The organism is Enterococcus sp. DIV0724b, from assembly GCF_050531475.1.
GTDB classification, from domain to species: domain Bacteria; phylum Bacillota; class Bacilli; order Lactobacillales; family Enterococcaceae; genus Enterococcus_L; species Enterococcus_L haemoperoxidus.
Genome location: NZ_CP172890.1, coordinates 634,386 through 865,071, shown reverse-complemented (window position 1 = coordinate 865,071; position 230,686 = coordinate 634,386). Strand labels below are relative to the sequence as shown.

Sequence of the window (230,686 nt, the reverse complement as noted above, 5' to 3'; positions counted from 1 at the left end):
GCCATCTTAGCTACAACTGGCATCAGTACCTGACCAAAATAATAGCCAATAATAAATTTGTATAAGAATCCTAGGAAAAAATTATGAATTCCTTTTCCTAGAAAGTCGACATATTTTTCGGGTGCTGGCGGATTTTCTACATCTTTTTCAAAACGGCGATAACGATCGATCGGTCCCGATGAAATCGTTGGAAAGAATAACAGAAATTCAATATAACGGAAAATATTGTATTCTTTGATCGAACCATCACGCATTTCCATGATGATCTGCACAGATTTAAAGGTCAAATAAGAAATACCAAGAAATCCTAACAATGAAGCATGTCCAGAAACAAAAGGCATTACCTTAACCAAAACTAAGGGCAAAATTGCTAAAAATACAGCTAGATAAAAGACCATACTTTCATTTTTCTTTTGACGATAATGAAAGTAAAACCAAACCAAGATCGTCTGCCAGATGACATAACCAATCAATGCCGCGCCTTGCTTCCAGTCTTCACCGCCAAAGCTCATATACAAGAATAACAGTGTAACTAAAACCTGATACCAAGCCCAACGTTTGCCTTTGATCAATAAAGTCAGAATCATCGGTAAAAGCGCTATTAGCAAATAAACAAAATAAATCGGATTCGCGTAAGGAATCATGTGAGGAAAGTCGATCACGTTGCATTCACCTCATTCATCAACCCTTTGCGGTCGATCTTTCCATTCGCTGTCAGTGGCAATTGTTCTACATAAATGAACTTTTGAGGAATCATATACTCCATCACTGACAAGCTTAACTCTTCTTTGATAGCCTTCGTTAATTTAAATTCTTTTTCAAAATCATGAGGATGAGCGACCACAAATGCTACTAGCTGCTGAACTTTATGATTTTGATATTTTGGAACTACGGCTGCCTGTTTTACATAAGAAACACTTGCTAAATGGTGATCGATATCTTCAAGTTCAATTCGATAGCCATGAAGTTTAACCTGGAAATCGATCCGTCCATCATAAATCAGCATACCATTTTTTAGTTTCCCAGCATCTCCCGTACGGTATGCTGGTTGACCTTTGTATTCAAAAAAAGCATCTGCTGTTTTTTCTGGATTATGCAGATAGCCTTTAGAAACGCTCGGACCTGCAATCACGATTTCACCAACGTCTCCAGCTGAGACTTCTTGATCACCATTCATGATATAAACATCCGTATCATTTTTAACACGGCCAATTGGCACACGACTATACTCATCTAGAAGTTCTGGTGTAATCTCCACACCAGAAATAGCTACCGTAGCTTCTGTTGGACCATAGGTATTAAAAACATGTGCATTAGGAAAACGTTCCAATAATTTCTGAGCTGTTGCTTTAGGTAGTTCTTCTCCACAGAACAGAAAAATCTTCAAGCTATCAACATGTTCTCCATCAAATGTCGGTTCCATCAGACAAATATCCATAAATGACGGTGTTGAAACCCAAACTTCAATATCTAAAGTCGGCAATACAGTAAATAGTTGTTTAAAATCATTGATAACCTCTTTGCGCATTGGTGTTAAAGAACCACCAGAAGTCAAGGCAGGATAAACATCCATCACTGATAAATCAAAAGAATAAGGTGCCTGCGATAAAAAGCGCATCCCCTCTGTTATGCCAAAATCTGTCAATTCCCAATTAACAAAGCTTAAAAGGTTTGTGTGACTGATTTGAACCCCTTTAGGTACACCTGTCGTGCCCGAGGTAAAAATAATATAGTAGGTTTGTGATGCCTTAACTGGTTCAAGCGGCGTATCAACATTCCATGATGTAGCACAGATATCCTGAAGTTCCCCTAGCGAAACAATCTCAGCAGCTGTTTCGAGTTCTGGCCATTCCTTGATAGAAAATACCACTGCTGGATCAGCTACTTCTAAAATCATTTCAACTCTCTCTTTTGGGGTATGTGCTTCAATAGGTATATATGCATGTCCGGCCTTTGATGCACCTAAAAAACAAGCCAGCATTTCAAATTCCAACTCTCCATAAACAACGAGCGGACGAGTCTTTTCTATGTTTTTATGCAAATAAGCAGCAATTGCATCGGAGTCTTTCTTCAGCTCTCCATAAGTATACGTTCGATTGGTTTCAATATAAACGGGACGGTTTGGTTCCTTCATCCCCCAACGGTCGATTGCTTCAATAATATTTAAAATCGTCATGAAGTATTCCCTCCCTAAAACTCATTATAAATAAATGAGCCGCCATCAATATTTTTATAATGATATAAATAAATCAACATTAGTAGTATCGCAAAATAAAAAACGGTTTTTCCAATGAATTTCCCCCAATATTGTACAGTGGGTTTATCAAAAAATTGTTTCATTTTATGCCTCCAAAATTACATATATTCACATTTTCGTACTGTTATTGTAATCAAAAGCAATAAAAAAAGAAACTTAATTCGTAAATTAAAGCCCCTTTTACACTAACAGTTTTGTCACTTCTGCATAAAAAGAAGGTGGGACAAAACATAAAACTGATTGTTCCACCCTATTTATAGTAAAAGAAATACAAAAAAATTTGTATTTTTAGTCAATTCTCCCATTCAAAGATGCCATAAAAGCCTTAAAAAAAATTTAAGCTATTTCTGATTTCTTCCATGGATAATCCGTGAATAAATCGCAGATGTCAAGAAGTAATACGCTAGGTAAATCAAAATCAATAGCCCACAAGAAAGATAAGCCAACCAGTAACCAGAACTTGAAATATATTTACTAAAAACATAGATTGCAAAGGTTGCATGTAAAACGCCTATGATCATTGGTGGGAAAAAGATAATACTATTTTGCTGATAGACTAGTTTTGTAATATCTTTTTTAGGAACACCGATTTTCTTTAATAAATCATAACTTTCCTTTTCTCGCTCTGCCTCAGAAAATTGCTGCAGCATCAAGATACTACCAGTGATGATCAAGGCTAAGATGCCTAAAAACATTGCCACATATATGAATAATCCCATCACTCTTCTCTGGTATCTTAAATCTGAAAAACGACTAGTATAATTCAATTGCCAATATTCCTGCTCATCCTCTTCCGAAAATTGTTCACTTTTTTTCTCAGTTTGCCGGCTTGTTTTTGATATATAGCCTTCTACCTGATTGTTTTTCAACTCAAACTTATAGTAAACAGGTGTGTCCCATTTAGGTTTTACGCTTTCTGATAATTTATTTGCAAGTGCTTCTTCATCTTTTGTTTCAATATTAAACGCCCTCAGTTGATATACCATATCGGAATTTATCGCATTGAATTGCTCATCGGATACAATCACTGTTGGGAAACTGTATCTTAATAAATCTTGACCTAAGTAATCTGGTCTTACATCCGATACATGAAGATTTATTCCATTTGGTAAATTAAAGTTAGAATCATAACGAATAAATCCACTTAAAATATTTTGAATACTATCTAAAATGACAATATCTTGATTATTTTTCAATTCAATATTTTTTAAATAAGGGTTTATTTTTTGAAATTCTTGATAATTTGAGAGTGCCAATAAATTTATTAATCCCAGTGTATTTTGATCTTCTTCCTGTCCAATTTTAAGATGAAATTGGCTACCCGTCAACTTATAATTTAATGTGACTAGTGAATCAATTTTTGTATCCGGTTCCTTTTCAATTATTTGCGCTATTTTTTCAAAATCATTCTCAGCCACGATAAAGTCAGTGGGTGCTGTTGTGTTTACGGAATTCATCCCTATAGTATAAATAGAAGCCGCACCACCGATCATGCCTAAAGCAATGGCAATAAAAACAGTCACAGCAGATAATGTATTTCCGCCTCTTTTAATATGAAGTTTTGTATTTCCTAAAGCGAGCATATTTAAATTTCGATAGTAGTTGAATTTACTTTTCCCAAATAAAAATGCAATTAGGTACATTGTGTATTTAAAAAATAAATACGTTCCTACTATACAGATAAACATGATGACCAAAGGAGCAATCAAAAAACCAGAAAACCCCAATCTCGTATGCAGTAACAGTGTACCAAAATGAATAACATTATAGGATAAAAAATAGCCAGTACAGATAAGTATTACACCAAGGATACCTAAAAAAATCTTTGCGATAGATTGTTTGTTTGAATGGATCGTATTTTTTCCGACTGGTTTAAGCAAATTGGTTACTTGATAGCGGTAGATCAACCAACTGCTTCGAATAGAAACCATTACTAACATAAAAACAAACACTAAACTTGTTTGGATCATCGAAGGAACCGAAACAAAAAAGAGACTTTCTACTTGTAAAAACATCGCTTTTGCTAGAATCATCGAAAATAACTTAGAAAAAACAATCCCTAAGAGAATCCCAGTAACTAACGAAACTGCGCCTAAAATCAGCGTTTCTACAAAAAATAAAAAAGAAATCTGTCCTTTACGCATCCCAATTAAATGATATAAACCAATTTCTTTTCCCCTTTTTAATAAGAAGAAATGATTTGCCGCAAACATAAAGCCTAAAATCATGACTACAACCAGAATACCACCTAAGTTCATCGCACCATTGATATGAACCTCTTGTCCGACTCTGTTAGCCAGTGATCGATTATAAGTAATCGCACTAAAACAATAGTAAACAACCACGGCAAACGTCATACTGACAAAATAAACTAAATAATTAAGAAATTGTCCTTTGAAATTTTTCCAAGACAAATTAAAAATCATTGGCACGGCCACCTCCGCCAATCGTTGCCTGCATATCGATCACCCGATTAAAGAATTCTTTTCTTGAACCTTGACGAACAACTTCTGAAAAAATCACCCCATCTTTAATAAATAAGATACGATTGCAATAACTTGCTGTATACGGATCATGAGTAACCATCATGATCGTTGCATCATCTTGTAAATTCATAGTTGTCATATATTGAAGTAACTCGGCAGCTGATTTTGAATCCAGTGATCCAGTAGGTTCATCTGCAAATATAATTTTAGGTTTGGTGATCAATGCTCGTGCTGCGGCCACACGTTGTTTTTGCCCAACAGAAATCATATTAGGGTATGCAGTCAATAACTGATCGATTCCTAAAATGTTAGCAACATGAGTTAGACGTTGTTCCATTTCAACTAATGGCATTCGATCAACAGCCAACGGTAACAAGATATTATCTTTCACCGTCAATGTATCCATTAAATTAAAATTTTGAAAAATAAACCCTAACTTTTTACGACGAAAATCGCTAATTTGATGGTCCCGCATTTTCAAAATATCTTGACCATCGATTTGAACACTTCCAGTTGTTGGTAATGCGATTGTTGAAATAGTACTCAATAATGTTGATTTTCCTGCACCACTTGGACCCATGATTCCCACAAATTCACCTTGATCAACAGAAAAGGAAATATTATTTAAAACTTGTACTTTATTACTTCGATACCCATAAGATTTGCTTAAATGGTTCACTTCTAAAATTTTTTTCATCTATTTCTCTCCAGTTTAGTCATTGTCCTTATTCTACCAATATTTTGCACAACTGAACATCGTTTCCTCTTACAATTAAGTAATAATAAAAATTTTTTTAGTAATCATTTATTTTTCTAAGCAAGAATGTTGTGACAATTTACACAAACCTTTTAGGGAGTTGTTTTCACTATATTTTCATTTCTCATAAACACTATATGTAGTTATTCAAAAGGAATAAAAATTAAATTTCACACTACATATAGTTGAAAGATTCAATAGATTGTTTTATGATAAGGAAGGAATAAATCTATGAGGAGATGGGTAGCAAATGATGGAAATAAAGCAAGCCAATAATGAAGTGAGTTCTACTGATTCAACCTTGAATACGATGAAAATCGTTAAAAGAGATGGACGTTTAGTTGATTTTGATGATCGAAAAATTTATGATGCTTTGATCAAAGCTGAACAAAAAATCCGAGGTTCTTTAGACCCGCTTGCTCATGAACGGATTCAAGAAATCGTAGAAAGAATTGATCAAGAAATTTCAGATCGTTTCGCTGAAGATGTAAAGATTTATGAGATTCAAAACATTGTCGAACATATTTTACTGGCAAAAAATGAATATGAACTAGCTGAAGAATATATCAACTACCGCACCCGTCGTGATTTTGAACGCAGTAAAGCGACTGACATCAATTTTACGATCAGTAAATTAATCAATAAGGATCAGTCAGTGGTAAACGAAAATGCGAATAAGGACAGTGATGTTTTCAACACTCAACGAGACTTAACTGCTGGAATCGTAGGTAAATCGATTGGCTTAAAAATGTTACCTCCCCATGTTGCAAATGCACACCAAAAAGGTGATATCCATTATCATGACTTAGATTATCATCCATATACACCGATGACTAACTGTTGTTTGATTGATTTTAAAGGAATGCTCAACGATGGTTTTAAAATTGGTAATGCTGAAGTTGAATCCCCTAAATCGATTCAAACGGCTACAGCCCAAATTTCTCAAATTATTGCAAATGTCGCTTCTAGTCAATACGGTGGCTGTTCAGCTGACCGCGTAGATGAATTATTAGCTCCATTTGCTGAACTAAATTATCAAAAACATTTAGCTGATGCAAAAGAATGGATCGATGGATCTGAACGTCAGAAGGAATATGCAAAAGCTAAAACTCAAAAAGATATTTACGATGCAATGCAAAGTTTAGAGTATGAAATCAATACATTATTTACATCTAACGGACAAACACCGTTTACTTCTTTAGGGTTTGGATTAGGACTAAGTTGGTTTGAAAAAGAAATTCAACGAGCAATCTTACAAATCAGAATCAATGGTTTAGGTAGTGAAAAGAGAACGGCAATTTTTCCTAAATTAATATTCACTTTGAAACGCGGGGTAAACTTAAATGAAACAGATCCAAACTACGATGTAAAACAACTAGCATTAGAGTGTGCCACGAAACGAATGTACCCTGATGTTTTAAATTACGATAAATTAGTCGATTTGACTGGCAGCTTTAAGGTCCCAATGGGATGTCGTTCTTTTTTACAAGGATGGAAAGATGAACAAGGCAAGGAAATCAATGTCGGCCGTATGAACTTGGGTGTTGTCACCTTGAATCTTCCTAGAATCGCAATGGAAGCTCATGGAGATGTGGATAAGTTCTGGACTCTTTTAGCCGAGCGTCTTGAAACGATGAAAGATGCTTTAGTCTATCGCGTTGAACGCTGCAAAGAAGCAACACCTGCAAATGCGCCGATTCTTTATATGTATGGTGCTTTTGGAAAACGATTATCTAAAAAAGAATCAGTCAATGAATTATTCAAAAATAAACGTGCTACTGTTTCACTCGGCTATATTGGGTTGTACGAAGTCGCTTCTGCTTTTTACGGTGGAGAGTGGGAAACGAATCCTGAGGCAAAAGACTTTACCATTGCGATTTTAAAAGATTTAAAAGCTCATGCAGATAAATGGGGCGATACTTATGGTTATCACTTTAGCGTTTATTCTACACCAAGTGAGAGTTTAACTGATCGTTTCTGTCGTTTAGATACTGAAAAGTTTGGCGTGGTAGAGAATATCACCGATAAAGATTATTACACAAATAGTTTCCATTATGATGTTCGTAAAAATCCAACACCTTTTGAAAAATTAGATTTTGAGAAAGATTATCCACAATATTGTTCTGGCGGTTTTATCCACTATTGTGAATACCCAGTCCTACAACAAAATCCCAAAGCGTTAGAATCTGTTTGGGACTATGCTTATGATCGTGTTGGCTATCTCGGAACAAATACACCGATCGATCATTGCTATGAGTGTAACTTTGAAGGAGATTTCAATCCAACAGAACGCGGTTTTGAATGTCCACAGTGTGGCAACCACGATCCAAAATCATGTGATGTTGTCAAACGTACCTGTGGATATCTAGGCAATCCACAAGCTAGACCAATGGTTCACGGAAGGCACAAAGAAATATCTTCCCGTGTGAAACATATGAAATAAAAAGCGGATTGAACCGTTTAGATCTTGAACAAATTAGGAAAATGATGTAAAGATGCTTTTTATCTTTACAAGCATTTTATCTATTTGTTGAAAGATCTGGTTCATGTAGCTAGATTCAATAAAAAGTGGAATATGTTAATTCCAAAAAAACGGTGTCCCCTGCAATTTTAGCAAGCATCGTTTTTATTTGAAAGGATGACTAAAAAATGAGAAATCCTAAACCGCAAGAATGGTTGGCTAAAGAACTTAGTCAAAACTATATTGCAGATTATAAATCATTTAACTTTGTGGATGGCGAAGGCGTGCGCAATAGTCTATATGTTAGTGGATGCCTTTTTGCTTGTGAAGGTTGTTTTAACCAAGCTGTGCAAAGTTTTCGCTATGGCAAACCGTTCACAAAAGAATTAGAAGATAAAATCATCGAAGATTTGTCTCACGATTATGTACAGGGGCTTACCTTATTGGGTGGAGAACCTTTTTTAAATACAGCTGTTTGCTTGACTGTTGCCGATCGAATACACAAAGAATTTGGATTAAATAAAGATATCTGGTCTTGGTCAGGATATACTTTTGAAGAACTGTTACTAGAATCTGAAGATAAACTTGAACTATTAAACAAAATTGATATCTTAGTAGATGGTCGTTTTGAATTAGCTAAGAAGAACTTAAACCTTCAATTCAGAGGCAGTAGTAACCAACGAATCATTGATGTCAAAAAATCATTAGCCACTGGAAAAGCTGTCATTTGGGATAAATGCCATGATGCTGAACAAAACTATGAACAAATAAAAAAAGGGAACTTAATTTAATCGATCACATCAATTCTTACCACTGCAGCTGTAGAATAATTTCTCATGGCTGTAGTGTTTTTTAGTTAAATCCACTACCTTATCGAATTATTGGCTCATCTTTTATATGTATATTACAATAAAAAAATAGAATAATTCGTTCTTGAATACACTCAAACAAAAAATAAGGAGGAAACTATTATGACAAAAAATCAGTCATCATCTGTAAAAAAAGCGATCATCACGGGGGCTGCTTCGGGAATTGGTTATGCTACAGCCAAATTATTTATCGAAAAAGGATTTATCGTAGGTTTAATTGACGCTGACAAAAAACGGTTAGAAACCATTTCTAAAGATTTTAAGCAAAGCGGTCATGAATGCTACTACAGAAGTGTGGATGTAACCGATGAAGTTAGCTTAAAAAAAGCAATTGACGAATTAACTGATAGTCTAGAAGGCTTGGATATCTTTTTCAGTAATGCAGGAATAAATGGAACTTGGGCTCCCATCGAAACCTTAACAATTGATGAATGGGATCGTACAATAAACACTAATTTGCGTAGTACTTTTTTATGCACAAAATTTGCGATTCCCCATATGAAAGAGAACGGTGGCTCAATTATTATCACAAGTTCTATCAACGGGACTAGAATTTTTAATAATTTTGGTGCATCAGCGTACAGTGCTTCAAAAGCTGGGCAAGTTGCCTTTACAAAGATGGCTGCCCTAGAACTTGCGCGTTATAACATTCGGGTTAATGCCATCTGTCCTGGTGCTATCGACACAGCCATCAATGAAAAAACAACCTATTCAGATGAATTAAAAGAAGTTGAAATCAAAGTGGAATTTCCTGAAGGCGATCGTCCTTTAAAAAATAAAACTGGAACTAGTGAACAAGTTGCGCAATCTGTTTTATTTTTGGCAACTGATGCATCGGCTAATATTTCTGGAACTGAGCTTTACGTAGATGGAGCAGAATCTTTACTTTAATATGGAAAAAAGTGTTTAGCTCCCAGAAATAAGGTGAAATTTATTTCTAGGAGCTACTTTTTCTCGCTGTTTAATCGAATTTAGTGCGCGCAACAAAACTAACTGACTTTTTCTTTCATCCTAAGATGAAGCTGTCTTGAAAAATGCAAGAATCTCTGAACGAATTTTGCTATGATCAACGATTGGATCAGGGTAATCTTTACCCATAGAAACATTTATGGCATTTTGGAGTTCCGCTGGCATCTTACTTGGCTCATGAATATATTTATTTGGCACATCTTTTAATTCTGGAATAAACTGACGGATAAACTCTCCATGAGGATCGAATTTTTCACTTTGTGTTGTGGGATTGAATATTCGAAAGTAAGGAACTGCATCTGTTCCTGTAGACGCTGCCCATTGCCAACCACCAATATTACTTGCAGCATCATAATCGATTAATTTTTGCTGGAAATATTCTTCTCCCATCCGCCAATCAATCATTAAATCTTTCGTCAGGAATGATGCCACGATCATTCGCAAACGGTTATGCATCCACCCCGTTTGATTGAGCTGTCTCATTCCAGCATCAACGATTGGAAAACCTGTCTTTCCTTCTTTCCATCGCTCAAACGATTCTCGATTATAACTCCATTGCAGTTGTCGATATTTCTCTTTGATCTCTTGTGTTTTTTGTTTAGGATTTTCAAAATAAATCATATTATAAAAATCACGCCAGCATAGTTCTGAGATAAATGTTTGACGACCATCCGAATCTGGTTCAGCATTTAGAGCATACCAAACTTTACGAATGGATAATTCCCCTGTTCTTAAAAACCTTGATAGTTTACTTGTTTGATTTGAAAAAGGATAGTCTCTCCCTTTTTGATAATTATGTAAGTGACTTTTTATAAATTCTTTCAGATAAGCCTCAGCTGCAACTTCTCCACATTCATAATCAAAGGGTAATTCTATTTTTTCAACAATCTGGTTAAAGTGTTTTTTTCCCTCATCAAATAATGGGTGCTTCAGCTTTTTAAATGACCGATCATTCTTCGTTGTTCGTTGATACATTCGTTTAGGCATTGTTAGCCATTTTCTGAAATAAGGTGTAAAAACTTTGTAGCTTTCACCTGTTGGCTTTTTAATTTCTTCAACACCATGGATATGACTATCTTGAAATGAACACACTTGAATCTGGTTCTTTTCAAAAAAAGTAGTCATTATTTGATCCCGTTCTCTGCCGAAACCACGTTCATCTTTATTGAAATATACTGTATTCCAATCTTGAAAAGCATTCTTTAATTCTGCAAATTTTTCTTCCACATTCCCGTATAAAAAATGGAGCTCTATATTATTTGTTTTAGCATGTTCATAAAATGTTGATAACGTGTAGAAAAAAGCATCATGATTGTAACTATCTTCTAAAAATTGCAACGGATTCAATTGAAAAAGACAAATTAGTTCCTCTGTATCATGACTATCTTCTAGCATCTTATTAAATGCTGTATTATCATCTAAACGAAGGTCTTTACGAAACCACATAATTGTTTTGCTCATTGAATTTTTCCTTTCGTGTTTCTGAATAAATCGTAACATAGATATTGATTTATCACGAAAATTTAAAGCTGTTTGATTTAAAAATATCAGCATAAATTAGTCTTTAAGCTATTCATCCTCTTCAGTCTGTATCTTTTCCCATAAAGGCAATACCATGTTTTCATAAGCCATCGGATCAAGATTAGTCAACGTTATCCCTAGTAACCGAATCCCTTGTTCGAGACCAAGTATTTCCTCCCAAATCAAGTTAGCTTGATAATATAATTCTTCTTTTTTTGAAATATATTCTGGCAGAGTCCGACGTTTCGTCACTGTTGTATAATCAGCATAACGAACTTTTAAAACGACTGTTTTTCCATGTTTTTGGACCCGCTCTAACGACTCTTCTACTCGTTGTGCTAGTTGTCTTAATTGAGCAGTTACTTGTGCTTCAGTCGTTAACGGTGTTCCATATGTATGCTCTTTGCCCACAGATTTACGGTCTCTTGTTATGTTTACCGGTGAATCATGGATTCCACGAACTTTCCGATAAAGAGAATACCCCATTTTACCAAAATTACGGATCAACTCCATCTCATCTTGTTTATATAGATCTTCCCCAGTATAAATACCTAAATCATGCATTTTAGGAACTGTTTTTTTTCCTACTCCGTGAAATGCTTCAATCGGTAAAGCTTTTAAAAAAGTTTCTGCATCATCTGGCATCACAACCGTTAGACCTTTAGGTTTTTGAAAATCAGACGCTAATTTTGCTAAAAACTTGTTGTAGCTGACACCTGCTGAACAAGTTAAATGCAATTCGTTCCAGATATCATACTGAATCAATTTAGCAATCTTTATTGCTGATTTACTATCGATTTTATTTGTTGTGACATCTAAATACGCCTCGTCTATTGAAACGGGTTCGATAATATCTGTATAGCGATGAAAAATCTCTCGAATTTGCTTAGAAATTTCAGAATATTTTTCATAATTTCCTGGTTTAAAAATAGCATCTGGACATAATTCATACGCTTTTTGAGCGCTCATTGCAGAATGGATTCCGAATTTACGCGCTTCATAATTTGCAGTAGTCACAACACCTTTACCACCTGTATCACTTGGATGGCGTGCAATCACTAATGGATGTCCGACTAGTTCTGGATGGTCACGTTCTTCTACAGAAGCAAAAAAAGCATCCATGTCGATATGAATTATCTTACGAGAAGTATCCTTCTTTAAGGGAAAACGTAGTTCACTTATCATACTCGCCATCCTCCTTTCAACTAGGTCGGTATACTTTTATTCCTTAATCAAATTTAATAAAAATTCCTTTTTTACTCTCATTAAGCATTTCATCGATCTTTACCTGAGCCGTTTTTGAAACCGTTGATACTGGAACAATCTTATCAGGCAATGTTACTAAGGGATCAACAAATCTTATTTTCTTCTGCTGCTGGATATCGTAATCATCCTCGCTGGAACAAACCCGATATTCCGGTGGATGATCCATATTGCCCAATAATTGCAGGATTTCAGTTGAACCTGTTGATTTTAACTTCTTGAGAAAAGCTGAATCTGTCATCATCAAATCAGCTAACGTAATTTCTTCATTTGCTAGTCCAAGCTGGATTGCGTTTGACATCCACTCATAGCTGCAACTATTTTGAGGATCATAAAAAAAGTCGATTACTACTTTTCGATACTGCTCTATAAACCAATCAGCCCAATAAACTGACTCTAAAACAATTTGATTCTTAATGATTTTGATTGAATTCAAAAAATACTGAATTTCTTGTAATGGAACGGAAAAATAGCGATAAACTTCACGCAAGGTATAATCAATCCGATCAAAACATAGTAACGGTGCTTTTTGTTCCAATAATCCCCATTGTTCGTCATCAAATAAAATCTGCCGATAATCAAATCCATATTGGTTTAATAAGGCAGGAATTGCAGAATCTTCAATCAATTTTGCTTTGATTTGCTCATGATAATCGTCTGTTTTATTAGATAAAACCAAATCGATCACATGTGAAAATGCGGTATGAGACACATCATGTAGCAGCCCTGCAATTTGTTCTTCTATTGTTCCACCAAATCTTTTGATTAACAACATAACACCGATAGAATGCTCATATCTGGTTTCATTCCAAGTTGGATTAATCAAAAATGCTGGTCCTGCCATATGAACATCCTTTAACCGTTGAATCTCTTCTGATAAAATCAATGTTGCTAGAACTTCTTCAACTTCATATGAACCATATAGAACATCCTCAACAATCATTTTTTTCTCCTTTAAAAATCAGCTATATTTTATACACATTATATACGAACATTTGTTCATTTACAACTTATTTTATTTGAATAAAAAAAGGAATAGTGCCCTTTCAGCTCTACTCCTTAAGTAAAAATAATTTATATTGCTTGTGCGCCACGTTCACCCGTTCTAATCCGAATCGCTTCTTCTACATTGTAAACGAAGATTTTACCATCTCCTACTTCTCCAGTCTGGCAAATAGCCAAAATCAAAGAAATAATCTCTTCCACTTCCTCGTCTAAAACAACAAAACTGACTTTCACTTTAGGCAACAGTGTTGTAATGATTTCTTGACCACGAACAAATTCTTTTAACCCTTTTTGGTTTCCAAATCCTAAAACTTGGCTTACGGTCATTCCTAGTGCTTCAAAACTATCAGCCATTTTAACTTTCAGCTCTTCTAGTTTTTCCTGCTGGATGATTGCTTCTACTTTTTTCATCTGTTTTCCTCCTATGAATCTAGTCCCATAAATGTCGGATAAGCTGTTTCGTCATGTTCGATTCGATCCAATCCCAGTGCTTCTTCTTTTGCAGAAACTCGAATCGGCATGAATAATTGAATCCCTTTGATAATAAGAAAACTAGCGACCCCAGCAAATACAATCGTAAAAGCAATGCTAGCGACTTGGGCCACAAATAGTTCCGTTCCACCATAGATCAATCCAGTTTTACCTCCAACAGCAGGATCTGCAAATAGTCCAGTCATGACCCCACCAAAAATTCCACCGACACCATGGCAACCGAATGCATCAAGTGCATCATCATACCCAAATTTATGTTTAACAAATGAAATAAAATAATAACAAAACGGACTGACTAATGCGCCTAGAACAAATGAACTCCAAAGAGAAACAAAACCAGCACCTGGCGTAATCGCAACTAGGCCCACGACAGCACCTGTACAAGCACCGACTACTGTAGGTTTTCCAATCGCCAATTTTTCAATCAGCATCCATGAAAGCATCCCGCTTGCGGCTGCTGTATTTGTCGTAAGCATTGCGTGGATCGCCAACCCGTCGGCTGCTAATGCAGACCCAGCATTAAACCCGAACCAGCCAAACCAAAGTAAACCAGCACCTAAAACAACAAACGGTATGTTATGTGGACGATACTCTGTTTGGCGATATTCACGACGTTGCCCTAAAACAATAGCTAGTACAAGCCCTGAAATCCCTGAACTAATATGAACCACATTTCCCCCCGCAAAATCGATCGATCCTATTTCATCTAAAAAGCCTCCGCCCCAAACCATATGGGCCATTGGGTAATACACAACGATCAACCAGATAGCAATAAATAGAAAAATCGCAGAAAAACGCATCCGCCCAACCACAGCACCTGTAATAATTGCTGTAGTAATCAACGCAAACATCATTTGAAAACCAGCAAATAATGCTTCTGGAATCGTATCCCCTTTCGTCATTGAAACTTGATTAAAAAATAGCTTATCAAAGTTACCAACAAATAAGTTATCCCCACTAAAAGACATCGAATAACCTAGTATGATCCAAAGAACTGAAGCCAATCCCATCACGCAAATCACCATCATCATTGTGTTGAGAATATTTTTTCTTCGTTCTAACCCGCCATAAAAAAATGCTAAAGCTGGTGTCATCAAAAAGACCATCGCAGAACAAATCATGATAAATGCAATATTTCCTGCTTCCATAACAAACCCCTCCAATTCAAAAATTAAGCCAACCTTCATTTTAGCTTTGTCGGTTATTTTAGCATCGTTTTTTAAATTATCCTAGTAAAAATCCCTTGATCAAGTAAAATAATTTCATTTTTCTGACAATTCGCGTTATAAAAAATAACATCTATACCAATATAACGTTTTCAACATATTATCAAGCTCAAGCGAACAAACCAATTATGGGATAAAAAAATAAACTGATTTTTGACATCAGCTTATTTCCCAGTATTCAATTTAATCTACATGAAACTCTTTATAGACATCCTGTTTTTTCAATCCGCGAAGTTTAGCAACTTCTTTGATTGCTTCTTTAGAAGAACTTCCAGTATTCATCAATACTTCAATATGTTCCTTGATCGAAAGTTCTAAATCGGCATTTTCTGCTGATTCCGCTCCGTCAGCCCCTTCGATTAAAATACAGCATTCTCCCTTTAATGTGTGTTCCGCCAAGTAATCCCTCAATTCAGCCAACGTACCACGAAGGTATTCTTCATGGAGCTTCGTCAATTCACGGCAAATCACAGCCTTCCGTTCTTCTCCAAAAACTTCTGAAAAATGCTTTATTGTTGTGGCAATTCGATGAGGTGATTCGTAAAAAATTTGCGTTGGTACTGCTGTTTTTAACTTATCTAAAACCTCAATTTGTTCTTTTTTCTTTCGAGGTAAAAAGCCATAAAATGTAAATGGCTGCGGTGACAGTCCTGAAGCAATCAGTGCTGTGATTCCTGCTGTCGGTCCAGGTAAAGCGATCACTTTGATTCCAGCTTCGATACATGCCTCAACCAATTCATGACCTGGATCACTAATGGAAGGCATCCCCGCATCACTGACTTGAGCAATCATTTCACCAGCCTCTAAACGTTCTATAAACTGTGGAATCCGTTCTTTATAATTATGCTCATGAAAACTAATTTGAGGAGTTGAGATCTCAAAGTGATTTAGTAATTTTTGCGTATTTCTGGTATCTTCACTCGCAATGATCGTTGCCTCTTTTAAGATATTAATACAGCGAAAGCTCATATCCTCTAGGTTTCCGATTGGTGTGGGCACCAAATATAGTTGCCCAATGCTAGATGAATCAAAACTTTTTTGTTTTTGCATAATTACTCCTTTTCAGCGCTTAGGTTAATCTCAAAAGAGGCTGAGACAGATTTTGTCACAGCCTCTAAATTTGATTTGTTTAACATTTATTTGTATCGTTCACCATAAATAACATCTAAACAAAATGCACATTCTTCATCATTCTCACGGCGTGAACCATATAAAATGTTGCAGACATGAAACCCCTCTTCGTAAAGTTTTTCCAAATTCATTCGAGATTTAGATAACTCCTGCTTAGCTGGATCATTTGAGTCGCTGGCTAGTTTAGTCAATTCCTGCAAATGTTCCCGTAAGCGTTGATTCTCGATTTCAAGTGTCGTATTTTTTTCAACTAACTCGTGAAGTGCTTCTTTAATTTCTGATAATTGTCCCAAAGTTCCTTGTAGATCCGTCTCTAAAGAACTCAGACCATCGTATAAAGAACGTTTATCCATTGTGATCACCTTTTTCGGCTTGAGCTTTTTGTGTTGCTTCTTTGATCTCTTCATAATCATATTCTACTGCTATTTCACGTCCAACTAAACGGACTTTGATGATACGGCTCAATAAATTCAAACCGACTACTCGGCCTTTTCCATCTGGTGTGATCACATCTTTACCGTAATCAGGTAACTCTTTTTTCGCTGCTTCATATTCATCATTTTCGTATTTTAAACAACACATCAAGCGCCCACATAAACCAGAAATTTTTACTGGATTCAACGATAAGCCTTGATCTTTTGCCATTTTGATCGATACTGGCATAAAGTCACCTAAAAAAGTCGAACAGCATAACTGTCTACCACACGGACCGATCCCACCTAAAATCTTCGCTTCGTCTCTGACACCGATTTGACGCAATTCAATCCTCGTACGGAAAATTGCTGCTAAATCTTTGACTAGCTCACGAAAGTCGATTCGACCATCTGCTGTAAAATAAAAAACCATCTTGCTGCGGTCAAACGTATATTCAACACGAATCAATTTCATTTCTAATTCATGTGCTCGGATTTTTTCTTTGGCCACACTTAATGCAGCTTTGGCATCATCTACATTCTTTTGTTCTTTTTCTAAATCTGTTTCTGATGCTTTATTTAAAATGGGTTTTAATTCCTCAGGTAAATCTTCCGGATCAATAGATTTTTTCGGTATCGCAACTGTGGCAAGCTGTTTAGACTGCTGTGATTCCACAAGTACTTTATCATTGTAAAAATACTCTGATTTTCCAGGAGCAAAATAATAGATATGACCTGCTTCACGGAAGCGAACTCCTACTACTTCTACCATTTTCATCCTCCTATTTATGTTTTAGGGTGAATCATTCGTATTACTAATTGCTCGCAAACACTTTGAAAGCTGACATTCGCTTCCCACTTTTGACGTGCTTTTAAAATCAGTTCCACTCGCTGTGCCTGTTGCTCTGTCACACGTTTGAGCTGACCAGTTGCTACACTTTCAGTGAGTTGTTTACGGTAATAGGCAAGTAATAAATCGAAACTCAACGCTTGTTGATCTTTTTCTTTAAAGATCTTAATCATCTTTTTTTGAACGTAGACAAAAGCTTGCAAATCATCTTTTGTCATGTAATCAAACCACTGTTGAGTAATTTCCCTAGCTTCATTAAACCATTCATCTTGAGAGATTTCAACTGCTTTGTCAAAACTATTGGTGAGTTCTGCCAAAAGAATCGCTGTATTTTTGTTGATTCCAGATCCTATCAAAGCATGAACTAGTTTTTCTTTAACTAAAGGTTGAAAATGAAGGACCTGACAACGTGATTGGATCGTTGGTAAAATTTTTGCTAACGACGTCGTCTCTAAAATCGCTAAGACTTTTCCTTCTGGTTCTTCCAGAAATTTTAATAAGCTGTTTGCTGCACCAATACTCATCTTATCTGCCTGTTCAATCAGAAAAACTTTCTGAGCCGTCTCTACACCGCTTTTGCTGAACTCTGCCTTCAATGCTCTGATTTGATCGACCTTGATCGTTTGGCCATCTGGAGCGACTCGTAATACGTCAGGATGCTCATTCTCATTGATCCTCAAGCAATTGTTGCATTGATTACAAGGATTGTTATCTATTCGATTGGTACAGAAAATGTGTTTTGCCATCCATAAACCAAATTCTTTTTTACCAGTTCCTGTATCGCCTTCAAAAAGATAAGCATGGGCAAGACGACCATGCTCAAAACTTTTTTGAAGTTGCTGGTAAAGCAACGGTTGTTGTTCCTTTAATACTTGTGCTTCATTCATCTTAATATTGATGGAATCCTTCTACTGGAAGAACAAAGACTGTTGCGCCTCCCACCTCAACCTCGACAGGATAAGGGACTTGTCCATCCATCGTAATATCTAGTGTTACAGGAGTTGACACGTATTGTTTACGAGACTGGCATGTTTTTTTGATTAATTCCAATGCTTCTTCAACACGATCATCATCGATTCCGACGATAAATGTGCTGTTACCTGCTTTTAAAAAGCCACCTGTTGATGAAAGTTTGGTTGCACGAATATTGGCATCAATAAATTCATTGGCTAAACGGTTACTATCTTTGTCTTGGACAATCGCTAAAATAATTTTCATATTCGGTCACCTTCCTATTTTCTAAAGTATTCTGGATAACGGGTTACGATTGCTTGAAAGGTTGCCTCAACAACATCTTCCAAACTCATTCTGGCATCGATTTTGGTAATTCTTTCTGGATTTTCTTCTACTAATTTTAAATATTCGTGGCGAACTCGTTGATGGAATTCAAGCCCCTCTGAATCTAATCGGTCAATTTGTTGTTGGCGATGATTTTTGATTCGGTTCAATCCTGTATCTGAATCTACATCTAAATAGATCGTAAAGTCAGGTACGGTTCCTTCGATCGCAAATTCATTGATTGTAGCTATTGCTTCAACACCAATCCGTCGGCCTGCGCCTTGATAGGCTAAAGAACTGTCTACGAAGCGGTCACACAAAACGATTTTACCTTCTTCCAAAGCCGGCAAAACCTTTTCCATCAAATGCTGACGTCTAGCAGCCGCATAAAGCAACGCCTCTGTCCGCTCATCCATCTCTTGATTTTTCGGGTCTAGGATGATTTGACGAATTTTCTCAGCAATGGGAATTCCGCCAGGTTCTCTTGTTTTAATAATGCTTCTTTCTGCTGCCAGATCCAGCCTTGGATATAACTCATTCAATACACTTGTCTTTCCTGCGCCATCTGGTCCTTCGATCGTTATAAAAATACCTTGCACTTTACTAATCCCCTTACTTACTTTGATTCCTTTTATCTATTATACTTTATCTACTACAATGAGTCTAATTGAATTCCTTATTATTAAAAATTTCCTGATAAAATATAAAACTGAGCTAAATTTTAATAGACTTTAGCTCAGTTTTATATTTTCTATTTGCCTTACTTACATTCTTTTACTTTTTTTAAAAAGAATAACAACTATAGTACTCAAACAAAGGCTGCCAAGGAAGAATAAATAATTCATAGTGATTTCCCCAGCTTTAGGCAAAGTCTTGTCTTTTGGCACACTGTTATTATTTTTCTCTACAGGATTATTCTCACTGCTATCTTGTGGAGGTTTAGATGTTTCTGCTTTTTTATTTTCGACGATGACTTCTAATGGTCCCGTTTGTTCCGACGTAATTTCAAAAGGAATTGGTTCTTTTGTTGAAATATAGCCTGTTAAAGCCTGTGTTTCAATAAATTGATATTTCCCAAGTGCTAGATCTTGAACGATCAGCTGACCATTTTTATCTGTCGTAAATCCAGTTTGAAGTGTATTTCCATTATGATCTTGAAGCTCAAATACAACACCTGCTAAGGCTTCTTTCGTCATTTGATCGATTTTTAGCAGTTGGACACTCCCTCGGACTGCTTCAGCTTTATTGATCACTTTTTTAAAAGCTATTTTATTTTGAAAATCACTTGAAGAAATATGAATCGGCGTGGTGTCTATTATAAAACCAATTGGTGCTTTCGTCTCTATCAAGGTATAGTCTTCCTGTAGTAAATTAGTAATTTCACCCACACCTTGTTCATTCGTGATGATTTGACCAATTTGCTCGTTAGTTGAATCTTTATAGACATCAAATTCAGCACCCGCTAAAACAGCACCCTCCTCTGATATTTTCAATAGTTGAATAGTGAATACTTCACCTGTTCCAGTTCCACTTCCATCGGAATACTGTGTTTTAGACTCTTTTGAATCGATTGTTACTTGATTACTTTCTAAAGTAGCAAGATTAGAAAATTCTTCTTGATCTTGTACTTGATGATCGATCGTCGTATCGTAAGAAATAAGATAACCGATTCCTTTAGGCATATCACCAAAATCGACCGTAAAGCCACTTGACAGATACTTGATTGTTACTTGATCTGTAATATCTGTTTTATTCACTGGATTATCAAAAATGCCTTTATCAGCATCTGGAAATTCTGCTGACGTTACTTTAATCGATCCCGGAACTAACGTATAGTTATCCGTTTTAAATGTATCTGTAACTACAGCGTTAGGAAATTCCTGTCCACTAGCGTTTACTCGAACTTCCCAATACAGTGTACGTGAATCTGATGAGAACCAAGACCATTTATTGATGACTTCATTTGGATCATCGGTTGCTTCTTCCACTTCTATTTCAGTAGACACTTCAGTTGTTTTGTTAATAGGAAAAACAAGTTTGATCGTACCATATTCATCGATCATCTGTTTATCGAAACGGGTTAAAAATTGCAACGTTCCTTTAACATTGGAATGCGTTTCAACAAAATCAGTATAGGTTAATAAGACTGTTTTTGAGCCTTTGTCCGCAACAGCAGTGGCTACAACCGAGCCATTTTCATCCAGCACATCAAAAGACAAACTATTTACCAAATCTAATGCATCAGGCAGCTCGATCAATGTTGTATCCCCTGCTTTGGCACTTCCATTTGGAATACTCCAGTCCATATGAACCTGAATAATATCCCATGATTTAAATGAGGTCTGATCTTCTCCCTTTTCATTGGTGATTTTCACATTTTGAATCACATCATCTAGTTCTTTTCCTTGAGCGTTTGTTTCGAAAAACACAACTGAACTAATCAAAGCAAAAAATAAAGTGACAATAAAAATAAAAGTCATCCCTAGTTTATTATACTTTTTTCCCATTTTACATCTCCCTGTCATCTAGTTTTCCATCATTTCCATTTCAAAAATATATTTTCTTTCTTATTTTAAATCAAATGAAAACGAATTCCACTTATAACATTAATTATAAAACAATAAAAAGCATATAATGTATTTATTTTATTAAAAAAACAAATTATAAAAACATCTATAGTATATCTTCATTTAGTTTAGGCATAAAACATTGTATTCCTAGTATTTTAAACATGCTATAATCACTGTAGAAACACCAATAAAAACTGGGAGTGATTTATTTGGACAAATTATTTGCAGCAGTTGATGATTATTTTATTGAAAAACTGGTTGAGAATGATCCTATTTTTGATCAAATTTTGGCTAATAACCAAAAATACCAGTTACCTCCCCATGACGTATCCCCTTCTCAAGGGAAACTTTTGTATCTTCTTACGAAAATCAAAGGAGCAAAGCGTATTTTAGAAATTGGCACACTTGGTGGGTACAGTACACTTTGGTTTGCAAAAGCGTTAAGTCACGATGGAGAAGTAGTCTCACTTGAATTTGACACAAAACATGCTGAAGTGGCGAAAGAAAATTTAGCTCTTGCAGGTGTTTCTGATAAAACGAACATTTTAGTAGGTGCAGCTTCTGACAGCTTAGAAAAAATGGTACAAGCTCAGACACCTGCTTTCGATTTAATTTTTATTGATGCAGATAAAGAAAATAACTCCATTTATTTGAAATATGCGCTACAACTCGCACGTCCCGGTACTATTATCATTGGTGACAATGTTGTACGGGATGGTGCTGTTATTGATACAACTAGTTCTGATGGAAGAGTGAATGGCGTCCGATCTTTTGTGGATGATTTGAGCAATTCTTCAAGATTGACTTCGACTGCTATAGAAACCGTTGGTGTAAAAGGTTACGATGGTTTTACTATTAGTATTGTTGAAAAATAAAGAATAAAAAAAAAGAGCTTGGGACGTAAGTCCCAAGAATCTTAAAATAGAAGAGCGAAAATCGTAAAAAATGATTTTCGCTCTTCTATTTTTTAGATTGTGTAGAGAATCATCCTTGTTTATTAGCTTAGTTAGCCTATATTTCCTTAAATTTACTGCCATTAACGCGAATCCAATTTCATTGTGTGTCTGCTGTTTTCCTCGAACAGAGAAACGAGTGAAGCCTAAACAAGCCTTCAAATGTCCGAAAGCTGGTTCGACGTCAATTTTTCGTTGGCGATAGAGTTTCCCTGTTTCTTCTTCTGAAAGCAGCTGTTGAATCGTCGCTTTAAAGTATTCCCAGTTCATGTTCTTTTGAATCTCACGATTCTTGTCACTCTTCGCTTTTGTACATTGTCTTCGAAGAGGACAATTCGAGCAGTCTTCACATTCATACCGTTTTAAATATCGTTTAAATCCATATTTATCTGTACGAATAGAATAATTTCGAAAATTCATTTTCCGTCCGTTTGGACAAAGAAACGTATCCTCTAATTCTTGGTACGGCCAGTTTGCTGGAAGGAACGGATTTTGTTTAAACTTTCTCTTCTGTTCTTTATGATACATGGCATAAGTGATGAGTGGTGTTCGCTCATGATCCTCTAAAACCGCTTGATAGTTTTCTTCTCCTCCGTAGCCGGCATCTGCGACAATATAGTTTGGCAGATCAAAGAAACGCTCTTTTAAGGTGGTTAAAAAAGGGCGGAATGTTCGAGTATCTGTTGGATTTGAGAAAAGATCATAGCCTAAAATATACTGATTGTTCGTGGCGATTTGAAGATTATAACCTGCTTTCAACTGACCATTTTTCATATGATCATCTTTCATGCGCATAAAAGTGGCCTCTGGATCTGTTCTAGAGTAACTGTTTCGTTGTCCTAAAATTTGTCTATGTTTTTGATAAGCGAGTTTTCGCTCTTTAAAGTCCTTGAAAAGTTTCCTTAATTTTTTTGGAACTTTTCGTTTAGAACGAATTGATTTGCGCGTAATTCCATCCTCTGCTTGTTCGATTTTGACTGTAAACTTTTCTACAACCTGCGCTAAATTTTCTTCAATCTTGCCTAATTCAGTGACAGATAATTCCTTTGCGGACTCTCGCTTAATTTCAGGAATAATTTGATTTTTTAACAATTCATCGTAGAGAAAATTTGATTTTTCAGTAAGCTTTTTATCAAAGTTATCAATGGATTTTCTCCAAACAAAGGTGTATTTATTGGCATTGGCTTCAATCTTTGTACCATCGATAAAAATGGCTTCTTCATCGATTAATTGTTCCTTGACTAATTGGCTACGAAACTGGACGAAGCACTCCCGAAGGAGTGCATTCACTAAAGGATTCACTCGAAAACGATTGATGGTTCGATAACTAGGTTGATAACTTTGAGTAAGCCACATCATGCGAATACTGTCTTTCGTCAAGGCTTCAATCTTTCGGCCAGAAAACACGGATTGTGTGTAGGCACATAAAATCATCTTCATCATCATTTTCGGATGATAAGAAGAAGGTCCCATTTGATGATGAAAAGGAAGAAAGCGTTCCTCCGGAATACTTTCAACTAATTGATCAATGGCAAACGCAATATCATTTTTTTCTAACTGAAAACTAAAATCTAGAGGAAGAACAACTTGATTTGTGGTATAATTTTTAAACATAAGAACACCTCGCTAGTTTATTTGTTTAGTCACTTTTATTTTAGCAAAGGTGTTCTTATTTTTGTACAAAAAAATAATCCAGATGCCAATCAATTTGACTGATATCTGGATTTTTCGTTAGGACTTACGTCCCAAGCTCTGATTTCTATTCTTTTAAAGTTCACGACGTCCTTCTACGGCTTTAAGTAATGTCACTTCATCTGCGTATTCAATATCACTACCAACAGACAAGCCATGAGCCAACCTTGTGACAGTGATTCCAGCCGGTTTAATCAAACGAGAAAGATACATTGCTGTGGCTTCACCTTCTGTTGTAGCGTTGGTTGCGATGATTACTTCTTTGACTTCATCATCATGTAGCCTTTGGATCAATGAAGCAATATTGATATCTTCCGGACCAGTCCCTTCCATCGGTGATAATACACCGTGAAGAACATGATACAACCCATGATACTCACGCATTTTCTCCATTGCCATAACATCTTTAGGTTCTTCGACTACTAAAATAATACTACGATCCCTCGTTGTATCTTGGCAAATTTCACAAGGATCTTCCTCCGTAATGTTGCCGCAAATACTACAAAAGTGCAAATCACGTTTTACACTGATCAACGCTTTGGCAAATGCATTTACGTCTTCTTCTTTCATATCTAATGTATAAAAAGCTAAACGAACAGCCGTTTTTTGGCCGATTCCTGGCAATTTCATGTAGCTTTCAACTAGTTTGGCGATGGGTTCTGGATAATGCATAATTTCTAACAATTCCTTTCATAACAAGCATCCACAGAATGATTCTTTTGTTAAGGTAACAAACAGGGTAACAAAACAATGAATATAATTCAAGTCCATTCGTGTCATTTTCTTGTATTTTATCGAGATAGTAACGCATAGTTATTTTAGCATTCTCATGTCTAAGCTGATTGTCTTTCTCTTTTTCATTTTTTACGTAATTCTAAGTTACAACCTTTTTCTACCAATGTATATTCCTTTGCACTTCAGAAAATTCTTCTCGCTTGTGTTTAGTTAAAACCATAGCTCTCAATATCTTTTATAGTTATGGTTTTCATTTTACCACACCTTTCAGTTAAAAATAAAAAAGCTTCCTTTTTAAGATAGCTTTTCGTTCTATAAAAAGTAATTATTATCCTTATTCGATATAGTTGGTATTTTCAACACCATTAAAAATCATTAAGCATCACATTAATATATTACTAACTAAGGCAACAAATAATTTACTACTATAGACCATTTCAACTATTTTTTTCTTAATCAATCCTCCAAATTTCCATGAGCAATAATAAAAATAGCCTTTCCTTTTTTGAAAAGACTATCTAAATAATACTATTTACTCGAAAAAATTATCATGCTCAGTAGTGATAAACTCCATTTTACTCCATCTTGTACCATAAGGAAGATATTCACTACTAAATTTATACTTCTGCTTTCCTTCACTTGTTTTATATACTAGAACAAGATTTCCATCACTAGGTATTGCCTTATCATAATACAACGTTTTTTTATCCCTAACTTTTAACTTAGGACAACTTACAAGACGTGTATCATTTGAAGTAATTTTCAAGTTGGATTCAGATACTGTTAAACTTTGATATATCATTACATCTTTGATTTCATGTGACGACTCATTTATGATAATAAATTTATTATCAACTGGGAAGATTTCTGCATGAAAGAGACGTAGATACTTGTATAAAAATATTGAGAATACTATTACTATAACCATTACGAATAAATTTTTTTTGATTTAAATCCCTTCATCCTATCACCTTTCTACTGATGATAAACGGTTCCCGTAAATCCTGCTCCTGTTGTTGCGATTAATCCTGTACGAGAACTATTCAATTTATACAAACGTCTGTTAAATATCATCTTTACAGTCCACTCAGCCATGTCTTTGGCTACAGGTCTTCTTCCTTTCATACCTAATGCGTGAAGCTATTAAAACTACTGAAGACTATTTAATCCAACAAGCTGGGACAAACCGTTCAATAAATTAATCGACCATCTAAAGAAAATTTCTAACTATTTAAATGAAGCTGATTAGTTTTTATTCTAAAGTAAAAAAAAAGCCGAGACAAATGCTTGAACAGCATTTATCTCAACTTCATTTATCGCTATTCCCTGTCCTAAAATCCAGGCATTCCTTTAGCATATTTCCCCATAGTTGCTTCAGTTTCTTTTTCTACTTTCGTCAATGCATCATTTACTGCCATGATCACAAGATCTTGCAGCATTTCTACATCTTCTGGGTCCACAACATCTTCTTTGATCGAGATGTCTTTCATTTTACGATCACCAGTAAAAGTGGCTGTTACTAATTGATTTGTTGCTTCACCAACAAATTCACGCACATTTAATTCCGCTTGTGCTTTTTCCATATCTTTTTGCATTTTTTGGACTTGTTTCATCATTCCTTGCATATTTCCCATGCCTCGCATCATAACTATCGTCTCCTCTTAATCGTTTATTACTTCAACAAGCGCTTCGCCAAACATCGCGATCGCTTCGTCTACTACTTGATTGTTTACTTGTGCTGCCGGTTCTTCTTCTGTGAGTAAATGATTTTCTTCATTACTAATAGGTCGATCTTCATTTGCTGGATCTCCCGGTGTTTCTTTATTTTGACTGATAAATGACTGGCGTAGCTTTGGCCAGCTTTCTTTTGTGATGCAAACCATATCTGGTGCATAATTGTTCACCAAACGGCTTAAATTATTATGAACTGCTAACTGCATTTCCTCATCTTCCATGGCTCGGCCACAGACGATTTCATACTCAAATGCAATGACTATACCATTTGGACTAGCTGCAACTGGCTCACTTGCTTTGAGCATAGCTCTTTGAGTCACAGACATCATTTGCAATAGATCATCCCAAACATTTTTTACGTTCAATAAATGATCTTTTGTCGCTTCATTCAACACTTTGTACACAAGCTCAGTTGGAATCCGTAATGCATTTTTACTACTTGTAGCTCGTACTGCTTTAACAGGTTCCGCTTCTTTGGCCACAACACCAGTTTTCTTCAACTCTGTTAATTCTTTTTGCAACTGTTCGATTTGCTGCTGTAATCCGCTGATTTCAGCTGTTGAGATTGGTTGTACCTCATCCAATATTTCTACTGGTTTTTTAACATTTTTTGCCAGCTTAACAGTTGCTACTTCTAGATAAATATTCGCATTGTTCGTAAAGCGGATATCATTTTGAGTATCACTTAAAATTTGGATCAATTGGTAAATTTTCTCAGCTGCAGTTTGACCTGCTATTTCTTTGAATTTTTCTGTTAGATTTCCGACTTTTTCTGCTAAAAGATTTGGTGCTTGCTGAAACATAAGTAAATCACGACAATATAATAACAAATCTTCTAAAAATCTTCGTGCCTCTTTACCAGAGCTAAGAATAGTCTCTAATTGTTCTAATGCTTGTTCAACGTCACCTGTTACACAGCTTGAAATATAGTGATCCATCATTTCATACGTTAAACTACCAGTTACTTGCATCGCATCTTTTAATGTAACTTTTTCATCGCTAAATGAAATTGTCTGATCCAAAATACTTAAAGCATCCCGCATCCCGCCTTCAGCCGCTCGTCCGATTACATATAAAGCCTGCTCTTCAAAATCAACATCGATCTGTTTTAGAATATAGCCTAGATGATCCACAATATCTTGTGTACTGATTCGTTTAAAATCAAAACGTTGCGTTCTTGAAATAATCGTTAACGGAATCTTATGTGGCTCTGTTGTCGCTAAAATAAAAATAACATTTTGTGGTGGTTCTTCTAATGTCTTTAATAACGCATTAAAAGCCCCTGTCGACAACATATGTACTTCATCGATGATATACACTTTATATTCAGCTTGTGTCGGCGCGTATTTTGCTTTATCACGGATATCACGAATTTCTTCTACCCCGTTATTGCTCGCCGCATCGATCTCGATTACATCATTCAAACGTCCTTCTGTGATTGCAACACAGGTTTCACATTCATTACACGGTTCTCCATCTACGCTATGTTTACAGTTGATTGCTTTAGCAAAAATTTTCGCCGCACTTGTCTTTCCTGTTCCTCTTGGGCCGGTAAACAAATAGGCATGTGAGGTTTTCTTTTGGATGATCGCATTTTTTAACGTCTGCGTGATTGCTTTTTGTCCAACAACATCATCAAAACGCTGTGAACGCCAAACACGATACAAAGCTTGATAAGCCATAATTTACCCCTCCCTCGAAATTTCACTATATTCTATTATACGTGATTTTTATGGATAAGGCATTAAAAAAAGCGAACTCATTAAAAAATTCTTTCAAAAAAAGCCCCGACTCCTGTCAGGACTTTCTTTATTTATTAAATATGAGTATCTGTTTCTTCTTTTTTTATTACTCCATCGTTCGCTCGGAACATTTGATTGTAACGTTCTTCGTCTTCTTGATTGTCTCTGATCACTTTTGAAAGTGTAAAAGAGGAAGAAATCAATCCAACTGATCCCATCAAATAGTAGCCTTTAACCATTAACGGCTCTTTTAATGTGTATAACCCAATCAACATCAATGCCACGAAAAAGGCAAATGATCCCCAACTTAGAAAGACAAATGCAGGTGTGTTTCTGTATGCTTTCTTTTTCATAATTCTCTCCTTTAAATATAATAATACTTTTTTAGTATAACATTACTATTTATTAAATGACAATCATTATTTTAATTTCAAAAAAATAATTAAATTGGAGAATTAATTCAAATAACAGATCAAACATTTAAATAAGCAATATCTTTAGGCAAAACTAATCGTCTTTTATCGATATATTTTCGTAGGTCCGTAATATTTTTAAATGACGGGATGTCTTCTACAATCATGTTGACCTCTTCTGCTACCGTTTCAATTGCATAATTTGACACATACAAATCATAGTTTTGATCAGATCCGCCCACTAGCTGATCATAAAAATGACTCTCTTGGACAAAAAGATTAACCTTGTTTCGAAAGTTTTCTTTCAGAACAGAACTCAGTAACTGAGCATGCTCCTTCCCCAAATCGCTCAAAACCAAAACAGATAATTGATGCCTCATTTCATCTGTAAGTTTGCTAAGGTCTTGCCAACGGATTGCCATTTCATGAAGAATACTATCTAAATACATACTTTTCCATGGGAATTTCATTTTATCTTCCAACACACCTAATGCTTTTTTGACAACCTCTGTAAAAACAATAAAGTTCTGTTTGATTGCTCGGCTAGAATATAAGTAACGATCATAGACCATAAATTTTTTATAGGGAAACATCTTGTGTTTTGCATAGATGTACTCGATCAAACGAACAATACTTACTCTACTTTGTTCTGAAATAGAGATAGAAAGTGCTTCTTTAATTGTCGTCACCAAATTTTCAGCTTGATGAATAACATTTAACTTCTCCTGTTCATTATCCCAACCAAAATCCCACCAAAAAATAGAATAACAAAAATCTTCATACCAATTATCAGGAAGAACGACATTTAATGGTGCTGCAATCTCTTCTACATCAGCTTGATACTTCTTCACATCAATCGTCGTTTTTACAAAGCTATTGATTGGATCTTTTCTATTTTGAATCAAAAATCCTTGCCTTTCTCTAATAATAGTAACAGCAATTGAATACGCTAAATGGACGATTTGACTATCATTCAATTCTAGTTCGAATTTTTTATTGATCTTATTCGACAACCTAAAGACCTTCTCTCGATCTAGATGAAATGGCCATTCTCGAATTCCATATACCTCAATAAAATAGCAAGTAAAAAAATAGCGAATCTGTCGTTCGTCTTTACCATGAACAAAATAAGGCGAACGACTCATTTGAATATTGCGATCTTTTAACGCTGAACTAATTATATTGGACAAACGATATAAACTAGAATTGCTTAAAAATAAATTTTTCTCCCAGAATGATGCAGGCTGCATGGGATCAAAAAAAATTGACTCTAATAAGGAAAAAGCATTTGACTCTTGCATAATTTCAATATAAATTTCATGAATTGAACGATGTGGCGAAGTGATCAAACGGATACCATGTTTTCTTGACGTTTCTATCGTCAGATAATCTGACCAGCGATCTTCTATGTACTGACAATCCAACATGATCGTTTTTTTTGAGCAATTGATACTTTCAGCTAAATAATCCGAGGTGACCCAGCTTTTTGGTCCATTTAACAAGTTCAACAACAAGACTCTTCGATGCATAGATGGTGATAATAATCTTTCCATTTTGTCTCCTCTTTTCACCTTTTTTTATTTTTCTTCAAATTTTTCCAGTAGTTAAGATTTTTTTGAAGAAATCCCTATTTAACAATAATTATAGCATCTTCCTACCCTTTTTTGAACTAAACCAAAGCGCAACTCAATTGGTTTATTTAAAAGTGGGTCTTATTATAAAAATATAAAAGCGCGGATTTAAAATTTATCGATAAATGGAAAATCTCACCACAATTTTTGGAGGGGTTCTACATGAAAAAAAACACAATTAAACACACCATTCTCATTGGCTTCATCAGCATTTTAGGCATTACTTTATTTATTGGCGGCTATATTTTCACTGACGCATCCAATAGAGCAAACAACAATAATAGTGCAACAAAAAAAGCGAACGTTACTTTAGTTAAAAACGTGCCAACAGACAAAGAATTAGTTAAACTAGCAACTCCTGTAAAGCAAAAACAAGCGAAAGAAAAAATTGTTGCCGTGAATGCCACTAAAGATACTGTTGCACCAACGATAAATGTACCTGAAGAAACTGTTGAACAAAATGCTCAAGTTAATATCTATGAAGAAGTCACTGCTACTGACAATAAAGATGGAGATGTCACAGAAAAAGTAACCGCAAATCAAACGCTAGATACCTCCGTTGTAGGTACACAAACCATACATTTTACAGCTACTGATACTAGCGGAAATACTGGTGCTGCAGATAGAACATTCCACATTGTTCCAAAGAGTGAACCAACAACTACGCCAATCGTGCAACAAACGCCTGTAGAAGAAGCTCCTACGCCTGTTGAAACAGCTACAGATCAAGCTGCACCTATCAGTGCACCCGTCGCTCCAGCAGAGCCTTCATATAGCGCAATGACGCTCACTCTAAACGGTCAAACGATTCCTTATCAAAATGGCGGACAAGGGAGTGGACAAAGTATAATTGATTCAAATCCTGGGGGTGTTGCCTCAACATGGGGCGGTGCAGCTGTTCAATCTGGCGATGATGGACAAAACACACATTTTATCGGCCATAATCCAGGTGTATTCTCTACTGTTTTCTCACTAGGAGCAGGCAGTCAAATTGTTGTAACCGACGCAAATGGTGCGCCTACAACTTACACAGTTCGTACATTGTTACAGTTAGATGACTATGGAACTGAAGTAGGAACAGGAACCAACTATTGGGATCTTACAGTAGGCACCGGTGGAGGAGAACGTATCACCTTACAAAGCTGTGTTAATGATGATATCAACTTATTTGTGATTGCTTATAAATAGTTTAAAAGAGCATCAACGAGGACTTATCTCGTTGATGCTCTTTCTATAAGTTCTGTGGCAATCGTTATTTTTCTTGCTACAGGCGCTTGTTCATGAATGATTGAAAGAATCGTCTCAACAGCCAATTCTCCCATCCATTCCGTATGAATTTTTATTGTTGTCAACGGGGGACTAACATATTTTGCTACACTGATATCGTTAAAACCAATCACTGAAATATCTTCTGGCACCCGTAAGCCTACTTCCTGAATCGCTTTTAGAACACCTACTGCCAAAGCATCACTGGAAGCAAAAAAAGCACTTGGAAAATCATTTGGATGTTGGCTCAAAAATTGTTTCATCAATTCATAACCAGAAGAAACAGTAAACGGACTTTTTAAGATGTATGCTTCATTAAGCAACTTTTTTTGTGCCAACATCTCTTTAAAAATTAGTAACCGTTTATCTTCAAGTAACTCGTGACTTCCTCGAGTATATTCTTCTCCAGCAATTATACCGATTTCTTGATGGTCATGCTGGATAAGATAGTTTAAAACAGATGACATGCTTTGATAAAAATCAATGACTAAAGAATTATAGCCTAAATCCAATGCGTCAAAATCCACAAATAATAAATTGGCATTCATTTCAACTAAAGAATCAGCTTGCTCTTTAGTAAACTTCCCTAAAGCAAGAATACCATCTACTTGCTCATGATCTAGCTCTTCTAAAGAACGTTTAATCAGCTCGAGCCCCAATTCTTCTGCCTTCTTCTCAATACCTAAACGAATAGAGAGATAATAAATATCTTCTAACTCTTCGACTTCGTCGTACCATTGAACCAACATGATTTTACCCTTAGCAGTTTTTGTATTTTTTTTATGTTTCGTGTAATTTAACTCTTCTGCCGCTTCAAAGACTTTTTGCTTAGTTTCGATTCCGACCGATAAATCTGGATCATAGTTCAGTACTCTAGAAACGGTAGCTGGCGAAACTCCTGCTAATTTTGCGATATCTTTGATCGTTGCCATCTTTTCACCTGCCTTATTTTATAAACTGTCAATAAATCGTTTAAAGGCTGCTTGTCCTTCTGGTGTTCGCTTATAAACCCCAGCATCAGCTAAAACTTGAGCAAAAATTTGTCCTACTTCCTTTTGAATAAGTTCTTTTGCATTTTTTTTATTAAAAGAATAGATTTCTTTCATCTGATCTGCCCATTTTTTATGGTAATCTGCAATCTGATTTTCTTTTTCTAAAACATATTTTTCTACTTCTTCCAATTCACTACCTAGTCGTGGGGGCAATACTGCTAAGCCCATCACTTCGATCAAACCAATATTTTCCTTTTTAATATGCTGAACTGCTTTATGAGGATGAAAAATTCCGTCTGGGTATTCTGTAGAGACATTGTTATCACGTAAAACTAAATCCAGTTCAAATAACTGTCCTTTGCGACGAGCAATCGGCGTAATAGTGTGATGAGGAGTTCCATCTTCTGAAAAAGCTCGAATTGATACGTCTTCATCAGAATAATTACGCCACTTTTCTAGAATCAACGATGCCGCTTCAACGAGGTCTTCTGAATTTGGGCTTTGCAAACGAATCACAGACATTGGCCACTTGACAATTCCTGCATTCATTAGAGGAAAATCGCTCAACTCAAAATATTGTTCGATTTCTGCTTTCTCCATTGGGAAAACATGTCGTCCAGCTTGATAATGATCATGGGTTAAAATCGAACCACCTACAATTGGTAGATCCGCATTAGAACCAACAAAATAGTGAGGTAATACTTCAACAATTCTAGTCAAGCGACGAAATGTTTCTTTTGAAATAACCATCGGACGATGTTCTTCAAACAAAATAATCGAGTGTTCATTGTAGTAAGCATATGGTGAATACTGAAAACCCCAGCTCTCTCCATCTAAGTTCATCCGAATAATTCGGTGATTGGTCCTAGCTGGATAATTAGTACGTCCTTTGTAGCCTTCGTTTTCCATGCACAAGACACATTTAGGATAATCCACCTGTGCTGCTTGACGTTCAGCAGCAATTTGTTTAGGATCTTTTTCGGGTCTTGATAAATTGATCGTAATCTCAAGCTGGCCATATTCTGTTTCTGCTGGGAAAACAATATTTTTAGCAATTGCTCGAGTTTTGATGTAATCATTTTCTTGACTTAATTTAAAGAAATAATCAGTCGCATCAGCTGGATCTTTTTCATAATGTTGCGCAAAAAGAGCGTTCACCACTGAAGGTGGAGGTGTGAGAAAATCCATCAACTGTGCTTCAAAAATCTCTAAATCCATTGCTTCTTCTTTAACCGTACCATTTGCTACTGCTTGAGCCACTAATTCATCCAACAATTCTAAGGATGTCTTTTTTACGACTGTTGGAGAAATGGACTCTAATGATTCTTCACCGATCATTGCAAGTACACGATTTTGTAAATAAAGACGATCCAACTCCATCCAACCACCAGCTTGAATCGCTAAGGTTACAAAATCAGTAATAGTTTGACTAATAGACACAACATTTCCTCCTAGTTTAAAAGCTTAACAGGCTCATTCGGAGCTAGCCTGCGAAGCTAGATAAGTTTAAAAGCTGAAAAAGCTCATTCAGCCTTGACAGGAAAAAGATAAAAAATAACTGAGACTCTCTTTGGCTCATTTATTTTTTATCTTTTCCCCAAAAGGCTAGCTCTTGAAGCTAGATAATGCGTGGTAACAACGTTCCGCTTTGCTTCACCTTATACTGTAACAAAATTAATTATTCATATCCTTTTGGATGACTGACATGCCAATCCCAAGCCGTTTTGATAATCTGTTTGATATCTGTGACTTGAGGCTGCCAACCCAAAATTGTTTTGGCTTTTTCACTTGAGGCTACCAGTTTACTTGGATCGCCTAAACGACGAGGTAATACTTTGGCCGGAATTTCTTTTCCAGTCACTTCTCTAGCTGCTTCAAGCATTTCTTTAACCGAATAGCCAGTATTACTGCCTAGATTGAAAATATTGCTTTCGTTGCCTTTTTGTAAATACTCCAACGCCGCAATATGAGCCGCAATCAAGTCTTCAATATAAACATAGTCACGAATACAAGTGCCATCTGGTGTATCATAATCATCACCATAAATTCCTAAATACGCTCTTTGTCCTAAAGCTGTTTGCAAAATGATGGGGATCAAATGAGTTTCTGGATCATGATCTTCACCAATAGAGGCATCTGATTTAGCCCCAGCAACATTGAAATAACGTAATGCAACATAACGCATACCATAAGCTTCGTCACACCATTTCATCATTTTTTCCATCATTAATTTGCTTTCGCCATACGGATTTTCTGGATTTGTGGGCATCGTTTCTACGATTGGCATCTCTTTAGGCTCTCCGTAGGTAGCAGCCGTTGAAGAGAAGACAATATGTTTAACGCCGAACTCCTCCATTACTTCCAATAGGATTTGGGTTCCGTAGACATTGTTATTGAAATACATCAATGGTTTTTCTACCGATTCACCAACTAGTGAACTTGCAGCAAAATGAATCACACCATCGATCTTTTCATTTTTGAACACATCCTGCATAAACACTTTATCTCGAATATCACCTTGATAAAATTGAGCTTTTTTATGAATTGATTGTTTATGACCCGTCTGAAGATTATCAACAACAATTACCTCGTACCCTTTATTGACTAATTGATATACTGCATGAGATCCGATGTAGCCAGCTCCACCTAAAACTAAAATAGACATGTTACTGCCTCCTTATCTGAATGTATCAGAAATTAAAATCTATTTTTTTAACGTATTCTTTATTCTACAGCTTTCTTGCTCCATCATCAACATTTGCAATATAAAAATCTGCCGGATAGCCAATTTTTTCTTGATAGGTTTGTCCTACTTGTTTAATAAAATAATCCATCTCTGTTTCTTTGACTAAAGCAATTGCACAACCGCCAAATCCGGCGCCTGTCATTCGGGCCCCTAAGACACCTGGGAATTTCTGTGCTTCCTCTACTAATGTATCCAGTTCAATTCCAGTTACTTCATAATCATCTTTTAAAGAGGCATGTGAATCATTCAACAATTGACCAAAACTTGATAAATCTTTTTCTGCAAGGAATTTTTTTGCTTTAATTGTTCGCTGATTTTCAGTGACAGCGTGTTTTGCTCGTTTAATCAAACATTCATCTGCAATGACTTCTTTATTTTGCTCAAATCGTTCTACTGTTAATTCTCCCAAAGATTCAATCGGAAAAACACTTTGTAAACGGCTCAAAGCCAATTCACATTCTGCTCGACGTTCGTTATATTTTGAATCCGCTAGTTCTCTACGTTTGTTTGTATTCATGATTGCAATCGCATACTCGCCAAATTCTGCTGGTACCAATTCGAAATCGAGTGTATTTGTATCTAATAAAATTGCATGATCTCGCTTCCCCATACCGATCGCAAATTGATCCATGATTCCTGAATTTACCCCAATAAATTGATTTTCTACACGCTTACCAGTGACCACCAAGTCTAGCATTTTAACGTTTAAAGCAAATTGATTATTTAAAATAACTCCAATTAATAATTCGATTGAAGCTGAGGAAGAAAGTCCTGCTCCATTTGGGATCGTGCCATAAAAAAGAATGTCCAACCCTTGATTGATTGCATAGCCCTGTTCGATCAGGTAATGGATCATACCTTTAGGATAATTCGCCCACGCATCTTCTTTTTTATATGCTAAATCATTTAAAGAAAGTTCAATAATTCCTAATTCTGAAAAATTTTCTGAATAAAGACGAAACGTTTGATCTTCACGTTTTCTAGCTACCCCGTACGTTCCAATCGTAATGGCTGCTGGAAAAACATGACCACCATTATAATCAGTGTGTTCTCCAATCAAATTGATTCTTCCAGGAGCAAAATAGATTTCTTTTGACTCTGTTCCAAATACGGAATGAAATCGTTCTTTCAATTCGTTTTCCACGTTTGTCACCTCTTGCTTCATTTTAGTAAATTAATTATAAAACATTTACTAAAAATTTACAACTTTTTTTGTAAAACGATTACATTCCTTTATAACCTTTCCTGATAATATCTTAGAAAAAAGGAAAATTCTACTTTTCTGACATAACTAATTGAACTTTCTATGCTTTTACTACAATCTATTGGATTTTTTTCTTACTTTAGTACATAATGGAAGTGTCTAAATAACTGAGAGGAGAATGTATATGAAAAAATTTATTTCAGGAATGCTTGTGGGAACAGCCGTAACTTGCGCTGCTGTTGTCGGATTTGCAGCTACTATCAAAAAAACTGTTCTTGATCCAATCGAAGAAAAAGAAGATATGATTGAGGAAAACCGTAAAAAAGCAATGCGTAAACGTATTTCTCGATAATACGAAAAGCGCAACAATCCCGCTTAACTCTAACAGAAAAATAGGAAATCCTGTTTGTGATGCTTTTTATCACGATCAGGATTTATCTTTTTTCCGAAGAGTTGGTTTGTGTAGCTAGATCATGAAAAGCGGCATAAACTCTCTAACTCTAATTAAAAAACAAAAGAGAAACAACAGTTCAATTGTTGTTCTCTTTTGTTTTTAGTTTACCTTCAAAAATAGTTTGGGCAATCACATCTGCTTCCCTTAGATTCCATGGATCAGTTCCAGGTCGAGAAGTAGCTGCTGTTAACCAATGAATTCCTTCTGTTGGAATACCATAACAAAATAATCCACTAATAACTTCACCTGTTTTTGACTGTATTTGATTCGTTTGTCGTTCTACTAAAAGTGCACCCGTCTGATAGATTTCACCTGAAGCTAAGTTCAATTGATGTAAACAGGCCGTTTCATCTCTTAAAAGTTGCTGTACTAATGGATTTAAACTGAATTGATTTGCCGTTTTCGGTAATCTTGCTTCAATTAAAAAATGAGTTTTATATTTTTGAATCGGGTCTTTTCGAGAAGAACCAATAAACCAACCTGCATCTGTTGCTATTTCCATTTCAGGGCTAAGAAGCGTTACGATTCCGGCTTTAATCAACGCTTTCAACTCTGCTATTCTTTCTAAAGGAGGACCGATTGATAAAAAGGCATTCAGCGGAGTGAACCAATCCCACAGCCATTTTTTATACTCATCATTTGTAAATAATTCATGATCCATCATAAAACGAACTTCATCTCGCAAATCTTTCAAACTATCTAATGCCGTTGCAAAAGGTCCTAAGATTGTGCCTTTTTTTGCCTGTTCAAAATCCCAATGCAAATAATCGCTAATAAATTTCTGAAAAGAATCTACTGCTTCCACGCTCTGATCTGGATGTTGCAGCGCCGACCAGTCCCAAAAGTCTTTTTGAAGAATACCATATTTTGCCAAGACCGAGTCAGCACCTTTTGTTCGGATAAATTCCTCATTGAAACGAGTCTGATTTACTTTGGGATAATTAGTAGTGATCAGCGCTGAATAATAAGCAAATTCTACTTCTTTTTTTAATAGTTCAAAAAATTGCTCAGCCGAAAAATTGCCTTTTCTTTTAAACTTATTCAAACTTTTTTCTTTTAGAAAACGCGGCTGATATTCTTCGCCATACCCTTTCTGATTTACACCTCTAGCATGGTAAGGAATGCCTCGACCAGATCCTGCAATAATTTTAGGTTCTTTTCCAGAAGGATAGTAAATAAGTTCTCCGTTTTGCTCTTTAAATATGCCTCCACGTTCGCTCGTTAGCAAGTTAAGATAATCGAAAAAAACCAACCCTAATCCTCTGATTAAAACTGATGTATTCTCTGTGATTGCTTCAAGATAAGCATCTGCTGCATTTTTAGGAGAGGAGTAAAATAAGCGATGCTCACTAGCATAATGAGCTAACTCTTTTTCGTTTCCAGTTAGTTCATTTTCTTGATGCCCTAATGCTAAGATAACTTTATCCACCGTTGTCTCTACTGCTTTGGTATAAACTAAAAAATTTTCATCCTGCATTTTTACAGCTCGAACCGTATCTTTAAAGAATTTTACCGATGTCTGTTCAGTCATTCTCATCTGAATATATTCATAGAACCATTTTTGATATAACCCATAAAAGACTCGGGAACAGTGATCATTTGGCCCTAAGTTTTCGCACTCTTCCAACAATGCCACCCTATTTTCAAAATTGTGTTTCTTGATAAAAGCGATAGCTTCTCCTTGTGCCCATTCATATAAATTGGGCCCCTTTGCTATAGGACCTTTCGTACTTAACGTTTCATCTGTAAATAAAGTGACGTGGGAAGCAACTGAATTCATTAACAAAGATAATGGCTGGTCTTCTCGCCAGACTTTACCTCCTGGTCCATAAGGATCGAACATTGTAATTTGAATCACCTGTTCATCTCTTGACCACTCAACAATTCTCTCTAAAACAGAAAGCCCGCGAGGACCACCGCCAACAATCGCGATTTTCATTTTCTTCCCCCTTTTTACCTATTTTCTTGAGTTAATTTTACTCATTTTTTTCTAAAACTTCTTTTAATACTCTCGCATTATTATGCACTTCATCCTTTGCACTATAAATCAGCGTAATCACAGGATACTCTTTTATAATTTTTAAAAGTTCTTGAAATGCAACAAGTGTTTCACCCGATTGTAATTCAGTCAGATATTGTTCTTTGAATAGAGGAAATTTATCTGGTTCATGATTAAACCACTTTCTGAGCTCATTACTTGGCGCAATGTCTTTAAGCCATACATTCAACTGTTCTTTTTCTTTTGACATTCCTCTAGGCCATAAGCGATCGACTAATACACGAAAACCATCATCAGGACTTACATTTTCATATGCTCTTTTAGTTTGAATCATGTTTGTCACCTCCTCTTTATTTTATCCTAATTGATAAAAAAAGAAACGATTTACGATTTTTATTCAGAAACAAAAAACACAGAGAAGTAAACGTTGTCCATCTTTCGAACCGTCGTTTCTCTCTGTGCTTTATTGATTAAGCATTTTTCTTTTTCGTTTTGCCAGTCCAGCCTTCATAGCCGCCCTTTAAAATATAAAGATCTTTATAGCCATTTTTACGCAATTGATTTGCTGTACGAATACTTAATGATTTTTTTTGATCATAAATATAGACAGGTTGATCCTTACGAATTGAATTCAACGTTGTTTTGATCGTTGTATAAGGCATGCTGCGCGCACCAAGAATATGGCCTGCATCGAATGAGTCTTTTTCACGAACATCAATGATTTGCGCTTTTCTCATACCTTCTTTAAATTCTTCTTCTGTAATCGTTTTGGCAGAGCGTTTTGCCATGATTCTAAGGTATAGCTCATTGATCCCCATTGCTAATAAAATTGTTAATAAAACACCGTTGATAATCCATAAAACGTTCATTCTAAAATCCCTTTCTTACTCTTTCTCCATGAATTGTAATGCAAGTGAGGCAGCACCGATAACGCCTGCTTCATTGCCTAACTCAGCAAGTTTGACTTGCGTGCTAGTACGAACTTCTGGGAAAGTAAATTCTTCAAAATAGTTTTGAACACGACTACGTAAAAACTCACCAGCAGCAGAAACTCCGCCGCCAATTACCACGCTAGACGGATTCAAGGTATTTCCTACATTACCGATTGCAAGTCCTAAGAAATAGCACACACGATCCACTACCATCAAAGCAAATGGATCATCTGCTTTGGCATAGTCAAAAACATCTTTACTTGAAACATCTTGGCCATCATCAATCGCTTGTTTTAGCTTAGAATCACCTGCATATTCTTCTGACATATGTCGAGCAACCCGAACAACTCCTGTTGCACTGGAAACAGTTTCTAGACACCCCCGTTTACCACAAGTACATTCAAAGCCACCAGGATCAACTGTTACATGACCAATTTCACCAGCACAGCCGTTAACACCGTGTAATAAATTGCCCTCTGCAATAATACCACCGCCAACGCCTGTACCAAGTGTGATGAAAACAACATCTGGATTGTTTTCACCAGCGCCTTTCCAACGTTCACCTAAAGCGGCCACATTGGCATCATTATCTAAAACAAAAGGAATACCCGTTGCTTCTTCGATTTGTGCTTTTACATTTTGTTTTTTTGTCCAGTTAAGATTATAAGCCCCGACTACAGTCCCTTTTTTAATATCGACACTACCTGGAGTGCCCATGCCGATCCCGATAAAATCTTCATGTTTCATCTCATAAAGAGAGATTCGGTGATTGATTGATTCGATGATATCCGGTACGATATGACGGCCTTCATCCAGAATATTGGTTTCAATACTCCATTTTTGCTGAACATCTCCGTTAGTTGTTAAAATCGCAAACTTAATCGTTGTTCCGCCTAAATCAATCCCAATCAATTTCTTATCCATTTACTCGGTTCCTTTCTCAGTTGCTCTGCTTTCTTCAATTCGATGTTCTCGTTGCAAAACACTTCTCGCATGGAGGTAAGTGTCTCGATCAATTAAGTGACCTTCATAAATATTTTTCAATTCGATCATCATCAACTCGATATCATAAATTCTAGCACCTACATAAATGTAAATACCGAACTGTTTAAATAACTGCTGCACATCATATAGCGTTTCCATTAAATGCACTTCCTTATTATACGAGAGGCTGAGAAAAAAGCGTTTAACTCCGAGAAATAAGAAAAAATTCATAGAAATTGCTTTTCAAATTTTTATGAATTTCTTCTTATTTCCGAAGGAGTTGCATTTTTCTCACCGTTTATCCAGATTAGAGTGAGTGAAGCATTGCTTCACTCACTTCCTTATTATACAAGTAAACCGAATTTTTTAAAACCCAAGACTAGGCAAACACCTAACAAAAATACGAAAATGATTCCAGCTATGATTCGTTCGTGGATATTGAACTCTTCTGAACGATCCGGTACAGCTAAAGCAGATGCTACTAAAAGCCCTCCAATCAAGCCACCGATATGGCCCATGATATCAACTGAACTGCTAAATAAATTAAAAATCAAGTTGATACCAATAAACGTTGCATAACGCTGAACCATAAATGAGATCGCCGGATTATTTCTAAAATGACGACCTAAGATAATAAAGGCGCCAAATAAACCAAATAGAGATGTACTTGCACCCGCTGAAATACTGTTTGGGGAACCAAAAGTAAAACTAATAATATTTCCAGCTACACCACTCAGTAAATAGATAAGAAGATAACGCCAGTGACCATAAACACTCTCAACTTGTGATCCTACATAATACAATGTCACCATATTTACCACAAAATGCAACCAACCGATATGCAAAAACATCGGAGTAAAAAAGCGCCAATATTCATGTAAATAAAGAATCTCGCCTCGTGACATCGCTCCCCAGTTAACCAAAACCTGCCCGTTTTCTGACCCACCAGTCAGTTCCATCCCTAGAAACACAATCGTCGTGATTACAAGTAACAGATATGTCACTAACGGTTGTTTCAATATTCTTTTTATTTTCATTTGTGTTTGATAATTCATACGGTCCTCCTAGCTGATAAATAATCGTTTTACAGGTAAATCGAAAGATTCTGGCTGCCAATTTTCCTGAATTTGTTCACTGAATACCAAACTGCACGTTTCACCATGATAATTTTGAAGAAAACGATCATAAAAACCTCCACCAAAACCAATTCGAAACCCCTCATGCGTAAACACAATCCCCGGTACTACTAATAAATCGATTTTTTCAGCAGCTACAACTGGTGCTGCCACCGGTTCAGCCACACCAAATGCGGTCTTTTCAAATTTAGTTTCAGACGTTACAGAGTGAAACGTCAGCTGCCGATCACTGCCAGTGATCGGCATCAACACTTGTTTTTCTTCCAGCAAACCTTTATCAAGCAAAATATGCGTATCAAATTCAAAGTCTAGTGGTTTAGTGATTGCGATCGTTTTTGCCTTTTTCCAATAAGGATCATTGAACAAAGCTTGACTAATGGCTTGTTCTTTTTGCTTTTTTAATAGTGGATGCTCATAAAGCCATTTTAAGTTTGTTAAACCTAATTTCCTTAACCGTGCTTTTTCCACATGCATCCCTCCACACAATAAATCGCTTTGATTTTCACTTAAATACCTTTTTAACCTTACCTTGTAGTTTATAGAAAAAACCACTAAATAGCAAACAGATTTCTAGTCTTTTGCATCAGAATCAAGTCTTTTTTGTAACCAAGCACCGATTGCTTTATAGACTTCTTTTTTTTCATTTTCCAATAAAATTTCATGGCGCAGTTCTGCAAATAAAACAAGTGAAACATCCTTGATTCCAGCCTCATCCAATTCTTTTGCGACCTTTCTAGGCCCTTTACCAAAATCTCCTACTGGATCTTGTTCACCGCTGATAACCAAGATTGGTAAATCCTGATCGATATTCTGTGCCCAACCATCGCGATTCGCTCCATCAACTAAACGGAATAACGTATAAAAACCATTATTCGTGAAAGTAAAACCAGTTAATGGATCCTCTTCATATTCCCTTACATTATCTTGATTTTTACTTAGCCAATTAAAACTACCTGTTTCTGGAAATTGTTTGCTAAAAGAACCAAAGGCCATATGATCCAGCCATTTATTTTGTTTTTCTGGCGCCGTTAAATTTAATCCTTTAGTTAAAGAAAGAGCTAATGGGAGCATTGCAGCATTTTTACCCGTTCCCATAAAAATAGCACCACTGATTTCCGATCTATATAATTGTAAATAATTACGTAAAGCAAATGAACCCATACTATGTCCCAACATAAAATGCGGTAAGTCTGGATAATTTTTCCCAATCCATTCTTTGACCTGATGAATATCTTCTAGTACAAAGCTAACTGACTCTCCTTTGCCGAAATACCCATGTTTTGGTTCATCTTCTGTAACAGATTCACCGTGCCCTAAATGATCATGACCTACAACAATAAAGCCTAAATCATTTAGATACTTGGCAAAATCATGATAACGTTCAATATATTCCGCCATTCCATGAATAATCTGGAAAGTTCCGATTGCCTTACGTTCAGGCTCCCAGCAGATAAAATGACTCGTTGTTTTTTGATCCGATGACAAAAAAGTATTGTGCTTCATATTCTTCCCTCTTCTCAATTGATAGTTTTTATTATAAAGTATTCTTACGTAAATGAAATAGTCAAATGTTCAATTTTTTATTATTGTTCCTTTTATGAAAGAACTGGAGGAGAAAAATGAAAATTCAAATTATCGGAGCATCTGGGACAGGGAAAAGTACCTTAGGAAATTATATAGCCGAAAAAGAAAAAGTGAAGTGGATCGATACTGATTGTTATATTTGGAAAGACGAGACCTTTTCAGAAAATTATCCAATCGATCAGCGACTAAAAATGTACGCCAACGATTGGGAAAAATACAATCGATTTGTTGTTTCTGGCTCTGTATTTGCATGGAATCCTACTGGCTTTAACGATCGAGATTTATTGGTTTTTCTCACTTTGGATGACAAACTACGATTCCAACGCCTAAGACAACGAGAGATAGAGAGGACTGGTGAATCTTCTTTGTGGTTAGACATGCACGGAAATCAAACTAATGACTTTTTAGATTGGTGTAAAACATATTATACTGCTAACGATCCATCCAAAATTGGAACATTTGCGGAACATACTTACCAAATGAACCATTCTAGTAGTCCTGTTTTAAAAGTAAACAGTGATCAGTCCTTAGAAGAACTTTACCAAACAATCATGCGGTTCGTAATAAAATAGCAAAAAAAGCCTTTTATGACACGTTTTTTAACAAAGGTCATAAAAAGCTCTTTCTTATTCTTGCGGCTGTACTGTAATAACAGGATTCACCGAGTTCTCCACTGTGATTTCTTCGGTTCCGTAACGTTTACCTAAAACATACTTCGCTATGTGGATTGTACGATCGCTCATCCGTTCTAAATTAGAGGCCGTATCAATAAACAATACTCCATCGGCAGCACGACCTTTGCCGCTATTCATAATCAAAATGTATTTTTTACGGAGTAATTTAACCATTTGATCGATTTTTTCTTCCCGAGCTAACATATGCTCTGCCATTTTTTTATCATCATGCTCAAAAACAATCAATGAATCACGGATATTCTTCAATACTTTTTCAAATAAATCTACCACATCTTCATCATATAAAATCAACGTGTCTCGATCTGAAACTTTACCAGCTTTTTTTTCTTTGGCTTTTTGTTTTTTTTCAAGATGGATCGCTTCATTAAGATTTTGAATAATATTACGACAATGATCGCCAATGCGCTCTAAATCTTTTGTCAATTCTAACATCATAGTTTGTTCATGACTTTCAGAAATCGTCAATTCTGTAGCTGAAAGCTGGACTAAGTATTCTGTCAAACGGTTGTCCATATCATTGATTGCCGTTTCATACTGATTGGCATTTTCTTTATCGATACTATCTTGTTTTTCATAATATGCTTTCGTTGCTTCAAAAGCTCCTAAAACATAATCCCCCATCTGTAATAACTCGATTTTAGCTTGATTCAACGCTAAGGTAGTCGAGCTTTGTATGATCGATTCATTTAAATTTGAGGGTTTAAAATCAATACTTTTGTCTTTTCCTGGAATGATTTTTCTTACAAGCAACTCTATTTTATCAATAAACCAAAATTGAATCAGCAAATTAGAGATATTGAATAACCCATGAGCAACGGCAATCTGCATTGCTGGTTTTAGCTGTAACACATCAGAAATACGGACCACAACTGCTGTAAACGGCGTTAAAAGTGTTGTGAAGATAATTGCTCCTACTAGATTGAAAATCACGTGAGACGCTGCTGTCCGCTTAGCAGCAACACTGACCCCCAAAGCAGCAATAACTGCTGTGATCGTAGTTCCTATATTATCCCCAAACAAAATCGGTAATACAGACTCAATTGCCAAACTACCTTGACTATAAAGCTGCTGTAAAATCCCAATTGTTGCACTAGAACTCTGTAAAACCATCGTAAGCAATGTGCCGATTCCAACACCTAGCACCGGATGATGCGAAACATCTACCATTAAATCAGCAAACTGTGGTAAATCACTCAATGGAGCCATCCCATCACCCATTAATTTTAGCCCGTAAAATAAACAACCAAATCCAAATAAAATTTGTCCGACATTATTCACTCGTTCTCTTTTTGAAAAGAAAAGTAGGATCGATCCAACACCAATAATCGGTAATGAATAGGAGCTTAGATTAAATCCAATAATAAAAGCTGTAACTGTTGTCCCTACATTTGCCCCCATGATGACACCGATTGCTTGGCGTAAAGACATGAAGCCCACACTAACCAATCCTACAGTCAATACAGTTGTACCTGAACTACTTTGAATAATAGCCGTAACGATTAACCCAGCCAAAACTGAGCGCAACGGTGTAGATGTAAACGTGTTTAAAATTTCCCTTAATGAATCACCTGCAGACTTTTGCAGACCATCCCCCATATACTTCATACCAAATAGAAAAATCCCTAATCCTCCGAGAAAAGGAAATAACATTTCTTGATAGGACACACTTTTTCCTCCTTATTAAAACCAATGCAGTTTACTACGATGCTCATTCTTAAAAATTGAATAAGAACTTCCTTTTAAGAGTACAAAAAAATAAGCACCTTGTAAATAAAATGTTGATATTTCTCACTATAATCTTTGATAATTCGTATATTCAAACAAACAACAATAACTGATTTAACTTGTTGAAAATAGTTCATTACTAACCATTTTTAAAAGCATTTATAAAATGTAAGCATTACTTTTTCAAAATAATAGAGAGCACGAAACAAAACTAAAAATCAGTTTTGTTTCGTGCTCTAAATCAGAATAAACGTTTTTTCTCAGTCTCTGTTCCACATTTCCCAAATGCATAATGGAGTCAAAAAGAAATCCTTCTTATTTTTCAAATTTAATGCTTTTATTTTCAACTGACATCCCAACTGTCAATCAAACCATCAACATATAAACACCTGATGCCACTAACGCACCAATGACAGGCCCAACAATTGGTACCCATGAATAACTCCAATCAGAGTCCCCTTTAGTCGAAATCGGTAATATTTGATGTGCTAAACGAGGACCAAAATCACGTGCTGGATTGATTGCATAGCCTGTAGGTCCCCCTAAAGACAAACCAATTGATAAGATTAACGCTCCGACAACTAACGGATTTAGACCATCTGTAAAACTATGTTGTGAAAACGAAAGTAAACCTAAAACTAAAACAAATGTCCCAATCACTTCCGTTACCATATTCGCTGGATAATTACGAATCGCAGGACCGGTAGCAAATGTCCCTAAAATAGCACCTTGATCTTCTGTTACTTGCCAGTGAGGCAAATAGGCTAACCAAACTAAAACCGCTCCGACAATTGCTCCCAGCACTTGTGCTAAAATAAACGGTACAACCAAACTCCATTCAAAACTTCCCGTCATTGCCATCGCGATTGTCACCGCTGGATTCAAATGAGCAGGTCCCATATAGCCTGCAACGTAAACTGCAATCGTTACAGCCATCGCCCAACCAAATGCAATCACGATCCACCCCGATGCTGCAGACTTACTTTTCTTTAAATTAACGCCTGCACAGACGCCGTCCCCCAAAAGAATCAAAATCATTGTCCCTAAAAACTCACTGAAAATCTGTGTCATATTTGAAGTATCCATTTTACTTCGTCCCTTCTTTCAATGTACTCAAGTCAGATTCTGCAATTAATTGATTTAGCTCGTTTGTATAGCGCTCTTTTTGTTCGTTGGACCAATCATGATAATGACTCATTTCTGAAATTACCCCTTGTTTGACTTCATCTAGCGTATCTCTCATAAAGAGCAGATGATTTGTTCTACGCACAAGATAATCTGCTGGTGTCAGTACCATCTCATTATCTAAAGCATAATGTAATGCTAATGTTTCAGCTAAACTTAAACCTGATACAGGTTCAGTTGTTTTGATTCTTTCAAAAAGTTCTGTCACATTTGAACCATATAAATGAGCAAGATATTCTGCTTCTTCTTGGCTCAGCCCTTTTTCCACGCCTAATGTTGCAAGATTATTTAATTCTGTCTCCACATTTGCTGCATCCAGATTTCCACCTGAAACAGGATATGTTTTAGAATCAATCAACTCAAACGTACAATTAAATTCTTCTTTCAAAATACGTTGGATTTCTTTTAACGCACCTTCTGCCATCTTACGATAATCTGTAATTTTACCGCCAGATAATGTCAATAAGCCATCATCTGAACGTTCTAGTAAACTACCACGTGAAACTGCTGAAGGATTTTCTTTGCTTTCCGCTAATGAATCTTCTAGATGATTCAAGACATTTTCTACATCGAAACGGGTTGCTTGCTGATTTCTATACTTATCAACGATATCAATGACTTGATTGAAACTTTCATCTGACACTTTGCCGTTATTGCCGCCGTTATAATCTGATCCGCCATTTTCTGAAATCAATGGTCTAAGGCCGGCCCAGCTTGCTTCGATATCATCGATCGTCACATGTGCTTTAGGATAATGACTGTTGACGATTTCTAGCAAGTAATCGACATCTTCTTGGGTAACAGTAGGATGCTCATAATCTCCAGTATAATCCGTGTCTGTCGTACCAAAATAGGTTTTCTTTTCTCTAGGAACAACGAAAACCATCCGTCCATCATGTTTTCCTGTATCAAAATAAGTTGGTTGAGGTACATATAGTTTGCTGCTATCGACAACAAGATGGACTCCCTTTGTGGGGCGCATTTGCGGTACTAGATTTTCTTTCATATCCAAACCGCGAACTTTATCTGACCAGGGTCCCGTCGTATTGATAACGACTTTAGCTTTGATTTCAAATTGTTCACCTGTCAGTAAATCTTCTGCTTTTACACCAATGATTTTACCTTGATTATTTTGTATGAAGCCCACAGCTTTAACTTTACTGACCATCAACCCACCATCGAAAGCTGCTCTCTTAATATTTTCGATCACAAGTCGAGCATCATTATTTCTAAAATCTAGATAGACACCACCGCCTTGTAATCCTTCACTTTTCAATTGAGGTTCTCTTTCTAGCACTTCTTCTTTTGTCAGTGTATAATTCTCATATTTTGTGCCGATCACATTTGCTAAGCGGTCATAAAGATCCATTGCCACTTTGACCGAAAACATATTGAACGTTGCTTTTGGCTCATCATAAATTGGTAAAAGCATTGGATCAGGTTTTGGAATATGTGGTGCAATTGCTTGAACAACAGCACGTTCTTGGACTGTATCTGCGACGACTTCTACATCAAAATTTTTCAAATAACGAATTCCGCCGTGTACTAATTTAGTTGAACGAGATGATGTGCCTTCTGCAAAATCCTGCATTTCGATCAAACCCGTTTTCATACCAGCAGCACTAGCTTGTAAGGCAACACCTGCGCCTGTAATACCACCGCCAATGATCAATAAATCTAATTCTTCAGACTTCATCTTTTCAATAGACGCTTGTCTCGTTTTAATTGAAAATGACATACCACTCACTTCTTCCTTTATTTTGATTTATGTTTGAACATTTGTGTGGCAGCGACCGCTTGTTGCCAACCCTCGTATAAATCATCACGTTCTTCATCAGACATTTTTGCTTCAAACACTTGTCCATCTTCATAAAACTCTTTTAGTTCATCTAAATCTTTCCAAAAGCCAACAGCTAAACCTGCTAAAAAGGCTGCTCCTAAGGCTGTTGTTTCTAAATTTTGCGCTTTTTGAACAGAAGTATTTAAAATATCTGCTTGGAATTGCATCAATAAATCATTGTTAGCAGCTCCTCCGTCTACTTTTAAGATTGGAATAGAGATACCAGTATCTTTTTGCATGGTGTCAATAATGTCTCGTACTTGATAAGCTACTGATTGCAATGTCGCTTTTACAAAATCTTCTCTCGTTGTTCCTCTCGTTAAACCAAACACGGCGCCTCTTGCATCTGAATCCCAATATGGTGCACCAAGTCCTGTAAATGCTGGTACGACATAGACTTCGTTTTTATTGTGGGATTCATTTGCTACAGTTTCTGATTCCGCAGCTGTTTGAATCATCTTCAAGCCATCACGTAACCATTGGATGGCTGAACCAGCAACGAAAATACTTCCTTCCAAAGCGTAATAGACTTTTCCATTGATGCCATACCCTATCGTAGTTAGTAGATTATTGTCAGAAAGTTGAGGTTTTTCACCTGTATTCATCACGATAAATGAACCTGTACCATACGTATTTTTAACCATCCCAGGTTCAAAAGCCATTTGCCCAAACAATGCAGCTTGTTGGTCACCTGCCATACCTGAGATCGGAATTTCGCTTCCATAGAAATGATAGTTTTTCGTCAACCCATAAACTTCAGAGTTCGATGTCGCTTTTGGCAGCATCACACGAGGAATGTTTAAAATATCCAAAATATCTTGATCCCAATCTAAGTCATGAATGTTGAATAGCATCGTACGACTTGCATTGGAATAATCTGTTACATGGGTTTCTCCACCCGTTAATTTCCAAACTAGCCAAGAATCAATTGTTCCAAATAATAAATCTCCTTTTTCAGCTCTCGCTTGTGCCCCTTCAACATGATCTAAAATCCAACGAATCTTTGTTGCTGAAAAATAAGCATCTACGATCAAGCCTGTTTTTTCGTGAATCATGTCTCCATGTCCGTCTTCTTTTAATTGATCAGCGATTGGTGAAGACTGACGAGACTGCCACACGATCGCATTATAAATCGGTAGTCCTGTTTGTTTGTCCCACACAACAGTTGTCTCACGTTGGTTGGTAATACCGATCCCTGCAATATCAGAAGGTTTAACCCCTGATTCGATCAAAGCCCCTGCGATTACAGATTGAACAGAATTCCAAATTTCATTAGCATTGTGCTCTACCCAACCTGCTTTAGGAAAAATTTGTGTAAATTCTTTTTGAGAACTACCGATATTATTGCCTTTCTTATCAAAAATAATTGCTCTTGAACTTGTTGTTCCTTGGTCGATCGCCATAATGTATTTTTGTTCTGTCATTAGAATTCTCTCCCTTTCATGAAAACGCTTTATATTTCATGTATTTATAATAGTCGGAAACCGTTTCATAAAAACGTCATCTTTTTTTTTATTTCAAAAATAAATGAAAGTTTTTCAATATAACCTTGTCTTATCAATAAAAAAGACCAAAAATAAAATAGTACATCTTTTTATCTTTGGACTTTCTATTCAATTTATCTTTTATTATGCAACGCCCGAATTTTCATTCTGATTTGGTTGATATCATAAGTTGAGCCAAGTTCCGATAATACATAAACTTCTTTGGCAGAGCGATACGTATTGGGCTTCATAACATTTGTAATCATCAAATCATAAGTTCTTTTTGAGTCAAATGGTTCAATTGTTAAACCATTTAAATTTTTCAAACTCAAAACCAAGACCTGAGTCATTACTTCTTTATATAAATGATCCATCTTTAAATCAATCCCAATCCGAGTTTCACCAACAATTTCAAAATCAATGATTGCTAATACACTAAGATACTTCACCAATGACCATTCATACAAACTATTCCCCTTTTCATACTTTTCCCCAAAACACTCTAAACTTTTATCTAAAAGAACACGAGAAAAATCTGCCAGTCGATGGCTGGAAAGGCTCTGCTCTTTTTGCCAAATGTTCTCTCGGTCAAATAACTCCAGTTCTCCTTTAAAAAAATATAACCGACTATGAATTTGAGAGAAATAATAAAAGATCTTTTTTTCTAATTCAGGGAAAAATTTTTGCGGGCGATAATACAAAATTACATGTTCTAAGACAAACGTATCTGCTAGTGATGTTGGTGTCCGGCGACCACGAATCAAACTATACGCGGCAAAATCTGACTCCTCTAAAACCGACATACTCGTCAAAAAAATAAAATGTAGTAAACTTTCTTCTTCATCGATTTCAAGTGGATATCGACTAAAAAAGCGTATAACAAAAGCGCGCAATGTTTTAAAAAAAGGATCCTGTTCATAGACTTGGCTTTTACCATACAATTCTTTAAAATTTTTTGGCTGTACTACGATTCTTTTTTTACTGATGGTCAACCATAAACTGAGCTTCAGCTTGCCATGTTCTTCAAAAGAAAGAGACAATGCTTTCTCTAAAGCCTCAATGATCCTAGAATTTTGAATGGTCAGTGTTTTTTCTTGATGGATGTCATAAGGTGTCAAAAACCAATAAATTTGAAAGTAAAAGTAGCGAATTTGCAGTTCCTCACCTTTTAATTGACCGTTGCGGATTTTAAGATCAAATTCTTTTAACAACGAATTAAGCTCTTTGATTTTTCTAAATAAAGAAGACTCACTGATCATAAATTTTGTCGTAAGCTGAGCAATAGTAAATTCACGATAATGAAATAAATAATCAATCAGTTGAAACTTGATTGACGCCCGAACATAATCATCTAAAATTTTACTAATAGAAAATTGGTCTGACATATGGATGACTACCCATTGTCCATCATAAAATAGCGAACAGTCTTTTTCATATGGTTTTAAGTAATAGCCTAGTTCCTTTAAATCACTTTCAAAAGAAGCCTTTGAAACTCCTAAATAATCTAGCAACTCGGTATCCTTGACTCGACCACCAGCCAAAATTACTTTTTTTAAAATACCGACTTCCCTTGCTTCTTTTTTATCTAACAATTCTTCAATTTTCATCTGCTTCACTCCACAAACCTTCAAAACCTAATTGGTTCGTGATATCTATCACGCTAGAATAATAAGGATGGTACAAAAAATCTTTCTGATAAAATTCTTCTAAAGTCTGACCCATTTGAATGCCAAGTGCTAATGTGTTGATTTTTTCTAGAATATTAGCTTTTGAGACTAATTGTGCCCCTAAAATTTTATGACTGTCTTTTTCAAAAATAATTTTCCCACTAACTTTTTCATTTCCAGAAAATAAAGAACTTCTTTGGTGAACATGGGTAACAGAAATCGGCTGCTCATGAAACAAACCTTCTGCCTCCGTTAATCCAGTACTGGCTACATAATAATCGACCAGTTTTGTACCGATCGTGCGGATCGAGCCAACGAATGGCGTCGTAGGCTCTACAAGATTTTGAGCCACAACTAATCCCGTCCTTACTGCATTATTCACCAGCGGGATATAAAATGACTCTTTAGATAAACTATAAGGCACTTGAATACAATCACCGATTGCAAAAATATCCTCTTGAGAAGTTTGCAAATACTCATTTACAAAAACAGTTTGATCCGTATGCTTTTGGATCTGTTCGTCTAAATAGCGTAAATCTGGACGGACATTCATTGCAAAAATAGCACTATCACATAACAATTGAGACTTCTTCGTTTCAATCAAAAGTGCTTTACCGGTATCTGTTACTTTTTCAACAGTCTCATTAAAATGGAAAATGACCCCTCGAGCGCTCATTTCTGCTTGTACGGGCCGGATCATTTCTTCATCAAAATACTTGAATAATAAATAATCCATCCGTTCAAACAGATGCACTTCTTTGCCTTTTTTCAGCAAAGTATCAGCCGCTTCCCCACCTATTTGGCCACCGCCGATCAATGCGACTGTATTACTATTTTCCAAATGTTCGATTGCGTTTACTACTCCTTGTAAAAATTTATATTTTAAAACCTTTTCTGAATCACTACCGAGAATTTTCTGGGACCACTGACTAGAACCTGTTGCTAAAATCAGTTTGTCAAATGACATAAAAAAATCAGATTCTTGTTTTTCATACTTAATAATACGCTGTTTTGAATCCATACTGACGACTTCTGCGTTTAACAACAAAGAAATACCGTTATCTACTAGCTGTTCTTCTGAAATGAACTGAGCTGTTTCAATAGGACCGATCGTTTCATTGAAATACAGATTGATTCCTCCAGGCAAATAACCTATTGTTTGTTGCTTATCAATTAAATGGATTTCAGCCTTGGGATGTTTTTTTCTAATCGCTAAAGCAGCAGATACTCCCGCAAATGAAGCCCCTATAATCACGACTTTCATAGTAGAATCCTTCTTTCTAAAATAGTAAACCGTTTTCTTAAAGAATAGCATACGCATGCACTTATCGCATAGAAAAAAGCTAATTTGTTTGAGTATTATACAAAAAAACTCGTCTACTCACTATGTAAGAGAGCAAACGAATTTTTTAATTGTACAATTGTATTTTTAATTATCCTTCATGAACTCCTGAATCGCTTCAGCATTCTTCTGTTCATCAAGCTCGATCACGCTTCCAGATTCAGTATAATCATTAAAGTTCCATGTCCCCTCTACAGGAACTGATAATGATTTTAATGGCTTCACTTTTCCAGAAAGAAAATCTTTCGCCAAATCGATCAATAAACTTGTTGGTACATTTGTATCAATTTTCCCAACCATTTTTCCAGCAACTTGAGGTAGTTCCCATACTGGAATCAAATCTTTAGACTGCTCAACTAAAGCATCCATCACTTGTTGTTGACGTCTGATCCGACCAAAGTCACCTTCTTCATCCATCCTAAAACGAGCATACTGCAATAAACTATTCCCATGCAAAGTTTGCTTTCCTTTAAGAATGTCTACACCGTCTAAATTAATATCTTTTTCAGCATCGATTGTGACCCCTTTTGGATAAAGTTCATCAATGATGTCACTAAACTCTTTAAAATCCATTACCACATAGTAATTGATTGGTAAATCAAAGTTGGTTTTCAACACATCTTTAGTCATTTGTGCGCCGCCATATGCGTATGCTGCATTTATTTTATCTTGTCCACCATCAGGAAATGTTACATAACTATCTCTCATGATTGAAATCAATTTAGGCTGTTTCGTTTTTCCATCATAGTGAGCCACCATCAACGTATCTGAACGACCTTGATCCTCGTCATCATCTCTCGAATCATTCCCAACGACCATAACAGTTATTTGTTTATCGCTCGTTTGTTCATCTCCAGTAAAGTTTTCATTTTTATTGGAAAGTTTTGATTCACTCTTTTCTTTGGCTGTTTGGAATGAAATCGCCGCATAACAGCCTACACTCACAACTACAAGTAGAATTGATAATAATGTAATCGTCACTATTTTTACAGATTTTTTCATTGTTTATTCCTTTCTAAACATAAAAATTGAATCGATTTGTTTAATCTTGACTAAAATTAGATAATTGCATTTTTTCTTAGCTAAAAGAAAAAATCCCTCACCAAGAATACTCAGCGAAGGGATCAGAATACGGCGACTTAAACACATGGCATTCGCCATGAATTTGCAATTTATCTAGATCTTCTCTTCGTTGAGTTTTAGCACTATATAACGTAAAAAGCATTGCCTTTAGCTACTTTGAAAAACGCCTTAATTCGACGAATCTTGTCCTACCCGTACCTGTCTTTCGACATTTCTGAGCAGTAGCCTGTGTTTATATAGGAGCCTCACCTAACAAGTATTTAATTCATTTTAAACTATAAGCGTATCGAATCACAAAGTCAAATTAAATTTTATAAATGCTGTTCAATTTAAAACTAAGTTATTAAAATATAACTATTCTGTACCTAACACTGCAGTAAAAGTAAATTATGACAACAACTATTTTAAATGAAAAAATCTTTACATTTTCTTAAAAAATACCTATTTCACTTTAAAAAGCAACTTTAGATAGACATTCCTCCCTTTATCTGTTTCAATGTTTAAAAGACAGAACACTTGGAGGATACGCATGGAACACTTTTTAGAAAAACAACAAGAGTACTTTTTTAATTTTTTAACCGATAGCATCGACAACTTTTTATTAGATCATTCCGACGAAACCTTTTATGCATTTGCATTAGACTGTAATATTTATGAAGAAGGTGAAATAAACCTTTGTTTTAATACTGTAGATCTTTGGCAAGAAACAACAAATTATTATGCAAGTAGAGGTCACAGCAACATACAATTAGAAGAAATGAAATACAATTCCAGTGACTGGGATGAAAATCAACGTTTTGCCTCCCTTCACCTATTTGATGATTGGGTGGAAGATGAGCAAGATATTGAAATGGTTCTTGAATGGCTTTGTCAGCAAATAATCCTCTTGACTGACAGCGAAACGTTCGAACGAATCCCAAAAACAGAAGATTTTAAGCTATTGGTTTACGATCATGACGAAACACCTTCTGACTCACAAGAAAGATTTGAAAAAATCGGAATGTCAGAACTTTTTCAAATAGAATAACAAAAAAATGCTTGTTTTTAAGGTTAAAAACAAGCATTTTTTTGTATCTAGTTTCTAAATAAAGCTATGATATCATTCGTTAAAGTAGTTTAAAAACAAAACGCCAATTCTTCCACATTAAAAAAAGCTACTAATATTTCATTCACCTTTTCCACTAATTTCTTCTCGTCCGTAATTTGATCCCTTGTTTCAATTGCCACTGCCCCATTTGTATACGTCAGAAAATCATATTCTTCTTTGAGCGTAACTTGATGATCCTCTTTTTTATATAACGTATAATCATCGATAACATCTATCTCGTATTCACGTTTGTAGCCATTTTTTAACGCTATTGCAGTTATCAAAGAATTGACTGTCAATGCTTCTAAAGGAATAACTTGTTCGTCTATCGTCAATGTATAATTTTCATCCTCAATAATTCCACAAGCATTGCAACCACCATCTAATAAATTCACTGTTTTACTAATTAATGCTTTTTTCATTCTTACAGATCCTTTCTTACGCCTCTATCTATTTCCTTATCTATTATATCAAAAATGAAGAGACAATAAAGCAACTAATTGCTATTAAACATTATGAATAACCACTACAAAAAGGACCAGTTGACGACAAGACGCAAGTTAAATTCAAACTAAAATAGACATCTCCATCCTCTACTCATGCAGAAAACAGAGATGTTTATTTATTCCACTCGTTTCTTCCTTCGCCACAAAATATACGTTTGTATCATTACCAATAAAACCAACAGTATAATCACAAAAATCAACCAAATCGGAACTTGACTGACAACCTTAGTTTCTTTATTTTCTTCATTGATTATCTTCGCTTGTTCCCTAGTAATCTCAAATTCATTCTCAAATTCCCATTTTTTCCCATCTTGATTGATTAGCGTTTTACTGATATATTTTCCAGGTTCTAACTGTCTTTTGATTGGTACTGGAAAATCCATCACAGAATCCGGTGCCATTTCCAGCGCTTCTTTTTCTAACTTGATCAAAGGAGTTTTTTTCCCTTTTTTTTGAATCGCAAATTTTAGATCCATTTTCTTTGAAATTGCTGCATTTTTATTGCGAATCGAATGAATCACTGCTATTTTTTTCCCTTGTTTGGATCTCGCTACGTTTACTGTATCTATTTCATAATCAGGTAAAACAGATGTACCCGTCTCATTCAAGACAACACCTACCACATAATGAAAGCGTTGTTTAATGGTCACATCTTTATTTTTGGTTTCACTTTCAGCTAACTTTTTAGTAAAACGCAATCCTCCTACAATAACACCATCATATCTTTCCTTTGGCATCTTCACCTGAAAACGAGCAATTTTTGTTTCATACGGCTGCAATGAAATATTCGTTTCTAAAACCTTGATCAGCGATTCAAAAGGATAAACCAACGTCTTATCTTTGATTCCTTTTACTGTATAGTCGATCATTCCCTCTTCCGTTGTCGATGCATTTATTGCATTAATTGAAACAGAAATAGGAGCATCCTCTGGATTAACCAATCTAACTTGTAACTCTTGTTCTTCTTGTGGCAACATCACTAAATCAAAATATGATTTAGTGCTATCAACTTGATTCTGCGGAATAACTGCTTGTACATAGAAACTGTTTGTTTCTTCACTTTTTTCTTGTGCAAAAGCAGTTTTTACATTCAATAAACTAACAAAAAAAATAAGTCCGGTAAAAAATAATACATGAATCCCATTTAACTTGGAACAACCACTCATCTAAATCACTCCTTAACTTAATCAGAAAAAAGAGTGGAATAAATACTACTCATCCCACTCTCTTAAATCATCCTTTGGTTCTATGGGGCATCCGCCAATGTCCAGTCAATCGTAGAGGTATGTTTACCAAGTGTTGCCATTGCAGCTGGCACATCTAGTGTCACACCTTTGCTTTCAGCATCTGGCCACGTAAACGTCCATGTTCCGGCACCTGCTCCTGCTGCTGCCGTTGCAAATGGTGTTGCAGTTGCAGCACCGCTCGTTAACTTGACTGTATTAACTGGTATTGGTGCATCCGCATCACTGTTTGTTCCTGCTTGTGTATTTTTAAAATTCAAGCTGGCGTTTGGTAAAGATGCGGCAGCAGAACTATCTTTGAACCCATTTAATTTTCCGCTAAGCTTCCAGCCTGCATTTGTTCCTCTGGCATCTGATACAACAACATTGATCGCATCAGGATTAGTGGGAATATATGAGGCATCATTGACTGAAATCGTTTGTGACGCATAGCTAATCGTAGAAACAGCTTCTAACGTTAACGCACCTGGTGTAAAAGTGACATCCAAATCAGTTGCCTTATTAATATCAGCAGCTGACGCAGATTGACCTAAAAATAATGGAGCAAAAACAACCGATAATAATAAAACTTTTGAACTAGTAATAACAAACGTTGAACTCTTCATTTTATACACCCTCTCTTTATTAGTAAAGCTTATCGTTATTTGGCACCGACAGAAACAATAATTCTACCGCTCGCTGCTGTCTCAGTACCAAGTGTTGCCGCTGTATTAAAGGTAATCGACGTACCCGCCATTAACTGACGACTAGAAATATCTAGTGAAAAAGTACCATCTGCATTAACTGGTGCTTCTTCATAAACATTTCCTGGGAATCTCACTCTAATTTTAAATTGAGTTCCTTCTGGAGGATTTGTGATTTTAACTGATCCTTTGATTAGCCCATCGCCAACAAAGATTGGCGCTACAACTGGTGTAGGGACTACATAACCTTCTAAAGACGGAACCTTGCCAACTGCAAAAACCACACTGTCACTTTCTTTCCCTTTCAACGATTGAGCATGTTCTGCAATGGTTACTAATCTTAGTGGATCACCTTCTTTTAAATTTTTATCCGCTACAGGAATCGTAAAAGTGCCATCATTTCCAATCGCTACTTTTCTCACAGACCCATCAGGAAATTGAACTTGCATAAATAATTTAGCTTCTGTTGGAACGTTCGTTAACGTAATTGAACCTGTGATAAACTTGCTTCCTTCATTTACAGTTTTAAACTGTGGTTTTGGAACCTGATAGTTCTTTAACGGATCGACAATCACTTGTTTGACTTCCGGCTCACTGACATTGGTTCGCGTACCATCACTCGCCTCAACTATTACTTTCAGTATGTCGTTTCCTTGAGGTTGATATTTACCAAATGGAACCGTAAAACTACCATCTTCATTGATTGAACCAGTTAAATTCGTGCCATCAGGTAATGTCACTTTAGCGATAAAAGTGACACCTTTTGGAACAGGCTGAGTTACATCAACACTACCACTAAGACTAGATGAACCTTCTAAAACATCACTAATCACTGGTTTTGTAACCACATAGTGTAAAAATGGATCTGCTATTACTTGTTTGAATGTCGGATCACTGACTTTCGTGTACTTATCTACACTGGCTTCGATCACTATTTTTAGCTGGTCATTCCCTTGAGGCTTGTAGTCACCAAACGGAATCGAAAAAGTGCCATCTTCATTGACTGTTTCAGCTAAAGTTTTCCCATTAGGCAATTCGACTTTCGCTTTAAATGTCACACCTTCTGGCACTGGCTGTGTAACCACTACGCTTCCATTAAGACTCGTCACACCTTCTAAAATGTCTTCAACAACTGGTTTTGCAACTGAATAATTGACTAATGGATCTTCTTCTATTTTATCGAAATAGAGATTGATCGCATCCCCATTTGCATGAATCGTATTCAGTAATTCTAAATCAATAACAGGTTTATTGACCGCCATCGCAGTCACTTTTGCTTTTTCAGCAGTTATATCAGAAACTTTAGTGGAAAAATTAAAATCAACATCACCAAGTACATTGGCTTGCAACGCTTGTGTTAACACATCAGATGTTCCATTGGCAATTTTTCCTACTAGATCAAGCAAACCATTAACAGCTGGTTTCAATAGATCAAGAACAGGATTCAATATAGCAAGAAGTCCGGTAAATTTTAATCCAGCAACTGCTTCTTTCAGCGGATCGAACAACTTTGCGTAGGTCGTACGAACATATTGTCCTAATCCATCCGTAAAATCGACCATCACATATTTACCATCTGGTGATAATTTGCCTTCAACTGTTGCTTGATAGCTACCTAAATCTTGAAGCGAGTTAAGCCCTTCAAAAGCCTTTTCCAACGAATCTAGTTGTAATCCTAATGGTTTCGCCAACCCAAGGAGTCTTGTTACAAGTCCCCCTACTTTTAAGACCAAATCTTTGACCACTGGAACATCTCCTGGCACGATTGGAAGTAACTTAGCGCTGGCATTAATCAAAATCGGCCCATCGATTTTCCCTCGTAATTCATCTGGAATCGCAAAAACAATAACTTTTGGTGACACTAAACCAACATCTGCAACCGCGGTTCCTTTAAATGAAAGATCTAAATCATATGTAGAATCTGCATTTTTTTCCAACTTGACGCCATCATTGATAACGGTTCCATTATTGGAAGATAACTGTGTTCCTTTTAAAATACTGACATCTGCTAAATCCGCAGCATTTACTGATTCAGTAGCATCCGCTTCATACTGACGATTGTCCCCAAAAAATAGTAGCGAATTTGGAATAACTGCAGCTGATAATAAGACTGTAGTTCCCACTAACGTAATGATAGAACGATAATTCTTTTTCATGATTGCCTCCTTTTGCTTCTAGGTTAACTCAGGTAAATACATGATTGCAATGTAAAGAATACTATCTATATAATTTTATTTCAAATAATTGGATTGTAATTTGTGTTGAAAAATATATTTAAATGGTTAAAATTACACGACGTTTTTATTCATTAAAAATGTTGTGTAAAAGGCTTGTTGTTTATTTCCAAAATTAAGAATTATTTTGATGATTTTCATTTGGAAATCCCAGTATTTTTTTCAGTTAGTTAAATGAGAGACAACAAATCCAACTTTATTTATAGACAGGTAAATCACTTTTTGAATAAATAAAATAACAATGATTTTCTAAATAAAAATTTCATTATTTTAAATTATATATTGGAAAATAAAATGCCCTACTTAGCTTGTATACCCGTTCTTATGATAGAATAAGGCTATAGTAGCTTACTAAAAAATGGAGGGCACATTATGGACTATCAAGAAATACTTGCATTCTGGTTTGAGGAATGTGAACCTAGCCAGTGGTTTAAAAAGGACTTGGCTTTTGATGATCTTATCAAGGAAAGATTTTCAATGATCCATACCCAAGTAGCTCAAGGAGAAAAATCTATTTGGCGTAAAACCATTGAAGGACGATTGGCTGAAATTATTGTATTAGATCAATTTTCTCGAAATTTATTTAGAGGTGATCCAAAATCTTTTGCCTACGATGGCATGGCTTTGGTTTTGACACAAGAAGCGATCGCTACAGACGACTTGGACCAATTGACATCTCAGCAACGATCCTTTCTATTTATGCCGTTAATGCATTCTGAATCTTTAGTTATTCACGAAGAAGCATTAAAACGCTTTGCTGAAAAAGGCATGGAGCACAATCTTGAGTTTGAAAACAAACACCGTGATATTTTAGTTCGTTTTGGCCGTTATCCACATCGCAATGCACTATTGGGTAGATGTTCAACAGAAGAAGAAATCACCTTTTTAAAAGAACCAGGCTCTTCATTTTAATAAAAATAAAAAGTGAGCCTGAAACAAAACTAAAAACAGTTTTGTTTCAGGCTCCAAATCCGAAAAAACAGATTATAGATATTTTTCACATTTTAATCAAATTTATCCAAATCCAAAGATTTAATTTTGAAGTTATTTATTTGACATCCTCCATCATTTAAATAACCAAGAACAGAATAATTCACTCTAAAAATATCATTCGTTTTATCTGAGCTTTTTTTTGATAACATCATCTAAACAATTCTTTTTCAAAAAATGCTGCCACAACATCCATCATTTCACCTTTGACTAAGTGCCCTTCACCTTCGCCTGTAATGAACTGACTATTCTCAGCATAAGACTCACCTTCGATCATTTGATAAAATTCCGCCATATCTTCATAAGGAATTTTAGGATCTTTTGTTCCATGCCAAAATAAAACCGGACGCTGCGCTAACTTTTCTGGCGCTTCTGAAAGATCATACTTAGCTACCCAGCTAAGTAATAAAGGTAAATCACGTGGCACAAAAAAGTCCATTTCCGCTGATCGTTCCATCACTCGTTCAATATAGCGCTGTGGGGCTGGTGTTCCCATCATGCACGCTGCTGTTTTGATTTCTGGATGTTGGGTTAGTAAAGCGCATGTCGTGATACCTCCCATTGAAACACCGCCAACACCGATTTTTCCTGAATCAATCAACTCTTGTTTCTCAAAGTGACGCACCAACTGTGTAAACTCAATAATATTATATTGAATACTCGACCAAAATGTCACTGAAGGTATCGGCGATATCGGGCCTGTTTTTCGTTCCCCATGATTCATTGCATCAGGTAAAATCACACGTATTCCTTTTTTCGCTAATTTCCTAGCCTGAGTCAGTGATAATTCCTTCGCCGATTGCCAGCCATGATAATAAATAACTAAGGGTAACGTGCTATTTTTATGTTCTTCTGGAACAACTTCCAAAACTGGAATTTTCTTTATATATCGATGTCTAATACTAATTTTCATGTTGCTCACTCCTAAAAGACAATTATTCTTTGTTTAAGTATACACCCTAAACAAAAATTCACTGCTGTTTTAGCCTTAGCTATTAAATAGAATAAAAAAACAAAACACGTTATTGTCTATTTCTTTTCAAAACTCTTCTTCTTTTTCGTCTCTTTAAAAGGACTCTTAATCGTAATAATGTTAGCAGTAACACGATGATACCTAACATTCGACTAAAAATAACTACAACTAATTTAGGAAGATCGTTTTCATTTTTGTTGACCTGATAACTTTCTTCAATTGCCTTCAGATCATCCGGTTTAACAGGATAACGTGTACTTCCTAGTTTTTCAATATCACTTGCATCTGCATAATTTCCTAAGCCATCACTTGCTCTAAGATACATTTCTCCTTGGATACCTTCTCGATTTAAATCAATACTAAATAAGCCATTTTTATCCGCCGAAGTTTCCTGATAGTGGTACTCCTTATTATCTGTATAAAAAAGTTCGATTTGATAAGTATTTTTTGATGCAGGCATTTTAATTTCACCAGATATCGTTTTATTTTCTTTATTAAAATTGATTTCTGAAAAGAAGGTTGTTGGCTTATCACTACTAACTAGATATGGAACATTTTTGTAATGATAAATCACACCATCTTCAGAAGTAAAGCATAAGTCGGTTGAATAAATCCCTATTTTATCTGTTTGGACTGGATCGTTTTCATAGTACATATCTTTGATCTTGATCTTATCTCGATAAAAAATCGTTGCGATAAACCCACCATACTCATTCGTTGGACCATTCAATACAAAACTTGCAAAACTTACATAGGGCCTATTTTTGAAGGGAAACTCCAAATAAACCTCTTCTTTTTCCTTTTTAATACTTGTTGTTTTACCATTTAAAACTTGTTTTCGAGCATAGTGACGCGACAATTCATTTGAAGCATCATAACTTGATTCAGTAGAAGACTCCCCAATATCTTCTCCATAGCAACTCGTAGGTAAAAATAAAAACAACAAGTTAACAACCAACACCATTTTTTTCATAAAAAACTCCTCTAACAACTTCATAACATAAATGACATATTGCACACGTCATTTAGAGATTTTTAAATTATTCTTAACTATTAGCTATTAAATAAATCAGTTATCTTTTATAAAGTATAAAGAATACAAGTTAAAAAGAAAAGTTTTTTTTATATTCCGGATTGATTTTACTATAAAAGTAACAAAAAAACTCTGAATCCATGTATGAACTGGGCTCAGAGTTTCGAGTTAAAACCTTATTTTGTTTCACGGTGTAAAGTAACTTTTCTTTCACGTGGACAATATTTTTGTTTTTCCAAACGATCAGGATTGTTACGTTTATTTTTGCTTGTTAGGTAGTTACGTTCTTTACAAGAAGTACATTCTAAAGTAATGTTTACGCGCATGTGTTTTCCCTCCTATATCTAATTTCGTATTCCTAAGATATTTCTTAGCCTCAAATATCATATCATGTTTATTCAAGAATTTCTACCCTTTTGACGAAATTTGTAAAGGAAAACTACTTTACAAATTTTTATTGTTGTTTATAATCTGCATACGCATCTACAATGGCTTTTGCCATCAATTGATTTGGTCTGGTACTTTCACTTGTTAAATGAGGTAAAATCACGCTGACAGCAATCTCAGGGTCATTGTACGGTGCATATGCAACCACATTACTGTTGTATGTAGCATGCTCCCCTACATTTGTCTCAGCAGTACCCGTTTTCGCAGCCATGTCTAATTTTGCCCCTTGCATATATTGTCCTGTAGTAAATGCACCTGAACCATGAACAACATCATAAAATCCTTGCTGAATGATATTCATTTGAGCTGGTGTAATATCAACTTTATTTAATTCTTTTGGTGCAATTTCTTTTTTTAGATCACCGATTGCACCATCTGGATTATTATTGTAAATTCCCTGAACCAGATGCGGAGCAAATCGAGTGCCGCCATTTGCAACAGTTGAAGCATATTGAGCTAGTTGCATTGCTGTATACGTATCATATTGACCGAAAGACAAATCAAGTAAATGACCCGGCATTGGCGCTAATTTAGGATCATCAAATGCAGTATTCGAAATCCCTGTAGATTCTCCTGGTAAATCGATCCCAGTCGAAACACCCATCCCATACTCACCAAATGTTTTGCGTAAAACATCAAATAAAGTACGATCTCCAGTTTGATAAGGGAGTTTCATATTATATTGATAGTCTGTTTTCATCATTTTTAATACCAGTTTCATCATATACGCATTCGATGAGTACTCCAATGCTTGTTCTGCGTTAAGCTGTATTTGATTCCCTGGAATCCTATTGAAAACAGAAGATTTCTGTTCACTTCCATATATTTGCAATGGTTCATCTATCAGAACATCGTTCCCAGTGATCACACCTTGTTCGTATCCTGCTGAAATCGTGGCTCCCTTAACGACAGAACCAGGTTCAAACGCTTTATTAATGGTTGCTAAAGGATTGGATGTTAATTCATTGGTTGCTAGATCTCGATCTAAAGCGACCATAGCCATAACAGCACCCGTTTTAGGATTCATAACCACTACATACGCACCATCTGAATAATTAGCGTTTCCTGTTCCTAACAATTGTTGATACTGCGACCGAACAACTTCTTCAATTTTTGTTTGAAAGCCTAAATCGATGGTTAATTTTAAATTATCCCCTTTTTCCCCTTCAGATAAAGGCTTTTGTGTAACGATTTTTCCGTTACTATCTAACGTTACTTCTGATTCAGCTTTTTTCCCTTGAAGAACATCTTCGTATTGTTTTTCCAAATAGCTTGTTCCTACACGGTCATTTCTTTCGTATCCTTTAGCTAAATACTCATCTGCTTCTTCTGCAGGTAATCCAGCTTTTTCTGAAGAAACTTTCCCTAAGATGCTTTTTAAAGCCATATCTTGCGGATAATCACGATCCCAATCCATCCCTGTAGAAACACCAGCGATTTCTGAGGTGTGCTCACCAATTATGGCGATTTCGTCTTGCGTTACACCTTCATTTTTGATAAAAGCAGTATTCAGCTCAGACACAGCATTCATCCGTTTAAATATCGTCGCCGCTTTCATGGTATGCTCATCAAAATTTATTTCCTCGGGGGTTACTTTATCTACTGTTAATACGTATAAAGTACCCTGATCAGTGATTTTATTTCCTTTTTCATCTTGCTTATCTTGATCTGTTAAACGATCTTGAGCAACTTTTAGGTTGTCAGGATTGGCTAACCAAAAATCTTTTTTGTCTCGTTCAGTTAATTCATCTGCCGGAACATCAATCAGATCATTTACTTTATTTGCAACGGCCAATAGTTCTTCAGTCTTAACTTTCTTACCTCGTGTATATGTGATTGCCAGATTTGATTTATTTCCGACTAATACATTCCCAGAAGCGTCATAAATTTGTCCTCTTGGTGCGCTGCTTTTGATTTTCAACGTAGAATTGGCATCCGCTTTTTCAGAAAATTGCTGTCCTTCCGCAATCTGCAAGTAGCCCAAGCGAACAATCAATGCCACAAACAAACCAAAAATCACAAAAAACAATAAGTTCAAGCGGAACGGTATATGTGATTTTTTACTCTTTTGCGTCATTGGTTCTTCATTATCTTTTTTTAATTTATCTAAAAAGCTCATTTTTTTCATTTATCATTAATCCTCCATATGAGAAAAGTCTCGCTTCTCTATTGTAACGAAAAAATACAAAAAAAAATAGAGGGAATCCTCTTACTAAGAAAATATTTAATTTTTAATAAATTAAAAGTGATTGGGACATAACTCTACGAGTTACAACCCAATCACTTGGAATCCGAATAAACGGTTGAAACAGAAACAAGCCTTTCGGAAATAAGCTAAAAATTGTTGTAAAACACCACGAGGTACGAACTTGTGTAGAACAGTACCTACTTAGTTCTGGGGGTTAAACACTTCTCCCCATACTCTTTCTCTCATTATCTTCTACTATAATTCGCTACATCAGCGACCATACTATCTACAAAGATATTTAAATCGATAACTTCTGTTTCTTTACTGCCGTAACGGCGGATATTAACTGTTGCATCATCCATTTCTTTATCGCCAACAACGATTTGATATGGAATTTTTTGTGTTTGAGATGCGCGGATCTTATAGCCCATTTTCTCATTACGATCATCTACTTCGATACGTAAGCCTTGTTCTTGCAGACGTTTTTTTACTTCATAAGCATAATCTGAATGTGCCTCAACGGATACAGGAATAATGGTTGCTTGAATCGGTGCCAACCAAGTTGGGAAAGCGCCTTTGTACACTTCAGTCAAGTAAGCCACAAAACGTTCCATAGTCGAAACGATCCCTCTGTGGATAACCAACGGACGATGTGTATTTTCGCCATCTTCTCCTACATAAGTCAAATCAAAACGTTCTGGTAAAAGGGCATCGATTTGAATTGTAGAGAGTGTTTCTTCCATCCCTAATGCCGTTTTCACTTGAACATCAAGCTTAGGACCATAAAAAGCTGCTTCACCTTCTGCTTCAAAATAATCAATTCCGGCTTCATCAGCGGCTTCTTTGATCATTGTTTGAGATCTTTCCCACATTGCATCATCATCAAAATATTTTTCTTTGTTATTAGGATCTCTTAAGCTTAAACGGAAACGATAATCTGTCACATCAAAATCAGCGTAAACTTCTACCATTAATTTCAATGTACGTAAGAATTCTTCTTTGATTTGATCTGGACGAACAAAAGTATGCCCATCATTCAATGTCATTTCACGTACACGTTGTAATCCGGACAATGCTCCAGATTTTTCATAACGGTGCATCATACCAAGTTCTGCAATTCTAATCGGCAGTTCACGGTAGCTGTGGATATCATTTTTATAAACCATCATGTGATGTGGACAGTTCATTGGACGAAGAACTAACATTTCGCCATCCCCCATATCCATTGGTGGGAACATATCTTCATGATAGTGATCCCAGTGACCAGATCTCTTATAAAACTCAACATTCGCCATGATAGGTGTATACACATGTTGATACCCTAAGCTGATCTCTTTATCTGTGATATAACGTTCAATAGTGCGGCGGATTGTTGCGCCTTTTGGCAACCAAAATGGTAAACCAGAACCAACATCTGGATTAAGCATGAATAAGTCAAGCTCTTTCCCTAGTTTACGGTGATCACGTTCTTTGGCTTCTTCACGCATTTTGATAAATTCTTTCAAATCTTTTTTGTCGAAGAACGCAGTTCCGTAAATCCGTTGCATCATTTGATTGTTCGAATTTCCTCTCCAGTAAGCCCCAGCTACTGATAATAATTTGAAGACTTGAATACGTCCAGTAGATGGTACATGAACACCACGGCACAAATCAACGAAATCCCCTTGATCATACACTGTAATGATTTCATCTTCTGGAAGCTCTGAAATCAATTCAACTTTATAAGGATCATCTGCAAATAATTCTAACGCTTCGTTCTTTGAAACAACTTTACGAACGATTGGATTATTTTCTTTGACGATTTTCATCATTTCAGCTTCAATAGCAGGTAAATCTTCAGCTGTGATTTGGTTTTCCCCATTATCAGTATCATAATAAAAACCTGAATCAATTGCTGGTCCTACACCAAATTTGATTTTTGGGAATAAACGACGTAATGCATTCGCCATTAAGTGAGCAGATGAATGACGTAAAATTTGTAGAGCATCCTCATGATCTGGTGTTACGATTTCGATTTTTCCATCCTCCTCGATTGGACGATCTAAATCTATTAATGTACCATTGAATTTCCCTGCTAATGCTTTTTTAGCTAAACTGTTACTAATACTTTTAGCGATGTCTAACGTTGACGAACCAGTCTCAAATTCTTTGACTGCACCATCTGGAAAAGTAATCTTGATTGACATTTTTGTTTCCTCCTTTAGTAGATTATGATTGAAAAAGATTGTTTATTCACTTTATTTTAGTCAACTTTTGTATTTTACAAAAAATGCAAAAAGTCCTAGTATCCGAATTAAATCAGATACTAGGACGAAAAGTTCGTGGTTCCACCTATTTTTAAACACAGCAAACAGCCATGTTCCTCAAGCGTGCTAACGGTACGACCGCCTCTGCTTCAACAAAGGTTGGAAAAAGTGGTCATTCCTTGCGCGGGTCTGGAAAATTTTCAGCCAAGATTTCCCTCTCTAAAAGACTGCTTACAAGTTCAGTTGTCTTTCTCATCAATCATTTATGTGTTAATTTAAACACTTCTTCAAATAAAAAGCAAGTATTTCTTAAAAATGATTATTTTTTCCATTGGCCACCTTGTGCATAACGGTCTTTTTTCATCTCGTTTACAATAACATGAATATTCTCTTGAGGTGCTCCTGTATTTCTGGATACCACTTCCGTGATTTCTTTTACCATGTTCGTTAGTTGCTCTTCGCTTCGTCCTTCAATTAATTCAACATGAATAAATGGCATAATTTCTCCTCCGTTTACTTTTTCTAATTTATAATTTAATGATACCACGTTCTTTAACAATCTATTTATTTTTTCGCATCCAAACTAAATATTGAAGCATCTTGATTCATAAATATGTTTTGACCATGATAAAACGTTCTACTAGAGACTGATTTAAACCCAGCTTTTTCTACCTGTTTTCTAAGTTCAATCTGAGAAAAGCCATTATGTACTTTTTCATGATTGATTTTTTCATTTTTATCAAAATCAACAACAACTAATTGTCCCTCTGCATTCAGTGCTTGATATAATGATTTCAGCAAATCGTGTGGATCAGGAACATGCAAAAAAACTAGAGAAACAACTATCAAATCTGCTTTTAAATTCATGGTGTTTCCATTTGAAAAACTACCTACTATCGTTTTAGCATTTGTTTGATTCATTTGCTCGATTTTTTGATCGACGACATGAATCATTTCTTTAGATGAATCTACAAATAAAATTTTCTCAAAAGCATCTGCGATTTGTAAGCCAATCAGTCCCGTACCACAGCCATAATCAAGTGCGTTTTTGCCCTTAGTATCTTCTAGTTTTGTTTTGATTTCTTTTGTGATAACATCTGCTAACTCTAATTGTTTAAGAAAATCGTAATGTTGCGCGATCTGATCAAAAACAGTCATAGTTTACTTCCTCTCTTTGAATACTCTTCTCTAATAAAAAAGAAGCCCGTTCGGACTTCTTTTTTATTATTTTTAAGCTGGTTCACCATAATCAACTGGTTTATCGAATTCTCCAGGTGCATCGTCATAGATATGTCCATAAACGATTACTGGCATTCCTGCATAAGAACCATTGAAGATTTGAGCAGCAGCTGCTCCAGGTGTATTAATACAACCATTACTACCAAAGTTTGTTTTATACGCTTCTTTATTTCCGAAATATTCTGCTTTATAATCAGCATCATGAATTCCGATTTGTGTCACCACACCGCCGAAACTCTTCAATGGCATCCAATATTTTACTGGTACACTATATTTTGAGCCATCAAGCATTTCACCTTCTAATTTTGTATCTGTATCTTTGTACAAAATCGTGTGGAAACCAGGAACAGTTGCTGTACCTTTATTGTAACGGCCAGTTATCACATCTGTTTCAACGACTTTTACGCCGCCTTTAAAGAAGTACATTTTTTGGTCGTTTAAGTCGATTTCTACATAATCTTTATCAACTGTTGAGGATTGGTTTACATCGCCATCGATCGGTACTGTGATTGTTTCAGTATCTTTATCACTATTGATTGCTTGAACAAGTAAGTCTCTTGTTTGAGGCATGTTGATATCCCAACCGTAACTGCCATTATTTTTATACTTTGTTGTTACACCATGAACATTTTTGAAAATGATTGGTTTAAAAATTGAACCATATTTTTGATTTGTTTGTTCTACCCAAGCATAGACTTTATTGGGATCAACATTTCCACTTTCATCAATAAAGGATTGTATTTCTTCTTTAGTAAGGGCTAATTTCTCACCATTGATATCAAGTGTGATTGCTTTATTTTCTTTTTTCGACAACACGGTTAGTTTTTCTTGCAGCCCTTTGTCGTCTTTGGTGATCGCAGGTTTTTGATAAAACTGTTTTACATCATATACATAGTTGCCTTTATTAGCGTCAACATCTTTTAGTACTTGATTCATTAAAGCTTCCTTGTCAACTGTTGTTCCAGTTTGTTCCGGTACAATCTGATAATTACCATCAACTTTTTCGATTCGAGCATCTTGACTTGGTGTCCCCTCTTCAAAAGTCAATGCATTTAATTTATTTTTCAATTCTGTTTTGTAGTCTTCATTGATTGGTAATTCGATTGAACGATCCCCAATATTTTGTTTTAAATACTCTTCTGTGATTTCATATTTTTCAGGTAATTCAATTTTTTCTTCTTTATCATTCACTTTGATCACAACAGATTCAGCTTTATTCAGTTCTGCCAGTTTCTTTTTCGCGTCTTTCGCATTTAATAAACTGATATCAACACCATTTGCCTTAGCTGTGATAAAGAAATGTGATTGAAAATAGATAAGTCCACCTGTAAACACTAATGCTAAACAAATCAGCACGCCGACTACTGGGACTAACCATTTTTTCTTTTTATTATTTGAGTGATTTTTATGTTGAGGTGCCCTTGTATTTTTTTCTGAGCGGCTAACTGATTCTTCGTTTTCCATTGAGCTATCTTCCTTTTTTTATGATTTATATGCTTACTTTGATTTAATGCTTTTCCCTGTTTTAGAAATAGAATTAAAAGGTTGATTCGGAAACCTATATTTCTGAAGACCTTCAACTCTTAGAAGCTACCGTAATTTACTCCCACCGTTTATACGGATTCCATCTGATTGTTTTAAAATTTTTCTATTAGTTCTTACTTAGAACGTTTATTTTAAAGCTAGTTTAGTTAAATTTCCCTCAATCTTCAATAAATCTGCCTACATATGAGAAAAAATTCATATTTTTTATGTATAAATACTTAAATTTTAAACTTTTCTGATAAACAGGAAACAATGACCATCAAAGTTTGATACAGTGCACTTATCATTCTACCACACATCATGGAGAGGAAAAAAGACTATTTGACAATATCTTTGACAAAATTCTAATTTATTTACAATAAATTTTAAAATCACGTCCAAAGCTCACTGGTTTTATCAAAAAGATGGAATTCATTTAATGACCTATCTTAGAATCCATCGTATACTTCATGACTTTTTCAGCCGTTCTTTGTTCATAGACAAAGTGATTCTTTTGTGAAACTATCCTAGCATAATAATCAAACTGCTTTTGTAATGAAAGCAACGCAGACCACGCCAATGGAATACTAGATACATCCATCGTTTTTAAGAGCTCTTTATATTGTTTATCTGCCAAATAATCAGGCAAGTATTTGTAATTTTTCCCAACACTAAAATGATACCCCTGGTCTGCTGCAACTTGCCAAGAAAGTAAACGTAAAAGTTCTTTCCGACAGTTTTCATTTAAATAATCTACGGCATAAAACATTTCATTACGGCATAAGCCTTTAACAACATACGTACTGACCCACCAAAATTCATTACAACAATCTGAAAATTCTGCTTGGCTAGGACGTTTGATCCAATAATCTTGATCGGTCGATTCTATTAATTTAGGTAGTAATTGTTCTTTATCTAATAAAATCTCAGCTAAACAATCCCCTTCATTCCAAGTATTTGCCTGCTCCTTTGGACAAAGTGTCAGATCGATTCGATTGCCATCTTCAAATAACATTAAATAAGTAAATCTTCCGTTTCCTGTTGGTGGAAACAAAACCATCTCTTCTGGTGTCTGCATAATCAAACGAGGACCAAATCTATCGATCCATGATGGGTCATTGATAAATGATTGTACTGACTCCACTATATAAACAATATCATAATCCTGAAACAAATCTTTTGGCACTTTTTTATTGGTCCGTGAACCATTCATCCCCACGGCCAATACTCTAGGATCATTTTTTGCTGTATCTAAAATCACTTGGAACATCTCTTCTTCTGTTCTCATGCTGCACCTCTAATTTTTTCTCTTAGATAGAGTATAAGATAAATTAGACTACTATGTTATACTTTCTCTTAAAAACGTTAAAAAAACTTTAAAAAAGAAGCCACGATCACTATTCAATTTGTTTATCTACTACACTTGATAAGAAAGGTTGTGGTGTTATGAAATGGGTGAAACGAATTATGTTGATTATTATAGGTTTAGGAATTATTTACGCAGGTCTCGTTCTTTTCCTGATTTTAAGCGGAACAAAAGATCAACCAACAGCAACACCTGATACTGTACTGATTTTAGGCGCTCAAGTAAAAGGCACCTCAAAAGACAATGCTTATCCAAGTACCGTATTAAAAGAAAGACTAGATGCAGCAATTCCTTATTTAAAAGAGCATCCAACAGCCATAGCTATTGTTTGCGGAGGTAAAGGATCTGATGAACCTGATAGCGAGGCTAATGTAATGGCAGAATATCTAAGAGCTAATGGGATTTCACAAAAGCAAATTTTGACTGAAGATACATCTACACGTACGAAAGAAAATATTCAAAATGCACAAGAGAAACAAACCCTAGGAAATACCGTTATTGTTACAAGTGACTTTCATATGTACCGCTCAAAGTTGTTAGCAAAACGGCTAGGAATTACTGAATTAAGTGGACTCCCCGCAGTTTCTAAATCTTCAGCTAGATTTAAAACATATGTGAGGGAAGTTGTTGCTTTAGGATATGGTTTACTTTTTGACCATTGATTTTGCAGGTAAGTATAAGTCTCAATAACATAGATTGTTTATTTGACTCTCTGAAACAGCATATTTCAGTTCTTTTCCTATCCTTTTGAGAAAGCCGGGAAAAAAGCTAAAGATGTTATTCTCCTAGAGGTTGGAAAGAAGTGTTTAACACCGAGGAACAAATAGGTATTGTGCACTATCGGTTCATTATATTCACTGTGTTTTACAACAATTCCAGCTTATTTCCGAAGCCTTCAAAATTTAGTATTTTAGCACTTAGAATTTGATGTGATTGAAGCGAAGCGTAGTAGTTGCTTCTGCTTCAACCGTTGTTTTAGATTCCTAGAGGCTGAGATATGACTAGTCGCGTTATTTCTTAGCCTCTAGATTCTTTTTTAGTTTCTCATATTTTTCCTGTTTTTTTTTTTATTTTTTGATTAAAATAGAAAATGGTTCCTAAAATCACTGATAGGATCACCGCTCCTATTCCAACAACAACTGTCAAAGAAAACTGATTCTTGTAATCTGGAGGTAAGTTGGTAGCAGTCGCATTATATTTTTTAGCTTCTTTTTCCTTTATTTCGAACTTTCTTTCCCATGACCAATCTTTATATCCATCATTCACTTTAACCTTAACTATATAATTCCCCGCAACAAAAGGTTGTTCCTTTAAATCGATTTTATAATTGAAATTTGTATTCGGCGCCATCGTTAAGGATTCTTGATGATTTTCATAGCGAGGTTTTGTTTCATCTTCATAATAAAGTTTTGCATCCACTTGTAGTTTTTTGATCATTGCAGCTTTTTTATTTTGAATATTCATAATAACTGCATTATTACCATTTAGTTGTGTCACTTTTACTTCATTTAACGCTAATTCCGGTCTAATTTCCATATCTGTCTCACTTAGTAAAACACCCACAACATAAGAAAAACGATTACCAACCGCCAAAGACCCCTCACTCCTTGCTTCTTTTTCTTCTTTTTGCTCGAAATAAAGTCCCCCTAGAACATATCCATCAAAAGAAGCTTTTGGAATATTTATGACGCATTCAACTATTTTATTGGATTTTTTTGGCAGAACAATCTCTTTAGGAATCGAGGCGATTTCATTGAATGTAAAAACTGCTGACGAATCCTTTTTTGCATCACTATAAGAGTAATCAACAATACCATTATCATTTGTGATCGCTGTATTAGCGGAAGCATAAACGATAATATCTTCGGCTGTATCATTTGTTAGCTCCACATTAAGCGTTTGGGTCTCACCTGGCATTACTCTTAAATCGAAATAACTAATTTCCTTACTACGTTGGTTGTCCGGTAAAATGGCTTTAACACTAAAATCGATTTCACTAGCATGACCGACTGACCCAATAATCAATGATAGCAATGAAAAAATAATAGTAACCAAAATTTCAGATAACTTTTTATCCATCATCAAAACTCCTTTAAGACTCCTTAGAATTATACTGAAAAGAACACTATTCATAAAAAAACAGGTTCTTCTCAGCATATCAACCTTATAATCACCCAATGTAAATCACCAAATCAGGTAACTTATCTATTACAAGGGACTATCGTTCAATGTCCAAGTAAGTGTAGTCTTGTATTGATTATTTGCAACTTTTGTTGTTGCATTAGGCACGGTCAATTTAGCGCCTTGAGCCGCTCCAGCTCCTGATCCAAATGCAAGTGTCCAAGTTCCCATACCTGTAGAAAGCGCTACCGTAGCTACAGGAGAAGAAGCGGTGCCAGTGCGATCAATTCAGTAGAGTTTGGTGTTGCAGCTATTAAACTCATTTAAGCATTCGTTAACATAGCTGGTGTGCTATCCGCTGTTTGACATTGACCATTTTGCTTAACCGTTAGTTTCCATCCAAGGTTTAACCCACACTTGTCTGTTACTTAAGCATAGTTAGGAACATTAATCAACGTAGAAAGTGAATTTTCAACTTGATCCAGCTGAGCATAATAAGTAGCATCTGTCGTTTGAATCACTTTCGTACCAAAATGAAAATTAGATACATAATCCAAACTCAATGGTCCAACTGTTCCCGGTTGATGAGGGTCATTTGGATTAGGAGTAACAGGCGAAGTAGTATCCGTTGGATTGATGGGCGGTGTTATGGTTGTATCTTGTGAGAAACTAATATCTGCATTTGGTGTCAAAGAACCTACGATCTCTTTTATGTTTACGTCCTTCTTTCAATGTTTTATTTTAACTTCTTATTTTTGTAAGAAGTTAAAGCTAAATTATAAAGGAGCATCTGATAATATCCATTGCAGTTGTGCTGTATATGATTCATTTACATTGATATTTACGCTAGGAGTAAGATTTAAAAACACACCATTTTGCTGATTCCACGAGATAACGACATTGTTATTATCAGGAGAAGTATATGCAAAAGCTTCTGAAGCAATGCTCGTTATTGGCGCATTTTGTCCATTTTTCCGATAAATAAACGCTTGATTGATTGTTTTATTTGTTGTTGTGGATTTCATCGGCTGGTTTTCTCTGACAAGTAAGTGCCACTGACTTTTGGCTACTCGACCGTCTGCCACAATCAAAGAAGTATCCACTATACTTGGACTATAAGTTGTTGTTTTCGTTGGCACAGGAATGCTTTTAAACGAAATTTGTTGTGGCGATTGAACAAAGCGTAACGTCCCGTCCCCTACTGATATCGAGTTAGCAGTATTTTTAGGCGTAAATCCTACGTTACCACCGTCGGATCCACCAATAATACTGGAAAAAGGCAACGATTGTCCAGTCATATTTTGAGCGACAACTCCTGTATACTGCAGTTTAAAACTGGTATTCGGCTGCGTAAAATTATTTATAGGGAGAGTATTTTGATAATACCAATACTGCATATTTAAATTAGAGTCTGTTAAAAGCTGTGTTCCTAAGACTGGTGTTTGTACGCCCGTATTTGAGGTTCTAATCAATGTTACTGGACTTAGTTGCGTTATTCCATTTGGAACGTAAGCTTTTAGCATCTGCTGACTCCAAGTTGCGGGCTGATTTGTCAACGTTGTGATTAATGTATAACGAATAGTTTGCCCTGTAACAACAGATGGAGCTGCTTCCCAATTTCCTTGTGCATTTAGTCTTTCAATTGTCTGTACAACTGCAATAGCTGGAGTTAGATAGGGAATTGTTTGATTGTAATTTGTGCTTGTCACTAAAACTGAACCAGTTCGGTTACTTAATCCTTGAACTGATAAACTGACAGCTTCTCCACCAGTAAACATCGGTAAATTAGAAAACTGAAAACTACCGTTTGCATTCAATGGTGTAGTGTAAATAGTTCCAGTATTTATTTGCAGTGCTACTTGATAAGTTCCTGCATTCGTTTGTACTGCAGTACCCGAAAGCTGAGTCGCACCTGCTGTTGCTATGATAGATGTCACTGGCTTGATTGGCCAACTAACAGCTTGAATAGTAGAAGATGGACTTTGGATATAATTACTTGTTGTCTTTGATTGCGCAATAATAAGTGCTGAAATACTATCACCATATTGTAAAGCTGACGCTAAAACTGTGCTGAATGTTCCAGCCGCATCAACTGGTATACTGTTAATAATTATTGGTGCAGAGGTTCCATCAGAACGTGTAATCGTCAATTGAACAGTATAAGTATACGCACTATTTTGTGTTTGTTGGATACTACCACTCACAGTCGATTGTAAATTTAGGAGTGGACTATTTAAAATAGGGGCTGTAACGTTTGGAACACCTGTCCCTATCGACATTGAAGGCAGTGCAATGACGCCTGACTGCGAAACATTTCCTAAAACTAAATTTATAATGTTCAAGCCATCCGTTGATGAACCAAATACCCCTTTAATAGGATAGTTTATGCCATTGCTTGCTGGGGGAATCGTAATGCCATTTTGATACAATGCTGCTACGTCAAAACTAAAACTAACTGCCCAGCGACTGAGACCTAATAAACTTACAACATTAGTAGGAAATGTTACATATACTGAATTATAAGTACTACTATACGCCAAAGAAAAGCCGCGTGTAGTATCGTGAATATCATACGATCTACTTCCAACTAGTGCAGCTGGAAGCGTCACAGTTCCTGTGAGTAATGATAAAAAACTCTGTTGCTTTGCTGTACTGCCATTGATTTGATTCGCTATTTCAGCTGGTAACTGGAGTATGATTAGAGGTTGTCCACCTAATGATAAATCTAGCGTAGGCGTATAAGTATATGTCATTGTGATAACAGATTGTCCATTACTTCCAGTAGCGTATGTTCCACTAAGGGCACCTGACCCTACTGTAACCAAACGTTCTTGGATGTCCCTCGTCATTTCGGACTGTCCATTATCAATTTCTTCTTCTGAAAAAACTTGATATCCATCGATTGGTAGTATGCCAAGCATCAATCCTACCAAAAATAGAAATAACCATTTACGTTTCACATTAGCGCCCCCCCATTGACTAGCGATTATTTAATAGATTCAGCTTTCAATACTATAAATAATAAAAAAATATAATTTAAAAATTATTTTATGTAAAAAAAAGGAACAAAAAAACTTATTTCGTTACATTGATTCTATACTCCGACCTAAATAAAGTAAAATATTTGCGATTGCTGTTTTATAGCAATTCGTTTAAAAATAGTGAGAGGTAAATATAAAACCTGAATCAAGTATTTGTCGAACATTTCATTTCCATTTTTCTATTGTCTTATCAAGGTTAAATTCTCAAAAATTTCGTTAAAGATCGAAATATTTGAGAATTCAAAATAAAAGTGCTATTATATTATTGTTCTTAGTTTTTTCATATTGTGTTTCCCTTCATATAGTGTGTGTATGAAGGGTTTTTTTATGCAGAAATAAAAAAGAACCCTTAATAACTAAGGATTCTCTCTTTCTTACTCACCTAAATCAACGTTATGATAAACCTTTTGAACATCATCAAGATCTTCTAAAACATCAATCATTCGTTCGAATTGCTCTAAATCTTCTCCAGTTAATTCTACGTCATTTTGTGCAATCATTTCTAATTCTGCTACTGAAAATTCTTCGATTCCTTTTTCTTTTAGCACTTCTTGCACTGCATGTAAATCTTCTGGCTCTGTATAGACAATGATTTGGCCTTCTTCTTCTGTAACATCACGAACATCAATGTCTTTTTCCATCAGATATTCAAGAATTTCATCAGCGTCATCCCCTGCAAATCCAATCACACCTGTATGGTCGAACATATAAGCTACAGCACCGCTGACCCCCATATTTCCGCCATTTTTACCAAATGCCGCACGTACATCCGAAGCTGTACGGTTTACATTATTTGTCAATGCATCCACGATGACCATTGAACCGTTTGGACCGAATCCTTCATAACGTAATTCAGAATATTGTTCATCACCAGAACCTTTGGCTTTTTCGATTGCTCGATCAATGATATGTTTTGGAACATTATATGTTTTTGCGCGCTCGATAACAAACCGTAATTTCTGATTTGCTTGAGGGTCAGGATCACCCGATTTCGCTGCTACGTAAATCTCAATTCCGAATTTTGCATAAACTCGGCTGTTATTTGCGTCTTTGGCAGCTTTTTTCTCTTTAATATTTGCCCACTTACGACCCATATTCTCACTTCGCTTTCATTCATTATTATTTTTGATTGTAGTGCCTTTCTCATTATACTTGGCAAACGGACTTTTGTTAAGTGTTTTTTGCTTTTAAGAGATACGAATTGGAAAACGACCAAAACTTTGTTCTAAAATATTAGGGTCGCCTAACTGATAAAGCTGATTGCTGCGAATATCTAATGCTAATTGAGAATTCAAACTCTTGGACACTTTTGTGATTAGAGGCAATACCAGATTCTTTTTTTCTTCTCGTAAAAACCGTTGTCCTTGCTCAGTAAATCCCAGAACTTGTAAATGACTATGATTCCAAGAATTTTCTATTTCCTGTTGTTTCACATTATTTAAAACGTATGTCGCAAGGCGCTGCAAACGAGTCCATGTATAGCGTTTTGTTTTTGCCTGTTCCATAAAAGTTTGAAAAGAGTCAGAGGTTTTAGCCGCTTCTTGTAGGCGATATTCGATGCCTTCTTTCATTTGATAAATCGTTTGTAGTTCTTTAATTGAGCTACTGATCAATTTATACTTTAATAATGGCCAATAATCTTCCCAAGAAACGTTCGGTGATTCCACCAAATCGATTGCTACTTGCTCTGGTAGTACTTGTTTGATCTGATCTAATTTTTCTGAGAACACCGCTTTTCTAATTGCAGTGGCACTAGCAAAATCTTGATATATGTTTGTGTCATGATAGCCTGCTTGTTCCCGTTTTAAAGGATATAACGTCATTGGGTTTTCATACGTAGCATTTTCTTTAGCATAACTTAATCCTAAAATATGATTAGGTGAAGAAAAATCCAAGCCACTTTTAGGATACAGTTTACGAAAAACCTCTGTCATTTGTTGCGGATAACTCATACCGTTGTTTTTAATTTGTTGATACGTTTGATCGATCTCTGTCTTGTTCATATTCACAAACTTCCCAAACAGTTCATAATCCATCTCTGTTTGGTGATCAGTGCCAAAACACACTGCATCACAATGTAACGTCTGAAGTAGCTTGATGCCACCTGCAGCAAAGTAATCTGCTGATTGTACAGCATACGCAAACGGCAATTCAATAACTAAATCGACACCATGACTCAAGGCTTCTTTGGCTCGTGTCCATTTGTCGATAATAGCAGGTTCACCTCGTTGTAAAAAATTTCCACTCATCACAGCAATTATAACATCTGCTCCACTCATTTCTCTCGCCATTTTTGCATGGTACTGATGTCCGTTATGAAAAGGATTGTATTCAACTATAATACCGCAACTTTTCATCTTTATTCTCCTTTATCCAGATCGTTTCTATTAGAGCTCCATCATACCATGTTTATTTTATTACTGAAACAAAAGAAAAATAAGCGGGCAAAACGTTGAAAAGTTCTGCTCCACTCATTTTTTAAATTATTTTTTACAAACAAAAAACCAACGTTTGCTTTCTTCTGTAGGTGCAACATCCTCGAAATCCGCATAGACTTCGACATTCATGAAACCTGCACTTTCAAGCATCATCAGATAGTTTTCCATTGTATAAGTACGTTCTTGATGTAATTCATCTTGACGGATAAATACTTCATCACTTTCATGCTCTTTTACAAAGAATGTTAGAAAGTGTTCAATACTATGCTCTTTTTCACCAGGATAACTATCCCACAAAAAGGCAAATTCTTCTGTTTGGTAATGATAACTGTATTCTGGAAACACTTTGTCTACTTGGTAAACCGAATGAACATCAAAAATAAAGACGCCTTCTTCTTCTAACGCTTGGTAGACATCGTCAAATACTTGTTGGACTTCCTGACGATTTGCCATGTAACACAGCGAATCGGAAAAACAAGTAATCGCATGGTATTGCCCCATTTCAGATAAGTCCATCATGTTCCCTTGTACAAACTGAACATGAACTTCTTCTTCAGCAGCTCGTTTACTGGCCATCATCAACATTTCTTCTGACAAATCCAATGCTGTTACTGTAAACCCAGCTTTTGCAAAATTCACAGCTAGCGCTCCAGTCCCACAAGCCATTTCCAAAACATCCATTTTTCCTTCTGGTAAATGACGTTTTGAAAATTCTAGCCACTGATCATACAAGCTATCATCCATTACTTCGTCGTAAACAAAAGCAAATGTTTCATATGCCATATTACTCGACCCAAGCGTGAAGATCAACCATTGGCGCATCTGACCAAAGTTTTTCTAAATTGTAAAATCCACGTTCTGCGGATTGAAAGACATGAACAATGATATCACCTAGGTCGATCAATACCCATTTACCGCCATCTTTTCCTTCAATACGTTTCACTTCTACATCTGCTTCTTCTTCTTTTTCAATAATTTCTTCCACAATGGCATTGATTTGACGTTCACTTGTAGCTTGGCAAATCATAAAGTAATCTGCTAAAAGTGAAATTTCATGCACATCTAAAGCGACAATTTCCTCTGCTCTTTTTGAATCTGCTGCTTTTACAGCGATTTCTAAAATCTGTTGACTATCTATGATGGTTTCCTCCCATTAGTTAATTAAAATTTTTGATTTTGTTTCTCATTCGATACTGAACAAGCTCAGTCAGCTTTTCCTTGCTCTAGCTTCTTGAGCTAGCATCTTGGAAAAAAGATGAATTCTGTTTGTGACAAATAGCGTCACTTACAGTATTCCCTATTTTTCTGTCAATGCTAACCGAGCTCAGTCAGCTTTTCTTACTACCCAATAATTATATGTTTCAATCGTCTTCGGATAAATTTTTCGTTCCTGTTCAATAAGATGCAACAATGTGTGTTTTGTTTCATATGCAACTGCTTCATCTAAATCAACCAAAGCCAATTCCCGTGCTTCTTTTACACCTGGAAAGTTTCGACCTGGTTCAATATAATCAGCGACATAAATGATTTTATCCAACAGACTCATTTTAGCCGCACCTGTCGTATGCAGACGGACTGCTTCTAAAATCTCTTCGTCATTGATTCCTAGCTCTCTTTGAACCATACTAGCACCAACAAGACCGTGCCAAATTGCATTGCCATAATTCAAAAGATCTTGATCATAACCATCCCGTTGGATAATCATTTCAAACTCTTGATCTGGACGTTCTTTCGCATAATCATGAGTCAAGGCAGCAATACTTGCCTTTTCTTTAGAAGCACCATATTTAGCTGCTAAAGCTATGGCCATTTCCTCTACACCTAAAACATGTTGAAACCGCCGTTCACTCATATGCATCTGAACTTCTTGCATCAATTCTTCGCGTTTAAACGATGTATATTGTCCGCTAAAATCCATCTACATACAGCCCCTTCTCTTCTATATAGTGTATCACACTATCAGGCAATAAGTAGCGCGTAGAACAACCATTCTTGATCTTTTCCCGAATCATTGTTGAACTAATATCCATTTGAGGAACATCCACCCAAATAATCGGATAAGTTGTGACAGTTCCATAATTTGGACGACGAATTCCTACGAAATTAGTCAATGTTAGCAATTCATCGATTTTATACCACTTTGGTAAATATTCTACCATGTCTCCGCCAATGATAAAATAGTAATCCGTATCTGGATTATTTTGTGTTAAAGCTTTCATCGTATCATAGGTATAACTTTTTCCCTTACGGAATAACTCGATGGGCTCAACAGCCAAATTATGATTGTCAGCAATCGCAAGTTCCAACATGGCTAATCGGTGTTGGCTATCGATCGTCTTTTTTTCATCCACATGAGGCGGTAAATAAGTAGGCATCAAATAAACTTTGTCCAACCCAAGCTGTTGTTGCACTTGGTCAGCCATCACTAAATGTGTCAAATGAACCGGATTAAAGTTCCCGCCTAAAATTCCTACCTGTTTACGCTTTTGAAAAAGCTCAGCTTCTTCCACAATTACTTCTGCTTTTAATGCTGCATTCGTATTTGTCCCCATTTTTCTTACCTCCAAGTTTTAAATTGCTTTAACTTCTTTAGAGATTTTTTGGTATTTTTCGTTAGATGATGGTTTAAATAAAACTAATACACGACCAATGATTTGAACGATATCACAATGGATATCTGCTTTTAACGCAACTGCCACATCTTCAGCAATCTCATCGGTATTTTGTAGTAATGTGACTTTGATCAGTTCACGTTTTTCCAAAGCTTCATTGATTTGTACAACCATCGCAGAATTCAAGCCGCCTTTACCAATTTGAAAAATTGGTTGTAAATGATGTGCTTGACTACGTAAAAAACGCTTTTGTTTTCCTCTTAATTCCACTAATTTTCCTTCTCTCTGTTCTCACTTATGATTAAATCAACGCTTTTCTTCTTAAAACATCCACGCCTTTAGGTGCCCATCCGGCAACTACACATGGTTCTGTTACCGTGATCCAACCAAGTCCAGCAAATACGATATCTGTTTTTTCTTTGATTGAAAATTCAAAACGAACTAACTCTGGAAATTCTGCTACTTCATCTGGACGCGGCGGTTGTAATAATCCGCCAACATGTTTTTCATAAAAGGCATCTGCTGTAGCTAATTTAGTGCGATGAATCGATAAATCATTTGAAACATAAGCAATAAATGAACTACGTTCCCCTTGAATAAAGTCAAATCGAGCTAAACCACCTAAAAATAATGTTTGTTCAGCGTTCAACTGATATACTTTTGGTTTGATCTCTTTTTGCGGCGCAATGATTTTTAAGTCTTTTTTACCTAAGTAATGCGCCATTTGATGGCGATGAATGATCCCTGGTGTGTCGATCAAGAAATGTCCGTCATCCAAAGGAATTTCAATTTTATCTAATGTTGTTCCTGGAAATTGAGACGTTGTAATAACATCTTGAACACCTGCAGTCTGCTTAATGATTTGATTGATTAGCGTTGATTTTCCAACATTGGTCACCCCAACCACATAAACATCCTTACCTTCACGATATTTTTCGATCGTTTCAAGTAAGTTTTCCATTTCCTGAGGTTTCTTGGCACTAGTCAACAAAACATCAACAGGACGTAAGCCTTCTTCATGCGCACGCTCCCTCATCCATTGAATCATCTTAGGTTTCTTTAATGATTTTGGTAAAATATCGACTTTATTTCCTACCATCAAAACTTGATTATCCCCAATAAATCGGTGTAAGCCAGGAATCAACGACCCATTAAAATCAAAAATATCGACAACGTTCACGATCAAAGCATCTTCTTTGCCCAATTCATTTAACAAACGTAAAAAATCATCATCCGTCAGTTGAACATCTTGAATGTCATTGTAATGTCTTAAACGAAAACAGCGTTGGCAATAAACCTCCCCTGTCTCTATGCCCTTCTCAAACGCAGCCTTTGGCGTATAACCTAGCTCATCTGGCTGTTCTGTTTGAATGATTGCACCGCAACCGATGCAATGAATTGCTTCTTGCTCGCTCATTCTAGTCCGCCTTTCCATATCATATCTGGATGTTTTTTTGCTAAATGTTTCATGATTTTCCGTTCAAAAAATCGATTGATTCTTGTATTCCATCCATCCGTATCAACAATAGGACGAACTAAAATATTTCTGATTCCTGCAGCATTTGCTCCTCTAATATCAGTCATGATCTGATCACCGACCATTACTAATTCTTCTGGTTTCATATTTAGCTTCTTTTGTGCCTCTTTAAACCCTCTAGTTGATGGCTTTAATGCTCTAGATACATAATCTAATTCAAACTTCTCAACTGCTCGTTTAATTCGGCTAGACTTATTATTTGATACTACCACAACTGGAATTCCAGCATTTTTCATTTCTAAGATCCACGTCAATAGCTCTTCTGTTCCATCAGGATTATCCCAAGCAATCAAGGTATTATCTAAATCAGTCAGAACAGCGTTGATTCCTAATTTTTTTAGTTGGTTGGGTGTGATTTTGTAAATCGCATCAACCATCCATGTTGGTTTATATTTTGAAAACATATTATCTCCTTAATAGTAAAAGAGGAGCAACATATAGGCTCCCCATTTTGTTATTCGCTTCTTGATTATACGCTATTTTTAATAAAATTTCATCTTTTTATTCTTCTGATACTCATAATCATAACTAAAAACTTTCTCTGCCGAATTAAAGTTTAAAAAAGGGTATGAGATATAACTATAAAAGTTATGTCTCATACCCCTAAAATCCAATAAACGTTACAACTAAAGAAGATACTACACTCTGATTCAACCTTATCAACTTCTATACTCTAAAGCACTATGAGTTGACAATCTCGGAAATATGCTGACGTCCAATTTTCGTAGGCCCTAGCTTATTTTTCAGATTTTAATATTTCGTCTCAGTTGTTTCTTATTTAATTATCTGATTATATTTCATTGACGAAGAAATAATCCACTGTAACATTAGGATTTGATTTTTCTACGTAAAACATGATAAACATACTTTCTTTTAGCGTTTTTGAAACATTAATCAAAGAAAGTTGAGGATCAATCTTATTCAATTTTACAGGCTGTACATTGTAAAAACCAGTCCCATTAGTATCAATTTCACCAATTTTCAATTCATATTTTGGATTTGGATTGATTGACGTCAGGATGATTGTATCCCCTTTAAAAGTTTTTAAAGCATTTGTCTGTTGAATCTCTTCTTTCGTAAATTCAGGGGTGCCAGACTTAAGAAAAGCCATTTCACTTTTTACCGGTTGACTTACAGTTGTTGCTTCTACAGATGTTCCTTGAGTGAATGCACCAAATAATAATACGCCCATTACACTTCCTAAAATAGCTAATTTTTTCATCACTTATCTTCTCCTTCTCTAATAAATTATTAACGTTTGGTCAGCTGTACCAAACTCACTCTATATTATCAAAGATATCTACAAAAAAAAGGAGAAATCGTTCTTTGTAACAGTAACTTAAACATTTAGAAATGTATGAAATTTATAACTAAATTCTCTTTTTATTTTATTACCTTTCTAAATTTAGTACGTTTGTTATATTTTAAAAAATATAGATTTTTTCTAATTTACACATAATTATTTAGTACAAATAATAACAAATAAAAACAGGGTTCAAGATATAACTATAAAAGTTATATCTTGAACCCTTAAAAATCGAATAAACGGTGGGAGCAGCAACATATTCTGTCCCAACCTCATACTTTTACTTATTCTAATAAGAAATTTTCGATTTGCTTTAAAATTTTCGGAATCTTTGATAACGCTTTTCCAATAGAATTTCGGTCTCCCATTTTGAAAGCTCAGAAAACTTACTAATAAGTGCCTTTTGGATCATTCGATTGATCTTAGGTTGCTCCAAGGATTCACCATTCATTTCTTCTGGAATCACTCGATCAATGATTGTTAATTCTTTTAATTCAGTAGCAGTAATTTTCATTAATTCTGCTGCTTCTTTCGCACGGCTACCATCTTTCCAAAGAATCGAGGCAAATCCTTCAGGGGACAATACCGCATAGATGGTATGTTCCAACATCCAAACTTCATCAGCTACAGCTAAGGCTAAGGCCCCACCACTGCCACCTTCACCAATGATGATCGCAATGATCGGCACACTTAAATCAGCCATTTCTATCAAATTTTTAGCGATTGCTTCCCCTTCGCCGCGTTCTTCTGCCTCAATACCACAATATGCTCCTGCGGTATTGATAAACGTAACGACTGGACGTCCAAATTTTTCTGCTTGCTTCATTAAACGCAAGGCTTTACGATATCCTTCTGGATGTGGTGCACCAAAATTTCGTTCAATATTTTCAGGTAAGTTGCGCCCTTTTTGGATCCCAACGACCGTCACTGGTTTATCCTCTAACGTTGCGATACCACCGACAACAGCTAAATCATCGCCAAAGTAGCGATCTCCATGAAACTCCATAAAATTATCAAAAATTGCTGTAATATACTCTAAAGTAGTATAACGATCCTGTGCCCGAGCTAAGGTGACAATATCATTGGCAGTTTTTTCCATCGTTATTTCCACCCTTTCATCGTATGAATCTTGATCAACTTACTAAGTACTTCTTGTAACTGGTTTCTAGGAACAATTTTATCAACAAATCCATGATCCAGTAAAAACTCGGCTTTTTGAAAATCATCTGGTAATTCTTGTCGGATCGTTTGTTCGATCACTCGACGTCCAGCAAATCCGATCAAACTTTGAGGCTCGGCTATTATAACGTCACCATCCATCGCAAAACTAGCAGTAACACCGCCAGTTGTTGGATCCGTCAATACAGTAATGTAAAGTAATCCTGCATTACTATGACGTTTAAGTGCACCAGAGATTTTTGCCATCTGCATCAGAGAGAAAATCCCTTCTTGCATCCGTGCTCCTCCTGAAGCAGTAAAGATGATCACTGACAAGCGTTGTTCTGTTGCACGTTCAAATAAACGTGTGATTTTCTCTCCGACAACGGTTCCCATGCTTCCCATAATAAAATTAGCATCCATTACTCCTATACCGATTTCTTGACCATCAATTTTAGCTTTCCCTGTCAAAACTGCTTCATGTAGTTCTGTTTTTTCCTGCATCATAGCAATTTTATCCAAATAACCAGGAAAGTCTAACGGATCCTTTGTTACTAACTCTGTATCCCACTCTTCAAAACTTTTCTCATCTACCGTCAATGCTAGTCGTTCCCAAGCACCGATTCTAAAGCTATAACCGCAATAAGGGCAGACTTTTTCTGCCCCCATATCTTTTGTATATAGCGTACGTTTGCAACAAGGGCATTTCGCCCACATGTTATCAGGAACTGCAGGTTTTTTTACAGAAGACTGGTCCCCTGCGCGATTCGGATTGATTCGAATGTAGTTTTTCTTTTTAAATAAAGCCATACACCTGCTCCTTTTTAATTATCGCTTTCTGGTTCCCAATTTGGTAAAAATGTTTCTTGTAAAAAGCTCGTATCATAATCGCCAGCTAAGACATTTTTATGCGTAATCAAATCTAGCTGAAATTCTGAATTTGTGATGATCCCATCCGTTACGATCTCGTGAAGGGCCCGCTGCATTTTCATCAAAGCATCCATGCGGTCATCTCCATGAACGATCACTTTAGCAATCATAGAATCATAAAAAGGTGGAATCGTATAACCAGAATACATTGCACTATCCACTCTTAATCCCATTCCACCACTCGGAAGCAACAAATTGTTGATTTTACCAGGAGACGGAGCAAAATTAAAGGCAGGATTTTCAGCATTGATCCGGCATTCGATTGCATGTCCTGTGATTTTAATATCTTCTTGTGCATATGGTAATTCTTCACCTGAAGCAACTTTCAACTGTGCTTTAACAAGATCGATTCCCGTAACCATTTCTGTAACAGGATGTTCAACTTGAATCCGTGTATTCATTTCCATAAAATAAAATTCACCCGATTTATCCATCAAAAATTCGATTGTTCCAGCGTTTTCATAATGAACAGCTTCAGCTGCACGTACGGCCGTTTCACCTATTAACTGACGTTTCTCAGGAGAAATCGCGATTGATGGCGATTCTTCAAGAACTTTTTGATTATTTCTTTGTAAAGAACAATCACGTTCACCTAAATGGATCACATGCCCATACTGATCACCTAAAATTTGAACTTCGATATGACGAGCTGGATAAATAATTTTTTCTAGGTACATATCATCATTACCAAAAGCCGCTTTTGCTTCTTGCTGCGCTGAGGTAAAATGCTGTGGTAATTCTTCTTTGCTCATCACTTTACGAATCCCTTTACCACCACCACCAGCTGCTGCTTTGAGCATAACTGGATAACCGATATCATCAGCAATTTTTAAAGCTTCTTCAACGGAGACAATTACGCCAGTGCTTCCAGGAATAACTGGTACGTTAGCATTTTGCATCAGTTCACGTGCGTTGATTTTGTTTCCCATTGCATCAATCGTTGCTGCTTTTGGACCGATAAAGGTAATATTGCATTCTTCACACATCGCTGCAAATTGACTATTTTCCGATAAGAAACCAAAACCTGGATGAATTGCTTCAGCATTGGTTACGATCGCTGCACTTAGTACACTCTGTACATTTAAATATGAATCAGCAGCTTTCGCTGGTCCAATGCAAATAGCCTCATCTGCAAGCTGTGTGTGTAACGCTTCTTTATCTGCTTCAGAATATACCGCAACGGTCTGCACTCCTAATTCACGACATGCACGAATGATCCGAACTGCGATTTCTCCCCTATTTGCAATTAAAACTTTTGAAAACATAGCTCACCTATCCAATCATAAAGGTCAATTCTGCTTCCGCTACTTTTTTCCCATTCACAGTCGCAGTTCCTTTGCCGATGCCGGCTATTGATTTTACTTTCATAATTTCTACTTCTAACATCAACGTATCACCTGGAACAACTTTTTGTCTAAATTTGGCTTTGTCGATACCGCCAAAATAGGCTGTCTTACCTTTAAAATCAGGCATAGACAATAATGCTACGGCGCCTGCTTGAGCAAGCGCTTCAAGAATTAAAACACCTGGCATAACAGGTTCTCCTGGAAAATGACCTTGAAAAAAAGGCTCATTTATCGTGACATTCTTCTTGGCGATAACTTTTTCACCCACAACGATTTCTTCGACTGTATCCAATAGTAAAAATGGATAACGATGAGGGATAATTTCTTTTATCTCTTGAATATTCATCATTACACTCCCTTAGATACACGGAAAAGTGGTTGATTAAATTCAACAACATCTTCATTTTGTATCAAGACTTCAGTAATCACTCCATCGACCGTCGCGGTGATTTCATTCATCAGCTTCATCGCTTCAACAATACAAACCACATCACCTTTTTTCACAGAATCGCCAACTTGTTTGAAGTTTTCTTTATCAGGCGCCGGTTTTAAATAGACCACACCTACAATTGGTGAGATGATCTCTTCTGTATTTTCTGGTATTGTTTCGGTTTTTACAGCTTCTTTTACTTCTATTATTTGACTCGTAACTTCTGTTGTTTCTTGGTTCGTTGTATTATTGTCAGTTACTTGTTTTACTTCACCTGACGATGTTTTTTGTGTCACTTTGTTTTTATTCATATAAAGACCAAACGAACCTTCTCTAAGATCAAATTCAGTTAATGTCGATTCGTCAAACTGTGTTAATAAGTCTTTCACTTCATTGATATTCATCTTAATCCTCCCAACGTTTTAAGCAGAGTACTGCATTATGACCACCAAAGCCAAAAGAATTTGTTAATGCATAATCAAATTCATGTTTTTGACTCTCATTTGTGACAATATTTATTTCGATGGCTTCATCAAGTTGCTCAATATTGATCGTTGGTGGAATAAATTGATGCTGTAGCGCATTCAATGTTGCAATTGCTTCAATACCGCCTGTTGCACCTAATGCGTGTCCAGTCATGCTCTTCGTGCTGCTGACACGAACATTTTTAGCGGCTTCACCCAATGCGGTTTGAATAGCTTTTGTTTCTGCAACATCATTTGAAGGCGTGCTTGTTCCATGAGCATTGATATACCCTACTTTATCAGAATCAATTGCAGCCTCTTCCATTGCTAGTTTCATCGCCTTGGCCGCACCGCTTCCATCTGGTCTTGGTGACGTCATGTGGTAAGCATCACAGTTTGAACCATATCCAACGATTTCCCCTAAAATCTTAGCTCCTCTTCTTTGAGCATGCTCTAAAGATTCCAAAACTAAAATCCCAGCTCCTTCACCCATCACAAATCCACTGCGGTCTTTGTCAAAAGGAATCGATCCTCTATTTGGATCTTCCTCAGAAGTAACTGCTGTTAAAGAAGCAAAGCCTGCAATCCCGATTTCAGTGATAGATGCTTCCGTTCCTCCTGCTAATAATACATCTGAATAACCATGTTTGATATTTCTAAATGCTTCACCGATCGAATTATTCGCTGTAGCACAAGCTGTAACTGTTGCCGTACAAGTTCCTCTTGCTCCAACACGCAAAGCAATATTACCAGCTGCCATATTTCCAATTGCCATTGGTATAAATAAAGGCGCCACTCTTTTAGGACCTTTTTCACGCATTCGAGTCACTTGATCTTGAATCGTTTGAAGTCCACCAATACCAGAACCTACTATGACACCAAAACGGTCGACATCGATTTGTTCCGTATCTAATTTACTCATTTCCATCGCTTCTAATGCAGCATAAATACCAAATAGGGAAAACATATCCATTCGTTTCGCATCTTTTTTGGCAAAATACTTATCGAAAGGAAAATCTTTTACTTCTGCTGCTAATGCAATACCTGTTTCACTCGCATCAAATTTAGTAATCGGACCAATTCCGTTTTTTCCAGTTTGTAAACTTTCTAAAAAGGTTTCTGCATCATTCCCGATTGGGGATGCCACACCATAACCTGTAATAACTACGCGATTCATTCAACCGCTCCTTTCAAGCTTGTTCATTAGCCGTGCATGACTAAACCGCCATCTACATTTAAGACCTGACCTGTCACGTATGGACTTTTCGCCAAAAAGATAGCTGCATTTGCAATATCTTCTACTTGACCAAATTTTTGTAATGGAATTTGCTGATTCATTTGTTCTTTGACTTTATCAGATAAAACATCTGTCATTTCAGTTTCGATAAAACCTGGTGCAATGGCATTACATGTGATTCCTCGTGCTGCAACTTCTCGTGCTACAGATTTTGTAAACCCAATGACCCCGGCTTTACTTGCCGCATAGTTGGCTTGACCTATATTACCAATCAACCCAGAAACACTAGACATGTTGATAATTCTTCCGCTGCGTTGTTTCATCATTCGTTTGATTGCTTGTTGTGTCATATTGAAAGTCCCGGTTAAATTGATTTGAATACAACGGGTAAAATCTTCCTCTGACATTCTTAATAATAATTTATCATTCGTGATTCCTGCGTTATTGATTAGAATATCAATTGAACCTAAACCATCAATTGCAGCTTGGATCATTTCCCCTGCTGATTCAAAACTAGCGATGTCTCCAGAGATCCCAACACATTTGACGTCATAAGATTCTACTTCTGCAATTAGGTCAGTGCTAATTTCTCCACGCCCATTAAGTACAATATTTGCTCCTTCTTTAGCAAAAGCTAACGCAACAGCTTTACCAATTCCTCGTGTGCTTCCTGTAACAAACACATTTTTTCCTTTAAGTTCCATTCGTTACCTCCCGTTTAAAAGAGCTTCAGTTTCAGATAGTGTTTTTTCATCCTCAACACGAGCTGTTTTCAATTCTTTATCGATCTTCTTGATAAAACCAGTCAATGTTTTTCCTGGTCCAACCTCTATAATTACATCAACATTCATTTTTTTTATTGTTTCGATACTATCAGCAAAACGGACAGCAGACATTACTTGTTTTTCTAATAATTCTTTTATTTCTGCTTGCTCCATTACTTGTGCTGTAGTATTACTAATCACAGGAATCGTCATTTCTGCAAAATTTATTTTTTCAAGTTCTATTGCTAATTTTTCGGAAGCAGGCTTCAATAATTCTGTATGAAATGGACCACTTACCTTTAAAGGAATCATCCGCTTCACACCTGCTGCAGTTAATAATTCTACCGCTTTATCAACTGCGGGCGTTTCTCCACCAATCACGATTTGCTGAGGCGTATTATAGTTTGCAGGAGAAACGATACCAATGCTACTTGCCTCCTGACAACATTTTTCGATCAATGAACGTTCAGCATTCATCACTGCAACCATTTTCCCAGTACCTGTAGGAGCAGCTTCAGTCATTAACTTTCCTCTTTTAGCAACTAATTGCACTGCCTCTTTAAATGAAATCGCACCACTCACCACAAGCGCACTATATTCACCTAAGCTCAGCCCCGCCACAACATCCGGCTGATAGCCCTTAGAATGTAAAAGACGATAAAAAGCAATACTGACTGTTAAAATAGCAGGCTGTGTATACATCGTTTCGTTTAGCTGCTCATTTTCAGTAAAACAAAGTTCTGCCATGTCGTATCCTAGAACATCACTTGCTTCTTGAAATGTTTCTTGAACAATGCTCTCTTGCTCGAACAAGTCCTTGCCCATACCGATATACTGAGCACCTTGCCCACTAAATATAAAAGCTGTTTTCATTATTTTACTCCTTTACTTTAAAAGCGAAGCGTCAACTCATAAAGTCAAATATATTTATAATTTATAATAGCCATCGACTACATTCAGTAGCCAAGACTTCTTTTGTCTCACTCATATAAGAATCAATAATTTCTTTTGCTGTTTCTTCTTTTTTTACAAGTCCTGCAATTTGTCCAGCCATGATTGATCCATGATCCACATCACCTTCTACAACTGCTTTACGCAAAGCGCCTTGGCCTAATTCATCAAACTGCACAAGGTTCGGCTCAGCTTTTTTTAGTTCAACTTTTTCTAATCGATCGTATTCATTAGTCAACTTATTCTTGATAGCTCTTACTGGATGACCAAAATGTTGACAAGTCACTGTCGTATCAACGTCTCTTGCTTTGATGATTCTGGCTTTATAATTTTCGTGCACAGTACATTCTTTTGCTACTAAAAAACGTGTACCAACTTGAACTGCATCAGCCCCCAACATTAAAGCGGCTGCCATTCCACGACCATCACCAATACCACCTGCAGCAATCACTGGAATTGTTAGCGCGTCTACAACTTGCGGTACAATACTCATGGTTGTTAATTTGCCAATATGTCCCCCAGCTTCCATTCCTTCAACAACAACTGCATCAGCGCCTATTTTCTCCATACGTGCACCTAATGCAACAGAAGGTATCACCGGAATTACTTTAATATTATGTTCTTTAAAACGATCCATATATTTACCAGGATTACCAGCTCCTGTTGTAACCACTGGTACCTTTTCTTCGCAAACTAAATCCACGATATCTTGTGCAAACGGTGATAGGAGCATAATATTGACTCCAAATGGTTTATCTGTAATTTTCTTGATTTTTTTGATTTCAGCTTGAATAACGTCTCTTGGTGCATTACCACCTGCGATGATCCCAAGTCCACCAGCTTCAGACACCGCTCCTGCTAAAGAAGCATCTGCAATCCAAGCCATACCGCCTTGAAAGATGGGGTATTTAATTCCGATCAGTTCACATATCTTTGATTGCATAAATTACATCCTTCAACCTATAGAATAATTAATCAAAAAAGGACTGGAACAAAACTCTGTAAGTTTAGTACCAGCCTTTCTAATTCCAACGAGCGGCGTGAAAAAAGCCAGGCTCTTCAGCAATTGTTGAGAATCGCACAGAGCCTGGCTCATCCAACTTTTTATTTTACCTAATCGCTTTGATTATTATGCTTTTTGTTTTTCTACGTAAGTTACTAAATCTTGAACAGTAGTGATACCATCTTCAGACTCGATTTTTATATCGAAAGCATCTTCGATTTCATTGATGATTTGGAATAAGTCTAAGCTATCCGCATCTAATTCTTCTTGAATGTTTGTTGTTAATTTTACTTCCTCAGGCTCTTTACCTAATTCTTCTACAATAATTGCTTGAATTTTTTCGAATACCATGTGTATATTCCTCCAATAATTTTCTTTTTTAGTTTATATAGTTACAGATTTACAGCGTTAAGAGTATCGAACCCCACGTTAAACCGCCGCCGTAGCCTGTTAACACAATTTTTTGTTTGGAGCCTAGTTGAAGGACTCCTTTTTCCACTGATTCATCCAATAACAATGGAATGCTTGCAGCAGATGTATTGCCGTTATGCTCCATATTTGTGAGAAATTTTTCTCTTGGAACTTTAAGTTTTTTCGAGATTTTTTCGATGATGCGTTTATTTGCTTGATGCAACAATAAATAATCTACATCCTCATCAACAATTTCCCGAATGTTGTTGGTTACATCATTCAATGAAAAGTCATAAATATCTCTGCCAGTCATTTGTAGATAACTTGAGCTTTCAGATGTTCCAGTATAAAAAGGACTCTTATTTTCTAAATAACCAGAAGTTAATGATTTAGCTCTTTGACCATCCGCCTGTAGTTTCTCCTTTAGAAAATGCTCTTCATTACTTGCCTCCAATAATACACCAGCTGCTCCATCACCAAATAATACAGCCGTACTGCGGTCTTCCCAATCAAGGACTTTAGATAATGTTTCACCACCGATGACCATACCTAATTTTTTCCCAGTACGAATTAATTTTTCACCCATACTCAATGCATAGACAAAACCAGTACAAGCAGCGCTGATATCAAAAGCAAAAGCCTGATTAGCTAAAATACTACCTTGAACAAGACAAGCAACTGAAGGTGTACCAAAATCTGGTGTCATCGTTGCTACAAGGATGAAATCCAAATCTTCAGCATTTTTCCCAGATTTTTTTAATAACTTTTCAGCCACTTTAATACACAAGTCCGAAGTATTTTCATTCGTAACAATATTTCTTGAACGTATACCTGTTCGGCTAGAAATCCATTCATCGGAAGTATCCATCATCGTTGAAAGTTGATCATTGGATACTGCATTTTTAGGAACATAACGGCTCGTACAAGTTATTTTTGCATGTTGATTCATCTTGGTCCTCACTTTTATTTATATTCCTTTAAGAAATCATGAAGATTCTTCAATGCCTTTAATAAAGCTTGTTCTTCTGCTTTATCCATTCCGCTTAAAATTCTTTTGACCATTTCTCTATGGAAGTGCTGATGAACACGAAAAAGTAATTTTCCTTTTTTAGTTAAACCTAACTTAACCACTCGACGATCATCTTCACTTCGTATGCGTTCAACATAACCTTTCTTCACAAGATTATTGATTGCTACAGTCAATGTTCCAACAGTAATCGATAATTCTTTAGCAACTTCCGAAGAAGTCTTTTTCCTATACATTCCAATAGCTTCGATTGTGTGCATTTCAGTAATGGATAAGTCATTGAATTGTGATTTCTTCAATTCAGATTCTTCAATCGTCAAAATATCATTAAAGACACTGACAAGATAATCATTGACTGTTTCTAAATTAGGTTCCATTTGTGTGCACCATCCATATACTTTGATTATCAAATCATTTGATGTTCAAACTATATCGCATATGAAAAAAGATTGCAAGTAAAATATTTAATTTTTAATTTTTCTTAATGAAGAAATGAATTACATTCCTTGTTTCACTTTAATAAAATAGTGATTTTAATTGGTTTTTTCAATACTATTTTGCAAAAAAATTTCTATTCACATTGATTCTACTAGCCATTATTATATTTTGACCATCAAACTATTTATCATTTATAAAACATGGTTTGGGCTTTAAGTCCCTTTCAACTTCTACATAAATAAAAAAATCCTGTGGCGTACAAAATTGTACGCCACAGGATTTTCGATTATTTTCATCAATTTTGTTAAATACTTACTGAAATTTACTAATTATTGAATTAAATCATAAATTTCCATCGCAACAATATCAATATTATCAAATTGATAACTTTGTTGAGAATCCGTTTCAGTTAATTCAAATGTTTCAGTTGATTTATCATAAGTTACGATGCATTTTTCTGCACCTTCACGTTCAAAACGACGAACTTGAATTTCATTGTCTGTTGCTTCAGTCATCGCTTCAAGTCGCTTGATAATCGCCACAAGTTGTGAATGTTTCATAAATGGGCCTCCCTTTAAAAACTAGTTCTGTACCATTGTATCAAAACATTGTCTTTCTTGCATGATTTTTCGTCATTTTTTTTAATTTTTTTGCTGTTCTTTAATTTTTGACAACTGGCTGTTTTCCTTCTGGCCACCAAAGTTTGATTAAAGCTTGTGTTCCATCGTTCTCAAAACCTTTGTTAGCAAGCTTTTCATAGAGTTCTGTAGCTAATTTAGTAGATGGCAATTCCAGATTCATTTTTTCAGCTTCATCTAAGGCGATCTTTAAATCTTTTATAAAATGCTTTACAAAAAAGCCTGGGGAATAATTTTCTTTTAAAATTCTTGGACTATAATTACTTAACGACCAGTTCGCCGCGCTTCCTCCAGATAATGTTTCAATAACCTTGTCTAAATCCAATCCAGCTTTATTTGCATAGACCATCATCTCGGTCATCCCTGTCATAGTTCCAGCAATCATGATTTGATTCGCCATTTTAGTATGTTGCCCTTTTCCAGAAGTACCATGTAATGTAAAAGTTTTACCAAATGTTTTAAAAATCGGTAGCACTTTCTCATAAGCAGCTTGCTGCCCACCAACCATGATCGTCAGTGTCCCATTTTTGGCACCTAAGTCTCCTCCCGATACAGGAGCATCTAAAGCAATACCACCTAACTCATTCGCCTTTATCGCTATTTTTTCAGCTAATGTTGGTGTACTTGTAGTTAAATCAACAACTATCTTATTAGTAATATCTTGTGAAAAAATACCATTTTCATCAAAATAAATAGTTTCAACATCTTTTGGAAAGCCAACCATCGTAAAAATAATATCGCTATTTGCTGTAACAGCCGCAGGAGTATCTTGCCAAACCGCCCCTTCTTGAACTAATTCATCCGTTTTACTCTTAGTTCGATTATAGACATTTACTTTCAACCCTTGTTTCATCATATTTGTGACAATTGCAGCGCCCATAACTCCTGTTCCAATGAATCCAATTTGTGGCATAGTAAACTCCCCCTATTTTTAAATAAAAAACTTCTATTCTTAGTATAAACCAAGAATAGAAGTTTTACATTTATTTTCTTAAAGATGTAAATTTAACTTTGATCCGTTCGATAGACGCTGCAGCCTCTTTTTCTAAAGTAAGTTGATCATAGTATTTAATCATATCCTCATAAAATTCAAGCATTACATTTCCAAATCGAGTTGCTGATATTTCATAAAGCTTTTCCTGCAAAATTGCTTCATTTGGTTTGATCCCCGATTCAACGTAACCAATAAATGTTGATGCAAAGTCTGCATCTGTTTTAAATGTTTGTCCCAAGCTTACATGATCAAATAAATTATTTAAATAGGCATTCCCTTCGACCACGCAAGGAACACCAGAAGCCATTGCTTCAGTGTAAGTCAATCCTTGGGTTTCTGAAGTTGAAGCACTAACGAAGTAATCAGCAGCCTTATAGTAAATAGCAACTTGATCATTAGGTACTTCACCAATAAATTGAATTTTATCACTTATCCCTAGCTCTTCGCCTAAACAACGAAGCTTTTCAACATAGGGACCATCCCCTACAATAACAAAACGTGCATTTGGAAAACGTTCAAAAACAGTAGGTAATCCCGTAACGATTGCTTGAATATTTTTTTCGTATGAAATACGGCTTAAAGATAATAACATGATATTATCATCAGTTAACCCTAATTCTTCACGAAGAGCTTTTTTCATTTCAAGCGTAATATCAGGTCTTTCGAACTTCTTAATATCGATTCCCGTTGGAATAATTCTCATGGGTGACGTTACGCCATATTCTTTTAATTTATCAATAACTCTCTCACTTGGGCAAACTACACCTGTTGTATGATTTGCAAAAAATCGCGAAAAATACTTCACGTGAGTCGGACGAACAACTTTCCCCTTTGCAATATAATGTAAATAATCCTCATACATTGTGTGATATGTGTGGATAACAGGAACTTTAAGTTTTTTCCCAACCATTTTACCTAATAGCCCCGCTCCAAACTCTGTATGAGTATGTATCAAATCTAAGTCAAGCTCTTTAGCAATCAAATAAGCATACCACATACCACGTACCACAATTCGACGATCCTTGAATGATACAAAAGGAACACTTGGCATTCGAATAACATCTTCCTCAAACTCTTTTGCGTTTGGATCAGTTGTTGTAAAAATATAAACTTGATGTCCTTTTTGTTCTAATTCTTCTTTAAGTGTCTTAATAGACGTTGCAACCCCACTAACTTGGGGAAAATATGTATCTGTAAAGAAACCAAATTTCACTTTGTTCCCCTCCATTAATTTTAATTTTCCTGATGTACCCTATCTTCTTGCTCTGTAGCGTCATTAGTTAAAACTTTTTCATAAACATTTTTTAACTCATGACCAATCCGCCCAATACTCTTATCTTTTGCAACACTATATCCTGCTTGACATGTATTTGGTATTTTATTTTCGACAAGTTTTTCAATTAGATTTGCAAACTCTTCATTATTATTCCCCATGTAACAATTTACTTTATCTTTAAGCCACCCTTTGTATACTGGGATATCTCTCACCAAAACTTGCTGTTTGCTAGCTAAAGCTTCTAATATAACAATCCCCTCAGTTTCTTCATAAGAAGGAAAGAAGAAGAGATCAGCTGCTGAATATGCTCCTTCAATGATATCCCCTTTAATATATCCAGGAAATTCTACATTTACAGGATGGTCTTCTTTGACTATTGTTCTAATCGTTTTAGGAATGGAATACATTGGTGTATGCCCAAACCAGATAAAACGATAGTTAGGCATTTCTCTAGCTAATTCAACAAAGTCAATAATTCCCTTTCTTTCGAAATACAAGCCTACACAAATAATTACTTTTTGATTTTCCTTGATTTTAAAATACTCTCTAAATTTTGTTTCTTTCTCTTCAGAACGCTCAAATCGATTCAAATCAATCCCATTTGAGATTGAAGTAATAGGAACTGTTATTCCATAACCTTCTAATAACTCTTTTGAATAAGGTGTAGGTGTAATTAAATAGTCCGCCTTAGAATACAAGCTAACTAGGTATTTTTTTACTAAAGGAGAAATCTGATTTGATCCAATAAATGAATTTCTAAAATCTTCCTCTGTTGAGTGTGCATGGTAAATAACTTTTTTTCCGTTTTTTTTGGCTTTCTTTACCATACTATGACTGTTGATCCCATAAGTATTTATATGTAAAATATCGTAATCTGTACAATCAGAATCTAACGTGTACTCTATCCCTACTTCAGAGAGTGCACGCTTCTGATGTTCTAAGGCCCGCCCTATTCCAGACTTCGCTAATATTTTTTCACCTTCAAAATATAATAAAACCTTCACGATGCCCCTCCTAACTTCTCTAATTATTATAACATAGGTTAAAGAGTCCTAACTCAATCTAAAGTCTTAGTTCAATCAACTTATGAATATTATATCAAAAAATAGCTTAAGAAAGCCATTTTTCAACAAAATAGATTCTTTACATGACAAAACTGTTAGATAGAGATAATCTATTTTACCGATTGTTATCATTATTTCATCTTTCGTTTATTCTATCAAATAATAAAATTTATTTTACTATAAAATAAAAAAAGAACGAAAACTTATTAAGTTTTCGTTCTTTTACTCCGGCAGTAGGACTCGAACCTACGACATCATGATTAACAGTCATGCGCTACTACCAACTGAGCTATGCCGGAATAATTAGCGTGGCGACGTCCTACTCTCACAAAGGGAAACCCTTCACTACAATCGGCGCTAAGAAGCTTAACTTCTGTGTTCGGCATGGGAACAGGTGTATCCTTCTCGCTATCGCCACCACACTGGGTGTTGTTGCTATTCAATTGAGTGATTATTCACTCAAAACTGGATTGAAGTAATGTAATCAAACAGTCCGAAAAACTTTTTTATTTCGTTTCTTTGGTTAAGTCCTCGACCGATTAGTATTGGTCCGCTCCGTACATCACTGCACTTCCACTTCCAACCTATCTACCTGATCATCTCTCAGGGGTCTTACTTTCTTAAAGAAATGGGAAATCTCATCTTGAGGTGGGCTTCACACTTAGATGCTTTCAGCGTTTATCCCTTCCCTACATAGCTACCCAGCAATGCCCTTGGCAGAACAACTGGTACACCAGCGGTAAGTCCATCCCGGTCCTCTCGTACTAAGGACAGCTCCTCTCAAATTTCCAACGCCCGCGACGGATAGGGACCGAACTGTCTCACGACGTTCTGAACCCAGCTCGCGTGCCGCTTTAATGGGCGAACAGCCCAACCCTTGGGACCGACTACAGCCCCAGGATGCGACGAGCCGACATCGAGGTGCCAAACCTCCCCGTCGATGTGGACTCTTGGGGGAGATAAGCCTGTTATCCCCAGGGTAGCTTTTATCCGTTGAGCGATGGCCCTTCCATGCGGAACCACCGGATCACTAAGCCCGACTTTCGTCCCTGCTCGACTTGTAAGTCTCGCAGTCAAGCTCCCTTCTGCCTTTACACTCTGCGAATGATTTCCAACCATTCTGAGGGAACCTTTGGGCGCCTCCGTTACTCTTTAGGAGGCGACCGCCCCAGTCAAACTGCCCACCTGACACTGTCTCCCACCACGATAAGTGGTGCGGGTTAGAGGGTTCATAACACAAGGGTAGTATCCCACCAGCGCCTCCACCGAAACTAGCGTTCCGGGTTCATCGGCTCCTACCTATCCTGTACATGTGGTACAAACACTCAATATCAAGCTACAGTAAAGCTCCATGGGGTCTTTCCGTCCTGTCGCGGGTAACCTGCATCTTCACAGGTACTAAAATTTCACCGAGTCTCTCGTTGAGACAGTGCCCAAATCGTTACGCCTTTCGTGCGGGTCGGAACTTACCCGACAAGGAATTTCGCTACCTTAGGACCGTTATAGTTACGGCCGCCGTTTACTGGGGCTTCAATTCTGAGCTTCGCCGAAGCTAACCCATCCTCTTAACCTTCCAGCACCGGGCAGGCGTCAGCCCCTATACTTCATCTTTCGATTTTGCAGAGACCTGTGTTTTTGATAAACAGTCGCTTGGGCCTATTCACTGCGGCTGACCGAAGTCAGCACCCCTTCTCCCGAAGTTACGGGGTCATTTTGCCGAGTTCCTTAACGAGAGTTCGCTCGCTCACCTTAGGATACTCTCCTCGACTACCTGTGTCGGTTTACGGTACGGGCAGTTGTTTTCTCACTAGAAGCTTTTCTTGACAGTGTGACATCAGGAACTTCGGTACTATTATTTCCCTCCCCATCACAGCTTGTCCGTATAGAGTAAAGCATTTGACTCTACTCAAGACTTACTGCTTGGACATGCACTTCCAGTCGCATGCATTCCTTAGCCTCCTGCGTCCCTCCATTGCTCAAACAAAAACAACTGGTACAGGAATATCAACCTGTTGTCCATCGCCTACGCCTATCGGCCTCGGCTTAGGTCCCGACTAACCCTGGGCGGACGAGCCTTCCCCAGGAAACCTTAGTCATACGGTGGACGGGATTCTCACCCGTCTTTCGCTACTCATACCGGCATTCTCACTTCTAAGCGCTCCAGCCGTCCTCACGATCGACCTTCAACGCCCTTAGAACGCTCTCCTACCATTACACCAGAGGTGTAATCCACAGCTTCGGTAATATGTTTAGCCCCGGTACATTTTCGGCGCAGGGTCACTCGACTAGTGAGCTATTACGCACTCTTTAAATGGTGGCTGCTTCTGAGCCAACATCCTAGTTGTCTGTGCAACCCCACATCCTTTTCCACTTAACATATATTTTGGGACCTTAGCTGGTGGTCTGGGCTGTTTCCCTTTCGACTACGGATCTTATCACTCGCAGTCTGACTCCCGGATATAAATGAATGGCATTCGGAGTTTATCTGAATTCGGTAACCCGAGATGGGCCCCTAGTCCAAACAGTGCTCTACCTCCATCATTCTTAATTCCGAGGCTAGCCCTAAAGCTATTTCGGAGAGAACCAGCTATCTCCAAGTTCGTTTGGAATTTCTCCGCTACCCACAGCTCATCCCCGCACTTTTCAACGTACGTGGGTTCGGTCCTCCAGTGCGTTTTACCACACCTTCAACCTGGCCATGGGTAGATCACATGGTTTCGGGTCTACGACTACATACTCATTCGCCCTATTCAGACTCGCTTTCGCTACGGCTCCGGCTCTTCACCTTAACCTCGCATGCAATCGTAACTCGCCGGTTCATTCTACAAAAGGCACGCCATTACCCATTAACGGGCTTTGACTTGTTGTAGGCACACGGTTTCAGGATCTATTTCACTCCCCTTCCGGGGTGCTTTTCACCTTTCCCTCACGGTACTGGTTCACTATCGGTCATTAGGGAGTATTTAGCCTTGCGGGATGGTCCCCGCGGATTCCGACGGAATTTCTCGTGTTCCGCCGTACTCAGGATCCTCCTAGGTGTTGCCAACATTTCGTCTACGGGGCTATTACCCACTTTGGCGAACCTTTCCAGGTTCTTCGACTATCTTGACAGACTACCACAACGGAGTCCTACAACCCCAACAAGCAAGCTTGTTGGTTTGGGCTCTTCCCGTTTCGCTCGCCGCTACTCAGGGAATCGAATTTTCTTTCTCTTCCTGCAGGTACTTAGATGTTTCAGTTCTCTGCGTCTACCTCTAACCAGCTATGTATTCACTGGAAAGTAACATCCTATAAAAGATGCTGGGTTTCCCCATTCGGAAATCTCTGGATCATAGCTCACTTACAGCTCCCCAAAGCATATCGGTGTTAGTCCCGTCCTTCATCGGCTCCTAATGCCAAGGCATCCACCGTGCGCCCTTATTCACTTAACCTTACGATCTTACGATCGGTTTTGTTTGGTTCGTTTCTCTAGCGATAGAGGCGTGGCCAATAAAATAAGCTTCGAACTATTTTAATTAAAAAACTCATTCAACGCGGTGTTCTCGGTTTGTTTTGATTACTTTTTTACTTCAATATCCAGTTTTCAATGAACAATATTAGTAACCCATTGGTTACTAATGGAGCCTAGCGGGATCGAACCGCTGACCTCCTGCGTGCAAAGCAGGCGCTCTCCCAGCTGAGCTAAGGCCCCGTGGTACTATTAATTTGAGAGTAAACCTCTCAAAACTGAACAAAGTGTCGACGAATGTGTAAGTTTCCGTAATATTCCTTAGAAAGGAGGTGATCCAGCCGCACCTTCCGATACGGCTACCTTGTTACGACTTCACCCCAATCATCTATCCCACCTTAGGCGGCTGGCTCCACAAGGGTTACCTCACCGACTTCGGGTGTTACAAACTTTCGTGGTGTGACGGGCGGTGTGTACAAGGCCCGGGAACGTATTCACCGCGGCGTGCTGATCCGCGATTACTAGCGATTCCGGCTTCATGTAGGCGAGTTGCAGCCTACAATCCGAACTGAGAGAAGCTTTAAGAGATTTGCATGACCTCGCGGCCTAGCGACTCGTTGTACTTCCCATTGTAGCACGTGTGTAGCCCAGGTCATAAGGGGCATGATGATTTGACGTCATCCCCACCTTCCTCCGGTTTGTCACCGGCAGTCTCGCTAGAGTGCCCAACTGAATGATGGCAACTAACAATAAGGGTTGCGCTCGTTGCGGGACTTAACCCAACATCTCACGACACGAGCTGACGACAACCATGCACCACCTGTCACTTTGTCCCCGAAGGGAAAGCTCTATCTCTAGAGTGGTCAAAGGATGTCAAGACCTGGTAAGGTTCTTCGCGTTGCTTCGAATTAAACCACATGCTCCACCGCTTGTGCGGGCCCCCGTCAATTCCTTTGAGTTTCAACCTTGCGGTCGTACTCCCCAGGCGGAGTGCTTAATGCGTTAGCTGCAGCACTGAAGGGCGGAAACCCTCCAACACTTAGCACTCATCGTTTACGGCGTGGACTACCAGGGTATCTAATCCTGTTTGCTCCCCACGCTTTCGAGCCTCAGCGTCAGTTACAGACCAGAGAGTCGCCTTCGCCACTGGTGTTCCTCCATATATCTACGCATTTCACCGCTACACATGGAATTCCACTCTCCTCTTCTGCACTCAAGTCTCCCAGTTTCCAATGACCCTCCCCGGTTGAGCCGGGGGCTTTCACATCAGACTTAAGAAACCGCCTGCGCTCGCTTTACGCCCAATAAATCCGGACAACGCTTGCCACCTACGTATTACCGCGGCTGCTGGCACGTAGTTAGCCGTGGCTTTCTGGTTAGATACCGTCAAGGTAAGAGCAGTTACTCTCCTACTTGTTCTTCTCTAACAACAGAGTTTTACGATCCGAAAACCTTCTTCACTCACGCGGCGTTGCTCGGTCAGACTTTCGTCCATTGCCGAAGATTCCCTACTGCTGCCTCCCGTAGGAGTCTGGGCCGTGTCTCAGTCCCAGTGTGGCCGATCACCCTCTCAGGTCGGCTATGCATCATGGCCTTGGTGAGCCGTTACCTCACCAACTAGCTAATGCACCGCGGGTCCATCCATCAGTGACACCCGAAAGCGTCTTTCAAATCAACACCATGCGGTGTCGACTATTATGCGGTATTAGCACCTGTTTCCAAGTGTTATCCCCCTCTGATGGGTAGGTTACCCACGTGTTACTCACCCGTCCGCCACTCCTCTTTTCAAATGAGTGCAAGCACTCGGTAGAAAAGAAGCGTTCGACTTGCATGTATTAGGCACGCCGCCAGCGTTCGTCCTGAGCCAGGATCAAACTCTCATAATAAAAGTTGAACACAATCCGAAGATTGTTAAGCTCATTTGTTTGCTAGCATATTGCTTCGCTTTGTTAAAAATTGTTGTTTGTTTTTACCGTTGTAAAAACAACCTACACATTTGGTTCGTCTTACTTTGTTCAGTTTTCAAAGGTCTACTGTGTCACCTCGCAGCAACTTTTATATCATATCAAATCTTCGATTCGATGTCAACACTTTTTTTAAAAAAGTTTCAAAGTTTTTTTCTGCTTGATGTTATCGAATGTTTCGTGACAACTTCATTAGTTTATCAGGTTACTCGTTGTTTGTCAATAACTTTCTCGCTGATTTTTCAAGTTTTTTCAAACTTGAATTGTTATTCTATTTTAGTTGGTTGCCACTCGTTTCTGCGACAACTTCACTAGTTTATCAGGTCGTTCGTCGTTTGTCAACAACTTTCTCGCTGATTCCCAAAGTTTTTTTCAAACTTGGTTTGTTATGTTATGTGATCGTTTGGCGTGTTACATCCGTGCCTTGCGACAAGATATAATATAACAAGTTTTTCTTTATTGGTCAACTCTTTTTTTGAAAAAAATAAAAAAGAGTTTTATTCTATTCTACTGCTTAGACTCAAGCTTTCGCCTTTACGTTTGAAACCAAACTTTTTATCATATTTTCTACTTAAATATCATTTAAGTACGATTGTTTTTTATATTTCGTATGAAAATAGTTCGAATTCATTCCCATTCCAATCATTTGAACTTCCAACATTAATAAATTCATTCTCTTGATAAAACTGCATTAACTTCTCATTACTAGCTAAACAATCTAGACGTAAATCTGATACTTCACCACTAAACTTTCGTTTTAATTCGTTCAGTAACTCTTTTCCATAAGATTTCCCTCTGTAAGCAGGACGGATAATCACACGATGAAGGTAGTACGCCTTTTGATCAAACCCAAAATCTTTCCAAAGTAATTTATCCCATTCTGTTGGTGTTTTCCAAGCTGCTGCCATTCCGACTAATTGATTCATACTACTATAGAAGAAAAAGACTTCTCCTTTGGACACAGCTGTTGCCAATCCATGCTTGTCTTCTCCCTGTAAAACATCTGACCATTGATCACTGCCTTGCTCTTTCAACCATTCAGCACTTTCTTTCAATAAAGACATGGCTATTTGAGTCTCTGTAATTGTTGCTTGTTTTAATTTTATGGTATTTTCCTCCTATATAAAAAGAGACGAAACAAAACTAAACTTTAGCTTTGCTTCGCCCATCTAAATCTGAAATAAGAGATTTACAATACAATCTCTTATTTTTTATGTATCTGTTTAGTTTTAAAACATCGGTACTCCTTGTATATCATACGAAGCTAACAAATTTTTTAATTCAGACGGCTTTTCCCATACATATCTATCATCGATCGTTGGAATAACATGTTCTTCATTCATTTCAAATACGAATAAAGGCATATTCTCAGCATCTGTATGAGCATTCGTTAACTCGACTAAATTAATTGAAGTAACATCTAGTTGAATTTCTTCTTTGAAAACTTGCAACATACTCGCTAATCCCGTCATATCTTCCGAAACTTTTGTTGTAACAAAGGCCATTGACTCACCCACTGGATGAACAAGAAACTTTTTCGAACCATCATTTAGGTTCAGCATAATAGTACCAGCGACTTTTTTGTTAGACAAAACATCCACCTCAATTAATTTTTGTTTTCAGAAACTAGGAAAATTGTACCATATTTTCTGAAAAAAAACAGAATTATTTCTCAAGTAATTTATCCATTGCTTCATCAGTCCATATAGGAAGCTCTTTTTCTAAAGTCTCAAAGCCGATTTTCTTATTTTTATTCGTGAAGTATTTTTTGCGTCTATGATTCGGTTGTTGTATTTGAGGTTCTAACGTTCTTAAAGACAAGCTGATTTTTTTTGAATATTCATCGATATCAATCACTTGAACTTCTACTTTTTGTCCAATGACCAATAAACTGTGAATGTTTTTAGTGTACCCCGCCTGTACTTCTGAAACGTGTATCAAACCTTGAACTGTATCACTTAATGAAACAAATGCACCATAAGGCTGCAGACCTGTAATTGTTCCATTAAGAATCATCCCTATTTTGTATTCCATTCTATTATCCTCTTTTCGTTATCCAATCAAAATGATTATCTCATTTAAAATGATATCATGTTCCATTAAAAAGTGCATGAATTTATTTCTACTATTATATTATTGGTTCTTTTTGTTCATATTTTATTCAAAGTCCATTATACTATAGTTAAGTCTTGTTTAACGAGAATTATTTACTATAGAAAGGAAGAATTGAATGGTAGAATTTGATACAGTCTATAACCGTTGCAATACAAATAGTTCCAAGTGGGACTCCGTTAAAGATACCTATGGAGAAGACGACTTATTACCGATGTGGATAGCCGACATGGATTTCAAAGCGAATCTGCCTGTGTTAGATGCACTAAAAAAAACAGCGGAACAAGGTATTCTGGGTTACTCTCCTGCTCCTGATTCATTATATGAAGCAATTCAGAGCTGGCAAAAACGACATCATGATTATTTAATCAGTAAAGAAGCGATTCTTTTTAATAGTGGCGTTGTGCCAAGTCTATCTTTAGCTATTCAAGCATACACTGAACCTGGGGATGCTATTTTGATTCATGATCCTGTTTATCCTCCATTTGCAAAAGTTGTTGAGCAAAACAATCGTAAACTGGTTCGCAGTCAGTTATTAATAGACCACGAGCACTTTGTTATGGATTTGGAAAAGATGGAAAAACAAATCATTGCTGAAAATGTCCGGCTGTTTATTCTTTGTAATCCTCATAATCCAGGTGGACGTGTTTGGACAAAAAGTGAGCTTGAGGCTTTTGGTAAACTATGTGCAAAATATGACGTGCTTGTTATTAGCGATGAAATCCATCAAGATTTAATTTTTGCTCCTCATGTATTCACGACATTCACAAATGTTCACCCAACATTCAAAGAGTTCTCGATTACTTTGACCGCTGCAACTAAAACGTTTAATCTAGCTGGTATTAAAAACTCTATGATTTTCATTGAAAATCCTGATTTACGGAAAAAATTTGTTGCTGCACAAGAACGAAATTTCCAGAACGAAATTAATGTCTTTGGTTATGTAGGAACACAAGCTGCATATCAGCATGGTGATATTTGGTTAGAGGAGCTACTTGTTTACTTAAAAGAAAATATTGATACAGTTAGCGAGTTCTTAAAAACTGAACTTTCTGAAGTTAAAATGATGCATCCTGAAGGAACTTATCTAATCTGGTTAGATTTTTCTGCTTTTAATCTGACCGATGCACAATTACAAAAACAACTGATTCATAAAGGGAAAGTCGTTTTAAATCCCGGGATTTCTTTCGGGCCTAAGGGGACACAACATATGCGCTTAAATGTTGCTTGTCCAAAAGAAACACTCTTAGAAGGTTTAAACAGAATAAAACAATCTTTTAAATAGAATAAAAAGCCCCAAACAAAACGAAAAAACAGTTTTGTTTGGGGCTTTAATGTTGACTAAAGAGTATTTATTCGCTGATTTCTACTTTGTCGATGACTACATCAAATGTCGGACGATCTTGAGAGTCTCTTTGCACTCCACCGATTTCATCCACAACATCCATACCTTCCACTACATGACCAAAAACCGTATGACGGAAATCTAACCATGGTGTTCCGCCTTTTTTATAAGCTTCGATAACTTCTGTAGGGAAACCTGCACCTTCTAATTGCCCCATCATGTTTGCTGGAACATTTTGGTTATTGACGATGAAAAATTGGCTGCCATTAGTGTTTGGTCCAGCATTTGCCATTGATAATGCACCACGCAAATTGAAAACATCTTTAGAAAATTCATCTTCAAATTTTTCGCCGTAAATGCTTTCACCACCCATACCTGTTCCAGTAGGATCGCCACCTTGGATCATGAAGTCAGGGATAACACGGTGAAAAATCACACCATCATAATAACCTTTTTTCGCTAGTTGAACAAAGTTTTCAACTGTTTTTGGAGCATGTTCTGGAAAAAGTTGAACAGTGATATCTCCGCGGTTGGTTTTTATCACGGCTTTAGGTCCTTTTTCATTTGCTAAATCTAATTGTGGAAATTCTGACATCGTTATTTCCTCCTCGTTAATTTTTACTTACTTATAATATCATAAACAACTTCACTTGAAAATTCCATTATCTTTGTTATTCTTTTAAGAGAATCTTTTTTTCACAAACTGCTACTTGCTTTTTTCGGTTACAAGTGATATTTTGTGAAAAACGATATACTACATTTTTGCTTTCATTTTATATAGATGAAAACTTTTTTATTATAGAAACTGGAGGAAATTTTGATGTCTGACTCAAAAAATATATATGATTTAACGATTGTTGGCGCTGGTCCTGTCGGTCTTTTCGCCGCTTTTTATGCAGGAATTCGTAAAGCGAAAACTAAAATTATCGATAGCTTGCCTCAACTTGGCGGACAGCTCTCAACGCTTTACCCTGAAAAATATATTTATGATGTTCCTGGTTTTCCTGCAATCAAAGCGAGTGAACTAATCGAGAATTTAGAAAAACAAATTGCTCCTTTTGCACATGAAACTTGTTTAGAAGAAGAAGTGAGAAATTTGGTGCAAGAAGATGGTTACTTGCGGATTGAAACATCAAAAGGTGTTCACTACTCTAAAGCCGTTATCTTTGCCATTGGAAATGGTTCGTTCCAACCTAGACGTTTAACGATTGATGGTGCAGCTGAACTTGAAGGAAACCATGTTCATTATTATGTTACTGATATGAATAAATTTTCTGGAAAGAAAGTTGCTATCGCTGGTGGTGGTGATTCTGCTATTGATTGGGCCTTAATGTTGGAACCTATCGCAGAAGAAGTTTCGATCATTCATCGTCGTCCTGAGTTTCGTGGACACGAACACAGCGTGGATAACTTAAAAAATTCTGAGGTATCTATTTATACACCTTATGTTATTGACCAACTTTTAGTAGAAAATAATTCATTCAAAGGTATTCAATTGAAAGAAACAAAAGCGGATAATTTTGAAAAGCTTGATTTAGATTCTTTAATCATCAATTATGGATTTACTTCATCCTTAAGTCATTTAAAAGACTGGGGCTTGGATGTTAGCCGAAACGCAATCGAAGTCAACTCGGATATGTCAACCAATATCCCTGGTGTTTATGCGGTTGGTGATATTTGCAACTACGATGGCAAAGTCAAATTGATTGCAACTGGTTTTGGTGAGGCACCGACTGCTGTCAACAACGCTCTACATTTTATTAAACCAGATACTCGAACTCAACCGATGCATAGTACTAGTCTATTTGAAGGAAAAGAAGCGAATATGCTTTAATAAGAAAGAGCGTGAGACAAAACTAAAAAACAGTTTTGTTTCGCGCTCTAAATCCGAATAAACGGCGATAAAAAAAGCAGTTCCTTCGGAAATAAGAGGGAATTAACAAAAATTTGAAAAGCAATTTTCGTGAATTCCCTCTTATTTCTCGGAGTTAAACGCTTTTGTCTCGGCCTATTTTTATCCCATTTCTTCTTGCCAAAGTACAATCGCTTTTTTTATGTTAAGCACCAGTTCTTCTGGTGTTTCTCCAGTGATTCGTTCTCCTTCAAACAATACAAAGTAAGTTTGAGCGCAAAGAACACATTCATTCATACAAGAATAAGAGATTACATCGCCATTTTCTTCAATAAAAGGATCACTTAACAACAGCTCTGCGCCCTTAGCCAAATTTTGTTCGCAACATTCTATTAGTGGATTCATTGATCTTCTCCTTGCATTTTTCTCTGTAGATAGTATACCATTAATATATTCTAAGTTTAGAAATGAAGCATTGGAGGTTTTTATTTTGGTAATAAAAGGTGAAACATTGGAACAAAAAGCGCGACAATTATTAAAAGAGCGTGGTGTTGAGATGGAGGATTTGGCAGAATTGGTTTTATTCTTACAACAACCTTATATAGAAGATCTTGATGTGGCAACTTGTATTGAACATATTGATAGTGTTTTATCAAAGCGTGAAGTGCATAACACGATTATTACGGGTATTCAATTAGATATTTTAGCTGAAGAAAAGAAATTACTTCATCCTTTACAAGAGATTTTAGAAGAAGATGAAGGTCTTTACGGTATCGATGAAATTTTAGCGCTCTCAATCGTTAATGTCTATGGTTCGATTGGCTTTACAAATTACGGCTATATCGATAAAGTAAAACCTGGTATTTTAGCTAAGTTGAATTCTCATGAAGGACCGCAAGTTCATACTTTTTTAGATGATATCGTGGGCGCGATTGCTGCAGCCGCTGCTAGTCGTTTAGCTCATTCTCAACCAGATAAAAGTATGATCACACAGTGATTAGTTTTTTCAGATAAAAAATAGGAGTAGAACCTTACTATACCAATACTATTGGTTACTTAAAGAAAGGTTACTACTCTTTTTTATGTTTTTAACGGCTTTTCAATTGCATCAATAGTAATTCTTCTATTATAATAAGTTTAAAGTATATGACATGCTATATACTTATGATTAAAGCTACCACTATAGGTAAAAAGAGTTTCTTCTGATTTTAAATGAGCACATTTTTTTCAGTCGTTGATTTTCTTCCCCAATAGATAAATCAAATGCCTATAGTGGTAAACTTTATTCAACACACCCCAAATCGTTAAATCATACATACCTCCAATATATATGCACGTTCAACACGGATACTTGAAACAAGAGATAGAAGCAAAAAATAAAAAAACGGTATCAGAATTCCTTCCAATACCGTTGTATCGTTCAATAAGTAAACCCTGGCATGTTCATCATCTCATGTATTTTTAGGGGTAGATATTTTCCTAAAAATTGAGTACAATGAATCATGTCAGTGCTTTTGCATTGACGAGGGCAACTTGATTGGTCAGCGTATTGACTCATCAGGGCTTCGTAGTTTGGCGGCCACCAAACTGTGAAGTGCCTTTTTTATTTTATTCTTTTGCTTCTATCATGTACTCATTGTACAAGATGAGTGAATGTTTCGTCAATGCTGATTCAGCTTTATTTTTTCCTTGAAAATCAATCTTTCTTTAAACAAATGCTAGTTACAAGGCTTTCCTTATTATTTTCTGTTTAGTAGAAATTCTTATTAACTGACTAATACTTCACTTAGAATCGTTAGGAAATAGTAATTACGATTATTGATTTGTCGATACAGCCATCTTCAGTGCTTGTAATGCATCAAAGTGTTGAATAGTATAGACCGTTGTTCCTTTTTGCCACACGACTGAATTATTTTGGTAGCTATCACTTATGCTAGCTGTTAAAGAAATCTGTCCAACATTTTGAGGAGCGGGTAGCATCGCTGTTTCTAAGTAAGCAACAGCTTCTTTGGCTAACGGCTCAGCAACTTCCCCACCAATATTTGATGCCCTAACAACCAGGCTCCAATTTCCTTCTTGCCATGATAAAAAACTAGAACCTGCGGCACCTTGTTGGTATCCTGTAATTCCATACCCTAAATTGATCTGACTTCCACCGTTATCAATGATTTGATTGACAGCACTGGCAGCAGCTTCATTTGAATCATAGGTTTTTTTCTCAAATGAAGCAATTGGTTGTAAGTCATTGACTGCAGGATCATTAACCTCAATCCCATGATCTTCAGCATAATACAAAATTCTAAAATTTCCTTGATCAACAGCACCTGTCGTTGCTGCAGTCAAATAGACAGCGGTTTGACTTGTTAAGATTGCTTGTGGCAATTGATCATTTGAAAAATCATTTTTTAACTGATTTAAAACAGTGTCAGCTTGTTTTGCTGGTGTATTTTTTTCTGATTTTACAGTAGATTGGCTTTCACTGGTTTTTGTTTCAGATGAAGACGATTTTGTTGAGCTTTGACTTGTACTAGATTTTGTAGTCGTTTTACTTGTTGCTGTGGTGGTTTGACTTGTTTTTTCAGTACTTTTAGCTGTAGTAGAACTTTCAGTAGTCTTGCCTTTTCCGCCACAAGCGGCTAGCGATAATCCTGCTAGTAATATAAATGAATAGATGAATCTCTTTTTCATTTTTTCCCCTCCTAGATGTTTCTTTTCTTTAGTTTATCATTAAATAATGGAATACTCACTTCATATGATTATTATGAAGAACAAATCAAAATAAATAAAAAAAGAGAATGCATATTCCATCTTCTAAACGTCCTAAAACGCCGACAGAATACCATTCTCGTGGGTTTGGCACCCAATACGTCGTAAGGGGCTCGAACCCATGACCCGCTGATTAAGAGTCGATTAAATCATATATTATCCTTGTAAACCTTATTAAATCAGTGTTCTTTTTATTGGTTTCATCATTATTATTAGTTTTTAACTCTGTTTTAGACAATAATTAGTCATCGTTTTTGAAGTTTTTTAGTTCATTTGATAACACTCTTAAATACTCTTCCTCATCTTCTTCGTAAGTAATAATGTCAAAACTGATTTCAGCATCAATTTCACTTAAGAAATGAACCATTGGTGAATCTACAACCATTGCAGGAAAATCTCCATCATAACAATCTATTGATAATACTACAGCGTACTTAATTTGTTCATCTTTAGCCTTTTTTTCAGAATACTAGTTTTAGGTTTAAATTTACTTAGTATCTCCTGATATGCTAAAGTAAAATCATACATTTCAAAGAGTGTTTTACTATAGCACCGACTATACCTTGGTCGATATTCTTCTGGCAGATTAGTTTTTTTTTATTACATCTAATCAATCATATAACCCCTTTATTATTCCCTATACCTAATTTTTCAGATAGTTAACATTGACAAAAAGACCTATTGAAGAGTAAGTTACACTCTATAAAACAATAGATCTTCTCAATTATTTTGAAGTAAGTTCTATTGGAACAGAAAGTCCTCCGTTCCCTTCAACATTTGAAGCAAACTGACATATGATTTTATTTTCTCCCTTAATGTCAATGTAACAGCTACTTTTATTACTGGTGAAGACAAAACTATCCTCTTTTGACCGTACATCATATTTATACAATAGTGTATCGTTACTCTCTCCATTTTCAATAATTTCCAAAGTATTCATATCACTACTTTTGAAGACAATGGTTGTATCCTGATTGCTATTTTTCCACTCTTTATCCAGTAAAAAACGGAAAATATACTCTCTACTTGATAATTTTTCTTCCACAGGATTTGATTGTTTAGAATACAAATAAACACCCCCCACAATGAATAAAACAAATAAAGAGATAATTATTGGAAATTTCTTAGTGAGTGTTCCCATGTAAATTTCCCTCCTGGAAACGGTAATGTTGGTGATTTAACGCCGCCATCAATACAGTTTGTATGAGGATACCAAGGATTCCAAATGTAATACACATTTAACCCCTTATCAGGATTTACCCATCCATGAAGAACCAATGCATGGTAAGCATATTTTGCATTCGTATCATATTCTACTTTGGCAAATACAAATACAGGATTTCCTTTGTTCAACTCGTTTCTATTCTCGGCTAAAGTTAAAGGACGATTAACATAATAGGGATTCATTCCTAATTTTGATTTTGAATAATCCATAGCTTGCTGCATATTTATTCCACCGTTCATATAGAAACTTTGCCCTGTCGCTTTTGGGAAAAAATGTCTCATGACTGTTTCTGCTTTCAAATAAAATGAAGATCGCTTGTTATTAGCTATTGCACTTAGCGCATAGCCCATACACCACTCATTTTTCCCACCATTCACTTGTAATTGATTCTCATAAATTTTTAAATCTATCATAGAATAATTTGAGCCACTAGAATAGCCTCTCACCATTTTTTTAGGTTTAATATATTCATTTTCTTCACTCATATCAACTGTTTCGGTATGTTCATTAGAGATAGCATCCACAACTTCTTCAACTGTGGTTTCATTTTGCAAATCACTTTGTATCGGTGCTTGATATAACAATACGTTTTCTTCATTTCCATTTGTATAATAAATATCATATCCTTAAGTATAATCCTCTAGATCTGCTTGACCTTTTCCTTCCGGAAGTAACATTGAAACTATCTTATTAGATACATTATTTTTTGCATACAACTCCATTTCAGAACTTATTTCACCACTTTCAACAGCTAAAACATTATCAGCTATTTCTTGTGCTTCAGCAGCAGAAAAACCAAATAAAGTAACCCAGCAAATCCCTAACAATGTAACCATCCATTTTTTCATTTTAACGCCTTCTTTCTTTTTTATACTTAATATTCATAACAAGTGTTAAAATTATGAATAGTATAGTTTCCATTAGTGAAAATGTTTCTTTGAAGGTGATTAGTTCCGATATTTTTCCCTACTAAACCATTAATCTAAAATAATAATTTACCAAATTTTTCTTTTCAAAAATTAAACATGTCAATATAATCATTATTATAAACAACGTGTTTTATCTAGTCAACATTTCATACGTATACGATTACATGATTTTTGACACTCTCATGTTGCCTTACTTATACATAACAGAGGAGAACCCACAGCAATCAAGAACAGGCTAGGTCATGCCTCAATTACAACAACAATTGATATATATGGACATTTATACCCAAACAAAAATCAATGAGCGATAAACTAGATGATTTACTTTAAAATAACAATAAATTTAAACTAACTTTTTTATAAGTAGTCATTTTTAGAGCACAAAAAAAGAGAATGCATATTCCATCTTCTAAACGTCCTAAAACGCCGACAGAATACCATTCTCGTGGGTTTGGCACCCAATGGGTCGTAAGGGGCTCGAACCCATGACCCGCTGATTAAGAGTCAGCTGCTCTACCAACTGAGCTAACGACCCAAATAATTAGTACTTAAATATTGTAGCACTTGGAAGTTGTTTATTCAAGAGGAAACGTCAGAGACAACGAAATAAATTGCGAGCGTTTTATCTCATTGTCTTTGACTATACTTTTTCCCCTTGTTCTTTTTTTACAGGACACGTGGTGTGACAATCATCACAGCTCTTCCCTTTTTTGATTCGAGAATAGACAATATATCCAGCTGCACCAAAGATCAATACTGCTAAAATGAACGTCGCCATGTACTTACCCTCTTTCTAAAGTTGCCATTGTAATAACTGATTCTTCTTTTACATTTGGTTTTCTAACTAAGTAATAACCCATGATAATCAATAGTAACGTTGCAATCACTATCCCAATATTGACTTGACCATTTTCAAAAATAACATGCCCAAATTGATAGATAATGAAACTCACAACATAAGCTAAACCACATTGATAACCAATCGCACCCCAAGTCCATTTCCAATCTCCCATCTCTCTGCGAATTGCGCCAATCGCTGCAAAACACGGAGCACACAATAAATTAAAGACTAAAAATGAATAGGCTGCAACTGGTGTGAATGCACCTTGCAATGCAGACCAAACTTCTACACCATCTTCCGATACTTCCCCTAAATGTCCAAACAAAATACCAAATGTGCCGATGACATTCTCTTTCGCAACCAAACCTGTAATCGTAGCAACTGCTCCTTGCCACGTTCCCCAGCCAAGTGGTGCAAATATTGGCGCAATCACTTTACCTAAGTTTGCTAGAATACTTTGGTCAGCACCTGCTTCTTGGAATGTAAATGAATAGGTAGAAGTAAACCAAATAACAATACTCATTACAAAAATAATCGTTCCTGCTTTCTTCACAAATGATTTACTCCGATCATACGCATGACGAAGAACACCTCGTAATTGAGGCATATGATATGCTGGTAATTCCATAATGAACGGTGCTGGATCACCTGAAAAGGAGCGTGTTTTTTTCAACGCGATACCTGATAATACAATAGCTGCAATCCCGATAAAATAAGCGGATGGTGAAACCCAACTACTTCTTGGAAAAAAAGCGCCAGCAATTAATGCAATAATCGGCAATTTTGCAGAACACGGCATAAAAGTTGTAACCATGATCGTCATCTTACGGTCTTTTTCGTTTTCAATTGTACGGCTAGCCATGACACCAGGGACACCGCAACCTGTTGCAATCAACATCGGAATAAAGGATTTACCCGACAATCCAAATTTTCTAAACAAACGGTCCATGACAAAAGCAATTCTTGACATATAACCACAATCTTCCAAGAATCCCAAACACAAGAACAATACTGCTAACTGTGGTAAGAAACCCAACACAGCGCCAACACCCGCAATAATCCCATCTAAAATTAAACTTTGCATCCAAGGCGCTACCTGCCAACTAACCAATAGACCTTCAACAGTATTCGGTACAAGATTTCCAAATAATTCATCATTGATCCAGTCTGTTCCCATAGTTCCGACTGTTTGAATCGCTAAATAATAAACAAACCACATGATCACAGCAAAAATTGGTAACGCCAACCAGCGATTCGTTACGATTCGATCGATTTTGTCACTGGTACTGAAGGTGATTTCATTTTTCTCAATTGAACAAAGAGCTGTTAAACGAGTAATAAATTCATATCGTTCATTAATAACGATCGCTTCACTATCATCACCAAATATTTGTTCTGTGATTTTAATGATTTCTTCTATTTCGTTTTGCTGTAGAGTGCTCAAACTTAGTTCCGCATGGACTCTAGCATCTCTTTCAAACAGTTTGATACTGTACCAACGAGCTTGTTTTTCCAATACACTATTCCCTAAAACATCCATGATTTCATTTAACGCTGCTTCTAAACGATTATCATAGGTTGGATAGTTACATTCTGATGGAAAGATTTCGGTTGCTTTAACTGCTTTTTTTACTAACTCATCAAGTCCACGATTTTTTAAGGCACTAACCCCTAGCACATCTATACCTAAACCATAAGATAGCTTTTCAGTATTAATCTTTCTTCCCGTTTTATCCAAAATATCCATCATATTCAATCCAACAACAACCGGAATTCCAGTCTCCATCAATTGAGTGGTCAAATACAAGTTTCGTTCTAAATTTGTGGCATCCACGATATTGACAATGACATCAGGACCCCCGCTAAGCAAATAATCTCTGGCAACCACCTCTTCTGGAGTATATGGTGAAAGAGAATAAATACCTGGTAAATCCTGAATCGTTATTTGTTTGTTTTTTTTCAGCTTCCCTTCTTTTCTCTCAACAGTAACCCCTGGCCAATTTCCTACATATTGATTTGCACCTGTCAGTGCATTGAATGCTGTTGTCTTCCCACTATTTGGATTTCCCGTCAGAGCAATATGCTGTTCTTTCATTTCTTACCCTTCTTTCTGTACCAAGACTAATTCTGCTTCATTTTTTCTTAACGTCAGTTCGTATCCACGAAGATTGATTTCGATTGGATCTCCTAAAGGCGCCATTTTTCTGACGAGAAGATCCACACCTTTTGTTAGCCCCATATCCATCAAACGTCTTTTAACTGCACCTTGTCCATGAATCCCAATTACACGGGCTTTTTCGCCTACTGTTAATTGATCTAAAGATAACCAATTTTCCTCATCGATATTTTTTTCTACTATTGTAATCTGTTGTAACACCGATAGATTAATGGCAATTCGGCTATTGTGCAGCAAAACAATCCCATTCTCACTAGAATAATTCACTAGTACAACTTTCCCACCTGGGACAAGACCAAGATTATTCAAATGCTTCTTCGCAAAACCTTCTGCCTGAATCTCTTCAATTGTATAAACCTTATTCAACTTTGCCTGTGCTAATGTCAACATTTGCTGATCCTCCCTATTTTAAAAGCGTAGTAGGCTCATTTAGCCTTGACTGAAAAATAGGAAAATATGGTGGTGACGTTTTTAGTCACTAACAGATTTTATCTTTTCACTCAAAGGCTAGCCTAAGAAGCTAAATGTACTTATAAAGATTTGTGAAAAAGTTTCATTATTATTGTCATTGATATTGATAATCGTTCTCATTAAGTATACCTGTTTGTGATACTTAAATCAATGTTCTTTCAACCTAGAGTAAGAAAATATTTATTAGATACATAGGTTAACTTTTCCTAGTGTGCCTCACTACGATTGACCACTATATCTTGTGCCCCAAGAATTAAAATTTCCAATTCAAAATTTAATAAATTTCTTTTTTAAACACAAAAATAGCCACAATAGTCGCTCAAATCTAGAGAATACGTGTTTTCATATTTCTTTCAAAAACACAAAACTTGGTATTCAGGTGAAAAACAACCACAATATGTAGTGCCTAACTGTTGACTTTTTTCGTGAGAGATTTATACTAGTGAAGTAAACTAATTGAGGGGGAATTAAAAATGAACGTAAAAATCTTTTCTAAAAATAATTGTATCCAATGTAAAATGGCAAAACGCTTTTTGAGCGAGAATAATATAGCATTTGAAGAAGTAAATATTGATATCCAACCAGACGCAATCGACTGGTTAAAAGAACAAGGTTTCCAAAGTGTTCCGGTTATCACTTCTGATGCTACAACAGTTGTCGGATTCCGTCCTGATCAATTAAAACAATTGGCTAGCTAAAATGAAAATTGTTTATTTTTCAGTCACCGGACAAACCAGACGCTTCATTAAAAAATTGGATTTAGCAGCTTACGAAATTGAGCCTGCGAATCCTTTTTTTGAGATAAATGAGCCTTTTGTCCTAGTCGTTCCTACTTATGACCAAGAAATTACTGAAGTAGTGAACGATTTTCTTGATTTTAAAAGTAATCGAAAAAACCTGCAGGGCGTTGCTGGAGGCGGAAACCTCAATTTCGCAGAATTATATGTATATACAGCCAAAGACATAGCACGTGATTACAACGTTCCAATGCTTTTTGCTTTTGAATTTAGCGGCACGAACGAAGACGTGGAATCCTTTAAGAAAGTAGTGAATGAACTTGAGTCTAAAAGAAATTAAAGATGTTAGCTATTTTAAGCTGAATAATGAGATCAATCGTCCTGTTGATGGACAAATTCCTTTACATAAGGATAAAGAAGCATTGGAAGCTTTCTTCAAAGAAAATGTCCTTCCTAATACAAGAACCTTCAATACTATAGAAGAAAAAATTAATTACTTGATCGACAATGATTATTTAGAAACAGCATTTATTGAAAAATATTCTATGGCTTTTATTGAACAATTATACACATTTCTTGCTGAACAACATTTTGAATTTAAATCATTTATGGCAGCTTACAAGTTTTATTCACAATATGCGCTTAAAAACAATGAAGGAACTGAATACTTAGAAAGTTATGAAGACCGTGTGGCTTTTAATGCCTTGTATTTCGCTGACGGCAATGAAGAATTAGCTTTAATTCTAGCCGACGAAATGATCCACCAACGTTATCAACCTGCTACACCTTCTTTCTTGAATGCTGGACGTAAACGCCGTGGCGAGCTTGTTTCTTGTTTCTTGATTCAAGTAACAGATGATATGAACAGCATTGGTCGTTCAATCAACTCAGCTTTACAGTTATCACGTATCGGTGGCGGTGTGGGTATCACATTAGCAAACTTACGTGAGGCAGGTGCACCCATTAAAGGATACGAAGGAGCTGCCAGCGGCGTAGTTCCTGTCATGAAATTGTTCGAAGATAGCTTTAGCTATTCTAATCAATTAGGCCAACGTCAAGGTGCTGGAGTAGTGTATCTAAACGTCTTCCATCCAGATATCGAAATGTTCCTTTCAACGAAGAAAGAAAATGCGGATGAAAAAGTTCGTGTGAAGACTTTATCTTTAGGCGTTGTGGTTCCTGATAAATTTTACGAATTAGCACGTAATAATGAAGATATGTATCTATTTAGCCCATACAGTGTTGAACGTGAGTATGGTGTGCCATTCTCTTATGTCGATATTACAAAAGAATACGATAATCTTGTGGCTAACCCTAAGATTCGCAAACGTAAAATCAAAGCCCGTGATCTAGAAAATGAAATTTCTAAATTACAACAAGAATCCGGCTATCCATATATCATCAACATTGATACAGCGAACAGAAGCAATCCAGCTTATGGCAAAATCATCATGAGTAACTTATGTTCAGAAATCTTACAAGTTCAAACACCATCAGTTTTAAATGGCAAACAAGAATATGAAACACTTGGTACAGATATCAGCTGTAACTTAGGTTCAACCAACATCGTCAATTTGATGGACAGTCCTGACTTTGGTAAATCAGTTCGTGCTATGACACGTGCCTTAACATTTGTTACGGACGCGTCAGATATCGATGTGGTTCCTTCTATTCAAAACGGAAACAGATTAAGTCATACAATCGGACTTGGTGCGATGGGCCTGCATACGTTCTTTGCTAAAAATCATATGGAATATGGTTCTAAAGATTCACTAGATTTCACCAATGTTTACTTTACTTTATTGAACTACTGGACTTTAGTAGAAAGCAATAACATTGCTAAACAATACAATGAAACCTTCCATAATTTTGAAAAATCCGATTATGCTAATGGTTCCTATTTTGATAAATATATTGAAGGAGATTTCACTCCACAATCAGATAAAGTCAAAGAAATTTTTAAAGAAATTTTTGTTCCAACTTCTGAAGACTGGGCAAACTTACGTGATGCAGTGAAAAAAGACGGTCTATATCACCAAAATCGGTTAGCTGTCGCTCCGAATGGTTCTATTTCTTATATCAATGATACAAGTGCTAGTATCCACCCAATCACTCGCATGATTGAAGAGCGCCAAGAAAAGAAAATCGGTAAAATTTATTACCCAGCTCCTCATTTAGCAAATGACACAATTCCTTATTACACATCTGCTTATGATATGGATATGCGTAAAGTGATCGATGTTTATGCAACAGCGCAACAACATGTGGATCAAGGTATGAGTTTAACATTGTTTATGCGTTCTGAAATTCCAGAAGGTTTATATGAATGGAAAGATTCACCAAAACAAACAACTCGTGATCTGAATATTTTACGCCACTATGCTTTCCATAAAGGTGTTAAATCAATTTATTATGTACGAACATTTACTGATGATGCTGAAGAAATTGGTAGTAACCAATGTGAGAGTTGCGTCATCTAAAAATTGAAACTAACAAACTCGTAAAAAAACAAACAAGGCGCCCTCTGGTCGCCTTGTTCCATGATTTATTGTATTGGTAATGAGGAGGAAAATACATGGCAACGTATTATGAAGCAATTAACTGGAATGCTATCGAAGATGTAATCGATAAATCAACTTGGGAAAAGCTAACGGAACAATTTTGGTTAGATACTCGTATCCCTCTATCAAATGATCTAGATGACTGGAGAACTCTTTCAGACCTCGAAAAAACAACTGTAGGCTATGTCTTTGGTGGTTTGACACTATTAGATACTGTTCAGTCTGAAAGTGGGATGGAACAGTTAAGAAATGATGTCCGTACACCACATGAAGAAGCTGTTTTAAACAATATCCAATTTATGGAATCTGTTCATGCAAAAAGCTATTCATCAATCTTTAGTACATTAAATACTAAAAAAGAAATCGATGATATCTTCGAATGGACAAATACCAATGTGTACTTGCAAACTAAAGCTGAGAAAATCAACGAGATTTATAAAAATGGTACACCATTAGAAAAGAAAGTTGCGAGTGTGTTTTTAGAAACTTTCTTATTCTACTCTGGTTTTTATACGCCTTTGTACTACTTAGGAAATAACAAACTAGCAAATGTCGCTGAAATCATCAAATTAATCATTCGTGATGAATCTGTTCATGGTACTTATATTGGATACAAATTCCAATTAGGGTTTAACGAATTAACTGAAGCAGAACAAAATGATATGACAGATTGGATGTATAATCTTCTTTACGAGTTATATGAAAATGAAGAACGTTATACAGAAGAACTATATGACGGATTAGGCTGGACTGAAGAAGTAAAAACATTCCTACGTTACAATGCCAATAAAGCATTGATGAACCTTGGTATGGATCCACTGTTTGCTGATACAGCGAATGATGTCAACCCAATCGTGATGAACGGTATTTCTACTGGTACAAGTAATCATGATTTCTTCTCACAAGTCGGTAATGGTTATTTATTAGGAACCGTTGAAGCTATGAAAGATGATGATTATCTGATTGGTATGGAATAATTATTACTATAAAAAATAAGTATAAGATAAAACTCAAGTAGTTTTGATCTTAGGCTTATTTTTTTATAGAACAAGTCATTCCCTATACATTTAACAATCATTTCAAGAGGTGCCTTATGACTATATTTTTATATAAATTATTGCTAGGATTTATTGTAGGAAGTCTAATCGCCACATTCTCCTATACTACAAATTTACTCACAAAGTCTGGAGCTTTTGCTGTGATTTTTATTGCTGGTGTCGTTTGTGGATTTGGCCCGTGGTTTACTTGGTTGTTACTGATTTTATTTTTTGGTAGTTCTGGATGTGTACATCTAGCAAAAAAAGTGATGAAGATAGCTAAAATTGACTCTATTGCTGAAAAAGGTCATACTAGAGATGCTTGGCAAGTGCTTGCTAACAGTCTTCCAGCAATTATTTCCTTAGTTCTTTTCTACTATACAGAAAATCAATTATTTATGATTGGTTATGTTAGTGCCATCGCAGGTGCGACAGCCGATACTTTAGGATCTGAGATAGGTATTTTAAGTACACATGTACCACATTCGATTATTACACTTAAACCAATTGAACCAGGTCTTTCTGGTGGTATTTCTATCCTTGGAAGTGTTGCCTCAATCTTCGGAAGCCTATTGATTTCATTTGCATTTTGGCTATTTTTCGGGTGGAATCACTTTTCTCAACTCCCAACAAGCGTCATGATTATTGTGCCATGTATTTGTGGCATTGTTAATTCTATTGTGGATAGTTTATTAGGAGCAACCCTTCAAGCAAAATATCGCTGTGTTATCTGTGAACAACTCACTGAACAAAAAAAACATCATTTACAACCAAGTAAGCTAGTTAACGGTATCTCATGGTTGTCTAATGATTGGGTGAATTTTTTTAGCGGTTGTTTGACGATCTTATTAAGTTGGGTCATTATTTTTTATATGTATTAATAGTTACAAAAAAGGTATCCTCAAGAAATTCAAGGTTACCTTCTTTTTGTTATGCTCATAAAAAATAGTTTAAATGCTTACCAAACGAAGTTTCGTTATATTTTTATAGATTGATAAATCTTCTATAACTTCAGCATACGTCATTCCTTTAGGTAAATCAATCGTATAAATATTCGTGTAAATTTGTGTATCATCAACTAATACTACATTGAAGTTTACATCTTCGATTTCGATTTTATGTTCTTCAAAATAGTGATTGATAAATTCTTTTGTTTCCTGTTTGTGTATATAGCGGATTTCTAATTTTTTTGTAGTAGGTACATGAATCACTTTTCTCACAACAGTCAATGCAACAAAAACACCAATGAAACTAGTGATTGCAATCGCATAATACCCCATACCAATTGCAATACCTAAGCCTGCCACAGCCCAAAGTGAAGCGGCTGTTGTTAAACCTGTTACAGATTGTTTAGTCACAATAATTGTTCCAGCACCTAAAAAACCGATTCCACTCACTACTTGAGCAATCAACCGTGCTTGGTCAGAACGGATCACACCAGTCAATTCAGGATGATTAACAGCATCTTGCAAAGCACTCGCAGCTATTTCAACTTGAATCAGTGCAATGATAGTAGCACCCATACAAACCAAAATATGCGTCCTCATACCAGCAGGCCGGTTTTTATATTGCCGTTCGAATCCAATCACTCCGCCAATCAGCATAGCTAAACATAGTCGAATAATAATCTCAGGAACTGTTAAATTTATATCCATCCTATTCATTCCTCCTACCTATTCTATTTCATTATAGCACTAATTCAAATTGAGGGAGTGAGGATCATTTCCAGAAAAAAAGCGTGACTGAAGAGGTTCCTTCAATCACAGCCTTTCGTTCTTATAATTTACTTGCTGCCGCCTCATCGATGATGACAACAACATCTGAATGATTTTGTAAAGCACTTGCTGGTAAATCAACAGAAACAGGTCCATCGATCATACCTTTGATTGCATCAGCTTTTGCTTCACCATATGCCATTAAAATCATTTTTTTGCCTTTCATGATTGAACCGATTCCCATTGAAACAGCTCTTGTTGGAACATCTTCTACTTTTTCAAAATTACGTTTGTTTGCATTGATTGTAGATTCTGTTAATTCAACCACGTGAGTTAAACTATCAAGAGGTGTTCCTGGTTCATTGAAACCAATGTGCCCGTTTTGACCGATACCTAGAATTTGAATATCGATTGGGTTACTATCGATAATGCTTTCGTAGTGCTTGCATTCCGCTGCTAAATCTTCTGCTTTTCCATTTGGCACATAAGTGTCTTTGAATGGTTTTTTATTGAATAATTGATCATTCATGAAGTAACGGTAACTTTGGTCATCGTCTCCGCCCAAACCAACATACTCATCCAAGTTTACAGAAGTCATTTCTGTAAAATCTAAATCGCTTGTAGTCATCTCTTTATATAATGTTTCTGGCGTGCTTCCTGTAGCAAGTCCTAAAACTTTTGCGCCGTTATTCATGCCTTCTTTGATCAATTCAAATGCTTTTTTTCCGCCTTCTTCAGCGTTAGCTACTTTGATAATTTCCATTAAAAATTGCTCCCTTGTTTTCGGATTTGGTATAGTCCAATTATAACACCCTATAAAAGAGATTTCTAGTCTAAAATGCATGGAAAATAAAAAAACTTCTATTCTTAATCGGAATAGAAGTTTCAGCTCTAGTAACCATCGCCAGAATAAGGAGTTTCCTCTGCTACGGCATTCGGATCAGTATAAACAGATCCATCACCATTAACACCTGTCGTTGGATCTACATAACTATTTGTACCATAACCATTAACATCATACCCGCCATAAGCAGCTGTATCATCACCTGCAGCATAATTATTATAGTTGGCATTGTCAGTAGCCTGCATTTTTTCATTTTTTGCCATGCCTAATTGGGCACGTAAGTCTGTTTGTACTTCAAACAATTTCGTTGGGTCAAGTAATTGATAGTAGATACCTCCGATTTCTGTACCTTCTCCATCTAATTGCAAAGAATCGATGTCTTTAAAAGCAGGCATATATTTCTTTTGAATATCTACCATATTATCCCAAGTCAAATCGGTTTTTACATTATCTTTTACCGCATCCAAGATTTTTCTATATTTCGCTACACCATCTAGACTGATTACTTTGCTAACGATTTTTTCAACAACTTCTCGCTGACGACGTTGACGTCCAATATCACCTTCTGGATCTTCCTTCCGCATACGAGCGTATGCTAATCCAGTTTCGCCATCTAGTTTAACCTTACCAGCAGGAACAACGATACCATCTAATGTGAACTCACCAATCGTATTGTCTACTTCAATACCGCCCACAGCATCAATTAAATCTTTCATGCCTTTCATATTGATTGATACATAATTATCAATCGGAATATCTAACAAATTTTCAACCGTATCAATGGCCATTTTAGCCCCACCAAAAGCATAGGCATGATTCAATTTATCTTCGGTCCCATTACCAACGATTTCAGTCAAGATGTCTCTATCCAAACTAATCATTGTTGATTTCTTTTCTTTCGGATTAATAGTAACTACCATTGTAGTATCTGAGCGACCTTGTTCTGTGCGACCTAAGTCCCCAGTGTCAATTCCCATTAGTAAAACCGAAAAAGGCTCTTGTGCATCAATATTTACAGCCGTATCTCTTCTTTTAGAAGTCCGGTCGATCGATTCATAGACACCTTTTACTGTTCCAGTTGCATCAGAATACATTTTAATCCCATATGCACAGAAACCCGCAACGGAAACAAGAACTAATCCTAAAGCAGTTAATATTACTTTTTTCCATAACTTCATAAGACACTTCCTCATTTTTGCAAGAATAATTCATGAAACCTATTTTCTCACAATTTGAACCATGCCGCAACTTTTTTTGGGAATTGGCATGATATCTTAATGTATTTGTAAAATAATAACAGTTAAGGAAGAGAATTATCAATCTCTCCTAAATATGTCTCGAGTATAAACTTTCTCTTCACAATCACTCAAATCATCTTCGAATCGATTGGAAACAATTATATCAGACAATTTTTTAAATTCTTTAAGATCTCTGATAACATTTGAATGATAGAAAGAATCTTCTTTTAATGTGGGTTCAAATATAATTACATCTATTCCTTTTGCTTTTAATCGTTTCATTATTCCTTGAATTGAAGAATATCTAAAATTATCAGAGTTTGCTTTCATTGTCAGTCTATATATTCCTACAACTTTAGGATTTTTTGCTAAAATCTGATCAGCAATAAAATCTTTTCTTGTTGTGTTTGCTTCTACGATTGCTCCAATAATATTATTGGGGACTTGATCATAATTTGCTCTTAATTGTTTTGTATCTTTTGGAAGACAATAGCCTCCGTAACCAAATGAAGGATTATTATAATGCGTGCCGATTCTAGGATCTAGACCAACGCCTTCAATAATCTGTTTTGCATTTAAATTACGAACTTCAGCATAAGTGTCCAACTCATTAAAATAGGCAACTCTCAAAGCTAAATATGTGTTAGAAAATAACTTGATTGCCTCTGCTTCAGCAGAATTAGTTAATAGAATCTCACTATTTTTTTCGACTGTATTTTCTAAAAACATATTTGCGATTTCTTGAGCTCGCTCTGAGCATTCACCTATTATGATTCTAGACGGATAGAGATTATCGTAGAGAGCTTTTCCTTCACGAAGGAATTCCGGTGAGAATATGATGTTGTTAGTATTGTATTTTTTCTTTAAAGATTCTGTATATCCTACAGGAACAGTTGATTTAATAATAAAACACGCATCAGGTCTGATTTCTAAGCTTTTTTCTATGACAAATTCAACAGTTGTAGTATCAAAATAATCTTTCTTTTCATCATAGTCTGTTGGTGTCGCAATGATTAGAAAGTCCCCAAACTCAACTGCGTTTATGAAGTCTTTTGTAAATTTGAGATTCAAATCAGATCTTTCTAAAAAATGATGGATCTCTGCATCTTCCAAAGGAGAGATTTGTTCATTAAGCATATTAATTTTTTCATCATCAATATCATACGCAATCACTTCTTCTCTTTGTGACAATAATAATGCATTTGCTAAACCAACATAACCAAGACCAAAGATTGATATTTTCATTTTAACTCCTCCAATTGGAAACATTTATTAATTTTATAATATACTGTGTTATTAATACAATCGGGTAATAGAGTAACAGTGATACAATGATAGTTATTATAAAAACTATATACCAACTATGCACACCTTTTACTTCTAAAAAATTAATTATCAAATTATGTGTTAGCATAAAATATAGACTTTCTTTTCCAAAAAAAGCTAGCATATTCAGCGGAAGGCCTTTCTTTTTTTCTAAAAATATTGATATGACAAAAATAAGCTGACATATTGCCACTGGAACTATTATATTTATAATTAATGGTGATGCCACAGCATTTTTCAAATCAATATTCAAGTCTACTAATTTTAAATGAAAGAAAAACATGAATACTAGCAAAATAACTATTGCTAATTTACTAATTATCACTCTCCATTGCCAATTCTCTTTCATATATACACCTATGGAAAAGAAAACTATAGCTATAGGAATCACGTTAATGTCCATAGGTAAAGTTATATACTGAAAAACGAGCTGAAATGTAAAATAACATGTAAACAAAAAAGCAATTTTAATAGCCTTTTTGTTTATTTTTTGGTAAAAATAAAATATAATTTCAGTAAAAAAAAGCACTGGGATAAACCAAAAAGCACCTATAATTCCTGTAACTTTCGTACCACTATAAATAAGCTTGAGGAGTTCTTTACATATAAAAGATGCGTCAAATTCCCAAACTAATACTTGAAAAAGTAAAATACATAAAATTCCATATACATAGTATGGGATCCACAATGAAATAATTTTTTTGCGAAAAAAATCTGTAAATTTTTGTTCATATCCCCTTTTGTTCAAAAATCCACTTATTATAAAAAACAACGGAACATGGAACCAAAACAGATACTTCATTTGTGGAAATCCTGAATGACCTAAAATAATAGAAAGTATGCCCACTCCCTTAGCATAATCAATCCACTGAACCCTACTTGACAAGTTATCACCTTTTTCATTATTAATCTTATTATGAAAATAAACAGTCTTCTCATGTACATTTTTAATAACTAGTAAACAAGTATCATTCTTCACACTCATTTCAATTATTATAGATTTCCAAATTCAATCTTCAATCTATTATATTGAATTCTCTTGACTACTGGCTGAATTATAACAACCTCAGCCTCTAAAACAACATTTTTATACTTGCAAGACCCATTCCATATATAGAATAACTTCTTTACTAGTTTTAGCTAAAGAATCTATACTAAAACTATTCAAAATTCCAAAGTTTCGAATTGTTTCTAATTTCAAGAATTTTACTGAACGTTGAAGTCTGCACTAATAATGTAGCCAAAAATAGAAGCAACGTGACGAGACTAGAATATTCATATGGGAATGTATTCATGCAAGCTGCGATAAAAAACAAGATTATACAAATAATTTGCTTAAAGAAACTAATCTTAAAGTTACATTTTCTAGAAAAATATGTTCTAGCAATACAGAAAATTATATAAGAAAACGCCGTAGAGATTGCGGCTCCTACAGTACCAAACTTAGGAACCAAAAGATAATTCAAAATAATATTAGGAATAATCGATAGAATACTAATCCAAATATTATAATAACTTCTACCTGAAAAAACGATTCCTAGAGTAGTAGTTTCACTCAATGTATATAATATAGGCGTCAAAGCCAACAATCCTGCTATATATTGTGCTTCAGCATAGTCATTAGACAATATCAAAACAATATATTTTTTAAAAAACAGGACAAAAAAGAAACCTACAGTCATGATTAAAAGCAACATATCACTTATAAAAGAAAAATGTTTGATATCTTTTTTTTCTTTATCCCACCTATACGCAGTTGGAACCCAAAAGCTAGTAAACGCACTTTGAATAATTTGTAAAATATTTGAAATCTTCAAGGCCGCCGTGTAAATACCTAATTCATAAAAAGTACTATATCCTCTTAAAAAGAATCTACTCGAAGTATTCAAAAGATTACTTAAAGATGCAGCGATTATTAAAGGTATACCAAAAATAAGCATCTTTTTCATTAAGTTACTATCAAATATATGTACATTTATTTTAAAAAGATGTCTATATTTTAAAATCAAAAATATATCTCCAAAAAATTGCCCAAATATCGTTGCATATACGATTGTTAAAAATGTTCTTTTTCCAACCAAAACTAGCACCAATGTAAAAACAAATATTACAATTTTTAAAAATATTGAAAAAATTGAGTATTCTACAGCTTTTTCGGCCATTCTAATTGACAATAAGATAAACCTCTCAATAACTGAAAAGATAATCATTATTCCAAATAGGATACTTATTTGCGTATAATTTGGATTAGAGAAAAATAAGATAGAAAATTGTTTTTTAAATAGAATAGTTATAGTACATAACAAAACAGCAGCTAATACAGGAATTAATAAAGCATTTTGAAAAATTTTAATTTTATTGTCATCTCTGTGATACTCTCTTGTGTATGATTGGTCTATTCCCAAATAAATAATTGATAACAAAAAATATTGAATAACTGAAAACATGCTCGCTTTCCCGAATTCTGCCGGATTTATATAGTAAGTTGTAACAGGGATTGTTAAAAATGAAATCGCAGCTCCCAAAATGGGCCCTAAAGAAAATCCTATTAGTTTGGAAATAAATTTTTTCATAGTCAACCTCCCTTAAATAAATCTTGAATATGTGACTCCCATTTTCCTTTGATTATTTCTGGTGTAAAATCTTTTGACCGTTTTTTAGCTAGATGACTAAGGTCTTTATAAAAAACATCATCGCTTAAAAGCTTTTTGACTGCCTCAGACATTTTAAGAATATCAAAAGACTCTATTACGATACCAAACTCATCGTCACCTATAATTTCTCTAGGACCGGTTGTATCGAATGAAATCACTGGTAATCCAAAGGTCATTGCTTCTACTATAGACAGACCAAATCCTTCCCATCTAGAAGTAGACAGAAAGATTTTTCCGTTTTTATATAGCTCTGCTAATTCATTTTCATTCAATGCTCCTAATAAAATTATCCTATCATTCAAGTCATTCTTAACTATCATCTCTTTTATTATTTTTTCTTGTTTTTTGGTTCCTGAACCAGCAAATTTCACTATTACATCTCTTGGTAATAAGTTAACTAACTCAATTAAAAAATCAATTCCTTTAGATTTAACATCAAATCTTGACACAAAAACAATATCATTTCTATTACTTGAGACACTATTTACTTTTGAATTCATCGTAACACTATTAGAAATGCTTACTGTATTATGGTTGTACTTAGCAAAAGCCCGTCTATCTGCTTCAGTTAGACAAACAACAGAGTCACTGCATATTAATCCTTCTAAATATTTATCTTTAATTTCACTATAATAGTTTTCCAAATATACTTCAGCAGTGCTATGTTGCCAAGCAATTACTTTAATTTCTGGAATGTACTCCTTTATAGACTGACTAAATGTTGTTAGAAATCCACCACTTAAAATTACTAAATCAATTTTTTGTTCTTTGAGATAATTTAGTAATCGTCCATGCCTTCTCTTAAATTCTACTACCGGATTGGCTTTTCCATTAGAAAAGATAGTTTTTCTAAGTACTTTTCTCTTCAATTTAGAAAATAGAGTTAACTCATCTTGAGTTTTATCTATTTTCATTTCTAGTTCATCGATATTAAAAAATGGCTCTTCTGGTCGAAATGAGTAAAATGATACTTTATTTTCTTTAAGAGAAAGTTGTTTACCTAGATTCAAAACAATTTTTTGTTGTCCACCAAGTTTAAAATCAGTATTAACTAAACAGATATTCATTTACTAATTCCTTTCTCATCCGAGAAACTCTTCATTGTCTTTATTATTTAGCAAGATAACTCCAAAAAGTAACAAGAAATTTGTACTCACGTTAAAAACACTTTGCTCCATCAAACCAAAAATCAAAAAAATTAATAGATATATATTCCAATATTTTAGGTAGTAATTATTTAAAGTTTTTGATATTCGATATAAGTACAAACTAAGTAAGCCTATAGAGAATGCACCATAATTTAATAAGTATTTCAAGTAGACATTGTCTAAAACCTTATATTGAAAGCCTACAACTTCTTGGACTGAATAATTTAGACTACTGTATTCAACTTGTTGTCCAAAAAAGGTAAGTCTATACTCATTTATGAATCTACTTCCTATAGAAATTCGATTAGACAACAGAATACTAAGTTTAATAATTAGGCTATTACCATGCAAATATAATATTGAAGAGACGTAAGAAACAACAAATAAAATTATAAATATGATTGGAATAAACCATCTTGAATTAATAAACAAAAAATTTCTATTCTTAAAAAAATATTGTAGTAGGGTTAAACATGACACTACTAATATAAGGAAAAACGACGTTCTAGAGTTGGTCAGACCATAAAAGATAATACTAATAATATTGAAAACACCGATTTTAAATATTAACTTAGTCATTTTTTTTTCTGAAAAAGTAGATAGCATGAATAAACTCAGCAACATCACTCCAACAGTATTTGGATGCCAAAATCCTAATGAACTTCTAACAATTCCATCTCTTATTACAACCCTGTCAGGAATGACTGATAGGAAAAAAAGAGATAATATTAATATAAAACTTATGGCTTGTGTTACAAAAAATGTGTTTAGTATTTTTTTTAGTGACAAACATTTTAATCCTGTAATGACAATCATTAAATCCAATAATGGAGAAACTCCAACAATAACTCTCGTTACAAATAACGGAATAAAGATCGTAGCCAAAACAACTATTTGTTTTACACTATATTTATTAAATAATAAGATAAATAGAAGAGACAGTATGATATAGCCACTTTTAATTATTTGAGCAAAATTAGCTAAACTATGAACTAAATTTAATGTTGAATTTTGTATTAAAAAAATTGTCATTAAATATACCGAAAATGAGCTTATTATTAATAGGTTTTTAAATTGTAATTTTTTATTCATACTACCTCCAGTTCTTAACTTACTGTGTACTCTTTTGGAGTGATATAATCAACTTTCTCATGTCTTTCTTTTATTATTGCTGGATTTCCATAAGCAATGGAATTTGGTGGAATATCTTTTGAGATAACAGTATTAGCACCGATTACACAGTTTTCACCGATATTTATTGGACCCACTACAACAGCTCCAGAATATATCACTGTATTTTTTCCGATAATAGGCGCACCAGTATTATTTAATTTACCATTCATATACCTTGTATTTGCACCAATAGTAACATTTTGATATATCCAGCAACCATCACCAATAGTAACTCTAGGATGAATCACACAGCCTAAGCCGTTGTGTTTAAATTGTATATCATTTCCTATTTTAGTATTCTCATTCACATACGCTTCGAAAGCAAACAGATACCTCAAAATAAGGATAATTAAATGTGAAAAAAATTTTAATCTTTTACAACTTAAATAAATTGCAAATCTCAATAATTTTGTAGCTTTCATAAATTTCCTCTCAAACTTTCCCTATTGAGAATAAAAGAATTTCTCTAAATCTTTTTATTATATCTATAATGGAAATTTTCCCTTGATATATTGAATTTTCAATATCAAGATAATAAGTCAGATATTCTTTTTTAAATGGATGGACACTTCTAAACTTCCATGGTTTTGAAGACGTCGTAAAGTGTACTATTGCTGGTTTCTTTTTCAAATTTGCTAAACTTTCTTTCTCAATTCCGATGACTGTTCTTCTTTTGGCAAAAAATAGAAATTGTACATTCCATTTTAAAGGTAACTCAAGCCAATCTCTTTTATACACCGCATTAAAAGCAGCCTGATCATTTAGCATTGTTAAGTGATTAAATTCTTTGATAAATTTTTCTAATTTTTTCGTTGCCTCATTTTCTCTCATACTCTTTAAATTCATAACCATAATTCCACTGTTAAAAGTTTTTTCATCTTCACGAAGCCCCATAAACTTATTATCCTTGTTATATCCAGGATTCCAAACAGCTGCAATCTCTGGTTTTGAATTATCGTTTATGAATTCATCCCATAATCCCCCAATATCTTCTTTCACTAACAAATCACTGTCTAAGAAAATACAAGTTTCCCATTCTAATAAAATTGACGGCAGATAAATTTTTACATACGCAGCTCTAGAAATATGCCATTTTGGTTGAACATGACTTAGAATAGAATCGTCAAAATACAAAAATTCAATTGCACAATTTTGATATTCATTTTCGAGTTCATCGCCTAACTTCTTCAAGTCATTTACAACTTTTTCTGTTAAAACACACTTTATATTAATTTTTCTATTGGTATTTGCTAACATACTTTTTATTGTTACTACTGCTGGAATAAAGTAATTTTTATCAGTAATCAGCGCAACATTAATATCATTTTTACTCATAATTCTACACACTCTCACTATTAATCAAATTTAATAAGTTTGAAAAGAAAAAATCATTGTTAGATTTAAATTTACTAAACTTATGCTCGCTAATTCTAGCTAAGCATCTGGAAAAGCTTTCCTCATCCGTTGCTTCAAAACAATAATTAAGTTCAACAAATAATTTAGTAATTTGAAATTGATGGTCATCAACATGCTCCCCATATTTAGACTCTCTTGGAATCACGATAACTTTTTTATTTCTCTCCAATGCAGAAATTATCGATCCCGTACCTCCATGAGTAATTATTATATCAGCCTTATCATAAAGTTCATTTATAAATATTTTCTCATAAAATTTTTTTGTCTTAAAATTTTTAGGTTCATACGAACATGAACCAATTTGCCCAATTACTTCATTATCAGAAATTTTTCCATCCTCAATAAATTTATCAACCATTTTAATAAGTCGATTAAATTGGAATTTTTGTGAACCAACAGTTACAAAAATCATTTCCGCTCCTCCCCCTTAATATATGTTTCCTAAACAAATTGCATTCGGATAAAATTTTTTTAATTCCTCCCACTGGATAATAAAAATATCACAAAATTTATACAGTAGCTTTCCAGTTAAAGTGGGTGAAGAAACCTTTGCAAAAGATTCAATAAAAATTAGTTTTTTCCCAAAAATCTTACCTATCAGATATGTTGGTATAACTGATAATGCTCCTGTAGAAATAATAATGTCAGGTTTTTCTTTGAAAAATATTCTAATAGACAATATCGAATTCCACAAAAATTTTATTATAAAAAATAACTCTTTCCGATTTAGTTGTTTTAAAAAGTAAGTATCTGTTGACGAATAATTATACATAGTTTTTTCAGTAACTATATAAAGTTCAAACGTTTCACCTAATTTATTTAGCATTAGTAATTCATCATAATGCCCTCCAGAGGAAGCAATTAAGCATATTTTCTTGGTTTCATTATCTATATTTTTCATCAATTTTTAATATGCTCCTCTAGATAAAAACATTACTTTAATCGTCTGGGAAATAATCTTCAAATCATTCCACACCGACTGGGTTTCAATATATTCCAAATCAAATTCCACCATATCATCAAAATGAACGTCATTTCGCCCTCGAATCTGCCATAACCCTGTGCAGCCAGGTTTAACACACAGACGTAACATATCACGTTGACTGTACTCATCAACCTCTCTTTTTAATGGAGGTCTAGGCCCAACTAATGACATCTCTCCTTTTAAAACATTAAAAAGTTGTGGGAGCTCATCAATACTAGTTTTACGAATCTTTTTCCCTATCTTTGTTACTCTAGGATCTTCCTTTATTTTGAACATAGCTCCTTCGATTTCATTAAATTCAAGTAGTTCCTCCAATTGCTCTTCTGCATCCGCACACATGGAACGAAATTTATACATAGTGAATAACTTTCCATTCTTTCCAACCCTTTTTTGAGAAAAAACGATTGGACCTTTTGAATCTTCTTGCTTTATCAAAAAAGCAACTATGACAAATACTGGACTCAAAAGAATAAGCCCCAATAAACTACCTAAAATGTCTATTCCTCTTTTGAACACACGAAAATATAACGTTTTCCTCCCAAAGTTTTTGCCAAAATCTGGATCATCCACGTTATCCCCTATTTTTATATATAATTCTTTTTGCACTGTATTTCTACCTGTGTTTGCAAACTTTCCCTCCAAATTTAACACTCCTTTAAAAAAACAAATCCCATAACACCAACAACAAGAGTTATGCACGTTTTATATAACAACAACTATTATGTAATCAATGCATACCAACAACTATATGTGTTACTTTTATACCATTCCTAAAACAAACCAAATTTTTTCTTTTTAATCTCCTTAAATTCTGGCCGTTGGATATCATCTCCATTCAAGATATCCTTAGCCATTTGCTGCATTGCTTCAACATAGTCTGATCCCATATCTGCTGCAATAGCATCGTAAGCTTTTTTCATAAAAAAACCACGTTTGTCAATGTTATGCGCATCAGATGCCATCATGTACACCATACTATGCGCAACCATTTGTTTTGCTATTTTTTCAATTTTGCTCCCAAAAATACCAACATAACTAGGAGCTGTTAATTGAGTTAACACACCCATTTCTAAAAAAGGCAACAGACGATTAGGATCTTCAATAAACTTACTGTTTCTTTCCGGATGCACAATTATTGGAACGTGCCCTGCCTCCAATAATTTGTAAAACATCTGTTTTGAATACGCGGGTATCTCATTTGTCGGAAATTCAATCAATAGATAGCGATTATTCAAATCCGCAAATAAAATATCATTCGTTTGAATTTGTTCTAACAATTCACCTCCAATACGTACTTCTTGCCCTTCAAATAACGTAAGCGGAACCTTTCGACGATCCAATTCTTCTTGCAATGCTGAGACACAAGAAATAACTTTACCAGCTGAATTATCATACTTACCATTATTATGGTGAGGCGTACATAAGATATGAGTAATTCCTTGTTTGACAGCCATTTCCGCCATATCAATTGAATCATCGATCGATTGAGCTCCATCGTCTATTCCAGGTAGTATGTGACAATGTAAATCAATCATTCGCTTGTTCCTTTCTATTTTCTATGAACCATAATAATAGCCCTGATCTGAAATGTTTTTAGATCCGTTATACACAACACCAAGGATATTTGCATCTACCATCTCTAGTAAATTTTTTGCCTTCAAAAGGGAATCTCTTTTTGAGACATTTTCACGAACAACTATGATCGTTCCATCTGATTTAGAAGAAACAATCTGCGCATCCGTTACAGCAACAACCGGTGGCATATCAAAGATAATCAAATCATATTGCTGTTTCAATTCTTGCAATAGCTCACCCATCCTTCTAGAATCCAATAATTCAGATGGATTTGGCGGTTTAGGTCCGCTAGTCATCAAAAACAAATTGTCTACTCCAGATGATTGGACCACTTGATGTAATGCTATTTCTCGACTTCCCAACAACGTACTTAATCCACGGGTATTATCCAAAGAAAAAGTCTTAGCAACAGTTGGCTTTCTCATATCTGCATCTACCAGTAATACACGTTTACCAGAATTAGCAAAAACAACAGCTAGATTAGCAGAAGTAGTAGATTTCCCTTCGCTTGGTCCAGAAGATGTAATAACCAATGTCTTTAAATCTCGATCTACCATAGCATACTGAATATTTGTTCGAATCGTTCGAAATTGTTCTGATATAGGTGAAGATTTATCCGCTAGAGTAATCAAACTGACTGCTCTTGTTTTTTGTTTCTTTTGATGTCTTATTTTATTTGCCATTTCTTACTCCTTTAGACTCTTGGACGACTTCTACGCGCTGGCGTAGACTCATCTGAATTCGATTTTTCTTTTAACACAGGTCTTGGAATCTCTGTATTTAAATTTCTTGATTCAGTAACAGACGAATTCGGTGGTGTTCTAACAACTTTTGCACTCAGCTCTTTTGCTGTCATATTAGGAACCACTCCTAAGATAGTAAAACCAAGATCTTCTTCCACAAAACGGTCATCTTTAATTGTTTTATCAAATAGTTCTAAAATAAAGGCTGCTGCGATTCCACACATTATACCCAAGGCTAAACCAATTATTAAATTCAACTTATCATTTGGCGAAACTGGTTTGATATTAGCTGTAGCTGCTGATATGATCGTGATTTTGTCTACATTCAACATATCTTTTGCTTTCTCTTGGAAAACCGAAGCTGTCTGATTCGCAATATTTTGAGCGACAACTGGATCAGTCACTTTTGATACAATCGAAAACATTTGTGAATTTTGTGACTGATTAACAGAAACACTTGCGCCTAATTCTTCAACGGACAAATCATTTTCATGTTTTTCCTTCATTCTTTGTTGCACTTCACTCATTACCGTGTCACTTTTGATCAAATCTTTATACGTGTTGATCATTTGCAGATTACCATTGATATCGTTGACATTCGTTGTTTCATTTTGCGATAATCGAACGATCAACTGTGCCTGAGAACTATACTTAGGGGTGATCACAAAGTAAGTCAAAACCCCTGCAATTCCTAGTCCTAAAAACATACTAACAATAATCAAACCTACACGTTTCTTTAATACTCCAATTAACTCTTGTAAACTGATTGTCTCTTCCATCTTTTCCTCCATTAACTACGTACAAATAATATAAACACTAGATAAACTAGGCGTAAAACTAATTATAAAATAACAAGCATACGCTAACGATTAAAAAATAAACGAATTTAGAGACAAGCTCTACTTATTTCGTTAAGACTTTTTTGTCAGCACGTTATCCGCTCTCCGGAAGTAGTACTTCTTCTTCTATGACATTTGGTCCTACGTTAACCGGAATATTATCTAGAAGTTTTCCAATTATATCCAGCTTATCAGACAAGCGATTTCTTAACGTCTCATTTTTAATGAGCTCAAGCTGATTGTAGTTAAGAATATAATTTTCAGAATTTGCATTACTTGTTAATTCTTCGCCTTCTCTCATCAGATTGATCGATTTTTCCAATTCACTATATTGCGTAACTTGAGTATCTATTTCATCCAGTAATAGTGTAATTGCATCATGCCAAGCACCTGTATTTCCAGATAGCTTCTCTCTTATGCGCGTTATTTTTTCAGCAGTTGCTTCTTCGCTAATGACAAGGGTCTCATCTTTAACTGACCAGTCAGTTGGCCCTTGGACAAGTAGCTTCGTTATCTCATTTTGTATAGTGTATTTCTTTCTCACGTTCTTGATACTATTAGTCAATTCTATTTTTCTTTGGCCTATTTCAGTATGACCTGTAGAGAACTCTTTACTGTTCAAGCCAAAATCTTCTGCCTCATACTTTACTGCAGCTATCTTTCCTTCAACTTCCTTGATTGAAGATTCTTTGATCGAATCGGTTAAAAACTCTTGTTCATCATTTCTATAGAATTGACGAACTTGTTTGTTCAGCTGTTTGATCTTTACAGCCTCATTCTCTACTGTTGCTTCAGCATATTCAATTTTTCGTTGATGTTGCTGTTTAGCATTTATTCTGATTCCTAATAAACAAATACCTATTGAGCAACTAATCACAATCAAATAAATGATTATTTTTACTCTATCTCGATTTACCAACCAACTTTTTATCACTCTTACACTCCTTTAACATACCTACCTTTTTGTAACCAACCTCTTTTTATTTTTTCACAACAATTCTATTTTTAATCACTCACAAATTATTTGATAGCATTCAAAAAAGCTACATAATCTGCTTGTTCAGTTGTTTCTTTAATAATTGATTTTTCAAAGTTGCCTTCAGTAAAATCCGTAAGGGAGCCTGCGATTAGATATGTAATAGTCGCATTCCCGATTAATTCCATCCAATACCCATCCGAATCATCTTCATGTACAACCGTTTTTACCATACCGCCCATATTTCTAACAGTAATAGTCTCATTAAACTTACCACCACTCAACAATACATACATTAAGCTGCTGGCACACATTGCGGTTCCACAAGCATTGGTAAAACCAACGCCACGTTCGAATGTTCGCACAAATATTTTATTTTTTCCTATTATTTCTACAAAACTGACATTGACTCCATCTGTAAAAATTGGATTCTCTCCATTTACATATGCGGCTATTCGCTCAAATTCATCTCCCATAAGTGTTTGATGATCCACAAATGTGATCAAATGGGGATTTGGAACAGCTACAACCGAAAATTTCAAATCACTGGACAATTCTGGAATTACTTCGTCTATAATCGTATTATTTTTAGCTTGCATCGGAATCGCATCAGCTTCAAAACTAACAGGTGAGATCTCTACTTGATACGTAGCAACATGTTCCCCTAGGTTTGGTGCTTGTCGTACTTTAAGATCAGCAAACATTGTTTCTACTGTGAAGGATTCTTTCTCATATTTTTCTGCTAAATACCTAGCAACAGTACGCAAGCCATTACCGCACATACTCGCTTCACTTCCATCGCTATTGATAACTCGCATCTTAGCTATTGCTTCACCATTCAACACTTTCTCAACTAGCAAAAGACCATCAGCACCACCGAGTAAACCAGTCTTTCTATCACACAAACTAGTGCGCAAATCATCAATTTCCTTATCAGTAAAAGGGCGTTCTAATTCGGTCTCATCAATTAAAAAAAAATCATTTTCTGACCCATGAACTTTTTGCATAGTTATATTCATTCTAAATCTCCTTTACTCTTTTGCCTTCCTTTTTTATATTCCTAACTATTAGTATGCCACAAATAAAAAGAGGAAAACAGTGTAATTTACTGTTTTCCTCAAAAAGTTTCTAATTTTTATAATTTTTTCTGCTTATTTAGCCGCTGCAAAGCGTTTATTAACTTCATCCCAGTTTACAAGATTCCAAAAAGCATCTATATAATCAGGACGTACATTTTTGTAATTTAGGTAGTAAGCATGTTCCCAAACATCTAAACCTAAAACGGGTGTTTTACCATCCATCAAAGGAGAATCTTGGTTAGGTGTTGAAGTAATTTCTAATTTGCCGTTATTTAAGACCAACCATGCCCAACCTGAACCAAAACGTCCAGTTGCTGCTGCTTTAAATTCTTCTTTTAATTTATCAAAACTGCCAAAAGTAGCATCAATAGCGTCTTTGATGTCACCTGTTGGTGCTCCACCTGCGTTAGGAGCCATAATTTCCCAAAAGAAAGAGTGATTTGCGTGTCCGCCACCATTATTACGTACTGCTGTACGAATATCTTCAGGAATACTATCCATGTCAGCAATCAAGTCTTCTACTGATTTTGTTCCTAGTTCAGGGTGTTTGTCGATTGCTGCATTTAAGTTCGTCACGTAAGTGTTGTGGTGTTTGTCATGGTGTAGATGCATTGTTTCTACATCAATATAAGGTTCTAATGCCTCATAAGCATAAGGTAAATCTGGTAAAGTGTAAGTCATAAAAAATCCCTCCATTAATTAAGTATAGCGTTTCATACATTCTTAGCATAACAGATTTTATGGTAACCTTCAAAGTAATTGCTTACAAAGTTCGGGCAAAACTTGTTTTTCCCTGCTAACTCCTTTAAAATGACGTGTGTACTCAATTTCAAGTCAGGAGAGAATATATGAACTCATTTACGCTTTTTAAACACTCACTATTTCAGTTTACTGATCTCCATCAGGCTAAAAAAATGTCTTTTTGGAAGGTCATTTTATACGTTATTTTCCTAAGCATCATTCTTGCTTTACCAATAACAAAACAAATATTTTCTATTATGCAAGATATCAAGAATGATGGTCAAAAAATTGCAGCAAAATTGCCAGACTTTAAAATTATTGACGGAAAACTAGACACAGCAACTAACGTTGAAGGATTCATTTATCAAACAAACTCTATTATTTTCACTTTTGATCCCGAGGGAAAGCGATCACTTAGCGACGTTACGACCGATTTGGTTGGAAATGCTGTTGGTTTAGGTTTTTTACAAGATGAATTTGTGGTAGCTTTACCAAATTCGGGTGCCGCTGACTCGTTGCTAGGTGCTAATCAATTTGAAATCCCTTATTCTAAAGGTTCATTGGATGGTTTAAACAGTAAGGATCTAAAAGAATCATTAGATGAAGCTAGTGTTCCATTTTGGATCAAATTAGTCATTTTTGTGTTTACTTTATATCCCACATTCATTAATCTTATTATCAACTTACTTATGATTACGATTGGCGCAAATCTTTATAGTAAAATTCGTTTGTACAACTTGCGTTTTTTGGATTGTCTAAAGATCTCAACTTATTGCGCCACACTTCCAGTGATTTTTAGTAGTATACTTCATTTTATCAATCGGTCATTTGATGATAGCTTTTTAATTGTCTTTGTTTCTCTATTGATTTTCTTCATTGCTATTCGTAAAGAAGAGAGAAAAGAACCGCCGTTAGCTTAATCTTAAAAACTGATTGTTTCAATCAAAGCTTAAACTTTTCTTACATTCTCTGGTTTATACTTATGTGTTAAGATAAACATGTTCGCATTGAGATGTCATCACCAAAATAAAATAATAGTGTAATAAGGAGAGAAATAATTATGGGAAAATTGACCCATCGTAAAAACACACGTCAGGTTAGAATTGGAGATTTAACAATCGGCGGAAATGATGAGCTTTTTATCCAAAGCATGTGTACAACAAAAACGCATGATGTTGAAGGTACTGTAGCCCAAATAAAACGTTTAGAAGAAGCTGGATGCCAAATTGTCCGTGTAGCAGTTCCTGATGAAGCCGCAGCTGAAGCAATAGGTGCTATCAAAAGTCAGATTTCGATTCCCTTAGTCGCTGATATTCATTTTGACTATCGTTTGGCTTTAAAAGCGATCGAACAAGGTGTTGATAAAATCAGAATCAATCCTGGAAATATCGGACGTAAGGACCGTGTAGAAAAAGTTGTCACTGCTTGTAAAGAGAAAGGTATTCCTATTAGAATCGGCGTTAATGCTGGTTCATTAGAAAAAAAATTCTTGCAACAATATGGTTATCCAACTGCTGAAGCGATGGTGGCTAGCGCTGTTGAGCATATTAAAATACTTGAAGATTTAGATTTTTACGATATTATTGTCTCATTAAAAGCCAGTGATGTTAATTTAGCTATCGAAGCATATACTTTAGCAGCTCAAACCTTTGATTATCCTTTACATTTAGGGATAACGGAAGCTGGAACTCAATTTTCAGGCGGAATAAAATCTGCAGCTGGTCTTGGGGCATTGCTTTCCAAAGGCATTGGAAATACATGCCGTGTTTCATTATCTGCAGACCCAGTAGAAGAAATAAAAGTTGCTAAAGAAGTTTTAAAAGCCTTTGGTTTAGCAAGTAATGCTGCTACGTTGATTTCGTGCCCTACTTGTGGACGAATTGAAATCGACTTGATTCCGATTGCTAATGAAATTGAAGAATACATCGAAAAAATCAAAGCTCCTATCAAAGTTGCCGTTTTAGGTTGTGCTGTTAATGGACCTGGCGAAGCACGTGAAGCAGATATTGGCATTGCTGGTGGAAACGGCAAAGGGATGCTTTTCAAAAAGGGGAAAATCATTCGTACGGTTCCAGAAGAGATCATGGTCAATGAGTTAAAAAAAGAAGTCGATATTCTAGCAGCTGCATACGCTCGTGGAGAAAAAATATAGTGTAATAACGTTCAAAAAAAGATTGAGACTTTTCAATAGTTCAATCTTTTTTTGTTTGCGGTACTTTTTTGTTACAATGGATTAGCGAGGGGGAATCACCATGGGACAACCACTAATCTATCTTTATGAGCAAATGAAAGAAGAACAAGTTGAAACAATCAGACAAACTGCTCCTGATTATATTATTATTGATGCTAAAAGAGAATCACCGGAATTGATTGAGGATGATATTGAAATTATGTTAGGCTGGGATAAAGAATTAGGGCAACGCTTGTTAGATTCCGATACTAGCCGACTAGCATGGGTCCAATCTATTTCTGCTGGTGTGGACACATATGATTTAGAACGTTTCGCTGAAAAAGGAATTTTACTATCTAATGCTAGCGGGATTCATAGTATTTCAATTTCTGAACATGTTTTAGGTGTTTTATTAGCTGAATTTAGAGGTATTCGTACCAGTATCATTAATCAAGCAAATAAACAATGGACAAGAGACAATGTTTCCTATCGACAACTTTCTATGCAAAAAATGCTAATTGTTGGCACGGGACACATCGGACAACAGCTTGCAGTTTTTGCACAAGGCTTAGGTATTCAAACCTACGGAGTAAACACTTCTGGTCACGTAACAAATGGTTTTATCGAGTGTTATTCCCATAAAAACATGAGTCGTATTGTTAAAGAAATGGACATCGTTGTGAATATCCTTCCTCTGACTGACGATACTTATCAAATGTATAATGAACGAATGTTTCTTGCAATGAAACCGGGAACTGTTTTTATTAATGTTGGTCGAGGTCCTTCTATCAACACAAACGATTTGGTTCAAGCATTAAATACAGGGCAACTGAGTTTTGCTGCTTTGGATGTTTTTGAAGAGGAACCTTTGCCTGAAAATAGCCCATTATGGTCAATGGAGAACGTTTTGATTACGCCACATATTTCTGGTTTAACTCCTCAATTCAAGGAAAAATTGTTGAATATATTCATTCCGAACCTTAGACAATTCTTGAAAGATAAGTCTTTAGCTAAAAATGAAATAGCCTTACACCAAGGCTATTAATGAAATCTATAAAAATGGTGGTTCGAAGCGCAAACCTTCGAGCCACCATTTTTATTATTTTTGATCTTTTTCAGTTTCTTTAACAAGGTAAATTGGCCGTTTTTTTGTTTCCAAAAAGATTTTCCCAATATATTTACCGATAATGCCTAGACAAAGCAACTGCAAACCACCAACAAACAAAATAATACATACCATAGACGGCCAACCACTTGTAGGGTCCCCTTTGATAATCGTTCTAAAGAAAATAACAAACATCGCAAGAACTGAACCCACACACGAAAAGGCCCCTACATAAGAAGCTAAGTTTAATGGTGCTTCCGAAAAATTAACGATCCCATCAATCGAATAACTCAACAAACTCCAAAACGACCAAGAGGTAGAGCCAGCAACTCTTTCACGATTCTCGTAAGAAAGATACTCCGTATTAAAACCTACCCAACTGAAAATACCTTTTGAAAAACGGTTATACTCAGTCAGTTCTAAAATAGCATCCACCATCTGACGTGTCATCAGGCGAAAGTCTCTAGCACCATCAACCATTTCTGTCTCACCAATCTTATTGACTAGACGATAAAACATCTTAGCAAAAAAACTACGAATAGGCGGTTCTCCCTCACGATCGCCTCGCCTTGTACCGATGCAATCGAGTTCTTTATTTCCTTCTAGCATTTGAATCATTTTAGGTAATAATTCCGGAGGATCTTGTAAGTCCACATCCATCACGGTCACTAGACTTCCTCTTGCTTCTTTAAGGCCTGCATATAGCCCAGCTTCTTTCCCAAAATTTCTGGAAAAAGAAATAAAACGTACTTTTTCAGGATGTTCTTTGTATAACTTTCTAAGCGTATTTAACGTTTGATCTTTAGATCCGTCATTAATAAATATATATTCTATGTCATGTTGAATTTGTGAACTCACTTTCTCCACTTCTTCAAAAAACAACGGGATAGATTCCTCTTCATTGTAACAAGGAACGATAATTGATAGCATGAAATTTCCTCCAAAAAAAGTATTCTTTGTCGATTATAGCATATCTCCTACAACAAACTAACAAAATGATCATGTCCCATCTTACTTTTTCATGTACAGACAGCAAATCAAAAAAGAGAGTTGCTTTGAAAAACAAATTTACAAAATATAAATAACAGATATTTTTTAATTAAACCTAAACGAAACATAAAAAAAGCTTGATAAATAAAGACTTTAAAAACTCTAAAATTATATTAACGCAACTTTAAATAATCATTACATTTTTATTTTATGTTTAATTTCTAATTGAAATCTATTCGATAAATGGTTATTATAGATAGAGTAAATGATTTTATTATCTATAATATATTTACTTTTGTGAAATATATAACTTTTCAATTGATATAAAAATCATAATTATTTATAAAAGGGAGACTAAATATGCTTGAAAACATTTTGCTTGACGATGTTGCCCAGCGCAAACTCAGCGTTTTTAACCAATTATTAGGCAGCACAAACGGTACATATAGCATTCATTATTTTGAGCAATTCACAGATTTTTCATACGCTCGATTAAACTCTTTATTTTCTGAAATACATGATGACCTCAAAGAAAAGCAAGGACTTGAGTTACTGAATGACCAAGGAAAAGTACATATCGATGTATCAAAGCTACGTGACATTCCATATTCGCAATTTTTATTTCGAAAAAGTTTACCTTATAAATTTTTACTTGCAACAATTTTAGAGAACAATTACACAATAGAAGATTTTTGTAGGGACCATTTCATTAGTCGAGCTTCTGTTATTAGAAGACTTCAACCTCTAATTAATTATTTAAAGGATTTTGATATCCAATTAAACTGTTCCAAACTTCAGCTTACTGGAAAAGAAAATTTGATTCGCATTGTTTATTTAAACTTCTTTTGGATTGCATCTTATGGAGAAGATCTTTTTTTAGCGTTAGATGAAACAAAAAGAGGCTTTGATTTATTCGATGAAGCCGACCATCAATGGATGACCTATACAGAACCTAGAGAGTGGTATTTGCTGACGACAATCTCTCAATTACGGATTCAGAAGAAACATGTTATCATTGAACCGCCATTTAAACAATTGGCTTTTCCTACTGTAAATATATCCTTTATTAAAAAACTAAAAAAATTAAATTTGCCTCAAGAATTCATAGAACGAGAATCTACTTTTCTTTCTTTTATGATGTTTTATTGGAATATTTATTTTTATGCAGATGATCCAAGAATTGTCTATGTAAAAGAGTATATGAATAGTGAGCAACAGCCTTTAGGTGATTTAATTGAGCGATTTGAAGAATTTTATCTACCATTGTTCTCAGAAAAAAAACTATCTAATGATGAGAGAGAGTTACTGAATACTAATATTTTTACGACATGCTTAAATCACTCTGTATTAGAAGACTCACTACCGCTTACTATCAACTTTATGGAGACTTGTATAAAAGAACAAAATCCTTTATATACCCCTCTTTCTGAAAAAGTTAGAGCTTTCTTGAAAGAGATTATTTTAAAACCTGAATTTATTTGGATAAAAAACTGTTTAGAAGACCTAGTCTACATTTGTTCATTTTTACTACTCCCTTTTTATGAACGGAGCAATCCTAAATATCAATTGAATGTGGGCATTATCTTATCACCAAATGCTATTTTTCTGCAGTCTCTTTTCGATTTTTTAGAACAAATTTCATTTCTCACTGTCTCTTTTGTTTCTTCAACTTCTGAGGAAGACTACGATTTTTACATAGCAACGTCAAAGCTTTTAATACCTGATAGAATAATACATAATGGGAATTTCCAAGTCATCCCATTATCTCCTGCATTAGATTATCAAGTGGGGTTGATTGATACGTTACATAAACAATATACAGCAAAATCTTTTTCTTTAGCTGATTGATTCACCTACTAAATGTATCCTCTTATTTAAGAAGTGAGACAAAACTATTTTTTAGTTTTGCCTCACTTCTTTTTACCTTGTAATCTAGTTGAAAAACTGATCAAGCTACTGTTGTAAGTCTTCTTTATTTTCAGCGAATTTATATTTTGGTTCGTCTGTTTCTTCATCATAATCTACAAATAAATCGTACCCTTTAAAAAACCAATCGTCCGTTTCTTCAATGAAATAAGTAATTCCATCAATCTCTTCTTTGACCAATGGCTGATCCGGTGCTTCAACAGACATTGCGATAGAAAAACCTTCATGGACATCTGTTTTGCCGTAAATTTTGCCATAAAAGCGAATACCACTATCAGAAGTAACCCCTATCTCATCTTTGAACCATTGTTGCGCGCGCGGCGTAATTGTTAATTTCATTTTTAGTTTCCTCCTAACATAAAAGCATAGCACACTTGTCATTTTAGCATAGAGTCTAATTTTCAGAGAATAAAGTGCTTGAGTTTACTCGTTCATTTTTTCATCTAACAAATCGACATCATCTGTTTCACCAACAACTAACAAGTTGTCATTTTCTCTAACCATCTCTTCGGCTGCTGGAGATGCGATTACTTCAGATTTTGAACGGCGTATAGCAACAACCGTTAATCCAAAGCGTTGACGAAAATTTAGCTCCCCTAATGTTTTTCCATAAAATTTTGGATTAGAGACACGAATTTCCGCTAAAGATACTTCACTAGATAGTTCAATGTAATCTAAAATATTTCTAGAGACTAATTTATGTGCAACCCTGATCCCCATATCTCGTTCCGGATGGACAACTAGGTCAGCACCAATCTTTTCTAAAACTCTTGCATGATATTCATTTACAGCTTTAGCTAAAACATTTGGCACACCCATTTCTTTAACCATCAAAGTGACCAAAATACTTGCTTGAATATCCTCACCGATAGCAACAACGACATGGTCAAAGTTACGAATACCTAATGAACGCAAAGTTGCCTCATCTTGTGCATTCGCTACAACTGCATGTGTTGCTATATTCATATATTCATTCACTCGATCTTCGTTACTATCAATAGCTAAAACTTCTTGACCAGATTCTATCAATGTCTGACAAATACTTCCACCGAATCTCCCTAGACCGATAATTGCAAAATTTTGCTTCATAGTTACTTCTCCTAGTATTAATTTTAAATTAAGTATAACAAACGGACAGGCAATTGAACAGAAACAGTGATTGTATTTCACTGCAATTCTTATCTCTATCTTGTCATTAAAAAAAAAGTGAACAAGACAAACTATGACAGTTCATCTTATTCACAATAAAGCAAATTACAGCTCTTGTTATTTTGCCAATCCATGTTGAAACGCATAAATAGCTGCTTGTGTGCGGTCTTCGACATCTAATTTTGCTAAGATATTTGAGACATGTGTTTTAACTGTTTTAAGGGTGATAAATAGTTCATCTGCAATTTCCTGATTACTACGACCTTTGGCTATCAACATCAAAATTTCATGTTCGCGATTCGTTAAATCCTCATGTAGTACTGGTTCTTGTTTTTTCGTCAAACGTTCCATCATTTTAGTCGTTACTTCTGGTTCTAAGACACGTTCTCCTCTCGATATTGCTCGAATAGCATTCGCAATTTCATGAGCAGTCGACGTTTTCAATAGATAACCAGCAGCTCCAGCTTCAATTGCAGGATACACTTTTTCATCGTCAATAAAACTAGTAACAATTATGATTCGTGCTTGTGGCCAATCTTTTAAAATAGCCTTCGTTGACTCGATTCCATCCATCACATCCATAACGAGATCCATTAAAATCACATCAGGTCGTAATTCTAAAGCTTTTTCATAACCTATTTGACCGTTCTCTGCTTCTCCAACTACTTCTATATCTTCTTGAATAGATAGATAAGAGGATACACCTAATCGTACCATTTCATGGTCATCCACTAACATTACTTTGATCACTTGTTATTTCCTCCTTTATCACAGGCACTTTGATCTCTACGCTTGTTCCTTGTCCTTTAAAGCTGATTATCTTAACAATACCGCCCATGCCCGCTACGCGTTCACGGATATTTTTCAAGCCATAACTACCGGCTTTATTATCATTTTCACTCATATCAAAACCAACACCGTCGTCCACCAAACGCAATAATACATTTTTATCTACTTGATGCAGATAAACCTCTAGTTCTTGTGCTTTGGCATGACGCAGCGTGTTGGAGAGTAGCTCTTGGACGATCCTAAAAAGATGATCTTCAATACTGTTATTTAAATGTACATCTTCAACATCCCAAGTTAACTCGATTTTTATTTTTGTTTGCAGTTCTTTTAACAACTGCTCGATTCCTTTACGTAAACTTTTACCTTCCAAACTTACTGGACGTAGATGCAGTAACAACGCACGCATCTCAGATTGAGATGCATTGATGATGTCTGTTACTGTCACCAATTGTTTGCGAAACATTTCTGGCGTCTCACTTCGTTGTGCTTGCTCATTTAATGCCGATAACATCATCATTGCAGCAAATAGTTGTTGGCTGACTGAATCATGAAGCTCTCTGGCAAGTCTATGACGTTCTTCTTCTAAAATTTCTTCTTTGGTTTCTCCGTCCATCAGTTGCGGACGACTATTCAATAATTGCAATTCTTTCGACATTTCTAATAATTTTGTTCTGATTTTTGAAATATCTTGGTCGACTTCTCCAATATACTGATCATTACTAGCATGTGCTACACTCTTAGCCAAGACTGGATTTTCGTAGCTACCTCTGGCTAATAACCGTAGTTTTTCTTCAATTCTACCATATTGTGCTTTTTGTACAATAGATACGAGTAAAAACGTTGATAAGCCCACTAAAAGGGAAATCAACAGCATATGGAAAATCAAAGGAATATAAAATACTTTCCTTTGAAGTAATTCCAACATCCAATTTTTCTGTTTAATCGAATGAAAATATGAAAATAGTGTAAGTAAAACAACAATAAACGTGCTGCAAGCAGCATATAAAGAAAGCATCTGTCGAGAAATCTTACCCATCATACACGAATCACCTCAAGATCCCCGACTAATGTATTTGTAATGATTTTTAAGCGGCGATTGTTTGTATCAAAGTCGTTGCTATAGACTTTTAATGATTCGTTTTTCAGATGATATTTCTCTTCTTCAAAATTGACATTTCCGTAAAAAGTCGAATGTTCTAGGGTTACGGCAACGCCTAGTGGAACTAGAATTCTTGTACGACCAAAGCCTTTACGAATAATAATAATGCTATCATCTTTAGGCAATAACGTATTCCCTAAATCAACGATCGTGTCACCTGATAGAACATCTATATTGATGTCATCCCATTCATAAACGTTACTACCAATCCGTTCATTAGCAAACCATGGACGTTTAAAACGACGTCCGCTTTTGGATTCAACATTCGTCGTTTCCACCATAATCATTTGTTTCTTTCTCCAAGGTGCGCGCTGAGTAATATCAACGCCTGCGATTTCTACACCTTTTAGGCCAATAAATAAAACGCCAAATACTAACATTAACCAAAATGCTGGACTATTCATTACCCCAATCAAAATCAGAATAACGCCTAGCACTAATTGAAAATTATTAAAATTGCTACGATGAACTTTTTTTAGTGCATAAACAGCACTCAAGATACCCAATACTAATACGACTGCTAAGCCTGGGTTATGTATAATTTGCCATAAGGCTAATATAAAAAGTAATGCTTCTACTACGATAAAAAAACGCCATGGGTTATTCATTATAATCCCCCTTTCTATGAAATTAGTATACCTTGATTCTCATATTAATGTTAGTTGCTAAAGCCCCATTTTACTATAGGACTTTAGCCCTAATTTTTTTGTTGCTAACATGAGTCAAGTCGCTATTAATCAGGTTTAAAGGGCAAGTCAAAGCTACTACTAGCTTTGGCCCGCCCTTTGTTCTTATTAACTGTTTTGTTAACCAACTTTTGTGATTCTTACTTGCATGTCTCCACCAGGAGTTGCAATAGCAACTTGATCGTTTAATTTTTTACCGATCAATGCTTGTGCAATCGGTGAATCATTTGAAATTTTACCTGAAAAAGGATCTGCTTCAGCACTACCTACAATAGTGTATTCTTCTTCATCACCATCTGGTAACTCAATAAATGTTACTGTTTTTCCAATTGAAACTTCATCGGTATCAACGCCATTATTATCAATAATTTGTGCAAAACGAATCATATTTTCTAAAGTAGTGATTTTTCCTTCTACAAAAGCTTGTTCATCTTTGGCAGACTCATACTCTGAGTTCTCTGATAAATCACCAAAGCTTCTTGCGATTTTTATACGTTCAACGATTTCTTTTCGTTTAACTGTTTTTAATTCTTCAAGTTCTTGTTCCAATTTTTCTTTGCCTTCAAGTGTCATAGGAAATACTTTTTCTACCATGTTAATTTCTCCTTCTTAACTTACTACAATGTTTTTATTTTTATTTTCGTTGAAAAATTCCGCTTTCAATCCACAAAAGAGTACCACGCTTTAAGCAAATTGTAAATAATATTCACTTAATTTTTATAAATCTGCTAGAATTTTTTTCTAATAGACGGCTCTTTCAGTATTTCTTTTATTCTTGACCACGCGAATTCTGAGTAAAGCGAAACGAGCCGCCTAAATTATAGGTTGGCTCGTAATAAGATACGCAAACTCAAAAGTTATTCACTATTTTCAGTTTCTGAATTATTTACATATTTATCCACAAATTCTTGATGTTGTTCATAGGTCTCAGCGAAATAAACATTTCCAGTGGAGATGTCTGCAACAAAATAAAGATAGTTATTTTGGATTGGATTTAAAACAGCATTAATTGATTGTTCACTAGGACTATCAAAAGGTCCGGGTCCATAACCAGTATTTTTATAAAGATTATACGGCGAATCCACTTCTAAATCTTTATACGTCACTAATTCTTTATGTTCGCCTAATGCGTACAGAATAGAAATATCAGATTGTAATGGCATATTAGCCGCAATTCGATTAAAGAAAACTTGAGAAATCTTCTTGCGGTCTTCTTCCTTCACACCTTCTTTTTCAACCAAGGAAGCAAGTGTTAGTACTTGTTGGATCGTCATGCCTTTAGCGTGTACCATTGGAATAAACGGTTCAATCACACTATTGGTTTTTGCAATCATTTGATCAACAAAATCTTCTAATTTTGCCTCTTTGTAATAATCATATGTTGCAGGGAATAAATACCCTTCAAAGCGGTAACGAACATTACTTGCTTCAGCCGCACTTCCTAGCAACTCTGGGTATTTTTCCTTCATGGAGTCAAAGAATGCTTGATTCTTCATCAACTCAATAAATTGATCCTTTTTAAAATCGGTATTTTTTTCAATTGCATCTCCGATCTTATCAATATCGAAACCTTCTGGTATCGTTACTTTACCATCAGCTAATTGTGTTGGTTCTGCTGTTCCACCTTCTCTTAAAAGTGCTCCGATCTCATCTAGTGTCATATCAGGTGACATTTGATAGTAGCCGGCCTGAAAATCAGTCAGATTTTTAAACTTTGCATAATAATTGAAGACCATTCCGCTTTTGATTACTTTGCTGTCTTCTAGAATATTCGCAATCTTTTTATTAGACGAGTCCTCTGGAATGTGGACTTGTACCAGTTTGGTATCCTTTTTATCTAAAGGCTGTAAACCTGCATTAACGTACTTATAAAAGGTAAAACCAAAAATTGCAATTACCAGTATCAAAACTGAGGCAACAATTAACACGATTCGACTAACGATACGATCTTCTTTCTTTCTAGAGCGTTTATCAGGATCATCTTTTTTATAGCTTTCCATGTTAACAGCATCCAACTGCTCGCTCGGTTGCTTTGTACGATGGTCTGCACTGCGAGAGCCAACTGATTCCATCTCATCTAGCTTTGCTGTTTCATCTTCATTATTAGGCTGAGAACGGTATGTCCGATTATTTTCTGCTTCATTATGCTGTGATATGTTCTGAGCATTGTGTTCAGAAGAAGCTGACTCATCATTCTGAATTTCTTCTCCTCGCAAAGAACGCAACACCTGATCTTTGAATGAAGAATTGGAATGATCTTGATTATTTTGGTTATCTTCTGCCAAAACAAATCCTCCTTACTTTCTTATGTATCTTCTTTAACTTTAACCATTATACATGAAAGCTTTTTAAATTTAAACTTTTTTAGAGAAACGTCACTAACTTGTAAGATTTGTTTTGTTTATCCGTTTAAAATAAATGTGATTGGGTCATAACTCTTCGAGTCATATCCCAATCACATGAAATCCGTATAAATGCGGGAAAAGCGCTGGCTACGCTACGCTTTTTAATGAAGCTGAACACTTATCCCAACCTCATTTATTCAAATTATTCAGCGCTAAGTGCCGCCATCGTAATATAATTATAGGGTTGATTAAAGTGTGGTAAGAAAAAGATGTCGAGTAATTTTAATTTGTCAATCGTCACTTTTTCTTCGATTGCTAATGAGAACATATGGATTCCCATGGAAATATCTTCATAAGAAGCCATCTGCGCTCCGACGATACGGCGGGAATCTTCTTCATAAACAATTCTGATTTTTACTTTATTATTCTCTTTCATGAATCCAGGTTTTTGTAAGTCCTCAAATTCCGTATATTTTATTTTCAATCCTAATTTTTCTGATTCTTGAACGGTAAGTCCTGTAGATACCATATGATAACCAAAAATTGAAATTCCGTTTGAACCTTGAACACCTATTGATTCCAAAGGTGTACCGCCAACGTTATGCGCTGCGACAATTCCTGAGCGAACCGCGTTTGTTGCTAAAGCAATATACGTTGTTTGCTGTACGGCATTTGAGAAAATCGTTGCGCAATCTCCTACCGCGTAAACATCCGGATCGCTTGTTTGTTGGTGCAGATCAACAAGATAAGCACCATTATCAAATAACGTCAAATGCCCTTTGCCTAGGCTGTTATTTGGTCTAAATCCAATTGCATTGATAACTAAGTCTACTCCATATTCACCTTTATCTGTCACGATAGATTCAACTTTTTCAGTGCCTTTGTATTCTTTCGCTAATTCATTGTAATGTAATTCAATCCCATTATCAGCTAAGACTTTATCCATATCATCAGTAAACCATTGATCATAATAATTTGGTAAACATCTTTGTTCTGCATCGAATAATAGAACATTCTTACCACGGCGTTTAGCAGCTTCCGCAATTTCAACACCGATATACCCTGCTCCAATTACCGCAACTGTCTCTACTTCTTCTTTTGCCATAGCAGCATCTACTGTTTGACCATCTTGGAAAAGTTTTAAGAATTCAACATTTTTTAAGTCTCTTCCAGGAATATTTGGATTGATCGGTGCTGATCCTGTAGCTAAAATCAACTTGTCATAACTTTCCGTGAATTCTTCGCCATTATGTTTTTTGCAATGAACGATTTTTTCTGCAAAATCGATACTTTCCGCCGCTGTTTCCATATAAATTTTAGCCCCTTTTGCTTCAAAGGCTTCTTTGTTCGTATAAAATAAATTTTCGTAAGATTCTATTTGACGTCCTACCCACAGCGCTGTCCCGCAACCTAAATAACTAAGGTTCGTATTTCGATCGATCATTACAACTTCTTGATCTGGATAACTATCCAACAATGTGTTTGCTGCAGCGATTCCTGCATGATTAGCACCTACAATAACTGTTTTTGTTTTGCTCATAAGACTCTCCTTCATGTGATTTATTGAACTTAATTATAACGCAAGAAAGGGCTTTCTTTTATCAATTTATCAGTTTTCCATTAAAATATTTGAGAAACTCTCATTTTCTTCATTAAATCACCATAATTATTTTCTTTTTAAATGATAAAGGTTCATTCTATATAGAATCTTAGTTAAAATGAATGTACTGAGCAATGTGAAACATTTTATAAGTATGCATAGAAGAAATTGGATAGTGTAACGAAAGAGTATTATCCATTTGCTTCAATATTAAGCGTTGTAAACTATTATTATTTTGGAGGAATGATTATGAAAAAAAATCAGAATTACTGGATTAAACACCTTAAATTAGTACCACATCCAGAGGGTGGTTATTTTAAGCAAGTATTAAAATCTGAACACTATTTGAACGTAACTTCCGAGAAAGTTCGTCCCTACTATACAAGTATCTATTTTCTATTAACACAGGGGAATCCTTCTCATTTTCATCGTTTAGCTTCTGACGAAGTCTGGTATTACCATTCTGGTTCCGCTTTAAGTATTCATTTGTTACACCCAAATGGTCAGTATGAAAAGATTCAATTAGGAACAGATATAGTAAAAGGAGAGGTCTTACAGGCAGTTGTACCTAAAAATGTGATTTTTGGTTCAAGTGTTGAGGAGAACGGAGAGTTTTCTTTAGTAAGTTGTATGGTTTCTCCTGGATTTGATTATCAAGATTTTGAATTATTTACTAAGCAACAATTGCATACACTCTATCCAGATCACCAGGATATTATTGATCAATTAGCTTACGATCAGCTACCGGAGTGATTAATAGATTAAATGTGGTTTAAATATAGCTGCTCAAGACATGAAAAGACCCCAAAAAATTGTATTTTTAACTTACAATTTTTTGGGGTATCTCACACTATTCTTTTAAAATTATTTCTTCTATCTCTTCAGGAGTGACAGCAATATAATCAGCTCCAGCACTTTCTAACTCTGCTCGATCACCGAATCCGTATAGAACTCCCATACAAGACAGGCCATTTTCTTTTGCACCGACTATATCATGACTACGGTCACCAATCATCAGTGACTCGTTTAAATCGGTGATTTTGGCTGATTTCAGTGCATATCTTATAACATCCGCTTTTTTCGAACGAGCACCATCTAAACTAGCGCCATATATCCCAACAAAATAGCTCTCTAGATCAAAATGAGCCAAAATTTGTTTCGCATAAATTTCTGGTTTAGATGTTGCGATATAAAGGTTACAGCCAGCCTGTTTTAAGGCGGTCAGTACTTCTACGATCCTTTTATATACCTGGTTTTCATACATCCCTTTTGTTTGATAATATTCACGATAATAGCTTACTGCAAGTTCAGTTGAATGGTCAGACAACTGAACTAATTTTTTAAAACTATCGTCTAAAGGTGGGCCAATAAATGAATAAAGCTCTGTTTGATTTAACTCTTCTAAATTCATTTTCTTTAAAGCATAACGTACAGAATTAATGATTCCTTCACCAGAATCTGTAATCGTTCCATCTAAGTCAAATAAAATTGTTTTATATTGCATAAGAGACTCACTTTCATTCTATCTTTCGTGAATATCTCCAGTATTGATAACTGGTTGGGTTCCTTTATCTGTAATGATCGATACTAGAAGATTGTTGATCAACTGAACTTTGCGATCATCAGTAAAGTTGATTTCTTGTCCGTCTTCAATTTGTTCCAGAGCCATTTGTGTCATGGATACCGCACCTTCAACAATGATTTGTCGTGCAGATAAGATTGCTTTGGCTTGTTGTCTTTGTAGCATAGCACTAGCGATTTCTGTCGCATATGCTAAATGGTTTAAGCGTGTTTCAATGACTTCAACTCCAGCAACAGCTAAACGTTCTTGTAATTCTTTTGCCATTTCTTCTGAAACTTCAGTTGTATTTCCACGTAAGGTCAAATCGTCATCATTGAACGTATCATAGGGATATTGTGTCGCAATGTGGCGAATGGCCGTTTCACTTTGGATTTCTATAAAATCTTGATAGCGATCCACATCGAACAAGGCTTTAGCTGTATCGACGACTTTAAATACAACAACTGCAGAAATTTCAACAGGATTTCCATCTGAATCATTTACTTTTAACAACGAGCTATTAAAGTTACGCACTTTTAATGAAACGTTGATTTTTTGAGTTAAAGGTGTTGTCACAAATAAGCCATTCTCTTTGATTGTACCTAAGTATTGCCCAAAAAATAAGATGGCTTTTGCTTGATTTGGACTAACGATTGTTAATGAGCTTAAAAATAAAGCTGAAATTGTCCACAATACTAAACCAATCGTAATCATCCCAAACGTTTCATTTGTAACACCAACATAAAAGCAATATCCTCCAATTACGATTAAGATAATCAATACAACCAACGCAATATACCCATTAACATGAAACGTTTTTTTCTCTTCCAAGATTTCCCCCTACTTTCTTTTTACTTTTAGTACCCCTATAGTACTCCTCTTTGTTCTTTCCATCAATAGTTAGGAAAAGAGAAAAGAGTTGCTTAATTCTTAGTTTAGATGTAAACTTACTTTTAGTAAGTGAATAATATTATTAATCAATTTGGAGGTTTTATATTATGGATACACAAATTCGCGGAATTCATCATGTTACAGCAATGACATCAAGTGCAGAAAAAATCTATCGTTTTTTTACAGATACTTTAGGATTACGTTTGATCAAAAAGACAGTCAATCAAGATGATATCCAAACTTATCACCTATTTTTTGCTGACGATCTTGGATCTGCTGGTACTGATATGACCTTTTTCGATTTTCCTGGGATTCCTAAAGGAAGCAAAGGGACAAATGCTATTTCTCGTACCTCTTTTCGTGTTAAAAACGATGCTTCTTTAGCTTATTGGATTGATCGTTTTAACGAACATAAAATCAATCACGGAGAAATTAAAGAACGTTTTGGCAAAAAATATATCGAATTTGAAGATTTTGACAAACAGCAATATCAATTGATATCAGATGAAAAGAATCAAGGTGTAGCTAGTGGAACTCCCTGGAAAAAAACAGACGTTCCAGCAGAACATGCTTTGATTGGACTAGGTCCAGTCTTTGTCACTGTAGCAGATTTTGAACATATGCAACGAGTTTTAGTTGGAGTGTTAGGCTTTAAGCTAGTCGATGCTGAAGGAAGTTTCCACTTATTTGAAGTAGGTGAAGGTGGTAATGGTGCAAGTATTATTGTTGAACACCGAACTGACCTTCCAGATGCACAAGAAGGTTTTGGAAATGTTCATCATTTAGCCCTTCGCGTAGCAGATCAAGAATCGTTGCGTTTTTGGATTGATAAAATCAATCAACTTCAATTCCCTAACTCTGGTTTTGTTGAACGTTTTTATTTCAAATCTGATTATTTCAGAGCTGCTCCTCATATTTTGTTTGAATTGGCCACTGACGGACCTGGTTTCTTGGAAGATGAAACATATGAAGCTGCAGGAGAAAAATTGTCTTTACCACCATTTTTAGAAGGAAAAAGAAAAGAAATCGAAGAATTTGTTCGTCCTTTTGACACGTCAGATGCAAATAAAGCACGTTCATAATAAAGAAATGGAGACACATATGCTGCATTATCCGACTAAATATCTATCGTCAAAACAAGCCTATAAATTTCTATCTGGCAGTATCATCCCACGCCCAATTGCGTGGGTGACAACGCTGAATCAAGAACACGAAACTGTAAATGCTGCACCGTTCAGCTTTTTTAATGCGGCGGCCTCTGAAATTCCATTAGTCACCTTATCGATACTTAGACGAAATGGAGAAATAAAAGATACTGCTCGAAACATTATAGAAACAAATGAACTCGTGATCCATTTAGTCAATGACCAAGTCGTTGAATCGATGAATCAAACAGCGGCCTCTTTAAAATCAGACCAAAGTGAAATCATCCTCAATAAAATTGAAACAACCGTTAGTAAATCTGTGACTGTTCCTGGAATTAAGGCTGCGCCTATTCGGATGGAAGGGCGACTACATCAATATGTTCCAGTAAAAAATCATGAAGATCAGATCATTACAGATTTATTTATTGTTGAAATAACCGATTTTTATTTTGATGAAGCCATATTTGATCAGAAAAATGAATACATTTTACCTGAAACATTCAATCCGATTGCACGTTTAGCTGGTAATACGTATGCTCATATTCGTGACTTGTTTGATTTAAAAAGACCCGATTAAAAAAACGAGAGGGATTTGTAGTGACCCCCAAAAGTTAGACTTTTTAGGGTCACTACAATTTTCCTTCTCGTTTTTTTGTCATTATATTGTTCGTTCCGGCCGCAAGTCTACAATTGGTACATTTCCGTCCAAAATACCACTAGGACTTTTCAACTTAAATACTTGTAAACGAGGATCAACTTCTAACGTCATCTCTTCATCCAAATATCGTTTAGAGTAATCCTTGATATAAATACCCCCAATATCTGAATCTACTGTCAAATTAAAATCAGATTTATCCTGGAGCTGATCCAGTAACAACAAGCGAAAGCTAGTATCAAGAGAACAAACACCCATTTTAGAATACTTACCCACACCATCATCTAAATCCAAAATAATCACTGCTTTGCTTTCGATATAGGGAGTCAATTTCACTTGAGCTTCGTCGCTAATTTTCAAATACATTAATTCTTCGCCTCTTTCTTACATAATAAATCAACATTCAGTTTACAAATGTTAACGTCCATAAGTAACAGTACCTACCTAGACTATGTTTTTGCCTAGTCTAAACGCGTATAATTTCCAGCAGCAAATTGTTTTGATAATGCCACATAATGCTGGGCATTTTCTTTGTTTTTCCGAATTTCTTCTCTCGTCAAAGGACGAATCACTTTAGCTGGTCGTCCAAAAGCTAAAACATTTGGAGGAATCTCAGTCCCTTCTGTAACTAAAGAACCTGCACCTATCAAACTATTTTTCCCGATTGTTGCATGGTTCAAAACAGTTGAACTCATACCAATCAAAGCTCCATCTTCTACTGTACAACCATGTAGCATACAGTGATGACCAATCGTTACATTTTCGCCGATAATAACAGGTGCATCTTGATCGACATGGATCACTGTGCCATCTTGTACATTACTTCCTGTATTGACGGTGATTGAATTGTTATCGCCTCTAAGCACAGATTGAAACCAAATACTTGTATCTTTAGCCAACACCACATTACCATAAACATCTGCACTTGCTGCAATAAAATATTCTTTTGTCATATTTCTCACCTCTTCTATTGCTTTTAGTATAACAAATTTGGCTAAATTACGTAGTGAATAGACTTCTTTATTCCTATAAAAAAGGAAAGACAACCTCAATCGGTGTCTTTCCTTTTTATTATTCGTAGTCGCCATCTTCAGCAAACTGGCTATTATATAGTTTTTCATAAAAACCGCCTTGTTCTAATAGCTCGTTATGCGTTCCTTTTTCAATGATTTCACCTTGGTTCATTACAAGGATCAAGTCTGCTTCACGAATTGTTGATAAACGGTGAGCGATCACAAAACTCGTGCGCCCTTCCATAACTCGTTCCATTGCTTTTTGAATCAACGCTTCTAAACGGGTGTCGACGGAACTTGTTGCTTCATCTAAAATCAAAATTCTAGGATCAGAAATCACGGCTCTGGCAATCGTCAATAATTGTTTTTGGCCAAGAGAAACGTTGTCTCCTTCTGAACTGATTTCCATCTCATAACCATCAGGCATAGTGCGGATAAAATGATCAACATTGGCAGTCTTCGCTGCATCAACTACTTCATAATCGGTCGCATCTAATTTACCAAAACGGATATTGTCCGCAATTGTTCCTTCGTATAGCCAAGCATCTTGCAAGACCATTCCAAAGACTGAACGTACATCACTTCGATCCATTTTTTTCGTATCGATCCCATCGATTTTGATTGCCCCATCTGTAACATCATAAAAACGCATCAATAAATTAATCAATGTTGTTTTTCCTGCTCCAGTTGGTCCAACAATTGCGACCGTTTGGCCTGCTTTTACTTCAAAGTTCAAGTTTCTGATCAATGGTTTTGCAGGATCATAACTAAAGCTGACATTATCAAACTGAACAGACCCTTGAACATTTTCGGGTAACGGAATATCATGTTCATTTAATTCTTCTTCTGGTTCATCTAAAATTTCAAACACACGAGTAGTCGCAGCTGAAGCACTTTGCAATGCCGCTGATAATTGTGTGATATTTCCCATCGGCTGACTAATCTGCCAAATGTATTGAATAAATGCTTGCAATTGCCCAACCACGATAGCACCTGTAATCACATAGTAACTACCTAAAACTGCCATACCAATATACGTTCCATAAGCAGTCATTTGGACAAGTGGTAACATCAATCCTGAAATAAATGTTGCTTTAAAACCAAAGCTATTTAAGTTATGGTTGACCTTTTTAAATCCTTGTAACGTTTCTGATTCACGGCCATATAGTTTTAAAACACTAAAACCAGTCATATTTTCTTGCACGTAACCATTTAGATTTCCAAGAGCATTTTGCATTCCTTGGAAGTATTTTTGTGAAATACCAACGATTGTTTTTGAAATAAATAATGATAAAGGAATCATGATGATCGAAATCAGAGCCATCAGCCAATTGATATAAAACATCATCACAACAGCCATTACAATTCCTAAGATAGCTGAAACGATATTGATAAAACTTTGCTGCATCGCATTACTCACGGCATCCACATCATTGGTCACGCGAGATAGAATGTTTCCTTGTTGATTTTTATCAAAATAAGAAACGGGTAGACGATTGATTTTTTCATCAATATCTCGACGTAAATCACGCATTGAATGTTGAACGACTGCTGCCATTAAATATCCTGATAAAAATTGTGCTGCACAGTACCCGATTCCAACAATCAAAATCCAAATCAGGCATTGAATAATATAAGCGTAATTCAAGCCATCACCTGCTGCAACATTCTTACTGATCTCTGTGATCGGTAAACCTGAAACATACGGCATCGCCGCATTAAAAGCCACCGTTAAAACAGTAAAGATGATTACTAAGACAAAGGTTCCTTTATAAGGGTTGATATATCTGCCTAAACGTCTAATAGAAGAGAGTGCGTTTTTCATGCTAATTCCTCCTCTGACAGTTGAGAAGCGGCAATATCATAATAGATAGGGCAATTCTCAAGTAATTCACGATGGGTACCGATACCAACGACATCCCCTTCATTTAAAACCACGATTTTATCTGCATGCATGATCGTCCCTACACGTTGTGCTACGATCAGAACAGTTGATTCTGTTGTTTCCTTTTTCAAGCGAGCTCTTAAATTTGCATCAGTTTGATAATCCAATGCTGAGAAGCTATCATCAAATATATAAACTTCAGGACGTCGAATCACAGCTCTAGCAATCGCTAAACGTTGTTTTTGTCCGCCGGAAAAGTTTGTTCCCCCTTCTGAAAGAAGTTCATCATATCCATCAGGCTTTTGTGAAATAAACTCGGTTGCTTGCGCAATATCAGCAGCTAATTCCATTTCTTCGATTGTTGCATCTTCTTTACCATATCGCATATTCTCTGCGATCGTTCCTGTAAATAGCAACGCTTTTTGTGGGATATACCCGATTTTATTACGCAGTGCACTTAATTTATAATCACGAACATCGATTCCATCAAGTAATACTTCACCTTCTGAAACATCATAAAAACGTGGTATCAGTTGGATCAACGTAGATTTCCCACTCCCAGTACTACCGATAAATGCAACGGTTTCCCCAGGAGATGCTGTAAAGCTAACGTTACGAATCACTGGACTTTCTGAATGTCCAGGGTAAGCAAATGTAACATTTTTAAATTCTAAATAGCCTTTTGTCTTCGTTTCTGTGATACCTGCTTCATTTTCACGAATCACAGGTTCCATATCGAAGGCCTCTTGAATTCGGCGAGCAGAAACAGCTGCACGAGGATACATCATAAAGACACTAGCAAATAACATAAATGAGAATAGTGCATGGAAAATATATTCAATAAACGCAATCAAGTCACCAACAAGTAAGCTCCCTTGATCGATTTGAAGTGCACCATTCCAAATAATCAACACCATCACGATATTAAAAAGAAAGAAAAAGCCTGGTTGTGCTGCCGCCATCAAGCGGAAAAGGCTCTTAGAGCTTTTAGTATAGTCTTCATTGACTTTGCTAAAACGACTTTCTTCAAACTTTTCATTTACAAAAGCGCGAATTACTCGCAAACCAGAAAGGTTTTCTCTCAAAATCCCGTTGATTCCATCTAAGTTTTTTTGCTGTTTATTGGATAATGGTTCAGATACTTTAGCGATCAATACCACAGCTGCTAAAAGAAACGGTAGTGCCCCTAAAACAAACCAGCCTAAAGAAGGACTTGTTCGCATGACCATATATAAACTGACAAAAAACATCATCGGTGTCATAAAGCCTATCCGTAAAATATTCCCCATAAACAACATGATTTGATAGGCATCATTTGTTGTTCTTGTAATCAGTGAAGATACACCAATTGTTTCATATTCACGATGGGAGAAAGTCTGTACCTTTTCAAATAGATCATCTCGAATATCACGTACAATATTTGTTGTCATTCTTGCACCAAAGTACCCTAACATGATATTCATCGCTACGCCAATAACCGTGATTACAATCATCAACAGTCCTTGCTGTTTTACATAATCGTAATCATTGTTTTTGATCCCAACATCGATCATTCGTGCTAAAATCGTGGGTAAACCTAGTTCTATCAATATAAATCCAAAAACACAAATGAAATCTAAAAACAATAATTTCTTATATCTCATCGTGTAACGCCACATCAATTTCAATCAATCATCTCCTATTCCAATTTTTGACCCAGTACTTTCACTATAGCATAAAACCAATAGCTAGGTAAATTATATTTGAATGAAAATCGAACACTTTTCAACTGAATAATAAACTGGACCATTTTTACTATGGTATAATGAAGATTACTTTAATTTTCGCACTAAAATAGAATGAAAGTGATGGGATCAACGTAATGAAAAAAATACTGTATATTTCTTTAGGCTGCCTCACATTTGGCTTGGGTACGTTAGGGATTTTTCTGCCTATTTTACCTACGACAATTTTTTATATTTTAACTGCATTTTTCTGGATGCGTAGCTCCGAATATCTGTATACAAAATTTATCGAATCAACCTATTATCAAAAATATATTCAAGCGTCTATTCTAGAAAAGAAAATCACTCCTCTCGGTCGAGTAAAACTGTTTTCAACTTTATTTGTAATTTTTGCGATTCCATGTGTCATCGTCCGCAATCCAATTATGACAACTACTTTAACTATCATCTTTTTGATACATTTAGTTGGTCTAAATTTATATTTCAATAGAAAGAAAGTCGCGCCTTTAAAAGAACCAAATGAATAATAAGTTTTTCTTTAAAGTAACAAGTCTGTTTCTATACTTATTCGCTGTTTTGTGATAAAATACGATTAATTGTTGTACAACACAACACAAGGGACGGTTGAAAGAAAGTACAGTTTCCATAAAACAAGTAAAGTGAAGCAAAGTCGAGGCTTCATTTCATCATCAACGAATGTTTTTGATGTCAATTGTTTTTAGGGTGGACAGCCACCTCATTTTGTTGTGTTCAAAAATTACAGTAAAAAATATAAAAATAAATAATTAACTGCTTTGGCAGATAAAGGAGAAAACACATATGATATATAAAGTTTATTATCAAGAAACAAAAGTAAGAAACCCAAAAAGAGAAGATACAAAATCTATTTATGTTGAAGCAGAAAGTGATGTTATCGTGCGCCAACAAGTAGAAGAAAATACCCCATATAACATCGAATACATTCAAGCACTTGATGAAAATCACCTAGCTTATGAACAAGAGCACGCGGAATTCTCTTTAACGGAGTTTTAATATGAAAGTAAATATAAAAAACAATGAAACCGGCGTTTTTGCAATAGGCGGTTTGGGCGAGATCGGAAAAAACACTTATGGGGTTCAATTTCAAGATGAAATCATCATTATTGACGCTGGAATCAAGTTTCCAGAAGATGATTTACTTGGGATCGACTATGTTATTCCCGATTACAGCTATATCGTCCAAAATCTGCATAAAGTTAAAGCGTTAGTTATCACTCATGGACATGAGGATCATATTGGTGGTGTCCCTTATTTATTGCGTCAAGCAAATATACCAATTTACGCTGGTCCGCTAGCCTTAGCTTTGATCACCAATAAATTGGATGAACATGGTTTATTACGTGATGCTGAGATGCATGAAATCAATGAAGATACTGTGATTCGCTTCCGTAAAACAGCGATTAGCTTTTTTAGAACGACACATAGTATCCCTGATGCTTTAGGTGTAGTCGTTAAAACACCCTCCGGTAATATTGTTGCAACAGGAGATTTCAAGTTTGACTTTACACCAGTTGGTGAACCTGCAAACTTGCACCGTATGGCAAAACTAGGTGAAGAAGGTGTCTTATGTCTGCTTTCTGATAGTACAAATGCGGAAATTCCAACTTTTACTAAATCAGAGAAAACGATTGGTTCTTCTATTTTAAAGATTTTTGAAAAGATTGAAGGAAGAATTATCTTTGCTAGTTTTGCTTCAAATATTTTCCGTCTCCAACAAGCCGCAGATGCTGCCGTTGCAACGGGACGTAAGATTGCAGTATTTGGTCGTAGTATGGAAAATGCAATCGTTAACGGCGAACATTTAGGATATATCAATGTACCCAAAGGAACGTTTGTAGATGCGAGCGAGCTGAATCAACTGCCTGCTGGCGAAACAATGATTTTATGTACAGGTTCTCAAGGTGAACCGATGGCAGCATTAAGTCGGATTGCAAATGGAACTCACCGTCAGATTTCAATACAGCCTGGCGATACAGTGATCTTTTCAAGTTCACCGATTCCTGGAAACACAACAAGTGTTAACCGTCTGATCAACTTGCTTTCAGAAGCAGGTGCTGAAGTTATTCATGGAAAAATCAATAACATCCATACTTCAGGTCATGGTGGCCAAGAAGAGCAAAAATTAATGTTGAGTTTAATGAAACCTAAATATTTTGTCCCTGTTCATGGTGAGTTTAGAATGTTGAAAATCCATGCATCGTTAGCTCAAGATGTTGGTGTGCCAGCGGACAATTGTTTTATCATGGAAAATGGTGATGTGTTAGCTTTAACAGCAAATGATGCTCGTATTGCGGGACACTTCAATGCCAACGATGTTTATGTAGATGGTAACGGTGTTGGTGATATCGGTAATGTCGTCTTGCGTGATCGCCGGATTCTTTCTGAAGAAGGTTTGGTTTTAGCAGTAGCGACAGTGGATATTAAAAATAAAGAAATTCTAGCTGGTCCAGATATTCTATCTCGCGGATTTGTCTATATGAGAGAATCGGGAGAAATGATTCATGAAGGACAGCGTTTATTGTTCAATGCAATTCGTGAAGCATTACGAGATGAAAATTGTACAGAGGCGAAATTGTGTGATGCCATTTCAGCTGCTTTACAACCCTTCTTGTTTGAAAAAACAGAACGTCACCCGATGATTTTACCAATGATCATGACTTCATGAGTGTGAATACAAAAAAGCAACTGATGGATAAAGTCCATCAGTTGCTTTTTGTCTCTATACTACATTATTCACTACTAAAACGTTGGCTTTTGTATGGTTAACAACATAAGAAGTCGTTGAGCCAACCATTAACCTTTCAAAACCGTTTAAACCTGTTCTGCCGATTACAATTAGATCGATCGGTTCTTTCGACTCTGTAAAATCAGCAATCAACGTTTTGGGATAACCATACATAACATACGTGAAAACTTGAGAAACACCTTGTTCAAGTGCTTTTGACTCGCGTTCTTTCATCTCTTCTTCTTCTCTTGTACGAAGATCTTCCATCAGTGTTCCCATCGACATTGTTAGTTCACCAAAATAATTACCCATCTCTTCAATAACAGATAAAACGTGTAAAGCCGCGTCATTTCGTTTGGCAATTTTGATTGCTTCTTGAAAAGCTTTTTCTGACTGGTCAGAACCATCTACAGCAACTAAAATATTCTTATAAGATTCTCCCACGATAAAAACCTCCTTCTTTGTTATTTCTATTATACTACTTAAAAGGGCTTTCAACAAAAAAATTTGCCGCGTAAAAAACTTTCTTCTTTACACTTCTAAAAAGCCGTGTTATAGTAATCATGGAATTTCGTTATCAGATATCGTTGCCTTTCATAAGAATCAAGAGAGGAGAATTATTATGACATTTGGTAATAAAGTATTAAAATACCGTGTAGCACTTGATACAAAGAGAAATTTGTTTATGGCTATCGATGCAAATAACCAAGCAAACATTGCTTATGGTATCACGATTACACAAGCAGTAAAAGAATTGAAAAAATCTATTTAAGGAGTTATCAACCTAAATGAGCGATTCAAGTTCTAATACGATTTAAAGGCGTCTAGTGAATGTTAATCACGGATGCCTTTTTTGTTTTGTATTACATCTTAATTAAGAATACTGTTCAACATCTGCTTTGCATTGTACTCTCAATATTTAACAGCAAAAAAAACATCTGACAACTGTCAGATGTTTTGGAATGGACTAATTAGTTTTTAACAACGTTAACTGCTTGAGGTCCACGATCAGAATCTTCAACGTCGAAGCTTACTGATTGGCCTTCTTCGATTGTTTTGAATCCTTCACCTTGAATTGCTGAGAAATGTACGAATACATCGCTACCATCTTCGCGAGAGATAAATCCAAATCCTTTTTCTGCGTTAAACCATTTTACTGTTCCTTGTTCCATTCTTTTGTTCCTCCTCGTGCTTAAGCACTAAATATTGTAACATTGCCCGTATACGATAGAGGGTTTTAAAATTAAAACTTCTATATTGTCCCAAACAAGATTACACTAACATTGTACATGCGAACCCTTATTTTTGCAAGAAATCTAGTTAGTCTGCCGCAAAAAAATTTTCTTCTCTCATGCTGATGTAAACTTGTTCTCCGATGATAATATGATCCAATACTTCGATCCCCATCATCTTTCCACATTTCTGCATTCTTTGCGTAAAATGAATGTCACTTTCTGACGGAGTCGGATTACCGCTCGGGTGATTATGAGCGAGGATTAAACGTGCCGCAGAGTATTTCACTGCACTACGAAAAATCTCTCTAGGATGCGCCACTGACTGATTCAACGACCCTTTAAAAACTGTTTCTTGTTTGATTACCTCATTCTTCGTATTCAAATACAAACAAACCAAATGCTCTTGGTGAAAATCTTGTAATTCATACATTAAATTTTGAGCAATTTGATAGCTAGAAGACACCTTACCCAATTTTAGCTGGGTACTTTGTTGGATTCGGTAACCAAACTCAATCGCTGCTCTTAGTTCGATTGCTTTGATTCGCCCAATTCCTTTGATTTTCATCATTTCGGTAAGCGTGGCATTTTTCAATTCATATAAATGATTGAAATAATTCAAAAACTTAGAGGCTACCTCCATCACGTTCGTATTCTTTGAACCAGTTCTTAATAAAATCGCTAATAGTTCTTGGTTCGATAAGGCTTTTTCACCTACGACCTCTAATCGTTCACGAGGTAAACAATCTTCTGGCATTTCTCTAATAAATAGTTTTTCTTCTTTGATCAAAAAATCACTCCTTTATACGCTTCTAGTAAAAGATACGCAAAGGAGTGACGTTTTTATTTTTTTAAATAAGCTGGAGCTTGAGATAAACTTTCAAAAATTTCTAACGTTTTTTCTTTAACTTCATCTGTTGGTGCTAACAGATCTGGAACCATAATCACAGGAATCCCAGCTGCATTTGCCGCTGTTACTCCATGAAATGAGTCCTCAAAAATCAAAGTGTTATCAGCTTTTGTGCCCAAGTTGGCTAATGCTTTTTGGAATATTTCTGGATCTGGCTTCGCTCGAGTCACATCTTCTGCTGAAACAATTCCTGAAAAGCGTTCCTTGATTCCAGCGCCCTCTAATAATAATTCAATTGCTGGACGAACATTACTTGAAGCTACGATTCTTGGAATTTCATGTTGATCAAGAAAATCAAGTAATTCCAGAACCCCCTCTTTTAATGGAACTTTGCCTGATTCAAATACTTGGTAGGTATCGTCATATGAACGCTCGATAAACTCTTCCACTTTTGCTTTACCGAAATCCTTATAGATTCGATGATAATTCTCTTGTACCTCTTCATCTGATACACCTAAAAATTCTAAATAAAGTTCTTTGCTGTATGGAAAGTTCATTGCATCAGCTATTTTTTGCGTTGACTGATAATAAATCAGCTCTGTATCAAATAATAAACCATCCATATCAAAAATTACTCCGTCTATTTGTTTCATGATTTCCTCCTAAATTAAAAGCTAAACGAGCTCATTCATCCTTGACAGAAAAATAGGAAATTATGATTGTGGCACTTTTAGCCACAATCATATTTTATCTTTTTTCCGAAAGACTAGCTCGTGAAGCTAGATAATACATAGCGCAATCGACCTTGTCTAGTTGAGACTAGTCCCCATCGCCAGATCCTATGTTCAACAACAATTCACGGACTTGTGAAACAAAATAAAGTGAGCCCGTCACTAACATCAAATCGTCTGCAGACATTTTTTCTAAAATTTCACCTAAGCCGAATTGCCACAATGAAACAATCTCTGTTTTATCATCTTCAAAATGTTCCATCTTTGTTAATTCGATTGCTCTAGGATAATCAAAAGTGGTCAAATATAAATGAACATTGGGCACTTTTCTTAATATCGCAATCATTTGATCGATATTTTTTGACGCTAATGCCGAAAATAAAATATGGATATCCCGATTTGGAAATTCCTTTTTCAGATTTTCAGCTAAGCGGCGCATCGCATGGTCATTATGGGCACCATCTAAAATAATTAATGGTTCAGCACTTATTTTTTCCATCCGAGCAGGCCATTGAGCCTGAGCTAACCCTTGATAAACATCTCTATCTGTAAAATTGATTTGGCGCATTTCACAGTAAAGATAGAACAGCTGGATTGAAACAGCCGCATTTTCTACTTGATGACGACCTAATAAAGGTACTTTGACTTTAGGTAACTTACCTGCGTCACCATAAAAATCAAAGATTTCGCCCCAATTTTTGTCGGGATGTCGATATTCTGCTTTATAATCTTTTTCATAACGATACACGCTACTGTGTTTTTCTGTCGCGACTTCATTGATCACGACAAACGCTTCTTCCTCGATGTTGCCAGTTACAACTGGAATTCCTTCTTTGATGATTCCAGCTTTTTGGAAGGCAATTTTTTCAAGTGTATCACCTAATATTTCTGTATGGTCTTTACCGATCGTAGTGATTGCTGTTAACATCGGTTTCACAACATTGGTACTATCTAATAAACCGCCAAGTCCAACTTCAACAATGGCGATATCAACTTGTTCATCTAAAAAATAATCAAGCGCCATAACAGTTAATGTTTCAAATTCAGTGATTCCTGCACTCTCAGGCTCTTGATCCATTTCTTTGATCAACTCTTGATATTTTTCCAAATACTGGATGATATGATTGTCTGATATTCCATGTCCGTTAATGGCAATTCGTTCATTAAAATGTTCGATATACGGAGAAGTAAAAGTTCCTACGGTAAGTCCTAATTCTTCTAACATACAGCGTAAATATGTGACTGTAGAGCCTTTTCCATTTGTACCTGCAATGTGGATGGTCGGTACTTTTTCTTCAGGATTACCGACTCTTTTCAGTAATGCCTCCACCCGATCAAGACCTGGCCTAGATCCAAAGGGTAGTCTACTATGAATCCAATCGATTGCTTCTTCTATCGTTAATGACATCTTATCAACTCCTCATTATCCATTATATCGAAAGCTGAGGTGCTTTTCACTAATTAACGCCTTTAATTCTGTAATTGATCGATTCTATAAAAAAGAGTTAACAAATGGTTCATCACTTTCAAATAAAAACTACTATGATAAAATAAACAAGTCTCTATGTATGAACTAACTACTAATTCTTTTGCACCAACACCTAATCCCATGATAAACTAGAGTCTTGGAGAGAAATCTAACCACGTTTGTTTTATAAATAACGAGTTTTCAAAATTAATATTGTTGCAGGTAGTTCGTTTGATTTTCAAGGATTGATTGAACCTTTATCCTAAAACAGTTACAAATCATTAGAATAGAGGAGCAGTATAGTATGTCAAAAACAAAAAAAAGTTTATTGGTCACTGGAAGTTTTCTTCTTCCTTTCCTATTATTAATCATACTCTGGTCGATTTTAGGTTTAGCACCGTTAGGAAATAACAATCTCTTGGTAAGTGATTTAGGTACACAGTATATGCCATTTTTAAGTTCATTGAAGCAGTTTTTCCAAGGAGAAACTTACTCTTTGTATTCATTTTCTGATGCCCTTGGTGGAACTATTTTACCCTTAAGCGCTTATTATTTATTAAGTCCTTTCAATAGTTTAGTCTTGCTGTTTTCTTATGAGCAATTGCCGATTGCTATCTTATTGATCATTACATTAAAAATTTCCCTCATGGGCAGCTCGATGTTTTATTATCTTCAAAAAACGTATCGGCAATCAACCATTTCAACATTACTTTTTTCAACATCTTATAGCTTATGTGGCTTTGTAACGGTCTATTGTTTGAATTTCATGTGGTTGGACGCATTGGTTTTGCTCCCTTTACTAGTATTGGGGATTCAGCGATTATGGGATCATAAGAAGTATGTTCTTTATGCAGTCTCATTATTTTCAGCCATCATAACCAATTATTATATGGGCTATATGCTCTGCATTTTTGCTGTATGCTACAGTCTTTATTGGTATTATCAAAAAACAGAACCATCTAAAAAGAAATCGATTTGGCTATTTATTAAAGAAAGTCGTTTGTTTTTCGTTACTTCTTTCCTAACTGGGATTAGCACAAGCTTTATTTTGATTCCAGCTGTAGAAGGAATGTTGGCGACAAAAAAAACTAATTTTGAGTGGCAAACATTTTTACCGACACCTAATTTTGGTTTTAATTTTCTTTCGCAATTAGGCCTTGGCAGCGTTAATTTTGAATGGCGTTTAGAACATCTACCGACGATTTTTTCTGGAATCTTGATGGCCTTGCTTTTTATTGCTTATTTTCAGCTGTCAGCTATTTCTAAGAAAGAAAAAATTGGCGCTGCGTTTTTAGTTGGGTTTATTTTCTTGAGTTTCTGGTTGGAACTTGTCAATACGATTTGGCATATGTTTCAAAGTCCTGCAGGATTTCCGTATAGAAATACGTTTATCTTTAGTTTTTTGGTGATAAAATTTGCCTATGAAGCGTTTCTAAAATTGAAGGATGGCGCAAGATTAAAGATAGTTGTTCCTTGTATTTTTTCTGGATTGTTGCTTATTGGTTATATTGCTTTAAAATTTTCAAAAGAGAAAATCTTTTTACTGTCCGATTATTATGTTGTTCTCAGTCTATTTAGCATTTGGTTGATGTTTGGTTTAATTGTCTTGATTCAAAAAATGCACGGCTCAAAAAGAAGCGGCCTTTATGTACTATTATTCCTAGTCGTTTGTTCTGAATTAGTCTTCAATTTTTGGATCAGCTTTAAGGATATTCCATTTGGAAACCAAGAAAAATTTGCACAAACCTATAAAATTCAGGATAGGATCATTTCTGATTTACAAAATAAACATCCTCATTTATTCAGGATAAAACAAACGATTGATTCCGATGATGCAGGTTATAATGAAAAAAATAATGGCTACAATAATCCAATTTTATATGGCTATGCTGGTGTTTCCAGCTATACCTCTACTCTAGATGCTAAAACCCAAGATACGTTACATGCTTTAGGTTTATATCAAAAAAATGACCGTAGAATCGCTTATGTGGATGAGTCGAAAGTTATCAACTTACTTTTAAATGTGAACTATCAGCTCACACCAGAAATTAAGTCATACCAAGAGAATAGTTCAAGTGATCCTTCAACAAATATTTATGAAAATGAAGAAGCAATTGGCATGGGCTTTTTGGTCCCACAGAAATTCGGTGACCTTAAATTAGCTAACGATCAGCCTCTAAAAAATCAGGAAATGATTCTACAACAGATTCAAGAAAATAAACAAGGTTATTTTCAAGAAACACAAAAAGTAGCTTGGACAACTCAAGTAGACAATCAATACACACTCACTACAAAAACAACAACAGATGGTGAACTTTATCTTTTTGCACCAGAAATCGACTGGAAAAAGATCACTTCTTTTAAAGTAAATGGGGGAAAAATCCAGCCTGCGGTTTATATCGCAACAAATCAATTATTTAATCTTGGCTACTTCAAAAAAGATGACGTTGTTCAATTACAACTTGAATCTGAAAAAGAGCTTGAAGAAAAAACAATTGAATTAAAAACCTTACAAGAAGAAACCTTTGATTCATTAATTACCAAACAAAAGTCTAAAGCGATTCAGCTTGAAGAAGAAGTCTCAGGTACTTTGACTGGAGAAATCAACGTAACTGATCCAGAAAATTCACTGCTTTATATAGCAATTCCCTATGATAAAAATTGGCAGATCACGGTCGATGGAAAAAAAGTCAGAGCTAAGACGGTTTTAGGTAATTTTACTGGGATTGAATTAACTTCTGGTAAGCATCAAATTAAAATGCATTACCAACAACGAAACTTTATTATAGGAGTTTTGATTAGCATTTCTGTTCTTTTGAGCGTATTATTCTATCAACTAATAAAATACTTTACACGTCAAAAATCAACCTAAGAACGAGAGGAATTTGCAGCCATGGGGAGAAAAATTCTGAAACGAATTATCTATGTACTGCCTATTGTAGGAGTTATTTGTTTCACTGGTCTAGTGGTTTATGGATACTATAAAGGTATTTTTAATTCTGTTCAATCTTTACAGGACTTCATGAAACAATTTGGAGAATACGCAGTGTTGATTTTTATCTTTTTACAAATGCTTCAAGTGATTGTGCCAATTCTTCCAGGTGGAATTTCAACACTTGTTGGAATGCTGATGTTCGGAAGTCTACCTGGCTTACTCTATAGTTATATTGGTTTGATGATAGGTGATGTTATCGTCTATTGGCTAGCACGTTATTATGGGAAACCTTTTGCCCAGCTTATCCTTTCTAAGAAACGGTATTTAAAATTCGAAAAAATGTTGGACCAGCCTGAAAAAGGAATTAAGAAATTGATGATTGTTACGTTGTTGATTCCTTTTGCACCAGATGATTTGACGTGTTTGGTTGCAGGTCTGGCTGATCTGCCGTTTAAGGAATATATGAAAGTGTTATTGCTTTTTAAACTTTGGTCCGTTGCGACTTATGGATATGCGTTGTTGTTCTTGTTTAATCGGTTTTTGATTAGTTAGAACAATTAAAAAAGACAGAAATGGCATAAAAAATGTCATTCCTGTCTTTTTTGTTTATTAATTCACTGTACGTAATTGTGCAATTCGTTCTTTCACAACTACTTGTTTCTCTAAATAATCTTTCTCTTTAGCTTTTTCTGCTTCCACAACATCATTTGGCGCATTAGAAACGAAGCGTTCATTCGCTAATTTTCCTTGAACACGTTTGACCTCTTGCGTCCATTTATCCAATTCTTTCTCTAAACGGGCTATTTCTTCTTCCACATTGATCAAGCCAGCTAATGGCAGATACAGCTCTGCTCCAGTTAGAACAGCTGACATCGCTAATTCGGGTGCAATAATGTCACTTGCAATCGTTAATTCTTCTGGATTACAGAAGCGCTCGATGTAGTTTGTGTTTTCGATTAAAAATTTATCAACTGCTTCATCATTAGTTTTAATTAATAGTGTGATTGGCTTAGATAACGGTGTGTTCACTTCAGCACGAATATTACGTACTGAACGAATCACTTCTTTTAAAACTTCCATGCCACGAGCGGCTGTTTCATCTGAAAACGCTTCGTGAACAACTGGGTAATCAGCAACTACAAGAGATACACCTTCATGAGGAATATTTTCCCAGATTTCTTCTGTCACAAAGGGCATGATTGGATGCAATAGACGTAAAATTTGGTCTAGTGTATACACCAAAATACTGCGTGTTGTTTGTTTGGCAGATTCATTTTCTCCGTAAAGAATTTCTTTACTCATTTCGATATACCAGTCACAAAAATCGTCCCAGATAAAGTTATATAACTGACGACCTGCTTCACCAAATTCAAAGCGGTCAAATAAATCAGTCACACGAGCAATTGTTTCATTTAAACGTGTCAAGATCCAGCGATCTGCGACAGTTTTTTCACCACTAAAGTCGATATCTTCATAAGACATTCCCTCAACATTCATGATCACAAAACGGCTGGCGTTCCAGATTTTATTGATAAAGTTCCAAGAAGCATCCATTTTTTCGTAACTGAAACGCATATCTTGACCAGGTGTTGAACCATTTGACATAAACCAACGTAATGCATCTGCTCCGTATTTATCGATGACTTCCATTGGATCGATGCCGTTTCCTAGAGATTTACTCATTTTCCGTCCGTCTTCTGCTCTGATTAATCCATGCATCAAGACATTTTTAAATGGCGCTTGTCCTGTAAACTCTAAACTTTGGAACATCATACGGCTAACCCAGAAAAAGATAATATCGTAGCCAGTTACCAGAGTGCTTGTTGGGAAATAACGCTGATAGTCAGCTGCTTTTTCATCAGGCCACCCCATTGTTGAAAATGGCCATAATGCTGAGCTGAACCATGTATCTAATACATCTGAATCTTGTGTCCAATTTTCTGCATCAGTTGGTGCTTCCATGCCAACATACATTTCGCCTGTTTCTTTATGATACCAAGCTGGGATTTGATGTCCCCACCATAATTGGCGTGAAATTACCCAGTCATGCACATTTTCCATCCAACGTAAGAACGTTTGGTTAAAGCGTGGTGGATAAAATTCTACCGCATCATCTGTTTCTTGATTTTTAATTGCTTTTTCAGCTAACGGTGCCATTTTAACAAACCATTGTGTGGATAAACGAGGTTCAACAACAACACCAGTCCGTTCTGAATGCCCTACGCTATGATTCATTGTTTCAATTTTAATTAAACGACCCATTTCTTTAAGATCAGAAACGATCAATTTACGTGCAGCAAAACGATCCATACCAGCATATTTACCAGCTAAATCATTCATAGAACCATCTTCATTCATTACATTTACGCGAGGTAAATCGTGACGGTTACCGACTTCAAAGTCATTGGGATCATGAGCTGGTGTGATTTTTACTACCCCTGTTCCAAATTCCATATCCACATATTCATCAGCAATGATTGGAATTTCTTTGTCTACTAAAGGTAGCGTAACTGTCTTACCGATTATTGCTTGGTAACGCTCGTCATCAGGATGAACGGCAATCGCTGTATCTCCTAACATTGTTTCAGGACGAGTCGTAGCGATTTCCACAACGCCTGTTCCATCAGTCAGTGGATAACTCATATGGTAAAACGCACCTTCGATATCTTTGTGGATAACTTCGATATCAGATAAGGCTGTTTTGGCTTTTGGATCCCAGTTGATGATGTATTCACCACGATAGATCAAGTCTTTTTCATATAAAGAAACGAAAACTTTGCGGACAGCTTCAGACAAGCCCTCATCTAAGGTAAAACGTTCACGGCTATAATCTAGTGACAAGCCCATTTTTGCCCATTGTTCACGGATATGAGAAGCATATTCTTCTTTCCAATCCCAAACTTGCTCAACAAATTTTTCGCGACCTAAATCGTAACGAGAAATATCTTGCTCTGCTAATTTTTCTTCTACTTTTGCTTGTGTTGCAATCCCAGCATGATCCATTCCTGGAAGCCATAAAGTATCAAAACCTTGCATTCTTTTTTGACGGATAATCATATCTTGTAAAGTTGTATCCCAAGCATGACCTAAATGTAGTTTACCTGTAACGTTTGGTGGCGGAATGACAATTGAATAAGGTTTTGCTTCTTTGTTGCCGTTTGGTTTGAATAAGTCTTGATCTAACCATTTTTGATAACGGCCTTGTTCTACTTCTGTGGGTTGGTATTTAGTTGGCAGATTTTTTTCTTCTGTCATGTAGATTCCTTCTTTCTATAACGTGTTAGTATTCTTTTGAAATATCTGTGATGAGCATATAAAAAAGCCCTAAAATACTTTCGTATTTTAGGGCGTATATACGTATACGCGGTACCACCTAAATTGTGTCTGACTATCCAAACACCACTCATTCGTGAGGTAACGATCACTACTCGAATCATTCTACTACATTCAAATCATCGACTCCCAAGCTACCTTCTTACTGGTTATGTGAAAATCTTCCACCAAGTGATTTTCTCTCTATAACGATGCCAGTAATACTCCTCTTGTTCATAGTCTTTGACTCATTTTAACATTGAAGATGAATAGAAGTCAATTTGAAATAAATTACCGAGCTGCTTTTGCCTTTTCCAACGCAGTAACATAATCAGGTTCTTCCGCAATTTCTGCAGAAATTGCTTCGTAAACTATGTTGCCTTCTTTATCAATCACAAAAATGCCACGAGCTAAATGTTCCATTGCTGGAATAAATAAACCATATGCTTCGCCAAATTTGCCATCAGTATCATGTAAAATTTCCATATCGACACCTTCAGCTGCACACCAATTCGCTTGTTCTTCTTTTGTATTATTAGAAATCGTAATGAATTTTACCCCTTCAACATTCGCGGCTTCTTGATTGAAACGTTTTGTTTGTAATGAACAGATTCTAGTATCGATATCTGGTACAACACTGATCAAAACCGGTGTTCCAATAAAATCTGATAGATTTACTATTTTATCGTTTAAATTTCCTAATGAAAAATCAGGGGCTTTCGTGCCGATCTCAGGTTGTACACCAATTATTTCTACTTCTTCGCCTTTTCTTGTAACTTTCATTAATTTTTCCTCCTCTAATTTAAAAGCTGAATGCGTTGTTGGTTAATGAAGCTAGATACTTAAGCTTCAAAGCTCACTCAGTTAAATTTCTCTCTCTATTTAGTATAGAGGAAGGACGAACAGAAGACAAAGTTCTTGCTTTCTATGCTCGTTTACTTGAAAAGGTTTCATCAAAATAAATCAATGTCTGTAACTCTGTTGTTAAATCGATATATTGAACATTCACATTATGAGGTACAGTTACTCTGTCCGGCGCAAAATTCAAAATTGCAGTAATACCAGCATCAACGATTTTATCGATCGCCTCTTGTGCAAATTGACTTGGTACCGTGGAAATCGCAACAGTCACACCCGTTTTTTTAACTTCTTCTGCTAAGTTTCCCATTGGTTGGATAACAATATCGTCGATCGTTAATCCTACAAGTTCTTCTTCAGAATCAAATGCACAAACAATGTTCAGGTTTTCATTTCTTCGGAAATTATTTTTTACCAATGCTTTTCCTAAATTACCACAACCGATCAAAGCAATGCGTTTTTCTTCTTGCGTATTTAAAATATGACTAAAAACTTCAATCAGGTAAGGCACATCATAGCCATAGCCACTGCGTCCTAATTCACCTAAGTGGGAGAAATCTCGACGAATCGTCGCTGATGGTACTTGGATCACATCACTAAATTCTTTCGATTTGATCCGAGTTACACCGGAATCTCCTAACATTTTCAGATAACGCAAATACAAGGGTAGTCTTCTTGCGGTTGCTTTGGGCATTTTTTTTTCTTTATGTAATTCTTTCATTTTCCAACCTCCTTGTTACTTTTTTCACATATATATAGTTTAGCATGCTTAAAGATCGTGGGCAACTTGTTTGTGAAAAAAATAGCAGGTATTAGAAAAAACTAATAAAAAAGAACAGATTCGATAGCGTTATCAAGTCTGTTCTTTCAACTTTTATAGTAAATCAGAAAATTCTTCGTTTTGTTCGCTCAGTTCAGTTATTTCACTAACTTTTAAACTAGCCATTGACCGTGCCATCAGTCCTTCTATATCTAGTCTAGCTTCATAGGCTTGAGCTTTATCTAATTTGGGTCTGGTTTTTGGTTGAGGTGGCGCAAAAATCGTACAACAATCTTCAAATGGTTGAATGGCCAACTCAAAAGTATCGATTTTTTCAGCAATTTCGATGATTTCACCTTTATCCATCGATACAACTGGGCGAATGATTGGTGTTGTGGTTACTTCATTGATTGCTACCATGCTTTGTAATGTTTGTGATGCAACCTGTCCCAATGATTCTCCATTGATGATGACTAGCCCTTTTCTTTGAACACGTATCGCATCAGTCAAGCGCAACATCATTCGACGTGTCACCGTCATTAAATAGCCTTCAGGCACTACTCGTTTAATCTCTTCTTGGATTTCCGTGAACGGTACTTCGATGAACTGTATACTACCAGCATAAGGCGCAATTTTTGCAGCTAGATCCTTAGCTTTTTGTAGAGCTTGCTCACTTGTGTATGGCGGGCTAGCAAAATGGACAGCTTCCACTTCTACACCTCGTTTCATTGACAAGTAACCTGCAACAGGTGAATCAATTCCACCAGAAAGCATCAACATACCGCGTCCACTAGTTCCAACAGGCAATCCACCGGCACCACGAATCGTTTCATAAGAAAGATAAGCACCTTCTTTGCGGATTTCTACACGGATTTCAATATTTGGTTTTTTCATTTGTACAGCAATTTCTGGAAAAACCTCAAAAACAGCACCACCAAGTTCTCGGTTTAATTCATTTGTATCCAATTCAAAGCTATGATCAGAACGTTTAGAGGTAATTTTAAATGTTTGCCCTGGCTGATAGGCTGATTTTATAATCGTTTGGACCATTTGACGAATTTCTGGCATTGTTTTTTCTACACGAACACTTGGAGAAAAATTTTGAATACCGAAAACTTTTTCTAACTTAGGCAAGATTTGTGCACTGTCCTCACCATTTAATATTAGGTGCATCCGATCTCGGTCAGCATGGATTTTGACAGCTGGAAAATCACCAAGTACTCTTTTGACATTTTGGGCTAATTGAGAGATAAATAATTTTCTATTTTTCCCTTTCGTTGAAAGCTCGCCGTAACGAACCATAATTTCAGTGTATTTCACAATTTTTCAATCCTTTTCTGTAAAGCTTGATTTTTTATTCCATTAGCTATTTAACACTAAGAATTTTTTATATAGTTGATTAAAAATAATCATAAATTGTTCCGCTTCTGCAATCGTATTGCTTTCATCTAAGCTAAGACGAATGGCGGATGTTGCTAAATCGTCAGGTACTTTCATAGCGTGCAACGTGCTGCTAGCCATTTTTTTCCGACTTGAACAGGCGCTAGTCGTTGATGTATAAATTTGTTTTTCTTCTAATGCATGTACAAGCACTTCTCCCCGAATTCCTTTTAAAGCAAAACATAAAATATGAGGTGCAAAGTCAAATGTTTCTTTTGAAAATACCGTAACATTGGTATATTCCTGCAATGCTTCGATCAAATAACGACGAATCGTTGCAGTATGCTCTGGTTTTTCTGCTTTCTTGTCTGTATACAAACGTAACGCTTTAGCCATAGAAACGATCCCAGCAACATTTTCAGTCCCGCTTCTTTGATCATTTTCTTGACCACCACCCGTTAATAGCGGTGCAAGCTTACGACCATGTTTCCAATAAATAAACCCTACACCTCTAGGACCGTGAAACTTATGAGCAGAAAAAGTGGCAAAATCCACGCGAGGTGTTAACCATTGTTCTTGACTGACTTTACTGATTGCTTGAACCGCATCCACATGAAAATGAATCGTTGGGTAATTTGCTAAGCAGTCACTAATTGCTTTAATCGGCTGGATTGAACCTATTTCATTATTCACTGCCATGATCGAAACAAGGATCGTATCCTTACGAATCAATTTAGCTAATTCATCGACTTTCACAAATCCGCGTTCATCAACTGGAGCAATTGAAAGTTCAAAACCATTCTCTGCGAGTTGTCTTGCTGTTTCAGAAACAGCTGGATGTTCAATATTTGAAATAATGATATGACGACCAAACGACTTCTTCTCTAAAGCTGTTCCTTTTAAAACCCAATTATCGCCTTCCGTACCACCACTTGTAAAATAAATCTCGTTTGACTTTACTTGGATCAAATCAGCTATTTGCTTACGAGCTTGTTCCATCAGACGACTGGCTTGATTGCCTAAATCATGTAGACTAGACGGATTCCCAATAATACGTTGGCTTACTTTTACATATGTATCTAACGCTTGTGGATAAATCGGTGTTGTTGCACTGTTATCAAAATATATCATCTAAAAAACCTTCTTCTTTTGAAATTCTTTCCTATTATATACTTTCTATTTTAGTAGTTCAACCAAACTACTAGAATTCATTAAATAATAAATTGAAACAAACAAAAAGACGAGACCACAGTCTCGCCTTTTTACATTTTACTTACTATTACATTGCATCAAGATTGTTGAAATAAAAATCTTCAATTCTTCTAAATGCGCCTGGCTCCACTCGTTCAAGTGCAGTTCCAATCTCATCTAAAGCATCTTGATATCTGTATTCTTTTGAAAATAGTTCTAAACTGTTTTCCATTGCTACACGAATCGCTTCATGTGTGTGACGGTAACGGTTTGCATACTGCATCATTTGTTCTGTCAACGCTGCAGAGTTAACTAAATCTTTGGTTTTTTTATCTAGTAAGTCTAAATCTTCATTACAAAGATCAGAAAGTTTTTTGATTTCTTCCATATTGATTCTAATTCTGTTTAGAGCTTTACTTAATTCTTCAATACGATCAGTTGCTACAAAGAAGAATTCCAAGTAATCAGCTGGCAATCCAGGTAAACGTTGTTTCTCAACATATCGTTTGATGTTGCGTAAACGGAAATCATATTGATCAACTTTTTCTTGGGCAGCTTTTTCGCCTTTGCGCAATTCTTTTAATGAGTCATCAATTTCAACTTGTTGATTTTCAATATCATCCAAAATTTTGTAGCAATCTTTGAAGAATGCTTGTACTTCTGAATAAGGAATTGTATGTTCATTCATTTTTGGTTCAAAATCTTCATAACGGCGAATCAGTTCTTCGATCTCTGTTTGGAAACCTCTTGAACGTCCTAACTCATTATGGTTCAATGTATAACTTTGTGATATATGATCTAATTCAATCATCAATTGACGATTATTTTTCAATGCATGAGCAATATAATCTCCGACCACTTTATGGTTCGTCATCACATATTTTTTAGCGTTGATCTCACGTTCCATGATTTCATATAGCGCATCAATTGCATTAGCTGTGTCACGATTAGCAACTTCTACTGCATCGACTTCTGTCTTCTCTAAATCGACTGTTGAATTTTTGACACGTTTTTGAACACGTCTTAGTTCATCTTCGAAATTCTTTTCAGGGAATACATAATGATCTGCAAGCAGGCGTTTGTATCCTTCTTCGATCTCTTTTAGTTGATCCGGGAATGTCCGATTCAGTTCGTCGTAAAGTGGTGGAATGCGTTTCATCACATCGTCTAATTCATACGTATGACGTTCAGCATTTTCCAAAACTTCACGCGCTTCGATTGGATCTCCTGACGTATTCAATGTCACAAACTGAGTAAATTCGATTTCGATATTTTTGATTTGCTTTTGTAATTCAGGATAGGCAGAACCAAATTCTGATTTTTCATCATGAAGTAATTTACTGATTTCTTCGTAAACGTCTAAAGCTTTTTGGACTTCAAGTGAATTACGTTCTTCACTTTCACGTAATTCTTTCAATCCATTACGGATGATCTCAACTTCTGATTCCATCTCAGTCATTGTTTGATCAGCTTCAGCAACTGCTTTTTTCGCTTTCATAAAACGGAAGGTTTCATTTAAATTCTCAACTTCAAAAATCTGACTTTCTAGCTCTGCAAAAGAACGAGTAGAAATCTCGGTCCAACGCTGATTCCATTCTCTAAACGTGTTCTGACTTTGCCCGACCATGTGCATCTTTTTGACATCGTCGACCTCTTCAATCACTGGTAAGTCGAACAGTTCTTCTTTCCTCTTTTCCAGATCATCGAGTTTCATTTGATTTTTCTTTCTCATAAAATAACCAACTAAATACAAAACTGCTGCGATGATTATTATAGCTAAAACTACGATAATGATCAGATTATTCTTCATTCATGGTTCCTCCGTTTATTAGTCCATATATGATATGTAGCAGCCGATAAATAACGAAAATAGCTTTATCTGCCGTTACATTATGCTCTTATCTACTTAAATTTTCTTAAAAACACCTACAGAAAATTATAGCACAAACCAGTCCATCAAGCACTAACTAATTGTATTTTTTTAAGAAATATTTTGAGTTTGCACAATTGTAACAAATCCATTCCAACTATTAGTCAGTTTAACCGACTTGTTCTATATTTTGCAACTTTTTGCACATATCACTTAAAGTATCCAACTGCAGGTCAGCCAGTTGCTGGTCCATTCCAAAGCGAGTATCTTTTAAGGCCCACACAACTGTGCCTGCATCATGTGCTGCACGAATTCCTTTTTCAGAGTCTTCGATGGCCAGACAATTATGGGGCTCAATGCCCATTTCTTGTGCTGTGTATTTATAGATTTCGGGATTTGGTTTACTTTTTTCAAATTTTGTGCCGCTTACAACCACATCAAAATAACTTGTTAATTGCCCAACTTTCAGGACTTCTTGAATCACTTCCAAAGTTGAAGAAGAAGCTAAGCCTATTTTATAGCCTTTCCTTTTAAAAAATTGCAAGACTCGTTTAGCATCTGGATCGATCAAATTGGCGTAATCAATAGGATGTTCCTTTTTATACTGGTGATATTTCTCGCTCAAGAAAGCTTCATCATAGATTGTATCATTAACTTCAAAAATCGTCTCCCATAAGCTTCGCATATCTGCTCCGATAAAGGATGGGATCGGTATTTGTTCAATAGATAAATCATATTCTTTAAGAAATGCTTTTCTACGTTGATAATAAAACCCTTCACTATCGACCAACACGCCGTCCATATCGAAAATAATTCCTTCATATTCCTGCGTCATTTTGGCGCTCCTTTTTTTGACTATTCTTATTCAGCTCTACCAGTCTAACAAAAGTTTGAAAAAAAATGAAGAAATTTGTTGAAAATAAACGGAAAAGAACGAATAATTATCATTTTTACAGTTGCTTTTCAGACCATATTTCGGTATTCTTTTACTATTATAATGAAAAATCTATTAAAATTAGGAGTGAAAAAAGTGAAAGTCATAAAATTTGGAGGTAGCTCATTAGCCTCTGCAGCACAATTAGAGAAAGTTTTACAAATCGTAAAAGAAGACGCTTCACGAAAGTTTGTTGTTGTTTCAGCTCCTGGTAAGCGTTCTTCACAAGACATTAAAGTAACAGATTTACTTATTACTTACTATAATACCTATTTAAATAATGAAAATACCACTGAAATTATCGGAAAAATTGTTGGACGTTATGAAGCGATTTTAGATGAGTTAGGTATTAGTAAGGAAGTTTTAGGCAATATTCAGCAAGCGATTCAAAACTTAGCAACCTTACCTAAAGAAGATAATCCCCATTTGTTAGATGCTTTTTTGGCTAGTGGTGAGGACAACAATGCTAAATTAGTAGCTTCATTTTTCCAACAACGTGGCTTGAATGCCCGTTATAAAAACCCTTTAGATCTTGGAATCATTGTGTCAGATGAACCTGGTAACGCACGCATTTTGCCTTCTTCTTCAAGTAAAATCAATCACTTTAAAACAACAGAAGAGATTCTAGTGATTCCTGGATTTTTTGGTTTCACTGAAGCGGGGGATATCTGTACGTTTTCCAGAGGAGGATCAGATATCACTGGTTCGATTGTAGCCGCGGGTGTAGAAGCTGATATCTATGAGAATTTTACTGATGTAAATGGAATTTTTGTTGCCCATCCTGGTATTGTTCACGAGCCAAAAACGATCAAAGAACTAACTTATCGAGAAATGCGGGAATTGGCTTATGCGGGTTTTGCTGTGCTTCATGATGAAGCCTTGATGCCTGCTTATCGTGCCAATATTCCGGTGGTCATCAAAAACACAAATAATCCTGAACATCCTGGAACTTTGATCACCACTTCTAGAACAGTAAAACACGATCCGGTAGTTGGGATCGCCAGTGACCAAGGATTTGCCAGTATTTACATTAGTAAATATTTAATGAATAGAGAATTAGGTTTCGGTCGGCGTTTACTACAAATTCTGGAAGAACTAGGACTTAGTTACGAGCATATGCCTTCTGGAATTGATGATATTTCGATTATTTTAAGAGAGCGTCAGTTAACGATTGAGATCGAAGAAGAATTAATGAAACGTTTAGAACATGAACTGGAACCTGATGAATTGCGGATTACTCATGGTTTATCGATGCTAATGGTCGTTGGTGAAGGGATGCGTCAACGAATTGGGGTCATGGCTGACAGCACTGCCGCTTTAGCTTTCAACAAAATCAACTTGGAAATGATCAACCAGGGATCTTCTGAGGTCAGTATTATGTTTGGCATTCGTGAAGATCAAGAGACAAAAGCGATTCAGGCATTATATCAAACATTTTTTAAAAGCTGATTAACTAATTTATGCACAGAAAACTCTAAATAGTAGTTTTCTGTGCTTCTTTATAGAAAGCATTTTATTCGTGAAATGATTGGAGTACAATAATAGTAAGATAGTTAATATGAAAAGGTGGGGTAATTATGATTGAGTTAGTGAATGTCAGTAAAACTTATGGAACCAAACAAGCCTTGAAAGAGTTAAGTTTGACGATTAAACAGGGAGAAATTTTTGGCTTTCTTGGACATAACGGTGCAGGTAAATCCACAACAATCAAAAGTTTAGTAAGTATTATTCAACCATCCAGCGGCGTAATCAAGGTTGATGATTTAGACCTATCCGAAAATCGGCAAGCAATCAAGAAAAAAATTGCTTATGTTCCAGATACACCTGATATATTTTTACAGCTAACCGCTGGTGAATATTGGGATTTGATCGGTGCTGCATATGAGCTTGATAACACACAAAAACAAACTCGTTTGAATGAGCTTGCTTCTTTATTTGATATGTTGAGTCATCAAGATGAAACTTTAGCCAGTTTTTCTCATGGTATGCGACAAAAAACTATCATCATCGGTGCATTATTACCTGACCCTGATATTTGGATTTTAGATGAGCCTTTGCAAGGTTTAGATCCTCAAGCGGCCTTTGATTTAAAAGAAATGATGAAAGCGCACGCTGCTAAAGGAAAAACAGTGATTTTCTCAACCCATGCTTTAGATACTGCACAGCAGTTATGTGATCAATTGGCTATATTAAAAAAAGGCGAGCTCATCTACAACGGTTCTGTCAATGAATTATTGGAACAATCCCCCAACGAATCTTTAGAAGCAATTTATTTAAAAATGGCGGGACGTCAATCGGATACACAATTATTGACACATATTGAAGGTGATCGTTATGAATAAAACACAGTTGGTTGAATTAACACGGGTCAACTTACGTTATGCCAATCCTCAAGTAACAGATCGAGCTCGAAGAAAAGGCAAGAATGGAAAAGCGTTAACTCGAGCACTGGTCAATCAATATTTACTTTCTGGGGTTTTATTTTTAGTCATCTATGGGATGACAATGTTCCTTATTGATTTCAGTCAGATGCCTGGTTTCTTTACTTATTATGTAGCTTTGTTTAGTATTTTGGCTTTTTCACAAGGAATCTCAGTTATTTATAACGTCTTTTTTGAAAGTCAGGATTTACCAGCTTATTTGCCTCTGCCTTTTCGCCAAAGTATGATTTTTACGGCGAAGATCTTAGTTGTTGTGCTAACGGTCACCCCCTTTGTCTTTCCAATGCTTGTAGTATTTTTATTGACAGGATGGCGGGCTGGCATTTTTCTACCACTCGCAATTGTTCTAGCAATTTTACTTTTTTTGTTAGTCTTAGCAACAGTCTTCGCTATTTGTTGTCTGATTGTTTTTGGATTAACAAGAACGAAATTTTTTAAAGAACATAAAAAAGTCGTTACTAGTTTGTTATTAGGTATTTCAATGACGATTGCAATTGTCGGAATTGTTTTTATGAATGGACAAAGCTCTGACACTCAAACAGGCCAAATAGATCGTCATCCTATTGCCCTTTTATTGCCGTTGTTCCATATTGTATCTAACCCCTTTTCTATGTCAGGTATGCTCAGTTTCGTTGGATTGATTGCCTTATTTTTAGTGTTGATGTTGGCTATCAAAGTCTTGATTCTGCCAAAATTTTATGAGCAATTGACCGATTCAACCACTGCCAAAGGTACAGGTCGGAAAAAACATAAAGCTAATCAAAATTTAGGACAATTGCTTACAAGTTATAATACGCAGTTATTGAAAGAACCCAATTTAATTATGCAAGTATTGTCTAATTCTTTACTGATGCCTGTCATTTTTATAGTGACGTTTGCGATTGGCGGTTCAATGAATTTAAGTCATTTGGATTCTCGTTTTATTGGTGTTGTCTTTTTAGCCGGAATTGCTTTAACATGGATGACGATCAATCAGACTTCTTTTATCAGTAATCTAATTTCTCTTGATCAGGAAAATTTCAATTTTGTACAGTCTTTGCCTATTTCAATGTCTAAATATATGAAACAAAAATTTTTCGTTGGCTTTATTGTACAAACCGTGTTAAATGGCGCGATTGCTTTGCTTGGTGGGATTGTGTTCCGGTTGCCGCTTCTCTTTATCCTAAGTTTATTGACCGGTTCATTGTTAGGTAGCTATCTACTTTGTCTACGATTTTTTGCAAGAGATTATCGCTTTATCTCGCTAGATTGGACAAGTATTAGTCAATTGTTTAATCGAGGAGCTGGAAATGTCGGCTTAGTAATTACCATGTTAGGCTCGATTTTTGGCAGTTTGATTTGTTTGGTACTTTATGGTTTCGCCGCAATGTATTTGCCCTTTTGGCCACTCAATTTAGGTGTACTCGCAATTATAGTCGTCGTGACGTTTCTGTGGATTCGTCATTATCAAAAAAACTTTTGGAATCATTTTGAGTAAAAATTACTCTTCTACAAACGATTTGCTTTTTTCCCGCTGTTTATTCAAAGCAAGAGCTCAAAACAAAACTGCTTTTCAGTTTTGTTTTGAGCTCTAACTGTTTTCTATAAGTTTATTCCGTTTCAGCAGCTTTTGTTTGCCTCTCTATTTCTGCTTTGATCTTTGGTTCTGGTGCAAAATCGGCTTCCCAATTATCTGGTTTTAATACTTTGTGCGTTACTGGATGGTAGTGTGGCTTACCATCTGGAAATATTTTCCCCATGTTGGCTTCATGAACGATGGAAAATATTTCTGTTGGATCAACGCCTAATAATGAAAATGAACCATACGTGAAATACAATAGATCAATCAGCGCATCTACTTGTTCCACCAAAGGGTCCGTTACTTTCTTTTGCTTACCAAGCACCTTTGCTTGTGCTTGATCGACAGACACTTTTAACTGATTTACTAATTGGTTAAAGACTTCTGAATCATTGTTCGCTGATCCGTATAAAAATTCAACTAACTCTTCCACTTTAAAACCAGCTCGATCTGATGCTTGTTTAGCAGAAAAATTGGTTGGAGTTTTAGGTTTTCTATTATCAAATTTTGCATGAAATGCTTCAGTTTTTTCAAATGGATTATCGATTTTCATTGGGTTCCTCCTAATTTAAAAGCGGAGCGGACTCGTTCAGTCTCGATTGGAGAATAGGAAAATATATTGTGACGCTTTCTGTCACCTGCAGACTTTATCTTTTTTCCACGAGAATAGTCCGAGTAGCTAGATAATACATCAGTAACAACGTTCAATTTTTTTCCGCAAGTTTAGTCCGCACAACTAAACAATTACACCGTAATATTTCAATGCCTGATAAATCCCGTCTTCTTCATTTGTTCCAGTCACATATTTTGCAGTTTTTTTAACCTCAGCTTCTGCGTTGCCCATTGCAATACCAAGAGCAACACCGTCAAGCATTTCTAAATCATTCCAGCTATCACCAAACGCCATTACCTCATCTAATCTAAATCCAAAGTATTCAGCACATTTTTGAATGCCCACAAGTTTTGAACCGCCACTGGGAATGATATCCACTGTATAGGGATTTGATCTTGTCAATTTACAACCTGGTAATTTCTCGTACAAAAAATCAAGCTCTGATTTAGGGCTTAATAACACACATTGATAAATCGGTTCTTTTAAAACATCCAGGTCATGATAACGTTGTGCCTTTCTATGAATCGAGAAGCGACTGATCAAATTCTTTACAAGTCGTGTAGGAAAATGCTTTGGAAAAAAATGAACCAGTTTTTTCGCCCATTTCTTTTGCCCAAAACGCATAAGTGAACTACCTTCTATACTACGTCTTGAGCCGAACGTGATTTGACGATGGTAAGAATCTGAAAATGCCACAATTCGCTTTAATGTTTCATCAGAAAAATGTTCTGATCGGATCGTTTCTTCCTTTGTATAAACCAGTTGACCATTGTAAGTAACAAAAACGTCTAGATTCAATTCATCAACTTGCTGGCTTAAATGAACTGGTCCGCGACCTGTTGCTACTCCGCAAATGATTCCTTGTGCTTGCGCCTTAGCAATTGCTTGTTTAGTTGATGCCAAGGCCTTAGCATTTTTGTTCACTAATGTACCATCGATATCAAAGAAAATAGCTTTAATCATGGTATTCCTTTCTCAAATGAATCTGTATGTTATTTAAAATAAGCCCATTTGTTTTGGGTTTAAATTCTTGTATTCCAATTTCAGTGCAGCTTTCATTTCTAGTAGGTTGCCTGCAGCATCGCCGCCAGAATTATTATTAAAAATCACGCCAACCTCTTGTGTCTCATTAGCCACTTTTTCCACAGCCTCACTCAACTCTGCGATTTCTTCTGAATTGTAGCGATATAAAGTACGTTTTTTACGCCAATCTTTGTCGTTTGCCATCCACCCTGCAGCATTACGTCCATGAAAACGAAATAACACAAATTGGTCATTTGTAACATAAGGTAAAAATGGTACTGGATTGGTCGGAATCTGGGGTTCATCGACTACAACTAATGAAAACTTATTATTTTTCATAAATCCCACTGTTTGTTTAATATATTTAGCCGTATACCATGAACCATTTCTTAATTCTATCGCAATCGGAAAACCCGCAAACCAGTGGCGAATCTTTTCTAGATATTGAACATTTTCCTTTGTACAACTAAAAGTTCCAGAAAATTGAATCAAAAAGGCAAAAAGTTTCCCACTTTCAATCATAGGTGCCATGCTTGTCAAAAATGCTTCTACCATCTCTTCTTCATTTTGATAATACTGTTGCCACTCTCCCTGACAGCTGATGCCGCTATATACTTTCATCACAAAACGAAAATTTTCAGGAACTGATTTAGTCCACTCCCTAACAGAGTCTTGTTTGGGAATGCCATAGTATGCTGTATCCATCTCGACGAGCGGTAAGTAGCCCGCATATTCGTATAATGTAGAACGCTTTTTTCCGGTTAATTTATCATGTTCATTAAAAGAAGTCAAACCTAATCGAATCATAGCATATGTTTATCCTTTCTATTTTCATCAAACCACTATTATATACATATAGTTAAAATGATTACTCTTTTATTTTATACTAAAAAAGACCAAGACAAAACAAAAAAATGTCTCAGTCAAAAAATGATTTGCTCCTACAGTCCTATTGGCTTTCTTTCCATTTCATGTTTGCTTCACAATAGGTTTGACCGTCAATTCGGATTTCATGCCGTGTCATTTTTCCATCTTCAGTATCAAGCAATTCATAATGGCTTTCTACGACCTGACCATATTCTACTTCCTTATCGAATTTTACATTGATAAATGTCGGCTCATGCTTACTTAGAAAATCATACCCTAAAACATCAAGTAACCAATTGAAATAGATTGCATTGTTAACATGTTGATTTCCATCAATATCAAAATATCGGACACGATAAGGTAAAAATTCACCGTTTTCTACCTTTTCAATTTTTTCACCACGGTAAATTTTCTTGATTTTTTCACTTTCGTACGGCTCGATGATCTCAGGTAGTACACTGCTCATTTTACGGTTTTCTTTATCCATCAAGACAAAAGTTGACTTGATCAATACGCATTCATTACCTTCTTCATCATGAATCCAAAAGTTCCGATAACAAAAATATTTATTGTAAGCCATCGCTTGAGTCGTCACGGCAAGTTTTTCTCCCACTTTAGGTAAACGTGTGATATGGATTTCATAGTTCGTTATGACCCAACCAAGGCCAAACGAAGCAACAAAATCGCTTCCTCTATCTAAGGCATCGCTTTGTTCTTCAGACGTTTTGATCACAACGGCCAACATTGACGGAATCGTCATTTTCCTAGTAATATCGCCATCATAATAAGCTACTTCATATGGGGTCGTAAATTTTTTTGCCACTGGATCTCCTCCTTTTTATGCTTGTATAGCTAGTTAAATTATAACATAATATGTCAAACCGATGATAAAAAAAAAACGACGATCTGTACTGGTTCCGTTCGTGTACACTCTACTAAAAATTCTTAAAAAAATATACTTTAATAGAATAAAAAATGATGGAATAACTATATCTTTAGGATATATTAAAAAAAACTTTTCAAAATAGAAGTGTGAATTCTTCCATTCTAAAAAGTTTTTCAGTCCTACCTATTTGTTAAAAAATAAACTCTAATCACTAATTTTTTCACACTATACGTGTCCAGTATTACCATAGCCAAGCACTTCATTCAACAAGTATAAAAGCGTTTCCATGTATATCCCTCCAAAAAAATTAGTTGATTCCAAAAGAATAATACCATACTATTATATAAACTAGAACTATAATGCATAGACATAGAGGGGAAAAATATGAGAATCAAAGGAGACATCATCCGCACAGTCAGAAAACAAAAAAAGTTGTCGCAAGTAACTTTAGCCGCTGGAATTTGTACACAAGGAACTGTTAGTAATATTGAAAATAAAAATGTTTGTGATAGCCTTGAGATCCTTGATGCAATCTGTAAGAGATTAAATCTTAGTCTAGAAAGTGTCTTAGATGATAATGATGAAAAGAAGTTAACTTCTTTATTAAACCAAGTAGAAGAATTGTGTAATACATTTGAACATAAAAAAGCCCACTCATTGTTAAAAGAAACATCAATCAATGTGGCTGATTTTCAAAATAAAGAGTTAGAAGTACGCTGGTTCTATTTTATGGGAATCACTAATCTGCTCGGCTACAACAATACAACCGATAGTTTGTTTTATTTTTACAGAGCCGATGAACTTGGCGATTCAAATTCAATTTATGCAATTCTTTCAGTCAACAGCTTAGGAATTGTCTATGAAATGGCCGATGAGTTGGATAAAGCACAAGTTTATTACGAAAAATCCATTGATATGTTGAAAAAAATGACGATCAAAATGCCAATTGAAGCAACAAAAGTTTTCTTCAATACTGCGAAATTTTATTCTTTGATCAAAGATTATGCTGCAGCTTTTGATTTATCGTCTCAAGGAATTGCCCTAAATAAAACCTATCAATCTTTGTATATGCTAGATCTCTTAGCTTACGAAGCAGCTTTTAATGAATTTATGAAGTCACCAAATCTAAAAGCACCAGATTTTAATAGTGCAAAAGTTTTTGCAGCTTTCAATGACAATCAAAATTTATTAGCAGTTATCGCTAATGATGAAAAAACATTGACTCGTTAGATTAATCGTTATTATAAAAACACTTTTGAGAGCATTGCAGTGACCCCCAAAAGTTAGACCTGAAAATCTAACTTTTGGAGTTTTTTTATTTTATTCATAACAAACCACAACAGACAAACGCCTTCGTACAAAAGAACTTTTTTCACAAAAACTCTCACTAAATTATCATTTTGAAAATAGTTGCATATCATTTGAATAATATAAAACAACATGTTACATTTACCATTGTAAGCGCTACAAAAAAATACTTTTAGGAGGATTCACAATGAAAAAAACAATGCTCAAAACCGTTCTTACACTTAGTTTATTAGCAGGAGGTTTATTTGTTTCTTCTACGGTCACACATGCTCACGGGTATGTTTCATCGCCAGGAAGTCGCGCATACTTCGGCAGTAGTCAAGGTGGAAAAATAAATAAAAATGTTGGTCGTGCTGAATGGGAACCTCAAAGTATCGAAGCTACTAAGAATACATTTATTACAGGAAAACTAGCTAGTGCAGGCGTTAGCGGATTCGACCCATTAGATGTTCAGACAGCTGATCGTTGGTATAAATCTGATATTACAACAGGCCCTCTTGCAATCAACTGGACGTTAACTGCCCGTCACAGAACTTCTACATGGGATTACTATATGACAAAACAAGGGTGGAACCCAAACCAGCCTTTAGATATTAAAAACTTCGATTTAATCGGTCGTGTCGATGATAAAGCTGCGATTCCTGAAGCTTCTGTTAATCATACAATTACTGTTCCTAGCGATCGCAAAGGCTATCATGTGATTTATGCTGTTTGGAACGTTTACGACACAACAAATGCTTTTTATCAAGCAATCGATGTTAATGTAAAATAACAACTGAAAGGAGCTAAATACATGAAAATCAAACAATTGATCCCTGCTTTTTTACTACTTTCAGGTATTACTGCTGGTAGTTTATTTGCAACAACACCTGTTGAAGCCGCTGATTCTGCTAGTGAAATGGTCAGTGTAGCGAATAAAAAAGTTCTTGTCGGCTATTGGCATAATTGGGCTTCTAAAGGCAGAGATGGTTACAAACAAGGAACATCTGCAAATATTTCATTAGCAGACGTGAATAAAGCATATAATGTAGTACCCGTTTCATTCATGAAAAGTGACGGTGTCAACCGAATCCCAACATTCGCTCCATATAACAAAACAGATGCTGCTTTTCGTCAAGATGTGGCCCTGCTCAACAGTCAAGGTCGTGCTGTTTTGCTTGCGCTAGGTGGTGCTGATGCTCATATCCAATTAAAATCTGGAGATGAACAGGCTTTTGCTGATGAGATCATTCGTCAAGTAGAAACTTATGGTTTTGATGGACTGGACATTGATCTAGAACAGTCCGCTATTACAGCAGGTGATAACCAAACGGTGATCCCAACTGCTTTGAAAAAAGTTAAAGAACATTACAAAGCCCAAGGGAAAAATTTCATCATCACAATGGCGCCTGAATTTCCTTACCTAAAACCAGGTGGTGCTTATGAAAAATACATTACTTCCTTAGAAGGTTATTATGACTACATTGCACCACAGTTATATAATCAAGGCGGCGATGGTGTTTGGGTGGATGAAATCAATAAATGGATTCCACAAAGCAACGATGCTTTGAAATATGAGTTTCTTTATTATATGTCTGACTCTATGATCCATGGTACAAGGACATTCTTAAAGATTCCAAATGACAAACTTGTTCTTGGACTTCCTGCCAATGTTGATGGTGCCGGTAGTGGCTATGTGATTGATCCAACGGCTGTCTATAAAGCGCTTGATCAACTAGCTAAAGATGGAAATCCAATCAAAGGCTTGATGACTTGGTCTGCTAACTGGGATGTTGGCACCAACGTAAACGGCGTAGCTTACAACAATGAATTTGCTACAAGATATGCACGAATTTTACAATAAGTAAATAAAAAAGAGCGCGAAACAAAACTAAAAAACAGTTTTGTTTCGCGCTCTAAATCCGAATAAACGGCGAGAAAAAAGCAGCTCCTTCGGAAATAAGCAGAAATTCTCAAAAATTTGAAAAGCAATTTTCGTGAATTCCCTCTTATTTCTCGGAGCTAAACGCTTTTGTCTCGGCCTACTTTTACTCTATTTCTTTTCTCCACTACTGACTAATACTTTACTGCTGTGCAACACATCAGTTGTATTTTTTGTTCGATAAACGCCCTCTTTTCTTAAATGATGGTAAATCGTTGAGGTAGAAATACCACAACGTTTTGAAATTTTTTCTGTTGGCATATCGGTGTTATGGTATAGCTCCAGCGCTTCATTAACTTGATTGACAAGTGGCGGGCGACCCAAAATAACACCGTTTTTTTTAGCTGCGCTCAACCCTGCTAAAACACGTTCACGAATCAACTCGGCTTCCATTTCAGCAAATGCTCCCATGATCGTAAAAAAGAATCGCCCCATTGGAGTAGAAGTATCTATGCTGTTTTCAATACTGACAAAATGAATATTTCGTCGATCAAATTCTTCTAGTAAACCTAACAATTGCTTAGTTCCTCTAGCCAACCGATCTAGTTTAAAAATCACAAATGTATCGCCTGGTTTCAAAATTGTCAATGCTTTATTCAATTCGTTCCGAAAGCTTTTACGTCCACTTTCATATTCTTTGAAAATTTTATCGACACCATAATCTTTCAATGCTTGATATTGAGAATCAAATTTTTGATAATGAGTGCTGACGCGCATATAGCCAATAACTGCCATTTTATTCTCCCCCTTATTCTCGAAGTTGAAACAGACATGCTTATTTCCGAAGTCTTCAAACCTTGATGATTTAGTACTTAAACCAGGACATAACACTTTGAGTTCTATAGCAGCCTCAAAAAGTCCGAATAAATGCTTTAACTGGATGCCGATCATTTATTCTGCGATATTCATTGGATCAAAATAGATTGAATGATAATATCCTTCTAAAGCTAATAATTCTTGATGTGTTCCTTCTTCAACGATTCTTCCTTGATCCATCACTATTATACGATCGAAATGTTTGATCGTATTTAAACGATGAGCCACAATGATGCAGGTAAAATCGTAGGTCTTTAAACGATTCATAATAAAGTTTTCCGAGATATTATCTAACGAACTTGTTGGCTCATCCATTAGGAGTAAGCTTGTTTCTTTTACCAATGCCCGCGCAATAGAAATACGTTGCATTTGCCCGCCAGATAAATTCATTCCACCTTCAGAAATTTGGGTTTCCAAGCCTAAAGGTAAATTCATGATGATTTCATCAACTCTTGAATCAAAAATTGCTTGTTCTACGCGATCATCTGTTGCATCTTCTTGATTCAAGACAATATTGTCATATAAAGAAGCGTTAAAAATCGTCGGCTTTTGATTAACAATGCTGATGCAGCTTTTTAATGAAGCATCATCGATTTGTTTTAGATCGATCGTATTGAATTTAATTTGTCCTGAAGTTGTATCGTATAACCCTGCTAGTAATTTTAAGAGTGTGCTCTTACCAGAACCACTTTTACCAACGATTGCGACTTTATCCCCACGTTCTATTTGGAAGGAAACAGAATGCAAGATATCTTCCTCGAAATAACTATATTTAAACGAAACATCTTCAACATCCACTGAATCGATTGTCGAAATTTTTTCCCCTTCGATCGCCAGGCGTGGATTGTCTTTAGCTTCTAAAATTTCATTTAACTTGCCAAAATAAGAACGCAACAGTAAAAATTCTGTATAAGAATCAAAGACCGTCACGATCGGTGCAATAAATGCTCCTGATAACGCATTAAAGCTGATAAGTTCTCCCAATGTTACTTGACCTTTCGTAACTTGAAACAGCCCCACATAAATCAGCACGATCGGTAAAATAAATTGAATCGATGTTTGGATCGTTCTGACCCAAGTTGAAAAACGATTCTTCTCTGCTCGCAACATGATCTGATTTTTGAATTCATTACGCCATTTCGTATAGAATTGATTCTCAGATCCAGATGACTTGACCGTTTCCATCCCTTCAAATAATTCTACTAAAATACGCTGTACTTTAGATTGGGCGATCAGTTCTTTGTTGGTGATACTTTGTACTCGTTTGGAATTGACGACTGAAATTGCCCCCATCGTAAATGCACCAAATATCGCAATCAACGTTAAATTCAATGACAGATTGACCATTAAAATCAGATAGATAAATACAAACAGAAAGTCCACCGAAATCGTCAACATTCGTTGACTCATGATTTGCTGGATTATCACACTAAGATTGGCTCTAAAAATCAAATCCCCAGTTGAACGGTTTACAAAAAATCGTAATGGTAAATGAATGATTTTTTTCATAAACGCTTTCATCAAAGTTAAATCGAATAGATTTTCCAAAACGATCAAAACTAAACCTCTAGCAACTTGCAATAAATAATACGCAATAAATAGAATGATAATCGTTGAACCGATTTGAAAGATATTTGAAACGGCAATATTCGAATTATCAATGATTGTTTGGGTTAGTCTTGGGATTGCAATTGTCACCATTTGGATCAAAAGTGTTAAAGCAATAAATAGCGCAACTTTTGATTTTTGATCGCTTAAAATATCTTTTAAAATCGTCCAAGTTGCGTTTTTCTTTTTCTTTCGTTGTGTGATCGTAACATCAACATCTGTTAGAATCAACGCAATATTAGAGAAACTTGCTTGAAATTCGGCTCTTTTGATTTTTTTCCGTCCACTTGCTGGATCAAGGATCGTTGCTTCTTTTGCTGTTAATTTTTCTAGTACAACATAGTGCCGCTCTTCCCAGAAACAAATTGTTGGTGTGGTTTGTTCCTCTAAGATTTCTAGATCTAACACTCGAATTGCTTTTGTTTCGATCCCGCGATCCAATAAAATTTGATTTAGATTGGTCAGTGTATTCCCACCTTTAGGAACACCGTACACATCGCGAAGATGGCTTAGCGTTACATTGTCATCATAATAGTTCAAAACCATTGCTGTACAAGCTAGCCCGCATTCACTATGTTCACTTTGTTCAGTAAATGGCACTTTTTTAGTCAATCTGATTCCCCCTTATTCCATTGGTAATGCCAATGTTAGTATGTCTGCTGCCTGATTGGCATCATGGATCCGTAAAAGTTGATGACCGATGCCTGACAAACCTGTAAATAACCCATATTTCGGAATTGTTGGCAGACCTTCAAAAATATAATTTTCTTCATGAATTTTCTGATACGCATTTTTTACTTTCATTTTGATATGTTCCTTTTGTTGTTGTGTTGCCCATGTTGTTTTTCCATACTCAATCAAGAATTCCAAATCGCCAAAATTTCCGTGGCATAAGCAATCATCTCTTTTTTCCTGTTGAATCAATCGTTCTGCTACAATTTGAACTTCTTCAGCCAAACGAGAATCTTCAAAACCACTCTTTAACAAATCTAAATACGCCAACCCAATTCCTGTTGAACCGTAACACCATAAATCATTGACCATTGGAGGTGTTGGTCGAAGATCTAGCCAGCCTTTTTGGACAGGATCAAAAGTCGTTCTTTCTTTGACTAAACATTTTTTGATCAATAGCGTGATTTCGGGATCTTTTTCAACTTTTAACAAACTATTAGCCGCATGAATCACACCGGAATACCCATGAGCAAAACCGCCCTGCGTGATTTTAGTAAGATCTAAATCTAGAAGAAGTTGTTTAGCAAAGGCCACGTATCTTTCTTTTTTTGTCACTTGATACAAATGAACAAATACTTTTATGATTGATGCGGTACCGCCATTCCAATCATAACTTTCAATTTTCTCTTTTTCGTAACTTGTCATATAGTGTGCAGCAATCGATTCAGCCGCTTTTAGTAGTTTAAGATTATGAGTGTAACTATAGCTATAAAGTAACGGATACACTGCGGCAAATGAGCCATAGAAAGCTGAAACGCTGTCTACATAGTCTTCTTCAAGTTTCAATACTAATGCTTCTGCCAACTCGTATGGTTTTTGAAATTTCTGCTCGTTCGTAACATGATATAACTCACTAAAGTATAAATACATCCCGCTAATTCCGTCATAAAAATTTTCATTCATGACATTCACAACATAGTTATCAGGTGACGTTTCTTCAATATCTTTCCACGCAATCGAATCTTCCCCAAGAAATGCAGCATCAAGAACAGCTTCTCCAACTGCTAGCGCGCCATCCAAAAAGTTTACTTGATGCGTCTGTTCTTTTAGTGGAATTGTTTTTTTCTGTAAATCGGTCGAATGATACAAACCAAACGAGGTTTTTAGGTAATCTAATTGTTGGTCTTCTTCTATTTTTGAATAATTTTTTAGTCGCAACACTTCAAGGTCGATAGCTTTTTCTAGATACATATCTTTGATGATCTCACCCTGACTAGCAATCAGATCTTTTGTGCTTGTTGGATTAAAGAAAATCGGCACATCATGCTGCAACATATCACGTACTTCATAAGGAACAGGTTTTGAATTGGAATAACCGTGCATCCATAGATTTTCAAAGAGTTTTTCACGTTCGATATAATCGATCATACAGGTAGGATGTGTCGAGTAATCTAATAAATCACCATAACTTTGCGTTGTTTTGATCACATTACGAACTAGACAATCTGAAAATGTTTTTTCTGCTAAATGAGCCAATGTCTCCTTATTTTCCATAGCGAATGCTGAAAACTCTTTAAATCCTTCAATGATCGTGTCGATGTACGGGACAAAATCAACTTTCTCACCATTAAATAAAGGAATGTTTTCAGCTGCATCCGTGATATGTTCTTGGTACATAAATTGCATATTGACCGAATCGAAATTAATTAGTTTCAAGACCTTATAAGGTAATTTCTGTTCTCCACCGCTAAGAGCACTCAACTGAATTCCTTTTGTTGCCCCTTCCACATCTGCTTCTGCTCGTTCTTCAAACAAATAGATTGGCACTAAGCCGCTCATAACGACAGATTCACCATTTTCCTGCATTACTTTCACGATTGCATTTTCACTGTCCGGCATTGGAAAATGATTTTGGATGATCGTTTCAAGATCGATCAAAACTGGATATTTTCCAAAGGCAAGAACATTTTCTAAGTGAAAATCATTCCCATTCAATAAATAAACTAAAGCTACCGTTTGACCAAATTGACGGTAATAATGGGTGATTTCGTCTTGTGTTAAGCATTCTGAATAAATCAGGCGCTCTTCAAATGTATAATTTTCTTTTACTATTTTTGTGGTTAAATAAAAATCAAATGCTGGTTCCATCGTATTGACTTCTTGTACAAAAGAATCAAACCGCGCACCAATCATCAAATTTTTGGGTTTATAAACAACATCGACTCCATTACCAAACGTTAGGATCGCTACCGATTTTCCTTGGTCATGCGAATCTCCCGCTCCCATTTTTAAGCCAGTTAAACAAATAGGTCTTTCGACTTGGAAAACTTGGTTTAGATCCGTTTCAGTTTCAGCAAGTGCTTGCATCAACTCTCGGAAATTGGCAAGCTGAAAATCGATTGTTTCTGCGTAAAGTCTAGTTAAGACTGGGTAGTGATCAAAAAAATCAATCAGCTTTTCTCGTGTATCAAAACGATTGATCAAGTATTGTTTAAACCCTTCTTTTTCATCAAGTGATTCTGAAAAAGATATCTTTTCTTTTTCTACATGTAAGTCGTACACAAAAGTCCGTAATCCTATGTCCATAAAACGATTGATCACTTCACCGATATAATCTGCTAAAGCGGTTGGATGAATCTTAAGTGTTGGAAATTCAGCTATTATTTGCTGTAATTGTTTCTCAAAGTAATCAATATGCAGACGTAGAGAATACGTAAAATTCGCCTTTTCCTCATCGAAAACATCTTCAGATAAGCGATCTTCTTGTGATAAAATCAGCTTCGTAGTCTGCACCCATTGCTCTTTAGAAATTATTGTAGCAATATACTCTTTTTCTTGTGTCGTTAATTCTTTTATTGCTAAACCGAAATCCTCTTCTGTTAACTCTAATGAGTCCAAAATCTCTTTGAATCGCTCATCCGTCACAGTCGTAGGACGCTTGCGCCATTTTTTATAATTTTCACGTTGATTTTCAGGACAGGTCATATGCTTTTGTTGATAATATTCTTTTAGAGCATCGTATCGTTGTCGGATCGATGTGCCTTTTGCTAGATTTTTAAGACTCATGTCAAACTCCTTTTCTCTTTTTATTATGTAAAATTTCTTTCGTTAAAAACAAGTATGGTTTAGACAAAAACGTTTAGCTCCGTTAAATAAGAAGGCCTTCATCGCTTAGAGGTTCAGCTCTTAGAAGTTGATATGATCTAAACGAAGTATAGTCTACTTTTTACCATCGTTTATTCGGATATAAAGCCCGAAACAAAACTGAATTTTAGTTTTGTCCCGGGCTCAACTTGATTATTTTAGATTACCATCCACAACATCTTGAAGAGCAGCAGCTATAACTACATCTTGTAGAATAACAACTACTTGATGATGATGACGATGATGATGAAGACCAGCTCCATCCAAAGAAACTCCCTTGTACCTTATTCATTTCTTCTGGTGTTAATTCCTCGAAAGATTTTCCAACTTTTTTCTCAGCTTGTTTGTTCATAGTGTGTTTTCCTCCTAAATGTTTTTTGGATAATAAAATGTGCACTTTTATTATCATTTATTTAAAATAGATTGTTGTTTAGGCAATCTATCCTAAAACAATTTTTCTTCACTGAATCAGATTAAATTGTTAATCTGATAACCGTGAATTTGTTCGCTTCAATTTTGAATTTTGTCGGTGTAGCTTCTTTTGAATACCCTCTTACCATGGGTTCGATTTCGTATTCTCCTGGGGCCAAGTAAATACTGATTTGGCCAAAAGTATTCGATACTACTGTCGTTTCAAAAGCTGTACCTTTAGTACAAGTGATGTTATATTCCAAACCTTTTAGTCCTTGCTTTGTATCATTACTTGAAAGATAAACTAGCGCACGACCTTGTTCTTGTTTTGGTTTGTTATAAAAAATTGCTTCTGCAATTTCTTCTGCTACGATTTTTTTAGTTTGTACTGGGGCATCAAGATCATAGCCATCTGGGGCTTTCGTTTCTTTGATTGTGGCTTCTCCCGCAGGTAAATCTGGAAAGAAGAGCTCCCCTTGTACATCTGTAACTCCTTTATGACTATTGCCAGCTGAGTCAGTTACTTCAAACTCTGCATTCGGTAAAACGGTATCTGTTTCATAACCATCTTCATCTTTTGCATATTTTGTGATTTTCAAACCACCTAAGTTTTCTTTCTTAATATTGGCATGACTAATTTCAGCTATTTTCCCAGATTCAACCGTTACTTCATAAAATGTTGAATCTTGTTCATAGCCAGGCGGTGCTTGAATTTCGATTACATAGTATTTACCTGGTTCTAGATTATTTAAAAGGATTTCTCCATTATCATTCGTTGTATATGTGCCGACTAATTGCGTATTGTTGTCATAGACTTCAAAGACTGCACCCGGTAAATAGACGACTGGTTTTGAATCTTTCACAAATTTAATGATTTTCAATGAACCTGTAACAGGTAATTCTATTTTTTTGTTGATGATGTCAATTGTAGCCTTGCCATTTGGATCATTCTTATAGAGTGTGATAAATTTTGGTGTTGTGTCTAGTTCGTATCCCTTTGGTGCTTTCGTTTCGATCAATTTATATATTCCGTAAGGTAGATCATTTAGATGAGCAATACCATTTGCATCTGTCGTGACTTTGCCAACTAGTAGATCATTGGCGTTATACACATCAAATTCTGCACCAGCTAGTACCGTTGAGAATTCATCTTTTTTCACTATTTCAAGCATTCCTGTTGTTTTTTCTTTTTTATTTTCCACAGTTACACTAATTAGACCATTTGGATCACCTTTGGAGATTACGACTGTTTTCGGTGTTGTATCTAATTCATATCCTTCTGGCGCTTTCGTTTCGATAAGCTGATACTGACCGAATGGTAGATCTTTCAGTGTCCCAACTCCGTTAGCATTCGTTGTGATTTTACCAACAACTTTGTCGTTTTTGTCTCGAACTTCAAATTCTGCACCAGCTAATCGTTTGCCTGTCTCGTCTTTTTTAATAACTTCAAGCGCTCCAGTTGTGATTTGTTTTTTATTTACTACAGTAATACTTGCCTTACCATTTGGATCGGTTTTAGATAATGTAACCTGTTTGGCTGTTGTATCGAGTTCATAGCCATTTGGCGCTATATATTCAACTACCGTATATTTGCCATATGGTAAGTCCTTCACTACAGCAATTCCATTAGCATTCGTGGTCACTTGCCCAACTAAAACCCTATCACTATTCATAACTATAAACCCAGCTCCAGCTAAAGGTTTACCATTTTCATCTTTTTTAATTATTTCCAAATCACCTGTTGTGACTACTTTTTTATTCACTACATTGATAGTCACTACGCCAGTTGAAGAAATAGTGGCATATCTAGGTGTCGAGTCTAGTTGATAACCATCTGGTGCTTTAACTTCGATTAGCTTATATGTTCCATATGAAAGATTCCCTAATGATGCTACACCGTTAGCATTCGTAGTAATTCTTCCTACAATTTGATTGCTTGCATTGTAAACATCAAAAACAGCACCAGCTAAAAGTTGATTACTTTCATTCTTTTTAATGACTTTAAGACTCCCTTTTGGACTCGGTAAAGGGATATTGCATTTAGTTAAACAAATAAATTGCCCTGGTAAAAAAATGTTGAAGTACATTGGCGTTTTTTCTAACTGATAACCCGTTGGTGCTTTCGTTTCACGGACCGAGTAATAACCAAGAGGCAATGATCTCGTCTCAGCAATACCATTATAGTTTGTCTGAATGACTTGAACAGCACGGTTAAAACGATCATAAATCGTAAATTGAGCGCCTGATAATCTCGCTTTTGTGTGCTCATCAGATTTAATTATTTGTATGCCCCCACGTAATACTGGAATAAAGAATCTTGGAGTTGCTTTGGGTGTTACAGAATATCCTTTTTGTATATTCGACAGCGTATTACCTGCTTGGTTACTCGTAATGGATGTTGTCGACCATGATCCATTATTCTCTGTTGCTGCCTCAACTTTCTTCGTTCCTAAGGCACTGATTGTTAATAAAATTAAAACAAGTGAATAAAATAAATAGCTAACTTTCCGTTTCATACAATAAAACTCCCCCAAAAAATTTTGATTTTTGACTCTGCTGGCTTATAAATTTAATATGTGATAAACCAAATAAATAATTTGATCATTGCACCCAACTCCTCTCATATTTCATATATTTTCAAAAAAAAACAAAAATTAATTTAATTTTCTTTTCATTTACAACTAGTTATTTAATGTTTTTGCTATAATAACATAAGTATTATAAATTTTTTCACTAGGTAAATTATTTTATACCGATAGAGAGGAGAACTATTTTGAAAAATTATGGAACATTGTTAAAAAAAATACGACAAGACAAAGGTCTTAGTCAAAAGGACATCTATGATGGAATCATGACCAGACAAACTTATTATTTAATTGAGACAAATGTCAGTATGCCATCGTTTGACAAATTTTTAATGATATTGGAAAAACTTTTTATTTCTGTTGAAGAATTTCTGGATTTACTTGATCATGAGTCTTTTCCACCAGAAAATAATTTGTACCATCAATTAAGTCAAGCTGTTTTCAAAAAAGATCAGCCAGTATTTGAATCACTTATCAAAGAAACGCAAGAAATCTATACAATGACACACAATAAAAAATACTTCCACCTAAACTTGGTCACTCAAGCCATGGCTTTTTTGAATAAAGGAGAGACTGACCCTAAAGCTTTTGAATCGTCAAAAAAATTGATGCAGCCAATCAAACATTACCTAGTTGGTATCGACAAATGGTACCTCTATGAATTAAAGCTCTTGAATAATTCCTTATATTGTTTTGAACTTCATGAAGCAATTGCTTTAGGAAGTTTAGTCGGGACAAAAATCGATTCACTTAGCACACTGGAACAGTATCAAGAAATCAAATTAAGGATTTATCTAAATCTTTCTTCCTTATGTCTAAATTACCAAGATTATGAGAATACTAAGTTTTTTTCAACATTGGCAAAGGAAAATGCTCAAACTGATTACCGCCTATTTGAATTGCTTGTTGCAAATTTAAATTACGAGATTGCTCAAGTAGCGGATAAAAAACTACCTGTTAGCGATCACATTACTAAGTATCTTTCTATTTTAGAAAACTTAAACTATCAGGAAACAGTAAATGAATATAAAAAAATTTTAAATAAAAGTACACTTTATTGACCTTTATTTGTTTTTTTAATCGTTACTAATTACTGTCCAAACGTATTTACTTTATAATCCCAACTGTAAGGTCTGGGTGAAGTAACGAGTTCTCCATGACTATCTTTCCCCAATTTAGGTTCAATGAACATCGTTACCCAATACGCATGATTTTTTTGATAATCTAACACAACATTGTTACTCTTCACTAATGCTGATGTGTTGGTTGATAAATGCGTTACGTTTAAGTTATCGTTTGTTGGTGTAGCAATAAATCCAACTATTCTATAATATTCTGGTATTAAATCAGTGACTTTTAGTTGTTTTTGTTGTTTGGTCAATGTGATTTCATATTGAGCGAAAAGTTCTTCTGATACTTCCGTTGAAGTGTCTTTCGTTGTACTTTTAGAATTCAAATTTAATTTTTGATCGGAGTCATCTATAACGGCTCGATAAAACCCTTTTGAAGGGATGACTAACTCCGAGTTTGGTTTAAGCACACTTTGCCGAATGTGCAGAATCACTGATTTCTTTTCGGATATTTTCTTATTCGTAACAATTATTTGCTGATGGGCACGTGTATTAGCATCTGCGGAAAATTTAAATTTGCTTTTGTTGCCCAGAGTGACTAAGCCATTAATATCTATTGATGTTTCATATTCTTGCTTCTCTTTTAAAGTTTCCTCTACAAAATAATCCTGATCGGCTTTCCATGGATGGACTATTTTTTTTATGTTATTTGCATGAAGTGAGAATTGATCATTTGTTGTATATTGATCTTTTCCATAGTTGAAATCAAATAATTCTGTCTGATTCTCTATCTCTTCTCCATTTTCATTATGCAATTTTTTTTGTAAACTAACGATGATCGGTTTCACTTTTGGCACAAGAAACTCTGCTTGTTTCATCGAGTCATTGTAGTCTTTATAAACAATAGTTGTTTTCCCATTAGTTGCTGCTAATCCATTATCATCCATAATATTTGGCTTTAAAATCTCATTTTCGGCATTGAGACGATACGTAATTTCAGCAAACATAACATCTTCATCAGGATCATTTGAGACTGGCTTTTTGAGTGCACCTACATTCCAGTTAATCGTAGGACTGCCAAGAACATTCTTAATTTCAGTGGTTCCTTGAGTAGACGTGACACTGTCCTCCATTTCAAACCCTGCTCCCATTGGATCAACAACAAATGCTGATTTGATGGCCCCTACGATTTCTCCTGCAATACCGCTGAGAATATCTTCCAGATTATCTGCAGTTGCCGAAAAGCTTTTATCTACTGAAGAAGCCATTTCTTTCATCGTTTGATTTCCAGTGACCACTTCATCATCTTGAGAGGTAGAATCCATATCCACACCAATTGTGTAAAAATCATCAATCAACCGCTCACCGTTCGACATTTTCTCATTTTTAGTAATCGTGGCTTCCGCTATTGCGCTATGGGCATGGTTCGCCATCAAGCGATTTTTTGATTTTGGTGGCATTTGTTCATATTCTGGATAAAATGCACCAATACGGTATTTCGCCCCGTTTCCATAATAATTACCGCCCTCTTTGTTGACATAGTCGTAATTAAAATTTTCTTTGGGAATTGTTTTCACACTTTCATAGTAGTCATATCCATTTTGTAAGTAATCAAATTTTTGCATACCTATTAGCTGATTATATGGTGCCGTTGGCGGATAGCTGTATGTAGGTACCCCATCAGAGATTAAAACGATTTTCCTTTTTTCTCCCTTTGCTTTAGACATCACTTCTGATGCAGATTTGATTCCAGCTTGAGTAAAGGTTCCTCCATTTTCCACTGGTTCGAGTTCTCTGATTTTATCGATCAATAATTGTTTATGTTTTGAATCGACAAACTGATCGCTCCAACCAGCTTCATTAAAGGTATAATTTGTCACTACTGTGTTGTATGAAATAAGGGCAATTCTATTCACATAATCTTTTCTTAAAACCAAGTCTACAAATTTTTCAGCAGCAGCTTTTGATTTGGTCATTCGGTCATTTTCATGCATACTCCAAGATGTATCTACGATCAAAACAATATCTGTTGGGGGCGGTGGAAATTGGTTACGTCCTTCAATACGCAGTGTGATATCCCATTGATTGACCATACCAGCTACAGGTTCTGCCTTTTTACTTAATCTTACTTGTCCAGGTTGTAATTCTGTTTTTTTAGCGGCTTTAATTGGTGCATTCGTGTATAATAATGAAGTTTGTACGACATATACAGAACCAATCAAGCAAAAAATAAGCATGATCCATTTCAAAAATCTTAGTTGTATTTTTTTCTTCAAAACAGCATTCCTCCCTGTCTGTAAATTTCTAGGCTACTCATTGATTACTTGAATTTTTAATAGGTCATCTATTTGCAATAATGGGTTAGTAGTTGGTATTTCTCCGTTCCACCAAGCATCTCTATATGCAAATTTAGTTACGCTGATTCCTTCTACTTTGATTTCAAATGATAGCAACGCCCCTTTATATTCTTCTGTGATAGTTGCCTGATTCATTTTTACTTTCGTAAATAAATTAGCGGTGTACATGCTTTTTCCTAGTTTATTTTTATAATAAAAATAGCCATCTTTCCCATCGATCCAGTCATTTAAATTGTAATCGATACTCAAAACAGGAGCCGTACCTTCAGTCGTTGCTGGTAATAATGTGATTGAACCGTTTGCCTGTTTCTTTGTAAGAATAGGCAATGCTAATACTCGGATAAAACTTTCTTGTTCTCCCGTGTTTTTTATCCTTACTTTTTTCGAATAGTCTATGTTAGGTTCAAATGATGTTGGCGGATCGAATTCTTCTTCAATTGTCGTCTGGAGATTGCCTACTCTAAATTCATTCTGCTTTTGATCGCTATCTGTTAAGGCTGCATAAGTTTGATATATACCAAATGAAAAACTGACAAACATCACGACAAATCCCGTAAATAAAAAGAGTTGTTTGGTGCTTAAATATTTTTTTAACCCTTGCTTTTTTTTCACACGCTTTCCACTCCTTTTAGTCACTTAATCGATCCCAATACAAGTCATACACCTCTCCAGAAGTCCCTATATTCCATGAACTTAAAAGTCCTTTAGTTCCATCATGTGCATCCATGATTGGGTTTAATTGATAGAGTGCACCTTTAAATTTGTTTGGCGCACTTTCGCTTAATCGGATGTTTTTCATCACCGGCGCACTTATTTCGCTAGGCTGAAGCAATTCAGAATAATAAAAGTATCCATCTTTATATAACCAATAATTTTTCGTCCCCATTGGTGGTGTGGAAACATAGATATTATCAGGAAAGGCTAATTGAAACCAATGTAGTTCTGTTTTTTCTCTGCCACTATCTTTAAATTTATACATTTCAGTTCCAGTTAGCAGATTGGGGACGAGTGCTTTTTCAGCAATAAAATTGTACCCTTCATGCAAAAACGTTCCACCAGCTTGAGCTGCTGGCTTCCATGAGGTTGTATCCTTTTGATCAACTATTGGTCGTACCACGTTTGGAGAAATAGCTAAATTACCATTGCCAGTTTGATCTGCTGTATCTATTTTGAACGTCAATAAATACTCGTATAAACTGATTCGGACAAAGGTAGGAATATCCCCAGTATTTTTGACTTGTATAACTTTCTTTGTGATTATACCTGGTTGCCATTCAAATTCAGGTTCAAATTCTTCTACAATCTTGGCTGATAATCGTGATCCCTCAAAATGGTTGACTTCACTATCTTCTGAGACAAACCAAGCATATGTACTTCCTAGAACCATCAAACCAGAAAAGAGAAAGGTACTAACAGCAATGATCAGCTTCGTGTTTACTTTTGCTTGTTTCTTTTTTCTTCGTCTATTTCTTTTAGTTGAATATTGCTTACTCTTTTTCATGCTGTACCGCCTCCTATCATTTGATCGTTCTAAAAAATCCAATTGGCGTTCATGTATTTACTGTCGTTTCTATTTGGTCTATCCATTTTTTTCTTGTTTTTTATGTTTGATTATCAGTAAGGAAATTAAAATCAAGAACAATCCTATGCATGAAAAAAGCAAGGCGTTTCGCCATTCTTCACCTGTGTTCGGTAATTTAAATTTACTTATTAACGTTTCCAAAAAAGGTTTTTCCGGTTTTTCTGGATCTAAGGTATTCGGCAACATTGTTTTCACAGCTTTAAAATGCCAGATATTCTCTACAACGTTTTTTTCAAAAAAATCTCTGTTGGTGTAGGCTTTTCCATCTAATTCAAAATGAGCTTCTAACATTTTTGTATCGCCACCTTTGAAAGTACCTAAATTTAATGGCGTTGATGTGTCTTGTAGATTTAGCGTTTTGTTTATGCCGGATAATGGCCCTTTATAAACTTCTTTCCCTTCATAAATCAAAGTCATCTGAATAGCTTTAGACAGATCTAAGGACCCATTGACCATTGTGGGTTTACTGATATTCATTGTTAAGTGATAAGGGATATCTTTTTCAATGTTGATGATCGTAATTTTTGTAGACCATTTTTTCCCTGGTGCTACATCTCGAATATCAACGAGATATTGACCATCGTTTTTGATTTTAATGCCTTGATCATCGCCAGCTACTATTCCAGGAGGAAGATTAGATTCAGAACTTGCTTCAACAGGTTTTAATGCAAGCGGCAAACTGATTAGTAAGAATAAACTTGCCAGCAACCACTTTATTTTCCTGCGTCTTCTTTTCATCCTTTTTCCTCCTTAAATAGATAGCTACTTTCAATTATTTAGCTGGCACTAAGCCTTTTAGCGCTGTTGCTAAAGGATCGTTGACACCTGCAGGAAGCCAGTCATCTACAGCATCTTTATATGCCGCGATTCCTTGACCTTTTACAGTTAAGTCATAGATCAATTTACTGTATTCATTACCTGCTGTTCCTAGTAATTTCACCGCGTCCATCAATTGTGTTGTGTTAACACCTGGATTTAGTACGCTTGTATAATAGAAATAACCATCAGCAGCATTGAAATACCACTTGTCCGCAACTTTTGGATCTGTTGTGATATTGTTAAATGAAATTTGGATATTAGAAGATCCTGTTGCTGCTGGCACATTCCAAACCAATGTCCCGTCTTGTGTAAATGTTGGTGCATAAATTGGTGCTGTCGTCCACTCTTTTTCAAAGGTGTTATACTCTAAAGCTACATAACTAAGGGTTGGTGTACCTGATTTTACTTTGATTTGATTGGTTGCATTACGTTCAAATCCGTCAATGCCGCTTGCATAGTATAAAACTCCACCTTTTTCAAAAGCATAACGATACGTATAAGTTGTTTTGGTTCCAACCGTTTCAGATTTTTCTTTAACCTTCAATGTGTAAACCCCAGCAAAGTCACCAGCTGCCACAGTTATTTTGGGCGCACCTGTACTATCAAAAGTAGAATCTGTGAAGCCTGCTGGCGCATCTGTTCCTGGTAATACATAAATATTTTTATTTGTTTTCCCTTCAAGTTCAGCACCTGTTGTTGGTTTTGCTTGATGGTCTTTCAATAACTGCAATGTTTCTGTTAATGAAACACGGATCAAGGCTTTGTATTTACCAATATTTTGGATTGCCACATCTTTATTTACTTCTGAACCTGGATCCCATTCGGTTGGTGGCTCAAAGGTTTCCACCACTTCAATATCTTTACCTGTTGCAATTTGACCTTCAAAGTGGTTGGTCTTTTGGTCTTCACTAGCGAACCAAGCAAACGTTGCTGCTGCTAGTGCTGCAAGTGCAAAGGTGCTTGCTAACGCAAGGACTTTTTTCTTTCTGTTTTTGTTCATTTCTCAACTTCCTCCCAATTTTTTTATTATCAACCTTTTAACAATAGTGACAGATATATTCTTTCTCCATTATTAAAAAGTAAATATCTTTATTTATTCAAAATGTAGTATCTGATGATCGTGATAAACCCGAAAACTGATATCAAAAAAATGATTGAGACGAATGGATTTTCACGTACAAAATTTAAAAATGCTCCTATTTTAGGGATTACTAGAATTTTTTTACCGACTACTTGTTTTTCATTGACCGGAACATCTTCAGCTAAATTGGCATCCCCTTGCGTAATATAGTAGGTTCCTTTGGTTTCGCCTAGATGATCTAACTTTTTTTTCACTCTATGGGTCAAAAACGCCTGGCTTTTGATACTTGGGCGAAAGGTGATGATATCCCCCACTTCAGCTGCTTCACCAGCAATATTTTTAACGATAATCACATCCCCAGAATGAAATCCCCCTTTTTGTTTTTCAGGATTTCTTGGCACCATTGAATCCGTCAAAACACAAAAAAATCGATAACCTAGAACACTCTTATCCGCATTTTTAGTGGTTGCAAAAATAATCGATCCAGCAATCATAAATAAAATAAAACCATAGAAAACAATATTAAATAACAGCGTATAAACAGGGTTCTTAACCTTGTGACGAGTGACATTCTTAGTTTTTTTAGAATCTGGATTGGGTTTCCTTTTTTTATTTTTAGGATGTGCATTCCTATTGGTTGCCTTACTCGTTGGTTTTGAACGATTCGTTCCTTTTTTATCGTTTATTTGTTGTTTCGTTGGTGGTCGCTTTTTCTTTTGTCTTTTGTCTGACGATTGTTTCTGGCTTCGTTCTCTCACCATTTTTCTGAACCCTCACTTTGCTTCGAACTTATCAAAAATAACTAATTTTTAGTATCCTTCACACTTTCTTGCTACTAGTCTCTAACACAACCTCTTTTTCTAGAGAATTGACATCTTTTGAAGTGTCCAAAAAACTAATGATATTGAGAAAATCAACTAAAACGCAAAAAAGAAATACGCTTGAATGGATAAATCCTTTCATAACGTATTTCCAGATGATTTCTTTTAAAAAAAAATGTAGGCGTTTCTGCTCTATAAAAATCATTAGTTTATTATAGAGAAAACTTAATGTCAATAGTATTAAAAAAATTTTTTACTCTTTGTATTATTGAACTTAAAGGTGGTGATTACGATGTGACAGTGTGCTTTATTTTTCTACTAATAACTATTTAAGAAAAAGGCCCATCGTTATACTAGCAACAATAAAACTATTAAAAATATAGAGGTGTTTATTCATGGCAGTTATTGGCTATATGCGTGTCAGTACGCATCAACAAAAATTTGATTCTCAGCAAAAAGCGCTTGAGCGCTACGGAGTAGATTTTATTTATAAGGAACGTGAAAGTGGTCGAAAAGCATCTAGAAGCGAACTCAATAAAGTCTTGTCCTCTTTGAAATCTGGCGACACACTCGTTATTTTTAAGCTTGATCGCTTATCTAGAGGTACGAAACAATTACTCAGTTTACTAGAAGAATTCGATAAGAGAAACATCCATTTCGTCAGTATTCAAAATAATATAGATACAACGACCGCAATGGGCCGCTTCTTTTTTACTGTTATGGGTGCATTTGCTGAAATGGAGGCTGAATTGATTCGTGAAAGGGTAATAGCCGGACTTGAAGCAGCCAGAGAAAATGGCAAACAGCTAGGAAGACCACCAAGAACAAAAGAGGTAGGCGAAGCAATGAAACTGTATACTAATTCGGATCTATCGGTTCCTGAAATCGCAAAAAAGTGTAATGTATCTGTCCCAACAGTTTACAATCATATCAAAAAACAAAACTTACTCAGAAAAGTAAATTAAACTCACACACAGTATTTACACATAAAAACTAAGAACAATTTACTTATTATACACACTTAAGTATCTGCTCATATTATAAGTAGTACATAATAAAAAGAGCGTGAGACAAAAACGAAAAATTCGTTTTGTCTCACGCTCTAAATCCAAATAAACAGCGAGAAAAAAGCCGTTTATTAAATTATCCAATCAGCTTTAATCCAATCACCGATGCCAAGATAACACCAATAAAAATCATTCTACGCCAATCTTTAGATTCACCATAAAAAATCATTCCTAAAATAGCTCCTCCAGCCGCTCCAATCCCGGTCCAAATAGCATACGAAACGCCCATAGGCAAAGTCTTCATTGCCAAGTAAAGAAATATAAAACTGCAACCAAAGGTCAGAAACAATAAAAATAAAGACTTATTATCTTTTTTTTGGTTAAAACGATTGATCGATCCGACACCTAACATTTCAAATGTACCTGCAACAATTAAAAATAACCAACTCATTTTTGACTAGCTCCTTTCTCACCTGTTACAAATTTCAATCCCATTACACCCACCAGCAAGACTGCGATTAATAGAATTTTAGAAAGCTTGAATTCTTCACCAAAAAATAAAATACCTGTAATCACTGTACCTGCTGTACCCAATCCAACAAATACTGCATACGCTGTTCCAACAGGTAACGTCTCTCCTGATTTTACTAACGCATAAAAACTGATAAAAATAAAGACAATCGTCAATAAAACTTCCCACCACGTATTACTATGTTTCAATCCGATAACCCATAATACTTCAAAAAATGCACCAATCATTAATTTTGTCCAATCCTTATTCATGTAAATACCTCCTAATTTTAAAAGATGAAAGAGCTTGTTCTGCCTTAACAGGAAAATAGAAAAAATAGTTGTGGTACTCTTTGCCACATGCAGATTCTGTCTTTTTTCCGAAAGGTTAGACTGCGAACAAATAAAAAAAGTGTCTACCAACAATTCTATCTACGGCCTAAGAATTGTCGGTCTACACTTTTGCTGATAACCAGCCGGCGCTAGTTATCAAAAGTTAGTTTATTTAATTAAGTATTTAGTCTATTTAAACTGTCTCTCATTCTACTCCATAATAACAGAATTGGCAATAGTTGATTTTTCCGACGTTTATTAAATAAAATTTAATAAGTTTATATTACCACAAAAATACCTACCAAAAGTGTTGTTACACTTCATAAAACTCATATAATGTTTAATAATCCAATCCTATTTATCACTATTTGTTCTAACTATACTTCTAAGAAATACGCTCTCTTATAAAAAGTGCAATTTGATCAGATAATTCTGAAAATTTTTGTCTCATGATTTTGTAAATCCAATCAACATATGATACACTTATCTTATCAAAAAAAGATTCCTAGTGAATCGGTCAACGTTGATATTACTTACTTTAGGCGGTAGTAATGTCAACGTCTTTCTTTTGTCTATACAAATTATAACACACTAAAATCTTTTTGAAAATATCCGCATACTTAGAGTAATAAAAAGTCCCACCTCATATGAGATAGGACTTTTTTACTTTAGTAAGTTAACGATTTTTTTCCAAGGTGTTACTTAGACGGCCAAATTCCACTAATGACAACGTTTCTCCTCGACGTGATGGATCAATTTCAGCTTCCGTTAAGCTTTCTGTCAACCAAGCTTTCGTTTGGTCATCTTTACCGTAAAAATGAATCAAGTTGTTCCATAATGTTTTGCGACGTAATTGGAATGACGCTTTCGTTAATTTGAAAAATTCTTTTTCATTAGTTACTTCGACAGCCGGTTTATCTCGTTTGATCAGTTTGATGATTGCTGAATCAACATTTGGTTGCGGAATAAACACTGTTTTTGGTACGATAAATGCGATACTGGCTTCCATAAAATACTGAACAGCGATGGATAATGAACCATAAGCTTTCGTTCCTGGTTTGGCTGAGATACGATCTGCGACTTCTTTTTGCATCATGACGATCATTTCTTCTACATCTAAATCAGATTCTAAAAAATGCATCATGATTGGCGTAGTGATATAGTAAGGTAAATTGGCTACGACTTTGATTGGACGTGCTTGTTCAAAGACTTCATTGGTCGTACCAACCAAATCTGCTTTTAGCACATCGTTGTGGACAACTGTAACATTTTTATAGGGGCTCATTGTGTCTTCTAAAACAGGAATCAAACGATCATCGATTTCAAATGCTAAAACTTGTGCAGCATTTTTTGCCAATTGTTCCGTTAAAGCACCAATTCCAGGTCCTACTTCTACCACATTGGTTTGAGTATCGATTCCGGCAGTCTCAACGATTTTCCGTAAGATATTCGGTTCTGTTAAAAAATTTTGGCCTAAACTTTTTTTGAATGAAAAGCCATGTTTCTTCAAAATTTCTTTGGTTCTTGAAGGTGTGGCTATTTCTTTATATTCTGTCAAATTGATTCCTCCGATTTTTCATTGGCTAACACGTCTAATTTATTCATAACTTTTATCAATTCATTCTCTGTAATGCGAAACATTTTTAAACGTTTGGTCAGTTGCTTGCTGTTTGTGTAGCCAATACGTAATTCATCGCCTAGTTTTTCACGACGTTCTTTCGCATGAGCTCCAGCTATTAAACCATATTCAATCAACGTTTGTCTAGGTATTTCTTGGTAATCGTCTGACCCGTTAACAGGGGTCACAATTTTTTCTAGCGCTTCTAAAATCGCTTCATCACTAGCATGTTCCACCCCTAAACTACTTCCTCTTTTTTTAGGTGCCGCAAGTTGACGTGAAAGGAATGCATGCTTGGCATCAGGAACAACTTCCATGATCGTTTTACGGATTTTTTCACCTGAAAAATCTGGATCGGTAAAAATGATAACACCGCGCGTTTCTTGCGCATGTTCGATTTGTTCTAAAATATCATCATTAATCGCGGAACCAATCGTCTCAATGGTATCTGCATCAACAACTTCTTGAATTCGTCTGGTATCGTCTTTTCCTTCAACGACAATAATTTCTTCAATTCTCAACTTATCTGTCATTCGGCTAACCTGAATAAGCGATGTGCATTGTTTGTTGTTTGTTTTGCTATTTCTTCAAAGGGAACTTCTCGTAGTTCTGCGATTTTTTCCACTACATAACGGGTATAGCCTGGTTCATTACGTTTACCTCTATACGGTACAGGGGCTAAATAGGGAGCATCTGTTTCAACCAGTAGACGATCTAACGGAACTGCTTTGGCTACGTCTTGCACTTCTAGCGCTTTTTTGAACGTCACAACACCACTTAGAGAAATGTGCATGCCCATATCTAAAAATTTCGCCATCCACTCAGGATCTCCGCTAAAGCTGTGCATGATTCCGCCAATATCACGAATGTCTTCTTCTTTTAAAATTTTATACGTATCTTCCATCGCATCTCGTGTATGAATGCTGATTGGTAAATTCATTTCTTTGGCAATAGCAATTTGGCGCCTAAACACACGATCTTGAACCTCTTTTGGGTCTTCCATCCAATAATAATCTAACCCGATTTCACCAAGTGCCACTACTTTTGGTGTTGTTAATAGTTGTTGAAGATTTTTCTCGATTTCAGGCGTATAACTTCCAGCTTCTGTTGGATGCCATCCGATAATACTTTGGATTTCTTTATATTGTTGGCTAAGTTTCAGAGACTTCTCAATTGTCGGTGTATCAAAACCTACTACCGCCATCTCTGTTACACCTAATTCTTTTGCATGTTCGATTGTTTCTGGAATATCTTCATTAAATTGTTCTGCATTTAAATGGGTATGAGAATCAAAAATCAAGTAAACCCCTCCTCTATCTTCTATACTTTATCACATTTTAGCCAAAAGCTGAATGGACAGCACCGATAAATTATCAGCTTCTTATAATTGCTTTATTCAAAAAAATAGCTTATACTATTCGGTCACGGCAATTTATGTCAGGAGGAACCAATATGTCAAATGACCGCACACAAGAAACCCAACATTTGCAACAGGTTTACGAAGAATTAAGCCAAGCAAAAGACACGTATCAAACAGCTATTGACGAAGTCAACACTACAGGAAAATCGGTGCTAGAACAATTTGGCGGCGATACCAAACTAAATTTTGATAGTTACTCAGATAACTTAGAGACTTTTGCTATGATGGAAATGAAAAATCGAGAAATCGATCAATTAAATATCCAAAATGCCACTGCAGCAAAACAATTAGAAAAAGTAGAACGCCTATTGAAAGTTCCTTATTTTGGAAAAATTGATGTGACGTTTTTAGAGGATGATTCTGATCGTGACGTTTTTTATATCGGTATGAATGACTTTACAAATCTTGAAGGTGAATCACGAATCTATGACTGGCGTTCCCCTATTGCTTCACTTTTTTATAATAATGTTTTAGGGGATAGTCGTTATTACGTCAATAAAACAGAGATTCCTATTAGCCTAAATTTAAAAAGACAATTGATTATTGAAGAAGACCGTTTGATCAACTTTTTTGATACTAGCCTTGCGATTCAAGATGATATTTTACTTCATTCACTTGAAGCGGATTCTTCTCAGTACATGAAAGATATCACGACAACGATCCAACAAGAACAAAATGAGATCATTCGTGACGAAAGTCATCCTTTGCTTTTAGTTAACGGGATTGCGGGCAGTGGAAAAACATCTGCTATCATGCAACGAATTGCTTATTTACTTTATAATCATCGTACACAGATTACTGCCGATGATATTTTACTACTCTCTCCTAATTCAACTTTTATTGATTATATTTCTCAAGTATTACCAAACCTAGGTGAGCGTAATCCATTGAATTTAACGTTGTTACAATTTCTTAAATTTACATTTCGCGAAAAAATGACAATTGAGAGTGAATCAGCTTATTTTAAGCGAATCACTGCAGAACAAGTAAATACACAACAACGGGTGATCCAATCGCAAGCTTTTGTTGACTTTATCCAAACGTTTCAAGATCCTTCATTGATCCAACAATCATTATTTAAACCTATCTTATTCAAACGTAAACCTATATTTTCAGCTGAACTGATTTTTGGTTTATACCAAGAAACACCAACAACTTTATCAATCAGAGACAGACTTTCAGCAACAAAGGAAAAACTATCTAGTTTATGGAATCGGTACTTGATTAAACAGTCAAAATCTAAACAAATGATCGATCAAATGCAAGACTTGACTGAAGCCGAACAATTGCGTTATTTTGACACAACCTTTGCTGAGGAAGATGAGGAACAATTAGCAGAGTTTGCTCTTCAACGGTTGCAACAAAAATACCGCAAAGTAGTGGATGCGATCGCTGATTTTGCTTGGTTCGACCAATGGTTACTTTTCAAAGCATTGTATCAGCTTTATCAAGAAGATTCGTATGAAAGAACAACGAAAGATTACACGGCAGATGAAGTAGTGATTTTATTATTGCTTAAAGACAGATTCATCGAAGACTTATCGAATCGACAAATGGCCTTTATTTTAGTAGATGAAGTACAAGATTATACTGAAGCGCAAATTCTTTTGTTGCTTAAATTATTTCCGCAAGCGAATTTCACACTAGCTGGCGATGAAAATCAAGCGATCTTTAATACATCGATCAGTTTTATTGCTCTAAAAGAGTTATTATCTGCTTCTAGTCGTTCCGTTACTTCTTATCAATTATTGAATAGCTATCGCTCAAGTAAAGAAATCACTCAGCTATTTCAAACGTTAATGACAAATCATGAGAAACTCAAGATTGTTTCTATTCGAAAAGATGGTGAGAAGCCAGCCTTTGTTTATTGTGACGATGAAGAGGTCTATTTAGATACGTTAACGTCAATGTTAAATTCATTAGCACCCGAAGAAGATACTGTGGTGATTACAAAAACTGCAACAGAAGCGGAATTATTGAAACAGCAGTTGCTACAAAAAAATAGTTCGATCGATTCTCAAGTTCTTTCGATCGATATGGCGAAAGGACTTGAATTTGATAATGTGATCATTCACGATCCTTCTGCAGTGCGTTATGGTACAACGGAAAGAGAGAAGAAGATTCTTTATACTGCGATTTCTCGTGGGATGAAACAAGTCTTTCTGCCTTATGTTGGAGAGCTTTCTGAGCTGTTTAAAGCTGAGTAATCAATCTCTTCAACAATATGGTACAAAAATTAGAGTAGCAAAATTGTTTCACTCTATTTTACCAATTCTTAAAAAACATCAGGCTAAAACACCGACTTTAGCCCGATGTTTTTTTCCCTATTCAGCAGTAAACTTAACTTCAGTCTGATTTTCAATTTGATAGGAGTGAGTGCTTTTTGAAAAATTTCTTCGAAGAATCTGACTTTCTAAAATCAACGATTCAAAAGAACGTGACGATCCAAAGAAAACCACAGGTCAATACAGTCTGGCATTGGGTATTACTTATTCTCTTCGGCCTATTGGCTTATGGCACCATGACACAACAGTTTCTTCTAATAGCGATCTTTATAGCTATCGCAGCAATTGTCAAAGGTCCTTTGATGCTTTTATGGGGAGCTATTTACTCGTTTCTAATCGCTTTTTTTCCACCCTTAGGAATCGTGTTATCGATTTTATTTTTCTTGATAAATCTTGGAACTATCGCAAAAAGTTGGCGTATCTCATTAACCGGTGCTTATTTTTATCTAGTGCCATTAATCGGTGGAATTCTTCGGGCTGTGGTTAAAAATGAACCGACTTATGCTGTGTTGATTTTTGTTGCACTTAGTATAGTCGGCCTACATTTTTTACTTAATTGGTTATACAAAAACAACAGTTTGAGCCGAACTTTGACTTGGTCAATCATTAGCGTGCCTTATGCGGTATTGATCATGCTTTTACCAACTCGGTTCCGTAGATTTAAATCAAATAGAAAGTTAAAATTTTAGTAGGGATAGTTAGTAAAAAAGCAGCCTCTCATTTGTCGAGAGAGGCTGCTTTTTGTTATTAATTCAATCGTTCTGCAATGCTAATGCTCAGCCCAAACAATTAACGCTGAACTGATTACCATATTTGTTTACTTCCTATATGTTTAAACTGTTCCTGCACTCAACGCTTTATCTAAAGCGTCATTTAGTTTTTTCATTTGTTCTTCATTGAAAATTTCTTTCGCGCCTTCTCGCGCTTCTTTTGCCTTTTCTTCTGTTACTGCACTTGGATTAGCTTCGATTTGTTTGATCATTTCATCTAATTGTTCATCCATCAACTTTTGAATCTCCGGATCATCTTTTAAATCACTATAATCAGTTGAGTCATCATCTAAATCTAGATCTGAATCATCAGAAGTTGTTCCAGTAATGCTTGAAAAAATGTCTTCTAATTCACCTTGGCTGATGATTTCTTTCTTAGTAGGCATCTTGATTTTCCCGCTATTTTTTTGTGGTGTAACAGAAATCGTCACAACAATGCTCATATTCGCTGCGGTATCATCCTTAGTAGCTAAAGAAATTTCCATATCTGTCGCTTTTGTTTTTTGATTGATACTGACTTTAAGGTCCATTTTATCCACATCATTTTTCAATGACTTGATTCCATCTTCAATTTCTTTTTGCTCGCCTGATTTTTTATAGTCTTTATCTTCTTTAGCAACTTCATTGAATTTTTCCATCATTTGGATGATTTCCTTTTTAGTAAATGTATGTGTTACAACATCTTTGTCTTTTTTAAATGATTTTTTGTCGAAGCTTTCTATTAGCTTCTTCATTTCTCTCCCCATTTTTGACTCTTCTGAATTAGTAAACATCTTATCTTTTAATGGATTTGTTTTTTTGTCTAGTTCTCCAGAAGTGAGTGTATCGCCGGCTTCAGCAATATCGATGTATTTTCCTTTTAGTTTGTTTAAATCACTTTTGCTAAGTTCAAGCGGATAGTTAAATGAATTCGCTATATCCACCATACCTGTAACAAAACTAGTAGACATATAGTATTTATCTTTATTCCCCACAAATTGAAGCGGTAATTTTTCACCGAATAGATTCGCCGTAATCTCCATTTCCATTGTATCGGCTTTCTCATCGATTGCATATTTCCCATCGATACTCATCTCTTTTAATTGGTTAGCAAACATTTTTACATATGCGCCACCCTCTTCACCATCGTACGTCAAATCGTTGATCTTCATCTTAAAACTTGCGGCGTTGTAATCATCACCTTTTGAGCTAAAAAGCTCTTTTGTAAAATCTTTTCTTGGATCTGAACCACAAGCAGCTAATAAAAAAATTGCTACTCCCGTAATGATCCCCAACATATACTTCTTCATCTTCATCCAACATTCTCCTCGTTTATTGACTCATTTTTTTTGGTTCTATTCTAATGATACAATAAAATATATTTTTTTGATATACGTTACAATATTATTTTTTAAATTATTCGATTTATATAAAAACGACCAGAGTATTTATCTAAATTTGTACTAGACAGATACTCTGGTCGTTTTTATTTAACTATTTTAATCTCTTCAGCTAGGCAATTATTGCACCATTTGGCATTTCTTTTGGTGCATCAATAATTTGTAGCTTACCTTCAGGAGATTCAGCAGAAAGAATCATTCCTTGGCTAATCTGACCACGCATTTTTCTTGGTTTCAAGTTCGCTACGATCACGACTTTTTTACCAATCAAAGCACTTGGATCTGGATAAAATTCTGCAACACCAGAGAGGATTTGACGATCTTGTCCATCTCCTGCATCTAAACGGAACTGCAATAATTTATCTGCGCCTTTGACTTTTTTACAATCAATGACTTCTGCTACTTTTAACTCTACTTTATCAAAATCTTCGTACTTGATTTCTTTCTCTTTTACAGAAACAAGCTCTGTTTCTTCTGGGTCCCATTTGATTTCTTCTGTTGTCGTTTGCGTATTTTGTGACATTTTCTTTTGAATATAAAGCACTTCTGTATCGATCTCTAAACGAGGGAAAATCGGTGTTCCTTTGGCAACAACTTTGATTTCTGTTGGAAACTCACCGAAGTGGATTTCTTCCATATTCATCGTGTCTGGATCTAAGCCTAATTGTTCAAAGATTTTTGTCGGTGTCACAGTCATCACTGGTTGTAAAAGAATCGCTACAATGCGCAAGCTTTCAGCTAAGTGGACCATCACACTGTCTAATTCTTTTTTCTTCTCTTCATCTTTCGCTAAAACCCATGGTTGTGTTTCATCGATATATTTGTTAGCACGTGAAATCAAGGTCCAAACTTCAGCAATTGCTGTGTTGAATTCCATTTTTTCCATTGCTTCATGATATTTACCGATCACATTGGCAGCAGTTGTTGATAATTCACTGTCAAATGGAGTAACTTTTGATGCATATGCTGGAACATGTCCATCACAGTATTTATTGATCATCGCAATTGTACGATTCAATAAATTACCTAAATCGTTAGCCAAATCATAATTCAAACGAGAAACAAAATCTTCCGGAGTAAAGACACCGTCACTACCAAACGGAATGGCACGCAATAAATAATAGCGCAATGCATCTAATCCGTAGCGATCGACTAGTATTTCTGGATAAACGACATTTCCTTTAGATTTAGACATTTTTCCATCTTTCATCAATAACCAACCATGACCGAAAATTTTCTTCGGTAAAGGTAAATCTAATGCCATCAACATAATTGGCCAATAAATCGTATGGAAACGAACAATCTCTTTTCCAACCATATGAACATCTGCTGGCCAATATTTTTTAAATAAGCTGTCATCTTCTGATCCATAGCCTAACGCTGTGATGTAGTTTGACAACGCGTCGATCCAAACATAAACAACATGTTTTGGATCATTGGATAATGGAATCCCCCATGAGAAGGTCGTACGTGACACAGCTAAATCCTCTAACCCTGGTTTGATGAAATTGTTAATCATTTCGTTCTTACGTGATTCAGGTTGGATAAATTCTGGATGTTCGTTGTAATAGTTCAACAAACGATCTGCATATTTACTCATACGGAAGAAATAAGATTCTTCCTTAACTAATTCAACTTCATGACCGCTCGGTGCTTTACCACCAATCACTTTGCCTTCTTCATCACGATAAACTTCTGCTAACTGTGTTTCAGTAAAATACTCTTCATCTGAAACCGAATACCAACCTTCGTATTCACCAAGGTAGATATCTCCTTGTTCTAACAAACGATCAAAGATCTGCTGAACTGCTTTTTTATGGTAATCATCCGTTGTACGGATAAATTTATCATAGCTGATATCAAGTGTTTTCCATAATTTTTGAACATCTGCCGCCATTTTATCGACATATTCTTTTGGTGTAACACCTAACTCTGAAGCTTTATTTTCAATTTTTTGTCCATGTTCATCCACACCTGTTAAGTAAAATACGTCATAGCCCATCAAACGTTTGTAACGGGCCATCGCATCGCAGGCAATTGTTGTATACGAATTACCGATATGTAGTTGTCCGCTTGGATAATAAATCGGGGTGGTGATATAAAATGTTTCTTTTTCTGCCATGTAGAAACATCCTCCTTCTAGCATTCTCTTGAATTTACTCCTAAATAGTATACCATACTTGGCTTTATTGAACTAGAAATCCTGATATTTTCTCTAGATAAAAAGGTTCCACCAGCTTCATCTTAGAAAAAACTGGTGGAAACGTCGAATTACCCTTTCGTTTAAGCTCGAATAACACCATCTTGTACGGCCGCTTCGGCGACTTCTCGAATGATGACATCCACTAACTCTTTGTTGAAAGACGACGGAATAATATACTCACTGGTAAGCTCTGAGTCTGGAATAATTTCGGCAATTGCTTTTGCTGCTGCTAGTTTCATGTTTTCAGTAATTTTCGTAGCCTCAGCGATAAAAGCTCCTTTAAACAAACCAGGAAAAGCTAAAACGTTATTGATCTGATTGGGATGATCCGAACGACCCGTTCCAACCACTACTGCGCCTGCATCGAGTGCATCTTGATAATCGATTTCTGATTCCGGATTAGCCATTGGAAACACGATAGCTCCGGTATTCATTGAAGCAACCATTTCTTTTGAAACTAGTTTCGGTGCGGAAACGCCTATAAAAACATCCGCTCCTATCATTGCTTCTTCTAAAGAACCATTGAAGTTTTCAGGATTTGTAATCTCTACAATTTCTTTTTCTAAAAAATTCATTGGTCTTTCCATCGTTTTAGACAATACTCCATCAATATTGAATGCCAAGATATTTTTCACACCAAAATAATGCAGCATTTTGATGATTGCACTACCGGCAGCACCGGTTCCTGACACAACAACTTTGATTTCATCAACTTTTTTATTCACAATTTTCAATGCATTGATCAACGCTGCGATCGTTACAATCGCTGTTCCGTGTTGATCGTCATGAAACACAGGAATATCCAATTCTTCGATCAAAGCACGTTCGATTTCTACACAGCGAGGAGCAGAAATATCTTCTAAATTGATCCCGCCAAATGTGGGGGCCATCGCTTTGATAATGTTGATGATTTCTTTAGGGTCTTTTGTATCTAAACAAATTGGGATCGCATCTATTCCAGCAAATTCTTTAAACAATAACGCTTTGCCTTCCATAACGGGTAAAGCAGCTTTTGGACCAATGTCCCCTAAACCAAGAACTGCTGTGCCATCTGTTACGACTGCAACAGTATTTCCTTTCCAAGTGTAGTCATAAACTGAATTTGGATTTTTATGGATTTTTCTACATGGTTCAGCCACTCCTGGTGTGTAAGCTAACGACAAATCCTCTTTTGTTTTTACCTCAACTTTTGAATGAATATCGATTTTCCCACGCCATTGTGCGTGTGCTTTTAAGGCTTTTTCATAAATATCTGTCATGTTTTTTTCCATCCCTTTCTAACTTAACCACGTTTATTTGCCTAACATTTGCTCAGGTTTGACCCAACTGTCGTATTCTTCTTCGGTCACTAGACCTAAAGTCAAAGCTGCTTGTTTTAGCGTTATATTTTCTTCAAAGGCTTTTTTAGCAATCTTGGCCCCATTATCGTAACCGATATGTCCGTTTAATGCTGTTATAAGCATCAAAGATTGTTCCACATATTGATTCATTTTTTCCTGATCTGCCTTGATCCCAACCAAACAGTTTTGATCAAAAGAACGTAACCCATCCGTTAATAATTCAATACTTTGGATCAAATTATATGCCATTACTGGCATATAGACATTCAATTCAAAATTCCCCTGCGAAGCACCGATTCCAATCGTTGTATCATTTCCCATGACTTGAATCGCAATCATGGTCAATGCTTCACATTGCGTTGGATTGATTTTACCAGGCATGATCGAGCTACCTGGTTCGTTGGCCGGAAGCGTAATCTCTCCTAACCCACTTCTTGGACCACTTGCCATCCAACGAATATCATTGGCCATTTTCATGACATTGGCGGCAAGTGCCTTTAATGCTCCTGAGGTAAAAACGACAGCATCTTTGCTGGCTAATCCGTGGAATTTATTTGGATCTTCTGAAAATTGATTGTTGGTCTCCTCATTCAAGTACTTAAAGAATAATGCAACATATTCTTTCGAGGCATTCAGCCCAGTTCCTACAGCAGTGCCTCCTATTGCTAGTTGCTTTAGCTCATCCAAAGTCAACGCCAACATTCGATAACTATGTTCTAAACCAGAGCGCCAGCCGCTGATTTCTTGAGAAAAAGTCACCGGTGTTGCATCTTGCAAATGCGTTCGGCCGATTTTTATAATTTTTTCATTTTCAGCTTCAAGTTTTTTTAGCGTTTGAATCATTTGCTTGATCACTGGGAATAGCTGCTGTTGAACTAAGTTAACTCCGGCTATATGAATCGCCGTTGGAAAAACATCATTTGAGCTTTGAGACATATTGACATGATCATTTGGATGAACTGTCACACCTGATTGAGCCGCTAAATGAGCAATAACTTCATTAACATTCATATTCGTTTGTGTGCCGCTGCCTGTTTGCCATAAAGATAAAGGAAAATGTTCGTCTACTGTCCCTTTAATAATTTTATCTGCTGCTTGTTGAATCGCTTGGCTAGTTGTTGTTTCTAATTTTCCAGTTGCTTCATTTGCTTTAGCTGCATTCTTTTTTACCAATGCTAATGCCTGAATAAGTGCCTTGGGCATTTTTTCTATACCGATATTAAAGTTTTTGCGGCTACGCTCAGTTTGAGCACCCCAAAGTGCCGTTTCTGGCACTTGAATCTCTCCCATAGAATCATGTTCGATACGATATGACATTCTTTCACTACTCCTCTTTTCTTCTCTAGTTACTATCACTATACTGTAAACGAAACACGATTTACAGTGAAATTCTTTTTTTTGTGAAGAAACAACAGAAAAAAATCAGTAACCGTTACGATCACTGATTTCTTTCTTTAATTTTTGATTTTACCTTCGTTACTATGTTTATATCCATACGCAAAATAAATAACAAAACCTAACACCAATGCTATTGCGAAAGCCTTCCAAGTTGCCGCTTGTAATTGCAACATCAAACCAATACTAACAATGACAAGCAAAATGGGAACAAACGGAACAAATGGAATTTTAAATTCCCCAGGTTTAGGATCGCCAGCTACTTTTCTCAGGCGAATAATACCAATCGCCATCACGATCAAGTACATCAACGTCACAATATTTGTCAACTCAGCCAAAAGCTCCATCGGAACGAGGCCTGCAAAAATCATTGTACAAACACCTGCTACATACGTTGCATTTTTCGGTGTGCGATTTTTTTCATCGATCTTACTCATAAATTTCGGCAACAATCCATCTTTACTGATCGCATAAATGATTCTAGCTAAACTGTACATCATTGAAATTGTTACGGTTAACAGCGTTAAAATCGCTCCAACAGAAATCACTCCCGCCACACCATCACGTTGCACAAAACGCATCGCAAACGCTACTGGATCTTTCACACCAAGTGCATCAAACGGTACGATTCCTGTTAAAATCAATGTTACGATCACATATAAGACAGTAGCTATGATAATCGAACCAATGATTCCTTTCGGGATATCCTTTTGTGGATTTTTCACTTCTTCAGCTGTCATACTAACCGCATCAAACCCTAAAAAAGCAAAGAAAACAACCGCTGCACCACTGACAACACCAGAAAAACCAAATGGCATAAATGGCTGCCAATTGTCTGGTTTAACATAAAAAATACCGACAACTAAAAAGAGCGCAATGATCCCAAACTTTACAAAAACCATCACGTTATTTAAGCGTAAAGCAGTTTTGGCTTCTAAAGAGACCCAAAACATAACAGCTAAAAGAACTAGCATTGCAATCAAATCAACATATGTACCATTGTCTGGATTATACGCCCCGCTTAACGCTTTTGGTAAATCAACCCCAAGACTATTCAAAAATCCATGCACATAACCAGACCAGCCTGATGCCACAGACGAAACTGCTAAAAAGAATTCACAGATCACTAACCAACCTGTCATCCAAGCAACTAATTCTCCAAAAACCACATACATATACGCATAGGGACCACCAATTGCTGGGATTCTTGAGGCAAACTCTGCATAGCATAATCCTGCTAAAACAATTGCTCCTGCCGCAACTAAAAACGAAAGTGACAGTGCAGGACCTGCATATTGTTCTGCTGCAACACCTGTCACAACAAAAATTCCAGTTCCAACAATCGCACCGATCCCAAGCATGATCAGATCCATTGTTTTTAAATCCTTTTTCATCGAACTTGGCTCACTTGATACTGCCGTCAGCTCTTTTTTCCGAAACATCGACATTTCTTTTCCTCCAATAAATCAATCCATTTTCTCGTTTTCATAATTGCAAAATTTCCTTATAAAAATAAGCGTAAATAGGACATTTACGCTTTCATATACCCTAAAAGGATACCACCTAAAATGACGAATAGGCAACCAATTATCACATATCTCATTTCTTTTTTAGACTTGCGTTCACCAAGTAAGTAGATTCCACCTAAAGTTGAGATGATGATTCCCATTTGCGACAAGGAGAAACTGATTGCTAAACCAATTTGACGCATCGTTAGCAACATACAAATATTCCCTAAGCCCCATAACAGTCCGCAACTCATATTTCGCCAAACATAACGGTCCAGTTTAACCTTTTTAAATGCAAAGAAACTAGCACCAATCACCATACCAATACTTTGTGGTAAAATGATCCCCATCGGATCAAGCCCAGCCGCATTGATAATAATTGTATACGCCCCATAACCGATCGTTGAAACGACCAATGCACGCAATCCCTTATTAAAATCAAACATTTTATTGGTCGTTTTCACACCACTATCATCATCCTGTCGAGCTGTCAAATAAGCACCCAACACCAGTAAACCAAGCGCAACAAATCCTAAAAGAAAATCTCTGCTGCCTTTCCATTCATGAAAAAACACAGCACCAGCAATCGTATTAACCGTCAGCTGCATTCCAGTTGAAACAGGCAATCCTACAGATACGCCTAAATATTTCATGCCGTGAAATTGCTGATTTTGTCCAACACTCCAGAATAAACCTGATAAAATACCGATCACAATCATTTGGCTATTAATCATCGGTTGAACAACAAAAAATACCATTACCGAAAAGAACAAAGCGCCAATGGTCATGCCGAGTGTCTGCTGATTTGCACTACCACCCATTTTACCACTAACAAGACCAATACTGCCCCAGGCAAACATTGGAATCAACGCCACTAATATCTCCATAATATGCTCCTATCAAAAATATGATACATTTAGTCTAACAATAAAAGCGTTTGCTATACAACTATAAGATAGGAAAAATTTTAATAGAATTTCTCTCATTTTTCTTTGGATAAATGATTGAAATCATATCGTTTGCTGTTACGATTTATGTATATCTTATTTAGCTAAATGTACAAATAAAAAGAAATGGAGAATTGAGTTGAAATTTATATCCTACTTTTTTGTCAGCATAGTTCTGTTAACCTTCTTGGTGAGTTGTAGACAATCTAAAGATAAAACTACCTCAAGTAATCAGTCCATATTTGTTGGAACTTGGGAAACAGCAGACACTTCTAAACAAAAAGTTACTATAACAGAAAACAAGGAACATTTATTTAATCTGGCTTTTAAAAATTTTGATTTTCCAGAAAGTAGCAATCTCATTGCTACTGAATATACTAATAAAGAACTTATTTTAAAATCTAATGACAAAAGTTTCATTTACTCATTTCATGTAATTGAAAAAAATAGGTTGGAGTTTTACTTTTCTTCCAATTCCGATGAGAATCTTGTTGGTGAATCACCTCCAATAACATTAAAAAAAGTTAAGTAGAATTCGCTCCTTTGTTTCACGCTTTTTCAAAGAATTTATTTGTTTGGTAGAAGCTGAACAAATCAAAATCGAAAAAATAGATCTTCAAAGAAAAGTAACCATTCACCTTACTAAACAGTAAAAATAGTGTTGAGAAATAAATCAACTATTTCTCAACACTATTTTTATCTTCTCTCATTAAAATAACTCAAAAACGGAAACAACAGTTTCATCGTCGTGCCTTCTCCTTCAACTGATTCCACCGTTAATTGATGTCCTAGCTTGTCCGCAAGGCTTTTCGCTAAATATAGCCCTAAACCAGTTGAATGCTGTTCACTTGTCCGTCCGTTTTCTCCTGTAAAGCCTTTGTCAAAAATACGGCGTTGATCTTCTTTAGGAACACCAATTCCTGTATCTTTCAACGACAACCAAGCTCCTTCTTTAGTACGTGAAAAGGTGACGATGATCTCACCGCCAGCAGGTGTATACTTAATTGCATTACTGACCAATTGTTTAAATATAAAAGCAACCCACTTGGCATCAGTTAAGATCATTTGATCGTTTCCTTCTATAGAAAAGCGTAAATTCTTTTGAATAAAATAATTGCCTTGTGTACGAATCACCGATTGTACAATTTCTTTTAGTGAATATTCCTGAATCAAATAGTCTCTAGAAAAACTATCCAATCTAGCGTAATAAAGAACTTGTTCAACATACTCATCGATTTTACTTAACTCATTTTCGACTAAATAATATTTCTTTTCTGGAATATCATCTTCAATCGATTGTAAAATCAAATTCACGGCAGCAAGTGGTACTTTAATTTCGTGGACCCATGAATCGATATAATCTTTTTGATCCTGTTGATTATTGATTGCTTGTTGCATAACTTGCTGGTGCTCTACTAGTAAACCGTTGATATAATTTTGGACTAATAGCTCTTCTGACTTTGAAGCTTCTCCCAAATAATGCTCCAATGAAGGGGGATGCTCTGAAATATCCAAAGAGCACCACCAACGTTTTTTCAAGGAATAATCAATTGTTAAAAAAAGGAGTAAAAATAATCCTTGCAATAATACCAAATAACCAATGACCGATGGATTCACAACCATATCTGGAGATAGCCACAAAATAAAACAAGTCACTCCTATAAAAAATAGCCAGCCAATCA

At 35.8% G+C, this 230,686-nt stretch carries 211 protein-coding genes, 3 tRNA genes, 3 rRNA genes, 1 pseudogene, 1 riboswitch and 1 other annotated feature (2 of these 220 only partly in view); of the genes and pseudogenes, 42 read left to right on the top strand and 176 right to left on the bottom strand.

The annotated features are described in order from the left end of the window. The 5 genes from dltB to IGJ02_RS04040 all read right to left on the bottom strand — a co-directional run. Window positions 1-662, bottom strand: partial view of a D-alanyl-lipoteichoic acid biosynthesis protein DltB gene (dltB, locus tag IGJ02_RS04060; RefSeq protein WP_010760537.1) — the 5' portion only. Its footprint begins 544 nt before the window's first position; the window shows 662 of its 1,206 coding nt (coding positions 1-662); its start codon is at window positions 660-662; its stop codon lies off the left edge, out of view. Further along, on the bottom strand, window positions 659-2,176 hold the full coding sequence (gene dltA, locus IGJ02_RS04055) for a D-alanine--poly(phosphoribitol) ligase subunit DltA (protein ID WP_430603397.1): 1,518 nt from the start codon (window positions 2,174-2,176) through the stop codon (window positions 659-661). The genes dltB and dltA overlap by 4 nt, the downstream gene beginning before the upstream one ends. A gap of 14 nt (window positions 2,177-2,190) precedes the next feature. After that, complete coding sequence (locus tag IGJ02_RS04050) at window positions 2,191-2,340, bottom strand: teichoic acid D-Ala incorporation-associated protein DltX (protein WP_010760535.1); 150 nt, start codon at window positions 2,338-2,340, stop codon at window positions 2,191-2,193. A 258-nt stretch (window positions 2,341-2,598) separates the two neighbouring features. Continuing rightward, a complete protein-coding gene (locus IGJ02_RS04045) occupies window positions 2,599-4,683 on the bottom strand; it encodes an ABC transporter permease (protein ID WP_010760534.1) in 2,085 nt (694 codons plus the stop codon). Continuing rightward, the gene (locus IGJ02_RS04040) at window positions 4,673-5,440 is read right to left on the bottom strand and encodes an ABC transporter ATP-binding protein (protein ID WP_010760533.1); all 768 of its coding nucleotides are present in this window, start codon (window positions 5,438-5,440) and stop codon (window positions 4,673-4,675) included. The genes IGJ02_RS04045 and IGJ02_RS04040 overlap by 11 nt, the downstream gene beginning before the upstream one ends. Before the next feature lie 310 nt (window positions 5,441-5,750). On the opposite strand from IGJ02_RS04040, the gene nrdD reads away from it, so the two are divergent. The 3 genes from nrdD (at window position 5,751) to IGJ02_RS04025 (ending at window position 9,721) form a co-directional block, all read left to right on the top strand. After that, window positions 5,751-7,943, top strand: coding sequence for an anaerobic ribonucleoside-triphosphate reductase (gene nrdD, locus IGJ02_RS04035; RefSeq protein WP_430603396.1), 2,193 nt, complete (start codon window positions 5,751-5,753; stop codon window positions 7,941-7,943). A 206-nt stretch (window positions 7,944-8,149) separates the two neighbouring features. Continuing rightward, window positions 8,150-8,752: an anaerobic ribonucleoside-triphosphate reductase activating protein gene (gene nrdG, locus IGJ02_RS04030; protein WP_430603395.1), complete on the top strand. Its 603-nt coding sequence runs from the start codon at window positions 8,150-8,152 to the stop codon at window positions 8,750-8,752. A gap of 180 nt (window positions 8,753-8,932) precedes the next feature. Next, a complete protein-coding gene (locus tag IGJ02_RS04025) occupies window positions 8,933-9,721 on the top strand; it encodes an SDR family oxidoreductase (protein ID WP_430603394.1) in 789 nt (262 codons plus the stop codon). A gap of 120 nt (window positions 9,722-9,841) precedes the next feature. Here the strand turns inward: IGJ02_RS04025 and IGJ02_RS04020 are convergent, their stop codons facing one another. The 12 genes from IGJ02_RS04020 to IGJ02_RS03965 form a co-directional block, all read right to left on the bottom strand. Further along, on the bottom strand, window positions 9,842-11,260 hold the full coding sequence (locus IGJ02_RS04020; RefSeq protein WP_430603393.1) for a cryptochrome/photolyase family protein: 1,419 nt from the start codon (window positions 11,258-11,260) through the stop codon (window positions 9,842-9,844). A 108-nt stretch (window positions 11,261-11,368) separates the two neighbouring features. Continuing rightward, a complete protein-coding gene (gene dinB / locus IGJ02_RS04015) occupies window positions 11,369-12,505 on the bottom strand; it encodes a DNA polymerase IV (protein WP_010760528.1) in 1,137 nt (378 codons plus the stop codon). Between the two features lie 43 nt (window positions 12,506-12,548). Continuing rightward, window positions 12,549-13,526 carry an HD domain-containing protein gene (locus tag IGJ02_RS04010; RefSeq protein ID WP_430603392.1) on the bottom strand — a complete coding sequence of 326 codons (978 nt, stop codon included), beginning with the start codon at window positions 13,524-13,526 and terminating at the stop codon, window positions 12,549-12,551. Window positions 13,527-13,657: 131 nt separating this feature from the next. Continuing rightward, window positions 13,658-13,999 carry a P-II family nitrogen regulator gene (locus IGJ02_RS04005; RefSeq protein ID WP_010760526.1) on the bottom strand — a complete coding sequence of 114 codons (342 nt, stop codon included), beginning with the start codon at window positions 13,997-13,999 and terminating at the stop codon, window positions 13,658-13,660. Between the two features lie 11 nt (window positions 14,000-14,010). Further along, the gene (locus IGJ02_RS04000; RefSeq protein ID WP_430603391.1) at window positions 14,011-15,228 is read right to left on the bottom strand and encodes an ammonium transporter; all 1,218 of its coding nucleotides are present in this window, start codon (window positions 15,226-15,228) and stop codon (window positions 14,011-14,013) included. A gap of 261 nt (window positions 15,229-15,489) precedes the next feature. Continuing rightward, window positions 15,490-16,356, bottom strand: coding sequence for a 16S rRNA (cytidine(1402)-2'-O)-methyltransferase (rsmI, locus tag IGJ02_RS03995; RefSeq protein ID WP_430603390.1), 867 nt, complete (start codon window positions 16,354-16,356; stop codon window positions 15,490-15,492). A gap of 86 nt (window positions 16,357-16,442) precedes the next feature. After that, window positions 16,443-16,790, bottom strand: a complete 348-nt coding sequence (locus IGJ02_RS03990; RefSeq protein WP_010760523.1) for a DNA replication initiation control protein YabA — start codon at window positions 16,788-16,790, stop codon at window positions 16,443-16,445. After that, window positions 16,783-17,622: a PSP1 domain-containing protein gene (locus IGJ02_RS03985; RefSeq protein WP_010760522.1), complete on the bottom strand. Its 840-nt coding sequence runs from the start codon at window positions 17,620-17,622 to the stop codon at window positions 16,783-16,785. The genes IGJ02_RS03990 and IGJ02_RS03985 overlap by 8 nt, the downstream gene beginning before the upstream one ends. Before the next feature lie 14 nt (window positions 17,623-17,636). After that, window positions 17,637-18,587, bottom strand: a complete 951-nt coding sequence (holB, locus tag IGJ02_RS03980) for a DNA polymerase III subunit delta' (protein ID WP_430603389.1) — start codon at window positions 18,585-18,587, stop codon at window positions 17,637-17,639. Window position 18,588: 1 nt separating this feature from the next. Next, window positions 18,589-18,918: a cyclic-di-AMP receptor gene (locus IGJ02_RS03975; RefSeq protein ID WP_010760520.1), complete on the bottom strand. Its 330-nt coding sequence runs from the start codon at window positions 18,916-18,918 to the stop codon at window positions 18,589-18,591. 14 nt (window positions 18,919-18,932) lie between these two features. After that, window positions 18,933-19,577 (bottom strand): dTMP kinase, encoded by a 645-nt coding sequence (gene tmk / locus IGJ02_RS03970; RefSeq protein ID WP_010760519.1) that lies wholly within the window; start codon window positions 19,575-19,577, stop codon window positions 18,933-18,935. 165 nt (window positions 19,578-19,742) lie between these two features. Next, a complete protein-coding gene (locus tag IGJ02_RS03965) occupies window positions 19,743-21,485 on the bottom strand; it encodes a SpaA isopeptide-forming pilin-related protein (RefSeq protein ID WP_430603388.1) in 1,743 nt (580 codons plus the stop codon). Window positions 21,486-21,757: 272 nt separating this feature from the next. On the opposite strand from IGJ02_RS03965, the gene IGJ02_RS03960 reads away from it, so the two are divergent. After that, window positions 21,758-22,423: an O-methyltransferase gene (locus IGJ02_RS03960; RefSeq protein WP_430603387.1), complete on the top strand. Its 666-nt coding sequence runs from the start codon at window positions 21,758-21,760 to the stop codon at window positions 22,421-22,423. On the opposite strand, the gene IGJ02_RS03955 is transcribed toward IGJ02_RS03960, so the two are convergent. The 6 genes from IGJ02_RS03955 to IGJ02_RS03930 all read right to left on the bottom strand — a co-directional run bounded on the left by IGJ02_RS03955 (window position 22,343) and on the right by IGJ02_RS03930 (window position 30,370). Beyond that, window positions 22,343-24,115, bottom strand: a complete 1,773-nt coding sequence (locus tag IGJ02_RS03955; RefSeq protein ID WP_430603386.1) for an IS1182 family transposase — start codon at window positions 24,113-24,115, stop codon at window positions 22,343-22,345. The two genes, IGJ02_RS03960 and IGJ02_RS03955, sit on opposite strands and share 81 nt — an antisense overlap. Before the next feature lie 153 nt (window positions 24,116-24,268). Continuing rightward, window positions 24,269-24,865, bottom strand: a complete 597-nt coding sequence (gene recR, locus IGJ02_RS03950; RefSeq protein WP_010760516.1) for a recombination mediator RecR — start codon at window positions 24,863-24,865, stop codon at window positions 24,269-24,271. A 1,394-nt stretch (window positions 24,866-26,259) separates the two neighbouring features. After that, window positions 26,260-26,574 carry a YbaB/EbfC family nucleoid-associated protein gene (locus IGJ02_RS03945; RefSeq protein ID WP_010760514.1) on the bottom strand — a complete coding sequence of 105 codons (315 nt, stop codon included), beginning with the start codon at window positions 26,572-26,574 and terminating at the stop codon, window positions 26,260-26,262. Between the two features lie 15 nt (window positions 26,575-26,589). Next, a complete protein-coding gene (gene dnaX, locus IGJ02_RS03940) occupies window positions 26,590-28,344 on the bottom strand; it encodes a DNA polymerase III subunit gamma/tau (RefSeq protein ID WP_430603385.1) in 1,755 nt (584 codons plus the stop codon). A gap of 134 nt (window positions 28,345-28,478) precedes the next feature. Then, entirely contained in the window at window positions 28,479-28,757 is a 279-nt protein-coding gene (locus tag IGJ02_RS03935; protein ID WP_010760512.1) for a YiaA/YiaB family inner membrane protein, read from the bottom strand. 119 nt (window positions 28,758-28,876) lie between these two features. Beyond that, window positions 28,877-30,370 carry a helix-turn-helix domain-containing protein gene (locus tag IGJ02_RS03930; protein ID WP_430603384.1) on the bottom strand — a complete coding sequence of 498 codons (1,494 nt, stop codon included), beginning with the start codon at window positions 30,368-30,370 and terminating at the stop codon, window positions 28,877-28,879. Window positions 30,371-30,610: 240 nt separating this feature from the next. On the opposite strand from IGJ02_RS03930, the gene IGJ02_RS03925 reads away from it, so the two are divergent. Next, window positions 30,611-31,636 carry an immunoglobulin-like domain-containing protein gene (locus IGJ02_RS03925; protein ID WP_430603383.1) on the top strand — a complete coding sequence of 342 codons (1,026 nt, stop codon included), beginning with the start codon at window positions 30,611-30,613 and terminating at the stop codon, window positions 31,634-31,636. A gap of 23 nt (window positions 31,637-31,659) precedes the next feature. On the opposite strand, the gene IGJ02_RS03920 is transcribed toward IGJ02_RS03925, so the two are convergent. The 4 genes from IGJ02_RS03920 to IGJ02_RS03905 form a co-directional block, all read right to left on the bottom strand. Further along, on the bottom strand, window positions 31,660-32,646 hold the full coding sequence (locus tag IGJ02_RS03920; RefSeq protein ID WP_430603382.1) for a LacI family DNA-binding transcriptional regulator: 987 nt from the start codon (window positions 32,644-32,646) through the stop codon (window positions 31,660-31,662). An 18-nt stretch (window positions 32,647-32,664) separates the two neighbouring features. Then, on the bottom strand, window positions 32,665-34,146 hold the full coding sequence (gene galT / locus IGJ02_RS03915; protein ID WP_430603381.1) for a UDP-glucose--hexose-1-phosphate uridylyltransferase: 1,482 nt from the start codon (window positions 34,144-34,146) through the stop codon (window positions 32,665-32,667). Between the two features lie 238 nt (window positions 34,147-34,384). Further along, on the bottom strand, window positions 34,385-35,371 hold the full coding sequence (gene galE / locus IGJ02_RS03910) for a UDP-glucose 4-epimerase GalE (RefSeq protein ID WP_430603380.1): 987 nt from the start codon (window positions 35,369-35,371) through the stop codon (window positions 34,385-34,387). A gap of 64 nt (window positions 35,372-35,435) precedes the next feature. Continuing rightward, window positions 35,436-36,596: a galactokinase gene (locus IGJ02_RS03905; RefSeq protein WP_430603378.1), complete on the bottom strand. Its 1,161-nt coding sequence runs from the start codon at window positions 36,594-36,596 to the stop codon at window positions 35,436-35,438. A gap of 244 nt (window positions 36,597-36,840) precedes the next feature. Here IGJ02_RS03905 and IGJ02_RS03900 point away from each other — a divergent pair, with 244 nt between their 5' ends. After that, entirely contained in the window at window positions 36,841-37,008 is a 168-nt protein-coding gene (locus IGJ02_RS03900; RefSeq protein ID WP_010760505.1) for a DUF3042 family protein, read from the top strand. Window positions 37,009-37,186: 178 nt separating this feature from the next. Here IGJ02_RS03900 and IGJ02_RS03895 read toward each other — a convergent pair whose 3' ends face one another. The 8 genes from IGJ02_RS03895 to IGJ02_RS03860 form a co-directional block, all read right to left on the bottom strand. Further along, entirely contained in the window at window positions 37,187-39,049 is a 1,863-nt protein-coding gene (locus tag IGJ02_RS03895) for an FAD/NAD(P)-binding protein (RefSeq protein WP_430603376.1), read from the bottom strand. Window positions 39,050-39,086: 37 nt separating this feature from the next. After that, entirely contained in the window at window positions 39,087-39,443 is a 357-nt protein-coding gene (locus tag IGJ02_RS03890) for a DUF488 domain-containing protein (protein WP_430603374.1), read from the bottom strand. A gap of 136 nt (window positions 39,444-39,579) precedes the next feature. Further along, complete coding sequence (locus tag IGJ02_RS03885) at window positions 39,580-39,978, bottom strand: rhodanese-like domain-containing protein (protein ID WP_010760502.1); 399 nt, start codon at window positions 39,976-39,978, stop codon at window positions 39,580-39,582. A 15-nt stretch (window positions 39,979-39,993) separates the two neighbouring features. Then, the gene (locus IGJ02_RS03880) at window positions 39,994-40,965 is read right to left on the bottom strand and encodes an ROK family glucokinase (protein ID WP_430603373.1); all 972 of its coding nucleotides are present in this window, start codon (window positions 40,963-40,965) and stop codon (window positions 39,994-39,996) included. After that, on the bottom strand, window positions 40,966-41,184 hold the full coding sequence (locus IGJ02_RS03875) for a YqgQ family protein (protein ID WP_010760500.1): 219 nt from the start codon (window positions 41,182-41,184) through the stop codon (window positions 40,966-40,968). It abuts the gene before it with no gap. Window positions 41,185-41,369: 185 nt separating this feature from the next. Beyond that, window positions 41,370-42,080: a rhomboid family intramembrane serine protease gene (locus tag IGJ02_RS03870; RefSeq protein ID WP_430603371.1), complete on the bottom strand. Its 711-nt coding sequence runs from the start codon at window positions 42,078-42,080 to the stop codon at window positions 41,370-41,372. A gap of 9 nt (window positions 42,081-42,089) precedes the next feature. Further along, complete coding sequence (locus IGJ02_RS03865; protein WP_244875451.1) at window positions 42,090-42,635, bottom strand: 5-formyltetrahydrofolate cyclo-ligase; 546 nt, start codon at window positions 42,633-42,635, stop codon at window positions 42,090-42,092. A gap of 96 nt (window positions 42,636-42,731) precedes the next feature. Then, window positions 42,732-43,664 (bottom strand): alpha/beta fold hydrolase, encoded by a 933-nt coding sequence (locus IGJ02_RS03860; RefSeq protein ID WP_430603370.1) that lies wholly within the window; start codon window positions 43,662-43,664, stop codon window positions 42,732-42,734. Window positions 43,665-43,780: 116 nt separating this feature from the next. Between IGJ02_RS03860 and IGJ02_RS03855 the strand changes: the two genes are divergently transcribed. Then, a complete protein-coding gene (locus tag IGJ02_RS03855) occupies window positions 43,781-44,317 on the top strand; it encodes an AAA family ATPase (RefSeq protein WP_430603369.1) in 537 nt (178 codons plus the stop codon). Between the two features lie 54 nt (window positions 44,318-44,371). Here the strand turns inward: IGJ02_RS03855 and IGJ02_RS03850 are convergent, their stop codons facing one another. The 7 genes from IGJ02_RS03850 to IGJ02_RS03820 all read right to left on the bottom strand — a co-directional run bounded on the left by IGJ02_RS03850 (window position 44,372) and on the right by IGJ02_RS03820 (window position 54,685). Then, entirely contained in the window at window positions 44,372-46,105 is a 1,734-nt protein-coding gene (locus tag IGJ02_RS03850; protein ID WP_430603368.1) for a Na/Pi cotransporter family protein, read from the bottom strand. 426 nt (window positions 46,106-46,531) lie between these two features. After that, window positions 46,532-47,251 (bottom strand): MIP/aquaporin family protein, encoded by a 720-nt coding sequence (locus tag IGJ02_RS03845; protein WP_010760494.1) that lies wholly within the window; start codon window positions 47,249-47,251, stop codon window positions 46,532-46,534. 1 nt (window position 47,252) lies between these two features. Then, a complete protein-coding gene (glpO, locus tag IGJ02_RS03840; RefSeq protein WP_430603366.1) occupies window positions 47,253-49,088 on the bottom strand; it encodes a type 1 glycerol-3-phosphate oxidase in 1,836 nt (611 codons plus the stop codon). A gap of 17 nt (window positions 49,089-49,105) precedes the next feature. After that, on the bottom strand, window positions 49,106-50,614 hold the full coding sequence (glpK, locus tag IGJ02_RS03835) for a glycerol kinase GlpK (protein WP_430603364.1): 1,509 nt from the start codon (window positions 50,612-50,614) through the stop codon (window positions 49,106-49,108). A 194-nt stretch (window positions 50,615-50,808) separates the two neighbouring features. Next, window positions 50,809-52,281, bottom strand: coding sequence for a helix-turn-helix domain-containing protein (locus tag IGJ02_RS03830; protein ID WP_430603363.1), 1,473 nt, complete (start codon window positions 52,279-52,281; stop codon window positions 50,809-50,811). Then, window positions 52,271-53,605: an FAD-dependent oxidoreductase gene (locus tag IGJ02_RS03825; protein WP_430603362.1), complete on the bottom strand. Its 1,335-nt coding sequence runs from the start codon at window positions 53,603-53,605 to the stop codon at window positions 52,271-52,273. Before IGJ02_RS03825 ends, IGJ02_RS03830 begins: the two co-directional genes overlap by 11 nt. A gap of 165 nt (window positions 53,606-53,770) precedes the next feature. Then, entirely contained in the window at window positions 53,771-54,685 is a 915-nt protein-coding gene (locus IGJ02_RS03820; RefSeq protein WP_010760489.1) for an LCP family protein, read from the bottom strand. Window positions 54,686-54,861: 176 nt separating this feature from the next. Beyond that, window positions 54,862-55,030, bottom strand: a riboswitch (M-box (ykoK) riboswitch). Window positions 55,031-55,295: 265 nt separating this feature from the next. On the opposite strand from IGJ02_RS03820, the gene IGJ02_RS03815 reads away from it, so the two are divergent. After that, a complete protein-coding gene (locus IGJ02_RS03815) occupies window positions 55,296-55,793 on the top strand; it encodes a DUF4303 domain-containing protein (protein ID WP_010760488.1) in 498 nt (165 codons plus the stop codon). Window positions 55,794-55,882: 89 nt separating this feature from the next. Here the strand turns inward: IGJ02_RS03815 and IGJ02_RS03810 are convergent, their stop codons facing one another. The 4 genes from IGJ02_RS03810 to IGJ02_RS03795 all read right to left on the bottom strand — a co-directional run bounded on the left by IGJ02_RS03810 (window position 55,883) and on the right by IGJ02_RS03795 (window position 60,442). Beyond that, window positions 55,883-56,275, bottom strand: coding sequence for a DUF4809 family protein (locus IGJ02_RS03810; RefSeq protein WP_010760487.1), 393 nt, complete (start codon window positions 56,273-56,275; stop codon window positions 55,883-55,885). Window positions 56,276-56,475: 200 nt separating this feature from the next. Further along, a complete protein-coding gene (locus IGJ02_RS03805) occupies window positions 56,476-57,525 on the bottom strand; it encodes a DUF916 and DUF3324 domain-containing protein (protein ID WP_430603361.1) in 1,050 nt (349 codons plus the stop codon). 80 nt (window positions 57,526-57,605) lie between these two features. Next, a complete protein-coding gene (locus IGJ02_RS03800; protein ID WP_430603360.1) occupies window positions 57,606-58,208 on the bottom strand; it encodes a WxL domain-containing protein in 603 nt (200 codons plus the stop codon). Between the two features lie 35 nt (window positions 58,209-58,243). Then, window positions 58,244-60,442, bottom strand: a complete 2,199-nt coding sequence (locus tag IGJ02_RS03795; RefSeq protein ID WP_430603358.1) for an adhesive domain-containing protein — start codon at window positions 60,440-60,442, stop codon at window positions 58,244-58,246. A gap of 450 nt (window positions 60,443-60,892) precedes the next feature. Here IGJ02_RS03795 and IGJ02_RS03790 point away from each other — a divergent pair, with 450 nt between their 5' ends. After that, entirely contained in the window at window positions 60,893-61,432 is a 540-nt protein-coding gene (locus tag IGJ02_RS03790) for a DUF924 family protein (RefSeq protein ID WP_430603356.1), read from the top strand. Between the two features lie 229 nt (window positions 61,433-61,661). On the opposite strand, the gene IGJ02_RS03785 is transcribed toward IGJ02_RS03790, so the two are convergent. The 9 genes from IGJ02_RS03785 to IGJ02_RS03745 all read right to left on the bottom strand — a co-directional run bounded on the left by IGJ02_RS03785 (window position 61,662) and on the right by IGJ02_RS03745 (window position 72,448). Then, window positions 61,662-62,423, bottom strand: coding sequence for an alpha/beta fold hydrolase (locus IGJ02_RS03785; protein WP_430603354.1), 762 nt, complete (start codon window positions 62,421-62,423; stop codon window positions 61,662-61,664). A 109-nt stretch (window positions 62,424-62,532) separates the two neighbouring features. Further along, window positions 62,533-63,456 carry a hypothetical protein gene (locus IGJ02_RS03780; RefSeq protein ID WP_430603352.1) on the bottom strand — a complete coding sequence of 308 codons (924 nt, stop codon included), beginning with the start codon at window positions 63,454-63,456 and terminating at the stop codon, window positions 62,533-62,535. 236 nt (window positions 63,457-63,692) lie between these two features. Further along, window positions 63,693-63,842 (bottom strand): 50S ribosomal protein L33, encoded by a 150-nt coding sequence (gene rpmG, locus IGJ02_RS03775; protein ID WP_002296119.1) that lies wholly within the window; start codon window positions 63,840-63,842, stop codon window positions 63,693-63,695. 128 nt (window positions 63,843-63,970) lie between these two features. Next, complete coding sequence (locus IGJ02_RS03770; RefSeq protein WP_010760475.1) at window positions 63,971-66,091, bottom strand: penicillin-binding transpeptidase domain-containing protein; 2,121 nt, start codon at window positions 66,089-66,091, stop codon at window positions 63,971-63,973. 305 nt (window positions 66,092-66,396) lie between these two features. Next, on the bottom strand, window positions 66,397-68,337 hold the full coding sequence (gene thrS, locus IGJ02_RS03765) for a threonine--tRNA ligase (protein WP_430603350.1): 1,941 nt from the start codon (window positions 68,335-68,337) through the stop codon (window positions 66,397-66,399). Window positions 68,338-68,716: 379 nt separating this feature from the next. Beyond that, entirely contained in the window at window positions 68,717-68,896 is a 180-nt protein-coding gene (locus IGJ02_RS03760) for a 2-hydroxymuconate tautomerase (protein WP_010760473.1), read from the bottom strand. A 65-nt stretch (window positions 68,897-68,961) separates the two neighbouring features. Then, complete coding sequence (locus IGJ02_RS03755; protein ID WP_430603348.1) at window positions 68,962-69,555, bottom strand: class I SAM-dependent methyltransferase; 594 nt, start codon at window positions 69,553-69,555, stop codon at window positions 68,962-68,964. A gap of 72 nt (window positions 69,556-69,627) precedes the next feature. Beyond that, a complete protein-coding gene (locus IGJ02_RS03750) occupies window positions 69,628-71,100 on the bottom strand; it encodes a L,D-transpeptidase family protein (protein WP_430603346.1) in 1,473 nt (490 codons plus the stop codon). 496 nt (window positions 71,101-71,596) lie between these two features. Continuing rightward, window positions 71,597-72,448 carry an aminoglycoside 6-adenylyltransferase gene (locus IGJ02_RS03745; RefSeq protein WP_430603345.1) on the bottom strand — a complete coding sequence of 284 codons (852 nt, stop codon included), beginning with the start codon at window positions 72,446-72,448 and terminating at the stop codon, window positions 71,597-71,599. A 158-nt stretch (window positions 72,449-72,606) separates the two neighbouring features. Here IGJ02_RS03745 and IGJ02_RS03740 point away from each other — a divergent pair, with 158 nt between their 5' ends. After that, window positions 72,607-73,188, top strand: coding sequence for a YdcF family protein (locus tag IGJ02_RS03740; protein ID WP_430603344.1), 582 nt, complete (start codon window positions 72,607-72,609; stop codon window positions 73,186-73,188). Between the two features lie 382 nt (window positions 73,189-73,570). Here IGJ02_RS03740 and IGJ02_RS03735 read toward each other — a convergent pair whose 3' ends face one another. From IGJ02_RS03735 to IGJ02_RS03555, 37 genes and pseudogenes are all read right to left on the bottom strand, one after another. Continuing rightward, window positions 73,571-74,605, bottom strand: a complete 1,035-nt coding sequence (locus tag IGJ02_RS03735) for a DUF916 and DUF3324 domain-containing protein (RefSeq protein WP_430603343.1) — start codon at window positions 74,603-74,605, stop codon at window positions 73,571-73,573. 129 nt (window positions 74,606-74,734) lie between these two features. Beyond that, window positions 74,735-75,348, bottom strand: a pseudogene (locus IGJ02_RS03730) (WxL domain-containing protein); the annotation flags it as partial. Window positions 75,349-75,423: 75 nt separating this feature from the next. Continuing rightward, complete coding sequence (locus IGJ02_RS03725) at window positions 75,424-77,607, bottom strand: hypothetical protein (RefSeq protein WP_430603341.1); 2,184 nt, start codon at window positions 77,605-77,607, stop codon at window positions 75,424-75,426. A gap of 455 nt (window positions 77,608-78,062) precedes the next feature. After that, the gene (locus IGJ02_RS03720; RefSeq protein ID WP_010760465.1) at window positions 78,063-78,782 is read right to left on the bottom strand and encodes a YebC/PmpR family DNA-binding transcriptional regulator; all 720 of its coding nucleotides are present in this window, start codon (window positions 78,780-78,782) and stop codon (window positions 78,063-78,065) included. Window positions 78,783-78,875: 93 nt separating this feature from the next. Continuing rightward, window positions 78,876-80,045, bottom strand: coding sequence for a nucleotidyltransferase (locus IGJ02_RS03715; RefSeq protein ID WP_010760464.1), 1,170 nt, complete (start codon window positions 80,043-80,045; stop codon window positions 78,876-78,878). 126 nt (window positions 80,046-80,171) lie between these two features. Then, entirely contained in the window at window positions 80,172-80,909 is a 738-nt protein-coding gene (locus tag IGJ02_RS03710; RefSeq protein ID WP_034682967.1) for a class I SAM-dependent DNA methyltransferase, read from the bottom strand. Window position 80,910: 1 nt separating this feature from the next. Further along, window positions 80,911-81,249, bottom strand: a complete 339-nt coding sequence (gene rsfS, locus IGJ02_RS03705) for a ribosome silencing factor (protein WP_034682970.1) — start codon at window positions 81,247-81,249, stop codon at window positions 80,911-80,913. A gap of 201 nt (window positions 81,250-81,450) precedes the next feature. After that, a complete protein-coding gene (gene yqeK, locus IGJ02_RS03700; RefSeq protein ID WP_430603339.1) occupies window positions 81,451-82,044 on the bottom strand; it encodes a bis(5'-nucleosyl)-tetraphosphatase (symmetrical) YqeK in 594 nt (197 codons plus the stop codon). Further along, window positions 82,034-82,678 (bottom strand): nicotinate-nucleotide adenylyltransferase, encoded by a 645-nt coding sequence (locus IGJ02_RS03695; RefSeq protein ID WP_430603337.1) that lies wholly within the window; start codon window positions 82,676-82,678, stop codon window positions 82,034-82,036. Before IGJ02_RS03695 ends, yqeK begins: the two co-directional genes overlap by 11 nt. 18 nt (window positions 82,679-82,696) lie before the next feature. After that, window positions 82,697-83,008, bottom strand: a complete 312-nt coding sequence (gene yhbY / locus IGJ02_RS03690; RefSeq protein WP_010760459.1) for a ribosome assembly RNA-binding protein YhbY — start codon at window positions 83,006-83,008, stop codon at window positions 82,697-82,699. 31 nt (window positions 83,009-83,039) lie between these two features. Then, on the bottom strand, window positions 83,040-84,155 hold the full coding sequence (gene yqeH, locus IGJ02_RS03685; RefSeq protein WP_430603335.1) for a ribosome biogenesis GTPase YqeH: 1,116 nt from the start codon (window positions 84,153-84,155) through the stop codon (window positions 83,040-83,042). Beyond that, the gene (locus IGJ02_RS03680; protein ID WP_010760457.1) at window positions 84,152-84,679 is read right to left on the bottom strand and encodes a YqeG family HAD IIIA-type phosphatase; all 528 of its coding nucleotides are present in this window, start codon (window positions 84,677-84,679) and stop codon (window positions 84,152-84,154) included. The genes yqeH and IGJ02_RS03680 overlap by 4 nt, the downstream gene beginning before the upstream one ends. 386 nt (window positions 84,680-85,065) lie before the next feature. Continuing rightward, window positions 85,066-85,497 carry a hypothetical protein gene (locus tag IGJ02_RS03675; RefSeq protein ID WP_010760456.1) on the bottom strand — a complete coding sequence of 144 codons (432 nt, stop codon included), beginning with the start codon at window positions 85,495-85,497 and terminating at the stop codon, window positions 85,066-85,068. 397 nt (window positions 85,498-85,894) lie between these two features. Then, window positions 85,895-86,680: an acetyl-CoA carboxylase carboxyl transferase subunit alpha gene (locus IGJ02_RS03670; protein WP_430603333.1), complete on the bottom strand. Its 786-nt coding sequence runs from the start codon at window positions 86,678-86,680 to the stop codon at window positions 85,895-85,897. Window positions 86,681-86,682: 2 nt separating this feature from the next. Further along, a complete protein-coding gene (gene accD / locus IGJ02_RS03665) occupies window positions 86,683-87,549 on the bottom strand; it encodes an acetyl-CoA carboxylase, carboxyltransferase subunit beta (RefSeq protein ID WP_430603332.1) in 867 nt (288 codons plus the stop codon). A 14-nt stretch (window positions 87,550-87,563) separates the two neighbouring features. Then, window positions 87,564-88,934 carry an acetyl-CoA carboxylase biotin carboxylase subunit gene (locus IGJ02_RS03660; RefSeq protein ID WP_430603331.1) on the bottom strand — a complete coding sequence of 457 codons (1,371 nt, stop codon included), beginning with the start codon at window positions 88,932-88,934 and terminating at the stop codon, window positions 87,564-87,566. 7 nt (window positions 88,935-88,941) lie between these two features. Continuing rightward, window positions 88,942-89,361, bottom strand: a complete 420-nt coding sequence (fabZ, locus tag IGJ02_RS03655) for a 3-hydroxyacyl-ACP dehydratase FabZ (RefSeq protein WP_010760451.1) — start codon at window positions 89,359-89,361, stop codon at window positions 88,942-88,944. 2 nt (window positions 89,362-89,363) lie between these two features. After that, window positions 89,364-89,849, bottom strand: a complete 486-nt coding sequence (accB, locus tag IGJ02_RS03650; RefSeq protein WP_010760450.1) for an acetyl-CoA carboxylase biotin carboxyl carrier protein — start codon at window positions 89,847-89,849, stop codon at window positions 89,364-89,366. Window position 89,850: 1 nt separating this feature from the next. After that, complete coding sequence (gene fabF, locus IGJ02_RS03645; protein WP_010760449.1) at window positions 89,851-91,086, bottom strand: beta-ketoacyl-ACP synthase II; 1,236 nt, start codon at window positions 91,084-91,086, stop codon at window positions 89,851-89,853. Window positions 91,087-91,112: 26 nt separating this feature from the next. Further along, a complete protein-coding gene (gene fabG, locus IGJ02_RS03640; protein ID WP_010760448.1) occupies window positions 91,113-91,850 on the bottom strand; it encodes a 3-oxoacyl-[acyl-carrier-protein] reductase in 738 nt (245 codons plus the stop codon). Window positions 91,851-91,853: 3 nt separating this feature from the next. Further along, entirely contained in the window at window positions 91,854-92,783 is a 930-nt protein-coding gene (gene fabD, locus IGJ02_RS03635) for an ACP S-malonyltransferase (protein WP_430603330.1), read from the bottom strand. 61 nt (window positions 92,784-92,844) lie between these two features. Next, window positions 92,845-93,804 (bottom strand): enoyl-[acyl-carrier-protein] reductase FabK, encoded by a 960-nt coding sequence (gene fabK / locus IGJ02_RS03630; protein WP_010760446.1) that lies wholly within the window; start codon window positions 93,802-93,804, stop codon window positions 92,845-92,847. Window positions 93,805-93,990: 186 nt separating this feature from the next. Next, a complete protein-coding gene (locus tag IGJ02_RS03625) occupies window positions 93,991-94,215 on the bottom strand; it encodes an acyl carrier protein (RefSeq protein ID WP_010760445.1) in 225 nt (74 codons plus the stop codon). A gap of 49 nt (window positions 94,216-94,264) precedes the next feature. After that, the gene (locus tag IGJ02_RS03620) at window positions 94,265-95,224 is read right to left on the bottom strand and encodes a beta-ketoacyl-ACP synthase III (protein ID WP_430603329.1); all 960 of its coding nucleotides are present in this window, start codon (window positions 95,222-95,224) and stop codon (window positions 94,265-94,267) included. A gap of 14 nt (window positions 95,225-95,238) precedes the next feature. Further along, on the bottom strand, window positions 95,239-95,679 hold the full coding sequence (gene fabT, locus IGJ02_RS03615; RefSeq protein ID WP_010760443.1) for a fatty acid biosynthesis transcriptional regulator FabT: 441 nt from the start codon (window positions 95,677-95,679) through the stop codon (window positions 95,239-95,241). Window positions 95,680-96,069: 390 nt separating this feature from the next. Next, window positions 96,070-96,300, bottom strand: coding sequence for a YkuJ family protein (locus IGJ02_RS03610; protein ID WP_010760442.1), 231 nt, complete (start codon window positions 96,298-96,300; stop codon window positions 96,070-96,072). 100 nt (window positions 96,301-96,400) lie between these two features. Then, a complete protein-coding gene (locus IGJ02_RS03605) occupies window positions 96,401-97,291 on the bottom strand; it encodes an NAD(P)-dependent oxidoreductase (protein WP_010760441.1) in 891 nt (296 codons plus the stop codon). 70 nt (window positions 97,292-97,361) lie between these two features. Continuing rightward, complete coding sequence (locus tag IGJ02_RS03600; protein ID WP_430603327.1) at window positions 97,362-98,585, bottom strand: glycosyltransferase family 4 protein; 1,224 nt, start codon at window positions 98,583-98,585, stop codon at window positions 97,362-97,364. Window positions 98,586-98,605: 20 nt separating this feature from the next. Next, window positions 98,606-99,652, bottom strand: coding sequence for a glycosyltransferase (locus IGJ02_RS03595; RefSeq protein WP_430603326.1), 1,047 nt, complete (start codon window positions 99,650-99,652; stop codon window positions 98,606-98,608). 285 nt (window positions 99,653-99,937) lie between these two features. Beyond that, window positions 99,938-100,011 (bottom strand) — tRNA-Asn (locus tag IGJ02_RS03590). Window positions 100,012-100,018: 7 nt separating this feature from the next. Next, window positions 100,019-100,134: ribosomal RNA gene (rrf, locus tag IGJ02_RS03585) — 5S ribosomal RNA — on the bottom strand. 97 nt (window positions 100,135-100,231) lie between these two features. Further along, window positions 100,232-103,143: ribosomal RNA gene (locus IGJ02_RS03580) — 23S ribosomal RNA — on the bottom strand. Window positions 103,144-103,330: 187 nt separating this feature from the next. Then, a tRNA-Ala gene (locus IGJ02_RS03575) sits at window positions 103,331-103,403 on the bottom strand. Window positions 103,404-103,485: 82 nt separating this feature from the next. Beyond that, a 16S ribosomal RNA gene (locus IGJ02_RS03570) occupies window positions 103,486-105,046 on the bottom strand. Together the 16S, 23S and 5S rRNA genes with 2 tRNA genes alongside form the textbook arrangement of a ribosomal RNA operon. Window positions 105,047-105,723: 677 nt before the next feature. Continuing rightward, window positions 105,724-106,188: a GNAT family N-acetyltransferase gene (locus IGJ02_RS03565; RefSeq protein WP_430603325.1), complete on the bottom strand. Its 465-nt coding sequence runs from the start codon at window positions 106,186-106,188 to the stop codon at window positions 105,724-105,726. Window positions 106,189-106,353: 165 nt separating this feature from the next. After that, window positions 106,354-106,725, bottom strand: coding sequence for a hypothetical protein (locus IGJ02_RS03560; RefSeq protein WP_430603323.1), 372 nt, complete (start codon window positions 106,723-106,725; stop codon window positions 106,354-106,356). Window positions 106,726-106,789: 64 nt separating this feature from the next. Further along, a complete protein-coding gene (locus tag IGJ02_RS03555; protein WP_010760436.1) occupies window positions 106,790-107,158 on the bottom strand; it encodes a CvfD/Ygs/GSP13 family RNA-binding post-transcriptional regulator in 369 nt (122 codons plus the stop codon). 196 nt (window positions 107,159-107,354) lie between these two features. On the opposite strand from IGJ02_RS03555, the gene IGJ02_RS03550 reads away from it, so the two are divergent. Further along, window positions 107,355-108,521, top strand: coding sequence for a MalY/PatB family protein (locus IGJ02_RS03550; protein WP_010760435.1), 1,167 nt, complete (start codon window positions 107,355-107,357; stop codon window positions 108,519-108,521). Window positions 108,522-108,588: 67 nt separating this feature from the next. On the opposite strand, the gene IGJ02_RS03545 is transcribed toward IGJ02_RS03550, so the two are convergent. Further along, window positions 108,589-109,176, bottom strand: a complete 588-nt coding sequence (locus IGJ02_RS03545; protein WP_010760434.1) for a peptidylprolyl isomerase — start codon at window positions 109,174-109,176, stop codon at window positions 108,589-108,591. 225 nt (window positions 109,177-109,401) lie between these two features. Between IGJ02_RS03545 and IGJ02_RS03540 the strand changes: the two genes are divergently transcribed. Continuing rightward, on the top strand, window positions 109,402-110,415 hold the full coding sequence (locus IGJ02_RS03540; RefSeq protein ID WP_430603322.1) for an NAD(P)/FAD-dependent oxidoreductase: 1,014 nt from the start codon (window positions 109,402-109,404) through the stop codon (window positions 110,413-110,415). 180 nt (window positions 110,416-110,595) lie between these two features. Here the strand turns inward: IGJ02_RS03540 and IGJ02_RS03535 are convergent, their stop codons facing one another. After that, complete coding sequence (locus IGJ02_RS03535) at window positions 110,596-110,838, bottom strand: DUF1450 domain-containing protein (RefSeq protein ID WP_010760432.1); 243 nt, start codon at window positions 110,836-110,838, stop codon at window positions 110,596-110,598. A gap of 85 nt (window positions 110,839-110,923) precedes the next feature. Here IGJ02_RS03535 and IGJ02_RS03530 point away from each other — a divergent pair, with 85 nt between their 5' ends. Beyond that, window positions 110,924-111,430, top strand: a complete 507-nt coding sequence (locus IGJ02_RS03530; protein WP_430603321.1) for a phosphatidylglycerophosphatase A family protein — start codon at window positions 110,924-110,926, stop codon at window positions 111,428-111,430. An 818-nt stretch (window positions 111,431-112,248) separates the two neighbouring features. On the opposite strand, the gene IGJ02_RS03525 is transcribed toward IGJ02_RS03530, so the two are convergent. The 9 genes from IGJ02_RS03525 to IGJ02_RS03485 form a co-directional block, all read right to left on the bottom strand. Beyond that, window positions 112,249-113,121 carry a hypothetical protein gene (locus IGJ02_RS03525; RefSeq protein WP_010760430.1) on the bottom strand — a complete coding sequence of 291 codons (873 nt, stop codon included), beginning with the start codon at window positions 113,119-113,121 and terminating at the stop codon, window positions 112,249-112,251. 319 nt (window positions 113,122-113,440) lie between these two features. Further along, complete coding sequence (locus tag IGJ02_RS03520) at window positions 113,441-113,584, bottom strand: hypothetical protein (RefSeq protein WP_010760429.1); 144 nt, start codon at window positions 113,582-113,584, stop codon at window positions 113,441-113,443. 339 nt (window positions 113,585-113,923) lie between these two features. Next, window positions 113,924-114,268 (bottom strand): hypothetical protein, encoded by a 345-nt coding sequence (locus IGJ02_RS03515; protein ID WP_430603319.1) that lies wholly within the window; start codon window positions 114,266-114,268, stop codon window positions 113,924-113,926. A gap of 41 nt (window positions 114,269-114,309) precedes the next feature. Beyond that, complete coding sequence (locus tag IGJ02_RS03510; RefSeq protein WP_430603317.1) at window positions 114,310-115,008, bottom strand: C47 family peptidase; 699 nt, start codon at window positions 115,006-115,008, stop codon at window positions 114,310-114,312. A 42-nt stretch (window positions 115,009-115,050) separates the two neighbouring features. Further along, window positions 115,051-115,272: a hypothetical protein gene (locus tag IGJ02_RS03505; protein WP_430603315.1), complete on the bottom strand. Its 222-nt coding sequence runs from the start codon at window positions 115,270-115,272 to the stop codon at window positions 115,051-115,053. A gap of 543 nt (window positions 115,273-115,815) precedes the next feature. Then, a tRNA-Lys gene (locus tag IGJ02_RS03500) sits at window positions 115,816-115,888 on the bottom strand. A gap of 105 nt (window positions 115,889-115,993) precedes the next feature. Then, the gene (locus tag IGJ02_RS03495; RefSeq protein WP_430603313.1) at window positions 115,994-116,131 is read right to left on the bottom strand and encodes a FeoB-associated Cys-rich membrane protein; all 138 of its coding nucleotides are present in this window, start codon (window positions 116,129-116,131) and stop codon (window positions 115,994-115,996) included. A gap of 4 nt (window positions 116,132-116,135) precedes the next feature. Then, on the bottom strand, window positions 116,136-118,289 hold the full coding sequence (gene feoB / locus IGJ02_RS03490; RefSeq protein ID WP_430603312.1) for a ferrous iron transport protein B: 2,154 nt from the start codon (window positions 118,287-118,289) through the stop codon (window positions 116,136-116,138). 3 nt (window positions 118,290-118,292) lie between these two features. Beyond that, complete coding sequence (locus IGJ02_RS03485; RefSeq protein ID WP_010760424.1) at window positions 118,293-118,760, bottom strand: FeoA family protein; 468 nt, start codon at window positions 118,758-118,760, stop codon at window positions 118,293-118,295. Window positions 118,761-119,314: 554 nt separating this feature from the next. On the opposite strand from IGJ02_RS03485, the gene nrdH reads away from it, so the two are divergent. The 5 genes from nrdH to IGJ02_RS03460 all read left to right on the top strand — a co-directional run bounded on the left by nrdH (window position 119,315) and on the right by IGJ02_RS03460 (window position 124,057). Beyond that, on the top strand, window positions 119,315-119,539 hold the full coding sequence (nrdH, locus tag IGJ02_RS03480; RefSeq protein ID WP_010760423.1) for a glutaredoxin-like protein NrdH: 225 nt from the start codon (window positions 119,315-119,317) through the stop codon (window positions 119,537-119,539). A gap of 1 nt (window position 119,540) precedes the next feature. Beyond that, a complete protein-coding gene (nrdI, locus tag IGJ02_RS03475) occupies window positions 119,541-119,918 on the top strand; it encodes a class Ib ribonucleoside-diphosphate reductase assembly flavoprotein NrdI (RefSeq protein WP_010760422.1) in 378 nt (125 codons plus the stop codon). Continuing rightward, window positions 119,899-122,058: a class 1b ribonucleoside-diphosphate reductase subunit alpha gene (gene nrdE / locus IGJ02_RS03470; RefSeq protein WP_430604066.1), complete on the top strand. Its 2,160-nt coding sequence runs from the start codon at window positions 119,899-119,901 to the stop codon at window positions 122,056-122,058. Before nrdI ends, nrdE begins: the two co-directional genes overlap by 20 nt. A 95-nt stretch (window positions 122,059-122,153) precedes the next feature. After that, window positions 122,154-123,116, top strand: coding sequence for a class 1b ribonucleoside-diphosphate reductase subunit beta (gene nrdF / locus IGJ02_RS03465; RefSeq protein WP_430603309.1), 963 nt, complete (start codon window positions 122,154-122,156; stop codon window positions 123,114-123,116). 116 nt (window positions 123,117-123,232) lie between these two features. Further along, window positions 123,233-124,057 (top strand): DUF92 domain-containing protein, encoded by an 825-nt coding sequence (locus tag IGJ02_RS03460; RefSeq protein ID WP_430603308.1) that lies wholly within the window; start codon window positions 123,233-123,235, stop codon window positions 124,055-124,057. Window positions 124,058-124,126: 69 nt separating this feature from the next. Here IGJ02_RS03460 and IGJ02_RS03455 read toward each other — a convergent pair whose 3' ends face one another. The 19 genes from IGJ02_RS03455 to IGJ02_RS03365 all read right to left on the bottom strand — a co-directional run bounded on the left by IGJ02_RS03455 (window position 124,127) and on the right by IGJ02_RS03365 (window position 141,568). After that, window positions 124,127-124,831: an MgtC/SapB family protein gene (locus IGJ02_RS03455; protein ID WP_430603307.1), complete on the bottom strand. Its 705-nt coding sequence runs from the start codon at window positions 124,829-124,831 to the stop codon at window positions 124,127-124,129. A gap of 121 nt (window positions 124,832-124,952) precedes the next feature. Continuing rightward, the gene (nagB, locus tag IGJ02_RS03450; RefSeq protein WP_430603306.1) at window positions 124,953-125,654 is read right to left on the bottom strand and encodes a glucosamine-6-phosphate deaminase; all 702 of its coding nucleotides are present in this window, start codon (window positions 125,652-125,654) and stop codon (window positions 124,953-124,955) included. Between the two features lie 128 nt (window positions 125,655-125,782). Next, window positions 125,783-126,913, bottom strand: a complete 1,131-nt coding sequence (locus IGJ02_RS03445; protein WP_430603305.1) for an LCP family protein — start codon at window positions 126,911-126,913, stop codon at window positions 125,783-125,785. 138 nt (window positions 126,914-127,051) lie between these two features. Next, complete coding sequence (locus IGJ02_RS03440) at window positions 127,052-128,218, bottom strand: nucleotide sugar dehydrogenase (RefSeq protein WP_430603303.1); 1,167 nt, start codon at window positions 128,216-128,218, stop codon at window positions 127,052-127,054. Window position 128,219: 1 nt separating this feature from the next. Further along, the gene (locus IGJ02_RS03435) at window positions 128,220-129,278 is read right to left on the bottom strand and encodes an acyltransferase family protein (protein ID WP_430603302.1); all 1,059 of its coding nucleotides are present in this window, start codon (window positions 129,276-129,278) and stop codon (window positions 128,220-128,222) included. 181 nt (window positions 129,279-129,459) lie between these two features. Beyond that, complete coding sequence (locus IGJ02_RS03430; RefSeq protein ID WP_430603301.1) at window positions 129,460-130,872, bottom strand: lipopolysaccharide biosynthesis protein; 1,413 nt, start codon at window positions 130,870-130,872, stop codon at window positions 129,460-129,462. A 2-nt stretch (window positions 130,873-130,874) separates the two neighbouring features. Continuing rightward, window positions 130,875-132,020 (bottom strand): glycosyltransferase, encoded by a 1,146-nt coding sequence (locus tag IGJ02_RS03425; protein WP_430603299.1) that lies wholly within the window; start codon window positions 132,018-132,020, stop codon window positions 130,875-130,877. Between the two features lie 15 nt (window positions 132,021-132,035). Further along, window positions 132,036-133,193: a hypothetical protein gene (locus IGJ02_RS03420; RefSeq protein ID WP_430603298.1), complete on the bottom strand. Its 1,158-nt coding sequence runs from the start codon at window positions 133,191-133,193 to the stop codon at window positions 132,036-132,038. Between the two features lie 14 nt (window positions 133,194-133,207). Beyond that, entirely contained in the window at window positions 133,208-133,696 is a 489-nt protein-coding gene (locus IGJ02_RS03415; RefSeq protein ID WP_430603297.1) for a serine O-acetyltransferase, read from the bottom strand. Between the two features lie 10 nt (window positions 133,697-133,706). Continuing rightward, window positions 133,707-134,609, bottom strand: coding sequence for a glycosyltransferase family 8 protein (locus IGJ02_RS03410; RefSeq protein WP_010760409.1), 903 nt, complete (start codon window positions 134,607-134,609; stop codon window positions 133,707-133,709). A 4-nt stretch (window positions 134,610-134,613) separates the two neighbouring features. After that, complete coding sequence (gene pssE / locus IGJ02_RS03405; protein WP_010760408.1) at window positions 134,614-135,102, bottom strand: PssE/Cps14G family polysaccharide biosynthesis glycosyltransferase; 489 nt, start codon at window positions 135,100-135,102, stop codon at window positions 134,614-134,616. A 15-nt stretch (window positions 135,103-135,117) separates the two neighbouring features. Then, window positions 135,118-135,591, bottom strand: coding sequence for a PssD/Cps14F family polysaccharide biosynthesis glycosyltransferase (gene pssD / locus IGJ02_RS03400; protein WP_010760407.1), 474 nt, complete (start codon window positions 135,589-135,591; stop codon window positions 135,118-135,120). A gap of 6 nt (window positions 135,592-135,597) precedes the next feature. Further along, complete coding sequence (locus IGJ02_RS03395) at window positions 135,598-136,317, bottom strand: sugar transferase (protein ID WP_430603296.1); 720 nt, start codon at window positions 136,315-136,317, stop codon at window positions 135,598-135,600. A 128-nt stretch (window positions 136,318-136,445) separates the two neighbouring features. Then, window positions 136,446-137,210, bottom strand: a complete 765-nt coding sequence (locus IGJ02_RS03390) for a tyrosine-protein phosphatase (protein WP_010760405.1) — start codon at window positions 137,208-137,210, stop codon at window positions 136,446-136,448. 21 nt (window positions 137,211-137,231) lie between these two features. Next, on the bottom strand, window positions 137,232-137,933 hold the full coding sequence (locus tag IGJ02_RS03385; RefSeq protein WP_010760404.1) for a CpsD/CapB family tyrosine-protein kinase: 702 nt from the start codon (window positions 137,931-137,933) through the stop codon (window positions 137,232-137,234). Between the two features lie 11 nt (window positions 137,934-137,944). Then, a complete protein-coding gene (locus IGJ02_RS03380) occupies window positions 137,945-138,772 on the bottom strand; it encodes a YveK family protein (protein WP_430603295.1) in 828 nt (275 codons plus the stop codon). 154 nt (window positions 138,773-138,926) lie between these two features. Then, window positions 138,927-139,766, bottom strand: coding sequence for a hypothetical protein (locus IGJ02_RS03375; RefSeq protein ID WP_430603294.1), 840 nt, complete (start codon window positions 139,764-139,766; stop codon window positions 138,927-138,929). A gap of 86 nt (window positions 139,767-139,852) precedes the next feature. Beyond that, window positions 139,853-140,827 (bottom strand): diaminopimelate epimerase, encoded by a 975-nt coding sequence (gene dapF / locus IGJ02_RS03370; protein ID WP_010760401.1) that lies wholly within the window; start codon window positions 140,825-140,827, stop codon window positions 139,853-139,855. 132 nt (window positions 140,828-140,959) lie between these two features. Continuing rightward, complete coding sequence (locus IGJ02_RS03365; protein ID WP_430603293.1) at window positions 140,960-141,568, bottom strand: superoxide dismutase; 609 nt, start codon at window positions 141,566-141,568, stop codon at window positions 140,960-140,962. A gap of 167 nt (window positions 141,569-141,735) precedes the next feature. On the opposite strand from IGJ02_RS03365, the gene IGJ02_RS03360 reads away from it, so the two are divergent. From IGJ02_RS03360 to IGJ02_RS03350, 3 genes are all read left to right on the top strand, one after another. Then, on the top strand, window positions 141,736-142,548 hold the full coding sequence (locus IGJ02_RS03360; RefSeq protein WP_010760399.1) for a DUF1189 domain-containing protein: 813 nt from the start codon (window positions 141,736-141,738) through the stop codon (window positions 142,546-142,548). A gap of 140 nt (window positions 142,549-142,688) precedes the next feature. Beyond that, window positions 142,689-143,780 (top strand): flavodoxin-dependent (E)-4-hydroxy-3-methylbut-2-enyl-diphosphate synthase, encoded by a 1,092-nt coding sequence (gene ispG, locus IGJ02_RS03355; protein WP_430603291.1) that lies wholly within the window; start codon window positions 142,689-142,691, stop codon window positions 143,778-143,780. 100 nt (window positions 143,781-143,880) lie between these two features. After that, window positions 143,881-144,843: a phosphoglycerate dehydrogenase gene (locus IGJ02_RS03350; protein ID WP_010760397.1), complete on the top strand. Its 963-nt coding sequence runs from the start codon at window positions 143,881-143,883 to the stop codon at window positions 144,841-144,843. A 54-nt stretch (window positions 144,844-144,897) separates the two neighbouring features. Here IGJ02_RS03350 and IGJ02_RS03345 read toward each other — a convergent pair whose 3' ends face one another. Beyond that, on the bottom strand, window positions 144,898-145,833 hold the full coding sequence (locus IGJ02_RS03345) for a glycosyltransferase family 2 protein (RefSeq protein ID WP_010760396.1): 936 nt from the start codon (window positions 145,831-145,833) through the stop codon (window positions 144,898-144,900). 420 nt (window positions 145,834-146,253) lie between these two features. Here IGJ02_RS03345 and IGJ02_RS03340 point away from each other — a divergent pair, with 420 nt between their 5' ends. After that, window positions 146,254-147,741, top strand: a complete 1,488-nt coding sequence (locus IGJ02_RS03340; protein ID WP_010760395.1) for a helix-turn-helix domain-containing protein — start codon at window positions 146,254-146,256, stop codon at window positions 147,739-147,741. A gap of 105 nt (window positions 147,742-147,846) precedes the next feature. Here IGJ02_RS03340 and IGJ02_RS03335 read toward each other — a convergent pair whose 3' ends face one another. From IGJ02_RS03335 to nox, 8 genes are all read right to left on the bottom strand, one after another. Then, window positions 147,847-148,158 carry a HesB/YadR/YfhF family protein gene (locus IGJ02_RS03335; RefSeq protein WP_010760394.1) on the bottom strand — a complete coding sequence of 104 codons (312 nt, stop codon included), beginning with the start codon at window positions 148,156-148,158 and terminating at the stop codon, window positions 147,847-147,849. A gap of 84 nt (window positions 148,159-148,242) precedes the next feature. Next, window positions 148,243-148,908 (bottom strand): potassium channel family protein, encoded by a 666-nt coding sequence (locus tag IGJ02_RS03330; RefSeq protein ID WP_010760393.1) that lies wholly within the window; start codon window positions 148,906-148,908, stop codon window positions 148,243-148,245. Between the two features lie 177 nt (window positions 148,909-149,085). Then, on the bottom strand, window positions 149,086-149,718 hold the full coding sequence (locus IGJ02_RS03325; RefSeq protein WP_010760392.1) for a response regulator: 633 nt from the start codon (window positions 149,716-149,718) through the stop codon (window positions 149,086-149,088). Then, on the bottom strand, window positions 149,693-150,796 hold the full coding sequence (locus IGJ02_RS03320) for a sensor histidine kinase (protein WP_010760391.1): 1,104 nt from the start codon (window positions 150,794-150,796) through the stop codon (window positions 149,693-149,695). The genes IGJ02_RS03325 and IGJ02_RS03320 overlap by 26 nt, the downstream gene beginning before the upstream one ends. Next, window positions 150,793-151,524, bottom strand: coding sequence for a cell wall-active antibiotics response protein LiaF (liaF, locus tag IGJ02_RS03315; RefSeq protein WP_010760390.1), 732 nt, complete (start codon window positions 151,522-151,524; stop codon window positions 150,793-150,795). Before liaF ends, IGJ02_RS03320 begins: the two co-directional genes overlap by 4 nt. A 198-nt stretch (window positions 151,525-151,722) precedes the next feature. After that, entirely contained in the window at window positions 151,723-152,196 is a 474-nt protein-coding gene (gene greA, locus IGJ02_RS03310; RefSeq protein ID WP_010760389.1) for a transcription elongation factor GreA, read from the bottom strand. 263 nt (window positions 152,197-152,459) lie between these two features. Next, the gene (gene mltG / locus IGJ02_RS03305; RefSeq protein WP_430604064.1) at window positions 152,460-153,602 is read right to left on the bottom strand and encodes an endolytic transglycosylase MltG; all 1,143 of its coding nucleotides are present in this window, start codon (window positions 153,600-153,602) and stop codon (window positions 152,460-152,462) included. A 547-nt stretch (window positions 153,603-154,149) separates the two neighbouring features. Beyond that, window positions 154,150-155,487 (bottom strand): H2O-forming NADH oxidase, encoded by a 1,338-nt coding sequence (gene nox, locus IGJ02_RS03300; RefSeq protein ID WP_430603288.1) that lies wholly within the window; start codon window positions 155,485-155,487, stop codon window positions 154,150-154,152. Window positions 155,488-155,796: 309 nt separating this feature from the next. Between nox and IGJ02_RS03295 the strand changes: the two genes are divergently transcribed. Further along, entirely contained in the window at window positions 155,797-156,300 is a 504-nt protein-coding gene (locus tag IGJ02_RS03295; protein WP_010760386.1) for a cupin domain-containing protein, read from the top strand. A 97-nt stretch (window positions 156,301-156,397) separates the two neighbouring features. Here IGJ02_RS03295 and IGJ02_RS03290 read toward each other — a convergent pair whose 3' ends face one another. Further along, the gene (locus tag IGJ02_RS03290; protein WP_430603286.1) at window positions 156,398-157,051 is read right to left on the bottom strand and encodes an HAD family hydrolase; all 654 of its coding nucleotides are present in this window, start codon (window positions 157,049-157,051) and stop codon (window positions 156,398-156,400) included. Between the two features lie 18 nt (window positions 157,052-157,069). Beyond that, window positions 157,070-157,939 carry an SPFH domain-containing protein gene (locus IGJ02_RS03285; RefSeq protein WP_430603285.1) on the bottom strand — a complete coding sequence of 290 codons (870 nt, stop codon included), beginning with the start codon at window positions 157,937-157,939 and terminating at the stop codon, window positions 157,070-157,072. Between the two features lie 167 nt (window positions 157,940-158,106). Here IGJ02_RS03285 and IGJ02_RS03280 point away from each other — a divergent pair, with 167 nt between their 5' ends. Then, entirely contained in the window at window positions 158,107-159,081 is a 975-nt protein-coding gene (locus IGJ02_RS03280) for a ring-cleaving dioxygenase (protein WP_430603283.1), read from the top strand. 19 nt (window positions 159,082-159,100) lie between these two features. After that, window positions 159,101-159,721: a flavin reductase family protein gene (locus IGJ02_RS03275; protein ID WP_430603282.1), complete on the top strand. Its 621-nt coding sequence runs from the start codon at window positions 159,101-159,103 to the stop codon at window positions 159,719-159,721. An 81-nt stretch (window positions 159,722-159,802) separates the two neighbouring features. Here IGJ02_RS03275 and IGJ02_RS03270 read toward each other — a convergent pair whose 3' ends face one another. From IGJ02_RS03270 to IGJ02_RS03255, 4 genes are all read right to left on the bottom strand, one after another. Continuing rightward, the gene (locus IGJ02_RS03270; protein ID WP_010760381.1) at window positions 159,803-160,165 is read right to left on the bottom strand and encodes an iron-sulfur cluster biosynthesis family protein; all 363 of its coding nucleotides are present in this window, start codon (window positions 160,163-160,165) and stop codon (window positions 159,803-159,805) included. Window positions 160,166-160,260: 95 nt separating this feature from the next. Next, window positions 160,261-160,752 (bottom strand): gamma carbonic anhydrase family protein, encoded by a 492-nt coding sequence (locus tag IGJ02_RS03265; protein WP_034683507.1) that lies wholly within the window; start codon window positions 160,750-160,752, stop codon window positions 160,261-160,263. Window positions 160,753-160,870: 118 nt separating this feature from the next. Then, window positions 160,871-162,637: a multidrug efflux ABC transporter subunit EfrB gene (efrB, locus tag IGJ02_RS03260; RefSeq protein ID WP_430603280.1), complete on the bottom strand. Its 1,767-nt coding sequence runs from the start codon at window positions 162,635-162,637 to the stop codon at window positions 160,871-160,873. Continuing rightward, the gene (locus IGJ02_RS03255) at window positions 162,634-164,364 is read right to left on the bottom strand and encodes an ABC transporter ATP-binding protein (RefSeq protein WP_010760378.1); all 1,731 of its coding nucleotides are present in this window, start codon (window positions 164,362-164,364) and stop codon (window positions 162,634-162,636) included. Before IGJ02_RS03255 ends, efrB begins: the two co-directional genes overlap by 4 nt. A gap of 194 nt (window positions 164,365-164,558) precedes the next feature. Here IGJ02_RS03255 and IGJ02_RS03250 point away from each other — a divergent pair, with 194 nt between their 5' ends. From IGJ02_RS03250 to rnjA, 3 genes are all read left to right on the top strand, one after another. After that, on the top strand, window positions 164,559-164,948 hold the full coding sequence (locus IGJ02_RS03250) for a YbaN family protein (RefSeq protein ID WP_430603278.1): 390 nt from the start codon (window positions 164,559-164,561) through the stop codon (window positions 164,946-164,948). Window positions 164,949-165,240: 292 nt separating this feature from the next. Then, on the top strand, window positions 165,241-165,453 hold the full coding sequence (locus IGJ02_RS03245) for a DNA-directed RNA polymerase subunit epsilon (RefSeq protein ID WP_010760376.1): 213 nt from the start codon (window positions 165,241-165,243) through the stop codon (window positions 165,451-165,453). A gap of 1 nt (window position 165,454) precedes the next feature. Further along, complete coding sequence (gene rnjA, locus IGJ02_RS03240; RefSeq protein ID WP_430603277.1) at window positions 165,455-167,125, top strand: ribonuclease J1; 1,671 nt, start codon at window positions 165,455-165,457, stop codon at window positions 167,123-167,125. Between the two features lie 54 nt (window positions 167,126-167,179). Here the strand turns inward: rnjA and IGJ02_RS03235 are convergent, their stop codons facing one another. Next, window positions 167,180-167,629 (bottom strand): universal stress protein, encoded by a 450-nt coding sequence (locus IGJ02_RS03235; RefSeq protein WP_010760374.1) that lies wholly within the window; start codon window positions 167,627-167,629, stop codon window positions 167,180-167,182. A 178-nt stretch (window positions 167,630-167,807) separates the two neighbouring features. Between IGJ02_RS03235 and IGJ02_RS03230 the strand changes: the two genes are divergently transcribed. Next, window positions 167,808-167,957: a hypothetical protein gene (locus IGJ02_RS03230; protein WP_010760373.1), complete on the top strand. Its 150-nt coding sequence runs from the start codon at window positions 167,808-167,810 to the stop codon at window positions 167,955-167,957. A gap of 199 nt (window positions 167,958-168,156) precedes the next feature. Here the strand turns inward: IGJ02_RS03230 and IGJ02_RS03225 are convergent, their stop codons facing one another. From IGJ02_RS03225 to IGJ02_RS03210, 4 genes are all read right to left on the bottom strand, one after another. Next, a complete protein-coding gene (locus IGJ02_RS03225; RefSeq protein WP_010760372.1) occupies window positions 168,157-168,357 on the bottom strand; it encodes a cold-shock protein in 201 nt (66 codons plus the stop codon). A gap of 148 nt (window positions 168,358-168,505) precedes the next feature. Then, window positions 168,506-169,174, bottom strand: coding sequence for a RadC family protein (gene radC, locus IGJ02_RS03220; protein ID WP_034683679.1), 669 nt, complete (start codon window positions 169,172-169,174; stop codon window positions 168,506-168,508). An 86-nt stretch (window positions 169,175-169,260) separates the two neighbouring features. Further along, entirely contained in the window at window positions 169,261-169,920 is a 660-nt protein-coding gene (locus tag IGJ02_RS03215; RefSeq protein ID WP_010760370.1) for an HAD family hydrolase, read from the bottom strand. Window positions 169,921-170,086: 166 nt separating this feature from the next. Then, window positions 170,087-171,406: a bifunctional folylpolyglutamate synthase/dihydrofolate synthase gene (locus IGJ02_RS03210; RefSeq protein ID WP_430603276.1), complete on the bottom strand. Its 1,320-nt coding sequence runs from the start codon at window positions 171,404-171,406 to the stop codon at window positions 170,087-170,089. 364 nt (window positions 171,407-171,770) lie between these two features. Here IGJ02_RS03210 and IGJ02_RS03205 point away from each other — a divergent pair, with 364 nt between their 5' ends. Continuing rightward, window positions 171,771-174,338, top strand: coding sequence for a YfhO family protein (locus tag IGJ02_RS03205; protein ID WP_430603275.1), 2,568 nt, complete (start codon window positions 171,771-171,773; stop codon window positions 174,336-174,338). A gap of 21 nt (window positions 174,339-174,359) precedes the next feature. Then, window positions 174,360-174,953 carry a TVP38/TMEM64 family protein gene (locus IGJ02_RS03200; RefSeq protein WP_430603274.1) on the top strand — a complete coding sequence of 198 codons (594 nt, stop codon included), beginning with the start codon at window positions 174,360-174,362 and terminating at the stop codon, window positions 174,951-174,953. Between the two features lie 57 nt (window positions 174,954-175,010). Here IGJ02_RS03200 and IGJ02_RS03195 read toward each other — a convergent pair whose 3' ends face one another. The 7 genes from IGJ02_RS03195 to IGJ02_RS03165 all read right to left on the bottom strand — a co-directional run bounded on the left by IGJ02_RS03195 (window position 175,011) and on the right by IGJ02_RS03165 (window position 184,607). Then, window positions 175,011-177,656, bottom strand: a complete 2,646-nt coding sequence (locus IGJ02_RS03195) for a valine--tRNA ligase (RefSeq protein WP_430603273.1) — start codon at window positions 177,654-177,656, stop codon at window positions 175,011-175,013. Window positions 177,657-177,741: 85 nt separating this feature from the next. Beyond that, window positions 177,742-177,960: a binding site (T-box leader), on the bottom strand. Between the two features lie 44 nt (window positions 177,961-178,004). Further along, entirely contained in the window at window positions 178,005-178,496 is a 492-nt protein-coding gene (gene tpx, locus IGJ02_RS03190; RefSeq protein ID WP_010760365.1) for a thiol peroxidase, read from the bottom strand. A 142-nt stretch (window positions 178,497-178,638) separates the two neighbouring features. Continuing rightward, on the bottom strand, window positions 178,639-179,292 hold the full coding sequence (locus tag IGJ02_RS03185) for a redox-sensing transcriptional repressor Rex (protein WP_010760364.1): 654 nt from the start codon (window positions 179,290-179,292) through the stop codon (window positions 178,639-178,641). Window positions 179,293-179,445: 153 nt separating this feature from the next. Beyond that, window positions 179,446-180,651 carry a tRNA uracil 4-sulfurtransferase ThiI gene (gene thiI / locus IGJ02_RS03180; protein WP_430603271.1) on the bottom strand — a complete coding sequence of 402 codons (1,206 nt, stop codon included), beginning with the start codon at window positions 180,649-180,651 and terminating at the stop codon, window positions 179,446-179,448. A 42-nt stretch (window positions 180,652-180,693) separates the two neighbouring features. Continuing rightward, the gene (locus tag IGJ02_RS03175) at window positions 180,694-181,842 is read right to left on the bottom strand and encodes a cysteine desulfurase family protein (RefSeq protein WP_430603269.1); all 1,149 of its coding nucleotides are present in this window, start codon (window positions 181,840-181,842) and stop codon (window positions 180,694-180,696) included. Between the two features lie 148 nt (window positions 181,843-181,990). Further along, entirely contained in the window at window positions 181,991-183,712 is a 1,722-nt protein-coding gene (gene ezrA, locus IGJ02_RS03170) for a septation ring formation regulator EzrA (RefSeq protein ID WP_010760361.1), read from the bottom strand. A 229-nt stretch (window positions 183,713-183,941) separates the two neighbouring features. After that, window positions 183,942-184,607, bottom strand: coding sequence for an HAD family hydrolase (locus IGJ02_RS03165; protein WP_010760360.1), 666 nt, complete (start codon window positions 184,605-184,607; stop codon window positions 183,942-183,944). Between the two features lie 195 nt (window positions 184,608-184,802). Here IGJ02_RS03165 and IGJ02_RS03160 point away from each other — a divergent pair, with 195 nt between their 5' ends. The 3 genes from IGJ02_RS03160 to IGJ02_RS03150 all read left to right on the top strand — a co-directional run bounded on the left by IGJ02_RS03160 (window position 184,803) and on the right by IGJ02_RS03150 (window position 188,624). Then, window positions 184,803-186,155: an aspartate kinase gene (locus tag IGJ02_RS03160; RefSeq protein ID WP_010760359.1), complete on the top strand. Its 1,353-nt coding sequence runs from the start codon at window positions 184,803-184,805 to the stop codon at window positions 186,153-186,155. Between the two features lie 128 nt (window positions 186,156-186,283). Further along, on the top strand, window positions 186,284-187,048 hold the full coding sequence (locus IGJ02_RS03155) for an ABC transporter ATP-binding protein (protein ID WP_430603266.1): 765 nt from the start codon (window positions 186,284-186,286) through the stop codon (window positions 187,046-187,048). Next, window positions 187,041-188,624, top strand: a complete 1,584-nt coding sequence (locus IGJ02_RS03150) for an ABC transporter (RefSeq protein WP_430603265.1) — start codon at window positions 187,041-187,043, stop codon at window positions 188,622-188,624. The genes IGJ02_RS03155 and IGJ02_RS03150 overlap by 8 nt, the downstream gene beginning before the upstream one ends. A 112-nt stretch (window positions 188,625-188,736) precedes the next feature. Here IGJ02_RS03150 and IGJ02_RS03145 read toward each other — a convergent pair whose 3' ends face one another. The 4 genes from IGJ02_RS03145 to IGJ02_RS03130 all read right to left on the bottom strand — a co-directional run bounded on the left by IGJ02_RS03145 (window position 188,737) and on the right by IGJ02_RS03130 (window position 192,031). Continuing rightward, the gene (locus tag IGJ02_RS03145) at window positions 188,737-189,258 is read right to left on the bottom strand and encodes an HAD family hydrolase (RefSeq protein WP_430603264.1); all 522 of its coding nucleotides are present in this window, start codon (window positions 189,256-189,258) and stop codon (window positions 188,737-188,739) included. A 183-nt stretch (window positions 189,259-189,441) separates the two neighbouring features. Beyond that, the gene (locus IGJ02_RS03140) at window positions 189,442-190,281 is read right to left on the bottom strand and encodes a Cof-type HAD-IIB family hydrolase (RefSeq protein ID WP_430603262.1); all 840 of its coding nucleotides are present in this window, start codon (window positions 190,279-190,281) and stop codon (window positions 189,442-189,444) included. A gap of 33 nt (window positions 190,282-190,314) precedes the next feature. Beyond that, window positions 190,315-191,148 carry a DUF72 domain-containing protein gene (locus IGJ02_RS03135; RefSeq protein WP_430603261.1) on the bottom strand — a complete coding sequence of 278 codons (834 nt, stop codon included), beginning with the start codon at window positions 191,146-191,148 and terminating at the stop codon, window positions 190,315-190,317. Window positions 191,149-191,290: 142 nt separating this feature from the next. Continuing rightward, window positions 191,291-192,031: an acyl-ACP thioesterase domain-containing protein gene (locus IGJ02_RS03130; protein WP_010760353.1), complete on the bottom strand. Its 741-nt coding sequence runs from the start codon at window positions 192,029-192,031 to the stop codon at window positions 191,291-191,293. A gap of 447 nt (window positions 192,032-192,478) precedes the next feature. On the opposite strand from IGJ02_RS03130, the gene IGJ02_RS03125 reads away from it, so the two are divergent. From IGJ02_RS03125 to IGJ02_RS03115, 3 genes are all read left to right on the top strand, one after another. Further along, window positions 192,479-193,324 (top strand): helix-turn-helix domain-containing protein, encoded by an 846-nt coding sequence (locus tag IGJ02_RS03125; RefSeq protein ID WP_010760352.1) that lies wholly within the window; start codon window positions 192,479-192,481, stop codon window positions 193,322-193,324. Between the two features lie 265 nt (window positions 193,325-193,589). After that, on the top strand, window positions 193,590-194,174 hold the full coding sequence (locus tag IGJ02_RS03120) for a lytic polysaccharide monooxygenase (protein ID WP_010760351.1): 585 nt from the start codon (window positions 193,590-193,592) through the stop codon (window positions 194,172-194,174). A gap of 21 nt (window positions 194,175-194,195) precedes the next feature. Next, window positions 194,196-195,245 carry a chitinase gene (locus IGJ02_RS03115; protein ID WP_010760350.1) on the top strand — a complete coding sequence of 350 codons (1,050 nt, stop codon included), beginning with the start codon at window positions 194,196-194,198 and terminating at the stop codon, window positions 195,243-195,245. A gap of 189 nt (window positions 195,246-195,434) precedes the next feature. On the opposite strand, the gene IGJ02_RS03110 is transcribed toward IGJ02_RS03115, so the two are convergent. The 5 genes from IGJ02_RS03110 to IGJ02_RS03090 all read right to left on the bottom strand — a co-directional run bounded on the left by IGJ02_RS03110 (window position 195,435) and on the right by IGJ02_RS03090 (window position 204,490). Beyond that, window positions 195,435-196,058 carry a recombinase family protein gene (locus IGJ02_RS03110; RefSeq protein WP_010760349.1) on the bottom strand — a complete coding sequence of 208 codons (624 nt, stop codon included), beginning with the start codon at window positions 196,056-196,058 and terminating at the stop codon, window positions 195,435-195,437. A 156-nt stretch (window positions 196,059-196,214) separates the two neighbouring features. Further along, complete coding sequence (locus tag IGJ02_RS03105; protein ID WP_010760348.1) at window positions 196,215-198,359, bottom strand: peptidase domain-containing ABC transporter; 2,145 nt, start codon at window positions 198,357-198,359, stop codon at window positions 196,215-196,217. Window positions 198,360-198,371: 12 nt separating this feature from the next. After that, on the bottom strand, window positions 198,372-201,485 hold the full coding sequence (gene lanM / locus IGJ02_RS03100; RefSeq protein WP_430603259.1) for a type 2 lanthipeptide synthetase LanM: 3,114 nt from the start codon (window positions 201,483-201,485) through the stop codon (window positions 198,372-198,374). A 241-nt stretch (window positions 201,486-201,726) separates the two neighbouring features. Further along, complete coding sequence (locus IGJ02_RS03095) at window positions 201,727-201,915, bottom strand: serine-rich class II lanthipeptide (RefSeq protein WP_139844071.1); 189 nt, start codon at window positions 201,913-201,915, stop codon at window positions 201,727-201,729. A gap of 121 nt (window positions 201,916-202,036) precedes the next feature. Continuing rightward, on the bottom strand, window positions 202,037-204,490 hold the full coding sequence (locus IGJ02_RS03090; RefSeq protein ID WP_430603258.1) for a SpaA isopeptide-forming pilin-related protein: 2,454 nt from the start codon (window positions 204,488-204,490) through the stop codon (window positions 202,037-202,039). A gap of 257 nt (window positions 204,491-204,747) precedes the next feature. Here IGJ02_RS03090 and IGJ02_RS03085 point away from each other — a divergent pair, with 257 nt between their 5' ends. Then, the gene (locus tag IGJ02_RS03085) at window positions 204,748-205,620 is read left to right on the top strand and encodes a helix-turn-helix domain-containing protein (protein WP_430603256.1); all 873 of its coding nucleotides are present in this window, start codon (window positions 204,748-204,750) and stop codon (window positions 205,618-205,620) included. Window positions 205,621-205,649: 29 nt separating this feature from the next. Here IGJ02_RS03085 and IGJ02_RS03080 read toward each other — a convergent pair whose 3' ends face one another. The 6 genes from IGJ02_RS03080 to IGJ02_RS03055 all read right to left on the bottom strand — a co-directional run bounded on the left by IGJ02_RS03080 (window position 205,650) and on the right by IGJ02_RS03055 (window position 212,229). Then, the gene (locus IGJ02_RS03080) at window positions 205,650-207,905 is read right to left on the bottom strand and encodes a vWA domain-containing protein (RefSeq protein ID WP_430603255.1); all 2,256 of its coding nucleotides are present in this window, start codon (window positions 207,903-207,905) and stop codon (window positions 205,650-205,652) included. A 33-nt stretch (window positions 207,906-207,938) separates the two neighbouring features. Further along, window positions 207,939-208,598 carry a hypothetical protein gene (locus IGJ02_RS03075; RefSeq protein ID WP_430603254.1) on the bottom strand — a complete coding sequence of 220 codons (660 nt, stop codon included), beginning with the start codon at window positions 208,596-208,598 and terminating at the stop codon, window positions 207,939-207,941. Between the two features lie 16 nt (window positions 208,599-208,614). Beyond that, window positions 208,615-209,487, bottom strand: coding sequence for a BsaA family SipW-dependent biofilm matrix protein (locus tag IGJ02_RS03070; RefSeq protein ID WP_430603253.1), 873 nt, complete (start codon window positions 209,485-209,487; stop codon window positions 208,615-208,617). Between the two features lie 78 nt (window positions 209,488-209,565). Continuing rightward, the gene (locus IGJ02_RS03065; RefSeq protein WP_010760341.1) at window positions 209,566-210,306 is read right to left on the bottom strand and encodes a hypothetical protein; all 741 of its coding nucleotides are present in this window, start codon (window positions 210,304-210,306) and stop codon (window positions 209,566-209,568) included. Between the two features lie 34 nt (window positions 210,307-210,340). Next, window positions 210,341-211,387, bottom strand: coding sequence for a BsaA family SipW-dependent biofilm matrix protein (locus tag IGJ02_RS03060; protein WP_430603252.1), 1,047 nt, complete (start codon window positions 211,385-211,387; stop codon window positions 210,341-210,343). Between the two features lie 89 nt (window positions 211,388-211,476). Continuing rightward, complete coding sequence (locus tag IGJ02_RS03055) at window positions 211,477-212,229, bottom strand: signal peptidase I (RefSeq protein ID WP_430603251.1); 753 nt, start codon at window positions 212,227-212,229, stop codon at window positions 211,477-211,479. A gap of 455 nt (window positions 212,230-212,684) precedes the next feature. On the opposite strand from IGJ02_RS03055, the gene IGJ02_RS03050 reads away from it, so the two are divergent. After that, window positions 212,685-213,254, top strand: coding sequence for a recombinase family protein (locus IGJ02_RS03050; protein WP_010760338.1), 570 nt, complete (start codon window positions 212,685-212,687; stop codon window positions 213,252-213,254). A 178-nt stretch (window positions 213,255-213,432) separates the two neighbouring features. Here IGJ02_RS03050 and IGJ02_RS03045 read toward each other — a convergent pair whose 3' ends face one another. The 5 genes from IGJ02_RS03045 to IGJ02_RS03025 all read right to left on the bottom strand — a co-directional run bounded on the left by IGJ02_RS03045 (window position 213,433) and on the right by IGJ02_RS03025 (window position 217,057). Continuing rightward, window positions 213,433-213,747: a DMT family transporter gene (locus IGJ02_RS03045; protein WP_010760337.1), complete on the bottom strand. Its 315-nt coding sequence runs from the start codon at window positions 213,745-213,747 to the stop codon at window positions 213,433-213,435. After that, window positions 213,744-214,079 carry a DMT family transporter gene (locus IGJ02_RS03040; protein ID WP_010760336.1) on the bottom strand — a complete coding sequence of 112 codons (336 nt, stop codon included), beginning with the start codon at window positions 214,077-214,079 and terminating at the stop codon, window positions 213,744-213,746. Before IGJ02_RS03040 ends, IGJ02_RS03045 begins: the two co-directional genes overlap by 4 nt. Before the next feature lie 736 nt (window positions 214,080-214,815). Further along, window positions 214,816-215,697: a 16S rRNA (adenine(1518)-N(6)/adenine(1519)-N(6))-dimethyltransferase RsmA gene (gene rsmA / locus IGJ02_RS03035; RefSeq protein WP_010760335.1), complete on the bottom strand. Its 882-nt coding sequence runs from the start codon at window positions 215,695-215,697 to the stop codon at window positions 214,816-214,818. Beyond that, on the bottom strand, window positions 215,694-216,290 hold the full coding sequence (gene rnmV, locus IGJ02_RS03030; protein WP_010760334.1) for a ribonuclease M5: 597 nt from the start codon (window positions 216,288-216,290) through the stop codon (window positions 215,694-215,696). Before rnmV ends, rsmA begins: the two co-directional genes overlap by 4 nt. After that, window positions 216,287-217,057 (bottom strand): TatD family hydrolase, encoded by a 771-nt coding sequence (locus IGJ02_RS03025; RefSeq protein WP_010760333.1) that lies wholly within the window; start codon window positions 217,055-217,057, stop codon window positions 216,287-216,289. The genes rnmV and IGJ02_RS03025 overlap by 4 nt, the downstream gene beginning before the upstream one ends. Before the next feature lie 152 nt (window positions 217,058-217,209). On the opposite strand from IGJ02_RS03025, the gene IGJ02_RS03020 reads away from it, so the two are divergent. Further along, window positions 217,210-219,384: a HelD family protein gene (locus IGJ02_RS03020; protein ID WP_430603249.1), complete on the top strand. Its 2,175-nt coding sequence runs from the start codon at window positions 217,210-217,212 to the stop codon at window positions 219,382-219,384. A gap of 176 nt (window positions 219,385-219,560) precedes the next feature. Further along, window positions 219,561-220,151: a hypothetical protein gene (locus IGJ02_RS03015; protein ID WP_430603247.1), complete on the top strand. Its 591-nt coding sequence runs from the start codon at window positions 219,561-219,563 to the stop codon at window positions 220,149-220,151. Window positions 220,152-220,294: 143 nt separating this feature from the next. Here the strand turns inward: IGJ02_RS03015 and IGJ02_RS03010 are convergent, their stop codons facing one another. The 6 genes from IGJ02_RS03010 to IGJ02_RS02985 form a co-directional block, all read right to left on the bottom strand. Continuing rightward, the gene (locus tag IGJ02_RS03010; RefSeq protein ID WP_010760330.1) at window positions 220,295-221,527 is read right to left on the bottom strand and encodes a hypothetical protein; all 1,233 of its coding nucleotides are present in this window, start codon (window positions 221,525-221,527) and stop codon (window positions 220,295-220,297) included. 196 nt (window positions 221,528-221,723) lie between these two features. Continuing rightward, window positions 221,724-223,733 (bottom strand): methionine--tRNA ligase, encoded by a 2,010-nt coding sequence (gene metG / locus IGJ02_RS03005; protein WP_010760329.1) that lies wholly within the window; start codon window positions 223,731-223,733, stop codon window positions 221,724-221,726. Window positions 223,734-223,894: 161 nt separating this feature from the next. Next, window positions 223,895-225,073, bottom strand: coding sequence for an NAD(P)-dependent malic enzyme (locus tag IGJ02_RS03000; protein WP_430603246.1), 1,179 nt, complete (start codon window positions 225,071-225,073; stop codon window positions 223,895-223,897). A 33-nt stretch (window positions 225,074-225,106) separates the two neighbouring features. Further along, window positions 225,107-226,471, bottom strand: a complete 1,365-nt coding sequence (fumC, locus tag IGJ02_RS02995) for a class II fumarate hydratase (RefSeq protein WP_430603245.1) — start codon at window positions 226,469-226,471, stop codon at window positions 225,107-225,109. A gap of 137 nt (window positions 226,472-226,608) precedes the next feature. Continuing rightward, entirely contained in the window at window positions 226,609-227,997 is a 1,389-nt protein-coding gene (locus IGJ02_RS02990) for an amino acid permease (protein ID WP_430603244.1), read from the bottom strand. Window positions 227,998-228,080: 83 nt separating this feature from the next. Further along, on the bottom strand, window positions 228,081-228,944 hold the full coding sequence (locus IGJ02_RS02985; RefSeq protein WP_010760325.1) for a GRP family sugar transporter: 864 nt from the start codon (window positions 228,942-228,944) through the stop codon (window positions 228,081-228,083). Between the two features lie 199 nt (window positions 228,945-229,143). On the opposite strand from IGJ02_RS02985, the gene IGJ02_RS02980 reads away from it, so the two are divergent. Then, window positions 229,144-229,536, top strand: coding sequence for a hypothetical protein (locus IGJ02_RS02980; protein ID WP_010760324.1), 393 nt, complete (start codon window positions 229,144-229,146; stop codon window positions 229,534-229,536). Between the two features lie 164 nt (window positions 229,537-229,700). Here IGJ02_RS02980 and sapS read toward each other — a convergent pair whose 3' ends face one another. Further along, on the bottom strand, window positions 229,701-230,686 hold the 3' portion of the coding sequence (gene sapS, locus IGJ02_RS02975) for a two-component system sensor histidine kinase SapS (RefSeq protein ID WP_010760323.1). Its footprint extends 40 nt past the window's final position; the window shows 986 of its 1,026 coding nt (coding positions 41-1,026); its start codon lies beyond the right edge, outside the window; the stop codon is at window positions 229,701-229,703.

Excerpts from the sequence above, each read along its gene's own strand:
- dltA (WP_430603397.1), bottom strand. The coding sequence starts at position 2,176 with ATGACGATTTTAAATATTATTGAAGCAATCGACCGTTGGGGGATGAAG.
- IGJ02_RS04050 (WP_010760535.1), bottom strand. The coding sequence starts at position 2,340 with ATGAAACAATTTTTTGATAAACCCACTGTACAATATTGGGGGAAATTC.
- IGJ02_RS04045 (WP_010760534.1), bottom strand. The coding sequence starts at position 4,683 with ATGATTTTTAATTTGTCTTGGAAAAATTTCAAAGGACAATTTCTTAAT.
- IGJ02_RS04040 (WP_010760533.1), bottom strand. The coding sequence starts at position 5,440 with ATGAAAAAAATTTTAGAAGTGAACCATTTAAGCAAATCTTATGGGTAT.
- nrdD (WP_430603396.1), top strand. The coding sequence starts at position 5,751 with ATGATGGAAATAAAGCAAGCCAATAATGAAGTGAGTTCTACTGATTCA.
- nrdG (WP_430603395.1), top strand. The coding sequence starts at position 8,150 with ATGAGAAATCCTAAACCGCAAGAATGGTTGGCTAAAGAACTTAGTCAA.
- IGJ02_RS04025 (WP_430603394.1), top strand. The coding sequence starts at position 8,933 with ATGACAAAAAATCAGTCATCATCTGTAAAAAAAGCGATCATCACGGGG.
- IGJ02_RS04020 (WP_430603393.1), bottom strand. The coding sequence starts at position 11,260 with ATGAGCAAAACAATTATGTGGTTTCGTAAAGACCTTCGTTTAGATGAT.
- dinB (WP_010760528.1), bottom strand. The coding sequence starts at position 12,505 with ATGATAAGTGAACTACGTTTTCCCTTAAAGAAGGATACTTCTCGTAAG.
- IGJ02_RS04010 (WP_430603392.1), bottom strand. The coding sequence starts at position 13,526 with ATGATTGTTGAGGATGTTCTATATGGTTCATATGAAGTTGAAGAAGTT.
- IGJ02_RS04005 (WP_010760526.1), bottom strand. The coding sequence starts at position 13,999 with ATGAAAAAAGTAGAAGCAATCATCCAGCAGGAAAAACTAGAAGAGCTG.
- IGJ02_RS04000 (WP_430603391.1), bottom strand. The coding sequence starts at position 15,228 with ATGGAAGCAGGAAATATTGCATTTATCATGATTTGTTCTGCGATGGTC.
- rsmI (WP_430603390.1), bottom strand. The coding sequence starts at position 16,356 with ATGCAAAAACAAAAAAGTTTTGATTCATCTAGCATTGGGCAACTATAT.
- IGJ02_RS03990 (WP_010760523.1), bottom strand. The coding sequence starts at position 16,790 with ATGGATAAACGTTCTTTATACGATGGTCTGAGTTCTTTAGAGACGGAT.
- IGJ02_RS03985 (WP_010760522.1), bottom strand. The coding sequence starts at position 17,622 with ATGGTAGAAGTAGTAGGAGTTCGCTTCCGTGAAGCAGGTCATATCTAT.
- holB (WP_430603389.1), bottom strand. The coding sequence starts at position 18,587 with ATGAATGAAGCACAAGTATTAAAGGAACAACAACCGTTGCTTTACCAG.
- IGJ02_RS03975 (WP_010760520.1), bottom strand. The coding sequence starts at position 18,918 with ATGAAAATTATTTTAGCGATTGTCCAAGACAAAGATAGTAACCGTTTA.
- IGJ02_RS03965 (WP_430603388.1), bottom strand. The coding sequence starts at position 21,485 with ATGGGAAAAAAGTATAATAAACTAGGGATGACTTTTATTTTTATTGTC.
- IGJ02_RS03955 (WP_430603386.1), bottom strand. The coding sequence starts at position 24,115 with ATGTTTAAAAATTATACCACAAATCAAGTTGTTCTTCCTCTAGATTTT.
- recR (WP_010760516.1), bottom strand. The coding sequence starts at position 24,865 with ATGCATTATCCAGAACCCATCGCCAAACTAGTTGAAAGCTACATGAAA.
- IGJ02_RS03945 (WP_010760514.1), bottom strand. The coding sequence starts at position 26,574 with ATGATGCGAGGCATGGGAAATATGCAAGGAATGATGAAACAAGTCCAA.
- dnaX (WP_430603385.1), bottom strand. The coding sequence starts at position 28,344 with ATGGCTTATCAAGCTTTGTATCGTGTTTGGCGTTCACAGCGTTTTGAT.
- IGJ02_RS03935 (WP_010760512.1), bottom strand. The coding sequence starts at position 28,757 with ATGAAAAAGAAAGCATACAGAAACACACCTGCATTTGTCTTTCTAAGT.
- IGJ02_RS03930 (WP_430603384.1), bottom strand. The coding sequence starts at position 30,370 with ATGGAAAGATTATTATCACCATCTATGCATCGAAGAGTCTTGTTGTTG.
- IGJ02_RS03925 (WP_430603383.1), top strand. The coding sequence starts at position 30,611 with ATGAAAAAAAACACAATTAAACACACCATTCTCATTGGCTTCATCAGC.
- IGJ02_RS03920 (WP_430603382.1), bottom strand. The coding sequence starts at position 32,646 with ATGGCAACGATCAAAGATATCGCAAAATTAGCAGGAGTTTCGCCAGCT.
- galE (WP_430603380.1), bottom strand. The coding sequence starts at position 35,371 with ATGTCTATTTTAGTTTTAGGTGGAGCTGGCTACATCGGATCTCATGCA.
- IGJ02_RS03900 (WP_010760505.1), top strand. The coding sequence starts at position 36,841 with ATGAAAAAATTTATTTCAGGAATGCTTGTGGGAACAGCCGTAACTTGC.
- IGJ02_RS03895 (WP_430603376.1), bottom strand. The coding sequence starts at position 39,049 with ATGAAAATCGCGATTGTTGGCGGTGGTCCTCGCGGGCTTTCTGTTTTA.
- IGJ02_RS03890 (WP_430603374.1), bottom strand. The coding sequence starts at position 39,443 with ATGATTCAAACTAAAAGAGCATATGAAAATGTAAGTCCTGATGATGGT.
- IGJ02_RS03885 (WP_010760502.1), bottom strand. The coding sequence starts at position 39,978 with ATGAACGTTTTATGGATTATCAACGGTGTTTTATTAACAATTTTATTA.
- IGJ02_RS03880 (WP_430603373.1), bottom strand. The coding sequence starts at position 40,965 with ATGGATAAGAAATTGATTGGGATTGATTTAGGCGGAACAACGATTAAG.
- IGJ02_RS03875 (WP_010760500.1), bottom strand. The coding sequence starts at position 41,184 with ATGGAAACGCTATATGATGTGCAGCAGTTATTTAAACAGTTCGGTATT.
- IGJ02_RS03870 (WP_430603371.1), bottom strand. The coding sequence starts at position 42,080 with ATGAATTATCAAACACAAATGAAAATAAAAAGAATATTGAAACAACCG.
- IGJ02_RS03865 (WP_244875451.1), bottom strand. The coding sequence starts at position 42,635 with ATGCATGTGGAAAAAGCACGGTTAAGGAAATTAGGTTTAACAAACTTA.
- IGJ02_RS03860 (WP_430603370.1), bottom strand. The coding sequence starts at position 43,664 with ATGAAGCACAATACTTTTTTGTCATCGGATCAAAAAACAACGAGTCAT.
- IGJ02_RS03855 (WP_430603369.1), top strand. The coding sequence starts at position 43,781 with ATGAAAATTCAAATTATCGGAGCATCTGGGACAGGGAAAAGTACCTTA.
- IGJ02_RS03845 (WP_010760494.1), bottom strand. The coding sequence starts at position 47,251 with ATGGATACTTCAAATATGACACAGATTTTCAGTGAGTTTTTAGGGACA.
- glpO (WP_430603366.1), bottom strand. The coding sequence starts at position 49,088 with ATGTCATTTTCAATTAAAACGAGACAAGCGTCTATTGAAAAGATGAAG.
- glpK (WP_430603364.1), bottom strand. The coding sequence starts at position 50,614 with ATGACAGAACAAAAATACATTATGGCGATCGACCAAGGAACAACAAGT.
- IGJ02_RS03830 (WP_430603363.1), bottom strand. The coding sequence starts at position 52,281 with ATGAAAATTGAAGAATTGTTAGATAAAAAAGAAGCAAGGGAAGTCGGT.
- IGJ02_RS03825 (WP_430603362.1), bottom strand. The coding sequence starts at position 53,605 with ATGAAAGTCGTGATTATAGGGGCTTCATTTGCGGGAGTATCTGCTGCT.
- IGJ02_RS03820 (WP_010760489.1), bottom strand. The coding sequence starts at position 54,685 with ATGAAAAAATCTGTAAAAATAGTGACGATTACATTATTATCAATTCTA.
- IGJ02_RS03815 (WP_010760488.1), top strand. The coding sequence starts at position 55,296 with ATGGAACACTTTTTAGAAAAACAACAAGAGTACTTTTTTAATTTTTTA.
- IGJ02_RS03810 (WP_010760487.1), bottom strand. The coding sequence starts at position 56,275 with ATGAAAAAAGCATTAATTAGTAAAACAGTGAATTTATTAGATGGTGGT.
- IGJ02_RS03805 (WP_430603361.1), bottom strand. The coding sequence starts at position 57,525 with ATGAGTGGTTGTTCCAAGTTAAATGGGATTCATGTATTATTTTTTACC.
- IGJ02_RS03800 (WP_430603360.1), bottom strand. The coding sequence starts at position 58,208 with ATGAAGAGTTCAACGTTTGTTATTACTAGTTCAAAAGTTTTATTATTA.
- IGJ02_RS03795 (WP_430603358.1), bottom strand. The coding sequence starts at position 60,442 with ATGAAAAAGAATTATCGTTCTATCATTACGTTAGTGGGAACTACAGTC.
- IGJ02_RS03790 (WP_430603356.1), top strand. The coding sequence starts at position 60,893 with ATGGACTATCAAGAAATACTTGCATTCTGGTTTGAGGAATGTGAACCT.
- IGJ02_RS03785 (WP_430603354.1), bottom strand. The coding sequence starts at position 62,423 with ATGAAAATTAGTATTAGACATCGATATATAAAGAAAATTCCAGTTTTG.
- IGJ02_RS03780 (WP_430603352.1), bottom strand. The coding sequence starts at position 63,456 with ATGAAAAAAATGGTGTTGGTTGTTAACTTGTTGTTTTTATTTTTACCT.
- rpmG (WP_002296119.1), bottom strand. The coding sequence starts at position 63,842 with ATGCGCGTAAACATTACTTTAGAATGTACTTCTTGTAAAGAACGTAAC.
- IGJ02_RS03770 (WP_010760475.1), bottom strand. The coding sequence starts at position 66,091 with ATGAAAAAAATGAGCTTTTTAGATAAATTAAAAAAAGATAATGAAGAA.
- thrS (WP_430603350.1), bottom strand. The coding sequence starts at position 68,337 with ATGTCAATCAAGATTACTTTTCCAGATGGTGCAGTCAAAGAATTTGAG.
- IGJ02_RS03760 (WP_010760473.1), bottom strand. The coding sequence starts at position 68,896 with ATGCCATTTATTCATGTTGAATTAATTGAAGGACGAAGCGAAGAGCAA.
- IGJ02_RS03755 (WP_430603348.1), bottom strand. The coding sequence starts at position 69,555 with ATGACTGTTTTTGATCAGATCGCGCAACATTACGATTTTCTTAAACAA.
- IGJ02_RS03750 (WP_430603346.1), bottom strand. The coding sequence starts at position 71,100 with ATGGAAAACGAAGAATCAGTTAGCCGCTCAGAAAAAAATACAAGGGCA.
- IGJ02_RS03745 (WP_430603345.1), bottom strand. The coding sequence starts at position 72,448 with ATGAGAACAGAAGAAGAGATGTTCCAAGTGATTTTAGATACAGCAAAA.
- IGJ02_RS03740 (WP_430603344.1), top strand. The coding sequence starts at position 72,607 with ATGAAATGGGTGAAACGAATTATGTTGATTATTATAGGTTTAGGAATT.
- IGJ02_RS03735 (WP_430603343.1), bottom strand. The coding sequence starts at position 74,605 with ATGGATAAAAAGTTATCTGAAATTTTGGTTACTATTATTTTTTCATTG.
- IGJ02_RS03720 (WP_010760465.1), bottom strand. The coding sequence starts at position 78,782 with ATGGGTCGTAAGTGGGCAAATATTAAAGAGAAAAAAGCTGCCAAAGAC.
- IGJ02_RS03715 (WP_010760464.1), bottom strand. The coding sequence starts at position 80,045 with ATGAAAAGTTGCGGTATTATAGTTGAATACAATCCTTTTCATAACGGA.
- IGJ02_RS03710 (WP_034682967.1), bottom strand. The coding sequence starts at position 80,909 with ATGGCATATGAAACATTTGCTTTTGTTTACGACGAAGTAATGGATGAT.
- yqeK (WP_430603339.1), bottom strand. The coding sequence starts at position 82,044 with ATGGATTTTAGCGGACAATATACATCGTTTAAACGCGAAGAATTGATG.
- IGJ02_RS03695 (WP_430603337.1), bottom strand. The coding sequence starts at position 82,678 with ATGGGGACAAATACGAATGCAGCATTAAAAGCAGAAGTAATTGTGGAA.
- yqeH (WP_430603335.1), bottom strand. The coding sequence starts at position 84,155 with ATGAGCGAGCAAGAAGCAATTCATTGCATCGGTTGCGGTGCAATCATT.
- IGJ02_RS03680 (WP_010760457.1), bottom strand. The coding sequence starts at position 84,679 with ATGTTTTCAAAATATAAACCAACATGGATGGTTGATGCGATTTACAAA.
- IGJ02_RS03675 (WP_010760456.1), bottom strand. The coding sequence starts at position 85,497 with ATGAAAAAATTAGCTATTTTAGGAAGTGTAATGGGCGTATTATTATTT.
- IGJ02_RS03670 (WP_430603333.1), bottom strand. The coding sequence starts at position 86,680 with ATGGAAAAAACTGCCAATGATATTGTCACCTTAGCTCGGGCACAGGAT.
- accD (WP_430603332.1), bottom strand. The coding sequence starts at position 87,549 with ATGGCTTTATTTAAAAAGAAAAACTACATTCGAATCAATCCGAATCGC.
- IGJ02_RS03660 (WP_430603331.1), bottom strand. The coding sequence starts at position 88,934 with ATGTTTTCAAAAGTTTTAATTGCAAATAGGGGAGAAATCGCAGTTCGG.
- fabZ (WP_010760451.1), bottom strand. The coding sequence starts at position 89,361 with ATGAATATTCAAGAGATAAAAGAAATTATCCCTCATCGTTATCCATTT.
- accB (WP_010760450.1), bottom strand. The coding sequence starts at position 89,849 with ATGAATATCAATGAAGTGAAAGACTTATTAACACAGTTTGACGAATCG.
- fabF (WP_010760449.1), bottom strand. The coding sequence starts at position 91,086 with ATGAATCGCGTAGTTATTACAGGTTATGGTGTGGCATCCCCAATCGGG.
- fabG (WP_010760448.1), bottom strand. The coding sequence starts at position 91,850 with ATGGAACTTAAAGGAAAAAATGTGTTTGTTACAGGAAGCACACGAGGA.
- fabD (WP_430603330.1), bottom strand. The coding sequence starts at position 92,783 with ATGAAAACAGCTTTTATATTTAGTGGGCAAGGTGCTCAGTATATCGGT.
- fabK (WP_010760446.1), bottom strand. The coding sequence starts at position 93,804 with ATGCAATCAAAGATATGTGAACTGATCGGAATTAAATACCCCATCTTT.
- IGJ02_RS03625 (WP_010760445.1), bottom strand. The coding sequence starts at position 94,215 with ATGGTATTCGAAAAAATTCAAGCAATTATTGTAGAAGAATTAGGTAAA.
- IGJ02_RS03620 (WP_430603329.1), bottom strand. The coding sequence starts at position 95,224 with ATGAATCAACATGCAAAAATAACTTGTACGAGCCGTTATGTTCCTAAA.
- fabT (WP_010760443.1), bottom strand. The coding sequence starts at position 95,679 with ATGGAACCTAATTTAGAAACAGTCAATGATTATCTTGTCAGTGTCTTT.
- IGJ02_RS03610 (WP_010760442.1), bottom strand. The coding sequence starts at position 96,300 with ATGAAACATTCACAACTTGTGGCGATTATCAAGCGACTTGAAGCGATG.
- IGJ02_RS03605 (WP_010760441.1), bottom strand. The coding sequence starts at position 97,291 with ATGCCACAAATTGGATTCATTGGAACAGGAGTTATGGGCGCTGCAATT.
- IGJ02_RS03565 (WP_430603325.1), bottom strand. The coding sequence starts at position 106,188 with ATGTCTTTATTGAAAGAAAGTGCTGAATGGTTGAAAGAGCAAGGCAGT.
- IGJ02_RS03555 (WP_010760436.1), bottom strand. The coding sequence starts at position 107,158 with ATGGAATACAAAATAGGGATGATTCTTAATGGAACAATTACAGGTCTG.
- IGJ02_RS03550 (WP_010760435.1), top strand. The coding sequence starts at position 107,355 with ATGGTAGAATTTGATACAGTCTATAACCGTTGCAATACAAATAGTTCC.
- IGJ02_RS03545 (WP_010760434.1), bottom strand. The coding sequence starts at position 109,176 with ATGTCAGAATTTCCACAATTAGATTTAGCAAATGAAAAAGGACCTAAA.
- IGJ02_RS03540 (WP_430603322.1), top strand. The coding sequence starts at position 109,402 with ATGTCTGACTCAAAAAATATATATGATTTAACGATTGTTGGCGCTGGT.
- IGJ02_RS03535 (WP_010760432.1), bottom strand. The coding sequence starts at position 110,838 with ATGAATCCACTAATAGAATGTTGCGAACAAAATTTGGCTAAGGGCGCA.
- IGJ02_RS03525 (WP_010760430.1), bottom strand. The coding sequence starts at position 113,121 with ATGAAAAAGAGATTCATCTATTCATTTATATTACTAGCAGGATTATCG.
- IGJ02_RS03520 (WP_010760429.1), bottom strand. The coding sequence starts at position 113,584 with ATGGTTGTAGATTCACCAATGGTTCATTTCTTAAGTGAAATTGATGCT.
- IGJ02_RS03505 (WP_430603315.1), bottom strand. The coding sequence starts at position 115,272 with ATGAAAAAATGGATGGTTACATTGTTAGGGATTTGCTGGGTTACTTTA.
- IGJ02_RS03495 (WP_430603313.1), bottom strand. The coding sequence starts at position 116,131 with ATGGCGACGTTCATTTTAGCAGTATTGATCTTTGGTGCAGCTGGATAT.
- feoB (WP_430603312.1), bottom strand. The coding sequence starts at position 118,289 with ATGAAAGAACAGCATATTGCTCTGACGGGAAATCCAAATAGTGGGAAG.
- IGJ02_RS03485 (WP_010760424.1), bottom strand. The coding sequence starts at position 118,760 with ATGTTGACATTAGCACAGGCAAAGTTGAATAAGGTTTATACAATTGAA.
- nrdH (WP_010760423.1), top strand. The coding sequence starts at position 119,315 with ATGAACGTAAAAATCTTTTCTAAAAATAATTGTATCCAATGTAAAATG.
- nrdI (WP_010760422.1), top strand. The coding sequence starts at position 119,541 with ATGAAAATTGTTTATTTTTCAGTCACCGGACAAACCAGACGCTTCATT.
- nrdF (WP_430603309.1), top strand. The coding sequence starts at position 122,154 with ATGGCAACGTATTATGAAGCAATTAACTGGAATGCTATCGAAGATGTA.
- IGJ02_RS03460 (WP_430603308.1), top strand. The coding sequence starts at position 123,233 with ATGACTATATTTTTATATAAATTATTGCTAGGATTTATTGTAGGAAGT.
- IGJ02_RS03455 (WP_430603307.1), bottom strand. The coding sequence starts at position 124,831 with ATGGATATAAATTTAACAGTTCCTGAGATTATTATTCGACTATGTTTA.
- nagB (WP_430603306.1), bottom strand. The coding sequence starts at position 125,654 with ATGGAAATTATCAAAGTAGCTAACGCTGAAGAAGGCGGAAAAAAAGCA.
- IGJ02_RS03445 (WP_430603305.1), bottom strand. The coding sequence starts at position 126,913 with ATGAAGTTATGGAAAAAAGTAATATTAACTGCTTTAGGATTAGTTCTT.
- IGJ02_RS03440 (WP_430603303.1), bottom strand. The coding sequence starts at position 128,218 with ATGAAAATATCAATCTTTGGTCTTGGTTATGTTGGTTTAGCAAATGCA.
- IGJ02_RS03430 (WP_430603301.1), bottom strand. The coding sequence starts at position 130,872 with ATGAAAAAATTTATTTCCAAACTAATAGGATTTTCTTTAGGGCCCATT.
- IGJ02_RS03425 (WP_430603299.1), bottom strand. The coding sequence starts at position 132,020 with ATGAATATCTGTTTAGTTAATACTGATTTTAAACTTGGTGGACAACAA.
- IGJ02_RS03420 (WP_430603298.1), bottom strand. The coding sequence starts at position 133,193 with ATGAATAAAAAATTACAATTTAAAAACCTATTAATAATAAGCTCATTT.
- IGJ02_RS03415 (WP_430603297.1), bottom strand. The coding sequence starts at position 133,696 with ATGAAAGCTACAAAATTATTGAGATTTGCAATTTATTTAAGTTGTAAA.
- IGJ02_RS03410 (WP_010760409.1), bottom strand. The coding sequence starts at position 134,609 with ATGAGTAAAAATGATATTAATGTTGCGCTGATTACTGATAAAAATTAC.
- pssE (WP_010760408.1), bottom strand. The coding sequence starts at position 135,102 with ATGATTTTTGTAACTGTTGGTTCACAAAAATTCCAATTTAATCGACTT.
- pssD (WP_010760407.1), bottom strand. The coding sequence starts at position 135,591 with ATGAAAAATATAGATAATGAAACCAAGAAAATATGCTTAATTGCTTCC.
- IGJ02_RS03390 (WP_010760405.1), bottom strand. The coding sequence starts at position 137,210 with ATGATTGATTTACATTGTCACATACTACCTGGAATAGACGATGGAGCT.
- IGJ02_RS03385 (WP_010760404.1), bottom strand. The coding sequence starts at position 137,933 with ATGGCAAATAAAATAAGACATCAAAAGAAACAAAAAACAAGAGCAGTC.
- IGJ02_RS03380 (WP_430603295.1), bottom strand. The coding sequence starts at position 138,772 with ATGGAAGAGACAATCAGTTTACAAGAGTTAATTGGAGTATTAAAGAAA.
- dapF (WP_010760401.1), bottom strand. The coding sequence starts at position 140,827 with ATGAATATAACTATGCAAAAAGTTCATGGGTCAGAAAATGATTTTTTT.
- IGJ02_RS03365 (WP_430603293.1), bottom strand. The coding sequence starts at position 141,568 with ATGACTTACACTTTACCAGATTTACCTTATGCTTATGAGGCATTAGAA.
- IGJ02_RS03360 (WP_010760399.1), top strand. The coding sequence starts at position 141,736 with ATGAACTCATTTACGCTTTTTAAACACTCACTATTTCAGTTTACTGAT.
- ispG (WP_430603291.1), top strand. The coding sequence starts at position 142,689 with ATGGGAAAATTGACCCATCGTAAAAACACACGTCAGGTTAGAATTGGA.
- IGJ02_RS03350 (WP_010760397.1), top strand. The coding sequence starts at position 143,881 with ATGGGACAACCACTAATCTATCTTTATGAGCAAATGAAAGAAGAACAA.
- IGJ02_RS03345 (WP_010760396.1), bottom strand. The coding sequence starts at position 145,833 with ATGCTATCAATTATCGTTCCTTGTTACAATGAAGAGGAATCTATCCCG.
- IGJ02_RS03340 (WP_010760395.1), top strand. The coding sequence starts at position 146,254 with ATGCTTGAAAACATTTTGCTTGACGATGTTGCCCAGCGCAAACTCAGC.
- IGJ02_RS03335 (WP_010760394.1), bottom strand. The coding sequence starts at position 148,158 with ATGAAATTAACAATTACGCCGCGCGCGCAACAATGGTTCAAAGATGAG.
- IGJ02_RS03330 (WP_010760393.1), bottom strand. The coding sequence starts at position 148,908 with ATGAAGCAAAATTTTGCAATTATCGGTCTAGGGAGATTCGGTGGAAGT.
- IGJ02_RS03320 (WP_010760391.1), bottom strand. The coding sequence starts at position 150,796 with ATGATGGGTAAGATTTCTCGACAGATGCTTTCTTTATATGCTGCTTGC.
- liaF (WP_010760390.1), bottom strand. The coding sequence starts at position 151,524 with ATGAATAACCCATGGCGTTTTTTTATCGTAGTAGAAGCATTACTTTTT.
- greA (WP_010760389.1), bottom strand. The coding sequence starts at position 152,196 with ATGGTAGAAAAAGTATTTCCTATGACACTTGAAGGCAAAGAAAAATTG.
- mltG (WP_430604064.1), bottom strand. The coding sequence starts at position 153,602 with ATGGAAAGCTATAAAAAAGATGATCCTGATAAACGCTCTAGAAAGAAA.
- nox (WP_430603288.1), bottom strand. The coding sequence starts at position 155,487 with ATGAGCAAAACAAAAACAGTTATTGTAGGTGCTAATCATGCAGGAATC.
- IGJ02_RS03295 (WP_010760386.1), top strand. The coding sequence starts at position 155,797 with ATGAAAAAAAATCAGAATTACTGGATTAAACACCTTAAATTAGTACCA.
- IGJ02_RS03290 (WP_430603286.1), bottom strand. The coding sequence starts at position 157,051 with ATGCAATATAAAACAATTTTATTTGACTTAGATGGAACGATTACAGAT.
- IGJ02_RS03280 (WP_430603283.1), top strand. The coding sequence starts at position 158,107 with ATGGATACACAAATTCGCGGAATTCATCATGTTACAGCAATGACATCA.
- IGJ02_RS03275 (WP_430603282.1), top strand. The coding sequence starts at position 159,101 with ATGCTGCATTATCCGACTAAATATCTATCGTCAAAACAAGCCTATAAA.
- IGJ02_RS03270 (WP_010760381.1), bottom strand. The coding sequence starts at position 160,165 with ATGTATTTGAAAATTAGCGACGAAGCTCAAGTGAAATTGACTCCCTAT.
- IGJ02_RS03265 (WP_034683507.1), bottom strand. The coding sequence starts at position 160,752 with ATGACAAAAGAATATTTTATTGCAGCAAGTGCAGATGTTTATGGTAAT.
- efrB (WP_430603280.1), bottom strand. The coding sequence starts at position 162,637 with ATGAAAAACGCACTCTCTTCTATTAGACGTTTAGGCAGATATATCAAC.
- IGJ02_RS03250 (WP_430603278.1), top strand. The coding sequence starts at position 164,559 with ATGAAAAAAATACTGTATATTTCTTTAGGCTGCCTCACATTTGGCTTG.
- IGJ02_RS03245 (WP_010760376.1), top strand. The coding sequence starts at position 165,241 with ATGATATATAAAGTTTATTATCAAGAAACAAAAGTAAGAAACCCAAAA.
- rnjA (WP_430603277.1), top strand. The coding sequence starts at position 165,455 with ATGAAAGTAAATATAAAAAACAATGAAACCGGCGTTTTTGCAATAGGC.
- IGJ02_RS03230 (WP_010760373.1), top strand. The coding sequence starts at position 167,808 with ATGACATTTGGTAATAAAGTATTAAAATACCGTGTAGCACTTGATACA.
- IGJ02_RS03225 (WP_010760372.1), bottom strand. The coding sequence starts at position 168,357 with ATGGAACAAGGAACAGTAAAATGGTTTAACGCAGAAAAAGGATTTGGA.
- radC (WP_034683679.1), bottom strand. The coding sequence starts at position 169,174 with ATGCCAGAAGATTGTTTACCTCGTGAACGATTAGAGGTCGTAGGTGAA.
- IGJ02_RS03215 (WP_010760370.1), bottom strand. The coding sequence starts at position 169,920 with ATGAAACAAATAGACGGAGTAATTTTTGATATGGATGGTTTATTATTT.
- IGJ02_RS03210 (WP_430603276.1), bottom strand. The coding sequence starts at position 171,406 with ATGTCATTAACGATAGAAGAAGCAATCGATTGGATTCATAGTAGACTA.
- IGJ02_RS03205 (WP_430603275.1), top strand. The coding sequence starts at position 171,771 with ATGTCAAAAACAAAAAAAAGTTTATTGGTCACTGGAAGTTTTCTTCTT.
- IGJ02_RS03200 (WP_430603274.1), top strand. The coding sequence starts at position 174,360 with ATGGGGAGAAAAATTCTGAAACGAATTATCTATGTACTGCCTATTGTA.
- IGJ02_RS03195 (WP_430603273.1), bottom strand. The coding sequence starts at position 177,656 with ATGACAGAAGAAAAAAATCTGCCAACTAAATACCAACCCACAGAAGTA.
- tpx (WP_010760365.1), bottom strand. The coding sequence starts at position 178,496 with ATGAAAGTTACAAGAAAAGGCGAAGAAGTAGAAATAATTGGTGTACAA.
- IGJ02_RS03185 (WP_010760364.1), bottom strand. The coding sequence starts at position 179,292 with ATGAAAGAATTACATAAAGAAAAAAAAATGCCCAAAGCAACCGCAAGA.
- IGJ02_RS03175 (WP_430603269.1), bottom strand. The coding sequence starts at position 181,842 with ATGATATATTTTGATAACAGTGCAACAACACCGATTTATCCACAAGCG.
- ezrA (WP_010760361.1), bottom strand. The coding sequence starts at position 183,712 with ATGAAGAATAATCTGATCATTATCGTAGTTTTAGCTATAATAATCATC.
- IGJ02_RS03165 (WP_010760360.1), bottom strand. The coding sequence starts at position 184,607 with ATGACGCAGGAATATGAAGGAATTATTTTCGATATGGACGGCGTGTTG.
- IGJ02_RS03155 (WP_430603266.1), top strand. The coding sequence starts at position 186,284 with ATGATTGAGTTAGTGAATGTCAGTAAAACTTATGGAACCAAACAAGCC.
- IGJ02_RS03150 (WP_430603265.1), top strand. The coding sequence starts at position 187,041 with ATGAATAAAACACAGTTGGTTGAATTAACACGGGTCAACTTACGTTAT.
- IGJ02_RS03145 (WP_430603264.1), bottom strand. The coding sequence starts at position 189,258 with ATGAAAATCGATAATCCATTTGAAAAAACTGAAGCATTTCATGCAAAA.
- IGJ02_RS03140 (WP_430603262.1), bottom strand. The coding sequence starts at position 190,281 with ATGATTAAAGCTATTTTCTTTGATATCGATGGTACATTAGTGAACAAA.
- IGJ02_RS03135 (WP_430603261.1), bottom strand. The coding sequence starts at position 191,148 with ATGATTCGATTAGGTTTGACTTCTTTTAATGAACATGATAAATTAACC.
- IGJ02_RS03125 (WP_010760352.1), top strand. The coding sequence starts at position 192,479 with ATGAGAATCAAAGGAGACATCATCCGCACAGTCAGAAAACAAAAAAAG.
- IGJ02_RS03120 (WP_010760351.1), top strand. The coding sequence starts at position 193,590 with ATGAAAAAAACAATGCTCAAAACCGTTCTTACACTTAGTTTATTAGCA.
- IGJ02_RS03115 (WP_010760350.1), top strand. The coding sequence starts at position 194,196 with ATGAAAATCAAACAATTGATCCCTGCTTTTTTACTACTTTCAGGTATT.
- IGJ02_RS03110 (WP_010760349.1), bottom strand. The coding sequence starts at position 196,058 with ATGGCAGTTATTGGCTATATGCGCGTCAGCACTCATTATCAAAAATTT.
- lanM (WP_430603259.1), bottom strand. The coding sequence starts at position 201,485 with ATGAGTCTTAAAAATCTAGCAAAAGGCACATCGATCCGACAACGATAC.
- IGJ02_RS03095 (WP_139844071.1), bottom strand. The coding sequence starts at position 201,915 with ATGAACAAACAAGCTGAGAAAAAAGTTGGAAAATCTTTCGAGGAATTA.
- IGJ02_RS03090 (WP_430603258.1), bottom strand. The coding sequence starts at position 204,490 with ATGAAACGGAAAGTTAGCTATTTATTTTATTCACTTGTTTTAATTTTA.
- IGJ02_RS03070 (WP_430603253.1), bottom strand. The coding sequence starts at position 209,487 with ATGAAAAAGAGTAAGCAATATTCAACTAAAAGAAATAGACGAAGAAAA.
- IGJ02_RS03065 (WP_010760341.1), bottom strand. The coding sequence starts at position 210,306 with ATGAAAAGAAGACGCAGGAAAATAAAGTGGTTGCTGGCAAGTTTATTC.
- IGJ02_RS03060 (WP_430603252.1), bottom strand. The coding sequence starts at position 211,387 with ATGAACAAAAACAGAAAGAAAAAAGTCCTTGCGTTAGCAAGCACCTTT.
- IGJ02_RS03055 (WP_430603251.1), bottom strand. The coding sequence starts at position 212,229 with ATGGTGAGAGAACGAAGCCAGAAACAATCGTCAGACAAAAGACAAAAG.
- IGJ02_RS03050 (WP_010760338.1), top strand. The coding sequence starts at position 212,685 with ATGGCAGTTATTGGCTATATGCGTGTCAGTACGCATCAACAAAAATTT.
- IGJ02_RS03045 (WP_010760337.1), bottom strand. The coding sequence starts at position 213,747 with ATGAGTTGGTTATTTTTAATTGTTGCAGGTACATTTGAAATGTTAGGT.
- IGJ02_RS03040 (WP_010760336.1), bottom strand. The coding sequence starts at position 214,079 with ATGAATAAGGATTGGACAAAATTAATGATTGGTGCATTTTTTGAAGTA.
- rnmV (WP_010760334.1), bottom strand. The coding sequence starts at position 216,290 with ATGACAGATAAGTTGAGAATTGAAGAAATTATTGTCGTTGAAGGAAAA.
- IGJ02_RS03020 (WP_430603249.1), top strand. The coding sequence starts at position 217,210 with ATGTCAAATGACCGCACACAAGAAACCCAACATTTGCAACAGGTTTAC.
- IGJ02_RS03010 (WP_010760330.1), bottom strand. The coding sequence starts at position 221,527 with ATGAAGATGAAGAAGTATATGTTGGGGATCATTACGGGAGTAGCAATT.
- metG (WP_010760329.1), bottom strand. The coding sequence starts at position 223,733 with ATGGCAGAAAAAGAAACATTTTATATCACCACCCCGATTTATTATCCA.
- IGJ02_RS03000 (WP_430603246.1), bottom strand. The coding sequence starts at position 225,073 with ATGACAGATATTTATGAAAAAGCCTTAAAAGCACACGCACAATGGCGT.
- fumC (WP_430603245.1), bottom strand. The coding sequence starts at position 226,471 with ATGTCATATCGTATCGAACATGATTCTATGGGAGAGATTCAAGTGCCA.
- IGJ02_RS02990 (WP_430603244.1), bottom strand. The coding sequence starts at position 227,997 with ATGTCGATGTTTCGGAAAAAAGAGCTGACGGCAGTATCAAGTGAGCCA.
- IGJ02_RS02985 (WP_010760325.1), bottom strand. The coding sequence starts at position 228,944 with ATGGAGATATTAGTGGCGTTGATTCCAATGTTTGCCTGGGGCAGTATT.